General features: G+C 62.6%; 199 protein-coding genes, 1 tRNA gene and 4 pseudogenes (2 of these 204 cut by a window edge). 112 read left to right on the top strand and 92 right to left on the bottom strand.

Annotated features, from left to right (window positions below):
- The 5 genes from L9B60_RS28170 to ycaC form a co-directional block, all read left to right on the top strand.
- Window positions 1–215, top strand: partial view of a helix-turn-helix domain-containing protein gene (locus L9B60_RS28170; RefSeq protein ID WP_249674322.1) — the 3' end only. It extends 301 nt beyond the left edge of the window; 215 of the gene's 516 nt are visible here — the last part of the coding sequence; the start codon falls outside the window, past its left edge; the stop codon is at window positions 213–215.
- Between the two features lie 95 nt (window positions 216–310).
- Window positions 311–1,228: a LysR family transcriptional regulator gene (locus L9B60_RS28165; RefSeq protein ID WP_249674320.1), complete on the top strand. Its 918-nt coding sequence runs from the start codon at window positions 311–313 to the stop codon at window positions 1,226–1,228.
- Window positions 1,229–1,356: 128 nt separating this feature from the next.
- A complete protein-coding gene (locus L9B60_RS28160) occupies window positions 1,357–1,782 on the top strand; it encodes a DoxX family protein (RefSeq protein ID WP_249674318.1) in 426 nt (141 codons plus the stop codon).
- Window positions 1,783–1,830: 48 nt separating this feature from the next.
- Window positions 1,831–3,669 (top strand): amidohydrolase, encoded by a 1,839-nt coding sequence (locus tag L9B60_RS28155; RefSeq protein WP_249674316.1) that lies wholly within the window; start codon window positions 1,831–1,833, stop codon window positions 3,667–3,669.
- A 36-nt stretch (window positions 3,670–3,705) separates the two neighbouring features.
- Window positions 3,706–4,335 carry an isochorismate family cysteine hydrolase YcaC gene (ycaC, locus tag L9B60_RS28150; protein ID WP_249674314.1) on the top strand — a complete coding sequence of 210 codons (630 nt, stop codon included), beginning with the start codon at window positions 3,706–3,708 and terminating at the stop codon, window positions 4,333–4,335.
- A gap of 86 nt (window positions 4,336–4,421) precedes the next feature.
- On the opposite strand, the gene L9B60_RS28145 is transcribed toward ycaC, so the two are convergent.
- The gene (locus L9B60_RS28145) at window positions 4,422–5,453 is read right to left on the bottom strand and encodes a Rieske 2Fe-2S domain-containing protein (RefSeq protein ID WP_249674313.1); all 1,032 of its coding nucleotides are present in this window, start codon (window positions 5,451–5,453) and stop codon (window positions 4,422–4,424) included.
- Between the two features lie 127 nt (window positions 5,454–5,580).
- Here L9B60_RS28145 and L9B60_RS28140 point away from each other — a divergent pair, with 127 nt between their 5' ends.
- Window positions 5,581–6,507: a LysR family transcriptional regulator gene (locus L9B60_RS28140; protein ID WP_249674311.1), complete on the top strand. Its 927-nt coding sequence runs from the start codon at window positions 5,581–5,583 to the stop codon at window positions 6,505–6,507.
- A gap of 34 nt (window positions 6,508–6,541) precedes the next feature.
- On the opposite strand, the gene L9B60_RS28135 is transcribed toward L9B60_RS28140, so the two are convergent.
- A complete protein-coding gene (locus L9B60_RS28135; RefSeq protein ID WP_249674309.1) occupies window positions 6,542–7,222 on the bottom strand; it encodes a TetR/AcrR family transcriptional regulator in 681 nt (226 codons plus the stop codon).
- Between the two features lie 80 nt (window positions 7,223–7,302).
- The gene (locus tag L9B60_RS28130) at window positions 7,303–9,036 is read right to left on the bottom strand and encodes a cytochrome c biogenesis protein DipZ (protein ID WP_249674307.1); all 1,734 of its coding nucleotides are present in this window, start codon (window positions 9,034–9,036) and stop codon (window positions 7,303–7,305) included.
- A 266-nt stretch (window positions 9,037–9,302) separates the two neighbouring features.
- Here L9B60_RS28130 and L9B60_RS28125 point away from each other — a divergent pair, with 266 nt between their 5' ends.
- Complete coding sequence (locus tag L9B60_RS28125) at window positions 9,303–9,731, top strand: TOBE domain-containing protein (RefSeq protein ID WP_249674305.1); 429 nt, start codon at window positions 9,303–9,305, stop codon at window positions 9,729–9,731.
- A gap of 136 nt (window positions 9,732–9,867) precedes the next feature.
- Here L9B60_RS28125 and L9B60_RS28120 read toward each other — a convergent pair whose 3' ends face one another.
- Window positions 9,868–10,782 (bottom strand): bestrophin family protein, encoded by a 915-nt coding sequence (locus L9B60_RS28120; protein WP_249674303.1) that lies wholly within the window; start codon window positions 10,780–10,782, stop codon window positions 9,868–9,870.
- A gap of 122 nt (window positions 10,783–10,904) precedes the next feature.
- Between L9B60_RS28120 and L9B60_RS28115 the strand changes: the two genes are divergently transcribed.
- The gene (locus tag L9B60_RS28115) at window positions 10,905–11,171 is read left to right on the top strand and encodes a hypothetical protein (RefSeq protein WP_249674301.1); all 267 of its coding nucleotides are present in this window, start codon (window positions 10,905–10,907) and stop codon (window positions 11,169–11,171) included.
- On the opposite strand, the gene L9B60_RS28110 is transcribed toward L9B60_RS28115, so the two are convergent.
- Window positions 11,158–12,240 (bottom strand): LacI family DNA-binding transcriptional regulator, encoded by a 1,083-nt coding sequence (locus L9B60_RS28110; protein WP_249674300.1) that lies wholly within the window; start codon window positions 12,238–12,240, stop codon window positions 11,158–11,160. The two genes, L9B60_RS28115 and L9B60_RS28110, sit on opposite strands and share 14 nt — an antisense overlap.
- A 319-nt stretch (window positions 12,241–12,559) precedes the next feature.
- Between L9B60_RS28110 and L9B60_RS28105 the strand changes: the two genes are divergently transcribed.
- Genes L9B60_RS28105 through L9B60_RS28095 form a run of 3 tightly spaced genes read left to right on the top strand, consistent with a single transcriptional unit; the run spans window position 12,560 to window position 15,859 of the window.
- Window positions 12,560–13,897 carry an MFS transporter gene (locus L9B60_RS28105; protein ID WP_249674298.1) on the top strand — a complete coding sequence of 446 codons (1,338 nt, stop codon included), beginning with the start codon at window positions 12,560–12,562 and terminating at the stop codon, window positions 13,895–13,897.
- A gap of 22 nt (window positions 13,898–13,919) precedes the next feature.
- Window positions 13,920–14,879, top strand: coding sequence for a dihydrodipicolinate synthase family protein (locus L9B60_RS28100; RefSeq protein WP_249674296.1), 960 nt, complete (start codon window positions 13,920–13,922; stop codon window positions 14,877–14,879).
- Window positions 14,876–15,859 (top strand): PfkB family carbohydrate kinase, encoded by a 984-nt coding sequence (locus L9B60_RS28095; RefSeq protein ID WP_283780541.1) that lies wholly within the window; start codon window positions 14,876–14,878, stop codon window positions 15,857–15,859. Before L9B60_RS28100 ends, L9B60_RS28095 begins: the two co-directional genes overlap by 4 nt.
- Here the strand turns inward: L9B60_RS28095 and L9B60_RS28090 are convergent.
- Window positions 15,828–16,751 carry a LysR family transcriptional regulator gene (locus L9B60_RS28090; RefSeq protein WP_249680193.1) on the bottom strand — a complete coding sequence of 308 codons (924 nt, stop codon included), beginning with the start codon at window positions 16,749–16,751 and terminating at the stop codon, window positions 15,828–15,830. The genes L9B60_RS28095 and L9B60_RS28090 overlap by 32 nt on opposite strands.
- A 108-nt stretch (window positions 16,752–16,859) precedes the next feature.
- Here L9B60_RS28090 and L9B60_RS28085 point away from each other — a divergent pair, with 108 nt between their 5' ends.
- Window positions 16,860–18,002 carry an epoxide hydrolase family protein gene (locus L9B60_RS28085; RefSeq protein ID WP_249674293.1) on the top strand — a complete coding sequence of 381 codons (1,143 nt, stop codon included), beginning with the start codon at window positions 16,860–16,862 and terminating at the stop codon, window positions 18,000–18,002.
- 21 nt (window positions 18,003–18,023) lie between these two features.
- On the opposite strand, the gene L9B60_RS28080 is transcribed toward L9B60_RS28085, so the two are convergent.
- The gene (locus L9B60_RS28080; protein WP_249674291.1) at window positions 18,024–18,953 is read right to left on the bottom strand and encodes a VOC family protein; all 930 of its coding nucleotides are present in this window, start codon (window positions 18,951–18,953) and stop codon (window positions 18,024–18,026) included.
- Window positions 18,954–18,975: 22 nt separating this feature from the next.
- Complete coding sequence (locus tag L9B60_RS28075) at window positions 18,976–20,133, bottom strand: alpha/beta hydrolase family protein (RefSeq protein ID WP_249674290.1); 1,158 nt, start codon at window positions 20,131–20,133, stop codon at window positions 18,976–18,978.
- A gap of 261 nt (window positions 20,134–20,394) precedes the next feature.
- Between L9B60_RS28075 and L9B60_RS28070 the strand changes: the two genes are divergently transcribed.
- The 15 genes and pseudogenes from L9B60_RS28070 to L9B60_RS28000 all read left to right on the top strand — a co-directional run bounded on the left by L9B60_RS28070 (window position 20,395) and on the right by L9B60_RS28000 (window position 36,220).
- Entirely contained in the window at window positions 20,395–21,519 is a 1,125-nt protein-coding gene (locus L9B60_RS28070) for an FAD-dependent oxidoreductase (protein ID WP_249674288.1), read from the top strand.
- 3 nt (window positions 21,520–21,522) lie between these two features.
- Complete coding sequence (locus L9B60_RS28065) at window positions 21,523–21,873, top strand: Rieske (2Fe-2S) protein (protein WP_249674286.1); 351 nt, start codon at window positions 21,523–21,525, stop codon at window positions 21,871–21,873.
- 16 nt (window positions 21,874–21,889) lie between these two features.
- Window positions 21,890–23,267, top strand: a pseudogene (locus L9B60_RS28060) (metal-dependent hydrolase family protein).
- Entirely contained in the window at window positions 23,264–23,704 is a 441-nt protein-coding gene (locus L9B60_RS28055; RefSeq protein WP_249674285.1) for a GlcG/HbpS family heme-binding protein, read from the top strand. Before L9B60_RS28060 ends, L9B60_RS28055 begins: the two are co-directional and overlap by 4 nt.
- 84 nt (window positions 23,705–23,788) lie before the next feature.
- Window positions 23,789–24,169, top strand: a complete 381-nt coding sequence (locus L9B60_RS28050) for a nuclear transport factor 2 family protein (protein WP_249674283.1) — start codon at window positions 23,789–23,791, stop codon at window positions 24,167–24,169.
- 149 nt (window positions 24,170–24,318) lie between these two features.
- Window positions 24,319–26,004, top strand: a complete 1,686-nt coding sequence (locus L9B60_RS28045) for a DUF1302 domain-containing protein (protein WP_249674282.1) — start codon at window positions 24,319–24,321, stop codon at window positions 26,002–26,004.
- 17 nt (window positions 26,005–26,021) lie between these two features.
- The gene (locus L9B60_RS28040; RefSeq protein ID WP_438866030.1) at window positions 26,022–27,374 is read left to right on the top strand and encodes a DUF1329 domain-containing protein; all 1,353 of its coding nucleotides are present in this window, start codon (window positions 26,022–26,024) and stop codon (window positions 27,372–27,374) included.
- Window position 27,375: 1 nt separating this feature from the next.
- On the top strand, window positions 27,376–28,425 hold the full coding sequence (locus tag L9B60_RS28035) for a WD40/YVTN/BNR-like repeat-containing protein (RefSeq protein WP_438866029.1): 1,050 nt from the start codon (window positions 27,376–27,378) through the stop codon (window positions 28,423–28,425).
- Window positions 28,426–28,429: 4 nt separating this feature from the next.
- A complete protein-coding gene (locus L9B60_RS28030) occupies window positions 28,430–30,916 on the top strand; it encodes an efflux RND transporter permease subunit (protein WP_249674281.1) in 2,487 nt (828 codons plus the stop codon).
- Window positions 30,906–32,081: an MFS transporter gene (locus L9B60_RS28025; protein WP_249674279.1), complete on the top strand. Its 1,176-nt coding sequence runs from the start codon at window positions 30,906–30,908 to the stop codon at window positions 32,079–32,081. Before L9B60_RS28030 ends, L9B60_RS28025 begins: the two co-directional genes overlap by 11 nt.
- Window positions 32,078–32,854 (top strand): SDR family NAD(P)-dependent oxidoreductase, encoded by a 777-nt coding sequence (locus tag L9B60_RS28020; RefSeq protein WP_249674278.1) that lies wholly within the window; start codon window positions 32,078–32,080, stop codon window positions 32,852–32,854. Before L9B60_RS28025 ends, L9B60_RS28020 begins: the two co-directional genes overlap by 4 nt.
- Window positions 32,855–32,934: 80 nt before the next feature.
- Window positions 32,935–33,492 (top strand): cupin domain-containing protein, encoded by a 558-nt coding sequence (locus L9B60_RS28015; protein ID WP_249674277.1) that lies wholly within the window; start codon window positions 32,935–32,937, stop codon window positions 33,490–33,492.
- Window positions 33,489–34,466: a fumarylacetoacetate hydrolase family protein gene (locus L9B60_RS28010; protein ID WP_249674275.1), complete on the top strand. Its 978-nt coding sequence runs from the start codon at window positions 33,489–33,491 to the stop codon at window positions 34,464–34,466. Before L9B60_RS28015 ends, L9B60_RS28010 begins: the two co-directional genes overlap by 4 nt.
- 9 nt (window positions 34,467–34,475) lie before the next feature.
- Window positions 34,476–35,441 (top strand): NAD-dependent epimerase/dehydratase family protein, encoded by a 966-nt coding sequence (locus L9B60_RS28005; protein WP_249674274.1) that lies wholly within the window; start codon window positions 34,476–34,478, stop codon window positions 35,439–35,441.
- Window positions 35,438–36,220, top strand: coding sequence for a cyclase family protein (locus L9B60_RS28000; protein WP_249674272.1), 783 nt, complete (start codon window positions 35,438–35,440; stop codon window positions 36,218–36,220). The genes L9B60_RS28005 and L9B60_RS28000 overlap by 4 nt, the downstream gene beginning before the upstream one ends.
- Before the next feature lie 44 nt (window positions 36,221–36,264).
- On the opposite strand, the gene L9B60_RS27995 is transcribed toward L9B60_RS28000, so the two are convergent.
- From L9B60_RS27995 to L9B60_RS27985, 4 genes are all read right to left on the bottom strand, one after another.
- Window positions 36,265–37,059: an SDR family NAD(P)-dependent oxidoreductase gene (locus tag L9B60_RS27995; protein WP_249674271.1), complete on the bottom strand. Its 795-nt coding sequence runs from the start codon at window positions 37,057–37,059 to the stop codon at window positions 36,265–36,267.
- A 93-nt stretch (window positions 37,060–37,152) separates the two neighbouring features.
- Window positions 37,153–37,818, bottom strand: a complete 666-nt coding sequence (locus L9B60_RS27990) for a response regulator (protein WP_249674269.1) — start codon at window positions 37,816–37,818, stop codon at window positions 37,153–37,155.
- Between the two features lie 37 nt (window positions 37,819–37,855).
- Window positions 37,856–37,990, bottom strand: coding sequence for a hypothetical protein (locus L9B60_RS30515; protein ID WP_283780540.1), 135 nt, complete (start codon window positions 37,988–37,990; stop codon window positions 37,856–37,858).
- A 107-nt stretch (window positions 37,991–38,097) separates the two neighbouring features.
- Complete coding sequence (locus L9B60_RS27985; RefSeq protein WP_249674267.1) at window positions 38,098–38,382, bottom strand: hypothetical protein; 285 nt, start codon at window positions 38,380–38,382, stop codon at window positions 38,098–38,100.
- Window positions 38,383–38,507: 125 nt separating this feature from the next.
- Here L9B60_RS27985 and ercA point away from each other — a divergent pair, with 125 nt between their 5' ends.
- From ercA to L9B60_RS27965, 4 genes are all read left to right on the top strand, one after another.
- Window positions 38,508–39,671 carry an alcohol dehydrogenase-like regulatory protein ErcA gene (ercA, locus tag L9B60_RS27980; RefSeq protein WP_249674265.1) on the top strand — a complete coding sequence of 388 codons (1,164 nt, stop codon included), beginning with the start codon at window positions 38,508–38,510 and terminating at the stop codon, window positions 39,669–39,671.
- The gene (locus tag L9B60_RS27975) at window positions 39,655–41,325 is read left to right on the top strand and encodes an ATP-binding response regulator (protein ID WP_249674264.1); all 1,671 of its coding nucleotides are present in this window, start codon (window positions 39,655–39,657) and stop codon (window positions 41,323–41,325) included. The genes ercA and L9B60_RS27975 overlap by 17 nt, the downstream gene beginning before the upstream one ends.
- Window positions 41,326–41,622: 297 nt before the next feature.
- A complete protein-coding gene (locus tag L9B60_RS27970) occupies window positions 41,623–42,027 on the top strand; it encodes a TraR/DksA family transcriptional regulator (RefSeq protein ID WP_249674262.1) in 405 nt (134 codons plus the stop codon).
- Window positions 42,028–42,277: 250 nt separating this feature from the next.
- Window positions 42,278–42,493: a hypothetical protein gene (locus L9B60_RS27965; RefSeq protein ID WP_249674261.1), complete on the top strand. Its 216-nt coding sequence runs from the start codon at window positions 42,278–42,280 to the stop codon at window positions 42,491–42,493.
- 3 nt (window positions 42,494–42,496) lie between these two features.
- Here the strand turns inward: L9B60_RS27965 and L9B60_RS27960 are convergent, their stop codons facing one another.
- Window positions 42,497–42,898, bottom strand: a complete 402-nt coding sequence (locus L9B60_RS27960; protein ID WP_249674259.1) for a hypothetical protein — start codon at window positions 42,896–42,898, stop codon at window positions 42,497–42,499.
- A 538-nt stretch (window positions 42,899–43,436) separates the two neighbouring features.
- On the opposite strand from L9B60_RS27960, the gene L9B60_RS27955 reads away from it, so the two are divergent.
- Complete coding sequence (locus L9B60_RS27955; protein ID WP_249674257.1) at window positions 43,437–43,904, top strand: hypothetical protein; 468 nt, start codon at window positions 43,437–43,439, stop codon at window positions 43,902–43,904.
- A gap of 72 nt (window positions 43,905–43,976) precedes the next feature.
- Window positions 43,977–44,987 (top strand): ABC transporter substrate-binding protein, encoded by a 1,011-nt coding sequence (locus L9B60_RS27950; protein WP_438866028.1) that lies wholly within the window; start codon window positions 43,977–43,979, stop codon window positions 44,985–44,987.
- Here L9B60_RS27950 and L9B60_RS27945 read toward each other — a convergent pair whose 3' ends face one another.
- The 6 genes from L9B60_RS27945 to L9B60_RS27920 are packed head-to-tail and all read right to left on the bottom strand — an operon-like array spanning window position 44,988 to window position 51,051.
- Entirely contained in the window at window positions 44,988–45,350 is a 363-nt protein-coding gene (locus L9B60_RS27945) for a Na+/H+ antiporter subunit G (protein WP_249674256.1), read from the bottom strand.
- Complete coding sequence (locus tag L9B60_RS27940) at window positions 45,347–45,625, bottom strand: K+/H+ antiporter subunit F (protein WP_249674254.1); 279 nt, start codon at window positions 45,623–45,625, stop codon at window positions 45,347–45,349. Before L9B60_RS27940 ends, L9B60_RS27945 begins: the two co-directional genes overlap by 4 nt.
- The gene (locus L9B60_RS27935) at window positions 45,622–46,110 is read right to left on the bottom strand and encodes a Na+/H+ antiporter subunit E (RefSeq protein ID WP_249674253.1); all 489 of its coding nucleotides are present in this window, start codon (window positions 46,108–46,110) and stop codon (window positions 45,622–45,624) included. The genes L9B60_RS27940 and L9B60_RS27935 overlap by 4 nt, the downstream gene beginning before the upstream one ends.
- On the bottom strand, window positions 46,107–47,789 hold the full coding sequence (locus tag L9B60_RS27930) for a monovalent cation/H+ antiporter subunit D (RefSeq protein ID WP_249674251.1): 1,683 nt from the start codon (window positions 47,787–47,789) through the stop codon (window positions 46,107–46,109). Before L9B60_RS27930 ends, L9B60_RS27935 begins: the two co-directional genes overlap by 4 nt.
- A complete protein-coding gene (locus L9B60_RS27925) occupies window positions 47,786–48,130 on the bottom strand; it encodes a Na+/H+ antiporter subunit C (protein WP_249674250.1) in 345 nt (114 codons plus the stop codon). The genes L9B60_RS27930 and L9B60_RS27925 overlap by 4 nt, the downstream gene beginning before the upstream one ends.
- Window positions 48,130–51,051 (bottom strand): monovalent cation/H+ antiporter subunit A, encoded by a 2,922-nt coding sequence (locus L9B60_RS27920; protein ID WP_249674249.1) that lies wholly within the window; start codon window positions 51,049–51,051, stop codon window positions 48,130–48,132. The genes L9B60_RS27925 and L9B60_RS27920 overlap by 1 nt, the downstream gene beginning before the upstream one ends.
- Window positions 51,052–51,533: 482 nt before the next feature.
- On the opposite strand from L9B60_RS27920, the gene L9B60_RS27915 reads away from it, so the two are divergent.
- Window positions 51,534–52,088, top strand: coding sequence for a helix-turn-helix domain-containing protein (locus L9B60_RS27915; protein WP_249674247.1), 555 nt, complete (start codon window positions 51,534–51,536; stop codon window positions 52,086–52,088).
- A 61-nt stretch (window positions 52,089–52,149) separates the two neighbouring features.
- On the top strand, window positions 52,150–53,154 hold the full coding sequence (locus L9B60_RS27910) for a GlxA family transcriptional regulator (RefSeq protein ID WP_249674245.1): 1,005 nt from the start codon (window positions 52,150–52,152) through the stop codon (window positions 53,152–53,154).
- On the opposite strand, the gene L9B60_RS27905 is transcribed toward L9B60_RS27910, so the two are convergent.
- From L9B60_RS27905 to L9B60_RS27885, 5 genes are all read right to left on the bottom strand, one after another.
- Window positions 53,151–55,103, bottom strand: a complete 1,953-nt coding sequence (locus tag L9B60_RS27905) for a heavy metal translocating P-type ATPase (RefSeq protein WP_249674243.1) — start codon at window positions 55,101–55,103, stop codon at window positions 53,151–53,153. The two genes, L9B60_RS27910 and L9B60_RS27905, sit on opposite strands and share 4 nt — an antisense overlap.
- Window positions 55,100–56,149 (bottom strand): protease modulator HflK, encoded by a 1,050-nt coding sequence (gene hflK, locus L9B60_RS27900; RefSeq protein ID WP_249674241.1) that lies wholly within the window; start codon window positions 56,147–56,149, stop codon window positions 55,100–55,102. Before hflK (L9B60_RS27900) ends, L9B60_RS27905 begins: the two co-directional genes overlap by 4 nt.
- Complete coding sequence (gene hflC, locus L9B60_RS27895; RefSeq protein WP_249680187.1) at window positions 56,146–57,171, bottom strand: protease modulator HflC; 1,026 nt, start codon at window positions 57,169–57,171, stop codon at window positions 56,146–56,148. The genes hflK (L9B60_RS27900) and hflC overlap by 4 nt, the downstream gene beginning before the upstream one ends.
- Before the next feature lie 18 nt (window positions 57,172–57,189).
- A complete protein-coding gene (hflK, locus tag L9B60_RS27890) occupies window positions 57,190–59,124 on the bottom strand; it encodes a protease modulator HflK (protein ID WP_249674240.1) in 1,935 nt (644 codons plus the stop codon).
- Between the two features lie 1,646 nt (window positions 59,125–60,770).
- On the bottom strand, window positions 60,771–61,229 hold the full coding sequence (locus L9B60_RS27885) for a sn-glycerol-3-phosphate transporter (protein ID WP_249674239.1): 459 nt from the start codon (window positions 61,227–61,229) through the stop codon (window positions 60,771–60,773).
- Between the two features lie 163 nt (window positions 61,230–61,392).
- Here L9B60_RS27885 and L9B60_RS27880 point away from each other — a divergent pair, with 163 nt between their 5' ends.
- Complete coding sequence (locus tag L9B60_RS27880; protein ID WP_249674237.1) at window positions 61,393–62,328, top strand: site-specific integrase; 936 nt, start codon at window positions 61,393–61,395, stop codon at window positions 62,326–62,328.
- A gap of 10 nt (window positions 62,329–62,338) precedes the next feature.
- Here the strand turns inward: L9B60_RS27880 and L9B60_RS27875 are convergent, their stop codons facing one another.
- Entirely contained in the window at window positions 62,339–63,883 is a 1,545-nt protein-coding gene (locus tag L9B60_RS27875) for a DHA2 family efflux MFS transporter permease subunit (RefSeq protein WP_249680185.1), read from the bottom strand.
- 29 nt (window positions 63,884–63,912) lie between these two features.
- Window positions 63,913–65,028, bottom strand: coding sequence for an HlyD family secretion protein (locus L9B60_RS27870; protein ID WP_249674236.1), 1,116 nt, complete (start codon window positions 65,026–65,028; stop codon window positions 63,913–63,915).
- A 192-nt stretch (window positions 65,029–65,220) separates the two neighbouring features.
- Between L9B60_RS27870 and L9B60_RS27865 the strand changes: the two genes are divergently transcribed.
- On the top strand, window positions 65,221–66,519 hold the full coding sequence (locus L9B60_RS27865) for a cation:dicarboxylate symporter family transporter (protein WP_249674234.1): 1,299 nt from the start codon (window positions 65,221–65,223) through the stop codon (window positions 66,517–66,519).
- Window positions 66,516–67,412, top strand: coding sequence for an NAD(P)-dependent oxidoreductase (locus L9B60_RS27860; RefSeq protein WP_249674232.1), 897 nt, complete (start codon window positions 66,516–66,518; stop codon window positions 67,410–67,412). Before L9B60_RS27865 ends, L9B60_RS27860 begins: the two co-directional genes overlap by 4 nt.
- Before the next feature lie 21 nt (window positions 67,413–67,433).
- Here L9B60_RS27860 and L9B60_RS27855 read toward each other — a convergent pair whose 3' ends face one another.
- The 5 genes from L9B60_RS27855 to L9B60_RS27835 form a co-directional block, all read right to left on the bottom strand.
- Window positions 67,434–69,509 (bottom strand): TonB-dependent receptor, encoded by a 2,076-nt coding sequence (locus tag L9B60_RS27855; protein ID WP_249680183.1) that lies wholly within the window; start codon window positions 69,507–69,509, stop codon window positions 67,434–67,436.
- Between the two features lie 190 nt (window positions 69,510–69,699).
- Complete coding sequence (locus L9B60_RS27850; protein WP_249674231.1) at window positions 69,700–70,659, bottom strand: D-isomer specific 2-hydroxyacid dehydrogenase family protein; 960 nt, start codon at window positions 70,657–70,659, stop codon at window positions 69,700–69,702.
- On the bottom strand, window positions 70,656–71,840 hold the full coding sequence (locus tag L9B60_RS27845; protein WP_249674229.1) for an acyl-CoA dehydrogenase family protein: 1,185 nt from the start codon (window positions 71,838–71,840) through the stop codon (window positions 70,656–70,658). The genes L9B60_RS27850 and L9B60_RS27845 overlap by 4 nt, the downstream gene beginning before the upstream one ends.
- Window positions 71,837–73,183, bottom strand: coding sequence for an LLM class flavin-dependent oxidoreductase (locus tag L9B60_RS27840; RefSeq protein WP_249674227.1), 1,347 nt, complete (start codon window positions 73,181–73,183; stop codon window positions 71,837–71,839). Before L9B60_RS27840 ends, L9B60_RS27845 begins: the two co-directional genes overlap by 4 nt.
- 19 nt (window positions 73,184–73,202) lie before the next feature.
- Window positions 73,203–74,159 (bottom strand): ABC transporter substrate-binding protein, encoded by a 957-nt coding sequence (locus L9B60_RS27835; protein ID WP_249674225.1) that lies wholly within the window; start codon window positions 74,157–74,159, stop codon window positions 73,203–73,205.
- 299 nt (window positions 74,160–74,458) lie between these two features.
- On the opposite strand from L9B60_RS27835, the gene L9B60_RS27830 reads away from it, so the two are divergent.
- Genes L9B60_RS27830 through L9B60_RS27820 form a run of 3 tightly spaced genes read left to right on the top strand, consistent with a single transcriptional unit; the run spans window position 74,459 to window position 77,359 of the window.
- Window positions 74,459–75,190, top strand: a complete 732-nt coding sequence (locus tag L9B60_RS27830) for a GntR family transcriptional regulator (protein WP_249674223.1) — start codon at window positions 74,459–74,461, stop codon at window positions 75,188–75,190.
- 52 nt (window positions 75,191–75,242) lie between these two features.
- Complete coding sequence (locus L9B60_RS27825; protein ID WP_249674222.1) at window positions 75,243–76,532, top strand: MFS transporter; 1,290 nt, start codon at window positions 75,243–75,245, stop codon at window positions 76,530–76,532.
- The gene (locus tag L9B60_RS27820) at window positions 76,529–77,359 is read left to right on the top strand and encodes an amidohydrolase family protein (RefSeq protein ID WP_438866026.1); all 831 of its coding nucleotides are present in this window, start codon (window positions 76,529–76,531) and stop codon (window positions 77,357–77,359) included. Before L9B60_RS27825 ends, L9B60_RS27820 begins: the two co-directional genes overlap by 4 nt.
- Window positions 77,360–77,362: 3 nt before the next feature.
- Here L9B60_RS27820 and L9B60_RS27815 read toward each other — a convergent pair whose 3' ends face one another.
- Complete coding sequence (locus L9B60_RS27815) at window positions 77,363–77,788, bottom strand: VOC family protein (protein WP_249674218.1); 426 nt, start codon at window positions 77,786–77,788, stop codon at window positions 77,363–77,365.
- 109 nt (window positions 77,789–77,897) lie between these two features.
- Here L9B60_RS27815 and L9B60_RS27810 point away from each other — a divergent pair, with 109 nt between their 5' ends.
- A complete protein-coding gene (locus L9B60_RS27810) occupies window positions 77,898–78,752 on the top strand; it encodes a LysR family transcriptional regulator (RefSeq protein WP_249674216.1) in 855 nt (284 codons plus the stop codon).
- A 33-nt stretch (window positions 78,753–78,785) separates the two neighbouring features.
- Here the strand turns inward: L9B60_RS27810 and pnuC are convergent, their stop codons facing one another.
- Window positions 78,786–79,355: a nicotinamide riboside transporter PnuC gene (gene pnuC, locus L9B60_RS27805; RefSeq protein WP_249674215.1), complete on the bottom strand. Its 570-nt coding sequence runs from the start codon at window positions 79,353–79,355 to the stop codon at window positions 78,786–78,788.
- A gap of 217 nt (window positions 79,356–79,572) precedes the next feature.
- On the opposite strand from pnuC, the gene L9B60_RS27800 reads away from it, so the two are divergent.
- The 6 genes from L9B60_RS27800 (at window position 79,573) to L9B60_RS27775 (ending at window position 86,671) form a co-directional block, all read left to right on the top strand.
- Window positions 79,573–80,025 (top strand): (2Fe-2S)-binding protein, encoded by a 453-nt coding sequence (locus tag L9B60_RS27800; protein ID WP_249674213.1) that lies wholly within the window; start codon window positions 79,573–79,575, stop codon window positions 80,023–80,025.
- 10 nt (window positions 80,026–80,035) lie between these two features.
- On the top strand, window positions 80,036–82,219 hold the full coding sequence (locus L9B60_RS27795; RefSeq protein WP_249674211.1) for a xanthine dehydrogenase family protein molybdopterin-binding subunit: 2,184 nt from the start codon (window positions 80,036–80,038) through the stop codon (window positions 82,217–82,219).
- 11 nt (window positions 82,220–82,230) lie between these two features.
- Entirely contained in the window at window positions 82,231–83,454 is a 1,224-nt protein-coding gene (locus L9B60_RS27790; protein WP_249674209.1) for a cytochrome c, read from the top strand.
- Between the two features lie 39 nt (window positions 83,455–83,493).
- On the top strand, window positions 83,494–84,381 hold the full coding sequence (locus L9B60_RS27785) for a LysR substrate-binding domain-containing protein (RefSeq protein WP_249674206.1): 888 nt from the start codon (window positions 83,494–83,496) through the stop codon (window positions 84,379–84,381).
- 92 nt (window positions 84,382–84,473) lie between these two features.
- A complete protein-coding gene (gene aguA / locus L9B60_RS27780) occupies window positions 84,474–85,586 on the top strand; it encodes an agmatine deiminase (RefSeq protein WP_249674204.1) in 1,113 nt (370 codons plus the stop codon).
- The gene (locus L9B60_RS27775) at window positions 85,583–86,671 is read left to right on the top strand and encodes an extracellular solute-binding protein (protein ID WP_249674202.1); all 1,089 of its coding nucleotides are present in this window, start codon (window positions 85,583–85,585) and stop codon (window positions 86,669–86,671) included. Before aguA ends, L9B60_RS27775 begins: the two co-directional genes overlap by 4 nt.
- Here the strand turns inward: L9B60_RS27775 and L9B60_RS27770 are convergent.
- The gene (locus tag L9B60_RS27770; RefSeq protein WP_249674201.1) at window positions 86,655–87,935 is read right to left on the bottom strand and encodes an MFS transporter; all 1,281 of its coding nucleotides are present in this window, start codon (window positions 87,933–87,935) and stop codon (window positions 86,655–86,657) included. The two genes, L9B60_RS27775 and L9B60_RS27770, sit on opposite strands and share 17 nt — an antisense overlap.
- Window positions 87,936–88,022: 87 nt before the next feature.
- Window positions 88,023–88,433 carry a glycine zipper domain-containing protein gene (locus tag L9B60_RS27765; RefSeq protein WP_249674199.1) on the bottom strand — a complete coding sequence of 137 codons (411 nt, stop codon included), beginning with the start codon at window positions 88,431–88,433 and terminating at the stop codon, window positions 88,023–88,025.
- A gap of 200 nt (window positions 88,434–88,633) precedes the next feature.
- On the opposite strand from L9B60_RS27765, the gene L9B60_RS27760 reads away from it, so the two are divergent.
- Window positions 88,634–88,858, top strand: a complete 225-nt coding sequence (locus L9B60_RS27760; RefSeq protein ID WP_249674197.1) for a hypothetical protein — start codon at window positions 88,634–88,636, stop codon at window positions 88,856–88,858.
- A gap of 30 nt (window positions 88,859–88,888) precedes the next feature.
- Here L9B60_RS27760 and arcD read toward each other — a convergent pair whose 3' ends face one another.
- The 5 genes and pseudogenes from arcD to L9B60_RS27735 form a co-directional block, all read right to left on the bottom strand.
- Window positions 88,889–90,319, bottom strand: coding sequence for an arginine-ornithine antiporter (gene arcD / locus L9B60_RS27755; protein ID WP_249674195.1), 1,431 nt, complete (start codon window positions 90,317–90,319; stop codon window positions 88,889–88,891).
- A gap of 66 nt (window positions 90,320–90,385) precedes the next feature.
- Window positions 90,386–91,780: an alpha/beta hydrolase gene (locus tag L9B60_RS27750; RefSeq protein WP_438866160.1), complete on the bottom strand. Its 1,395-nt coding sequence runs from the start codon at window positions 91,778–91,780 to the stop codon at window positions 90,386–90,388.
- A gap of 35 nt (window positions 91,781–91,815) precedes the next feature.
- Window positions 91,816–92,938: pseudogene (locus tag L9B60_RS27745) on the bottom strand (MFS transporter).
- Window positions 92,939–93,065: 127 nt separating this feature from the next.
- Window positions 93,066–94,691 (bottom strand): NADP-dependent glyceraldehyde-3-phosphate dehydrogenase, encoded by a 1,626-nt coding sequence (locus L9B60_RS27740; protein ID WP_249674192.1) that lies wholly within the window; start codon window positions 94,689–94,691, stop codon window positions 93,066–93,068.
- 97 nt (window positions 94,692–94,788) lie between these two features.
- The gene (locus L9B60_RS27735) at window positions 94,789–95,943 is read right to left on the bottom strand and encodes a cysteine desulfurase family protein (protein ID WP_249674191.1); all 1,155 of its coding nucleotides are present in this window, start codon (window positions 95,941–95,943) and stop codon (window positions 94,789–94,791) included.
- Window positions 95,944–96,096: 153 nt separating this feature from the next.
- Between L9B60_RS27735 and L9B60_RS27730 the strand changes: the two genes are divergently transcribed.
- The 3 genes from L9B60_RS27730 to feaR all read left to right on the top strand — a co-directional run bounded on the left by L9B60_RS27730 (window position 96,097) and on the right by feaR (window position 99,144).
- Window positions 96,097–96,555, top strand: a complete 459-nt coding sequence (locus L9B60_RS27730; RefSeq protein WP_249674189.1) for an Lrp/AsnC family transcriptional regulator — start codon at window positions 96,097–96,099, stop codon at window positions 96,553–96,555.
- Between the two features lie 101 nt (window positions 96,556–96,656).
- A complete protein-coding gene (locus L9B60_RS27725; RefSeq protein WP_249674188.1) occupies window positions 96,657–98,144 on the top strand; it encodes an aldehyde dehydrogenase family protein in 1,488 nt (495 codons plus the stop codon).
- A gap of 100 nt (window positions 98,145–98,244) precedes the next feature.
- Window positions 98,245–99,144 (top strand): transcriptional regulator FeaR, encoded by a 900-nt coding sequence (gene feaR, locus L9B60_RS27720; protein WP_249674187.1) that lies wholly within the window; start codon window positions 98,245–98,247, stop codon window positions 99,142–99,144.
- A gap of 66 nt (window positions 99,145–99,210) precedes the next feature.
- On the opposite strand, the gene tynA is transcribed toward feaR, so the two are convergent.
- From tynA to L9B60_RS27705, 3 genes are all read right to left on the bottom strand, one after another.
- Window positions 99,211–101,499 carry a primary-amine oxidase gene (gene tynA, locus L9B60_RS27715; RefSeq protein WP_249674185.1) on the bottom strand — a complete coding sequence of 763 codons (2,289 nt, stop codon included), beginning with the start codon at window positions 101,497–101,499 and terminating at the stop codon, window positions 99,211–99,213.
- Window positions 101,500–101,774: 275 nt separating this feature from the next.
- Window positions 101,775–101,996: a cold-shock protein gene (locus L9B60_RS27710; protein WP_249674184.1), complete on the bottom strand. Its 222-nt coding sequence runs from the start codon at window positions 101,994–101,996 to the stop codon at window positions 101,775–101,777.
- A gap of 208 nt (window positions 101,997–102,204) precedes the next feature.
- Window positions 102,205–102,483: a hypothetical protein gene (locus tag L9B60_RS27705; protein WP_249674183.1), complete on the bottom strand. Its 279-nt coding sequence runs from the start codon at window positions 102,481–102,483 to the stop codon at window positions 102,205–102,207.
- Window positions 102,484–102,664: 181 nt separating this feature from the next.
- Between L9B60_RS27705 and L9B60_RS27700 the strand changes: the two genes are divergently transcribed.
- Complete coding sequence (locus L9B60_RS27700) at window positions 102,665–104,962, top strand: molybdopterin guanine dinucleotide-containing S/N-oxide reductase (RefSeq protein ID WP_249674181.1); 2,298 nt, start codon at window positions 102,665–102,667, stop codon at window positions 104,960–104,962.
- A gap of 95 nt (window positions 104,963–105,057) precedes the next feature.
- Window positions 105,058–106,314, top strand: coding sequence for a gallate dioxygenase (locus tag L9B60_RS27695; RefSeq protein ID WP_249674180.1), 1,257 nt, complete (start codon window positions 105,058–105,060; stop codon window positions 106,312–106,314).
- Between the two features lie 11 nt (window positions 106,315–106,325).
- Here the strand turns inward: L9B60_RS27695 and L9B60_RS27690 are convergent, their stop codons facing one another.
- The gene (locus L9B60_RS27690; protein WP_438866025.1) at window positions 106,326–107,522 is read right to left on the bottom strand and encodes a LysR family transcriptional regulator; all 1,197 of its coding nucleotides are present in this window, start codon (window positions 107,520–107,522) and stop codon (window positions 106,326–106,328) included.
- A 108-nt stretch (window positions 107,523–107,630) separates the two neighbouring features.
- Between L9B60_RS27690 and galB the strand changes: the two genes are divergently transcribed.
- The 3 genes from galB to L9B60_RS27675 are packed head-to-tail and all read left to right on the top strand — an operon-like array spanning window position 107,631 to window position 110,143.
- Window positions 107,631–108,368: a 4-oxalmesaconate hydratase gene (galB, locus tag L9B60_RS27685; protein ID WP_249674178.1), complete on the top strand. Its 738-nt coding sequence runs from the start codon at window positions 107,631–107,633 to the stop codon at window positions 108,366–108,368.
- A complete protein-coding gene (locus tag L9B60_RS27680) occupies window positions 108,365–109,078 on the top strand; it encodes a 4-carboxy-4-hydroxy-2-oxoadipate aldolase/oxaloacetate decarboxylase (protein ID WP_249674177.1) in 714 nt (237 codons plus the stop codon). Before galB ends, L9B60_RS27680 begins: the two co-directional genes overlap by 4 nt.
- Window positions 109,079–109,081: 3 nt before the next feature.
- Window positions 109,082–110,143: a 4-oxalomesaconate tautomerase gene (locus tag L9B60_RS27675; RefSeq protein WP_249674175.1), complete on the top strand. Its 1,062-nt coding sequence runs from the start codon at window positions 109,082–109,084 to the stop codon at window positions 110,141–110,143.
- Window positions 110,144–110,148: 5 nt separating this feature from the next.
- Here L9B60_RS27675 and L9B60_RS27670 read toward each other — a convergent pair whose 3' ends face one another.
- Window positions 110,149–110,574 carry a 3-isopropylmalate dehydratase gene (locus L9B60_RS27670; protein ID WP_249674172.1) on the bottom strand — a complete coding sequence of 142 codons (426 nt, stop codon included), beginning with the start codon at window positions 110,572–110,574 and terminating at the stop codon, window positions 110,149–110,151.
- 190 nt (window positions 110,575–110,764) lie between these two features.
- Between L9B60_RS27670 and L9B60_RS27665 the strand changes: the two genes are divergently transcribed.
- A complete protein-coding gene (locus L9B60_RS27665) occupies window positions 110,765–110,980 on the top strand; it encodes a TOBE domain-containing protein (protein ID WP_249674171.1) in 216 nt (71 codons plus the stop codon).
- A gap of 184 nt (window positions 110,981–111,164) precedes the next feature.
- A complete protein-coding gene (locus tag L9B60_RS27660) occupies window positions 111,165–111,875 on the top strand; it encodes a metallophosphoesterase (RefSeq protein WP_249674169.1) in 711 nt (236 codons plus the stop codon).
- 87 nt (window positions 111,876–111,962) lie between these two features.
- Here the strand turns inward: L9B60_RS27660 and L9B60_RS27655 are convergent, their stop codons facing one another.
- A complete protein-coding gene (locus tag L9B60_RS27655) occupies window positions 111,963–112,229 on the bottom strand; it encodes an Ogr/Delta-like zinc finger protein (protein WP_249674168.1) in 267 nt (88 codons plus the stop codon).
- A gap of 307 nt (window positions 112,230–112,536) precedes the next feature.
- Between L9B60_RS27655 and L9B60_RS27650 the strand changes: the two genes are divergently transcribed.
- A complete protein-coding gene (locus tag L9B60_RS27650) occupies window positions 112,537–112,971 on the top strand; it encodes a helix-turn-helix domain-containing protein (RefSeq protein WP_249674166.1) in 435 nt (144 codons plus the stop codon).
- A 117-nt stretch (window positions 112,972–113,088) separates the two neighbouring features.
- Here L9B60_RS27650 and L9B60_RS27645 read toward each other — a convergent pair whose 3' ends face one another.
- The 6 genes from L9B60_RS27645 to L9B60_RS27620 form a co-directional block, all read right to left on the bottom strand.
- Window positions 113,089–113,367 (bottom strand): phage holin family protein, encoded by a 279-nt coding sequence (locus L9B60_RS27645; RefSeq protein WP_249674164.1) that lies wholly within the window; start codon window positions 113,365–113,367, stop codon window positions 113,089–113,091.
- A complete protein-coding gene (locus L9B60_RS27640) occupies window positions 113,368–113,721 on the bottom strand; it encodes a putative holin (protein WP_249674163.1) in 354 nt (117 codons plus the stop codon).
- Between the two features lie 108 nt (window positions 113,722–113,829).
- Window positions 113,830–114,549: a YoaK family protein gene (locus L9B60_RS27635; protein WP_249674162.1), complete on the bottom strand. Its 720-nt coding sequence runs from the start codon at window positions 114,547–114,549 to the stop codon at window positions 113,830–113,832.
- Between the two features lie 62 nt (window positions 114,550–114,611).
- Complete coding sequence (locus L9B60_RS27630; RefSeq protein WP_249674160.1) at window positions 114,612–115,187, bottom strand: TetR/AcrR family transcriptional regulator; 576 nt, start codon at window positions 115,185–115,187, stop codon at window positions 114,612–114,614.
- Window positions 115,174–116,025: a 3-hydroxybutyryl-CoA dehydrogenase gene (locus L9B60_RS27625; RefSeq protein WP_249674159.1), complete on the bottom strand. Its 852-nt coding sequence runs from the start codon at window positions 116,023–116,025 to the stop codon at window positions 115,174–115,176. Before L9B60_RS27625 ends, L9B60_RS27630 begins: the two co-directional genes overlap by 14 nt.
- Window positions 116,026–116,043: 18 nt before the next feature.
- The gene (locus L9B60_RS27620) at window positions 116,044–117,228 is read right to left on the bottom strand and encodes an acetyl-CoA C-acyltransferase family protein (protein ID WP_249674158.1); all 1,185 of its coding nucleotides are present in this window, start codon (window positions 117,226–117,228) and stop codon (window positions 116,044–116,046) included.
- Window positions 117,229–117,428: 200 nt separating this feature from the next.
- Between L9B60_RS27620 and L9B60_RS27615 the strand changes: the two genes are divergently transcribed.
- On the top strand, window positions 117,429–118,439 hold the full coding sequence (locus L9B60_RS27615; protein WP_249680179.1) for an AraC family transcriptional regulator: 1,011 nt from the start codon (window positions 117,429–117,431) through the stop codon (window positions 118,437–118,439).
- Here L9B60_RS27615 and L9B60_RS27610 read toward each other — a convergent pair whose 3' ends face one another.
- Window positions 118,440–118,880 (bottom strand): carboxymuconolactone decarboxylase family protein, encoded by a 441-nt coding sequence (locus L9B60_RS27610; protein ID WP_249674156.1) that lies wholly within the window; start codon window positions 118,878–118,880, stop codon window positions 118,440–118,442.
- Between the two features lie 88 nt (window positions 118,881–118,968).
- Entirely contained in the window at window positions 118,969–120,408 is a 1,440-nt protein-coding gene (gene pdxR, locus L9B60_RS27605; RefSeq protein ID WP_249674155.1) for a MocR-like pyridoxine biosynthesis transcription factor PdxR, read from the bottom strand.
- A 223-nt stretch (window positions 120,409–120,631) separates the two neighbouring features.
- Here pdxR and L9B60_RS27600 point away from each other — a divergent pair, with 223 nt between their 5' ends.
- Window positions 120,632–120,886: a DUF2790 domain-containing protein gene (locus L9B60_RS27600; RefSeq protein ID WP_249674154.1), complete on the top strand. Its 255-nt coding sequence runs from the start codon at window positions 120,632–120,634 to the stop codon at window positions 120,884–120,886.
- A gap of 661 nt (window positions 120,887–121,547) precedes the next feature.
- Here L9B60_RS27600 and dkgB read toward each other — a convergent pair.
- Window positions 121,548–122,351 (bottom strand): 2,5-didehydrogluconate reductase DkgB, encoded by an 804-nt coding sequence (dkgB, locus tag L9B60_RS27595; protein WP_249674152.1) that lies wholly within the window; start codon window positions 122,349–122,351, stop codon window positions 121,548–121,550.
- 161 nt (window positions 122,352–122,512) lie between these two features.
- Here dkgB and L9B60_RS27590 point away from each other — a divergent pair, with 161 nt between their 5' ends.
- The gene (locus L9B60_RS27590) at window positions 122,513–123,133 is read left to right on the top strand and encodes a TetR/AcrR family transcriptional regulator (protein ID WP_249674151.1); all 621 of its coding nucleotides are present in this window, start codon (window positions 122,513–122,515) and stop codon (window positions 123,131–123,133) included.
- Window positions 123,134–123,164: 31 nt separating this feature from the next.
- Here the strand turns inward: L9B60_RS27590 and preA are convergent, their stop codons facing one another.
- Genes preA through hydA form a run of 3 tightly spaced genes read right to left on the bottom strand, consistent with a single transcriptional unit; the run spans window position 123,165 to window position 127,290 of the window.
- The gene (preA, locus tag L9B60_RS27585) at window positions 123,165–124,439 is read right to left on the bottom strand and encodes an NAD-dependent dihydropyrimidine dehydrogenase subunit PreA (protein ID WP_249674150.1); all 1,275 of its coding nucleotides are present in this window, start codon (window positions 124,437–124,439) and stop codon (window positions 123,165–123,167) included.
- Window positions 124,440–125,807, bottom strand: coding sequence for an NAD(P)-dependent oxidoreductase (locus tag L9B60_RS27580; protein ID WP_249674149.1), 1,368 nt, complete (start codon window positions 125,805–125,807; stop codon window positions 124,440–124,442). It lies immediately after the preceding gene.
- Window positions 125,808–125,850: 43 nt separating this feature from the next.
- Window positions 125,851–127,290, bottom strand: a complete 1,440-nt coding sequence (hydA, locus tag L9B60_RS27575) for a dihydropyrimidinase (RefSeq protein ID WP_249674147.1) — start codon at window positions 127,288–127,290, stop codon at window positions 125,851–125,853.
- Window positions 127,291–127,814: 524 nt separating this feature from the next.
- Between hydA and L9B60_RS27570 the strand changes: the two genes are divergently transcribed.
- A complete protein-coding gene (locus L9B60_RS27570) occupies window positions 127,815–129,305 on the top strand; it encodes an NCS1 family nucleobase:cation symporter-1 (RefSeq protein WP_249674146.1) in 1,491 nt (496 codons plus the stop codon).
- 30 nt (window positions 129,306–129,335) lie between these two features.
- Entirely contained in the window at window positions 129,336–130,604 is a 1,269-nt protein-coding gene (locus L9B60_RS27565; protein ID WP_249674145.1) for a Zn-dependent hydrolase, read from the top strand.
- Window positions 130,605–130,729: 125 nt separating this feature from the next.
- On the opposite strand, the gene copD is transcribed toward L9B60_RS27565, so the two are convergent.
- Together copD and copC are read right to left on the bottom strand one after the other, a co-directional pair.
- A complete protein-coding gene (gene copD, locus L9B60_RS27560; protein ID WP_349631958.1) occupies window positions 130,730–131,485 on the bottom strand; it encodes a copper homeostasis membrane protein CopD in 756 nt (251 codons plus the stop codon).
- Window positions 131,486–131,602: 117 nt separating this feature from the next.
- Complete coding sequence (gene copC / locus L9B60_RS27555) at window positions 131,603–131,959, bottom strand: copper homeostasis periplasmic binding protein CopC (RefSeq protein WP_249674143.1); 357 nt, start codon at window positions 131,957–131,959, stop codon at window positions 131,603–131,605.
- A 133-nt stretch (window positions 131,960–132,092) separates the two neighbouring features.
- On the opposite strand from copC, the gene L9B60_RS27550 reads away from it, so the two are divergent.
- Window positions 132,093–132,650, top strand: a complete 558-nt coding sequence (locus L9B60_RS27550; protein WP_249674142.1) for a DUF4946 domain-containing protein — start codon at window positions 132,093–132,095, stop codon at window positions 132,648–132,650.
- Here L9B60_RS27550 and L9B60_RS27545 read toward each other — a convergent pair.
- Window positions 132,607–133,758, bottom strand: coding sequence for an MFS transporter (locus L9B60_RS27545; protein WP_249680178.1), 1,152 nt, complete (start codon window positions 133,756–133,758; stop codon window positions 132,607–132,609). The two genes, L9B60_RS27550 and L9B60_RS27545, sit on opposite strands and share 44 nt — an antisense overlap.
- 282 nt (window positions 133,759–134,040) lie before the next feature.
- Here L9B60_RS27545 and L9B60_RS27540 point away from each other — a divergent pair, with 282 nt between their 5' ends.
- Window positions 134,041–135,315 carry an Nramp family divalent metal transporter gene (locus L9B60_RS27540; RefSeq protein WP_249680176.1) on the top strand — a complete coding sequence of 425 codons (1,275 nt, stop codon included), beginning with the start codon at window positions 134,041–134,043 and terminating at the stop codon, window positions 135,313–135,315.
- Window positions 135,316–135,351: 36 nt separating this feature from the next.
- Here L9B60_RS27540 and L9B60_RS27535 read toward each other — a convergent pair whose 3' ends face one another.
- The 14 genes from L9B60_RS27535 to L9B60_RS27470 form a co-directional block, all read right to left on the bottom strand.
- Complete coding sequence (locus tag L9B60_RS27535) at window positions 135,352–136,848, bottom strand: right-handed parallel beta-helix repeat-containing protein (RefSeq protein ID WP_249674141.1); 1,497 nt, start codon at window positions 136,846–136,848, stop codon at window positions 135,352–135,354.
- A 16-nt stretch (window positions 136,849–136,864) separates the two neighbouring features.
- Entirely contained in the window at window positions 136,865–137,980 is a 1,116-nt protein-coding gene (locus L9B60_RS27530; protein WP_249674139.1) for a polysaccharide lyase, read from the bottom strand.
- Window positions 137,971–139,389, bottom strand: a complete 1,419-nt coding sequence (locus tag L9B60_RS27525) for an alginate O-acetyltransferase AlgX-related protein (protein WP_249674138.1) — start codon at window positions 139,387–139,389, stop codon at window positions 137,971–137,973. Before L9B60_RS27525 ends, L9B60_RS27530 begins: the two co-directional genes overlap by 10 nt.
- Window positions 139,390–139,446: 57 nt before the next feature.
- Window positions 139,447–140,094, bottom strand: coding sequence for an alginate O-acetyltransferase AlgF (locus tag L9B60_RS27520; RefSeq protein WP_249674137.1), 648 nt, complete (start codon window positions 140,092–140,094; stop codon window positions 139,447–139,449).
- A 16-nt stretch (window positions 140,095–140,110) separates the two neighbouring features.
- The gene (locus tag L9B60_RS27515) at window positions 140,111–141,211 is read right to left on the bottom strand and encodes an alginate O-acetyltransferase (protein WP_249674135.1); all 1,101 of its coding nucleotides are present in this window, start codon (window positions 141,209–141,211) and stop codon (window positions 140,111–140,113) included.
- A gap of 9 nt (window positions 141,212–141,220) precedes the next feature.
- Window positions 141,221–142,648, bottom strand: coding sequence for an MBOAT family O-acyltransferase (locus L9B60_RS27510; protein WP_249674133.1), 1,428 nt, complete (start codon window positions 142,646–142,648; stop codon window positions 141,221–141,223).
- Window positions 142,649–142,662: 14 nt separating this feature from the next.
- Complete coding sequence (locus L9B60_RS27505; protein ID WP_249674131.1) at window positions 142,663–144,150, bottom strand: ion channel protein AlgE; 1,488 nt, start codon at window positions 144,148–144,150, stop codon at window positions 142,663–142,665.
- Entirely contained in the window at window positions 144,147–145,586 is a 1,440-nt protein-coding gene (locus tag L9B60_RS27500) for an SEL1-like repeat protein (protein ID WP_249674129.1), read from the bottom strand. Before L9B60_RS27500 ends, L9B60_RS27505 begins: the two co-directional genes overlap by 4 nt.
- Window positions 145,587–145,608: 22 nt before the next feature.
- Window positions 145,609–146,760, bottom strand: coding sequence for a PilZ domain-containing protein (locus L9B60_RS27495; RefSeq protein WP_249674128.1), 1,152 nt, complete (start codon window positions 146,758–146,760; stop codon window positions 145,609–145,611).
- 16 nt (window positions 146,761–146,776) lie between these two features.
- Window positions 146,777–148,309 carry a glycosyltransferase gene (locus tag L9B60_RS27490; protein WP_249674126.1) on the bottom strand — a complete coding sequence of 511 codons (1,533 nt, stop codon included), beginning with the start codon at window positions 148,307–148,309 and terminating at the stop codon, window positions 146,777–146,779.
- A gap of 153 nt (window positions 148,310–148,462) precedes the next feature.
- On the bottom strand, window positions 148,463–149,770 hold the full coding sequence (locus L9B60_RS27485) for a nucleotide sugar dehydrogenase (protein WP_249674124.1): 1,308 nt from the start codon (window positions 149,768–149,770) through the stop codon (window positions 148,463–148,465).
- 475 nt (window positions 149,771–150,245) lie between these two features.
- A complete protein-coding gene (locus tag L9B60_RS27480; protein WP_249674123.1) occupies window positions 150,246–150,671 on the bottom strand; it encodes a MarR family winged helix-turn-helix transcriptional regulator in 426 nt (141 codons plus the stop codon).
- Window positions 150,668–151,522, bottom strand: a complete 855-nt coding sequence (locus tag L9B60_RS27475) for an alpha/beta hydrolase family protein (RefSeq protein WP_249674121.1) — start codon at window positions 151,520–151,522, stop codon at window positions 150,668–150,670. The genes L9B60_RS27480 and L9B60_RS27475 overlap by 4 nt, the downstream gene beginning before the upstream one ends.
- Before the next feature lie 234 nt (window positions 151,523–151,756).
- Window positions 151,757–152,686 carry a site-specific integrase gene (locus L9B60_RS27470; protein WP_249674119.1) on the bottom strand — a complete coding sequence of 310 codons (930 nt, stop codon included), beginning with the start codon at window positions 152,684–152,686 and terminating at the stop codon, window positions 151,757–151,759.
- A gap of 159 nt (window positions 152,687–152,845) precedes the next feature.
- Here L9B60_RS27470 and L9B60_RS27465 point away from each other — a divergent pair, with 159 nt between their 5' ends.
- Window positions 152,846–153,811: a DNA-binding protein gene (locus L9B60_RS27465; RefSeq protein WP_249674117.1), complete on the top strand. Its 966-nt coding sequence runs from the start codon at window positions 152,846–152,848 to the stop codon at window positions 153,809–153,811.
- Here the strand turns inward: L9B60_RS27465 and L9B60_RS27460 are convergent.
- Window positions 153,801–155,321 (bottom strand): FAD-dependent oxidoreductase, encoded by a 1,521-nt coding sequence (locus L9B60_RS27460; protein ID WP_249674115.1) that lies wholly within the window; start codon window positions 155,319–155,321, stop codon window positions 153,801–153,803. The genes L9B60_RS27465 and L9B60_RS27460 overlap by 11 nt on opposite strands.
- A gap of 192 nt (window positions 155,322–155,513) precedes the next feature.
- On the opposite strand from L9B60_RS27460, the gene L9B60_RS27455 reads away from it, so the two are divergent.
- The 6 genes from L9B60_RS27455 to L9B60_RS27430 are packed head-to-tail and all read left to right on the top strand — an operon-like array spanning window position 155,514 to window position 160,914.
- Window positions 155,514–156,365: an STAS domain-containing protein gene (locus tag L9B60_RS27455; protein ID WP_249674113.1), complete on the top strand. Its 852-nt coding sequence runs from the start codon at window positions 155,514–155,516 to the stop codon at window positions 156,363–156,365.
- 4 nt (window positions 156,366–156,369) lie between these two features.
- Window positions 156,370–156,732, top strand: coding sequence for an STAS domain-containing protein (locus L9B60_RS27450; RefSeq protein ID WP_249674111.1), 363 nt, complete (start codon window positions 156,370–156,372; stop codon window positions 156,730–156,732).
- Window positions 156,729–157,130, top strand: a complete 402-nt coding sequence (locus L9B60_RS27445; protein WP_249674110.1) for an ATP-binding protein — start codon at window positions 156,729–156,731, stop codon at window positions 157,128–157,130. Before L9B60_RS27450 ends, L9B60_RS27445 begins: the two co-directional genes overlap by 4 nt.
- A complete protein-coding gene (locus L9B60_RS27440; protein WP_249674108.1) occupies window positions 157,121–158,128 on the top strand; it encodes an ATP-binding protein in 1,008 nt (335 codons plus the stop codon). Before L9B60_RS27445 ends, L9B60_RS27440 begins: the two co-directional genes overlap by 10 nt.
- Window positions 158,121–158,981 (top strand): sensor histidine kinase, encoded by an 861-nt coding sequence (locus tag L9B60_RS27435; protein ID WP_249674107.1) that lies wholly within the window; start codon window positions 158,121–158,123, stop codon window positions 158,979–158,981. The genes L9B60_RS27440 and L9B60_RS27435 overlap by 8 nt, the downstream gene beginning before the upstream one ends.
- Window positions 158,971–160,914 (top strand): PAS domain-containing hybrid sensor histidine kinase/response regulator, encoded by a 1,944-nt coding sequence (locus L9B60_RS27430; protein WP_249674105.1) that lies wholly within the window; start codon window positions 158,971–158,973, stop codon window positions 160,912–160,914. Before L9B60_RS27435 ends, L9B60_RS27430 begins: the two co-directional genes overlap by 11 nt.
- A gap of 83 nt (window positions 160,915–160,997) precedes the next feature.
- Here the strand turns inward: L9B60_RS27430 and L9B60_RS27425 are convergent, their stop codons facing one another.
- The 3 genes from L9B60_RS27425 to L9B60_RS27415 are packed head-to-tail and all read right to left on the bottom strand — an operon-like array spanning window position 160,998 to window position 162,871.
- Entirely contained in the window at window positions 160,998–161,864 is an 867-nt protein-coding gene (locus tag L9B60_RS27425; RefSeq protein ID WP_249674103.1) for an AraC family transcriptional regulator, read from the bottom strand.
- Window positions 161,865–162,176: an AzlD domain-containing protein gene (locus L9B60_RS27420; protein WP_249674101.1), complete on the bottom strand. Its 312-nt coding sequence runs from the start codon at window positions 162,174–162,176 to the stop codon at window positions 161,865–161,867.
- Window positions 162,173–162,871, bottom strand: coding sequence for an AzlC family ABC transporter permease (locus L9B60_RS27415; RefSeq protein ID WP_249680174.1), 699 nt, complete (start codon window positions 162,869–162,871; stop codon window positions 162,173–162,175). Before L9B60_RS27415 ends, L9B60_RS27420 begins: the two co-directional genes overlap by 4 nt.
- 426 nt (window positions 162,872–163,297) lie before the next feature.
- On the opposite strand from L9B60_RS27415, the gene L9B60_RS27410 reads away from it, so the two are divergent.
- Window positions 163,298–165,859: a glycosyltransferase gene (locus tag L9B60_RS27410; RefSeq protein WP_249674100.1), complete on the top strand. Its 2,562-nt coding sequence runs from the start codon at window positions 163,298–163,300 to the stop codon at window positions 165,857–165,859.
- Window positions 165,860–166,219: 360 nt separating this feature from the next.
- Entirely contained in the window at window positions 166,220–167,344 is a 1,125-nt protein-coding gene (locus L9B60_RS27405) for a zinc-dependent alcohol dehydrogenase family protein (RefSeq protein WP_249674099.1), read from the top strand.
- Between the two features lie 4 nt (window positions 167,345–167,348).
- Here the strand turns inward: L9B60_RS27405 and L9B60_RS27400 are convergent, their stop codons facing one another.
- A complete protein-coding gene (locus L9B60_RS27400; RefSeq protein WP_249674098.1) occupies window positions 167,349–168,299 on the bottom strand; it encodes a LysR family transcriptional regulator in 951 nt (316 codons plus the stop codon).
- A 121-nt stretch (window positions 168,300–168,420) separates the two neighbouring features.
- Here L9B60_RS27400 and L9B60_RS27395 point away from each other — a divergent pair, with 121 nt between their 5' ends.
- The 12 genes from L9B60_RS27395 (at window position 168,421) to L9B60_RS27340 (ending at window position 182,458) form a co-directional block, all read left to right on the top strand.
- Window positions 168,421–169,248 carry an amidohydrolase family protein gene (locus tag L9B60_RS27395; protein ID WP_249680172.1) on the top strand — a complete coding sequence of 276 codons (828 nt, stop codon included), beginning with the start codon at window positions 168,421–168,423 and terminating at the stop codon, window positions 169,246–169,248.
- Window positions 169,249–169,302: 54 nt separating this feature from the next.
- A complete protein-coding gene (locus tag L9B60_RS27390) occupies window positions 169,303–170,637 on the top strand; it encodes an MFS transporter (RefSeq protein ID WP_249674097.1) in 1,335 nt (444 codons plus the stop codon).
- Window positions 170,638–170,651: 14 nt separating this feature from the next.
- Complete coding sequence (locus L9B60_RS27385) at window positions 170,652–171,392, top strand: SDR family NAD(P)-dependent oxidoreductase (RefSeq protein ID WP_249674096.1); 741 nt, start codon at window positions 170,652–170,654, stop codon at window positions 171,390–171,392.
- Window positions 171,389–172,180 carry a sugar phosphate isomerase/epimerase family protein gene (locus L9B60_RS27380; RefSeq protein WP_249674095.1) on the top strand — a complete coding sequence of 264 codons (792 nt, stop codon included), beginning with the start codon at window positions 171,389–171,391 and terminating at the stop codon, window positions 172,178–172,180. The genes L9B60_RS27385 and L9B60_RS27380 overlap by 4 nt, the downstream gene beginning before the upstream one ends.
- A 307-nt stretch (window positions 172,181–172,487) precedes the next feature.
- Entirely contained in the window at window positions 172,488–175,553 is a 3,066-nt protein-coding gene (fdnG, locus tag L9B60_RS27375) for a formate dehydrogenase-N subunit alpha (protein ID WP_249674094.1), read from the top strand.
- Entirely contained in the window at window positions 175,553–176,494 is a 942-nt protein-coding gene (gene fdxH / locus L9B60_RS27370) for a formate dehydrogenase subunit beta (protein ID WP_249674093.1), read from the top strand. The genes fdnG and fdxH overlap by 1 nt, the downstream gene beginning before the upstream one ends.
- The gene (locus L9B60_RS27365) at window positions 176,491–177,159 is read left to right on the top strand and encodes a formate dehydrogenase subunit gamma (protein ID WP_249674092.1); all 669 of its coding nucleotides are present in this window, start codon (window positions 176,491–176,493) and stop codon (window positions 177,157–177,159) included. The genes fdxH and L9B60_RS27365 overlap by 4 nt, the downstream gene beginning before the upstream one ends.
- Window positions 177,134–178,057, top strand: a complete 924-nt coding sequence (gene fdhE / locus L9B60_RS27360) for a formate dehydrogenase accessory protein FdhE (protein WP_249674091.1) — start codon at window positions 177,134–177,136, stop codon at window positions 178,055–178,057. Before L9B60_RS27365 ends, fdhE begins: the two co-directional genes overlap by 26 nt.
- Before the next feature lie 43 nt (window positions 178,058–178,100).
- A complete protein-coding gene (gene selA, locus L9B60_RS27355; protein WP_249674090.1) occupies window positions 178,101–179,531 on the top strand; it encodes an L-seryl-tRNA(Sec) selenium transferase in 1,431 nt (476 codons plus the stop codon).
- The gene (gene selB / locus L9B60_RS27350) at window positions 179,528–181,441 is read left to right on the top strand and encodes a selenocysteine-specific translation elongation factor (protein ID WP_249674089.1); all 1,914 of its coding nucleotides are present in this window, start codon (window positions 179,528–179,530) and stop codon (window positions 181,439–181,441) included. The genes selA and selB overlap by 4 nt, the downstream gene beginning before the upstream one ends.
- Window positions 181,442–181,447: 6 nt before the next feature.
- Window positions 181,448–181,543: transfer RNA gene (locus L9B60_RS27345), tRNA-Sec, on the top strand.
- 198 nt (window positions 181,544–181,741) lie between these two features.
- A complete protein-coding gene (locus tag L9B60_RS27340) occupies window positions 181,742–182,458 on the top strand; it encodes a tellurite resistance TerB family protein (protein ID WP_249674088.1) in 717 nt (238 codons plus the stop codon).
- A 17-nt stretch (window positions 182,459–182,475) separates the two neighbouring features.
- On the opposite strand, the pseudogene L9B60_RS27335 reads toward L9B60_RS27340, so the two are convergent.
- Window positions 182,476–184,471 (bottom strand): annotated as a pseudogene (locus L9B60_RS27335) (peptidase U32 family protein).
- 193 nt (window positions 184,472–184,664) lie between these two features.
- On the opposite strand from L9B60_RS27335, the gene L9B60_RS27330 reads away from it, so the two are divergent.
- Window positions 184,665–185,084 carry an antitoxin Xre-like helix-turn-helix domain-containing protein gene (locus tag L9B60_RS27330; protein ID WP_249674087.1) on the top strand — a complete coding sequence of 140 codons (420 nt, stop codon included), beginning with the start codon at window positions 184,665–184,667 and terminating at the stop codon, window positions 185,082–185,084.
- The gene (locus L9B60_RS27325; RefSeq protein ID WP_249674086.1) at window positions 185,078–185,770 is read left to right on the top strand and encodes an RES family NAD+ phosphorylase; all 693 of its coding nucleotides are present in this window, start codon (window positions 185,078–185,080) and stop codon (window positions 185,768–185,770) included. The genes L9B60_RS27330 and L9B60_RS27325 overlap by 7 nt, the downstream gene beginning before the upstream one ends.
- Here the strand turns inward: L9B60_RS27325 and L9B60_RS27320 are convergent.
- Window positions 185,748–186,671, bottom strand: coding sequence for a LysR family transcriptional regulator (locus L9B60_RS27320; protein WP_249674085.1), 924 nt, complete (start codon window positions 186,669–186,671; stop codon window positions 185,748–185,750). The genes L9B60_RS27325 and L9B60_RS27320 overlap by 23 nt on opposite strands.
- Window positions 186,672–186,784: 113 nt before the next feature.
- Here L9B60_RS27320 and L9B60_RS27315 point away from each other — a divergent pair, with 113 nt between their 5' ends.
- Window positions 186,785–187,645 carry an aldo/keto reductase family oxidoreductase gene (locus tag L9B60_RS27315; protein ID WP_249674084.1) on the top strand — a complete coding sequence of 287 codons (861 nt, stop codon included), beginning with the start codon at window positions 186,785–186,787 and terminating at the stop codon, window positions 187,643–187,645.
- Window positions 187,646–187,731: 86 nt separating this feature from the next.
- On the opposite strand, the gene L9B60_RS27310 is transcribed toward L9B60_RS27315, so the two are convergent.
- Both L9B60_RS27310 and L9B60_RS27305 read right to left on the bottom strand, forming a co-directional pair.
- Window positions 187,732–188,340 carry a LysE family translocator gene (locus L9B60_RS27310; protein WP_249674083.1) on the bottom strand — a complete coding sequence of 203 codons (609 nt, stop codon included), beginning with the start codon at window positions 188,338–188,340 and terminating at the stop codon, window positions 187,732–187,734.
- Window positions 188,341–188,430: 90 nt separating this feature from the next.
- Entirely contained in the window at window positions 188,431–189,384 is a 954-nt protein-coding gene (locus L9B60_RS27305; RefSeq protein ID WP_249674082.1) for a LysR family transcriptional regulator, read from the bottom strand.
- A 133-nt stretch (window positions 189,385–189,517) separates the two neighbouring features.
- Between L9B60_RS27305 and L9B60_RS27300 the strand changes: the two genes are divergently transcribed.
- The 5 genes from L9B60_RS27300 (at window position 189,518) to L9B60_RS27280 (ending at window position 194,875) form a co-directional block, all read left to right on the top strand.
- The gene (locus tag L9B60_RS27300; RefSeq protein WP_249674081.1) at window positions 189,518–190,696 is read left to right on the top strand and encodes a M20 aminoacylase family protein; all 1,179 of its coding nucleotides are present in this window, start codon (window positions 189,518–189,520) and stop codon (window positions 190,694–190,696) included.
- A 56-nt stretch (window positions 190,697–190,752) separates the two neighbouring features.
- The gene (locus L9B60_RS27295) at window positions 190,753–192,057 is read left to right on the top strand and encodes an MFS transporter (RefSeq protein WP_249674080.1); all 1,305 of its coding nucleotides are present in this window, start codon (window positions 190,753–190,755) and stop codon (window positions 192,055–192,057) included.
- A gap of 83 nt (window positions 192,058–192,140) precedes the next feature.
- A complete protein-coding gene (locus L9B60_RS27290; protein ID WP_249674079.1) occupies window positions 192,141–193,463 on the top strand; it encodes an OprD family outer membrane porin in 1,323 nt (440 codons plus the stop codon).
- Window positions 193,464–193,952: 489 nt separating this feature from the next.
- Window positions 193,953–194,243: a hypothetical protein gene (locus L9B60_RS27285; RefSeq protein WP_249674078.1), complete on the top strand. Its 291-nt coding sequence runs from the start codon at window positions 193,953–193,955 to the stop codon at window positions 194,241–194,243.
- Entirely contained in the window at window positions 194,240–194,875 is a 636-nt protein-coding gene (locus tag L9B60_RS27280) for a hypothetical protein (RefSeq protein WP_249674077.1), read from the top strand. Before L9B60_RS27285 ends, L9B60_RS27280 begins: the two co-directional genes overlap by 4 nt.
- 55 nt (window positions 194,876–194,930) lie before the next feature.
- Here the strand turns inward: L9B60_RS27280 and lldD are convergent, their stop codons facing one another.
- Entirely contained in the window at window positions 194,931–196,076 is a 1,146-nt protein-coding gene (lldD, locus tag L9B60_RS27275) for an FMN-dependent L-lactate dehydrogenase LldD (RefSeq protein ID WP_249674076.1), read from the bottom strand.
- 137 nt (window positions 196,077–196,213) lie between these two features.
- Window positions 196,214–197,197: an aldo/keto reductase gene (locus tag L9B60_RS27270; RefSeq protein ID WP_249674075.1), complete on the bottom strand. Its 984-nt coding sequence runs from the start codon at window positions 197,195–197,197 to the stop codon at window positions 196,214–196,216.
- A 227-nt stretch (window positions 197,198–197,424) separates the two neighbouring features.
- Here L9B60_RS27270 and L9B60_RS27265 point away from each other — a divergent pair, with 227 nt between their 5' ends.
- The 6 genes and pseudogenes from L9B60_RS27265 to L9B60_RS27240 all read left to right on the top strand — a co-directional run bounded on the left by L9B60_RS27265 (window position 197,425) and on the right by L9B60_RS27240 (window position 203,836).
- Window positions 197,425–198,477, top strand: coding sequence for a LacI family DNA-binding transcriptional regulator (locus L9B60_RS27265; RefSeq protein ID WP_249674074.1), 1,053 nt, complete (start codon window positions 197,425–197,427; stop codon window positions 198,475–198,477).
- 252 nt (window positions 198,478–198,729) lie between these two features.
- Window positions 198,730–200,041: pseudogene (locus tag L9B60_RS27260) on the top strand (MFS transporter).
- Window positions 200,042–200,081: 40 nt separating this feature from the next.
- Window positions 200,082–201,242, top strand: coding sequence for an L-talarate/galactarate dehydratase (locus L9B60_RS27255; protein ID WP_249674073.1), 1,161 nt, complete (start codon window positions 200,082–200,084; stop codon window positions 201,240–201,242).
- Window positions 201,243–201,349: 107 nt separating this feature from the next.
- Window positions 201,350–202,714 carry an MFS transporter gene (locus tag L9B60_RS27250; protein WP_283780539.1) on the top strand — a complete coding sequence of 455 codons (1,365 nt, stop codon included), beginning with the start codon at window positions 201,350–201,352 and terminating at the stop codon, window positions 202,712–202,714.
- A 214-nt stretch (window positions 202,715–202,928) separates the two neighbouring features.
- A complete protein-coding gene (locus tag L9B60_RS27245; RefSeq protein ID WP_249674072.1) occupies window positions 202,929–203,231 on the top strand; it encodes a hypothetical protein in 303 nt (100 codons plus the stop codon).
- Complete coding sequence (locus tag L9B60_RS27240; protein WP_249674071.1) at window positions 203,228–203,836, top strand: dTMP kinase; 609 nt, start codon at window positions 203,228–203,230, stop codon at window positions 203,834–203,836. Before L9B60_RS27245 ends, L9B60_RS27240 begins: the two co-directional genes overlap by 4 nt.
- A 314-nt stretch (window positions 203,837–204,150) precedes the next feature.
- On the opposite strand, the gene mdtD is transcribed toward L9B60_RS27240, so the two are convergent.
- The 5 genes from mdtD to L9B60_RS27215 are packed head-to-tail and all read right to left on the bottom strand — an operon-like array spanning window position 204,151 to window position 209,827.
- Complete coding sequence (gene mdtD, locus L9B60_RS27235; protein WP_249674070.1) at window positions 204,151–205,548, bottom strand: multidrug transporter subunit MdtD; 1,398 nt, start codon at window positions 205,546–205,548, stop codon at window positions 204,151–204,153.
- 28 nt (window positions 205,549–205,576) lie between these two features.
- Window positions 205,577–206,647 carry an alpha/beta hydrolase gene (locus L9B60_RS27230; protein ID WP_249674069.1) on the bottom strand — a complete coding sequence of 357 codons (1,071 nt, stop codon included), beginning with the start codon at window positions 206,645–206,647 and terminating at the stop codon, window positions 205,577–205,579.
- Between the two features lie 39 nt (window positions 206,648–206,686).
- On the bottom strand, window positions 206,687–208,147 hold the full coding sequence (locus L9B60_RS27225) for an MFS transporter (RefSeq protein ID WP_249674068.1): 1,461 nt from the start codon (window positions 208,145–208,147) through the stop codon (window positions 206,687–206,689).
- Entirely contained in the window at window positions 208,148–208,459 is a 312-nt protein-coding gene (locus L9B60_RS27220) for a DUF4387 domain-containing protein (RefSeq protein ID WP_249674067.1), read from the bottom strand.
- 3 nt (window positions 208,460–208,462) lie between these two features.
- Entirely contained in the window at window positions 208,463–209,827 is a 1,365-nt protein-coding gene (locus L9B60_RS27215) for an acyclic terpene utilization AtuA family protein (RefSeq protein ID WP_249674066.1), read from the bottom strand.
- A 123-nt stretch (window positions 209,828–209,950) separates the two neighbouring features.
- Between L9B60_RS27215 and L9B60_RS27210 the strand changes: the two genes are divergently transcribed.
- The 7 genes from L9B60_RS27210 to L9B60_RS27180 all read left to right on the top strand — a co-directional run bounded on the left by L9B60_RS27210 (window position 209,951) and on the right by L9B60_RS27180 (window position 226,559).
- Window positions 209,951–211,144, top strand: a complete 1,194-nt coding sequence (locus L9B60_RS27210; protein ID WP_249674065.1) for a citrate synthase — start codon at window positions 209,951–209,953, stop codon at window positions 211,142–211,144.
- A 239-nt stretch (window positions 211,145–211,383) separates the two neighbouring features.
- The gene (locus L9B60_RS27205) at window positions 211,384–213,282 is read left to right on the top strand and encodes a DUF1302 domain-containing protein (protein ID WP_249674064.1); all 1,899 of its coding nucleotides are present in this window, start codon (window positions 211,384–211,386) and stop codon (window positions 213,280–213,282) included.
- A gap of 25 nt (window positions 213,283–213,307) precedes the next feature.
- Complete coding sequence (locus L9B60_RS27200) at window positions 213,308–214,660, top strand: DUF1329 domain-containing protein (RefSeq protein WP_249674063.1); 1,353 nt, start codon at window positions 213,308–213,310, stop codon at window positions 214,658–214,660.
- A 79-nt stretch (window positions 214,661–214,739) separates the two neighbouring features.
- Entirely contained in the window at window positions 214,740–215,861 is a 1,122-nt protein-coding gene (locus L9B60_RS27195) for a WD40/YVTN/BNR-like repeat-containing protein (RefSeq protein WP_249674062.1), read from the top strand.
- A 71-nt stretch (window positions 215,862–215,932) separates the two neighbouring features.
- The gene (locus L9B60_RS27190; RefSeq protein WP_249674061.1) at window positions 215,933–218,236 is read left to right on the top strand and encodes an efflux RND transporter permease subunit; all 2,304 of its coding nucleotides are present in this window, start codon (window positions 215,933–215,935) and stop codon (window positions 218,234–218,236) included.
- 525 nt (window positions 218,237–218,761) lie between these two features.
- Window positions 218,762–225,388, top strand: a complete 6,627-nt coding sequence (proA, locus tag L9B60_RS27185) for an anti-phage protein ProA (protein ID WP_249674060.1) — start codon at window positions 218,762–218,764, stop codon at window positions 225,386–225,388.
- A 193-nt stretch (window positions 225,389–225,581) separates the two neighbouring features.
- Window positions 225,582–226,559 (top strand): hypothetical protein, encoded by a 978-nt coding sequence (locus L9B60_RS27180; protein WP_249674059.1) that lies wholly within the window; start codon window positions 225,582–225,584, stop codon window positions 226,557–226,559.
- A gap of 577 nt (window positions 226,560–227,136) precedes the next feature.
- Here L9B60_RS27180 and L9B60_RS27175 read toward each other — a convergent pair.
- Window positions 227,137–227,436: a hypothetical protein gene (locus L9B60_RS27175; RefSeq protein WP_249674058.1), complete on the bottom strand. Its 300-nt coding sequence runs from the start codon at window positions 227,434–227,436 to the stop codon at window positions 227,137–227,139.
- 770 nt (window positions 227,437–228,206) lie between these two features.
- On the opposite strand from L9B60_RS27175, the gene L9B60_RS27170 reads away from it, so the two are divergent.
- The 3 genes in view from L9B60_RS27170 to L9B60_RS27160 are tightly spaced (each overlapping or abutting the next) and all read left to right on the top strand, a layout consistent with a single transcriptional unit that may run on beyond the window.
- A complete protein-coding gene (locus L9B60_RS27170) occupies window positions 228,207–229,664 on the top strand; it encodes a DUF3375 domain-containing protein (RefSeq protein WP_249674057.1) in 1,458 nt (485 codons plus the stop codon).
- Window positions 229,661–230,458, top strand: coding sequence for a DUF4194 domain-containing protein (locus L9B60_RS27165; protein WP_249674056.1), 798 nt, complete (start codon window positions 229,661–229,663; stop codon window positions 230,456–230,458). Before L9B60_RS27170 ends, L9B60_RS27165 begins: the two co-directional genes overlap by 4 nt.
- A protein-coding gene (locus L9B60_RS27160) for an ATP-binding protein (RefSeq protein ID WP_249674055.1) crosses the window boundary here: on the top strand, window positions 230,451–230,686 show its 5' end (the start). Its footprint extends 1,525 nt past the window's final position; 236 of the gene's 1,761 nt are visible here — the first part of the coding sequence; it begins with the start codon at window positions 230,451–230,453; its stop codon lies off the right edge, out of view. The genes L9B60_RS27165 and L9B60_RS27160 overlap by 8 nt, the downstream gene beginning before the upstream one ends.

The raw sequence follows: 230,686 nt of genomic DNA, 5'->3' as shown, positions 1-230,686 counted from the left end.
ACTTCTCCCGCGCGTTCAAGCAAACCACCGGCCTTGCCCCGCGCGACTGGCTGGTGCAGGCGCGGCTGGACAAGGCCAAGGCGTTGTTGAGCGAAAGCACCGCGAGCCTGTCGCAGATCAGCCTGGACTGCGGCTTTGCCGACCAGTCGCACTTCACCCGGGTGTTTGCCCGCGCCACCGGCAAGACGCCCTTCACCTGGCGGCGCTCGGCCTGAAGGGGCATCTATTTAACGGCCAACGACCGCCTGCCCACGCTTTTATGCTTGACTGGCAAAAGCCCCCTACGTACCCCTGATGCCTGGACCGACCTATGAACCGCAATGACCTGCGCCGCGTGGACATGAACCTGCTGGTGATTTTCGAGGCGCTGATGTTCGAGCGCAACCTGACCCGCGTCGCCGAAAAGCATTTCATGGGCCAGCCCGCCGTCAGCGCCGCATTGGCGCGCTTGCGTGACCTGTTCGATGACCCGCTGCTGATTCGCAACGGCCGCAACATGGACCCCACGCCCCGCGCCCTGGCAATCCTGGGCGAACTGCAACCGGCGTTGGACACCATCTCTGGCGCCGTCAGCCGGGCCAAGGACTTCGACCCCGCCAATGCCTGCGACACCTTCCGCATCGGCCTGTCGGACGATGCCGAGTTCGGCCTGTTCCCACCGCTGTTGAACGCACTGCGCGAAGAAGCGCCCGGCATCATCATCGTGGTGCGCCGCACCAATTACCTGCTGATGCCGGCGATGCTGGCCTCGGGCGAAATCTCGGTGGGGGTCAGCTACACCACTGAGCTGCCGGCCAACGCCAAGCGCAAGAAGCTGCGCGACATCGGCGTCAAGGTGCTGCGCGGCGATTCGCGCCCAGGCCCCATGAGCCTGGATGAATACTGCGAGCGCCCCCACGCGATGGTCTCGTTCTCCGGTGACCTGAGCGGCAACATCGACCTGGACCTGGCGCGCGTCGGCCGCACGCGCCGGGTGGTGCTGGGCGTGCCGCAATTCAGCGGGCTGCGCTCGTTGCTCAAGGGCACCGACCTGATCGCCACGGTGCCCGATTACGCCGCCTGCGCCCTGGTGGACGACGGCGGCCTGCGTGCCGAAGAGCCACCGGTGCCGATCGTGCCGGCGGAGCTGTCGATGGTGTGGAGCGGGGTGCACGACAACGACCCGGCCGAGCGCTGGTTGCGTTCGCACATCGGTTGCTTCATGTCGCAAGCCTTGCCGCTGGCCTGAGCCGCAACGGGCGCACGTGCGTGACAAAGGCAGCACGCCGGTGCAATCGCCGCCAGCCGTTACCCTTCATCCTGTAGGCCTGTGTGTGCCGCCCAACCCCGGGGCGCGCTTGCCAAGGACCCAACACGATGAGCCCCGATAACGCCTGCCATGTCGACAACACCGCCCAAAGCGTTGCCCTGCTGTGGCTGCGCCTCGGCGCCTCGGTGTTGCTGTTGTGGGTGCATGGCCTGCCTAAGCTTGCGAACTACACCCGCCAGTTGCAGCTCATCGAAGACCCGTTCCACCTCGGCGCCGCGCCCACCCTGTGCCTGGCGATTTTCGCCGAGGTGCTGTGCCCGCTATTGATCATCGCCGGGGTGTTCACCCGGTTGGCCTGCTTGCCCATCCTCGCGGTGCTGTTGATTGCCCTGATCTTCGTGCACCCGCAGTGGAGTGTGGCCGAGGGTCAATTCGCCTGGCTGTTGTTGCTGCTGTTCACCACGATTTTGATCGCAGGCCCCGGGCCGTTCGCCCTGGGCATACGGCTGCCTGGGCCCCTGCGGTTTGCCTGAGGTGCGGCAGGCCCTTTGTCCACGCTCCCCTACAGTGAAGGAACCCCAATGAACGCCGATCTGATTCTTTTCAATGGACAATTCCATACCGTTGACCGTGAAAAGCCCAAGGCCAGCGCCGTGGCGATCAAGGACGGCAGGTTCATCGCCGTGGGCACCGATGCCCACGCCATGGCTTACCGCGACACCGGCACCCAGGTCATTGACCTCAAGGGCCGCACGGTCATCCCCGGGCTTAACGACTCCCACCTGCACCTGATCCGCGGTGGCTTGAACTACAACCTGGAACTGCGCTGGGAAGGCGTGCCGTCGCTGGCCGACGCCCTGCGCATGCTCAAGGACCAGGCCGACCGCACCCCCACGCCGCAATGGGTGCGGGTGGTGGGCGGCTGGAATGAATTCCAGTTCGCCGAAAAACGCATGCCCACCCTGCAAGAATTGAACGCCGCGGCCCCCGACACGCCGGTATTCGTGCTGCACCTGTACGACCGCGCCTTGCTCAACCGCGCCGCCCTGCGCGTGGCCGGCTACACCCGCGACACACCCAACCCGCCAGGCGGCGAGATCGTGCGCGACAGCAACGGCGACCCCACCGGCATGCTGGTGGCGCGGCCCAACGCGATGATCCTCTACGCCACCCTGGCCAAGGGCCCCAAGCTGCCGCTGGAATACCAGGTAAACTCCACGCGCCAGTTCATGCGCGAACTCAATCGCCTGGGCCTGACCAGCGTGATCGACGCCGGCGGCGGTTTCCAGAATTACCCGGACGACTATCAAGTGATCGAGCAGTTGGCCAAGGCGCAACAGCTCACCGTGCGCATCGCCTACAACCTGTTCACCCAAAAACCCAAGGAAGAGCTGGCAGACTTCAAGAACTGGACCCACAGCGTCACCCTGCATCAGGGCGATGACTTTCTGCGCCACAACGGCGCCGGCGAGATGCTGGTGTTCTCGGCGGCCGACTTCGAGGACTTCCTGGAGCCTCGTCCAGACTTGCCACACACCATGGAGCAGGAACTGGAACCGGTGGTGCGCCACCTGGTCGAGCATCGTTGGCCATTCCGCTTGCACGCCACCTACGACGAATCGATCAGCCGCATGCTCGACGTGTTCGAGAAGGTCAACCGCGACGTGCCGTTCAACGGCCTGCCGTGGTTCTTCGACCACTGCGAAACCATCACGCCGAAAAACATCGAGCGGGTGAGGGCGCTCAACGGTGGCATCGCCATCCAGGACCGAATGGCCTTCCAGGGCGAATACTTTGTCGACCGCTACGGCGCCAAGGCGGCCGAGGCCACGCCACCGATCAAGCGCATGCTGGCCGAGGGCGTACCGGTGGGCGCCGGCTCCGACGCCACCCGGGTGTCCAGCTACAATCCCTGGACCTCGTTGTATTGGATGGTCAGCGGCAAGACGGTGGGCGGCCTGGCGCTGCACCCCGAAGGTCTGTCGCGCGAGGTGGCGCTGGAGTTGTACACCCATGGCAGTGCCTGGTTCTCGTCCGAACAAGGCAAGAAGGGCCAGGTCAAGGTGGGCCAACTGGCCGACGTGGTGGCCTTGAGCGCGGACTATTTCACGGTCGATGAAGAAGCGATCAAGTGGATCGAGTCGGTATTGACCGTGGTAAACGGTCAGGTCGTGTATGCCGACGGCGATTTCCAAGCGCTGTCGCCGCCCCAGGTACCGGTGCTGCCGGACTGGTCGCCGGTGGTCAAGGTGTCCGGGCATTGGCGGGCCAGCCAACCCCTGCAAGCGCAAGTGCACCAGTGCAGCGGGCCATGCGGCGTACATGCCCACACCCATGAACGGGCGCGCCTGTCGAATGTGCCAGTCAGTGATTTCCAAGGCTTTTGGGGCGCCTTCGGGTGCTCGTGTTTTGCCTTTTGATGCTGCAATAACCTATCCCTTACCAAGGAGTCAGAGATGAGCCAAGTAGACGGTTACAAACGCCTGAACAAAGACGATGCCGTGGTGTTGCTGGTCGACCACCAGACCGGTTTGATCTCGCTGGTTCAGGATTTCACCCCCAACGAGTTCAAGAACAACGTGTTGGCCTTGGCCGACTGCGCCAAGTTCTTCAACCTGCCGACCATCCTCACCACCAGTTTTGAAAACGGCCCCAACGGCCCGCTGGTGCCCGAGCTCAAGGAAATGTTCCCGGACGCCCCCTACATCCCGCGCCCAGGGCAGATCAACGCCTGGGACAACGAAGATTTCGTCAAGGCCATCAAGGCCACCGGCCGCAAGCAATTGATCATCGCAGGCGTGGTGACCGACGTGTGCGTGGCGTTCCCCACCCTGTGCGCCTTGGCCGAAGGCTTTGATGTGTTCGTGGTCACCGACGCCTCCGGCACCTTCAACACCACCGTGCAACAGGCGGCCTGGGCACGCATGAGCGCGGCTGGCGCGCAACTGATGAACTGGTTCGCGGTGGCCTGCGAGCTGCACCGCGACTGGCGCAACGACATCGAAGGGCTGGGTAACCTGCTGTCGCAGCGTATTCCCAACTACCGCAATCTGATGAACAGCTACACCGCGCTGACAGCCAAGTAAGGCAACCTGGCCCCGGCCCTTTTTCGCGAAGGGCTGGGGTGGCAGGGGGGGCGGTTTCCAGCGCCGGCCAGGGAAGTTTGCGCGGCTCAGTAGAGGAAAAATTGGCTCAAACCCTGGTTGCGCAGCCCCTTGCGGTAGGCGATCGAACTCATGTCCGCCGGGATGTGCACCTCCAGCATCGGGTCCAGCGGCAGGCGTTCGGGCCTTTGCGATTCGACGATCAGCCGGTCCTCCTCGAACACCTTCAGGTTGAAGGCATGGCAGTCTTCCACCGGCAGGTCCTTGTCGAAATTGCGCGCGATGGGTGCGAACAGCCGGGTAACTTTTGACGATACCGGCGACGCCGCGTTCATGATCACCAGCCGACCCTCGTTGGGAAAGTGCACGGTCAGGGTGGCGGTGAAGGGCAAGTGCACCTGGAAGTGCCGCAGCCAATTGAAGTCATCGCACACCTTGCCATCGATGCCGATGGGGTAGTTGCCCACCGAGCTGTTGTAGTGCACTTCAAAGCCCTTGCCGGTTTCCACGGGGCGGTAGGGCGGGATCTGGGTGTTGTCGGGGTCGCCGAACGTGTCGGTGTGCACGAAGCCGAAGTGTGCGACGTCCAGAAAGCCCTCCAGTTGACGGCCGGCAAAGGCCTGGATGTCGACGGTGGGACAAATGATCTGCTGGAACTGCGGGTCTTCCCAATGGGGCATGGTCGGGATGTCGACGCCGTTGTCCTGTGGGTCCAGGCAGGTCCACACCAGGCCGTAGCGTTCGATCGCAGGGTAGGTGAACAGGGCCATGCGCGCCGGGATCGTCCCGTTGGGGCTGGCGGGTATTTTGTTGCAGCGCCCGCCGTGGCCAAAGCGCAAGCCGTGGTAGGCGCACACCACGCCTTGGCCGTCGCTTTTGCCCATGCTTAGCGGCACTCCACGGTGCGGGCACACGTCCCGCGCTACCACCAGTTCGTCACCCAGGCGGTAGAGCACCAGGGGTTCGTCCAGCAGCATGGCCTTGATCGGTGCCTGGCCCACGGCAGCCGACTGCGCGATGGGGTACCAATGGGCCGCCAGAATGCGCCAGTCACTTTCGATGAAGGTGCAGTGCAGCGGTAGGGAGCGGTCTTTGATCATGGGCGGTTCACTCATCGGGTCTGGGCGGCGAGGCGCTCTGCAGGGCGCTTTGGGATGGACTTTAGGGGGGCGACGTGATGAACTCCAGCATCGTTTTTTCACCATCGCGTTGCAAAAAAGGCAACACATGTTCCCCTTCTCGCGCTTCACTCGCTATTTCCTGGAAGTGGCCCGGCACCGCAGCATTCGCCAGGCCGCCGAGGTGCTGCACGTCTCGGCTTCGGCCATCGACCGGCAGATCCTCACGGTCGAACAAGAGCTGGGCGTGCCGCTGTTCGAGCGCCTGCCCGGCGGCCTGCGGCTGACCTCGGCCGGGGAGCTGGTGTTGGCCAACGCCCGGCAATGGCAAAAGGACTACGCCCGCACCCGCGAGCAGATCGACGAGATGCAGGGCTTGCGCCGCGGCCACGTGGACATCGGCTTGATCGATGCGCTCAGTGAAGGCCTGGTGGCAGAGGCGGTGGCCGCGTTGATGGCGCAGTACCCGGGGCTGACGTTCGGCATGAAGGTGGCCGACAACCAGAAAGTCGCGCAGATGATCAGCAGTGCCGAAGTGGATTTCGGCTTCATGCTCGATGCCGGCAACAGCGCGCAGTTGAGCATCAACGCCAGCACCGAGATCAAGATGGGCATCGCCATGCCGGTGACGCACCGCTTGGCCGGCAAAAAAAGCCTGCGGCTAAGCGAGACCCAAGGCGAAACGGTGATCTTCCCTGCAGAGCCCCTGGTGGTGCACACGCACGTGCGCACGCTGCACGACCAACTGCACCTGGACGTGCGCCAACGGGTGGCCTGCAACGACCTGCGCATGATGCGCTCACTGATCCGCCAGGGCGTGGGCATTGGCATGCTGTCGTGGCTGGACGTGGCCAGCGAGGTGGCGCAAAAGTCCCTGGCTTTTGTGCCGCTGACGGGCATTCATGTCAGCCACCCGGTGCTGTCGATCTGCGTGGCGCCGCACCGCCAATTGTCGCGCGCAGCCTTGCTGGCGCTTGGGGACATGCGCGACCGCATGGCGCGCCTGGGTGCGCTTCAGGGCGCAAGCGGCGATTAAGAGCATGGCGGCGCTTTCGTGGCCAGGCGCGGATTTATCCGTGAACGGCACGCCGCATCAGCGCCGGCGATGCCGGCGTCAGGCCACTGAGCAGCAACCGTGTCGCCGTGCTGGCGGCAGCCTGGTAATCAATGCCCTGGCCGCGCACGCTGGGGATCTGCCAACCCAGGCTCACACACGACTGCGCAATGGCCCACAGCGAAAGCAGCACATGCTCCGGGTCGACCGGTGCCAGCAACCCGCGGTCGATCCACTGGCGCAGGCTGGCGACGCTTTTCTGGGCCTGGACCGACCAGCGCTCGAAGGTTTCGCCGGGCAGCCGCCGGGCGCCCTCCTTGAGTTCGATCATGAACACCTTGGCGGCGAACGGCTGACGCTCGAACAGGCTGATCATCGCGGTCACCATGCCAGTCAGGGCCGCGAATGGCTCGTCGTCGGCCTTGAGCGGCATGCAAGCGTTCAGGTAGGGCGGCGCGATGTCTTCCAGCACCTGGGCGTAGAGGTTGTCCTTGGATTTGAAGTAGTACAGCACGTTGGACTTGGGCAGCCCGGCCATCAGGGCGATGCTGGCGACCGTGGTGGCCGCGTAGCCCTCGCGAGCGAAGGCCTCGCCGGCTGCCTTGATGATCAGTTCGCGCACCGGCTCCGGGTGTTCGCTCGGCTCGTTCGGCGCGGGGTTGACGTCGAACTGTGGGTCGAACGGCATGATGTACATCGCGAATTCCTTATTAAGCCCGGCGCTCGAGGCGCCGGTGAGGAGAATCGTAATATACAAAACTATATAGCGATAGCGGATTAACCAAAGGTAAACGCGTAAGCCGAGACCCCGGGGTCCATAAACTCGATGCTGAAGGTATGGTCGGTGATCGCTCCCGGTTGGCGCAGCAGCTGATACAGGCGTTGCTCCGTGACCATGCCGCTGCCGTCTGCACCCACATCGCTGCCATGGGCATCGTCGGGCGCCTTGCCATCGATCATCACGCGAAAGCGTACCGGCTTGCCATCCGCCCCCGGCCCCAGCACCAGGTGCAGGTCGCGGGCATGGAAGCGGTAGGCGATCTTGCCGGTGGGGCCTTGCAGCGAAGCGTTTTCAGAACCGATCATCCAACGGCCTTCCAGCCCCCATTGGTTCAAGCTGGGTTGGGCGGGCAGGCGGTAGGCGGCCGCGGTATCGGCGGCGATGTCGGGGGTGGAGGCAAAGTGCTCCGAGCGCCGGTAACCGACATATGTCTCCGGCGAGGCCACGTCGGCCTTGTCCGAGCCTTGCTCCACGCCGCCAGCCTGGGCCGATACCCTGTCATTGGCCACGCCGCTGTGCCCGGCTTCGCGCAGCAGGCTCTGGATCACTCGCTCGGATTCCTCGTAGGCGCCTTCGCCAAAGTGGTGGTAGCGGATATGCCCGTTGGCGTCGACAAAGTAGTGGGCGGGCCAGTACTGGTTGTCGAAGGCGCGCCAGATCTTGAAGTCGTTGTCGATGGCCACGGGGTAGGTGATACCCAGTTTTTTCATGGCCTGGGTGACGTTGCCCACGTTCTGCTCGAAGGCGAACTCCGGCGAGTGCACGCCGATCACTACCAGGCCCTGGTCGCGGTACTTGTCGGCCCAGGCCTTGACGTAGGGCAGGGTGCGCAGGCAGTTGATGCACGAGTAGGTCCAGAAATCGATCAGCACCACCTTGCCGCGCAGCGCCTGCGCGCTCAGGGGCGGCGAGTTGAGCCATTGCACGGCGCCGTCCAGCGCCGGCAGGTCGCCTTCGATCGGCAGCACGGCGTCGGGCTTGTTGGCCACTTTCATTGCTTGGCCTTGCCGGTTGGCCAGGCGATCGACCAGGCCCTGTTCCAGCGACCCGGTGGACGCGGTGGACACCTGCGACAGCAGTCCGGTGTCCAGGCCCGAGGCAATCGCCACCACACCCAGCAACATGGCCGCGCCCAAGCCACGGCGTACCCATTCACCGGCACCGATGGAGCGCTTCATGGCGGCGAACACCTTGCCGCCCAGCAACAGCGCGACGGCAAGCGAGGTGGCGGCGCCTGCGGCGTAAGCCAGCAACAGCAACGTACTGCCTACGCTGGCGCCTTGCAGCGCGGCGCCGGTCAGCACCAGGCCCAGGATCGGCCCGGCGCACGGGGCCCAGAGCAGGCCGGTGGCGATGCCGATCAAAAACGAGGCACCCGGGCGGGGCCGGCTGTCATGCCCGGCGGCTTCCGAGAGCCGGCTGCCAGCGGCGACCAGGGGCCGGGTCAGGCGGTCGGCCAGCGTGGGAAATAGTAAGGTCAAGCCGAACAATGCGACGAACACCAAGGCCAACCACCGCCCGTACTGGTTGAGTTGCACCACCCAGGCACCGCCCACGGCGGCCAGGGTAGCCACCAGGGCAAAGGTCATGGCCATGCCCACCAGCAACGGCAGGCCGCTGCGCACGAACGGTTGCCCGGTGCGGGCGAATACAAACGGTAAAACCGGCAGGATGCAGGGGCTGACGATAGTCAGCACCCCGCCGAGGTAGGCGAGGATAAGTAGCAGCATGGTCGTATCGGCCTGAGCAGAGTGAGTAGTGTGGAGCTTGGCGCAGTGCGATTCCCCGAATCCTCACGGTCACTTAAACAAATTGTGATACCTGCGCCGGAGTAGTCGCTATATAGTAAAAGATATAGCGAATACCCCCATGAAAACAGAAGAAAACCCTTCTATGAAGACTTGCAGGCCTGACCCTTCGCTATGGTTGAAATGACATAACGTGTTTGTTGATGATGGGGGATATTTGCAACTGCCCATAAAAAAGGATCTACACCATGAAAGTCAGTGCCCGCAACGTGTTCAAAGGTACCGTCAGCCAGGTTCAGGAAGGCTCGGTCAATGCCGAGGTGGTGCTGGCGCTGCCGGGCGGCGAGTCGTTGGTGGCAGTGGTGACGCTGGCCAGCGTCAAGTCCCTGGGGCTGGTGGCCGGTGCCGCTGCGGTGGCGTTGGTGAAGGCCCCTTGGGTGATGCTGATGACCGAAGCCGATGATTTCCGGCTGTCGGCGCGCAACTGCCTGGAAGGTAAGGTGGTCAGCGTCACCGACGGCGCGGTCAACGCCGAAGTGGTGCTGGAGCTGCCGGGTGGGGCGCAGGTGTATTCGATCGTCACCCGCCACGCCGTCCAGGAGCTGGGTTTGGCAGTGGGCGTGAGCGCCACGGCGGTGATCAAGGCCTCGCACATCATTTTGGGCGTGCCCAAGTAACCGTGGCCGAATCATTCAGGCAGGCGTGACCCCGTAGGAGCGGATTTATCCGCGAAAAGAACGACGCGGTGTATCAGCTGTGCCAAGGCGCCCGCTTCGCGGTTAAATCCGCGAACCGGTCGCCGCAATCCCCCGCTTAAAGCAACACCCCCTCCACCGGCTGCAACGGCGCCGGTGCTGGCTCGTCCAGCAACTCCAGCACGGCAATCTCTATGTTCCGGCACATGGCATCCAGCGGCAGGTCGTTGGGCTGGGTGTCGAACGGGTCGGAGATCTGGTCGCCCAGGGCATCGAGCCCAAAAAACGTATACGCCAGGATGCACACCGCCAGCGGGGTGAACCAGCCGATGCTGTCCACCAGGCAAAACGGCAGCAAAAAACAGTACACGTGCACGGTGCGGTGCAGCAGCAAAATATAAGGGTAGGGGATGGGCGTGCCCTTGATCCGCTCGCAGCCGCCCAACACGTAAGACAGCCGCGTGAGCTGTTGGTCGATGTTCATTTGCGCCACGTCGCTGGCGCCCGATTGCCTTGCCGCGGCCAGGTAGCGCTCGGCCAGCCGGCCGAGCAGTGCGCTGGGCGGGTTTTGCTTGCCGAGCGCCGCTTGCGTGTCGGCGTCCAAAAAAGGCGCAACCTCGGCCCCGGGGGCCGTGCCGCGTAGTTGGTGCTTGAGTAGGTAGGCAAAGCCGATCAGCCCATTGGCCAATGGCCGGCGTTGTTCGCGGGGCAAGGCGGGCAGCAGGCTGAGCGTCTGGCGGGTCAGGTTACGGCACACGATCAACATTTCCCCCCACAGGGTGCGCGCCTCCCAAAAGCGCTGATAAGCCACGGTGTTGCGAAAGCCCAGGAAGATCGCCAGGGTCAGGCCCCATAAGGTGAAGGGCGTGGCGGTCAGGCTGAACTTGAAGCTCAACAGGGTGCCGTGGATGGCCACCACGGCCGAGCTGATCAGCACGGTGAACAGCACCTTGCGCCAGATCGCGGGGATGATCGAACCCTTGAGCGAAAACAGCAACGTCAGCGTGGTGGGATTTTGCGGGCGGGTAATCACGGCCGTTGAGCACTCCGGAACAGGTTTTTTGAGGCGATGGGTATCGCTATATGATTTACTATATAGCGATGAGTGGGCCCTGTTAATAATAGGCCCCGGGAGCCGGCCGCAGGAATGCCAGAATGTTGCAGCGAACCTACCCCTACACCGCCTGGTTGCTGACCCGCAGCTTCCAGCTGCAAGAAATCGAGCTGGTCGCCCGCGGGTTTTCCAGCGACGCGTTCGACCGCACCGAAAATGGCCGCAATTACCCGGTGTGCGAGCTGTATGGTTCGCGTGAAGCCGCCTTGGCCGAGGGCGAGAAAAAACTTGCCGAGTTGGCCGCCGACATTGCCAAGCGCCAGGCCAATCTCAAACGCCGGCGCAACGAGCTGCTCAGTCAGCGTTAGGCGCCTGGGCGGTCGACGCGCGCTCAATCAGCACCACCTCCAGCATAGCCGGGTCTTCACAGGGCAAGCCTGCCAGGCGATCAATCAAATACTGCGCGGCCAACTCACCGATTGCCTGGTCAGGCACCCGCAGCGTGGTCAGGGGCGGGTGGGTGTGCGCCGCGATCTCTATGTCGTCAAAACCACAGATCGACAGCGCCCCTGGTACCTCGATACCCAGCGCCTGAGCTTCAAGCAACGCGCCCAGGGCCAGCATGTCGTTGCCGCAGATGAGGGCGGTGGGGGCGGGCTGCTGGGCCATGATGTGCTGCAAGCTGGCGCGAGCGAACGGCACCCGCCCGGCATCCGAAGTCGTGCCCATGATGGCCCTATGCGGGGGGCGCATCGCCAGGCCATGTTCGGCCAAGGTGGCATCGATGGCCTCAAGCCTGGCCTGCACGCGGCTGTTACCAGCAGGCGACTGGAAGATCACCCCCAGGCGCGTATGGCCCAGCTCCAGCAAGCGCCGGGTGATGGCGACATAGGCCCGCCCGTGGTCAAAACCCACGCAAGGGTGGGGGCTGCCGACGCGCTTGCCGAAGGTCACGATGTAAGGCACGCCCTTGGCCTTGAGCAGTTCGAACAATGCGTCGGGGTAATCATCGCCCAGCAGCGCCAAGGCATCGACGCCGCGGGCAAGCATGCCGCGCGCCTGGCGATAGCCTTCATCTGGATCGTAAGAAGAACACGCCACGAACACCGCCAGGCCGTGCTCGCCCAGGCGGCTCTGGAAGGCTTGCAGTTGCTGGTGGAATTTTTCGTGGGCCAGGGTCGGGATGATCACGCCAATGGCGTAGGAGCGCCGGGACACCAGCGAGCGCGCCGCCGCGTTGGGCACCCAGTCCAACTGCTCGATGGCGTGGCGGACTTTGGCGCGGGTTTTTTCGCTGACCCGTTGCGGCTCATTCAAATAGCGCGACACGGTGGCGGTGGAGACGCCTGCAATGCGGGCGACGTCGGCAAGTACCGGTTCGTTGGCGTCTTTGAAAGGCGAGGGCGAGGTAAGCGGGGTGTCTGCTGGAACCGTCATGGGTGCGGGTAAACATCGAAGTAAGCGGTGCGCTTAACCTAGGCGGGGGTCGTGGCAAAGTCAACGCACGATTGACTTTGACGAAGCGATAATTCTAGGATGTAAGCGCTAGACAAAATATCGAATGGGCCTTATTTTCAAACCTGAATCGTTACGTATGCACTGGTTCATGATTCGATAGCAACGTTTACGTCAACTATGATGTGCGGTTACATTCTGGCCCGTCACGACGTTTCATTGACCCTGCCTCCGAGCGATGCCCACTGGCCGCCGTGGCAGGGGCGCATTGTCCAAAAATAAGACTAAAAGAGACATGAACATGAACGAAGCCCACTCTGCCCTGTTGGTGCCCCCACGCATTCGGCGCCAGCAAACCATTGCCCTGACGCTGTTGATGATCAGCGGCGTGATCAACTACCTGGACCGCGGCACGCTCGCGGTGGCCAACGAGTTCGTGCGTGCCGACTTGAACTTGTCCCTGGGGGAAATGGGCATCCTGCTCTCGGCGTTTTCCTGGAGTTATGCCCTGTGCCAATTGCCCGTCGGCGCGCTGGTCGACCGCATCGGGCCGCGTTGGTTGCTGGGCGGCGGCCTGGTGCTGTGGTCGCTGGCCCAGGCCAGTGGTGGCCTGGTGTCCAGCTTTGGCTGGTTCGTGTTGGCGCGGGTGATACTGGGCATCGGCGAGTCGCCGCAGTTCCCGTCCGCTGCCCGGGTGGTCAGCAACTGGTTCCCGCTACGGTCGCGCGGCACGCCCACCGGCATCTTCAACTCGGCCTCGCCGTTGGGCATCGCCCTGGCCCCGCTGTGCCTGTCGGTGCTGATCGCCAACCTTGACTGGCGCTGGGCGTTCTACCTCACCGGCGCCGCCGGGCTGGTGGTGGCGGTGATCTGGCTGGTGGTCTATCGCGACCCGGTCAAGGCCGACCTCACCGAGGCCGAGCGCCTCTACCTGTACGCCGATGAATCGCCCGCCAAGGCGGCCGCGCCCAAGGTCACCTTTGCCGATTGGCGCGCGTTGTTTTCCTATGGCACCACCTGGGGCATGTTGCTCGGCTACATGGGTTCGGTGTACCTGAACTGGGTGTACCTGACCTGGTTGCCCGGCTACCTGCGCACGGCCCGGCACATGAGCCTGGAAATGACCGGGGCGGCGGCTGCCGTGCCGTTTTTCTGCGGCTTTGTCGGCGCCCTGGTGGCCGGCTGGGTGTCCGATCGCATCGCCAAACGCAGCCGCTCGGCGGTGCTGGGGCGGCGCAATTCGATGGTCATCGCCATGCTCGGCATGGTGGTGTTCACCGTGCCTGCGGCGCTGGTGGACAGCAACGTCATCGCCCTGGCATGCATCTCCATCGTGATCTTCCTGGCCAATGCCTCCTCGGCCTGCGCCTGGTCGTTGGCCACCGCCGTGGCGCCCGCCAACCGGGTGGCGTCGCTGGGTTCGATCCAGAACTTCGGCGGCTTCCTGGGCGGCGCCCTGGCACCGATCCTGACCGGCTACATCGCCCAGACCTGGAGCTTCCAACCGGCCCTGTTGACCGGTGCCGGCATCGCGTTGGTGGGTGCGCTGGCCTACCTGTTACTGGTGCGCAAACCGATACCCGAGGCCCGGGCCACGCCTGCGCCGGTGGTGGCCGCACCCGCCGTTTCCCACGTTTGAACACTGCCCCAGAGGCCCGTTTATGAGTACACGAGTTACCCCGGTTGTTATCGAAGGCATTGTCCCGGTGATGCTGACCCCCTTTGATGCCAGCGGCGCCATTGACTATCGCGGCGTCGAGCGTTTGATCGAGTGGTACCTGCAGCACGGTTGCGACGCGCTGTTCGCCGTGTGCCAGTCCAGTGAAATGCAGTTTTTGAGCCTGGCCGAGCGCACGGAGCTTGCGCGGTTCGTGGTCGACATCGTTGGCGGCCGGGTGCCGGTCGTGGCGTCCGGGCACATCAGCGATGACCTCGACGCGCAAGTGCAGGAGTTGCAGGCCATGGCGGCCACCGGTGCCGATGCCCTGGTGCTGGTGACCAACCACCTGGACCCGCACAACCTGGGCACTGAAACGTTGCTGGCCAACCTTGACTACCTGCTGCAGCGCTTGCCAATGGGTACCCCGCTTGGGCTCTACGAGTGCCCGGCGCCTTACCGGCGCCTGCTCAGCGACGAAGAGTTGCAGGCCTGCATCGCCACCGGCCGCTTCATCATGCTCAAGGATGTGAGCTGCGACCTGGCCGTGGTCAAGCGTCGCGTGGCGCTGGCCGAAGGGTCGGCCTTGCGGGTGCTCAACGCCAACGCGGCGATTGCCTGGGATGCCATGCGGGCCGGCTCTGCGGGCTTCAATGGGGTGTTCACCAACGTGCACCCCGACCTGTATAAATGGTTGCGCCTGCAAAGCCACGTGGCGCCGGCACTGGCCGAGGAATTGGCGACCTTTTTGGTGCTGGCGGCCGTGACCGAGGGCATGGGTTACCCGGCCCTGGCCAAGCTGTACCACCAGCGCATCGGGACGTTCGCATCGATCCAGTGCCGGGCCATCGACTACGACGTACACGAGCGCTATTGGGCGTTGGAGGCGGTGCTGGACAAAGTGGTGGCCGGTACCGAGCACTTTCGCGCACGCATCAAAGCGTTGCAGGGGCAGCACAGGTGAGGGCGCGTTCGGCCCCCCGGGCCCCGTCAGCCAAGCCAATCATTTGCCTGGGGTGTGCGTTGTGGGACACCATCCTGCGCGTTGATCACATCCCCAGTGACGGCGGCAAGATCTTCCCCCACCAAGCGGTACAGGCGGCCTCGGGCATGGCCCCGGCGGCGGCCGTGAGTATCGCCCGGCTAGGGGCGCCGGTCAGTTTGTGGGCGCGTATCGGTGCCGATGCCACCGGCGCCATGCTGGTTGATGACCTGCGCCACCGGGGCGTGGCAGTCGACGGCATTCGCCAGGTGGTGGGCGGGCGCACGCCGTTCTCAACCATCCTGGTCGACCGCCGGGGCGAACGCCTGGTGGTGCCCTACATCGACCCCAGCTTGGACGCAGACCCCGGCTGGCTGCCGCTGCACGAGATTGCCGGGGCCGGCGCGGTGCTCTGTGACATGCGCTGGGTGCAGGGCGCGCAGGTGGCTTTCAGCGAAGCGCGGCGCTGTGGCGTACCGACCGTTCTGGACGCCGACGTCGCGCCGGTGGCCGACCTGTGGGCATTGATGCCCCTGGCCGACCACGTGCTGTTTTCCGAGCCCGCCTTGCACTCGCTGGTGGGCCAGGCCACGCCCGAGCAGGCGCTGTCGATGATTGCCGAACAGCTCGACGCCCAGGTGATTGGCGTGACCTTGGGCGCACAGGGTGCGCTGATTTGGCAGCGGGGCGGCGAGGGGGGCAAGCTGTCGCGGTTTGCCGCGCCGAGCATTCAGGCGGTCGATACCCTCAATGCCGGCGACGTGTGGCACGGCACTTACGCCTACGGGCTGGTGCACGGCTGGACACTCGCCAGCACCGTGCGCGCCGCCAACGTAGCCGCGGCGCTCAAGTGCGAAGTGTTCGGTGGGCATGCCGGTGCCCCTGGGCTGGAGCAGGTGCTGGCCCGCCTGGGCGCCGGCGAAGGCGCCGTCACGCCGCCAGCGGCTGCTCGAGCCGGTTGATGATCTCGCCGATCTGCTCGCGCAGCCAGCGGTGCATGGGGTCGTTGTCCATGGTGCGGTGCCACAGCATGAACTCGCGCATCACCGGGATCTTGACCGGTGGCGGCAAGATGCGCAGGGGCAGGTGCTGGGCATAGAGCCGCGCCAGTCGCCCGTGCATGGTGGCGATGCGTTGGGTGCCGATCAGCAACTGGGGCAGGGTATTGAAGTCGTTGGTGATCACTTCCAGGCGGCGGCTGAAGCCGTACTGGTTGATGAACCAGTCCTCGATGCTCATGTGCCGGGTGCGGCCAAAGCCCACCGACACATGGCCCATGTCCATGTATTGTTCCAGCGTCAGGCTTTGGCTTACCAGGCTGTTACCGGACCATACCACGCACACGTGCTCTTCCTCGAACAGCAACTGCGAGGGGTGGTCTTCGATGATGTAGCGCTCGGGCACGATCATCAGGTCCACCTCGCCGCGCACCAGCAGTTCAGCGGAGTTGTCGCCGGGGCCAAGCATCTCGAAGGTGATGTTCGGCGCCTCTTGGTGGATCTTCTGGATCACGCTGGCGAACAACACGCTGATCAGGTAGTCGGAGGTGACCAGGCGAAAATGGCGTTTGCTGGTGGCGGGGTCGAACGCAGGCTTGCTGGTGATCGAGGAGCGAATCTTCAGCAGCACGTCGCGCACCGGGTCCGCCAGCTCCTGGGCGTAGGGGGTGGGCTGCATCTTGCGGCCTACCTGCACCAGCAGATCGTCTTCGAAATAGGTGCGCAAACGCCCGAGGACACCGCTGGTGGCGGACTGGGTCATGTGCAGGCGCTCGGCGGCGCGGGTGATGTTCTGTTCTTCGAGCAGCACGTCGAGGGCCACCAGAAGATTCAAGTCCAGGTGATTGAAGCGCATGGTCATCAGGTTCTTGTAGTTATTTTTAAGATACATTCGGGGTATTGCAGTGGGCCGTCAAGTGCTCATTGCACCCACCTTTGCCCGCCCAACCTCAAGGCACCGGACATGTCCATTACACCGTTTACCCTGGCCATTCCCCAGGATGCACTTGGCGACCTGCGCCAACGCCTGCAGAACACCCGCTTGCCGTCGAGCTTGCCAGGCCAGGGGTGGAGCGAGGGCATGGACCTGGAAGTGCTCCATGACCTGCTGGCGTACTGGGCAAACGGCTTTGACTGGCCCGCCCAGCAGGCCCGGCTCAATGAGTTGTCGCACTTCATGGCCGAACTCAACGGCCAGTCGATCCATTTCATCCACCAACGCGGCCAAGGCCCGGCACCGATGCCTTTGGTGCTGACCCACGGCTGGCCAGGCTCGTTCGTCGAAATGCAGAGCATCCTGGCGCTGCTGGCCGACCCTGCCAGCCATGGCGGCGATGCTGGCGATGCGTTCCATGTGGTGGTGCCATCGCTGCCCGGCTACACCTTGTCGCCCGCGCCGGCCCACAAGGGCACCGGGCCTTATGAGGTTGCCGGCCTATGGGCCGAGCTGATGACGCAACTGGGCTATGACCGATTTGGCGCGCAAGGCGGTGATATCGGTGCGGGCGTGTCGAGTTGGCTGGGCGTGCGCTACCCCGAACGGCTGACGGGCATCCACCTGAACTATATCCCGGGCGCCTACCGGCCCGCGTTGGACCTGCACCCGGCCACGGAGCAGGAGCAGGGCTACCTGAAACGCGCCGCCGAATTTTTTGAGACTCAAGGCGCCTACTCACACATCCAACGCACCAAACCCCAGAGCCTGGCGGTCGGCCTGAACGATTCACCTGCCGGGCTACTGGCCTGGATGGCGGAAAAAATGCTCGGCTGGAGCGATTCGCCGGGTATTGATCGCGACACGCTGCTGACTAATGTCGCGCTGTATTGGTTCACGCAATGCATTGGTTCGTCCTTTCGACAGTACGTGGAAGGCAGCTTGCGGCCACTGGCGTTGGCCGACGGCCAACGCATCCTGCCGCCGGTGGGCGTGGCGGTGTTTCCGGGCGAGTTGCCCATGCCGCCACGCAGTTGGGTGGCGCGCGGCTACAACCTGCAGCGCTGGCGCGAAATGCCCAAGGGCGGCCATTTCGCCGCCCTTGAGCAACCCCAGTTGCTGGCCGAGGAGATCCGCGCGTTTTTCAGGCCAATGCGACAGCTTGAAGCGTGAAGCTACAAGCGTTCAGCTGCCTCACTCGGGTTTGCCGCCCGGCATCCATTTCTCGGTGTGCCGGAACAGGAAGTACTGCGAGGTGTCGGCGCTGGAGGGCGCGGTGCGAGGTGCCCAGCTGTCGTCGTGCAGGTCCATGTCGGCGTCGTACTCCACGTGGCAGCCCAGGGGGCTGTTGAAGTACCAGAACCAGTTGGAACCGAGCTGATGGCGGCCCGGGCCCCAGAACGATTCGTAGCCTTTCTCGACAAAGCGGCTGCCGGCGAGCATGACCTCGGTGGGCCCGGCCATGTGGAAGGTGAAGTGCTCGATGCCTTTCATGAACGGTGGTGTCTGGATGAAAAACAGCGTGTGGTGGTCCAGGGTGCCGGCCGGGCGCAGGAACGGCCCGGTGCCAATGAAGCGGTCGGTGCACACAAAGCCCAAGCGCGTGTAGAACGCCTCGGCTTTTTCGGCATCCGGCACAAAGCACACCACGTGGGACAGGCTGCGGGGCAGGGCCGGCATGTCGTTGCTGGCGCCCAGGTCGTTGACGGGGCGCAGGGTGGCCGAGCCCGGGGCGTTGCTGACTTCGCCGGGCAGCGCCAACTCACGTCGCCGGGTGATCTGGAAGCCCAGGGCAAAGCCCATGTCGTCGACCGCGCGCAACACGCCGTCGTCGCCGCGGCGTACTTCACGGTCTTTGCGCAGCTCGGTTTCGATGGCCTGCAGGGTGCCTTCGTCGGCGACGCCGTACACGGTTTCGCGCAGGGTGCTGGCGGTGCCCATGGCGGCCGGCAGGCCTGCGTCGTCGCGGTGGCGGATCAGGATGCCGGTGCCGTCCAGGGCTTCCAGGTAGCCGCCGCTGGCGTCAATGCCCAAGGGTTTCAAGCCGTAGTCGGTGAGGTATTGCACGCAGGCTTGCACGTCGTCGACGCCAAACACCAGGTAATCGGGTCCGATGATATTCATGGGCATATTCTCTTGTCAGGGCTCAGGCCGTACGGCCGCCGAGGGTTTCGCTGACCCAGTCGGCGATGTACTGGCCGGCATTGATGCTGTTGTCAAAGCTTGAGTGCTGCACGCCGCCTTCGCGCTGGGTAAAGATCTTGAGTTCGCGCTGGGGGCTGTTGACCAGTTGCTCGTAGGTACGCTGGGCCCACTTGAGCGGGATCTGGCTGTCTTTTTCGCCGTGGGTCACCAAAAAGGGCACCTTGATGCGGTCCAGGATGCCGTCCAGGTGCACGTGCTCGGCGATGGTCATGAACTCGTCCATGTCCTTGGCGCCCCACACCCAGCGCACGTGGGCCCAGTAGTGCGGCACCGGCAGGTTGCCTTCGTTGGCCAGGCGGCGCTTTTGCACGTCGCGCCAGTCATGGTTGGCGCCCCACACCACCCCGCAGGCAAAGCGCGGCTCGAAGGCCACGGCGCGCGGGCAGTAGTAGCCGCCCAATGACACGCCCTCAAGGCCAATGCGCTTGGGGTCGATCTCAGGGCGCGTTTGCAGCCAGTCCACCACGCGGCTGGCCCAGTGCTCGCTGTCAAAGCGGGCAGTCAAGCCCTGCAGGCGCAGGGCCTCGCCGGTGCCGGGCTGGTCGATCACCAACGAAGACACGCCGCGCTTGGCCAGCCAGGCGGGCAGGCCCACGCGGTATTTCATTTCTTTGGTGGAGTCCAGGCCATTGACCTGCACCAGGATCGGTGCCGGGCCGTTCACGCCCTCGGCGCGGGTGTACAGGCCTGCCAGGTGCGTGCCCTCGTAAGGGATTTCGACGCGCTCGCAGTTTTCCGCCGACAGCCGGATGCCACGGTCGAAGGTTTCCAGGAAACGCTGGTACAACGCCTCGCGGCCGGGCGCGCCGTGGGCTTGCAGGCGTTCGCAGGTGAGGTAGTAGTTGGCGGCGCGGTTGTATTTCTCGCCGGCCGAAAGCAGCCGCCCGCGGGCCTCGTCTTCGGCGGCCAGGCCGCACAGTTTGTCGGCCATGTTTGACCAGGTCTGGCGAAACGCCTGGGTGCCGGCGGCATCGGGCTGCTTGGCGCTGTCTTGCAGCGGCGCGCACATTTCTTCGATTTCGCCAATGCGGGCGCCCATCTCGATCGACAGGTCGACTGACAGGTTCCAGACGTAGTTGGTGGGGAAGTAGCGAAACATATTCTTATTGTCCTTTTGGCGGTTCCGGGGCGCGGCCCAGTCGGCTGTGGCCGCGTGACCTGCCCGGCGAAAGTCCCACTGTTGCCGGCAATCGACAAATTGCTTGTCTGGATGCCAGCCATCGCGTTTGGCGATAGGTGCAGGTATCGATTTTCAAAATACTGCGCATCCCCACACGCGATTGGTCAGCGCGTGGCCCGCTTGCCTATCGTCTGCGCCAAGGCAATGGCCCCTCAAACAACAAGAACAAAGGAACGCGTGATGAGCGAAGTCAACAAAGTGTTGATCGTGGGTGGTGGGATTGGCGGCCTGTGCGCAGCCATCGCGTTGCGCCGCCAAGGTGTGGCGGTGGACCTGGTGGAGATCAAGTCGGACTGGACGGTGTATGGCGTGGGCATCATCCAGCAGAGCAACGTGGTGCGCGAAATGGCTAACCTGGGCGTGCTGGACCGCTACCTGGATGCGGCCTACGCCTTCGAGGACGTCGGTATCTACAACCTTGAGGGCCAGCCGCTGGCGCGCATCCCCGGCCAGCGCCTGGCCGGCCCGCAGTACCCGGCCAACGTCGGCATCTCGCGCCTGGCCTTGCATAAAGTGCTCAGCGGCGCGGCTATCGAACAGGGTGCGCAAGTGCGCTTGGGGCTTAGCGTGGAGGCGTTCGAGCAGGACGCGCACGGCGTAGACGTGACCTTCACCGACGGCAGCCAAGGCCGCTACGGTTTGCTGGTGGGCGCCGATGGCGTGTATTCGAAAATCCGCGGCATGCTCTTTGGCGACCGCTACAAACCCCGCTTCACCGGGCAATCGGTGTGGCGCTACAACTTCAAGCGGGACCCCTCGATCGATCACCTGGCCAGCTTCGTCGGGGCCGAGGGCAATGCCGGCCTGGTGCCGCTGTCCGAAGACCTGATGTACCTGTTCTCCACCTCCCACGAACCGCAGAACCCCTGGTTTGAGCCCGGCCAGCTGGCCGAACTGATGCGCGAGCGCCTGCGCAACATCGGCGGCCTGATCGGCGAGTTGCGCGAGCAGATCACCGATCCAAGCCAAGTGGTGTACAAGCCCATGGAAGTGCTGTTCGTCGATGAACCGTGGTTCAAGGGCCGCGTGCTGCTGATCGGCGACGCCGCCCACGCCACCACGCCGCACCTGGGGCAGGGCGCAGGCATGGCCATCGAGGATGCGCTGGTGCTGAGCCTTGAACTGGCAGGTACAGGTGACATGCAGGCCAAGTTGCAGCGCTTCATGGCGCGCCGGTTCGAGCGCTGCAAGTTCATCAGCGAGAAATCGATCCTGGCCGGCGACCGCGAAATGGCTCGCGACCAGAGCTTTGATCGCATCGGCCTGACCAAGCAGATGCTCGCACTCACCGCCGAACCCATTTAACCCGTGCGCCCGGCGATTTTCCTGTGCGCCCAAGCCAGCCTGGCCGAGGGCTGCGCGCGCGGCTTCGACCCTTACGGCGAGGGCCGCGACAGCCTGGTACTGGTGCGCTGGCAAGGGCGCCTGAACGCCTGGCGCAACCGCTGCCCGCACCAGCACGCGAGCCTGCAGTACCGCAAGGACCGCTTCATGTCCGCAGACGGCCAGCACCTGGTCTGCTTTGCCCACGGCGCACTGTTTGTGCCCGGCACCGGGGTGTGCGTGCTGGGCCCGTGCCTGGGGCAGTCGTTGCAGCCCAAGGCCCTCTCGCTGGATGAACACGGTGGGGTCTGGCTGGCCCCGGCCCTTGAAACCTGACAATAAGAGAACCGCCATGTCACGCATTCACGTCAATTGCACCACCTTGTTCACCGGGCTTGAAGACCACGCCCGGCAACAGCAGCGGCTGGTGATCGAGAACGGCCTGTTCAGCTACGTCGGCCCGCAAGCCTCGGCGCCGCAGCCGCTAGCCGGTGAGCAGGTGATCGACGCCGGCGAGCACTTTGTGATGCCCGGTTTGGTGGACGTGCACACCCACCTGGTGTTCGGCAACGCCAAGAGCGAGGAAGACATCGACCTGCACGTGTCGCCGGAATTTCGCGCCTTGCGCGGGCTGTTTTTCACCCAGCACGTGCTCGCCGCGGGCTACACCTCGGTGGTGGTGCCGGGCGACGCGGGCCAATGTAGCATCGCCGTGCGCAACGCGATCAACGCCGGGATGTTCACCGGCCCACGCATCGCCGCCAGCAGCAACGTGATTGCCAACCGGCAAAGCCTCAACGACTGGTTCCCCAGCTGGGTGGGCACCCCTGACTATTTCAGCGGCCGCCTGTGTGCGACCCGCGATGAGCAGATCAGCGAGATTCGCCGCCAGGCAAAGGATGGCGTCGACCTGATGAAGATCGCCATGGACGGGCCGAATTTTCGCCCCAATGGCGAACACATCGCCGCCTTCACCCAGGACGAAACACGCTACATGGTCGATGAAATTCACCGCCTGGGCAAAAAGGTCGCGGTGCATGCCTACGGCCGTGAAGCGGTGATGTACGCCGCCAAGGCCGGTGTGGATGTGATCTTCCACGGCTTTTTCATGGACGATGCCTGCATCGAGGCCATCCTGGAATCGGGCAGCCACGTGGCGCCGACCTTCACCATGCTGGCCAACAACACCGAGTTTGCCGAGGACTACGAGGCCTCGACCAAGTCCGGCTACGCGGCCATGCAGCGCCGGGTGATCGAGGTGGGCTGCCGCAACCTGCGCCGCGCCTTTGAGGCCGGGGTGCCGTTCATGACTGGCAGCGACAGCGGTTTTGCCATCACCCCCTACGGCGAGTGGCATGCGCGCGAAATCGAGATCCTGGTCGACTGGTTGGGCCTGACCCCGGCCCAGGCGTTGCGCGCCGCCACCAGCGTGTCGGCCAAGATGATGCCGGCCAACCAGTGCGTCGGCGCCTTGGAAGTAGGGCGCCGCGCCCGACTTTATCCTGGTGGACGGCTCGCCGTTGGACAACGTCGCCATCCTGCAAGAGCGCGAACGCATCCGCGGCGTGTACCTGGGCGGGCGACGCATCGAGGCTCAGGTGCCGGGCTATGACCCCTACAAGGTCACCGACTTCAACACGGTGAAATGGTCGGAGCTGCACACCCGTCAACGCGCCGTCGAGCAGGGCAAGCGCCCACGTGCCGTGACCATCGAGAGGGATCAGCCATGACCCGACTGACATTGGCTCAGGCCGACCGCATGGTCGATGCGGCCCTGCAGGAAGGCCAGCGCCAGGGCTTTGCGCCCTTGTGCGTGGCGGTACTGGATGCCGGCGGCCACCTGCTGGCGCTCAAGCGTGACGAACGCGCCAGCCTGCTGCGCCCGCAGATCGCCAGCGGCAAGGCCAGCTCGGTGCTGGGCATGGGCTTTGGCGGGCGTGAACTGGCCCGCCGCGCACAGCTGATGCCGGCCTTCTTCAACGCCCTGAGCGACCTGGCTGGCGGCAACATGCTGCCGGTGCCGGGCGGCGTACTGATTCGCGACGGGCAGGGCGAAATAGTGGGTGCCATCGGCATTAGCGGCGACACCTCCGACAACGACGAGCGCTGTGCATTGGCCGGTGTAGAGGCGGCGGGGTGGGTCGCCGATAGCGGCCAACAGCCGTGATACGCAGGCCCCTGTAGGAGCCGATTCATCGGCACAGCAGCCACAGCAGCACATCAGGCACACACACCAGGAAGGGACAACACAATGACCGACACAACGATCCAGGCCGTGCTCCAGGCCGAAGCCCTGCGCCGCAGCGCCTTGATGAACGACGACGCGACCCAGGTGGCGAACCTGTTCGCCGACGACCTGGTGTACGTGCACACCACCGGCCTGATCCATGACAAGGCCCAATACCTGGCCTACGCCGCCAACGTGGTGCGCTACCTGGACATCACCCGTGACCAATTGCACGTGCGCGTGTATGGCGAGGTAGCGGTGATGACCGGCTACCAGGTCAACACGCTGTGCAAGCGCAGCGACGAACAGGTGGTGCGTGGCGAGGGCTTTGTCACCCAGGTATGGGCCAAGGGCCCGCACGGCTGGCAGATCAGCTCGTTCCATGGCAGCCGTTTGCCCACTTGAATACATCGCGCCGCCGTCTCGACTCCCACCCAGGTATCGCGCTTTGAAATACATCGCATCGGCAGAGACGATTAGTCAACGGGCGCGCTTGCCGTGAAGCTGTAACCAGCAATAAACCTACGGATAAAAACAAAAAAGAGGGTTATTCGATGCACACTCGCAACCGTGAGAAGGCACCCCCGCGCGCAAGTTTCACCCGCACCCCCCTGGCGTACGCCCTGGCTGCATTGGTGGGCGGCGTACCGCTGGCCCAGGCGTTCGAATTCGACACTGGCAACCCGGACATCCGCACCCGCTGGGACAACACCCTCAAGTACAGCTCGGCGTGGCGCACCAAGAGCGCGTCCAGCAAGCTGACCGATGGCAATACCGCGTTGAACCTGGACGACGGCGACCGTAACTTCGATAAGGGCCTGATATCCAGCCGCCTGGACTTGTTGTCCGAATTCGACATCAGCTACCAGAACGTCGGTGCCCGCCTGAGCGGCGCAGCCTGGTATGACGATGTCTACAACAAGAGCAATGACAACACCTCGCCCGGCACGGTGAACAGCTACTCGGTGAATTACGACCACTTCACCGACGACACCCGCAAGGTGCACGGCCGTCAGGGTGAGTTGCTCGATGCCTTTGTCTACGGCAAGGGTGAGTTGGGCGAGATGCCGGTGTCCGGGCGTGTCGGTCAGTACGCCATGCAATGGGGCGAAAGCCTGTTCTACGGCATGAACGGCATCGCCGGCGGCATGGCGCCGATCGACGTGGTCAAGGGCCTGTCGGTGCCCAACACCCAGTTCAAGGAATTGATCCGCCCGGTGCAACAGATGTCTGGCCAGTTGCAGATCACCCCGGACGTGTCCATCGGCGCCTACTACCAGTTCGAGTGGGAGGCCAACCGCCTGCCGGCCGCGGGCAGTTACTTCTCCAGCGATGACTTTTTTGGCCCCGGCAACGAGCGGCTCTTTGTCGGGGCACCGGTGTTCCCGGGCGGCCAGCCGCTGGCGTTTTTCCACGGCCAGGACAAAGACGCCAAGGACTCGGGGCAGGGCGGCGTGCAAATCAAATGGCGCACCCAGGACTACGACTGGGGCGTGTACGCCATTCGTTTCCACGACAAAAGCCCGCAGCTGAACGTGCGCACCGACTTTGCCAACCTGAACCCGGTGACCGGCCAGGCCGGCGAGTATTACTGGGTGTACCCCGAAGGTATCGAGGCGCTGGGGGCGAGTTTCTCGACCACGGTGGACCAGTTCAACATCGCCGGCGAGATTTCCACGCGCTGGAACCAACCCTTGGCCTCGACCAACCAGCGCACGTTGCTGGCCGGTGAGGCGGTGTCTGGCGAGGCCGATGACGCGCTCTACGCAACGGGCCGCACGCTGCATGCCAACCTGTCGTGGCTGGCCACCCTGGGGCCGAACTTCCTGTCCCAGGAAACCAGCTTTTTGGGCGAGTTCGCCTGGAACCGCACCTTGAGCGTGACCCGCAACCCCGACGCCGTGGACCCCAACGCCGACCGCGATGCCTGGAGCGTTCGCACCGTGTACGAGCCCATGTACCGCCAGGCCTTTTCCGGCATGGACATCAGCGTGCCCATGGGCGTGAGCTACACCCACGGCGCGTCCGAGTCGCTGGGCACCGGCTTTGGCACCAACCGTGGCGGCGACATGAACATCGGCATCAAGGGCAACTACCTCAACACCTGGAACCTGGGCCTGACTTACACCCATTACTACGGCCCGGCCAACACCTTTCTGGATGCCAACAGCAACTACACCTTCGAACAGTCACTCAAGGACCGAGATTTCGTCGCCTTCAGCGTCAGCCGAACCTTTTGAGCCCGGGGATAATAACAATGAACATGCGTAACCCACTTGCCGTGCTGTTGACTGCTGCCTGCATCGCCCAAGGCGCCCTGGCGGCCACCGCGCAGGAAGCCGCCACCCTGAAAACCACCCTCACGCCCCTGGGCGCCGAGCGGGCCGCCAGTGCCGACGGCAATATCCCGGCCTGGACCGGTGGGCTGACCACGGCCGAACCTGGCTACAAGGACGGCGGCAAGCGCGGCGACCCGTTTGCCAGCGAAAAACCGCTGTACAGCATCAGCGCGAAAAACATGGCGCAGTACGCCGACAAACTGACCCCGGGCATCCAGGCGATGCTCAAGAAATACCCCGACAGCTACCGCCTGGACGTGTACCCCACGCACCGCACTGCCGCCGCGCCGCAAGGGGTGTATGACGCCACCTTTGCCAACGCCACCAACGCCAAACTCACCGACGGCGCCGCAGGCCCCATGCCGGAAAACGCCCAGGGCGGCATCCCGTTCCCGATCCCCAAAAGCGGCGTGGAAGCCATCTGGAACCACCTGCTGCGCTGGCGCGGGGCGTCCTGGCACGCCAATTTCACCCAGTACCTGACCACCGCCGACGGCAAGCACGTGCTCACCAACGACTCGCGCGCCGACATGCAGATGCCTTGGTACCTGCCTGATGGCGGCAAAAAGGACGGCACCTTCTGGACCATCCGCATGACCAACGACGGGCCGCCACTGCGTGCCGGCGAGGCCATCACCGGGCGCGAAAACATCAATGCCGACAACGCCGGCGTGTGGACCTACCTGCCGGGCCAGCGCCGCGTGCGCCGCCTGCCCAACGCCTGCTGCGACACGCCGACGCCGGCCACCGCCGGGGTGATGAGCTTCGATGAACTGTACGTGTTCAACGGCCGTGTCGACCGTTTCGACTGGAAGCTGGTGGGCAAGAAAGAGCTGTACATCCCCTACAACTCCAACAAAGTGTTCACCGTCGCCAACCCGACTGACCTGTTGGCCGACCACCACCTCAACCCTGACGACATCCGCTGGGAACTGCACCGGGTATGGGTGGTGGAAGCGACCCTCAAGGCCGGCAAGCGCCACGTGATGCCGCGCAGCACCTACTACCTGGACGAAGACACTTGGGCTGCTGTGCTGGGGGAGCGTTACGACGCGCAAAACCAGTTGGCCAAGGTGCTGTGGACCACCCCGGTGGTGTTGCCTGACATGCCCGGCGTGGTCACCCTGACCAACGGCTTCTACGACATGGTCTCGGGCACCTGGTTTACCGGTGACATCTTCGCCGGTAAAAACGAGCAGTACCGCGTGGTGCAGGCCTACAAGGACTCGGTGTTCACCCCCGATGCCCTGGCCGGCGAAGGTGTGCGCTGATATGAACGGCAAAGGCTGGCTGGCCTTGGGGCTGATGGTGGCAGCACAATCGCTGGCGGCGGCGCCGTCGGTGGACGTGCTGGGCCGCCCGGCCGTGCAATCGACCCAATCGCGGCACGCGGTGATGCAGGCCATCACCCGGGCCGGCGAGCGCCTGGTGGCGGTGGGCGAGCGCGGTACGGTGCTGCTGTCGGACGATAACGGCGGCAACTGGCGCCAGGCGGTCGTGCCCGTCAGCAGCTCGTTGACGGCGGTGCAGTTTGTCGATGGCCGCAACGGTTGGGCCGTGGGCCATGCCGGGGTGGTGTTGCACAGCAGCGATGCCGGTGAACACTGGGCCGTGCAATTGGACGGTCGCCGGGCGGCTGCGCTGGAACTTAGCGCCGCCCAGGCGGCCGGCGACGAGCATCGCCTGGCCGCGGCTCGCCAAGGGGTTAGCGATGGCGCCGACAAACCCTTGCTGGCGCTGAGCTTCACTGATGCGCTGCATGGCGTGGTGGTGGGTGCCTACGGCTTGGCCCTGGGCACCACCGATGGCGGCGCAAGCTGGGTGCCCTGGGCCGGGCGCCTGCCCAACCCCCAAGGCCTGCACCTGTATGCCGTGGTGCAGCAGGGCACCGTGGTGTACATGGCCGGTGAGCAAGGATTGTTTTTGCGCTCCCTGGACGCCGGTGAACACTTCCAGGCGCTGCCCACCCCTTACCAAGGCAGCTATTTCAGCCTGGCCGTGCAAGCCGATGGCGCCGTATGGCTGGCAGGGCTGCGCGGCAAGTTGTTCCGCTCCGTGGACCAAGGCCACAGCTTTACCGCCGTCGACAACCCACTGCCTATTTCCATCAATGACCTGCGCCTGCTGGGCAAGCACCTGCTGGTGGTGAACCAGGCGGGCGGCCTGTTGCAGGCGTCTGCGGACTTCAGCCACCTCACGCCCCTGGCGCTGCCGCCCGGCCCACCGCTGACCGCCGTGGCCCAGGCTGCCGATGGCACGCTGGTGGGCGCAGGTTTTGCCGGGCCGATGCGCCTGGCCCCGTCTATCCATGCTGCGGAGTAACGCCATGCACGTTGCCAATGATACGGGTGCGGCGCCGCTGAGCGGCAAGCTCGCCGATTTCGATCAAGCCTCGGGCTCGTTGCTCGAACGCGCGTTGTTCAACCACCGGCGCATCGTTTTGCTGCTGTGCCTGCTGGTCACGATGCTGTTGGGCTGGCAGGCCACCCGGCTGCAGCTCAATGCCAGTTTCGAGAAGATGATCCCCACCGACCAGCCCTTTATCGCCAACTACCTGGCCCATCGCCAGGAGCTGTCCGGGTTGGGCAACGCCGTACGCATCGCGGTCAGCAATACCCAGGGCAGCGTGTACGACGCGCAGTACCTGAGCACCCTGCAAAAACTCAACGACGCGGTGTACCTGTTGCCCGGCGTCGACCGTGCCTACATGAAGTCACTGTGGACCCCCGCCACCCGCTGGGTGGGCGTGACCGAGGAGGGCCTGGAAGGCGGGCCGGTGATCCCCGACGGTTATGACGGCGCGCCGGCCAGCCTTGAGGCGCTCAAGCGCAACGTCGAACGCTCCAACGAGATCGGCCAGTTGGTGGCCTTCGATCAACAATCGAGCATCATCTACGTGCCGCTGCTGGCGACCACCGCCGATGGCAAGCCCCTGGACTATGCGCAGCTGTCCCAGCAGTTGGAAGCCTTGCGCGCCCAGTACCAGACGGGGCCAGTGCAAATCCGCATCACCGGCTTTGCCAAGGTGGTGGGTGACCTGATCCAAGGCCTCAAGCAGATCCTGCTGTTTTTCGCCGCCGCCATCGCCATCACCGCGGCCGTGCTCTATTGGTACACCCGCTGCCTGCGCAGCACGGCGCTGGTGATGAGCTGCTCGCTGGTGGCAGTGGTGTGGCAGTTGGGCCTGTTGCCAGTGCTGGGTTTTGAGTTGGACCCGTACTCGGTGCTGGTGCCGTTTTTGGTCTTCGCCATCGGCATGAGCCACGGCGCGCAAAAAATGAACGGCATCATGCAGGACATCGGCCGCGGCATGCACCGGCTGGTGGCGGCGCGCTTCACCTTTCGCCGGCTGTTCCTGGCCGGGCTCACGGCGCTGTTGTGTGACGCGGTGGGCTTTGCGGTGCTGATGATCATCAAGATCCAGGTGATTCAGGACCTGGCCGTGATCGCCAGCATCGGCGTGGCCGTGTTGATCTTCACCAACCTGATCCTGCTGCCGGTATTGCTGTCTTACGTGGGCGTCAGTGCGCCGGCGGCCAAGCGCAGCCTGCGCAGCGAAGAGGCTGAGGCGGCGGGTGCCGCGCGCCACCCCACCTGGCGCTTTCTGGACCTGTTCACGCAACGGCGCTGGGCCACCGGTTGCGTGGCGCTGGCGGCGGTGCTCGCCGTGGGCGGCTACCTGGTCAGCCTGCACTTGAAGGTGGGCGACCTGGACGCCGGCGCCCCGGAATTGCGTGCCGACTCGCGCTACAACCAGGACAACGCCTACCTGACGCAGCACTACGGCGCCAGCAGCGACGTGTTCGCGGTGATGGTGAAAACCCCGCCGGGCGGCTGCTCCAGCTACGACACCCTGCAACGGGTGGACAACCTGGACTGGCAACTGCGCGGCCTGCCGGGGGTGGATTCGACCAACTCCCTGGCGCTGCTCAACCGCCGGGTGCTGGTGGGGCTGTCGGAGGGCAACCCCAAGTGGTACGAACTGCTGAACAACCAGGCCACCCTGAACATGGTCACCGCCGGCGCGCCGCGCGGCTTGTATAACGAGGATTGCAGCCTGCTGACGCTGTATGCCTTCCTCACCGATCACAAGGCCGACACCCTCGGCCGCGTGGTGGACAGCGTGCAAGCCTTCGCCAAGGAAAACGACAGCGAGCAGGCGCAATTCCTGCTGGCCGCAGGCAGCTCAGGCATTGAGGCTGCGACCAATATCGTGGTCAAGCAGGCCAGCCACGAGATGCTCTGGTGGGTGTATGGCGCGGTGTGCCTGCTGTGCCTGGTGACCTTCCGTTCCTGGCGCGCGGTGCTGTGCGCGGTGCTGCCGCTGATGCTCACCTCGATCCTGTGCGAGGCCCTGATGGTGTGGCTGGGCATCGGCGTCAAGGTCGCGACCTTGCCGGTGATCGCCCTGGGCGTGGGCATCGGCGTGGACTACGCGCTGTACGTGATGAGCATCGTGCTGGCCGAGATGCGCCGGGGCTCGAGCTTGTCCCAAGCCTATTACCGGGCCCTGCAATTCACCGGCAAGGTGGTGATGCTCACCGGCGTGACCCTGGCCATCGGCGTGGGCACCTGGATGTTCTCGCCCATCAAGTTCCAGGCCGACATGGGCGTGCTGCTGGCCTTCATGTTCGTGTGGAACATGGTAGGCGCGCTGATCCTGCTGCCGGCGCTGGCGTACTTTCTGTTGCCGCAAAAGCGCTTGGTGGCCGACACGCCCGCCGTGCCAGCAACGATGGCAACCCGTCAACCCGTGGTGCGGGACAAGGCCTTCCAGCGCCCGGCCACCCTGGAGGTGCGCCATGAAGGCTGAACGTATCGCGGGGGCGCCGCAGTCCCTGTTGTTGCTGTTGGGCAGTTGCCTGCCGGTATTGGGCGCAGTGTTGTTGGCCCCGGTGTTGCCGCGCATGCAGGTGCATTTTGCCGACACCCCGGGCTCCGCCGTGCTGGTGCCGGTGGCCTTGACGCTGCCGGCCCTGGTGGTGGCGCTGTTGGCACCGTTCGCCGGGATGATCGCCGATCGCACCGGGCGCAAGCCGCTGTTGTTGGTGGCGATGCTGCTCTACACCCTGTGCGGCACCTTGCCATTGTGGCTGGACTCGCTGCCGGCGATCGTCGCCAGCCGCGCCGGCATCGGCCTGGCGGAGGCGGCGATCATGACCTGCTGCACCGCGCTGATGGGGGACTACTACAGCGGCGGGCGTCGCGAGCGGCTGTTTGCGTTGCAGATGGTCGCCACCTCCCTGTCGGCCGCGCTGTTCATGGCCGTGGGCGGGCACCTGGGCCAGGACAACTGGCGCGCGCCTTTTGCCTTGTACGCCGTAGGGCTGGTGTTTTTGCCGTTGATGGCGCTGCTGTTGTGGGAGCCGCGAGCGCAAGCGGCGAGCGAGGTGGTTGGCCGGCGCATGCCGTGGCGTGGCCTGGCGCCGCTGTTGGGGCTGGCGTTGCTGGCTGGGCTGAGCCTGTTCATCGTGCCGGTGCAGGCCGGTTACCTGCTCAACCTGTTGGGCGTGGACGCACCCCAGCAAATCGGCTTGACCATGGGCGGCAACCAGGTGGGCGTGGTGCTCGGCGCCCTGAGCTTTAGACTGATCGGTCGTGCGCGGCCGTCCTGGCTGTTGCTGCTGGCCTTCGCGCTGGCCGGCAGCGGCGGCTTGTTGATGGCTGGCGCGGGTAGCCACACGTTGGTGTCGCTGGCGGTGTTCATCAACGGCTTGGGCATCGGCCTGATGTTGCCCACCTTGATCACCCGGATCATGGCCCAGGTCGATTTCAGCCAGCGCGGCCGGGCCAGTGGCCTGTTCACAGCGGCGATCTTCGCCGGCGAATTCGTCAGCCCCCTGGTAGTGCTGGCCATGACCGCCGGCGTCAACTCGGCCTTGCCAATGGCGCTGGCCATCGTCGGTGGGGTGCAGTGGCTGGTCGCCTTGGGCTGCCTGCGCATCCCCACCCTTGCCCCCTTGGGAGAGCACGCATGAACAGCGCGTTGTTTAGCCTTGCCGGCAAGACGGCACTGATCACCGGTGCCACCCGTGGTATCGGCCTGGCCATCGCCCGAGCCTATGGCCAGGCCGGTGCACGCCTGGCCATCAGCAGTGAAAGCCTTGAAGACTGCCGCCAGGTGGCCGCGACCCTGGCCGAGGAGGGCATCGACGCCTGGCCCATCGCCGCTGACCTTGGCCAACAGGCCGACGTGCAGGCGTTGGCCGAGGCGGTGCTGGGGCGTTTCGGCGGCCTCGACGCGTTGGTGTGCAACGCCGGAATCGCCCCGCACATGGGCCCGTTAGCCAGTGCCAGCGATGCCGAGTGGGACGCCACCCTCACGGTCAACCTGCGCAGCGCCGTGTGGCTGAGCAGCGCGCTGCTGCCGGCCATGGCCGGGCGCGGCGGCGGCAGCGTGGTGTTGATGGCCAGCATTGCCGGGGTGCGCGGCAACCGGGCGCTGGGCCTGTATGGCCTGTCCAAGGCGGCACTCGCGCAGTTGGCGCGCAACCTGGCGGTGGAGTGGGGGCCGGCCAACGTGCGGGTCAATGCCATCAGCCCCGGGGTGATCCACACCGAATTCGCCAAGCCACTGACCCAGGCGCCGGCCCTGATGGAGAAACGCCTGGCGCTGACGCCGTTGCGCCGGGTTGGTACCCCCGAGGAAATCGCCGGGTTAGCCTTGTTGCTGGCGGCGCCGGCGGGTGGGTTCATCACCGGGCAAAACCTGGTTGTCGATGGGGGCACCACCATTGGCGATGGTAATTAGACCGAGTGGTTTGGCTCGCGCAGGCGCCTACACCGACCCCAGTGTGTATTCAAACAATAACTTCAAAGGACAAACAAACCATGCTGCCCACCTTCAAACGCATCGTTACCGGCCACACCGCCGACGGCCGTGCCACGATCAGCCATTGCGGCGCTACGCCTAACACGTTCGCCCTGCAAGCGGTGCCCGGCACGGTATTCCATGAAATCTGGAACACCAACGCCACCCCCGCGCCCATCGACAATGCCGACGACCCCACGGCGCGGCCCTTGCAGTTGAGCCCTGGGCCCATGGGCAGCGTAATCCGCGTGGTGGATATTCCGCCCGACAGCGTGCAGAACGCCATCAGCGCCGAAGACGCTGCCGCCGCGTTCGCGGAAATCGGCCAGGCCCACGCCGGCACTGGCACCCCTGACTCGCGGCACAAATTGATGCACCGCACCGAAACGGTCGACTACGGCATCGTCACCGAGGGCGAGGTGTGGCTGGTAGTGGATGACGAGGAGGTGCACTTGCGCCGTGGCGACGTGGTGGTGCAGCGCGGCACCCAGCATGCCTGGAGCAACCGCACAGAGTCGATGGCACGGATGGTGTTCATCCTGCTCGACGGCCAATTTACAGAAGGCGCGCAGCCATGAAGCTGGCAACCCTGAAAGACGGTAGCCGCGACGGTCGGCTGGTGGTGGTGTCCCGTGATTTGCGTTGGGCGGCACAGGCCCCCATCGCAACGATGCGCGAGGCCCTGGAGAGCTGGGCGCACGCCGAGCCGGTGCTGCAAGCACTGTCGGATGCCTTGAACAGTGGCACGGCGGGCGCCGCGTTTGCCTTCCAGCCCACCCGGGCCATGGCGCCGCTGCCACGGGCCTACCAGTGGTGCGACGGCTCGGCGTTCCTCAACCACGGCAGCCTGATGCAAAAGGCCTTCAACCTGGACCCCATCGACGGCGCCGAGCACACGCCGCTGATGTACCAGGGCGCCGGCGATGATTTTCTCGGTGCCCATGACGACATCTGCCTGCCCAGTGTCAGCCAGGGCATCGACTTTGAAGGCGAGTTCGGCGTGCTGCTCGACGACGTGCCCTTGGGCTGTTCGGCGCAGCAGGCCCTGGGGCATATCAAGCTGGTGGTGCAAATCAACGACGTCAGCCTGCGCGCCCTGGCCCCGCGGGAGATGAAAACCGGCTTCGGCTTTTTGCAGGCCAAGCCGTCCTCGGCCTTTGCCCCGGTGGCCGTCACCCTGGATGAATTGGGCGAGGCTTGGCGCGAGGGGCGGGTGCAGTTGCCCTTGCACGTGCAATGGAACGGCCAGTGGTTTGGCCACCCCAACGGCGGGCAAATGAATTTCAGCTTTGGCCAGTTAATCGCCCACGCCGCCTTCACCCGGCGCCTGGGCGCGGGCACCCTGATCGGTTCGGGCACCGTGTCTAACGTCGAGCGCAGTGCAGGTTCGGCCTGCATCGCCGAGCGGCGGGCCATCGAAATGATCGAGCAGGGGGCGCCCCACACCGGCTTCATGCAGTTCGGCGACCGGGTGCACATGCAGGTGCTGGGCGAAGACGGCCAGTCGCTGTTCGGCGCCATCGACCAGCATGTGGTTCAGGCCAATGGCTGAGGGGCGGGCATGCGCGTATTGATCACCGGCGCCAATGGCTTTGTCGGCCGCCAGTTGGCCCTGCAGTTGTTGCAACACGGCAGTTTGTGTGGCCGCGCCATCGGCGCCCTGCGCCTGCTGGACACCGATTTAACCGGCTTTGCCGACGACCCCCGGTTGCGCCTGCACCCCGGTAATATCACCGATGCAGCGTTGATCCGCCGGGTGCTGGCCGACGGCATCGACGTGGTGTTTCACTTGGTCAGCGTGCCGGGTGGCGCGGCCGAGCAGGATTACGCGGCAGGCTACCAGGTGAATCTTTTGGCCAGCCTTGAGTTGCTCGACCAGTTGCGCAACACGGCTCGGCCACCGGTGCTGGTGTACGCCAGCAGCATCGCGGTGTACGGCGATGCATTGCCGGCGCGCATGGACGAAACCGCCCTGACGCAGCCGCAGTTGTCCTATGGCGCGCACAAGTTGATGGTCGAAACCGCCTTGTGCGACCTGGCCCGCCGTGGCGAGGTGGATGGCCGCGCGCTGCGCCTGCCGGGCATCGTCGCCCGGCCACGGCAGCCCAATGGCCTGCGTTCGGCGTTCATGAGCGATCTATTGCACGCGTTCGCCGCGGGTGAGCCCTACACCTGCCCGGTCAGCCCGCAGGCCACGGCCTGGTGGATGTCGGCGCGCTGCTGCGTGAACAACCTGATCCATGCGGCTGAGCTTTGCGAACTGCCTTTTGACAGCCAACGCGTCTGGCAACTCCCGGTGCTGCAGCTGTCCATGGCCCAGGTCATCGACGCCCTGGCCGCCCGCTTTGGCGAGGCCGGGCGAGCGTTGATCAGCTTTGCCCCCGATGCGCACCTGCAAGCACTGTTCGGCGCGATGCCGCCGCTCAAATCCCCCCGTGCGCGCGCCGCCGGTTTCTGCCATGACGGCAACGCCGCCCACCTGGTGCGCCACGCCTTGAACCTGTCTGCCGTGAGGAAACCCTTGTGAACACTGCCAAGCGCCGCTTGATCGACCTGTCGGTTACCCTGGACAACAACCCCTACACCGACCCACCGCCGTTGCTGCCGACCATCGACTACATGGACCACCAGCAAGGCTGGCCAGAGATGGCGGCGATGTTCCCCGGGCTTAGCCTGGACCAGATGCCGGGCCACGAATCCTGGGCCGCCGAGCGCCTGCACATCACCACCCACAGCGGCACGCACATGGATGCGCCCTGGCACTACGCCTCGACCACCGACGGCGGCAAACCGGCCTGGGGCATTGATGAGTTGCCGTTGGACTGGTGCCTGCAACCGGGGGTGAAGCTGGACTTCCGGCATTTGCCCGACGGCCACGTGGTCACCGCCGCCCAAGTCGAAGGGGAACTGGCACGCATCGGCCACACCTTGCAGGCCCTGGACATCGTGCTGGTCAATACCCGCGCCGGGAGCCTGTTCGGCCAGCCCGGGTACCTGGACGCCGGCATCGGCATGGGCCGCGAAGCCACGATGTACCTGCTGGACCGGGGGGTACGCGTGGTCGGCACCGACGCCTGGAGCTGGGACGCGCCGTTCAAATACACCCGCGAGCGCTTCGCCGCCAGCGACGATGCCTCGATCATCTGGGAAGGGCACAAGGCCGGCCGCGACATCGGCTATGGGCAGATGGAAAAGTTGGCCAACCTTGAAAGCCTGCCGGCGTCTGGCTTTACCGTGTCGTGCTTCCCGTACAAGATTCGGCATGCCTCGGCCGGGTTTGTAAGGGCGGTGGCAATCATCGATTGATCGCCTCGCAGGCGCGGATCAGTCGGCCAAAGGATCGCCGCGGTTCAAGCCAGTGAATCAACCACGCCGCCATCCACCCGCAACGCCGCGCCGGTGGTGGCCGAAGCTTGTGGCGAAGCGATGTACACCACCATGTTCGCCACCTCTTGCAGGCTGGCGGCGCGCTGGATGATGGAACTGGGGCGGTTTTTCATGACGAACGCGGCGGCGGTGTCTTCCAGGCTCTTGCCGGATTTTTGCTGTTCATCCTTGAGCATGCCTTGCAGCCCTTCGGACAAGGTCGGGCCGGGCAGCACGGCATTGACCGTGACGCCGGTACCGGCCATGCGCTTGGCCAGGCCCCTGGACACCGCCAGGTTCGAGGTCTTGGTAAACCCATAGTGGATCATGTCCGCCGGGATATTGATGGCCGACTCCGAGGAAATGAACACCACGCGGCCCCATTGCCGGCTCTCCATGCCCGGCAGGTAGGTGCGCGACAGGCGTACGCCGGACATCACGTTGACTTCGAAAAAGCGTGTCCAGGTTTCATCTTCGGTCTCGAAAAAGTCCTGCGGCCCATAGATGCCGACATTGTTGACCAAGATGTCGGCGTGGGGCACGGCCTTGAACAGCGCCTGGCAGCCGGCGGCGGTGCCGACGTCGGCCGTCACCCCCTGCAGGTGCGCATCGGGCAGCGCTTGCTTGAGCGTACTGATGGCCGTTTCCACGGCCTGGGCCTTGCGCCCGTTGATGATCACGTGCGCGCCGGCGGTGGCCAGGCCTTGGGCGATGGCAAAGCCGATGCCTTGGGTGGAACCGGTGACGATGGCGATTTTGCCGGACAGATCGATGATCATGGGAACACTCCAGGTCGGTTGAAAAAGGCTGGCGTGGGGTTTTGACAGGAGGGTGGCGCCAGTGTTCAGAAAACCACATGCGCGCCGGGTGGCTTACCGATGCAGGTAAGTGCTGAAATCGATTTCCCCGGCACTGAGGATCGCCTGCACGCGGTTGTGCACGTTCAGCTTGCGCAAAATGGCCGAGACATGGGCTTTGACCGTGGTCTCGGCGATTGTCAGGTGCCAGGCGATCTGCTTGTTCGATTCGCCCTTGGTCATGCGCTCCAGCACTTGCAGTTGCTTGCGGGTCAAGGCTTGCAGCAGCTCGGCGTTAAACACGTTGCTTTCGCCGGGCTGCCGGCGTTCGGTGTGCGAGCGGGTGCGGATGATGTCCGGGGGCAGGTACACGTTGCCCTTGAGCACCCGGTCGATGGCGTCGGTCATTTGCGCCCGCGGCGATGACTTGGTGATGAAGCCTGCCGCGCCATAGGTGATGGCTTGCAGCACGATCTGCTTGTCTTGCTCGGCCGAGACGATCACCACCGGGATGGTCGGGGCCTCGTTGCGCAAGGTGATCAGGCCGCCCAGGCCGTGCATGCCGGGCATGTTCAGGTCCAGCAGGATCAGGTCCAGGTCGTCGTGCTCGCGGGTCAAGGCCAGGGTGGCCTCAAGGTCGGCGGTTTCCAGGATCTGGCTGCCGGCAAAGGCATCGGCCACCACGTTGTGCATGGCTTCGCGGAACAACGGGTGGTCGTCGGCAATGAGAAAGGTGTACATGCTCGCTCGCTCTTTGGCTGCGCTGGGAACGTTGCAGTTAAGGTAGCAGGCGTAGGGGCACAGGCCCAGCGGCAGTGAGCGGGCCGGCGCTGGCATGGGCGAGGCTGGCAACCAGGCAACCGAAGGCCAGGCCCAGCAGGGCTTGGCAGAGCAGGGCAGTGAGCGTGCGCATCAGGGGTTCACTCTTTTCTAATTGTGCGCGTATTACACGGTGCGGGCCGGCGTTTGGCCATGGGACTTTCGGCCGCAAAGGCAGTACTAAAGTAGTAGAGTGATCGGTTACCCAGTGATGTCGATGGGCTTTATGCTGGTGTCGGCCAGTACACTCATCAAGGTTTCGTGTTGGTCGAGCAGGCGCAGGGCCTTGAGGGTCTCGTGCAACGCATCCAGCGTGCCCATGTCGGTGGGGGTCAGCCGCTTGTGCAGGCGCCGCTCGAGCATTTCATAAAACGCTTTCCTGGCCCTGGCCCGGGTACTGATGTCCGCGCTGCGGGCACTCAGCGCTTCGTCCTGGGCTTTTTCGATTTCCTGGCTGATGAAGCGTGAAAACTGAAACGTGTCCATGGGCCATTCCATTTGCTGAAAGATCAATCCTGCGGCCACCGTACGAGCTTCAACGGCGCTCGTCTACTGGCATAAATAGCAGTGCCATCTTAAAAAAACGCCCTTATAAGAAAAGTAGACTAACCATGAGCCAAAACTTCAGCCAGTTGCGCAAATTTGTTTCCCCGGAAATCATCTTTGGCGCCGGTTGCCGGCACCATGTGGCCAACTATGCGAAGAATTTCGGCGCTCGCAAGGTGCTGCTGGTCAGTGACCCCGGGGTGGTGGCTGCCGGCTGGGTGGCGGACGTCGAGGCGAGCCTGCAGGGCGAAGGGATCGATTACTGCGTGTACAGCGACGTCACGGCCAACCCACGGGTGGAGGAGGTGATGGGCGGCGCGCAGCGCTACCTCGATGAGCACTGCGACGTCATCGTCGCCATTGGCGGTGGCAGCCCCATGGATTGTGCCAAGGGCATCGGCATTGTCGTCGCCCATGGCCGGCATATCCTGGAGTTCGAAGGGGTGGACACCCTGCGCGTGCCCAGCCCGCCGTTGATCCTGATTCCCACCACCGCCGGCACCTCGGCGGACGTGTCGCAGTTCGTAATCATCTCCAACCAGCAGCAGCGCATGAAAATCTCCATCGTCAGCAAGGGTGCGGTACCCGACGTGGCACTGATCGACCCGGAGACGACGCTGAGCATGGACCCGTTCCTGTCCGCTTGCACCGGTATCGATGCGTTGGTGCACGCCATCGAGGCGTTCGTGTCCACCGGCCATGGCCCACTCACCGACCCGCATGCGCTGGAGGCCATTCGCCTGATCAATGGCCACCTGGTGCAGATGATCGCCAACCCCGCTGATATTGCCCTGCGCGAAAAGATCATGTTGGGCAGCATGCAGGCCGGCCTGGCCTTTTCCAATGCCATCCTGGGCGCAGTGCACGCCATGTCCCACAGCCTGGGCGGTTTTCTCGACCTGCCGCACGGTTTGTGCAACGCGGTGCTGGTGGAGCACGTGGTGGCCTTCAACTACAGCGCCGCACCCGAGCGTTTCAAGGTCATCGCCCAGACGTGCGGCATCGATTGCCGGGGCATGAGCCACCCTCAGATCCGCCAGCGCCTGGTGGAGCACCTGATCGCGCTCAAACATGCCATTGGTTTTCACGAGACCCTGGGCCTGCACGGGGTAGGGCTGTCGGACATCCCGTTTTTATCGCATCACGCCATGCACGACCCGTGCATACTGACCAACCCGCGCGAGTCCTGCCAGCGTGACGTCGAGGTGGTCTATGGCGAAGCCCTCTGACCCCCGCCAGCAAGCGCTGGCCGGATTGTTGGGGCTGACCAACCATTCGGTGCGCAAAAGCCATTACCCGGAACTGGCCAACCGCCTGGAAGAGCTGGAGGCCGAGCGCAACCGCTACAAGTGGCTGTTCGAAAACGCCGTGCATGGCATCTTCCAGGCCAGCCTGGCGCACGGCATGCGCGCGGCCAACCCGGCGCTGGCGCGCATGCTCGGCTACCGCGACCCACAGGACGTGCTGTTCAACCTCACCGACCTGGCCAACCACCTGTACGGCGGCGGCGCGGTGGAACTGGCCGGCATCGCCCAGGTGCTGCAACGCCAGGGGCGCCTTCAAGGCTATGAAACCCAATTGCTGCGCAAGGACGGCAGCCGTATCGACGTGCAGATGAATTTGTTGCTGCGCCCCGACGAAGACGGCGTGGTGGAAGGCTTTGTCGCCGACATCACCGAGCGCAAGCTGGCGCAGAAACGCCTGCAACTGCTCAACGACGAGCTGGAGCAACGGGTGACCGAGCGCACCAATGAATTGCTCGAAGCCCGTGACGCCGCCCAGGCCGCCAACCGCAGCAAGGACAAATACCTGGCGGCGGCCAGCCACGACTTGCTGCAACCGCTAAATGCCGCGCGCCTGTTGATCTCGACCTTGCGTGAGCGGCAGCTGCCGGTGGCTGAGCACGGCCTGGTGGAGCGCACTCACCAGGCCCTGGAAGGGGCCGAGGAGCTGTTGACCGATTTGTTGGATATTTCGCGCCTGGACCAGGCGGCCATCAAGCCGGATATCGATGTGTACCGGCTGGACGAGGTGCTCGGGCCCCTGGCGTCGGAATTCCAACCGGTGGCCGAACAGGCTGGGCTGGCGTTGAAAGTACGCAGCAGCGACTACGCGGTGAGCACCGACTTGCGGTTGCTGACGCGGATTTTGCGCAACTTCCTCAGCAACGCCTGCCGCTACACCGAGCGTGGGCGCATCGTACTGGGCGCGCGGCGCCATGCCGGGTGCCTGCGCCTGGCCGTGTGGGATACCGGGCGGGGGATTGCCGAGGACCGCCTGGAGTCGATTTTCCTTGAGTTCAACCAATTGGACGTTGGCCGGGCGGCCGATCGCAAGGGCGTGGGCCTGGGCCTGGCGATCGTCGAACGCATCGCACGGATCCTCGATTACCCCGTCACCGTGCGCTCGCAGCCGGGGCGAGGGTCTATGTTCGCCATCGACGTGCCGCTGGCAACCGGTTTGCCCGCGCCGGCGAACGATCAGCTGCCGGCCCTGCCAGTGGCCGGCAACCCGCTGCCAGGGCGCCGGTTGCTGGTGCTGGACAATGAGTTGAGCATCCTGCAAAGCATGGCCGATTTGCTCGGCCAGTGGGGCTGCACGGTCCTTACCGCCACCGACCAGGCCCAGGCGTTGGATACCTTGCAGGGCCAGGCGCCGGAATTGATCGTCGCCGACTATCACCTGGACCATGGCGTGACCGGTTGCGAGGTGGTCAAGCGCTTGCGCGAGCATTACGGCCGGGCCATTCCGGCGGTGATCATCACCGCCGACCGCAGCGACCAGTGCCGCCGGCAGCTGCAACGGCTGGGAGCGCCGCTGCTGAACAAACCGGTCAAGCCTGGGAAATTGCGGGCGGTATTGAGTCAGTTGTTGGGGCGCTGATTGGGAAGGGCGATGATCCCTGCTTGATGGATTATCCCTGGCTCCTTACATTAAGCGGGGTCGCATGGGCTGAAAATAGGCCTGTCGGCGGTCAAGATAAGGTCCCCGGCAGGCTTTTTCGCAGGTTATTGGTCAAATCGCCGCTCAAGGTGGTTGCTGCGCGCGAAAACCGGCCTTAGACTGCCGCCCCTCTTTAATAGAGTGCCGGTTGGCGCTTGAAGAATATCGCCGCGCTGGGCCTTGCCGAGCGAAGCACCCTGATTCGCCTTAATGCACGTATTTTTTATAGAGAAATCAATGACAAAGGAAAAGTTGCTGGCCATGCCGGCTGATGACTACATGAACGCTGAGCAACTGGCGTTTTTCACCGAGTTGCTGCAGGCCACCAAGGTCGAAGCCCACGCGCGCATCGAGCAGAACCGTGTAGCCATCGAGAGCCTGGACACGCCGGCCGATCCTGCCGACGCAGCGTCCGTTGAAGAAGAGCGCACCTGGCTGGTCAACGCGATCGATCGCGACCAGCGCCTGCTACCGCAGTTGGAAATGGCCCTGGGCCGTATCAGTGATGACAGCTTCGGCTGGTGCGATGACAGCGGCGAGCCAATCGGCCTCAAGCGCCTGCTGATCAGCCCGACCACCAAGTACTGCATCGAAGCCCAAGAGCGCCACGAGCAGATCGACAAGCACCAGCGCCAAGCTTGATCGAACGGGGGTGGCGCCACGCCACCCCTTGCCCTGGCCCTCTCCCTGAAGGCCGGGGTGCCGCCTGGCTGTCTGCCCGGCTGACCAGTGCCTGACACCGCCCCTGCGCGCCGATACCGGCTTGCGTGCCTCCCTGTGTTTATTACCGATCGTGCAACATAGCTGTACCGGGTGACGCTTTTTCAAATCGCGGCAAATCACTACACTGTGCTTATAGTTAGGTTGCTAATGAAATCTCGGGAGGGAAATCATGCAAAGCAAAGTGGATGTGGCCGTAATGATTGGCAGTGGCGTGCCGCCGTCGCTTCGAACCCTGGGCAAGCGTATTTGCTGGGTAGTGTTGGTCAATGGTGAGCAGCGCGGCACGGCATTCGCCGACCGCGCCGACGCGGATGAGTGCAGGGCCGCGTGGCTGGCCGAACTGGCCAGCGCGAACCTGGCCGTACCCGCCCGGCACGCCTGCTGAGCGTCAGGCGTCAGCCTGGATGCCGGCCGCCGCCTGGGCGTTGTCCAAGGCGTGCGAGCTTGCGGCCAATGGCGGTGGTGAGGCGGCCAGGTTGATCGCCACGTGCGCGGCCAGGACCCCGGCGCGGGCCTTTATCAAGGCCGCAAGGCGTTCGGCTTCGGTGGCGTATTCGGCCCCCTGCGCGGCCATGAAGTGGTATTGCTTGTGGCGCAGGGTGCTCTGTAACTGCTGCACCTGTTTGTTGTGCAGGCGATCCTTGCGCCGCGCCGCTTCGTTTTTCTCCTCCTGTTTGTGCTTGGCGGCCTGGCGCGCCTGCAGGTCATGCTCGCGTTTGGCCGCGTCGGGCTCGTCGGTGCCTGAAAGCAGGCCTGCAAGGCTGCTTGAGGAGGTGTCGATGCTGATCATTCCTTCGACCTCGTTGAGTGTGTGCACTCTGTATCGGCGCGCTTACAAAGCACTTGAGCCGATCATTGCAGCACGCGAGTGCCGGGCGCCTGCAAAAGCCCTTGACCCCAACCCTGTAATGTTCGGTAATATGCGAGCAGGCTGATCCGCCGCAACGACCCTGCGGCCGGAACCATTATCAGCACTGAAGGGCAGGTCATAAGCCAAGCCCTCACCGATGTTTCCCCTTTAGGTAATTTCTTAATGCCCTGCCGGTTGCTTGCCTTGGTCGTTCGTGCCGGGTGACAAGGGCGAGTGGAACGTCGAATATTTAATCAGAGGTCGGATTTTTCCGGCAACTTGCGCGGTTGTTTCCTTCAAGGCAGGAAGCCTGTCTGGGGCAGCGTCGAGCCCGTCTTTGCATTAGGCTTTCGTGTGCTTGCCAGTCGGTACTCATCAAAGGACTTCGTTACCGGGCCTGTGTCGTCGAGCCCGGGCATTTATCATGTTGGCTGCCTGTGTTTTGCCGGGCAGTGTTTTTCAGTTAGAGGATTTTTCATTGGCAGTCAGTAATCTGGAGATGCACGCCTTGTTCGTGCTGGGCGACTTGCGCGCCAAGTTGGTCAAACAGTTTCAGTCCCGTTTTGTGTATGTAACGGAACAGTCGGCCGAAGGCATTTACATGGCCGAGATCGATACCGAGAGTGCCCTGGTGGTGGACGACAAGCCCCGCCTTGAACTGAAAGTGGGCGACCATTTTCGCGCCGCGGTATTGCCCAGCCGTGAAGGCGGCAAGTTTGAAATCAAGTTTCGCGACATCAAGCTGACGGTCTATGGCCTGGGTGAATACGCCTTTGTCAGCACCCCGGAAGGCAACGGTATCGTGTTCAAGGAAGGCCAGACGGTGGTCACCGTGTTCTCGGCGCATGAGCAACTTCAAGAAGGCCTGGCCAAAATCCTTAAAGCCGCGACCGCCAAGGCGGCCAAATGGCGCAAGGGCGAGTTGACCTTCAAGCCAAGCGAGTAACTCCCGCGCCGAACGAAATAGCCTCGTCTACAGTCAGTTGCACACTACCTGTGCAACTTGGAGGGCCTGGCAATGAAAGGATTATTGGCGCTGGCCATGAGCGCCGTATTGAGTTCGGCATTGGCTGCCGCACCCGTGAGCCAAACCACGGCACCGATTCACTTTGCCGACCTTAACTGGGAAAGTGGCAGCCTGATTACCGAAGTGCTGCGCCTGATCGTCGAGAAGGGCTACGGCCAACAGACCGACACCCTGCCGGGCACCACCATCACCCTTGAAACCGCCTTGTCGAAAAACGATATCCAGGTGATCGGTGAAGAGTGGGCAGGCCGCAGCCCCGTGTGGGTAAAAGCCGAAGCTGCCGGCCAGGTGGTCGCCATCGGCGACACGGTCAAGGGTGCCACCGAAGGCTGGTGGGTGCCGGAGTACGTGATCAAGGGCGATGCGGCCCGTGGCATCAAGCCGCTGGCGCCGGACTTGCGCAGCATCAGCGACTTGCCGCGCTACAAGGACGTGTTCAAAGATCCCGAGACCCCCGGCAAGGGGCGTTTCCTCAACAGCCCCATTGGCTGGACCTCGGAAATCGTCAACGCGCAAAAGATCAAGGCGTACGGCTTGAGCGACAGCTACGTGAACTTCCGTTCCGGCTCCGGGGCGGCGCTGGACGCCGAGATTACTTCGTCGATCAAGCGTGGCAAGCCGGTGTTGTTCTACTACTGGTCGCCCACGCCGCTGCTGGGGCGCTACAAGCTGGTGCAGTTGGAGGAGCCGGCCTTCGATGCCCAGGCCTGGAAAACCTTGACCGACCCCAATGACCCCAACCCCAGGCCGACGCGCTCGTTGCCGTCCAAGTTGTCCATCGGCGTGTCGGCGCCGTTCCAGCAGCAGTATCCGCAACTGGTCGAGTTCTTCGCCAAGGTGCAGTTGCCAATCGGGCCGCTGAATCAGGCGCTGGCGAGCATGAGCGAGAAGCACCAGGCGCCGCGTGAGGCGGCCAGGGCCTTTCTCAAGGCCAACCCAGACCTGTGGAAAGCCTGGGTGCCTGCCGATATCGCCAGCAACCTGAGCAGCAGTTTGCAGTGATCAGCCCTGTGGTGGCCGGCTGCTGACTTCGGCCGGCACCTCGTCGCCAGCCATGCGCTTGCGAAACAGCGCGGCGCGGGCCAGCAGCAGGGTGGTCACCGGCACCGTGATCGACAGCAGGATCGGGATCAGCCAGGCGTGTAGCAGCGGTGCGTGCTTGAGCCAGGAAAAATACAGAATCGACGCCAGGGCGATGCACCAGGCGCCCAGCGTCGAGGCCAGGGCCGGCGGGTGCATGCGCTGGAAAAAATCCTTCAGGCGCACCAGGCCAATGGCCCCCAGCAGCGCGAACAGGCTGCCGAGCAACAACAGCGCGGCCGTGATGACCTCGACCCACAGGGGCAATGCCTCAACCTGATTCATTCGATCACCTCGCCACGCAAGAGGAATTTGGCCAGGGCGAACGAGCCGACGAAGCCGAACAGGGCGATCAGCAGCGCTGCCTCGAAATAGGTGTCGCTGGCGTAGCGGATGCCCAGCACCAGCATCATCAGCATGCCCAGGATGTACAGGTAGTCCAGCGCCAACACGCGGTCCTGGGCCGAAGGGCCGCGGAACAGGCGAATCAGTGCCAGGACCATGGCCACGCTGAAGATAAACAGGCTCAATAGGATACTGTTGGCAAGCAGGGCACTCATTCGAAGATCTCCATCAGCGGGCGCTCGTAGGTGGCCTTGAAGTGCTTGATGAACTGCGCCTCGTCGTCCAGATCGAATACGTGCAACAGCAGGATGCTGCGGTCCAGGGCCAACTCTGACCAGACCGTGCCCGGGATCACCGTGGTGATGGTCGACAGCGCGGCCAGGCCGTTGGCGTTGCGCAAATCCAGCGGCACCTTGACGAACATCGAACGGGGCGGCTTGCGGCCCAGGTTGAGCACGCCCCAGGCCACTTGCAGGTTGGAGACAATCACGTCCAGACCAACCCGGGTCATCAGGCGCACGATCACCCAGGGCTTGCTGATGCGAACCGGCAAAGGCCGCAGCGGCGCCATCAACAGCGGCGCCAGGATCGCCAAGGCCGCCCCCAGCAGCAGGTTGCCGGCACTCAAGGACAGGTTCAGCAGCAGCCACAACAGCCACAGTGCCAGGGAAAACCACGGGGCGGGGAGCAGGCGCTTCATGGCTGCACCTGCGATTCATCGGCCTGGGTTTGCGGGTTGGGTACCGGGCGCGTCGCCATCACGGCCATCACGTATTGCTTGGGGTCATCGAGCATGGCGGCGGTGTCCTGGGTGTAGCGCATCAGCGATTCGGCCTTGACGGTCAGCACCATGCACAGGCCGAGCAGCACCACGATGGGCAGGCATTCGTAGCTGCGCAGCAACGGCGACGGGCGCTCTTGTGGGGTCCAGAAACGCGCGATGCCGATGCGTGCCAGCCCCATCAGCGACGCCACGCCCGACAGCACCAACAGGATCACCAGGGCCCAGCCGGCCGGGGACAGCGGTGCCTGGGGCGCAACCCCCATGCCCTGCGGGTTGAACAAGGCACTGATCAGGCTCAGCTTGCCGATGAACCCCGACAGTGGCGGCATGCCGATGATCAGCAGGGCGCAGGCGATAAAGCTCAAGCCCAAAAACGCCATGGTCCAGGGGATGACCTGGCCGACCACGGCCTTTTGTTCATCGTCCAGGTTGATGCCCTTGGGCGGGTGCAGCGATTCCAGGGGCGGCGGCATCGAGTCGATTTCATCGGCCACCAAGTCGTTGGCCGAGCGCGAGCGTTCGATCAATTCGGCCAGCAAAAACAGCGCGCACAAGGCCAGGGTGGAACTGACCAGGTAAAACAGCGCCCCCGCCGTGAGCGCCGGCTGGGCGAAGCCGATGGCAGCCAGCAGGATGCCGGCCGACACCAGGATGCTCAGGCTGGCCATGCGTTCCAGGCGTTGGGCGGCCACCAGCGCAATGGCCGCCACGGCGATGGTGGCGAGCCCGCCAACGATCAGCCAATCGCCGCCAAAGTGCGCCGAAGCGCCGGCCTGGCTGGAAAACAGCAGGGTCCACAGGCGCAGCAGGGTGTACACGCCCACCTTGGTCATGATCGCGAACAGGGCCGCCACCGGGGCACTGGCTGCGGAGTAGGCCGGCACCAGCCAGAAGTTCAGCGGCCACATGCCGGCCTTGGCCAGGAAGGCGGTGGCCAGGATTGCCGCGCCGGCGTGCAGCAGGGCGCGGTCGGCCTCGGGCACCAGCGGGATCTTCAGGGCCAGGTCGGCCATGTTCAGGGTGCCGGTCACGCCGTAGATCATCGCCGCGCCGATCAGAAACAACGAGGATGCCAGCAGGTTGATCGCGATGTAATGCAGGCCGGCCTTCACCCGGGCCTTGCCCGAGCCGTGCAGCATCATCCCGTAGGAGGCCGCCAGCAGCACTTCGAAAAACACGAACAGGTTGAACAGGTCGGCCGTCAGGAAGGCGCCGTACAGGCCCATCAGCTGGATTTGGAACAGCGCGTGGAAGCTGGTGCCGGCGCGGTCCCAGCGGGCCATGGCGAACAACAGCGCGCTGACGCCGACGACTCCGGTCAACACCAGCATCAACGCCGACAGGCGATCGAGAACCAGCACCAGGCCAAAGGGCACTTGCCAGTTACCCGGCAGGTATACGCCAATGGACTCAGCCTGGCTCTGCTGTTGCACCCACCACAACAGGTACATGGCAATGCCAAGCCCTGCGAGGCTGGACAAAAGGTTCAGGCGTGCCTTGAGCGGCCGGCGCTTTTCGCCCAGCAGTAACATCAGCGCGGCGGTAAACAACGGCAGCAGGATAGGCGCGACGATCAGGTGGTTCGGCAAAGTCATTCCCTGGGCTCCCGGCCGTCAACGTGGTCGGTACCGGTCAGGCCGCGCGAGGCCAGCAACACCACCAGGAACAAGGCGGTCATGGCAAAGCTGATGACGATGGCCGTGAGCACCAAGGCCTGGGGCAGGGGGTCGGTGTAATTGAGCAGGTTCTGCGGCACGCCGTCCTTGATGATCGGCTCCTTGCCGATGAACAGGCTGCCCATGCTGAAGATGAACAGGTTCACCCCATAGGACAGCAGGCACAGGCCCATAACCACCTGAAACGTACGCGGGCGCAGGATCAACCAGACGCCGGAGGCGGCGAGTACGCCAATGGCGATTGCAATCACTTCTTCCATCAGGCGACGCCTCCTGTCGATGCAACGGCTTTGGGCTGGCTGGATGGCCGGTGGCTGCGCACCGACTGGTGCGCCAGGGCGGTCAGGATCAGCAGGGTTGCGCCCACTACCACGGTAAATACCCCGATATCGAAGAACAGCGCGCTGGCCACGTGAATGTCGCCCAGCAGTGGCAGGTGCAAGTGCGCGGTGTGGGTGGTGAGGAACGGGTAGCCGAACAGCAGCGAGCCGGCGCCGGTGAGCGTCGCGCACAGCAGGCCCGTGCCCATCCAGCGCAGCGGTCGCAGGCGCATTTGCGCCTCCACCCATTGGGTGCCTGCCACCATGTACTGCAAGATGAACGCCACCGACATCACCAGGCCTGCGACAAAGCCGCCACCTGGTTGGTTGTGGCCACGCATGAACAGGTACATCGACACCACCACGGCAATCGGCAGCAGCAAGCGCACCAGCACCGCAGGCACCATCATGAAGCCCAGCGCGGTGTCGTTGGCGCTGCGCGGGTTGACCAGGTCCGTGACCACGTCCGGTGCCAGCAGACGCTGCTGGGCCGGTAGCTGGATGCTTTCCTTCGGTGGGCGGAAGCGTCGCAGCAAGGCAAACACCGCCAGGCCCACGGCCACCAGCACGGTGATCTCGCCCAGGGTGTCGAAGCCGCGGAAGTCCACCAGCATCACGTTCACCACGTTGCTGCCGCCGCCTTCGGGCAGGGCCCGGCTCAGGTAGAACGAGGAAATATGATTGGGCGTAGGTCGGGTCAGCATGGCGTAGCTGAGCAGCGCCATGCCGCCACCCACCACGGTGGCCAGCACCAGGTCGCGCAGGCGGCGCACGCGGGCGCGGTTTTCGCTGCCGGGCAGCGGCATGGCGTCCTCGATCCGCCGAGGCAGCCAGCGCAGGCCCAGCAGGATCAGCACCGTGGTCACCACTTCGACCACCAGTTGCGTCAGGGCAAGGTCGGGTGCCGAGAACCAGACGAAGGTGACGCAAGTCATCAGCCCGCAAACGCCGACCATGGTCAGCGCCGCCAGCCGGTGGTACTTGGCCTGCCAGGCGGCGCCCAGGGCGCAGGCGATGGCGATCAACCAGAGCAGCACGAACACCCCGGAACCTGGGATTTTCGGCCGATCGCCCCAGCTCAGCCCGTTGGACAGGAAGGGGATCAGCCCAGCCAACACCGCCATCAAAACCAGCATAAACAGTTGCGGCTGCAGGCGCCGGGTCGTCAGCTTGCGCTCCAGGCGTCGGGCCAGGCGCATGCACAGCACCAGGCTGCGCTCAAAGAAGCGCTTGCCGTTGAACCGCCCCACCAGCGGCGGCAGCACGAAGCGCCCGCGCTTGAGTTGCTTGCGCAGCAGCAGGTACAACACCACGCCCGCCGACATGGCGATCAGGCTCATGATCATCGGCGCGTTGAGCCCGTGCCAGATCGCCAGGCTGTACTCCGGCAAGGTGCCGCCCACTACCGGGCGCGCTGCCGTGGCCAGGATCGGGCCGACCGACTGCGCCGGGAATATGCCCACCACCAGGCACGCCATGACCAGCAGCTCCACCGGTGCGCGCATCCAGCGTGGCGGCTCATGGGGTTGATGGGGCAGGTCGGTGGCCTTGGGCCCGAAGAACACGTCGACGGTAAAGCGCAGGGCGTAGACCACGCTGAACGTACCGGCCACGGTGGCGACCACCGGCAGGGCGATCTCGACCCAGGCGGTGGAGGTAATGAACACGGTCTCGGCGAAGAACATTTCCTTGGACAAAAAGCCGTTCATCAAGGGCACGCCGGCCATGGCCGCGCTGGCCACCATCGCCAGGGTGGCGGTGTAGGGGATCAACTTGACCAGGCCGCTGAGGCGGCGAATGTCGCGGGTGCCGCTCTCGTGGTCGATGATGCCGGCGGCCATAAACAGCGAAGCCTTGAAGGTGGCATGGTTGAGGATATGGAACACCGCGGCCACCGCCGCCAGCGGGCTGTTGAGGCCCAGCAGCAAGGTGATCAGGCCCAGGTGGCTGATGGTGGAGTAGGCCAGTAGACCCTTGAGGTCGTTCTGGAACATCGCCGCGTATGCGCCCAGCAACAGGGTGCAGGCCCCGGCGCCACTGACGATCCAGAACCATTGGTCACTGCCCGACAGCGCCGGCCACAGGCGTGCCAACAGAAACACCCCGGCCTTGACCATGGTTGCCGAGTGCAGGTAGGCCGACACCGGGGTCGGCGCCGCCATGGCGTGGGGCAGCCAGAAATGGAAGGGGAACTGCGCGCTTTTGCTCAGGGCGCCGATCAGGATCAGCGTGAGCAGCACCGGGTACAGGGCGTGGGCGCGGATCAGGTCGCCTGAAGCCAGCACCGTGTCCAGGTCGTAACTGCCCACCACGTGGCCCAGCAGCAGCACGCCCACCAGCAGGCACAGGCCACCGGCACCGGTCACCATCAGCGCCATGTAGGCGCCGCGACGGGCGTCGGCGCGGTGGTGCCAGTAACCGATCAGCAGGAAGGAGAACAGGCTGGTGAGTTCCCAGAAAAACACGATCTGGATCAGGTTGCCCGACATCACCAGGCCCAGCATCGCGCCCATGAAGGCCAGGAAAAACGCGAAGAAGCGTGGCACCGGGTCTTCTGGCGACATGTAGTAACGGGCGTAGAGCGCGACCAGCGTGCCAATGCCCAGCACCAGCATGGAAAACAGCCAGGCGAAGCCATCGATGCGCAGCACCAGGTTGAAACCCAGGCTGGGCAGCCAGGCGATTTCTTCACGAATGACCCCGCCATCGGCGATCTGCGGGTAAAGAAGCGCCATCTGCACGGTGCCGATCAGGGCCACCAAGCCTGCCAGAATTGATTCACTGTTACGGGCGTTATGCGGCAACACAGCCGCCAAACAGCTGCCAACGAAGGGCAGAAGCAGTAGAACTATCAAGGACATAGCATTCTGATCTGCAGGAATTTAGAGGGAATCATACGGTGCCGATGCGCCATCACCAAGAAAGAAGCTGTCTCAGGGTCCGACAAGTGTTGCTGTTTATGTCACCAGAGCCTAGCAGGCTGGCGTCTTGGCTCCTACAGGCGATCGCATTCCTTCTGTAGGAGCGGATTCATCCGCGAAAAGACCGCTGCGGTTTGTCTGGAAGCTCAGCGGTGCATTCTTCGCGGATGAATCCGCTCCTACAGGCCATCGCATTCCTTCTGTAGGAGCGGATTTATCCGCGAAAAGACCGCCGCGGTTCTTCGCGGATGAATTCGCTCCTACAGGCGATCGCATTCCTTCTGTAGGATTCATCCGCGAAAAGCCGCCGCGGTTTGTCTGGAGGCCCAGTGGTGCATTCTTCGCGGATGAATCCGCTCCTGCAGGGGGACAGCGCTGCCGGTGAGCAGTATACTGCGCAGGCCCCCTGGAAGAGTTCTCCCGTGACCCACCCCCGTGCCTCCGTGTTGCAACACGTCAGCCAGAACATCCGCCGCCTGCGCCTGGCTGCAGGCTTGAGCCAGAGTGCCTTGGCCGAACTGTCCACGGTCAGCCGGCGGATGCTGGTGGCCATTGAGGCGGGTGAGAAAAACGTCAGCCTGACCACCCTGGACCGCCTTGCCGAGGCGCTGGGCGTGGCCTTCAGTGATTTGATCCGTGCCCCGGACAACCGCGACCCCAGCCGTATCGAAGAGCTGGCCTGGGTTGGCGAGCACCCCGGCAGCAAGGCGGTGCTGTTAGGCAGTGCCCCGGCCAGCCGGGAGGTGGAGCTGTGGGAGTGGTGCCTGCAACCCGGCGAGGCTTACTGGTCGCAAGCCGATGCCGATGGCTGGAGCGAGCAGATTTTCGTCTTCGAGGGCCGCCTGACCCTCTGTTTTGACGACCAGGTGCGCTTGCTGGCGGCCGGTGAGTTCGCCGTGTACGCCAGCAATCGCCCCCACGGTTACCGCAATGACGGTGAGGTGGCGGTGCGCTTTGTGCGCAATGTCGTGATCTGACCTATCCCCGCCGCGCCCGCGATTGTGTAGGATTGGCGTTGGGCTCTGGGAGTGCGAATCGATGACATTGATGCAGGACGCCGATACCCTGGAAATTGCGGTACTGGCCGGCGCCGGTAGCCCTGGCGACGTGCTGGCCGGGCTGACCGATTTTTTTGCCCGGGCCCAGGTGCTGCGTGCCGAATTGGGCATGCGCCGGCTACCGGTATTGCGCTTCAGCCACTGGGCGGTGTCGGCCCAAGGCCGCGAGCGCATCCATGACACGCATCCCGGCGCCGCCGGCCATCCTGGGGTGATGTTTATTTTGCCGTATGACGGCTCCGTGCCCTTTGATAACCCCGCAGTGTGCGAGGCGCTGCGCCACTGGCATGCCCAGGGTGCGGCGTTGCTGGCGGTGGATTCGGGCGTCTGGCCGCTGGCCGCCAGCGGTTTGCTCGACGGGCGCGAAGCCACGGTGGGCACCGAGCAGGTGCTGGACCTGGCCATCGCCTACCCGGCGATCAAGGTCCAAGCGCCGCAAGGGTTTGTGGACGGCGCGGACCTGGTGACCAGCGCCGGGCGCCTGGCCTGGCTGGACTTGGCCATTGGCGTGCTGGCCCGTTACGTGGGCGCGACCCTGGCGGTCGAAACCGCCGCCCTGTATCGCCCGGAGTCTGCCCAAGGCCAGCCACCGCGACCCCACCCCTTCCAGCCCAATTTCGCCCACGGCCAGGCCGCCGTGCTCAAAGTACAGCGCTGGCTGCAAGGCAACCACGCCAAGGGCATCACCCTGGATGAAATGGCCGCCTGCGCCGGCCTTGAGCCGCGTACCTTCCTGCGCAAGTTTCACGCCTGCACCGGCCTCAAACCCACCGAATACTGCCAGCACTTGCGGGTCGGGCGGGCGTGCGACCAACTGGCGAGCACCCAGCGCAGCATCGCCCAGGTTTCGTGGAGCGTGGGGTATGGCGACGAGGGGGCGTTGCGCAAGGTGTTCCTGCGCATCACCGGTTATTCGTTAAGCGATTACCGCGAACAATTCGGCCTGCGCCACCCTTACCGCCCCGTGGCCTTGAAAGGCCGCTAACGCGGCTTTTTCAACGGCTCCTCAATCCGCAATAACCGCCCGGCATTGCCCAGCACCAGCAGCGTGCTGAGGTTGTGCAGGATGGCGGCGATCATCGCCCCGGCGGCGCCCAGCAAACCAAAGGCTGCGGCGGCGACGATGGCCAGGGTCCAGCCCAGGCCGATGGCCACGTTGACCTGCAGGGTCCGCCGGCACTGACGGCTCAGGCGCACGCAGGTGCCCAGGCGGCGCAGGTCGCTGCCGATCAGCACGATGTCGGCCGAGGCTAGGGCGATGTCGGCACCGCCGGCGCCCATGGCCACGCCCACTACGCCGGCCTTGAGCGCCAACGAATCATTGATGCCGTCACCGACCACCAACGGGCGGAAGCCGTTGCGGATTTCTGCTGTCACGCGGCTCAGCTTGTCTTCCGGCAAGGCTTGGGCCACCACGTCCTTGATCCCCACCACCTCGGCCAGCGCGTTGGCCACGGGCAGGCGGTCGCCGGTCAGCAGCAATTGCCGGCCCAGTCCCAGTTCACGCAAATCGGCCATGGCTTCGGCCGCTTCCGGGCGCACCCGGTCAGCCAGCAGCAGCCAGGCCATGAACCGGCCGTTCAGCGACAGGCCGGCGATGGGCCCGTCATGCAGCGGCACGGGCGGCAGGTCCACGCCCATTTGCTGGAACAGCTCGGCCCGGCCCAGCGCCGCTTCGCCCTTGCTGGTCTGGGCAATCACGCCCAAGCCTTGGCGCTCGCGCAGTTGCTCAAGCGGGTGATAGGCGTCTTGCGGCACCAAGGTCGCCAAGGCGCGGCTGACCGGGTGGCTGCTGGCCGCGCCCAGGCTCGCCGCCAGGTGCAGCAAGGCATCGCGGTCCAGCTCCACGCCTGTGGCCGGGGCCAGGGTTTGCAGGTGCAAGGCGCCGTAGGTCAAGGTGCCGGTCTTGTCGATCACCAGCGAACTCAGGTCGGCGAATTCTTCCAGGAAGGCCGAGCTGCGTATCAGGATGCCGTGGCGCGCAGCCACCGCGATGCCGGCAATGGCCGTGGCCGGCGCCGATAACACCAGTGCACAAGGGCAGGCAGCCACCAGCACGGCAAGCATTGCCTGCGGGTCGTTGGTGATGAACCAGGTGACGGCGGCAATCAGCAGCACCAGCACCATGTAACCGCCGGCGTAGCGTTCCAGCAGGCGGGTGATCGGCGGCTTGGATTGCTCGGCCTTCTGCATCAGCGCGATGACCTTGCCCAAGGTCGACGCCTCGCCGGTGCGCAACACTTCGATGCGCAGCCAACCGTCGAGGTTGATCGCACCGCCGAACACTTCCATGCCCGGCGCGGCCTGTACCGGCACCGATTCGCCGGTGATGGGCGCGGTGTCCAGGCTGGCTTGACCTTCCAGCACCCGACCATCGGCGGGCACGCGGTCACCGGCACGTACTTCAACCAGGTCGCCGGCTTGCAAGGCACTGTTGTCGACTTCGTGCACGCTGCCGTCGGCATCGATGCGCCGGGCGTGGCTGCGGGTCAACTTACCCAAAGCCTCGATGGCTTCCTGGGAGCCGATCACGCTGCGCTCTTCGAGCACGTGGCCAAAGATCATCAGGATCGGCAGGAGTGCTGCGGTGAGCAGGTCGCCGGTGGCCCAGGCGCCCAGCAAGGCCAATGCGACCAGTTGGTCGGTAATGCCGTGCAGGCTGGGGAAACGCAGGCTGAACCAGGCCGAGCGTAGCACCGGGATCGCCACCAGAATGGAGGCGGCGCCAAACAGCATCTGGCCGACGCCATCTTGTTGCGGGTCTAGCCAGCGCCACAGCAGGCCAAGGGCGAGCAGCCCCAAGGCCACCATGGCCAGGGTCAATTGGCGCGCCGCCGAGCGTTGTTCGTCGCGGCTGAGCATGCCCCCGGTCAGCACGCCGTGGGAGTGGCCATGGTGAGCATGGCCGTGATGGTGGTGTGCGTGATCGCTCATGGTTGGTTGCCTTGCAATATCAGGTGGGCATCATCCCGCGGGTCGACCGTGGTCACGGAGCCGGCCTTGGCCAAGATCCCCGGGATGCGCTCGCGGTACAGGCGCTGCAACAGGCCTGGGTCGCTATGGTCGTGCTGGGTTTGCGCAAGGCTTGTGATGGTGGCCGTGTCGGACTGGGCCTTGGCCAGGCGCTCGCTGGCCTGGGCGTGGGCAACCTGCAGGGTGCGGTCGGCGTTTTGGGTGGCGGCCTGGGTCAGTTTGGCCGCGTCGTTGCGGGCAGCGGCGATGTTCTGTTCGGCTTTCTGGCTGGCGGTCAGCACGGCGTTGAAGGCGTTCACGGCGCCGTCCGGCAGGCTGGACTGCAGGTCGACTCGCTCGATGTGCACGCCCAGGCCGCTGCCGTTTTTCTGTAAGGCCGCCAGGCTCTGGTTGATGCCTTGCATCAGATCACCGCGCAGGCGCTCGCGACGTTCGGCGGCCTTGCTGTCGCTGCCCACCAGTTCCGGGCGGGCGACCAGGATGGTGTCCAGATCGCGCGAGGCGCTGACGGCCACGGCGCTGCGGGCGACCAGTCGGTCTAGAGAAGCCTGCAAGTGCTGGCTTTGCAACACGTAGGCATAGGGCTCGGTGACCTTGTAGAAGACCCGCACATCCAGTTGCACCACGCCGGCATCGCCGGTCAGCAGGTAGCCGGCGCCAGCCACCGCGTCGCTGTTGCGCGAGGTGTTCAGGTCGATGGCGCTGGTCTGGTTTTCACGCAGCAGGGTTTGCACCCGTTGTTCGATCACCCGGTCGGCCGACGGCAGCATCACCACCTGCTCGAAGGGGCGCGGCCACGCCAGCAGCAGGCCTGCGCTTTGCACCCGCTGCAAGGCGCCCATGCGCAATACCACGGCGCGGCTTTCTGGGCCTACCTGGCGAATGTTCGACACGCCCCAGCCAAACGCGGTCAACAGGGTGACGCCATACAGGGCCAGGAAGGCCATGCGCCCGGCCTGCAACCAAGGGCCATTGGCACCTGCGCGTGGCAAGTCCGGGCTACTCATGGTTGGCTGGCCTTGGCCGCGGGGGCCAATTGGGGCGGGCCGTCGACCAGGGCGCGGAACGGCGCCGCATCCGTGCGCAACACCAGGTGGGTACCGGAGTTGACGATGGTGCCCAGGGTGTCCAGCGAGCGCAGCAGGTTGTAAAGGTCCGGGGACCCGGCATAGGCTTTGCCGTAGATCTGGGCGGCTTCGACCCGGGACTGGGCCTCCACTTCGGCGGCTTTGACCGAGGCATCGGCCTGCAGGATGCGCGCGTCACGCTCGGCGCCCGAACGGATCTCGGCGGCCTGGCGCTTACCTTCGGCCGTGCGTTCGGTGGCGATGGTTTCCCGTTCGGCGCGCATGCGCTCCACGGTGGCGTTCAGGGTCACGGCGGGCAGGGTCAGGCGCTCGATGCCCACCTGCAGCACTTTCACGCCATAGGTGCTGAGCAACTGTTCGGAAATCTGCTGGCGCAAGTGGTCTTCGAAGTCGGCGATGTGCACCTGGCTGGCATCGGTGTTCACCAGGTTCGACAGGTCGAAGCCGCTGGCCGAGGTTTCCAGGGCGGAGCCGACGAAGGTACGGATTTGCCGCGCAGCCTCTTCAGGCTGGTTCTGCACCGCGCGCATGAAGCGCTGCACGTTGTCGGGGTCCGCTTGCACCTGCCAGGCAACATAGGCCTGGACGATAATGCGCAGGCCGTCGCGGGTGCCCACGTCTTGCAAACCACTGGAGGTGGTGCGCAAGCGCAGGTCCACCGGTACCGCGCTTTCGAACGGGATCGGCAGGCGCCAGGCCAGGCCTGGTTCCAGCAGCACGCGGGCCGGGTTGCCGAAGCGGGTGATCACCGTGGCTTCGCCGGAACGCACCTGCACCAGGCACGCGGTGGCGATGGCAAACAGCACCAGCACGCCAGCCAGCGCCATGCGCCGCCAGGGCCGGGCGTCCTGTGGGGCGCCATGGGCATGGTCATGGTGGTCATGATCGTGATCGTGGTGGGCGTGGTCGTGGCCCGAATGGTTATGCGTTGAACTCAAAATAGTTGCTCCTGCGGGCCGTTACGGGCGTGGCTTGCCGGGGTCGACCGGCGCGGCGAAGGTTCTCAGGTCCAGGGTCGGCGGCTCGTCACGGGCAAGGCGGTGATCGAGGATCAACGCTTTGGCGTTGGCCAGGCCCAGGCTCAGCTGGCTGAAATACTGTTCATCGATGAAGGCCTGCCCGGCGCTGTGCCAGGCCTGCTGCTCGGCACTGAAACGCAGGCCTGCGGCGCGCGCGGTACTCAAGGTTTCTTCGCGGGTGGACTGGGCCTCGTCGCGGGTAGCGGTGGCCAGGGTTTGCGCCTGGTTGGTGGTTTCGCTGGCATTGCCGCGCTCGCGGGAGATCAACGCTTGGGCACTGATTTGCGCCGCCTGCACGGCATGGTAGGCATTGGCGGCGCCAGACGGCGGGTGAATGGCTTCCACCACCGTGGCCAGCAGTTGCACGCCGCTGTCCAAGCGATCGAGCTCGCCCTGCACGGCCTTGCCAATGGTGTCGCCCAGTTGTGCGCGGGCTTCGCCGAGCATGTCATCCAACTCGCGGGCGGCCAATTGGTGCACCAGCACGCGGCTGGCGGTGCTGCGGATCAGTGCCGGCACATCGGCGCTGTTGTAGGTGGCGGCCAAGGCGGCTTTGTCGGTCAGGCCGATGCGATAGACGAAGCGCACGTCCATGTTCACCACCTGGAAGCTTTGCTGGGAACCGCTGGCGCTGGCGATCACCTGGGATTTTTCGCTGCGGTGCGAGGCGTCCCACAGGCGGTTGGCACTGGCCGGCGCCGGCCCTTCGACGCTGGCCAGCTCATCGGCAGCGCTGGCCTCGTTGCTGGTCGCCAGCTCATGCACCACGCCGTTCTCCACGGCGCGCACCTGGCCGAACGGCCACGGCAGGCCCACGTGCAAGCCCGGTTGCCAAACGGCCAGGGGCTTGCCGAAATGTTCGTACACGCCACGCCCGTTCATGGGGATTTGGGTCACACCACTGAGCAGCCAGCCGATCACTGCGATCAACGCCAGTACTGGCAGCGAGGCCCGGCGCATGAAGCCCAGGGCCCAGATCTGCCGCAGGTCGATGCCGAAGCGTTGCTGCATTTCATCCTGCAAACGCCCCAGCGGGCGCGGCGGCCAATGCAGCAGGCCGGCCGCCAGGCTGTCGGCGATGATCTGCGGCTCAAGTGTGGCGCGTTGCGGGGTAAATATCGAAAACAGCGCGCGCAACAGCAATTCCAAGGCAACTATCACCGGCAGCAGGCCAGCAATTACTGCTACGCGCAGGGGCCAGGTGTTGTCGGCGTTGGCAAAGAACAGGCAGGCTGCGCTGATCACCAGGGCGGCGAGGGTGACCCGCAGTTGCAGGGCCAGGCCCGAGGCTTCTGGCCATTCGTTGGCGTCGCTGGCGCTCAGGTGGCGTTCCAGCACCAGTAGGCAAAACGCCAGGGTCAGCGCCAGGCCTGCCATGACGTAGGCGCTCTGGCCCAGGGCTTGGGCAGGCAGGGCCAGGTTCCAGCTGTAGTTCACCAGCAGCAGCGCCAGCACGCCCAGGCCCATCAACCATAGGGCCGACAGGCCCAGGCGCTCGATCAGGCCATGGCCGCTGTCGCCGATACGATTAAGGAAGCGGTCGTAGGCGCTCAGCGATTGCAGGTCTTCAGCGGGCGGGGCAAGGGCCACCACAGGCGGTTGGGCCATGGCTTGCACGCGCCACACGGCGATGCGCCAGGCCCATTGGGCCACTGCGGCAAGGCACAGCAGGCTGGCGCCGACCAGACTCAACAACGGTAGCCAGATTGAGTCGCGGGTAAACAGCTCCAGAAATATCCCGGCCAGCAACGCTAGCCCCAACAACACGCCCGTGCCCAGCAGTAGGCTGAACAGGCGACGCGCTTGCCAAGCCGCCCGCTGAAAGCGGGGCAGGGCCTGTAGATCGCCGCCGCCGGCATCCAGATCAACTCTCATCAACACTCCACACACGCTTACACTGGGGCGCGCAGCCCTTCGCGGGGGCCGTCGCGGTTACGCCAACAATCAAACCGGGGTCGCCAAACAGCCAGTCTAGCCGGTGGCGGAGTCTACCCTCTTAACAGGTAACTCTATAACACTGCGCGTGAAATATTCGTGGGGCAGGGCACTGGAATGCGGGTTGGCAAGATGAAGCTTTTTTCAGATAGCCCAAAGCCCCAGACAAAGGCTTGTGATCTGCTTGTGATCTGCTTGTGATCTGCTTGTGATCTGCTTGTGATCTGCTTGTGATCTGCTTGTGATCTGCTTGTGATCTGCTTGTGATCTGCTTGTGATCTGCTTGTGATCTGCTTGTGATCTGCTTGTGATTTTGATTTTGATCTTGATCTTGATCTTGATTGTGTGCCCCATTAAGCGCCCGGGCCGACTGGAGGCGTCGATCAAGCGGCCGGAGGCGTAGCCGCCGGAGACGGAGCCGGAGGAGCTTCTATTCCGGGCCGTCGTCCGCTTGAGCGACGCCGGAGGGAGGGGACCCGTAGCGCAGCGTAGGGCCCAAGCAGGGGCAAGCCCTTTTTGCTTACTTTTTGTGGCGTTTGACAAAAAGTGAGCCGGCGTAAGGCCGGAAAGGTGATTCGGCATCACCCTAACCAATGGATATGTGTAAGGCATCCGAATCCCGCTTCTGAGAATTGCGAGCATATCCATTATTTAGGGGGAGACCACTTCACCGTTCCGCCCTTACGGCGTCTTACTTTTTGTCAAACGCCACAAAAAGTAAGCAAAAAAGGCTTGCCCCTGCTTGGGCCCTCCGCTTCGCTGCGGGTCCCCTCCTTCCGGCGTCGCTCAAGGGGCAGACGGCACCGGCTATAGAAGCTTGCCGGCTGCCGTCTCCCTCGGCTGCGCCTCGGGCCCTTCGGGCCGCCCCTTGAGCGACGCCTCCAGTCGGCCCGGGCGCTTTACGGGGCACACAATCAAGATCAAAAGCAGATCAAGATCAAGATCAAGATCACGGCTGCTATTGATCTGCTCTTGATCTGCTTGGCTTTTGATGTTGATTGTGTGCCCCATTAAGCGCCCGGGCCGTCGTCCGCTTGAGCGATGCCGGAGGGAGGGGACCCGTAGCGCAGCGTAGGGCCCAAGCAGGGGCAAGCCTTTTTTGCTTACTTTTTGTGGCGTTTGACAAAAAGTGAGCCGGCGTAAGGCCGGAAAGGTGAAGTGGCCGCGCCCTTGGTAATGGATATGTACATGATTTTTGAAGCATGCTCCGAGGACGGTGGGCATATCCATTGGTTAGGGTGATGCCGAATCACCGTTCCGCCCTTACGGCGTCTTACTTTTTGTCAAACGCCACAAAAAGTAAGCAAAAAAGGCTTGCCCCTGCTTGGGCCCTCCGCTGCGCTGCGGGTCCCCTCCTTCCGGCGTCGCTCAAGGGGCAGACGGCACCGGCTATAGAAGCTTGCCGGCTGCCGTCTTCCTCGGCTGCGCCTCGGGCCCTGCGGGCCGCCCCTTGAGCGACGCCTCCAGTCGGCCCGGGCGCTTTACGGGGCATACAATCAAGATCTAGAGCAGATCAACAGCAGATCAACAGCAGATCAACAGCAGATCAACAGCAGATCAAGATCAGGTTCGCGCCAGCATTGCTTCTAAAAGCGCAGTCCTGCGTTAACCATCGCTGCGGCATTGCCCAGCAGCACGAACTCCGCGCCCACCGGGCCCAAATGCGCGCCCACCGCCGGGATGATCACCGGGGCCACGCCCAGGTGGTTCAAGGGGATCTTGTCGCGGTATTCGCCTTTGTAGCCTTGGATCAGCCCACCACTGAGCTTGACGTATACCGGGTAGTCGGCGCTTTCCCAGCGCTTGCCGACGTAGCCGTAATAGGACCGTTGGTAATACGAGTTGCGAAACGTAGCGCCGCCGATCAACGTGCCATCGCTGAAGTTGCGCTCCAGGCCAATCAGTTCCTGGTGGTTGTTATGATCGGGATCATGCCGCCAGTGAGTGGTGTAGGCACTGGTTTGCACGTACCAGAAATCACCCTCGTCAGCCGACGCCGACATCACGCAAAACAGCGAGAGAAAAAGCCAGAAGCCGAATTTCATGGGGTACAACCTTGCCAGCGTCAAGCCGACCTTGCGAGCGGGAACCATTCTTTGAACTAAATAGTACATTTTGTAGCGGGCATCCAGTTTGACCTGCATCAAGGGAGGGGCTGGTAAACTAGCAGCGCTGCGTGATTAACCCCCTGCAAAAGGATTACCGTGTTTGTCTGAGTTGCCCGCTGTCTGCCTACCCGACCTGCAAAACCCCCTGGTGCAATACCTGGCGCGCCTGGTGCCGTCCAGCCAACTGACCATGAAATACGTATTGCAAGATGCTGCCGACCGCCTGGGGTTCGATGAGATCGACATCCGTGACGTACCCTGGCACCACCTGCAACCCGGCCACATCACCGCACTGGTGGTGGCGCTGCGCGAAGACGGCTACGCCCCCAATACCTCGTCGCTGTACGTCAACGCCATCCGCGGGGTGGTCAACGAAGCCTGGCGCCTGAGCCTGATCGATCAAGAGCACCTGCTGAAAATGCGCTCGGTCAAGCCTGCGGCCGGCACCCGCCTAAGCCAGGGTCGCAACCTGAAACGCACGCTGATTCGCGAGCTGATGGACGCCTGCGCCGCTGACCCCAGGCCACAAGGCCTGCGGGATGCCGCGGTGATCGCGATCCTGTACGGCTCAGGCATGCGCAAGTCCGAGTCGGTGAACCTTGAGTTGGCACAGATCGATTTCAGCGAACGCAGCCTGCAGGTTACCGGCAAAGGCAACAAGCAACTGGTCAAGTACGCGCCGGCCTGGGCCTTTGACAAGCTCAATGCCTGGCTGGACTTTCGCCGCGAGCACCTGCCGGAGGGGCAAAAGGACGACCCGTTCCTGTTCAACCGTATCCGCCGTGGCAGCCACATCACCCGCGAGCGCATCACCAAGCACGCCATTTACTACATCGCCCGCCAACGCGGGATGCAGGTGGGGGTGAAGATCATGCCCCACGATTTCAGGCGCTCGTTCATCACCCGGGTGATTGAAGAGCATGACCTGAGCATCGCGCAAAAGCTGGCGCACCACACCAATATCCAGACCACGGCCAACTACGATGTGCGCGATGACAATGAGCGGCGCCGGGCCGTGGACCGCTATGACTTGTAGCCTGCCGGTGTCAATGGGCGTGCGCTGAAGGCTGGCTCGGCGGCACCACCTTGCGCATCAATGGCACCATCAACGTGGCCACGATGAAACAGACCATGATCGCCAGGAACGCATCCGAATAGGTCTGGGTTTGTGCCTCCCGGTAGGTCAGTTGCCACAGTTGCTGCAAGGCTGCGGTCATGCCGTCGGCGCCACCGTGGCCCAGGGTCGCGAGGTTGCCGCTGACCTGGTCGAGCCAGTGGTTCATGTTTTCGTTGGTGCTGTTCAGGTGTTCGGCCAAGCGGGTGAAGTGCAAGTTGGTGCGGTCGTTGAGCAGGGTCGCGCACGCCGCGATGCCAATGGCGCCGCCCAGGTTGCGCATCAGGTTGAACAGCCCCGAGGCCTGTTTGAGTCGCGACTGGGCTAGGGCGCCCAGGGTCAAGGTCACGGTGGGCGGCACGGCCATCTGCTGGGCGATGCCGCGCAAGGCCTGGGGCAGTAACAGTTCATTGGCGCCCCAGTCGTGGGTGATCGGCGAGAAGTCCCACATCGACAGGGCGAACAGCCCCAGCCCGAACATCATGATCCAGCGCAGGTCCACGCGGTTGGCCAAAAAGGCGTACAGCGGGATCGAGAGGATCTGGAACACCCCCGTGGAAAACACCGCCAGGCCAATGTCCAGCGCGCTGTAGCCGCGCACTCGGCCTAAAAACAGCGGCGTCAGGTAAATGGTGGCGAACAGGCCGATGCCGGTGACGAAAGAGAAGAAGCAGCCCAGGGCGAAGTTGCGCTCGCGCAAGGCGCGCAGGTCGACGATGGGGTGCTCGACCATCAGCGTGCGGCTGATAAAGGCCAGCGCCGAAAGCCCCGATACCCACGCGGTAATCAGGATGGTGCTGTCGCTGAACCAGTTCCAGCGCGGGCCTTCTTCCAGGGTGTACTCCAGGCAGCCCAAAAACAGCGCCATGAACAACATGCTCAGGTAGTCGGCGCCCTTGAGCAGGCTCAAGTCCGGGCTGTCGATGCGTACCTTCATCGGCACCACCACCGCGACGAAGATGCCCGGTATCAGGTTGATGTAAAACAACCAGTGCCAGGAGTAATGGTCGGTGATCCAGCCTCCCAGGGTCGGGCCCAGGGTGGGCGCCAGCGAGGCGATGGCGCCGATGGTGGCGGCGGCGATCACCCGCTGCTTGCCGGTGAAGAAAAAGAACGCGGTGGTGAACACCAGCGGGATCATCGAACCGCCCAAAAAGCCTTGCAAGGCGCGAAAGGCAATCATGCTCTGGATGTTCCAGGCCATGCCGCACAACAGGCTGGCCAGGGTAAAGCCCACGGCCGAGCCACAGAACAACCAGCGCGTGGAAAGCACCCGCGACAGCCAGCCCGACAGCGGAATGACCACGATCTCGGCGATCAGGTAACTGGTTTGCACCCAGGCGGTTTCATCGGCGCCGGCCGACAGCCCACCGCCGATGTCACGCAGCGAGGCCGAGACGATCTGGATGTCCAACAGGGCGATGAACATGCCCACGCACATCGCGGCGAAGGCGAACACCCGCTGCCCGGTGGGCATGGAGGCCGCGTCGAACGGCGCACTCGTGCTCACCGGGCGGCCTGCTGTTCACCGGCCTCGGTAGCCTTGGTATCGACCGCCGCGGTCACCGACAGGCCGGGGCGCAGCTGGCCCAGTACCGCATCGGCCGGGTCAAGGAAAATGCGCACCGGCACCCGCTGGACGATCTTGGTGAAATTGCCAGTGGCGTTCTCTGGCGGCAGCACGCTGAACTGCGCGCCCGTGGCCGGTGCCAGGCTGTCGAGGTGGCCGTGGAACGTCTTGCCAGGCAACACGTCGGCGCGAATGACCACGGCTTGCCCTGCGCGCATTTCGGCCAGTTGGTCTTCCTTGAAGTTGGCGTCCACCCACAAACCACTGGCCGGCACCACCGCGAGCAACTGCGTGCCGGCGGCGGCGAAGGCACCGACCCGCGCACGCCGGTTGCCGATTACGCCGTCCACCGGCGCGCGCAGTTCGGTGTAGCCCAGGTTCAGTTGCGCCACCTCAAGGTCGGCATTGGCCTGCATCAGCGCGGCACGGGCCTGCTGCTTTTGGGTGTCGATCACGTTGAGCTGGCGCTGCGCGGCCAGCAGTTGCGCCTGGGCGCGGGCGTTGTTGGCCTGGGCGGTCTTGAAGGTGGTTTCCACCTGTTGGGCGTTCTGCACGGACACTGCATTGGTTTGGGTGAGCGTCTTGTAGCGGGCGTTATCGTTACGCGAGCGCACCATCTCGGCACTGGCGGCGCCGATGCCGGCGTCGGCCTGGCTGATCACCGCTTGCTGCAGATGCTCGGTGGCGTCCAGGTTGGCCAGCAGCGCCTGCTGCGCCGCTACCGCGCCCTGGGCCTTGGCCACGGCGGCACGGTAATCGCGATCGTCGATCTTGATCAGCAGGTCGCCGGCCTTTACCGGCTGGTTGTCTTGCACGGCGACCTGGGCGATGTAGCCGGACACCTTGGGCCCGACCACCGTGGTTTCGGCGCCGATGTAGGCGTCGTCGGTGCTCTCGACAAAGCGGCCCACCTGCCACCAGTGCCAGGCGTACCCCGCCAGCAAGACCAGGCCAATCAGGGCCAGGGCGCTGATCAGCAGGCGCTTGCGGCTTTTGACCGGGGCGGGCGGTTCGACGGTGGCAATGGCGGCGGGCTGGGCAAGGCTGGTCATGGCAGGGGCCTGTGGTGATTGATATTACGACTATAATATAAATGTGTCCGGTTGTGACCGCAAGCGCCATTGAGGGTCAGTGATCACCGGTCGCGGATAAACAAAACGCATGGCAGCGGCAAGCGAACGCATTAGCCCGATGCAATCAGGCATGCCAACCTCGGTTTGAATAAAAACAAAAACGAGGTCGACATGAAGCTGCTTGGCAAGCTTTACATCCAGGTGCTTATCGCCATGGCCCTGGCCATCGCGTTGGGCCTGATCGCACCGGACCTGGCGGTGCAGATGAAACCCCTGGGCACCGCCTTCATCGCCTTGCTGAAGATGCTGCTGGGCCCGATCATTTTTTTCACCGTGGTGCACGGCATTGCCCATATCGGTGATTTTCGCCGCCTGGGCCGCATCGGCATCAAAACCCTGGTGTACTTCGAGGTGGTCAGTACCCTGGCCATGCTGGTGGGCTTCACCGTGGTGTCGCTGGTACGCCCCGGCGATGGCCTGCATGCCTCGCTCACTACCCTGGGCAGTGAGGCGGCCAGCAGCAGTGCGGCCGTGGCGGCCGACAGTTTCAGCCTGGGCCATTTCATGATGTCGATCATCCCGCGCACCTTGGCGTCGGCCTTTGTCGACGGCGATATCCTGCCAGTGCTGTTCGTGTCCGTGCTGGTGGGCATCGCCCTGGCACAGTGCGCCAAGCCCGACTGGGTAGGCCTGCGGCTGCTGACGGAGGGGCAGACGGTGGTGTTCAAGTTGCTGAGCTACATCATGCGCCTGTCACCGTTGGGGGCATTTGGCGCGATGTCGGCGGCGGTGGGCAGTTACGGGCATTCGACCCTGCTGTACCTGCTGCGTTATATCCTGACCTATTACGCCAGCACCCTGATCTTCATCTTCCTGGTGCTGGGCAGCGTGGCTGCCCTGGCGGGGTTGTCGCTGTTGAAAATTTTGCGGGTGATCAAAGAGGAGGCCATCATCGCCATGGGCACGGCGTCCAGCGAAGCGGCGTTCCCAAGGCTGGTGGACAAGCTCAAGCAGGCCGGCTGCGATGAAGCGGTAGTGGGTTTCGTGCTGCCGGCCGGCTACAGCTTTAATATTGACGGCGCCTGCCTGTACATGGCCTGCGGGCTGGGTTTTCTGGCCCAAGCCACCGACACCTCGCTGTCCTTAGGCCAGCAAATCAGCCTGCTGGGGGTGATGATGCTGACCTCCAAAGGGGGCGCGGGCGCCGCCGGCGGTGCGGTGATCAAGTTGGCCGCCACCCTGCAATCGGTGAAGGTGCTGCCCATGGGCGCCGTCGGTTTGTTGTTCGGTATCGACCGCATCCTGGCGATTGCCACCTCCACCACTAATGTCATCGGCAACAGCGTGGCGGTGTTCGTCATCTGCCGCTGGGAGAAGTTGTTCGACCGCGAACGCTTTGACGCCTATCTTGCCCCCTCGAACGCCACGCGTTCGGCCCCCCTCAAGCCGCTGGAAGAGAACAGCCCATGAACACCACGTGCACCATCACCCTGATCGGCTTCGGCGAGGCCGGCGGTATCATTGGCCAGGACCTGGCCGCCCAAGGCGTGCAGGTACACGCCTATGATCGCCTGCTGGAGTCGCCGGCTGCCCGTGACACATTGCAGGCCAAGGCCCGCGCCTGTGCGGTGACGCTGTTCGACACTGCCGCGCAGGCCGCACAGGGCGCCGACCTGATCATTTCGGCAGTGACCGCAGGTTCTGCCTTACAGGTGGCCCAGACCTTGGCACCGCACCTGCGGCCTGGCCAGGTGTTCATGGACATCAATTCGGTGGCGCCCAACACCAAGCTCGCTGCCTGCCAAGCGATCGAGGCGGTGGGCGCCAGCTACATCGACGCCGCTGTGATGGCCCCGGTGCCGCCACAACGCTTGCAGACGCCGATCTTGCTGGGCGGCCGTGACGCCGAGGAGATCGCGCAGATCCTGCAGGCGCTGACATTGAATGTACGCGTGGTGTCGGCCGAAGTGGGCGTGGCCTCGGCGATCAAAATGTGCCGCAGCGTGATGATCAAGGGCCTGGAGGCCTTGACCACTGAATGCCTGAGCACGGCCCGCCAGTACGGGGCTCAGGATGAGGTGCTGGCGTCCTTGCACAAGAGCTTCCCCAGCATGGGCTGGAACGCGGACTTGCCGCACTACCTGGTCAGCCGTGTGGCCGAGCATGGCCGCCGGCGCGCCGAAGAGATGGAGGAAGTGGCCAAGACCGCGGCCGACGTGGGGGTGGCGCCGCACATGAGCAATGCCATCGTGGCCACGCAGCGCGGCTTGGTGGAGCGCATGGCAGGGCAGGGCATGAGTTATGCCGATACCCTGCCATTTGATTGGACACGCCTGGTGGACCAGTTGCACGACGGCCAGTGACCCACGCGCCCAGGGTGGTGCTCAGAGGTCGTAGCGTACGCTGAGCGTCACCGTACGCGGGTCATTGATCGAGTAATACTGCTGCCCGCTCGAGGGTATGTACCCCACCGACTGCGGATACGCCCGGTCCAACAGGTTTTTCACTGCAAGGGTAGTGGTCCAGTGGCCGTCGGCGCTCAGGTAGCGGGTGTTGGCGTTCCAGAAGGTCTGTTGCGGGATTTCCTGGATGTCGTCATTCAGCGCATTGGCATAGGACTTGGTCTGGAATTGCGCATCGGTGCCGGCCAGCCAGGTGCCTGGCAAGTTGACCGCGATTGTGTAGTTCAAGCCCACGCTGGCGTTCCATTTGGGCGAATACACCAGGTGTTTGCCGTCGGCATCCACGCCTGCGCCTGCCGCGTTCTGGAAATCGTCGTAGCGGCTTTGCAAAAAGCCAGCGTTGGCGGTCAGTTGCAGCGCCTGGGTCAGGGCGGTGATGGTTTCCAGTTCCACGCCGTAGGTGTGCGCCTTGCCAACGTTGGTGCGCAGGTTGACCCCCAGCGCCGGGTCGTAGGCGTTGGTCTGCAGATCTTGGTAGTCGTTGTAGAACAGCGCCACGTTGGCCCGCACGCGCTGGTCGAAGAAGTCGCCCTTCAAGCCCGTTTCATAGGTGGTCACGTCCTCGGGCGAGAACGCCTGTTCGGCGGCGGCCTGGGTTGGGGCGCGGTTGTCGTAACCGCCCGCCTTGAAGCCTTTGGCCACGTAGGCGTATTGGTTCAGGTGCGGGGTCCAGGCATATTCGAAGCCGACCTTGGGGCTGGTCGATTGCCAGGACTTGCTCGCCTGGGCGGTAAAGTTCACCCCGGTGATCTGCCGGTCGGTGGTGATGCCGTAGTTGGTGAAGTCGAAGTTCTTGTGCTCGCGGGTAAAGCGCAGGCCGGCGATCAGCGACAATTGCGGCGTCAGGTGGTAGCTGCCTTGGCCATACAATGCATAGCTTTCGGTATTGGTGGTGCTGTACTGGCCTTGGCCGACCACCCGGTTGCGGGCGATGGAATAGGTGAGGTTGTCGCGGTCGGCGTCGAACTTCTCGCGGTACAGGAACACCCCGGTGGTAAAGCTGAACTTGTCGTAGTCGCCGTTGAGCTGGAAGTCCTGGGTGGCGTAGTTCTGTTTGTACAGGATCAGGTTTTGCTGGATCAGCGCCGCCTGCCCGGAGTTGTCATAGTTGACCGGCTGGTGGAAGGCTGAATAGGCGGTCACCGACTTGAAGCTCAGGTTGTCGTTGAAGCTGTAGATCGCCCGCAGCACGCCGCTGCCCTGATCCAGCTTGTTCTTGGGATTCAGGCTGCTGTAACTCTTGAACTTGTCGTAATGGCCGTTGGCGTCGAACGGCGTGTAGCTGGTGGTGTCGCCACGGTCAAAGGTGCTGGCCAGGGTCAGTTGCACGTCCCAGGGCGAGTCGTCGGGCTTGAAGCGCAACTTGGCGCGATAACTCTGGATGTCGATGTTGTTGACGTTTGAATGGCGCGTGGGGTCTGACACGGTGCCGTCGCGGGTCAGGCGGATGGCCGAGAAACTGCCGAACAGGGTGTTGTCGATCAACGGGCCGCTGATCAGCAAGCGGCCGTTCTCGGCGTTGTAGTTACCGCCTTGCAGTTCGAAAAAGCCGCGGGTTTCCTGGGTGGGGTCGCGGGTGATTACGCGGATCGCCCCTGCGCTGCTGTTACGCCCGTACAGGGTGCCCTGCGGGCCGCGCAGCACTTCCACCCGTTCCACGTCGTTGAAGTCGAGCATCGAGGAAATGGCGCGGGGGATGTACAGGTCGTCGGCGTACACGGCCACTGCTGATTCCTGGATCGGGTCGGTTTCGCCGATACCACGGATGCCGTAGGTCTGGGCACTGTAGGAGATCGACTGGCGGCTAAGCGTCAGGTTTGGCACCTGGCCACTGAGGCCGCGAATACTGGTGATTTGCTTGTTATCCAGGGCCGTTTCGTCAAAAGCCGAGATCGCCAGCGGGGTTTTTTGCAGGTCCTCGCTTTTGTGTTCGGCGGTGACCGTCACGGTGGGCAGGGCGGCGTTGTCGTCGGCAAAGGCCGGGGCGGCAAACAGCATGGCCAGGGTCAGCGGGTGCACGGCATAGCGGGGTGTTGGCATGGCGGTTCTCTGGTTTTTTAAGTGTCGGGGGTCCTCCGCCAGGCTTGGGGTCGGGTTTGCATGCAGCCCCGTAGGAGCGGTTTTATCCGCGAAAAGCCCGCCGCGGTGTTTCAGTGAGACCGAGGCGACCGTTTCGCGGATAGAAATGTCAGTAGCCGCGCGTGGTGTCGGCCAGGTTGTGCAGGGGCTGTTCGCAGAGATAGCGCTCCAGGTTGTCGAGGAAGATCGCCGTGATGGCCTCGCTGCTGCGCGTCGAGATCGCCGAGGTGTGCGGCGACAGGCGTACCCGTGGGTGGCTATACAACGGGTGGCCGGCGGGCAAGGGTTCAGGTTCGCTCACATCCAGTGACGCGAGGCCGACCTGGCCGTTGTCCAGCGCCTGCAGCAATGCTTGCTGGTCAAGCAAGCCGCCCCGGGCGATGTTGATCAGGTGCAGGCCCGGTTTGGCGCTGGCCAATACGTCGCGGTTGACCAGGTGGCGGGTGGCCGGGGTCAGGGGCGCTGCGATCACCAGGTGGTCGGCCCGGGCGAACAGGTCGTGAATGTCCCGCGCAGCTTCCACGCCGTCCACCTCCAAGGGCGCGTTGCTCTGGCGCAGGGCAACCACGTTCAGGCCCAGGGCCTGGGCCTTGCTCGCCAGGCTCTGGCCGATGGAACCAAAGCCGAGGATGCCCAGCGTGGTGCCTTGCACTGGCGTCAGCGCGGTGAAATTCCAGGTGTCGTCGTGTACCCAGATGTCGGGCAGGTGCTTGGCCGCGGCAAAAATCGCCGCCAGGGCGAATTCGGCGATCGGGCCGCTGGCACTGCCGCGTGCGGTGGTCACCGGCGGGCCGTCGAATAGCCAGCGCGGGTAGAAATCGATGCCGGAACTGGCCAGTTGCACCCACTTCAAGCCATACGGCCACCCGGGTGGTGGGGTTTCGGGGGCCTGGAAGCCGCGTACGTTAATGGGGCGCGCCAATAGCACGTTCACCTGCGCAGGCAGGTCGCTGGGTACGCCGGGCGGCACGCCGATGACCTGGGCGCCGGGGTGGCGTGGTTGCAGGGCCGTGCGCAAGGCCTGGTTGAAGGGTTCGTCCAGTTGGCTGGCAATCACGATCGGGCTCATGGGCGGGTACCTGCGATGTGCGCGGCAAAGGCCGCCTTGCCGACACCGGTCAAGATGGCGTCGTTCTGCGGGGTATGGACGCGGCTGCATAACACGTCGCGGTAATGCCGTTGCAAGGGGTTGTGGCGTGACAGGCCCGGGTTGCCCGAGGCCTGCACGGCCAACTCCACCGCGCGGATGGCGTTGTCGGTGGCCAGGTATTTGATTTGCGCGGCATGTTGGGCCGCGGTCAGGCCGGCGGCGGCGCTGTCCAGTAGGTTCTGGTTGGCGAACAGCAGGGTGTCAATGTGGCCGACGGTTTCCTGAAAACGCGGCAAGGTCGACAACGCGGCGCCCAGGTTCGACGGTTGGCGATGTTGCAACCAGTTCACCAGCCAATCGCGCGCAGCCCGCGCCACGCCGTCGTACACGGCCGACAGCAGCACGCTCATCCAGAGGAAACCGTCGGGGTCCAGCTCCGCTTGCGGCGCACTCCAGGGATTGACGCTAACGGCATGCTCCAGTGGCACCAGCACGTTATCAAAGCTGATTTCATGGCTGCAGGTGGCGCGCATGCCCAGGTGATCCCAGGCCTGGACGATGCTGATGCCGGGGGTGTCCTTGTGCACCAGCCAGGCCCCGACCAAGGGGTCGGCGTCGTCGCTGCGGGCCCACACGCTGTACCAGGTAAGCCCCAGGCTGCCGGTGGAGTACACCTTGGTGCCGCTGATACGCCAACCTTGGGCGGTGCGCCTGGCCACCGTCGCCGGCAGGCCACCGCGCGCCGGGGTGCCCAGGTCGGGCTCCACCCGCAAGGCGTTGATCAGCGCGCCGTTGTGCACGGCGTCCTCGGCCACTTGCTGGCGCAGGTGCGCTGGCCACTGGGCGTTGCTTTGCAGGCGCGAATGCTGCAGGTATTGCATCACCAGGATCAAGGCGGTGGACGGCTCGCCACGGGCCACGGCGCTGATCACCTGGCGCGCTTGGGCCAGGGTGGCGCCACCGCCACCCTGCGCCTTGGGCACGGTAAAGCTGACCAGCCCATGCTGGTGCAGCAGGGCGAAGTTCTGCGCCGGGAACTCACCGGTGTGGTCATGATACTCGGCACTTTCGGCCAACTGCCGGGTGATCTCGGCCAGGGCCGAGGCATCCAGCGGCAGGGTGCTGTCGCGCTGGAAGATGTTGCGGTTGAAGCTGGTCATGCCAGGGCCTCTTCGGGCTGTGCGTGCTCAAGTGCCCCGTAGCGGTTGTGGGGTACATTCAGGCCCAGGTGATCACGCAGCGTGGTGCCGCTGTATTCGCTGCGCAACAGGCCACGCGCTTGCAGCACCGGCACCACCAGTTCGCTGAAGTATTGCAGGCCATCGGGCAGTACCGAGTTGATGATGAAACCGTCGGCCGCTTCGTGCTTGAACCAGTGCTCGATGGCGTCCGCCACGTGCTCTGGGGTGCCAGTGAAATCGCGCTTGGGGGCAGAGAAACGCAGGGCCACTTGGCGCAGGGTCAGGCCTTCGTCGCGGGCCAGTTGTTTGATGCGGTCGCTGCCGCCTTTCTGGCTGTTGCTGCCCAAATCGCCCAGGTCGGGGAAGGGCGCGTCCAGCGGGTATTGGCTGAAGTCGTGATCGTTGAATGGCCGGCCCAAGGCGACAATGGCGTCTTCGATGCTGACCAGTTGCACGGCTTGCTGGTACCGGCTTTCGGCTTCTTCGGCATCGCGGCCAACGATCGGGCGGATGCCGGGCAGGATCGCCAAGTGCGCAGGGTCGCGCTTGAAACGGGCCGCGCGGCTTTTCAGGTCACGGTAGTAGGCCTGGGCCTCTTCCAGGCTTTCGCCGTGGACGAAGATCGCGTCGGCATGCTCGGCGGCGAAGTTGCGCCCATCCTGCGAGGTGCCCGCCTGAAAAATCGGCGGCTGGCCTTGGGCCGAACGGGCAATGTTCAACGGGCCCTTGACCGAGAAGAACTCACCCTGGTGGTTGAGGCTGTGCAACTTGCCCGGGGCAAAAAACTCGCCGCTCTGTTTGTCGTAGGTGAAGGCGTCGTCTTCCCAGGAGTCCCACAGGCCCTTGACCACGCTGACGTGCTCTTTGGCGATGCGATAACGGACAGCGTGCGGCGGGTGCTCGGGGCGGCCGAAATTGTCGGCGGTGCCGCTCAGCCACGAGGTCACCACGTTCCAGCCGGCCCGGCCACCACTGATGTGGTCCAGCGAAGCAAACTGGCGCGCCACCTGGTAGGGCTCGGTGTAACTCACGGTCACGGTGGCCACCAGGCCGATGTGCGAGGTGGTGGCCGCCAGGGCCGAGAGGAGGGTCAGCGGCTCGAAACGGTTGAGGTAGTGCGGGCTGGATTTCTCGTGGATGTGCAGGCTGTCGGCAATGAAGACGAAGTCGAACTTGGCGGCTTCGGCCAACTGCGCCTGCTGCTTGTAGAAGGTAAAACTGGTGCTGGAGTTGGGCAGCGCCTTGGGGTGGCGCCATTCGCCCCAGCCGTGGCCGACGCCGTGGATCATGGCCCCGAGTTTGAGTTGGCGATGCTGGCTCATAGTGGTTTCTCCTTGAAGGTTACTGGGCGCGGGCCAGTGACGTACTTTGGTTGAAGCTGGCATCGAAGCCCTTGGACACGTCGATGCGCTTGGGCAGCAGGCCTTCCTGCTGGTAAATGTCGGCGGTGTTCTGCAGGCCCCGGACCACGCTGTCATCAATGGCAACGCGTTCCATGCGGGTGTTCTTGGCGGCGGCCAGGTGCACGGCCACGGGCAGGCCGGTGACCTTGGCCATGGCGGCGGCGTACTGCTCGGGGTGGGCGTTGGCCCATTGCCAGGCGCGGTCGACACGGGTCACGAAGTCTTCCAGTTGCGCGCGTTTGTTGGCGATGGCTTCGCTGGTGGCCGCCAGGTACAGGTGGTTGCTGAGCAACTTCTCGCCACTGATCAGTACCTGCTCATCGCCTTGGGTGGTGGCCACGGTGGTGTAGGGGTCCCAGGTGGACCAGGCCGCGACACTGCCGTTTTCCAGCAGCACCCGTGATTCGCTGGGCATCAGGTACACGAAGGACACGTCACTGGTTTTAAGGCCCGCTTCGCGCAGCGCCTTGATCACCAAAAAGTGGCCGATGGAACCGCGGGTGGTGACGATACGCTGGCCCTTGAGGTCGGCCACGGTTTTGATCGGCGAGCCCTTGGGCACCAGGATCGCAGTGGTGAAGCGCCCTTGCAGGTGGGTGATGCTGACCACTTTCAGCGGGGCGCCTGCGCCCAGGGCAAACACATACGGTGCATCGCCCAGGGCACCGACGTCGACGGCGCCGGCATTCAACGCTTCGCCCAAGGGCGCGGCAGCGGGGAATTCGGAGAACTGGATCTGGTAAGGCACCGACTCAAGCTCGCCCGACACTTGCAGCAGTGCCTTGATGGTGGACTTCTGGTTGGCCACTTTCAGCGGTGCCAGGTCGGCGGCGTGGGCTGCGCTGACCAGTGCCAGTGAGCAGAGCAGGGTGGACAGCAGGCGGGGTATCGGCATGGCTCGACTCCAGGAACGGTGGCGGAACATAGGGCCTCCGCCTGGAGAAGGGGTCGGTCTGGTGTGAACGTTATTCCTATAAAAACCGTCTGTGAAAGTCTTTTTGGTTATATCTTAATTATTAATAATTAGGATTTTTATCAATTAATAAAATAAAAGATATGCATATAGGGGTCGGGTCATACGTTAGGACTGGCACAGTGGCCATTTGTCCGCAGGGCTTGACGACCTTGGGAATCGAGCGAATACTTAGCTGAAATTCATATATATGACTACATAACTACAAGAGTGGTCCTACGATGAACATGCTTTCCAGCGACGACCGTCTTCCCCTGTACCAGCGCCTGCGCGATGAACTCGCGCAGCAGATCGCCAACAACCGCTGGCGTGCCGGCGAAGCCATTCCCACCGAAGCGGCCTTGTCGGTGGAGTACAGCCTGTCGGTGGGCACCGTGCGCAAGGCCATCGACATGTTGGTCAGTGAACGCATCCTGGAGCGCCAGCAAGGCCGCGGCACGTTTATCCGCCGCCCGCAGTTCCAATCCTCGCTGTTTCGCTTCTTCCGCTTCATGACCCCCGATGGCGAACGCCATGTGCCTGAGAGCCGCATCTTGTCCAAGGAGCCTTTGCCTGCGCCCGCCGAAGTGGCCAAGGCCTTGGGCCTGCTGCCTGCCGACCCTGTGATCCGCCTGTTGCGCCTGCGCCTGATCGACAGCGTGCCGGTGCTGGTGGAAGAGATCTGGCTGCCGCGCGAACCCTTCAAAGCCATCCTCGACTTTGACCTCAATGCCGAGGGGCCGTTGCTGTATCCACTGTACGAAGACCTGTGCGGCCAAGTCGTGGCCTCGGCCGATGAGACCCTGACCGCCGAATCGGTCAGCGAGGTGCATGCCCGCCTGTTGCGCGTGCCAGCCGGGGCACCGGTGGTCGTGATCGAGCGTTTGGCGCGCAACTACGCAGGCCAGCCCATCGAGTGGCGCCGCTCCTGGGGCCATGCCAGCCACTTCCGCTACAGCGTCGAGATCCGCTAGTCATACGCGTTTGCCCGTCGTCAGCACTCAACACCTATAAGGATAAAAAATCATGTTCAAGTGGTACCGAGACGTCACCGCGCGCGAGCGCAAAACCTTCTGGGCCTGCTTCGGCGGCTGGGCGCTCGACGCGCTGGAAGTGCAAATGTTCGGCCTGGCGATCCCGGCGCTGATCGCAGCCTTTGCCTTGAGCAAGGGCGAGGCGGGCGCCATCAGCAGCGTCACCTTGATCACCTCGGCACTGGGCGGTTGGCTGGGCGGCACGTTGTCTGACCGCTATGGCCGGGTGCGCACGCTGCAGTGGATGATCGTGTGGTTCTCGCTGTTCACCTTCCTCTCGGCGTTTGTCACCGGCTACGAGCAGTTGCTGGTGGTCAAGGCCTTGCAAGGCTTCGGCATTGGCGGCGAATGGGCGGCGGGCGCAGTACTGATGGCCGAAACCATTCAGGCCAAGTACCGCGGCAAGGTCATGGGCACCGTGCAAAGCGCCTGGGCCGTGGGCTGGGGCGCCGCCGTGGCGGTGTTCACGCTGATCTACACTTTTGTGCCCGAGGCCATGGCCTGGCGTGTGATGTTCCTGGTGGGCCTTTTGCCTGCGCTGTTGATTGTCTACGTGCGCCGCAGCGTGCAGGAGCCGGACAGCTTTGTGCGCCAGCAAAAGCTCAACGCCAAGCCGATGAACTTCTTTGCCTCGATGGCCGGTATCTTCCGCCCGCAGCTGCTGCGCGTGACCTTGCTCGGCGGCTTGCTGGGCCTGGGCGCCCACGGTGGTTACCACGCGGTGATGACCTGGCTGCCGACCTTCCTCAAGACCGAGCGGCAACTGTCGGTGCTCAGTTCCGGTGGCTACCTGGCGGTGATCATCTTCGCGTTCTTCTGCGGCTGCGTGGCCAGTGGGTTCATGGTCGACCGCATTGGCCGGCGCAAAAACATCATCCTGTTCGCCTTCTGCTGCGTGGTCACCGTGCAGTGCTACCTGTTCCTGCCGTTGACCAACCAGCAAATGCTGTTTTTGGGTTTCCCGCTGGGCTTTTTCGCGGCCGGCATCCCGGCCAGCCTGGGCTCACTGTTCAACGAACTGTACCCCGCCGACGTGCGTGGCGCCGGCGTGGGCTTTTGCTACAACTTCGGCCGCGTGCTGTCGGCGGTGTTCCCGTTCATGGTCGGCCACATGAGCGAGTCCATGTCGCTGGGCTCGGCCATCGGTATCGACGCCGGCATCGCCTATGGCGTGGCGGTGATCGCAGCCCTCGCTTTGCCTGAAACCCGCGGCCGCGACTTGAGCGCCGCAGCACCTGATGCAGCCCCCACCAACGCACCTGGAAGTGCTTCTCGAGCGTGATTGCAACCATGAGTACCCCGTTCCTGGGCGTTGACGCCCACGCCCACGTGTTCAGCCGCCAACTTGACTTGATCGAGGGGCGGCGCTACACGCCCAGCTACGACGCGACGCTGGCGCAGTGGCTGCACAACCTGCAAGGCCAGGGCTTGAGCCATGGCGTGCTGGTGCAGCCGAGCTTCTTGGGTACCGAGAACAGCCATTTGCTGCAAGCCTTGGCACAGGCACCGGACCGCCTGCGGGGCGTGGCCGTAGTGGACACCGACACCAGTACCTCGCAACTCAAGCGCATGGCGCGCCTGGGGGTGGTGGGCATCCGCCTGAACCTGATGGGCAAGAGCCTGCCAGACCTGGGCTCGGCCCAGTGGCGACCGCTGCTGGAGCAGGTCGCGCAGTTGGGCTGGCATGTGGAACTGCACCGCCAGATCGAGGACATCCCAAGCCTGTGCGCGGCCTTGGAACCCTATGGTTGCAAGATCGCCATCGATCACTTTGGCCGCCCCCACGCAGGCTTCGGGGTACAGCACCGCACCTTCCAAGACCTGCTGGCGCTGGGCGGCCAGGGGCATCTGTGGGTCAAGGTCTCGGGGGTGTATCGCCTGGGCGGCACCCATCAGGAAAACCTGGCGTTCGCCCATGCTGCGGCGCCCTTGCTGATCGAGCATTTCGGCACCGATCACCTGGTGTGGGGCAGCGATTGGCCGCATACCCAGCATGAAAGCAGCGTCGAGTATTCGGGGCAGTTCGCCTTGCTCCAAAGCATGGTGCCGTGGCCGGAGCAGCGCCAGGCGATCCTTACTGAAGGGGCCCGTGGGTTGTTTGGTTTTTAAAGGTTATTTGGCAAACAGCTGGCTCATGTCCTTGAACGCCTTGAACTCCAGAGCGTTGCCGCACGGGTCGAACAGGAACATCGTCGCCTGCTCGCCCACCTGGCCCTGAAAACGCACGTAGGGCTCGATCACAAACTGTGTTTTGCGCGCCCGCAGCCGTTCGGCCAGGGCCTCCCATTCCTGCCATTGCAACACGATGCCGAAATGCGGCACCGGCACGTCGTGGCCGTCTACCGCATTGGTGTGGGCGGCTTCCTGGGATTGCGTTTGTGGGTGCTGGTGGATCACCAACTGATGGCCGTAAAAGTCGAAATCGACCCACTGCTCGCTGGAACGGCCTTCGGCCAAGCCGAACACTTCACCGTAGAAGTGCCGTGCGGCGGCGAGGTCGTAGACCGGGATGGCCAGGTGGAACGGTGACAATGCCATGGTGGGCTCCAATCAGGGTGGGTGTGAGCGCATTGTCAGTCATTTGAATTTCGATGCAAAGCGCATAAAATTGCTGCCCAGCCTTAATAATTTCGATCAGGCGCCCGCAGTGAACCGAGAACTGAAAACCTTCCTGAGTGTGGCCCGCCTCGGTACCTTTGCCGCCGCAGGCCAGCAGGTGGGCCTGACCCAGTCTGCCGTGAGCGCGCAGATCAAGAACCTTGAGCAAGCGTTGGGCGTGCGGCTGTTCGACCGCACCGGGCGGGCGGCCACGTTGAACGCGGCCGGGCTTCGCGCCATTCCCTTGGCCGAGGAGATGCTGGCGACGTTCGCGCGCATGGGCGCCCCCCAGAGCTCTTTGCAAGGCCTGCTGCGCATCGGTGCGGTGAACACCGTGCAGACCGGTTTGTTGCCCAAGGCGTTGTTACAGCTCAACCGCGAGGCCCCGCAAATCAGTGTCAAGCTGACGCCTGGCGTCTCGTTGAACCTGCTGAGCCAGGTGGATGCGGGCGAAATCGACCTGGCGTTGATGATTCGCCCCCCGTTTGCCTTGCCCAAGGAACTGCACCTAGAAGTGCTGGCCACTGAGCCGTTCGTGTTGATCACGGCGCTGGGGGTGCCGGGTGATGACCCGCTGCTCGTGCTCAGGGAGCAGCCGTTGATTCGCTACGATCGCAACTCGTTCGGCGGCCGGCGCGTGAGCCAGTTTTTGCGTGAGCACAAACTGCAGGTGCGCCAGGTGCTGGAGCTCGATGAACTGGATGCCATCGCGCGCATGGTACGGATGGGCCTGGGGGTGGCGTTGATTCCGCTGGCAGGCTTATGGCTGGAACAGCCCGAAGGGCTGCGAATCCTGCCGCTGGGTGACCTGGGTTTTGATCGGGAACTGGTGCTGGTGGGGCGATATGGTCAGCGCCAGTCAGCTTTGCAGCAGGCGTTCAGGCGTTGCTTGCAGCCCTTGTAGGCGCTGGCCCGCCGCGCCTGCCCAGCACTTGGCTCAAGCGTTGGCCAGTTGCCGAACATCTCGCTGCCAGGCCCGCAACCCATACACCGCCAACACCACGAAGCCTGCATACAAGCCTGCCGTGAGTGTCAGGTCCTTGTACAGGTATTGGCCCACGTAGATCACATCCAGCACGATCCACAGGCCCCAACTGGCCACGTACTTGCGCGCGGCCCAGAGGCTGGCGACCACGCTGAAACCGGTCAGCTGGGCGTCGAGCCAGGGCAGGGCAGCGTCGGTGAAGGTGTGGGTCAGCCAGCCCAGCAACAACCCAGCGCCAGCGCCGGCCAGCACGCCCAGCACCCCTTCGCGCAGCGGCAAACGCTCGGCGTGCACGCGGCCTTGGTCCAGGCCGCCCTGGCTCCAGCGCCACCAACCGTAGGCTTGCAAGAAGGCGAACAGCACTTGCAACAGCATGTCCGAATACAGCTTCACGTCGTAGAAAATCCACACATACAACAGCACGGCGACCACGTTGACCGGCCAGCACCAGCGGATGCGCTTGGCGGTCAGCCACACGCCCAATACGTTGACGATAACGGCGATGATTTCCAGGGGCGACATGGGGCTCTCGTGGGTGACGGTGAAGGGCGGCCCACACGATAGCAAAACCCGCGCTCAGCGGCTTCAATGATCTCATCGACAAAACTGATGACGGGCTACGCTTAAGGGCGCGATACTGCGTCCCAGACACTTTATAAGGCCGTGCGGCAATGACCGCGCGGCCACGATTGCGGCCCCACAGGGGCCGTGACACCCGTGATTTGCGCTCGAGGTCAACATGCAAAAACTCACCATCAATGGTCAGGACCATGAGGTGGATGTCCCCGCGGACATGCCATTGCTCTGGGTGCTGCGCGACGTGCTGGGCATGACCGGCACCAAATACGGCTGTGGCATCGCCCAGTGCGGCGTGTGCACCGTGCACCTGGACGGCCGCGCGGTGCGTTCCTGCGTGTTGCCGGTCAGTGCCGTCGCCGGCAAGCCGGTGACCACCATCGAGGCCATCGATCAGACGCCCGTGGGCCAGAGCGTGCAAAAGGCCTGGCTGGAACACGAGGTGGTGCAGTGCGGGTACTGCCAGTCCGGGCAAATCATGTCGGCCGTGGCGCTGCTCACCGAGCACCCCAAGGCCAATGACGAGCAAATCGTCACGGCGATGTCCGGCAATATGTGCCGCTGCGCCACCTACACGCGCATCCGCGCCGCCATCAAAAGCGTCAGCCAGGCCTGAGGAGGTAAGCATGTCCGATACCACGGCTTCACTGTCCCGGCGTGGCTTGCTCAAAGGCGGCGCGCTGGCCACCGGCGGCCTGATACTCAGCACCTGGCTGCCCTCGATGCGCGCCCAGGGCGCGGCAGCCCAGGCGGTTGCCACCGCCCGCCTGGGTGATCAGGCATCACCCGGGTTCGGCGCCTTTGTGCGGGTGGGCCACGATGGCCGGGTCACGGTGATCTCGCCAAAAATCGAAATGGGCCAGGGCGTGCAAACCGGCATCGCCATGATGGTGGCCGAAGAACTGGAGGTGGGCCTGGACCAGGTCGACCTGCAAGAGGCGCCGCCCAATAATGCGCTGTACACCGACACGTTGTTGCAGTTCCAGGCCACCGGGGGCTCTTCGTCCACCCGTTACACCTGGGAGCCGCTGCGCAAGGCCGGGGCCAGCGCGCGCATTTTGCTGGTGCAGGCCGCCGCGCTGCGCTGGAATGTCGCGCCCAGCAAATGCCACGCCGAGCAGGGCCGCGTCCTTGGCCCGGCCGGCCAGCATGCGACGTACGGCGAGCTGGTAGAGGCAGCCGCCCAACTCCCGCTGCCCACTGACGTGCCGCTCAAGGCCATCGCCGACTTCAAGTTGCTCGGCACCCCGGCCCAGCGCCTGGACACGCCGAACAAGGTCAACGGCAAGGCGCGCTTCACCATCGACGTGCAAGTGCCCGGCATGCTGATCGCCTCGACCCTGACCTGCCCGGTGCACGGCGGCACCTTGCGCGGCCTCGACGAAGGCGCGGCACGCCAGGTACCGGGGGTGCGCGACATCGTGCGCCTGGACAACGCCGTGGCCGTGACCGCGAGCAACTTCTGGGCCTGCCAGCAAGGCCTCAAGGCTCTGCGCATTGATTGGGACCTGGGCAAGAACGCCAGCGGCAACTCGGCGCAATTGGACAAGGCCCTGCTGGACGCCAGCCACCGCGACGGCGTGGTGGCCAAGCGCGAAGGCGACATCGACACCGCCCTGGCCTCGGCCAGCCACCGCTTCGAGGCGGTGTACGAACAACCCTTCCTGTCCCACTCGCCGCTGGAGCCGATGACCTGCGTGGCCCACGTGCGCCCGGACGCCTGCGAGCTGTGGGTGGGTACCCAGGCGCCGGTGTTCGCCCAGATGGGCGCGGCCAAGATCAGCGGCCGCAGCCAGGACCAGGTGATCATTCACAACCAGTTGATTGGCGGCGCTTTCGGCCGTCGATTGGAGTCGGACTTCATCTTCCAGGCCGTGGACATCGCCCGCCAGGTCAGCTACCCGATCAAACTGATCTGGAGCCGCGAAGAGGACATGACCCACGACCGCTATCGCCCGCACTACGTGGACCGCATCAACGCGGCGCTGGATGACGATGGCCAGTTGCAGGGCTGGGAGCACCGCATTGCCGGCGCCTCGGTGATTGCCAGCTACATCGGCAAGCTGCCTGACAACGGCGTGGATGCCGACGCGGTGGAAGTGGCGATCGAGCCCATCTATCAACTGCCTCACTTGCAGGTGCGCTACATCCGCGAAGACCCAGGCACCCTGCCGGTGTCGTGGTGGCGTGGGGTAGGGCCGCTGCGCAGCACCTACGTGCTGGAAAGCTTCATCGATGAACTGGCCCACAATGCCAAGGCCGACCCGGTGGCCTACCGTTTGAAGCTGTTGGCCAAGCAACCGCGCGCGGCAGCCGTGCTCAAGCGCGCGGCAGAACTGGCCAACTGGAACACGCCGTTGCCCAAGGGGCAGGGGCGTGGAGTGGCCGTCACGGCGGTGTTCGGCAGCTACATCGCCACCGTGGTGGAGCTCCAGACCCAGGGCGAACGCGGCGTGCGCATCAAGCGCCTGCTGTCGGTGATCGATTGTGGTTTCGTCAACAACCCCACCTCGGTCACCTCCCAAGTGGAGGGCGGTACTTTGTTCGGCCTGTCGGCAGCGTTGTTCAACGAAATCCTCGTGGAAAACGGCCAGGTGCAACAAAACAACTTCCACGCCTACCGGCAGCTGCGCATGAGCGACGCGCCGCCTGTGGAGGTGCACCTGATGCCCAGCCTGGAAGCCCCTGGTGGGGTCGGTGAAACCGGTGCGGTGCCGGTGGCTGCAGCCCTGGTCAATGCCCTGCACGCGGCGTCCAGTACCCGCGTGCGTCGTTTGCCCTTGAGCCGTTCCGGCTACTACACCCTGTGAGGAGCGCTGCCATGAAAGCTATCCATACCGCCGCGGTGCTGGCGTTGGCCAGTGCATGCCTGCACGCCCAGGCCGATGACGCAGGCCTGATCCAAAAAGGCCAATACCTGACCCGCGCCGCCGACTGCGTGGCCTGCCACACCGTGGCCGGTGGCAAGGAACTGGCCGGCGGGCTGGCGTTCAAGCTGCCGTTCGGCACCTTGTATTCGCCCAACATCACCCCCGACAAGGCCACCGGAATCGGCGATTGGACCGATGACGAGTTTGTCAGTGCCCTGCAAAAAGGCGTGGGCAAGGACGGCAAGCATTACTACCCGGCTTTCCCCTACACCTCGTACACGCTGATGCCCCGCGAAGACATCCTGGCGATCAAGGCGTACCTGTTCAGTTTGGCACCCGTGAACCAGCCGCCCACGGAAAATGCCATTTCGTTCCCGTTCAACCAGCGTTGGGGCATGTTCTTCTGGAACGCGGCGTTCCTGGGTGACAAGCGCTTTGAGGCCGACCCCAAACAATCGGCCGAATGGAACCGCGGCGCCTACCTGGTGGAAGGGCCGGGGCACTGCGGCGAATGCCACACCCCTCGCAACATCGCCCAGGCCGTCAGCAGCAGCCGCTCGCTGGCGGGCAGCTTGTTGGGTAACTGGCGCGCCTATAACATCAGCTCCGACACGCAATACGGCATCGGCGCCTGGCCCAACGAGGCACTGGTCAGCTACTTGTCCAAGGGCTATGCGCCGGGCTACGGCATGGCCGGTGGGCCGATGGCCGATGCGGTCGAACACAGCCTGCGCTACCTGGAGCCCGGCGATTTGCAAGCCATCGCCGTGTACCTGAAAAGTACACCGGCACGGGCCGAAGGCGTTCCACGGCCCACACCGGAGGTCAGCCAAGTGGCGGCAGAGCCGGGCGATGCGTTGGGGCGCAAGCTGTTTGCCGATTCGTGTGCGGCGTGCCACCGCCTGGACGGCACCGGCAACCAGACGCCAGTGGCCACGTTGCTGGGCTTGAAGACGGTGAACGACCCGGCCGGCACCAACCTGCTGGGCGTGCTGCTCGGCGGCCACCTGAACGGCGCCGCCGGGCCCGACCAGCGCATGCCGGACTTCGGCAAGGGCTATAGCGACAAGGAGTTGGCTGCGGTGGGTACGTTTGTATTGCGCCGGTTCGGGCAGAGTGACGGGAGACTGACGCCGCAGAATGTGGCTGAAAGTCGGGCGCTGAACTTGCATTGAGCCCTCTTGGGCATAACGCTGTGTTGATGGATTGACTTGATGCGCCGCCTCCCATCCCTGACCGCCTTGCGCACTTTCGAGTGCGCCGCCCGCCATGCGCATTTCGGCCGCGCGGCGGCCGAGTTGTGCGTCACCGACAGCGCCGTCAGCCACCAGATCCGTCAGTTGGAAGGCGAACTGGGCACCGAGCTTTTCGTGCGCGAAGGCCGCCAGGTTCGCCCTACACCTGCGGCGCTGCGCTTGTTGCAGCGCCTGCAACAGGCCTTCGAGCTGGTGGGGGACGCGTGCGACGAACTGCGCGACCCGGCTTCCCAAGCAGTGCTGCGCATCGCGGTCACCGCCGAGCTTGCGCAAAAGTGGCTGGTGCGCCGGCTGGCCGACTTCACCAGCCAATGCCCGCACATCACCTTGCACCTGCACGAACAACCCATCGACGCCCGTGTACCGGGTGAAGACATCGACCTGGCGATCACCTACGGTGCCGGCCCCGAAGATGGCAGTGCCTATTGGGTCAAACCGCTGCCGGTGCTGGTGTTCTTTCCGGTGTGCAGCCCAGCGCTGTTCAACCAGGGCACGTTGCATGCGCCTGCGGACCTGGCCGGCCACGGCCTGCTTCACGATGACCAGGACGGCACCACCTGGGCCAGTTGGCTGGGCGCCCATGCTGGCCACTTGCAAGCCAGCCGCCACCTGTATTTCGCCCACGCCGGCCTGGCCCTGGAAGCGGCGGCGCAAGGGCAGGGCGTGGCAATGGGCGACAACCTGACCGCCACCGAAGACCTGGCCAACGGCCGGCTGGTACGCCCCTTCACCGCCAGCATCACGGCGTTGGGCCAGTACGCTATCGTGGGTGAGCGCCTGCGCCTGGAGCGGCCCGCCGTGGCAGCGTTCCTGCACTGGCTGGAAGGGCAATTGCAGCTTGCCTGAATTTAACTCACCTATCCCTTAGAAATGCTCGTTGGAAGGCGCCGCGTGGGCGGTGATAGTTTGCCGGTCATCCCACCCCATGAGGCGTTGCCATGACCCGCTCACTGCTCACCACCCCCAAGGCCGACGGTTTTCGCTTGCCCGGCGAATTCGAAACCAAGACCCGTTGCTGGCTCGGCTGGCCGGAGCGCCCCGACGTGTGGCGCAATGGCGGCAAGCCGGCGCAGCAGGTGTGGGTGCAGATCGTCAGCGCCATCGCCCAGAGCGAACCGGTCACGGTGTGCGCCTCGGCCGCCCAATACGCCAACGCCCGCCACCTGCTGCCCGACCACGTGCGGGTAGTGGAAATGACCTGCAACGACACTTGGTTTCGCGACAGCGGCCCGTGCTTCGTGGTCAATGACGCCACCGGCGAGGTGCGCGGCGTCGACTTCCAGTTCAACGCCTACGGTGGCCTGGACGGCGGCCTTTATTACCCCTGGGACAAGGACGACCAGATCGCCCAGAAGATTCTAGAAATCGAGCATTTGGATCGCTACCGCGCGCCCTTGATTGCCGAGCTGGGCGGTATCCAGAGCGATGGCCAGGGCAGCATCCTGACCACCGAGCAGTGCCTGCTCAACCGCAACCGCAATGCCCACCTGGGCAAGGACGAAGTGACTCGCCGGCTCACCGACTACCTGGGTGCCGAGCAAATCATCTGGCTGCCGCGCGGCTGCAAGTTCGACGAAACCGATGGCCACGTCGACGACCTGGCCTGCTTCGTGCGGCCAGGCGAGGTGGTACTGCAATGGACCGACAACCGCGACGACCCGCAGTGGGAGATCTACCAGGAGGCCTATGACATTTTGCGCAGCACCCGCGACAGCCGTGGCCGCGAACTGATCGTGCACAAGCTGGCCCAGCCCGATGTGCTGGAGTGGACGGCCGAAGAGGCCGCAGGCCTTGACCATATCGATGGCACCCACGTGCGCGAAGCCGGCACCCAGATCTGCGCCTCGTACATCAACTACTACGCCGGTAACTCGGCCATCGTGGTGCCGCTGTTCGGCGGGCGCCACGATCAGGCAGCGCAGGCCACCTTGGCCGAATTGTTCCCGCAGCACCGCATCATCGGTATCGAGAACTCCCGCGAGATCTTGCTCGGTGGCGGCAACGTCGCCTGCATCACCATGCCGCAATACGCCGGCGGGGTGCGCGCATGAAGGCGCACACGCTGCTCGCCGCAGCGCTGCTGGGGGTCGCCGCCAGTGCAACGGCGGCTGACACGCCCACGGTCAACCTGTATATCTGGGGCGAATACCTGGCCCCCGACACCCTTAAGCGGTTCGAGGCAGAGACCGGCATCCGGGTGGTGGAGGACCACTTCGATTCCCTGGAAACCATGGAAACCAAGTTGCTGACCGGGCGCAGCGGCTACGACCTGGTGCTCAGCGCCGGCCAGCACCTGAGCCGCGCGATCGAGGCCGGTGCCATCCAGCCGCTGGACAAGGCCGCGTTGCCGCATTTCGCCGGCATCGGCGAGGAGTTCCGCCAGCACATGGCGGTGTTCGACCCAGGCAATCGTTATGCCGGGATCTACGGCTGGGGCACCACCGGCGTTGGCTACCAGCAGGAGGCCGTGACCAAGCGCTTGCCGGCTGCGCCGCTGGACAGCTGGGCGATGCTGTTCGACCCGGCCGTGGTGTCCAAATTCGCCGATTGCGGCGTCAGCCTGCTCAACGACCCCAACGAACTGTACGCGGCGGTGATGCGTTACCTGGGCCTGGATATCAACAAGCAAAGCCTGGCGGACTTGAAAATCGCCCAGGCGCAGTTGATGAAAATCCGACCCTACATCCGCTATTTCGACAATGACCGCAACATCAACGACCTGGCCAACGGCGACACCTGCGTGGCCATGTCCTGGAACGGCAACGTCGGCATCGCGGCGGGGCAGGCCCAGCAGGCCGGCAAGCCGTTCAGCCTGCACTACCGCATTCCCAAGGAAGGCACGCTGATCTGGTTCGACGCCATGGTCATCCCCAAGGATGCCCCGCACCCGGCGGCCGGCCTTGCGCTGATGGACTTTTTGATGCGCCCTGACGTGATCGCGCCGATCACCGACACCATCCACTATGCCAACGCCATCAGTGCTGCCGACGCACTGGTGGACCCGGGAATTCGCAATGACCCGGGCACCTACCCGCCCGCGTCGGTGCGCGCCACGCTGTTCAGCAAAAACGACAATGGCAAGGAGTTCAACCGCGCGTTAACGCGGGCCTTCAGCAGCCTCAAAGCCGGGCAGTAAGTACGGCGTCAGGCGGCTCGGCCATACTGGACCGAAGCCGCCAGCCCTCGCGCCACACCTTCAACTGCCGGTACTTCACCAGGTACCGCAGGCCCACGGCCGTGGCGGCGAAGCCTGCCGCCGCACCGATGCCCAGGGCCCAGCGCGGGCCGAAGGTATCGGCCACCCAGCCGACGATCGGCGCGCCCAGCGGCGTGCCGCCCATGGCGATCGCCAGCAGGATGGCCATGACCCGCCCGCGCATGGCAGGCTCTGTGCTCAATTGCACGACGGCGTTGGCGGTGGTGTTGAAGGTTTGCGCGCTGATTCCGATCACCACCAGCAACAGGCCGAACAGCCAATAATTGGGTACCCCCGCCGCGATCGTCAGCCCGGCGCCGAACACGCTGGCCCCCACCAATAGCAACGCCAGGCGCGGCTTGGCGCGGCGTGCCGAGAGCAGGGCCCCAATTACCGAACCCACGGCCATGGTCGAGGTGAGCAAGCCGTATTCACTGGCGCCGGCATGGAAAACCGTTACCGCCATGGTCGAGATAAAAATTGGAAAGTTCAGGCCAAAGGTGCCAATCAGAAACAGCATGGTCAGGATGGCTTTAAGGTCCGGGCGCAGCCACACGTAGCGAAACCCTTCGGCGAAACTGGCCCGTGTGCGCACGGCACGTACCTGGCGGTGCAGTTCGTGAACGCGCAGCAAGCACAGCGAGCCGATCACTGCGGCGAAGGTGGCGGCATTGATCAGGAACACGCCGCCGCTGCTCATCACGCTGATCAACACGCCGGCCACCGCCGGGCCGATCATGCGCGCGGCGTTGAACGAGGCGGAGTTCAGCGCCACGGCGTTGGAAAGATCCTCATCGCCCACCAATTCTGCGACAAAGGTCTGGCGCGCCGGCGCATCGAACGCGGTGGTGCAGCCCAACAAAAAGGCGAACACATAGACGATCCACAGCTGCGCCAGGCCCAGCGCCGTGATCAGGCCAAGGCCCAGTGCCAGGGTTGCCATGATGCCTTGGGTGGCGAATAGCAGCTTGCGCCGGTCCAGGTGGTCGGCAGCCATGCCGGTAAGGGGCAGCAGCAACAGCATGGGCCCGAACTGCAACGCCATCACGATGCCCACGGCGGTGGCATTGCGGTGGGTGAGTTCGGTCAGCACCAGCCAGTCCTGGGCGGTGCGCTGCATCCAGGTACCAATGTTGGACACCAACGCGCCAATGGCCCATAGCTTGTAGTTGTAATTATTGAGGGAGCGAAATGTACGGCTCAAGGGCGACGGCGTCCTGCACCAAGTTAAGCGTGTGAGCGTGCCTGATGCCAACCTTGTTGGGCAAGGCCGGCAGGCAGGTTTCATCAATCAATCGCGGTGCTGCTTGCGGTTGTGGTGGCGGTTGTGGCCGCCACTGTGTTTGTCGCCGTTGGACAAACTGTTGCCCACCGCGCCGCCACCGGCACCGCCCACGCCGGCACCAATGGCCGAGCCCGTGGCGCCGCCCAGGGAATTGCCCAGCACCGAGCCCCCGGCCGCGCCCAATCCGCCGCCGACGGCAGCCGAGGTGCGGTTACCCTTCTTGGCACCCACCGCGCCGCCCGCCGCACCGCCGACGCCGGCCCCCACCGCTGCACCGGTGCTGCCACCGAGCTGGCCACCGACGACATTACCCAGGACACCGCCCACGCCACCGCCGACGGCAGCACTGCCGTTGTCAGCGAAGGCGGGCGGGGCAAGCAGCAGCGAGAGTGCAAAGGCCAGATAGGAGCGGCGCATGATGGGTTCCTCGAAAAAGTTTTTTGTTCTGTCTTAATTCGAGGCGCTTGATGCGACAAAGTTCGGCGATCGCGGGCGGTGAGAGGCTGATCGAAACGCCTGGTCGGTCACGGTTAGGCAATTAAATAAATAGAACCCTGCCCCCCGGAAGACCTCCAACTATCAGGCCCGCCATTTTCCGGGCTCAAGCGAGGTGATCAATGAGCAACGAAGCCAAGCAGCAACAAGGCGACCAGAGCCAGGTCAGCGGGCGCAACGACCCGGCCATCGATCCGGTGCCGGCGGACGGCGCACCGCCGGTAGAATCCCCGAAAACCGATCAAACGGCCAAGGACAACGACTACAGTCCGGATTTCAAGCCCAAGCCCACCGGTGCCAAGCCGGGCGAGGAGACCGATGCCGACATCGACACCGACGGCGGCTAAGGCAGGCCTGGCCAGTGCGGTTGTGCGAGGTTATAGATGCAAATACCCCGCATACAACCCATAGGCCGCGGCGATCGTGGCCACCAGCAGCACGGCGAACACGACCTTCTCGGCGCTGGTGAACACGTGTTTACCCTGTTCCCTGCGCGCCTTGATGAACAGCACCACGCCGGGCGTGTACAGCAGCGCCGAGAGCAACAGGTGCACCATGCCGCCGGCGTACACCAGCCACACGCTGTAGATCAGCGCCAGCAGGCCAATCACCAGGTCCTTGCGGCGCTGATCCCACAGCTGTTCGTAGCTTTCCCCGCGCGCGGCCAGCAACACCGCGTAGCCTGCTGAAAACAGGTAGGGCAGCAGCGACATCGAGGCGGCCAGGTACACCAGGCTCGTGTAGGTGCTGGCCGCAAACAGGGTGATGATCAGGAACACCTGCACGGTGCCATTGCTCAGCCACAGCGCGTTGACCGGTACGCCCTTGGCGTTTTCCTTGGCCAAGAAGCGCGGCATGGTCTGGTCGTGCGCCGCGGCGTACATGATTTCTGCGCTGAGCAGTACCCACACCAGCAGCGCCCCGAACAGCGACACGATCAGGCCTGCGATGATCAATACCGCGCCCCAATGGCCCACCACCTCTTCCAGCACGTAGGCCATCGAGGGGTTGGGCAGGCCGGCCAGTTGCGCCTGGCGCATGATGCCCATGCTCAACACATTGACCATCACCAGCAGTAACAGCACGCCCAGAAACCCCAGCACTGTGGCCTTGCCGACGTCGCTGCGCTTGCTTGCGCGGCTGGAATAGAGGTTGGCGCCCTCAATGCCGATGAACACCCAAACGGTGATCAGCATCATGTTGCGCACCTGGCTCATCACGCTGCCAAACTCGGGGTGCAGCGTGCCCCAGAAGTCTTCGGTGAAAATGTCCAGGCTGAAGGCCATGGCCGCGATGATAATGAACAGCACCAGCGGGACGATCTTCGCCACGGTGGTCAGTTGGTTGATGAAGGCCGCCTGCTTGATGCCGCGCAGGATCAAAACGTGCAAGGTCCACACCAGCAGCGACGCGCAGGCGATGGCGGTGACGGTGTTGCCCTCGCCGAACACCGGAAAAAAGTAGCCCAGGGCGCTGAAAATCAGCACGAAGTAACTGACATTGCCCAGCATGGAACTCAGCCAGTAACCCCAGGCCGAGTTGAAACCGATGTAGTCACCGAACCCCGCCTTGGCATAGGCGTACACCCCGGCATCGAGGTGCGGCTTGCGGTTGGCCAGGCTTTGGAAGACGAAGGCCAGCATCAGCATGCCCACCGCACTGATGGCCCAGCCGATCAGTGCCGCGCCGGGGCTGGCGCTTTTGGCGACGTTTTGCGGCAGCGAGAAGATCCCGCCACCGATCATCGAGCCCACCACCACGGCGGTGAGGGCGCCCAGGCTAAGTTTTTGCTCCGCTGTCGTGGTCATGCGAACTTCCTTTTGATCAACTCAATCGACTTTAAGGAAAGTAGCCGCTAATCGTATTGATACAAGTCAGGGCGTGGGCAGATGCGCTTCGATGCGGTGCAGTTGGTAGGGGTAAAACGGGTTGGCGGTCAAGCGCATCAAGGCGTCCAGCGGCACTACCAGCACGCCGCGCTCGCCTCGTGCTGCCAGGGTGCCCAGGTGCACGCCGAAGTGCTCGGCGGGGCTCGGCTGTTGCCCATACAAACCGTCGGTGACGGGGAACGGCAAGGCGATGTGCGACAGTGAAAAAATATCCGCGGGGTAGGCCAGGCCCAGCGGCTGGGTGAGCTCGTGCGTGCTCTGCGCCGGGGTGTCTTTGATGTTCATGGTTGAGTCGTGCGTCGATGCGTTGCTGATCACCGTCGTGCGGTAATTGCGCGGTGTAGCCGGCAGCAGGTGCTCGATTGACAGCGCCCCGTCTTCATCCAGCAGGCCTTCGTAGTCGTCGGCGCGGTTGAGGTCGTACAGCACCAGTTCGCTGCCGTTGGCGGGCAGGCGATTGAACAGGTTATTGATGACCGCAGGCGTGCTCACGGTGTAATCGGCCAACGACTGAAAAGCCAGGATCGGTGGCAAGCCCCGGGCGCCCTTGGCCGACAGTTGACGTTGCAGCACATCGGTCAGCAACCAGGATTGCCGTGCAGCGTTCACGGGAAAGGAGTTGTACTTGAACGGGTTGAACTCCGGCAGCCGGCTCAGCCAGGCGGCCTTGGCAAAGGCGGGGAGAATGGCCGGCCAACCGGCAATGCCGGCAAAGCGGGCAGACCCGGCCACGCCAATCATGGGGGACAGCAAAACCAGTTGATCGGCGCGGGCCAGGCTTGGGTCTGCCAGGCTGTCCAGGGCGTACTTGACGGCCAGCGCCCCGCCGGTGGAAAACCCGACGATGTGCAGCGGCGCCGGTGCCGGCACACGCAGGCGGGCTTCGCGCACGGCCAGACGGGTGGCGGCCAGCCAGTCCTGCCATTGCACACGAGTCAGGGCCCCCGGCACCGTGCCATGCCCCGGCAGGCGCAGGCCCACTGCCAGGTAGCCCAAGTCTCGGTAGCGCTGGGCAATGTGTCGCAGGCTGTAAGGCGAATCGGTGAGGCCGTGCAACAGCACCACCACGCCTTTGGGCGGTCCATCGGGAAACAGCTCATAGGAGCGGTTCCAGTCCTGCGTGAAGTGCGCCGGGTACACAGGGCTGTCGCTGCGGTAACGGTTGATGCGCGGGGTGTGCTCGGGCAAATCGGCGCTGACGTGTTCGCGCACTTGATCGAAGGCGTTGGCTTCGGCCGCAAGCCAGCCGGCCCAGTTGGCCCGGTTCAGCTGCGTCACGCTCATTTCATCGGGCACGAAGGTGTGCCAACTGGCCAACGGCGGGCCTTTTTCACTGTCGTAGGCGCGCCAGGCCAGCAGGGTAATGGCGGCGGTGACCATCACCAACAGGCCACGTTTGAGCAGCACTTCTAGGGTCACGGCTGGTACCGCCAGCAGGCCACCGCACTCAGGGCGATCGCCAGCCCCGCCAGGCCAAACACCCAAGGCGCCGAGGCAACGGGCAACAGTACACCGGCCAGCAACGGGCCCAGGCCTGCGCCCACGTCACGCCATACGGCGTTGGAGGCCAGTGCCTGTACGCGATTGGGCCCTGGGTTGCGTTCGGCCACCAGGGTGGTCACCAAGGGCAGTTGCAGGGCACGCAGCACCAGTACCGCCGCGCCGCCGACGATCACCCAGTGGCTGCCAAACACGGTCAGGGCCAAGGCGCTGGCGATGGAGAACAGCAGCAGCATGGGCGTTGCACCAAACTGTTGTGCGGCCCGCCCGCCCAAGGGGCTCAAGACCATTTCCGATAGGTAGCGCAGGCCCATCAGCGCACCTGCCACCAGCACGGCGTCGGCGCCCAGCATCTTCTGTGCTTGCAGCGACAAGCCGAAAATGAACAGCCCGTCCAGCGCCACGCCCTCGACAAACGACCACACCGCCACGCTGTCCGGCCACTTGAAACGCTTGCCGGCAGCGTTGAAGGCATGCCCGGTGGCCGGCAACTGACGGGCGAACCACAGCCCCAGCAAACAACACACGCTCAGTATCACGAAGATCACCCGCGGCCCCCACCAGTGGGTCAGCGCGGCACCCAGCGGCAGGGCCAGCATGGGCCCGATTGCGGCGATGGCCCGCGCCCGGTCCTGAACGCCTGGCAGCACCGCTGGGCTCGGCGGTGGCCATCACCTGGGTCGAGAGGTTCAGCGCGGCGAAACACAAACCCCATACCAGGCGCAGGCCCAGCAGCCAGGCAAAGCCTGAGAGGGTGGCATTGCCCAGGGCGCACAGCGCAGCCGCACCGGCGGCAATGCTGCTGGTGAGGCGGTCACCGTGACGGGCATAGAAACGCACCACCTGGCTGTAGCCAACGATGCGCACCAGGCGGTTGGCCGCCAGCAAGATGCCGGCCTGGGCCAAGCTAATGCCAAAAGCCTGGGGCTGCATGGGCAGCAGCAGGTAAAGCAGTACGTCGCTGGGCAGGCACAGGGCCATGGTCAATGCGGCGCGGCGCGAGGCCTTGTCACTGGCAGCGATGAGGGGAGCAGACATAAGTGCGTGTCGTCCTGGACGCAAACGATCTGATCATGCCGCGCAGCTGTAGGTGATGCAAGCAAGGCCTTGCGCGGTCAGTGATAACAGCGTGCAGGCGGGGCATTGCGCCCCGCCGCAAATCCCATCAGAAAATATAATCGGTGGTCAAAAAGCTCGACTGGCGATTACGAATGATCTCGCTGACCAACGTCTTGTTGGCTTCCTGGAACTTGGTCGCTACCAGGGTGCGGATCGAGAAGGTGCGCAATGCATCGTCCACCGACAGCGTGCCCTCTGCAGAGTTTTTACGACCATTGAACGGGTAGGTGTCCGGTCCGCGTTGGCACTGGGCATTGATGTTGATGCGGCCCACCTGGTTGGCGAAAATGTCCACCAGCTTGCCGACCTGCTCGGGGTTGGTGCCGAAGATACTTGCCTGCTGGCCGAAGTCGGACTCAAGCACGTAGTCGATCACCGTTTCCAGGTCGCGGAACGGCACGATCGGCACTACCGGGCCGAACTGCTCTTCCTGGTACACGCGCATGCTCGGCGTCACCGGGTACAGCACGGCGGGGTAGAAGAACGAGCCACGAATCGCGCCACCACCGGCGTTCACCACGCGGGCGCCTTTTTCCACGGCATCACTGACCAGCCCCGACAGGTAGGCGGTTTTGCCCGGTTCCGGCAGCGGTGTCAGCGAGGCGGCCGGGTCCCACGGCATGCCGGGCTTGAGCGTGGCCAGCTTGGCGTTGAACTTGCTCACGAACTGATCGACCACCTCTTCGTGCACGAACAGAATCTTGAGCGCGGTGCAGCGCTGGCCGTTGAACGACAGCGAACCGGTCACGGCTTCGTTGACGGCGTTGTCCAGGTCCACTTCGGGCAGCACGATGCCTGGGTTTTTCGCATCCAGGCCCAGGGCCGACCGCAGCCGGTGCGGCTTGGGGTGCAGCTTTTTCAGGTCGCTGGCAGCCTTGTGGGTGCCGATGAAGGCAAAGATGTCGATCTTGCCGCTGGCCATCAGGGCGCTCACGGTTTCGCGGCCACTGCCATAGATCACGTTGATCACGCCAGGCGGGAAGCTGTCGCGGAAGGCTTCGAGCAGGGGGCGAATCAACAGCACGCCGAACTTGGCCGGCTTGAACACCACGGTGTTGCCCATGATCAGCGCCGGGATCAGCGTGGTGAAGGTTTCGTTGAGCGGGTAGTTATAAGGGCCCATGCACAAGGCCACGCCCAGCGGCACCCGGCGGATCTGGCCGAGCGTGTCCTGTTCCAGCTCAAAGCGGCTGGAGCGACGATCAAGCTCTTTGAGGGCGTTGATCGTGTCGATGATGTAGTCGCAGGTGCGGTCGAACTCTTTTTGCGAGTCCTTGAGGTTCTTGCCGATTTCCCACATCAACAGCTTGACCACGGCGTCGCGCTGCTCACGCATGCGCGCCAAAAAGCTTTCCACATGCTGGATGCGCTCGGCCACCCGCAGGTTGGGCCAGGCGCCGCGGCCTTTATCGTAGGCCCGCACGGCGGCGTCGAGGGCGGTCAGGGCGGTGTCGGCATCGAGCAGCGGCGTGCTGCCCAGGATCACCGGTTCGTCACCGTGCTCGGTGGCCAGGGAAATCGGGCTGCGCACCGTTGCCAGGGGGCCTTCCCAACGGCGCAACGTGCCGTCCACCAGGTACTCGCGCTGCTCGACCTGGCCGGTGAGGCGATACTGCTCCGGGATATCCGCGGCAGCCGGGTACAGGCTGCTCAGTGGATTCTCTTGATTCATCACACTACCTCCATGGATGTCGCACGACAGAGGATCTAGCTTAGACCGAAATGCAGGCGCTGTGAAACCGGTATCAATGAATCGATTCAGCTGCCAATCACCACGGCAACGCCGGAGCGCTCAAGGCGGCGCTTATCACGGCAAACGCCCGTTCGACGTCGGCTGTGCGGGTGTAGCGGCCAAAGCTCAGACGCACGCAGCTTAAGGCCTGGGCCTGGGTCAGGCCAATGGCGAGCAGCACGTGGGAAGCGGCGTGGCTGGCCGAGTTGCAGGCCGAGGTCGAGGAAAGGGCCAGGTCGCCCGCCAGGCGCGCGCTGTTAAAGCCCGGGTGCTCGATCAACAGGTTCAAGGTGTTGGGAATACGCTGGGTGGCACTGCCGTTGAGGCGCACGCCTGGCAACTGCAGCAAGCGGGTTTTCAAGGTGTCGCACAACTGGCTGATGTGCACGGTGTCGGTTTCAAATTCGGTGCAGGCCAGCGCGAAGGCTGCACCCATGCCGACGATCTGGTGGGTGGCCAGGGTGCCCGAACGCAGCCCCTGCTCGTGACCGCCGCCGTGCATCTGGGCCTTGAGCAGTGGCTTGGCCCGCGCACCCACGTACAGCGCGCCAATGCCCTTGGGGCCGTACAGCTTGTGGGCGGAAAAAGACATCAGGTCGACATCAAGGCAGCTCAAGTCGATGGCCACCTTGCCCGCACCTTGGGCCGCGTCCACATGCAGCAGGGCGCCGTTGGCCCGCACGGCCTGGCCGATGCCGGCGATGTCGGTCAGGGTGCCCAGCTCGTTGTTCACCAGCATCAGGCTGACCAGCAGGGTGTCGCTGCGCAGGGCCGCGATGACGGCGGCGGGGTGGATCAAGCCGTTCGCATCGGGCACCAGCCAGGTTACCGGGAAACCCTGTTGCTCCAGCTCGCGCACGGTATCGAGCACCGCCTTGTGCTCGATCACGCTGGTGATGATGTGCCGTCGCTGGCCGTCGCTGGCTTGGGCAGCGCCCTTGATCGCCAGGTTGTTGGACTCGGTGGCGCCCGAGGTCCAGATGATCGATTCGGCGGGCGCGCCCACCAGTTCACCGACTTGCCGGCGTGCCAGTTCCACCGCTTGGCGTGCCTGGTTGCCGTAGGCGTGGGAGCTTGAAGCGGGGTTGCCAAACGTGCCGCTCTGGCCGAGGCAAGCGACCATGGCCTGGATCACCCGGTCGTCCACGGGAGTGGTGGCGGCGTAGTCGAAATAGAGGGGCAGGGTGCTCATGGAAGGTGTTCCCGATCAATCAAAAAGGATGGGAAAAGACTACCCCGGAGCACGGTGAAAAAAATTGATTTATCGACGCAGATCGCGCTGTTGCCTAGAATATTTTTCCATTACTTTATGCCTTTATGAAAAAATATTGCGAAGGCGCCCCGCGTGGACAAATTTGACCGCAGCATCCTGACCTTGCTTCAGGCCGATTGCACCTTGCCGGTAGGCGAGATTGCCGAGCGCGTGGGCTTGGGCAGCACGGCGTGTTGGCGGCGCATCCAGAAGCTGGAAGAAAGTGGCATGATCCAGCGCCGGGTGGCTTTGCTCGACCCGTTGCAGTTGAACGTGAAGGTCACGGTGTTCGCTGCCATCCGCACCCACCAGCACAACGCACAGTGGCTGGCGCGCTTTCACGAACTGGTCGGTGGTTTGCCTGAAGTGGTGGCGTGCTACCGCATGGCCGGCGATACCGATTACCTGTTGCGCATCGTGGTGCCGGACATCGCAGGCTACGACGCGGTGTACAAGCAACTGATCCAGATCGAAGGCATCAGTGATATCAGTTCCAGCTTTGCCATGGAACAGATCAAAGCCACGACGCAGTTGCCGTTGGGGTACGTGTAGCGGCCCAACCTGGCAGCCCTGCACAACTCATTGGCAGGCACGTTCAAGCATCACCGTTGGATTTACCGCATGGTGGCTTTAAAAACCAGGCGGATCTGAAAATGAGTGAAATCCAGCTACTCCCCAGCGTTCTTGCGTTCCTTGAACGCGACCATGCCAATTTTATTGACGGTGCCTATGCACCCAGCCTGTCCAGCAACAAAATAGCAGTGGTCAACCCAGCCAATGGCCAAGTCATCGCGCACATTCGTGACGCTGACGAAGCCGATGTGCAGGCGGCGGTCAACGGTGCGCGGCAGGCGTTCAAGGGCGCCTGGGCCGATATGCTGCCGTATCAGAAGGGCGTGATCCTCAACAAACTCGCCGACCTGATCGACGCCAACAATGAGGAACTGGCGCAGATCGAGACACTATGCTCCGGTAAGTCCATCCAACTGTCGCGGCATTTCGAAATCGCCCAGAGCGCGGTATTCCTGCGTTACTACGCCGGTTGGGCGACCAAGATCAACGGCGAGACCATGCAGCCGTCGATCCCCTCGTTTGGCACTGAAAAGTACACCGCTTTTACTCGCCGCGAGCCGGTGGGCGTGGTGGCCGGTATCGTGCCGTGGAATTTCTCGGTGATGATCGGCATCTGGAAGATCGCCTCGGCCCTGGTCACCGGCTGTACCGTGGTGATCAAGCCCAGTGAATTCACCCCGCTGACCCTGTTGCGTATTGCCGAGCTTGCCATCGAGGCCGGCGTGCCGGCAGGCGCATTCAATATCGTCAACGGTGGTGGCCAGGTGGGCCAGCAACTGATTGCCCATCGTCTGATCAGCAAAGTAGCCTTCACCGGCTCCGTGCCTACCGGCATCGCCGTGGGCCAGGCGGCGATGGCGGCGAACCTGACCCGCGCCACCCTGGAGTTGGGAGGCAAGAACCCGGCGGCCTTCCTGGCGGATGTCGACGTGGACATGGCCGTGGCCGGGATCATCCAGACCGCCTACGTGCACCAGGGCCAGGTGTGCGCCTCGCCCGAGCGCTTCTACGTGCACCGTTCGCGCATCGATGAGTTGCTGGAAAAACTCGCCGCAGGCCTGGCCGAACTGAAGATCGGTTCGCCCCTGGACGAAAGCGCGCAATTCGGCCCATTGGCCAACAAACCGCACTTCGAGAAGATGCTTGGCTACTTCAAACGCGCCGCGGCCGAAAGCCAGATTGTCTACGGCGGCCAAGCCATCGATCGCCCCGGTTACTACGTTCAACCCACGGTGATCCGCGCCCACAGTGCCGGCGACAGCCTGCTGCACGAAGAAATCTTTGGCCCGGTAACCTGCTTTTTGCCGTTCGACACTGAAGAAGAACTGGTCGAGTTGATGAACGACAGCCCTTTCGGCCTGACCGCCAGCCTGTGGACTAACGACCTGTCCAAGGCCATGCGCCTGATCCCGCAGATCGAGGCGGGCACGGTGTGGGTCAACATGCACACCTTCATCGACCCAGCCGTGCCGTTTGGCGGTATCAAGGCGTCGGGCGTGGGCCGTGAGTTCGGCAGCGCCTTTATCGACGACTACACCGAATTGAAGTCGGTGATGATCAAGTACTGAGCCCTGCCAGGCGCGTCGTGCCCACGACGCGCCACTGGCCCGAAGCGTGCATCTGAAACAGCGGTGTTACCCCACACCGCAGGATTAGCCCGAGGCCGCGATGAACGAACACCCCACCCACGACTTTTCCCGCTGGAGCAGCACGCTGCAGAACGTTTGCGGGCGCTTCTCGACCCGCCCGGCACACGGCGAGGCATTGTTTATCGGTGACGTTCAGCGCCACCTGTTGGGCAGCACCGAGGTGGCCCGGATCCGCACCAATGCCGCCTCCATCAAGCGTCGCCAGGCTGACGCCGGCAGCGACGACGACCGCTTCTGCTTCCTGGTGCTGCAAAAGGAGGGCGCCATGGATATCGACCTGGGCACCGAACGCCTGACCTTGAATACGGGGGACATGGCGTTACTGGACTCCTCCAAAGCCTATGAAATGTTACCCCATGGGCTGTTTACCCACGTATCGATCCACCTGTCGCGCGAAAAACTGCCGGTGCGCGGCAGCCGCTTTGGCAAACTGTCGCCGGCGGGCATGAGTGGCCAGGTATTGCGTACGGTGGTACGCCAAGTGGCGTTTGGCGACCTGGACCAATGGGCCACGCCGCAGGAAGGCGAGGCCCTGGAGGATGCGCTGCTGGCCTTGCTCAACCCGGTGATGCACTACGATTACCAACCGTTGGTATGCGATTCGCTGCGACTGCAAGCTGAGCGGCTGATCCAGTACAGCCTGGGCAACCACACGCTGTCGCCCCTGAGCCTGGCCGCGCAACTGCACATTTCAGTGCGCCAGTTGTATCGGTTGTTCGAGCTTGAAGGTGATTCGGTATGCCGCTACATCCAACGCACGCGCCTGCAAACGTGCGCGCGGGAACTGCTGGACCCGGCGATGGGGCATGAGTCGATTACCGACATCGCGTTTCGCTGGGGGTTTACCGATGCCGCGCATTTTTCGCGGGTGTTCAAGCGCCAGTTTGAGGTTTCACCGCGCGACTATCGGCGCGGTTAGCCCTCATCCCAGCCAAACCACCCATAAAAAAGGCGACCCCAAGGTCGCCTCGTTCAGTTCAGTGCCTCACTGCGGCGCATTCAAATCCAGGGTTGGCGTCTCGTCAAAGAAATTCCACGGTTTGAGCAGCACGTGCACCCACTCGGTCGGCATGATCGGCCATTCTTCGGCGCGAGCGATGTGGGTGGTGCCGGTGGTCAACCACACCACGTCATCGGTGTTCTCGATGGACTGGTTATCGGCGGTGAACTGCCCAAGGCCGGTGTCCTTGTCGGAGCGGTTAGGGTACTTGCCTTCCGGGTAGCGTTCATCGGGGTTGTACTTCGTCACCCAGAGTTGCTTGTCCATGAAGCTGAGGCGGTGGTACAGCCATTCATCCTTGCCAAAGTTGGCGCCCTTGGCCACTGGGTGGGTACCGCCGGCGTAAGGGATCATCTGGTAGGAGACTTTGTTGCCCACCTTGTTTTCCTTGCTGGTGTTGCTGATCAGGCGCACGGTGGCCGGGTCGAATTTCTGCGCGGCCTGTTGCTCGGTGCTCACCACTTGCTCCTCGGTCTGCATGGTGCTGGTGCGCGGGCCGCCACGGTCGTTCTTGCCGATCACCGGGTTCACTTCGACCAGCGAGTTGTTCTCGCCGTCCACGTCCATGTCCAGGCGGAAGTTGTAGATGTGCTGGTGCGTGGTGCCGACGATGTTGTGGTCCAGCAGGGTGCCGTATTTCGTGTCTTCCTTGGCGGTGGCGTCGTGCATGGTGCTGGACTTCACGCCCTTGACCGCCTCGATGCCAGTGGCGCCGGCGTCGATGCCGATGGTGCCGTTCTGTTGGAACACCCAGTCAAAGATGTAGTCGTAGTTGCCCACGGTGCTGATCCAGCGCACCACCAGCTCGCGGCGCTGCACGCTGATGTTCGGCTTGCCCATTTCCTGGTGCTTGTATTCCGGCCCCGCGTAACGCTCGAACACCGCCATGGCCCGCGGGATCTTGGTGGGCGCGCCGGTGTAGTCGGCGATGGTGGCGTCCAGCAGCACGGCGTTTTCGGGTGCATCCTTGCCTGGCGCAAGGGATGAGGTGAGGGTGCCCATGCCGTATTCGCCGGAGTCCAGGTAGGCCTTGAAGTACCAGCCGGCGTCCGGGTCGCCGTAGGGCACGATCATGCCGCCCAGGTTGCCTTCGTACATGATCTTGCGTTTCTTGCCCTTGTCGTCATAGGTGACGGTGGACAAGATCGGGCCGACACGCGAGTCCATGCGCACGTGGAAGTCCCAGTTCTGCCAGTGGATGCTGTTGCCGGTGATGGTGTAGTTCTTGCCTTCGGGCTCAATGATTTCCAGGGGCTTGACGCTGACGCCCTTGCGGCCGCGGCCATCATAGGGGGTGGGCTTCATCGGTACCGGGATCACGCCCTGGTCTTCGATTTTCAGCACCTTTTTCTGTTCCAGGTCCACCACGGCCACCAGGTTTTCGATGGGGTGGGCCCAGTAATTGCCGTCGTCGGTGTTCAGGTAGCTCACCACCTTGAGCAGGCGTTTGTCTTGCTCAAGGCCGTCCTTGCCGTCGAAATAGCCCACGGTCAGTGGGGTTGCCACCACGTCCTTGACGTTGTTGATGCCGCGTTTGGCCAGGGCCTGGGCGTATTCGGGGCTGGCTTCGATCACCGATTGCACGGTGGCGAAGTCATCCAGCAGCACCATGCCATGGGCGCCTTCGATGGGCTTCCAGGATTTGAGCGATTTGCTCTTGAGGTCGACCACGCCTTCGATGATGTGCTTGCCTTCCAGCACCACGATGTTGGCTTCGCGCGGCTCGTCCACGGCCTTGCCGGTGTAGACGAAATTCCACACCTGGGCTTTTGGCGGCTCGCGCAAGGAAATCTCGGTGAAACGGAAATCCGGCTGGTATGCCTTGGAACCTTTGACTACGTCCACGGCGGCCTTGATCTCATCGGCGGTCAAGGGGTTGAGCGGGTGCGGGCGGGTTTCGATGACGAAAGTCTTGTCCAGCCCCGACTGGAATACGGTGTTGATGAAGTCCTTGGACATGTAAGCCTGCTTGCCTTTGAACACCACCGGGACCGTCAGCTCCAGGCGCTTGCCGTTGAGCAGCGCGACCTTTGTGTTTGGCTTGACTTTGACGTAGGCGCCGTCCTTGACGATCACGAACACGTCGGCGTAATCGTCCCACTTCACCGTGGCACCGAACGCTTCCAGGGTGCTTTGCAGCGGCACCATCTCAGCCGCGCCGCCGTGGGCGCTGGCGGGCGGTGCCCAGCCGGCGGCGCCGAACAGGCCCAGTGAAATCGCCAACGCAAGCCGGGCCAGGGGGTTTGTGTGTTTGAACGATGCGGTGTTGAACATGGTGCGCATTCCTGAAGAGGGTCGGTGGCGGTTGTTGTTTTTACTACTCTGCGCGATTGCACCGGCCTGATGCTTGTGTGTGCTTGCCAATTTCTTGAGGCTCTCTGCCTGTTTGGGCGGGCTGGGGGTAGTGTGAAGGCAATGACGCGCTGACCGCCTCAGGCTACGATCAGGCCCGAAGGGATCGACGGTTGGAAGCAGAGCCGCTGCGCGAGACTGCAATGAGCCTGCGTAGCAGCCCCTTTTGATAGAGCGCTGCTATAAAACTGATGAATTCAACGCGCAAGAACAACAACGTGGGTCGCAATCTTCCTGCCGTTCGCGTCGACTGCTCCATCCTCGTAGGATACCCGATCACCATCGGACAATGACTGTATACCGGAGTCGCCCGTCTCGACTGATTTTATATGAAAGTAAAGATCTTCATCACCCTCATCTGGAGTTATGAAACCAAACCCTTTTTTATCGAAAATATGTTTAACGCTTCCTGTGGCCATCGTCGTTCTCCTGTCATTATTTTGGAAGAAATACAAGTATTTCGCCTCTAGGATGCGCACGCTCTAGTAACACGGTAACTGTCAAAAATAACAGTTCCGACGAGTGGGTTTGGAAGTTCGCTGGTGCGTTCAAGGCATGACTTATCGAAAGCATATTTTCATATTGTTTTATGTCTAAGGTGTATATGCAGCTTTAGTTTTATTAGTGTTAAATACTTAACAAGAAAGGGCTGATCGTGGGGCAGTGTCGCGCCAGGCGTTCGCTGCCCATCGGCACGCAAACGATGGGCAAGGGCGCGCCGTAAGTCTGTAGGCCCCCTTGGTCGAGGCGTTGGCGCCAATGGAGGATGTTGGCCATTAATCGTGCGCGTAACGCATCGCCGTCCTTGGACGTAATGATGCCTAGGCACGCGCTGGCCACGGCCGCCTGGGCCGGCGACAGGGCATTGGAAAAGGTATGTGGCGAGCTGTAAGTCACGCAAGGCATGGCTGCGCTCCGTGAATATTAATTTGCATATTAGTTATATCTAAAATTAATTCATGTCGTCATTGATTGGGTGTTAAGGTTTTAAAAAAAACCGCTAACCAACGCGACTACCCGCGGCGGCGTGACGATCCTTACCTGGTCAAGCTGCGCACGCACATACTGCAAACCCTGGGGTTGGGCGATGACTGAATTGAAGGCACCCGAGGCCCTGACCTCGCTGCATTGGGGCGTGTACCGCCCGCAGGTGGTCGATGGCCAATTGCGCGCCATGCTGCCGGCGCTGTGGGACAAGGACCCGTCGCCCATCGGCGATTCGCTGGTGGGCGCCATTACCTCCGACACCCGCATCAAGCGCCCGGCGGTGCGCCGCAGCTTTCTCGAGGCGCCGGGCTCAAGCCCGGAGCTGAGGGGCCAGGAGCCGTTTGTCGAAGTCAGTTGGGAGGTGGCCTTGGCGCTGGTGGCCGAGCAACTGAAACAGGTCAAGGCAAAACACGGCAACAGTGCGATCTTTGGCGGCAGCTACGGCTGGGGCAGCGCTGGGCGCTTCCACCATGCGCAAAGCCAGCTGCACCGTTTTCTCAACGGTCATGGCGGCTACGTGGCCAGTGTCGACAGCTACAGCCTGGGGGCGGGGCGGGTGCTGATGCCGCACATCGTCGGCAACATGGACTGGCTGCTGGCCCAACACACCTCCTGGCGCAACCTGGCCGAGCATTGCGAGTTGTTCGTCGCCTTCGGCGGCCTGCCGGCCAAGAACGCCCAAACCAGCCCCGGTGGCGCCAGCGACCACCTGCTCGGCACGGCGCTGCAGGACATGTCGGCGGCCGGCGTCGAATTCATCAATATCAGCCCCCTGCGCGACGACCTGCAAGGCCCCGAGCGTAATCAGTGGTTGCCCATCAAGCCGGGCAGCGACACCGCCCTGATGCTGGCCCTGGCCCACGTGCTGGTCAGCGAAGGCCTGCACGACCGAGCATTCATCGACCGCTACAGCACAGGCTTCGATCGTTTTGCCGAGTACCTGTCGGGGCGCAGCGATGGCATCGCCAAGACCCCGGGCTGGGCAGCGCCGTTGACCGGGATCGATGCCCAGGCGATCACCCTCCTGGCGCGCAAGATGGCCAGCCAGCGCACCCTGATCAACGTTGCCTACTCGTTGCAACGCGCGGTGCATGGCGAGCAACCCTTCTGGATGAGCGTAACCCTGGCCACGTTGTTGGGCCAGATCGGCTTGCCCGGTGGTGGCTTTGGCTTGGGCTATGGCTGCATGAACAACACCGGCAGTGGGCGCAAGGCGTTTTCCGGGCCACGGTTTTCCCAAGGCAGCAACCCGGTGCGCGATTTCATCCCGGTAGCGCGCATCAGCGACATGCTGCTCAACCCCGGCGCGGCTTTCGACTACAACGGCCAGCAACGCCATTACCCGGACATCAAACTGGTGTACTGGGCGGGCGGCAATGCCTTCCATCACCACCAGGACCTCAATCGGTTTATCAGCGCCTGGCAGCGCCCCGAGACGATCATCGTCCATGAGCAATATTGGACCGCTCAGGCTAAATACGCCGACATCGTCTTGCCCGCCACCACGGCGCTGGAGCGCGACGACATCGGCAGCGCGGCTTCCGATCGTTTCATGGTCGCGATGAAGCGGGCCATCGAACCGGTGGGGCAGGCGCGGGATGACTATGGGATTTTCGCAGACCTGGCCCAGCGGCTCGGGTTTGCCGAGGCGTTTACCGAGGGGCGCGATAGCACGCAGTGGTTGCAGCACATTTACGATCAATCCCACGAACGGGCCGGGGAGCATGGCATCGAGTTGCCAGGGTTCGAGCAGTTCTGGGCCCTGGGCCACCTTGAGGTCGCTTACCCGGCGCACGACATGATTTTGCTGGAGGATTTTTGCCGCGACCCGCAGGCTTACCCCTTGCCGACGCCCTCGGGGCGCATCGAGATTTTCAGCCAGCGCATCGAAAGTTTCGCTTACCCCGACTGCCCGGGCCACCCCGTGTGGTTGGGCAACCCCAGCGATGCCTACCCGCTGCGCCTGCTGTCCAACCAACCGAAAACCCGCCTGCACAGCCAATACGACCACGGCAGCTACAGCCGCGGCTCGAAGATACACGCGCGCGAGCCGCTCACCCTGCACCCCGATGACGCCCTGGCGCGTGGCATCCAGGCGGGCGAGGTGGTGCGCGTGTTCAATGACCGCGGGGCTTTCCTGGCAGGCGTCATCCTTAGCGACGGCATCCGCCCGGGTGTGGTGCAGATTGCCACCGGGGCCTGGTTCGACCCGCTCGACCACGGGGTACCGGGCAGCCTGGAAAAACACGGCAACCCCAATGTGTTGACCGATGACGTGCCGGCCTCGCGCCTGTCTCAGGGTTGCTCGGCGCAAACCGCCAGCGTCGAGATCGAGCGATGGTTGGGCCAATTGCCGCCGGTCACGGCGTTTGACCCACCCAAGGGTGTGGGCCGATAAACAAAATAGATGCCTGCTTAACCATTACACAGACGACAGCGACGCCGCCTTGATTTAGCCTCGGGTATCATCACGATTGTCAGAGGTTGCCTTGCATGGCACGCATCATCGGCGGACTCGCGGTATCCCATACGCCCACCATCGGCTTTGCCGTAGACCACAACAAGCAGAGCGAGGCGGCCTGGGCGCCGATCTTCGAAAGCTTCGAGCCGATCAAGGCCTGGCTCGACGAGCACAAACCGGACGTGCTTTTTTACGTGTTCAACGACCACGTGACGTCGTTTTTCTTCGACCATTACTCCGCGTTTGCCCTGGGCGTGGACGATCGCTATGACGTGGCTGACGAAGGCGGTGGGCGTCGCGACCTGCCGGCCATCGGCGGCCATGCGGCGCTGTCGCGGCACATTGGCCAGAGCCTGATGAGCGATGAGTTCGACATGGCGTTTTTTCGTGACAAGCCATTGGACCACGGGTTGTTCTCGCCTTTGTCGGCGTTGCTGCCATTTGACACCGAGTGGCCGGTGCAGGTGGTGCCGCTGCAAGTGGGCGTGTTGCAGTTTCCCATTCCCAGCGCCAAGCGCTGCTACAAGCTGGGCCAGGCATTGCGCCGGGCCATCGAGAGCTTCCCCGAGGACCTGAAGGTGGCCGTGGTCGCCACGGGCGGGGTGTCGCACCAGGTACACGGCGAGCGCTGTGGCTTTAACAACCCGGATTGGGATGCGCAGTTTCTCGACCTGCTGGTCAATGACCCTGAACGCCTGACCGAACTGACCGTGGCCGAGTACGCGGAACTGGGCGGCATGGAAGGTTCGGAAGTCATTACCTGGCTGATCATGCGTGGCGCCTTGTCGGCCAACGTGGTCAAGCGCCACCAGAGCTACTACCTGCCCTCGATGACCGGCATTGCCACCCTGGTGCTGGAAAACCAGGCCCGCGAAGTGCCGGTGGATGTGCACGCACGCCATCGCGAGCACATGGCCGAGCAGTTGAGGGGAGTGGAAAGCCTGCCGGGTACCTATCCCTTTACCCTTGAGCGTTGCCACGATGCCTATCGCCTGAACCGCTTCTTGCACCAGATGATCAAGCCTGAGTGGCGGGCGCGCTTGCTCTCCGACCCCGAGGGGCTGTTTGCCGAGGCGCAGTTGAGCGAAGTGGAATGCGAATTGCTGCGACGCCTGGATTGGCTGGGGTTGTTGCAGTATGGGGTGATTTTCTTCTTGCTGGAGAAGCTGGGCGCGGTAGTGGGGGTGTCAAACCTGCACATCTATTCGGCAATGAAGGGCTTGAGCCTTGAGGACTTTCAGAAGACCCGCAATCAGCAGGTATTGTATTCGGTGTCGGGCAAGCGTTGAGGCTAAAGCTTTTACGCTGAAGCTGACACCACCCCCCGGATCGCCTCCAGCAACGCTTGCGCGGCGGGCGAATGCAAGCCGGCACTGCGATAAATAAGACCGATGGGTCTAGTGGTGATTGGCAACGCCAACGCCAGTTGCTGCAACTGCCCGCTGTCCAGTTCATGAGACAGCTGGTGCGCCGATACAGCTGCGATCATGTCCGAGCCCAACAACAGCCCGCGAATGATCGCCAGGTCAGCCGACTCCACCACCGGAATCGGCGCCGCCACCCCCCAATCATCGAACTGGCGCTGCAACAGCGCCCGCGCCGGCGAGCCTGCACGTGACAGCACCCAGCGGGCGTCGGCCAGGTCTGCCACTTGCAAGGCACGGCCTTGCAGCGGGTGGTCCCGGCGGGCCAGCAACACCATAGGCTCGGTCAGCAACGCTTCGCCGTGCAGGTCGCTGGCAAAGTCGGCCGGGCGCAGGGCCCCCAACACGAAATCCACGTCGCCGGCGCGCAGGTCCGAGGCCAACAGGTCGAACGGGCTTTCGTTGGTGGCCACGCGCACGCCGGGGTGCTCGGTGGTGAGCGCGATGATCGCACGTGGCAGGATACTGCTGCGCCCCAGGGGCAGGGCGCCGACGGTGACGACGCCTTGCAAGGTGCCACGCAGGGCCGCGATGTCGGCGTCGATGTGGCGCAGCTCGTTCAGGGCCCGGCGGATCGGTGCGAGAATCTCGCCGGCGGCCCGGGTAGGCTGCAGGCCACGCGAGGAGCGCTCGAACAACAGGCAGCCGCTGCCGCTTTCCAGCACTTTGAGGGCCGCGCTCACCGCCGGCTGGGTCAGGCCGAACAGGCTGGCGACGGTTTGCATGTGCCGGGTTTGGCACAGGCTGATGAACAGTTCCAGGCGCCTGGCATTGAACAGGTAGACCGGCTCTGCCGCATGGGCGGCGACATTGCCCAGCAGGTTGGGCACCTGCGCAAGCTCTGCCAGGATGCGCCGCGCCCGGGTCAGCACGCGCTTGCCGTAATCGGTCAGCAGCATGCCGCTGGCGTGACGCTCGAACAGCGGCACGTCCAGCCGCACCTCCAGGTCGCGTATGGCCCGGGTCACCACCGATTGGGCGCGAAACAGCGTGCCCGAGGCCCGCGAGACACTGCCCTGGTCAGCCACCCGCACGAACGCGCGCACCTGCAGCAGGTTGGGCAAATCGGACATGGCCAGGCTCCCTCATAAACAAAAAGTATGGCTAGCCTAACTGAACGCATTATTCGCCGCAAAGCCTGCATGCCAGCATGAAGGCCTACCCACCTTGCGGAGTTGAACATGCCTGCCAACCCATCCAAGACTGCACTGGTCGTCAGTGCCCATTCCGCCGATTTCGTCTGGCGTGCCGGTGGTGCCATTGCCCTGCATGCGGCGCAAGGCTACGGCGTGCACATTGTTTGCCTGTCGTTCGGCGAGCGGGGCGAGTCGGCCAAGCTGTGGCGCAAGGGCGAAATGAGCGAAGACAAGGTCAAGGCGGCGCGCCGCCAGGAAGCCCAGGCGGCGGCCGACATCCTGGGTGCCACCGTGGAGTTCTTCGACATCGGCGACTACCCGATGCGCGCCGACACCGACACCCTATTCCGCCTGGCCGATGTATACCGTCGGGTGCAGCCGGAGTTCGTGCTCAGCCACTCGCTCAAAGACCCCTACAATTACGACCACCCCCTGGCCACCCATCTGGCCCAGGAAGCGCGGATCATCGCCCAGGCCGAAGGCTACAAGCCCGGCGAAAAGATCGTCGGTGCGCCGCCGGTGTACAGCTTCGAGCCGCACCAGCCCGAGCAGTGCGAGTGGAAGCCCGACGTGCTGCTGGACATTACCTCGGTATGGGACCGCAAGTACGCGGCCATCCAGTGCATGGCCGGCCAAGAGCACCTGTGGGAGTACTACACCCGCGTCGCCCTGCAGCGCGGCGTGCAGGCCAAGCGCAACATCGGCATCACTGCCAAGAAAGACATCATCTACGGGGAGGGCTATCAGAGCCTGTTCCCTCGCGTGACGGAGAACCTGGGATGAGCCTGGTCGGGAAAACCGGCGTCGTGGTACGCCACATCCAGCGGGCCGACAGCGCCTTGATCGACGAACTGACCCAGTACGGCGTGGCCACCGTGCACGAATCCCAAGGCCGCAAAGGCTTGCTGGCACCGCACCTGCGGCCCATTCAGCAAGACTGCGCCATCAGCGGTTCAGCCGTGACGGTGCTGGTGGCGCCGGGCGACAATTGGATGTTCCATGTGGCGGTGGAGCAATGCCAGCCGGGGGACATTCTGGTGGTGGCGCCCAGCTCGCCGTGCAGCGATGGCTATTTCGGCGACCTGCTCGCCACCTCCTTGCAGGCCCGTGGCGTGCGCGGGTTGGTGCTGGATGCGGGGGTGCGCGACACCCGCACGTTGCGCGAAATGGGCTTCAAGGTCTGGTCCAAGGCGGTCTACGCCCAAGGCACCATCAAGGAAACCCTGGGCTCGGTAAACATCCCGGTCATTTGTGCCGGCCAGTTGGTCAACCCCGGTGACGTGGTACTGGCCGATGACGACGGCGTGGTGGTGGTACGTCGCCAGGAACTGCAAACGGTTGTCGAAGCCGCCCGCAAGCGTGCCGACCTTGAGGAGGCCAAGCGCCTGCGCCTGGCCAATGGCGAACTGGGCCTGGACATCTATGCCATGCGCCCGCGCCTGGCCGAAAAAGGCTTGCGCTATGTCGACCACCTGGAACAATTGGAGGACTGAGCCGTGGCCCAACAGCGTATTCCCTGCTTGATGATGCGCGGTGGCACCTCCAAGGGTGCCTACTTCCTGGCCGCCGACTTGCCCCAAGCCCAGGAGCTGCGCGACCGCGTTTTGCTGGCGGCCATGGGCTCGCCCGATGCGCGGCAGGTCGACGGCATCGGCGGCGCCGACTCGTTGACCAGCAAGGTCGCGATCATCAGCCCCTCGCAGCGCCCAGGCATCGATGTGGACTACCTGTTCGCGCAAGTGGTAGTCGACCAGCCACGGGTGGACTACGGGCAAAACTGCGGCAACATCCTGGCCGGGGTCGGGCCCTTCGCCCTGGAGCGCGGGCTGGTCCAGGCCCAGGGCGCGCAGACCCGGGTGCGCATCTTTATGGTCAACACCGGGCAGACCGCCACCGCCCTGGTGCATACGCCAGGCGGCGCGGTGAATTACGAGGGTGACACGGTGATCGACGGCGTGCCGGGCAGTGCGGCAGCGGTGGTCATCGAGTTCGACGACATCGCCGGCTCCAGTTGCGGGGCACTGTTGCCCACCGGCAACCTGCGCGATGTGATCGACGGCATCGAGGTCACGTGCATCGACAATGGCATGCCGGTGGTACTGATCCGCGCCGCCGATGTACAGCGCAGCGGCCATGAAAGCGCCGCGCAACTCAATGATGATGCAGAGCTCAAGGCGCGCCTGGAATCGATTCGGCTACAGGTCGGCCCCTTGATGAACCTGGGCGATGTCAGCGAGCGCAGTGTGCCGAAAATGTGCCTGGTGGCCGCGCCGGTGGCGGGTGGCGCGATCAGTAGCCGCAGCTTCATCCCGCACCGTTGCCACGCCTCTATCGGGGTATTTGGCGCCGTCAGTGTCGCCACCGCCTGCCTGCTGGAGGGCGCGGTGACCGATGGGCTGGCTCAAGTGCCGCAGGGTGCCGTCAAGCGCCTGGCCGTCGAGCACCCCAGTGGCGAGTTCACCGTGCAGGTGCACACCGACAATGGGCGCCTCACCGGTTGCGGCCTGGTACGCACGGCGCGGCTGTTGTTTGCAGGCCAGGTGTGCGTGAACCTGTAGCCGGGTCAGCGCGGATCCTGCTCCAGGATAAAGCCATTCTTGGACTCGCTGACAATGCGAAAGGACTGGGTTTGGCCCGGGTCCAACTGCACGGTCATGAATTGGTTGAGGCGGCCCTGGCTGCACAGGGTGGTGTCTTGGCTGTCGACACCGATGCCCACCACGCGCCGGCCTGTCGGTACCGTAAAGCGCACGACCTCGCCGGTGCCGATCCGTGCCACCACCTGACGGTCGATCAGCACGGCCACGTAGCAGCCACCGCCCAGCATGCCCAGGTCGCGGTTGACCACGATCTGGCCTGCATTGTCGAGCGGGGCCTGGTACCCCAGCAGGCGGTCGGCAGGCACCGGTGCGACCTTGTCGGCAGCGGCACGGTAGGAAGAGCAGCCAGACACGGCCAATACAGCGAGGGCGGCGCAAATCAATCGCATGGTACGTCCTTGGGCAAGAGAGACTGCAGCAACTGTAGCCTATCGGCCTGAGCGGGGCAGGGCCTTCCAGTATATGTTTTTATGGAATAACAAAAGCACAATCAATTCCTTCTGATTTTAACGAGCTTCAAGCACAGTGGCTCCATCGCGGTTCACTCACCGCCCTGCAGCCAGATGAAGGAATGAAGCCATGACTATCAAAGCGATCAACGTACGCAACCAGTTCAAGGGCGTGATCAAGGAAATCATCGAAGGCCCGGTGGTGTCGGAAATCGACGTGCAAACCGCCTCTGGCGTGGTGACCTCGGTGATTACCACCCGCTCCATCCACGAACTTGAATTGCGCGTGGGCAGCGAGGTGATTGCCTTCGTCAAGTCCACCGAGGTGTCGATTGCCAAGCTGTAAGCCTGCAGGCGCGAGCTTCACGCTTGAAGTAGTACGCGATCCGCTCTAGCTTGCAGCTTGTAGCTAACCCCCTGCGCAAGCACACAGCCCAGCCGTGGCGACCCTGAAAGGGCCGTGATGGCTGGGCTTTGTGCTTGCGCAGGTGCATGATGCCAGGGAGGGATCGAGCAAGGAGCAGCACAGCATGAGCAAATTCGCACATTTTTCGCTCAACCGGCATGGCCGCGACTTTGCCGTGGGCGACATTCATGGGCATTTCAGCCGGCTGCAAGCCACGCTGGACCAACAGGGGTTTAACCCGGCGGTCGACCGCCTGTTCAGTGTCGGTGATTTGGTGGACCGCGGGCCCCAGAGCGAGCAGTGCCTGGAGTGGCTCAACCAGCCCTGGTTTTTTGCCGTGCAGGGCAACCATGAAGCCCTGGCGATCCAGGTGGTAGAGAACGTGCCACTGGACCACGGCATGTACCGCGCCAGCGGCGGCGGTTGGTTTTTGGACAGCAGCCGGGAAAAACAGCGCCTGTATGCCACCTGTTTTGCCCAGTTGCCCATTGCCCTGGAAGTGGAAACCCCGGCCGGCCTGATTGGCCTGGTGCACGCCGATTGCCCCTTCCCCAGTTGGCGGCGGCTGCGCGACTACCTGCAAAATCATCTCCCTGAAGAGCGCTTTACCGACGAAGGCTGCCAATGGTCCCGCGCGCGCCTCAAACGCAACGACCTGAGCGGCGTGCGCGATGTGCGCGCGGTGATTGTCGGCCATACGCCCTTGCGTCGGCCCAAGCGGTTGGGCAACGTCTGGCACATCGACACGGCGGGTTGGAGCGAAGGCTATTTCAGCCTGATGGAGTTGTCGACGCTCAGCCTGTTGAACCCCAGCATGGCGTCCAGCCAGACCTGAGGTAACGTTCCTGCAGTCGACGGGCAAGCGCCAATGCGCCGGCGTGCTTGTGCCTCTGCGTCCGTTCCGGACACAAGCCGGGGTTGATCAGGAGGTGATGCCAGCCTCGCCATTTGCCTTGGCACGAGCCGCACGCCGCAAGGCAATGCTGGCGCTGGGGAGCTTGATTTCCGGGTTGGCAACACCTGAGGGAGACAGCTCGTGGGTCATTTCAAACTGGGCGCGCACCGACCAGCCGCAAATTTCGTTGGTGCATTGCAGGTACGCCAGGCGCAGGAACACATGGGTGCCCTCACTGGTGCGGATGCGCATGCGGCTTTGGCAATGGGGGCAAACCATTTTGTAGGTACTCATTGGAAAATCCTTGTGTTAGCACTGTGTGCACAGGGGGTGTGCGAAGTCTGTGCCTCGCTTGGGATGGGTTGAGGGGTAGGGCGAGCCACGGGCGGCTGGAAACACGCATTGGCGACCTCGGCCGGGACGGCTACTCTGATGAAGGCGCCAGGGATGTCAGCTTGGCTGACCCTGCAATGCAGGAAATTTCCTTCTGCCATTTCAGAAACTTCGACATTGCGTCGAAGGTGCCCGTGGTTTGATTCTTTTTTGTTAGTTAACATGTACTCGATCTGCATAAATTATATATTCAATATGAATACGTCAAGTGGAAATACTCAAATTGCGTAAACTCAACGTGACGTCTGTACTTGACCGACTCAAGCGCGTCACCGGCACGGATACCGACACGGGCTTGGCCGCCGCTGTAGGGGTCAGTCCGCAGACCCTGAGTAGTTGGAAAGTGCGCGAAAGCATTCCGTACTCGATATGCGTAGCCCTGGCGCAAGAGCGCAATATCTCCTTGGACTGGTTATTGATCGACCAAGGGCCGATGCTGCGTGGCGTGGAGGTGCGCGAGGCCACCCCCGACACCCTGCAAGACCCCCGTGAGAGCGCCGTGCTGGCCGTGTTTCGTGCCCTTGACGAGGACGATCAACGCTTTATCCAGCACGCGGCCGAAGAGAAAAAGCGCCTGCGTGACCTTGAACAGCGGTTGCAGGATCTGTCCCGTCGGTTCGACACCCTGGGTGGATCGCGCTAGGCCGTTCGGGCTCAAGCGGCCATTGCGCGACGCATCGGCCGGCCACGAACTTCTGGATGGGCGGGTCCACTTCCTCGGCGTCCGCGTACGCTATGCCGGGTGCCGGTTGCTCGCTGTTCATTGCCTGAGCCTGAGCAGCGCCGCGACGTTGCCTTTGGCGCGGAAAATCAACGCGCACAGCAACAGCGTGATCAGCGCCTGCCCGACGCTGACCGGTTGCCCGTAGACCACGATCTCAAACCCGGTGAAGCACAGTTCGGCGCCCAGTAGGCTGGCCAACAGCGAAACACCGCGCCGGTACTTGGACCGCCCCCGCCCGTAATACGCCAGGCGCAGGGCCCCCAAAAAACAGCCCATCGCCGTGAGCAACGGCGCCAATTGCGAAAAGTCCGGCATTCACCGCCCCCCTTTGAAGCGCGCGAGCAAATCGGCAAGTTCGGCGTGGTCGACCCACACCATGGCCTTGATGCTCAAAGGGATCACCACCAGGGCGCCGATGAAGGCGGCCACGCCACTGGTGAGCAGGGGGGCGACCGACACCAGCAAGGGGGCGAACAGGTCGCCCACCGCAGCCGACATCACCAGGCTCGCCAGGCGCTGCCAGGGTTTGAAATTCTGTTTGGTACTGGTGACCAGCCAAGCGCCAAGCACCGAGCCGATCAATGCGTCACCATCTATCAACGGCAGTATCGAGGCCAAGCCAAGGTATACAAGGATGCCGGTGAGGCTGCTGGAAGCGGGGTCTGCCATGGGAAGTCTCCCTGTGTCCGAGCGCGTCGTGCGCTGAGTGGTCACATGGTCTATTGCCCACGGCAGTGGGGCAATTGGCTGCGGCTGTAGCGCTGGGCCCCACAGGAATCAGTGCGCGTCGGGCGCCTGCGGGCGCTGCGCCAGGCACGCATAGAGGGTCAGCGCCAGGGCCAGGATCGGCAAGGCCAGCACCGGGTTGCCCCAGCGCGCGGTCAGCCAGCCCCCCAGGAAGGCGCCCATGCCGAACGTCAGGCACAGGCAGGCGAAGATCTTTGCTTGCTCCAATATGACCGGGTCGCGCGGCGGGCGCAGGGCGTGAAACAGCGACTCGGCAGCCTGGCGCAAGTTGCCGGTGGTCATGATCGAGCTATAGGCCCATTGGCGAACCCGGCGAAAACTCGAGGTTTGCACGGCGGCGATGAAGGAAATGGCCAGCACCACCGGGATATCGGGAAAGTCGCCCGGCAGGAAGGCAATCACCGCCAGCACGATGATCTCGATGACCAGGCTTACCAGTGCCACGTGCCGCAGGCGCAGGCGAGAACTGCGCACCCGCAACCAGGTGGCCACCCACACCCCGACGAAAAACGCCGCCAGTGGTGGCAGGTGTTCGAACGCCTGGTGCCAGTGGCCGACGGCGGCCGAGACGCCGAACAGCACCACGTTGCCGGTTTGCGCGTTGGCAAACACGCCGCCATGGCCCACCCAGGTAAACGCATCGAGAAAACCGCCGACGGCGCTCATCAGCAGGGCAATCCACCAGACGTCCTCGCTGGCGCGGGCCTGGGGGTCTTTGTTACGCAGCAGGTTGGCGAGCTTTTTGAACATGTTTGGCAGGTTCCTGTCCTTGCCCGTGTAGAGTGCCTCATCGACCTTGCCCCGCGCCAGGGTCAGGTTGTCGCCAGATGCGCGATCGCACCGCCGAGCATGTTTTCCATAAGGGCGGTGCGCTGCGGTTCCGTCAAGGCGCTGCCTTCCAGCCAACCAGGCAAACTGTTGAGCAAATTGGCGACAGCGTGCCCGGCACCCGCTCGGCATTCAACGCTGAACGACAGGCCCAGTACCTTTAGCAGTTGCTGCTCGTAAGTGTCGCGCAACACGCTCACGTGGGCGCGTTGTGCCTCGCTCAAGCAGCGGCTGTCGCGCTCGGCCAGGCGAAAATGCAAAGGTTTGGCCCGATGCAGCGCCAGGTGGGCTTGCAACACTTCGGTCAAGGGCTTGCCACCGGCGCGCAGGCGCCGGGTGCAGAGGGTGAGGGCGGCCTGCAGTTCGTCGTAGAACTCTTCGATCAGGTCGAACAGCAGGTGCTGCTTGCTGGGGAAATGGTGGTACAGCGAGCCTGCCGTAAGCCCCAGGTGGGTGGCCAGTTCGCGCATGCTGACTTGGCCGAACCCTTTGCTGGCAAACAGCGCCAACGCCATGTCACGGCTCTGTTCGAACCGTGAGCACGCCTCAGGCATAGGCATGGAAGCCACGCCCGGACTTGCGCCCCAGGTAACCGGCCGCCACCATTTCCTTGAGCAGGGGGGCCGGGCGGTACTTGCTGTCGTTGAAGCCTTCGTAGAAGGCCTGCAGGATCGCCAGCAAGGTGTCCAGGCCGATCAGGTCGGCCAACGCCAGCGGGCCGATCGGTTGGTTGCAGCCCAGGCGCATGCCGGCATCGATGTCTTCGGCGCTGGCCAAGCCTTCGTCGAGCACCAGGATGGCCTCGTTGATCATCGGCACCAGGATGCGATTGACCACGAAGCCTGGGCGGTTGCCGGCGGTGATCGCGGTTTTGCCCAGCCGCTCGGCCAGGTTCAGCGCGGCCGCGTGGGTGGCGTCGCTGGTTTGCAGGCCGCGGATCACTTCGAGCAGCGCCATCATCGGCACCGGATTGAAAAAGTGCAGGCCGATAAAACGTTCGGGGTGGCTGACGTTGGCTGCCAGCTCAGTCACCGACAAAGACGAGGTGTTGGTGGCGATCAGGCAGCTGTCGCTCACTTGCGCGGCGATCTGTTGCAATACCCGCACCTTGAGCTCGAAGTTCTCGGTGGCAGCCTCGATCACCAGTTGCACGTCGGCCAGGCGCGTGTAATCGGTGCTGGTGCTGATGCGCGCCACGGCCTGTTCGGCCTGCTCGGCGCTCAGGGTCTGCTTGCTCACCTGGCGCTCCAGGTTCTTGCGCAAAGTGGCCACGCCACGCTCAAGGGCGGCGTCGCTGATGTCCAGCAAGGTCACGTTGAAACCCGATACCGCGCACACCTGGGCGATGCCGTTGCCCATGGTGCCGGCGCCGATCACGGCAATGTTTTGTACGCTCATTTTCGATCCTGCCCTTAATCAAACACGTTCGAACAGCACGGCGATCCCCTGACCGCCGCCGATGCACATGGTCGCCAGACCATAGCGGCCCTGGGTTCGCTGCAATTCGTAAATCGCCTTGGTGGCGATGATTGCGCCCGTGGCACCCACCGGGTGGCCCAGGGAAATGCCGGAGCCGTTGGGGTTCACTTTAGCCGGGTCAAAGCCCAGTTCCTGGGCCACGGCGCAGGCTTGCGCGGCGAAGGCTTCGTTGGACTCGATCACGTCCAGCTCGGCCACGCTGACGCCGGTTTTCTTCAGTACGGCGCGGGTCGCCGGGATCGGCCCCAGGCCCATCAACTCCGGCTCGACACCGGCATGGGCGTAGCCCACCAGGCGTGCCAAGGGCACCAGGCCCTGTTGGCGAACCATGTCGCCGGTGGCCAGCACCAGGGCCGCCGCGCCATCGTTCAAGCCTGAGGCGTTGCCCGCGGTCACGCTGCCGTCTTTCTTGAAGGCCGGTTTCATGTTCTGCAGTTGCTCGGCACTGACCTGGCCGCGCACGTGTTCGTCCACCGAGAACGACACCGGGCCTTTGCGGCTGGCGATTTCGATCGGCACGATCTGCGAGACGAAGCGCCCTTCGGCGATGGCGTGGGCGGCGCGTTGTTGGCTGACCAGTGCCAGTTCATCCTGCATGGCCCGGCTGATGCCGAACTTGGCAGCGATGTTTTCGGCGGTGATGCCCATGTGCATGCCGGCGAACGGGTCATGCAAAATGCCGAGCATATAGTCGATGGCCTGCATGTCGCCCATGCGCCCGCCCCAGCGCGCGGCCGGTAGCAAGTAGGGGCCACGGCTCATGGATTCGGCGCCGCCGGCCAGCACCGCCTGGGCGTCACCGAGCAGCAGGCTCTGGGCAGCCGAAACGATGGCCTGCAGGCCTGAGCCGCACAGGCGGTTGACGTTGAATGCCGGCGTCTCCTTGGGGATCCCGGCGTTCATTGCGGCCACGCGTGCCAGGTACGCATCGCGAGTGTCGGTGGGGATGACATTGCCAAACACCACGTGGCCGATCAGCTCGGGGGCGATGTTGGCGCGGGTCAGGGCGGCGCGGCTCACGTCGGTTGCCAGTTGCGTCAGCGGCACGTCTTTGAGGCTGCCGCCGAACGTGCCGATGGCCGAGCGCACGGCGCTCACGACAAATATTTCCGGGTGGCTCATGAGGGGGGCTCCAGTTTGGGTGCGGTTGGGCATTGGCAGTGCTCGACGGGCGTGGTATTGGTGCCGGTCGAGCGCGCAAGGTGTTGGCCTTGCCAATCGATGGGTGCAGTCTAGGCGGCGGCAGGGCGCCTGGCCTATGCCGAAACTGTCCAGCTTGTGTGGCACTTTTTGTCACTGCCTGATCGGGGTTGTATGTGCTGATGCGTGAAAAGGATTCGGTGGCGATCTATTTCGTCCATGCCATGTTGTACGGTTTGCGCGAGCAACCGGCGTGCCAGGCCCAGGTGCTGGAGCGGGCGGGTATCGACCCGCAGTTGTTGGGGCAGGCGCAGGCGCGTGTGCCAGGCAAGGCGTTCGCTGCGTTGTGGTTGCTGATGATCACCGAGCGCGGCGAAGAGTTCTTTGGCCTGGATTCCCATGGCATGCCCAAGGGCAGCTTCGCCTTGATTTGCCGCGGGCTGATTCTGGAGCCAGACCTGGGCAAGGCCTTGCGTCAGTACCTGCAAGGCTTTGCCCTGTTCGTGCGCGATATCCGGGCCCACGTACAGGTGCGCGGCCAACGGGCGGTAATCAGTCTGGACTACCAGAGCGAGCTGGCCGAGGCGCGCGGGTTTGCCGAAGAGACGTTCCTGGTGCTGATGATCAGTATGTTGTGTTGGCTGGGCGGGCGGCGTATCACCATCGACCGGGTGGACTTCCATCACCAACGCGCGTCGTTGGAGGACGACCCGCTGTTGTGGGGGCCCAACCTTAATTTTGGCGCCGAGCGCACCGAGATCGAGTTTGCCAGCGATTACCTGAGCCTGCCCGTGGTGCAGGATTTTGCCGCGCTCAAGAGTTTCCTGCGCGGCGCGCCGCAGTGGCTGATGATCCGCTACCGCAACTCCCGGGGGCCGGTCAGCCAAGTGTACCGGCGGCTGCGCAACAGCCAATACGGCCAGTGGCCCACCTTGCCGGCCATGGCGGTGCAGTTGGGGCTTTCAGCGACCACCTTTCGCCGCCAGTTGGAGCGGGCCGGTTGCTCCTACCAGCAGCTCAAGGATGAAGTGCGCCGGGCGATGGCCTTCGAACGCCTTCGGGACACGGCGTTGAGCATTGCCGAAATCGCCGAGCAGACCGGCTTCCAGGAGCCCAGTGCGTTCCACCGGGCGTTCAAGAAATGGACCGGGGAGAGCCCAGGCCACTACCGCCAGCGCACGCAACGCGGCTGATCAGGCCTGGGGCACCATGGCAAAGCCGACGCCAAAACGGTTCCAGGCGTTGATGGTGGCGATGGCCAGGGTCAGGTTCACCACTTCCACTTCGCTGAAGTGTTCCAGTAGCGCTTGGTACTGGTCCTGCGGGGCATGGTGGCTCGACAGCAAGGTCAGGCTCTCGACCCAGGCCAGGGCCGCGCGCTCGCGGGCAGTAAAAAAGGTGGTTTCTTGCCAGACGGTCAGGGTTTGCAGGCGCGCTTCGGTTTCGCCGGCCTTGCGTGCGTCATTGGCGTGCATGTTCACGCAGTAGGCGCAGCCGTTGAGTTGCGATGCACGCAGGCGCACCAGTTCCAGCAGCGAGTTCTCCAGGCCGCTCTTGCCCAAGGCCATTTCCAGGCCGACCAAGGCTTTGTAGGCTTCAGGGGATTGTTTGGCCCATTCGATACGTGTGGTCATTGCCGTGCTCCAGTGATTGGCCGCGATGTGCGGTGATGGGCCTACCTTAGCCCCAGCACCGACTTCACCGAATAGCCAATTGGCTGGTTTACACGGGGGCCAATTGTTCGAGCACATCACGCAGGCGATCCAACGCCGGGTCGATCTCCAACAGGTCGATGGCGCCGTAGCCCATGATCAGGCCCGGCGTAGTGGCTTGCTGGAAAAAGAACGGTGCCAGGGAGTACAGGCCGACCTCGGCATAGCGCGCCACCGCGATCACCTGGTCAATGTCAAGGGGCGCCCGGCAAGTCACCGCCAGGTGGTAGCCGGCACTGGACGGCACCACGGCAAACCAGGGCGCCAGGTCGCTTTCAAAGCGGCTGATGATGCGCTCGCGACGCACCGCATACACCTCGCGGCTGCGGCGGATGTGCTTGTGCAAATGGCCCTCGGCCATGAACTTGGCCAGGGCCAGTTGGTTCTGCGTGCTGGTGTGCCAGTCGGTCAGTTGCTTGGCCACCCGCACGGCGGCGTGGATGGCGGGCGGCAGCACGGTATAGCCCAGTCGCAGTTCGGGCAGCAGGGTCTTGGAAAAGGTCCCGATGTAAGCCACCAGGCCATGCTGGTCCAGGCCCTGCAACGAATCGGTGGGCAGGCCTTCGTAGCGGAATTCGCAGTCGTAATCGTCCTCGATGATGATCGCACCCAACTCCAGGGCCCTGGCCAGCAGGGCTTCGCGACGCGCCGTGCTCATGGCCATGCCCAGTGGAAACTGGTGCGAGGGCGTCACGTAGATTAGCCGCGTGCCGTCGGGAATCTGTTGTACTTGAATGCCTTCCTCATCCACCGGCACGCCAATCACCTCGGCGCCTTGGGCCATGAACAACAGACGTGCCGGCGGGTAGCCGGGGTCTTCCATGGCCACCCGGCAGCCCGGCTCGATCAACACGCGGGACACCAGGTCCAGGGCCTGCTGGGCGCCATTGGTCACCAACACGTCTTCACCGCTGCAACGCACGCCGCGGGAAAACCCGACGTGGCGGGCGATGCCCTCGCGCAAGTCAGCCACCCCCTCGGGTGCGCTGTAGAGGCCGCGCGAGCGGCTGGACTGGCGCAGCGCATGCAGGGTGCAGCGGCGCCACTCATCATGGGGGAACTGGGCGCGGGAGGACGCGCCGCCGATGAAGTCGCCGCGCAGGCCGCCGTGTATGCCTGGGTGGTGCAACGGCAATTTCATGTCGCGCCACAGCGCCACCACGGCGGCACTGGCCAGGTCCGAAGTGCCTTGGCGAGCCGTGGCCTGGGCCATGCGCGCGTTGACGAAGGTGCCACTGCCGACGCGGCCGCTGAGCAGGCCATCGTAGGTCAGGCTTTGGTAGGTGTCGGCCACGGTCTTGCGTGACACCTTAAGCTGCTCGGCCAGCAGCCGCGAGGGTGGCAGGCGGGTGCCGGCGGCCAGGCGACCGCTCTCGATGCCTTCGCGCAAGTGGCGGTAAAGTTGTTCGCCCAGGTCCTTGCGGCCCTGGAACACGATGTGCAATTCCATTGGGGGGGCGGTTCGCGGCAGCCGTTGATCGCAGCAGGGTACGCCGAGCGTTGCGCGCTGAACAGTCAGCAGACCTGCGGCGCAACCGTTTGTCCGCTGTCATCTGAGTGGCAGGGTAATGGGTCCAAAATAAGTAGGCGGCTAAGGAGTTTGCTCCGGGCCGCTTGCAGCTCCTTCGCCGTCATCGTGTCGACGATGCCTGCCTCTTTTCTGGAGGCACCTGATGAACACTCGCCTGTTACTGAGCGCAGCCGTTTTGGCGGCCGCGCTCATCCCTGCCATGGCCCTTGCGCAAACGCCCGACGTGCCCTACAGCTACGGCATGAAGCTGGACGTGGCCAAGGTCATTTCCATGACCGAACCCACGCCCAAGCGCTGCAAAGTGGTCACCGCCGAAATGACCTACCAGGATTCGGCCGGGCAGATCAAGACGGTCAATTACCAGAAGCTCGATTCGGTGTGTGAAACCCAGAATTGAGATGGACTGCGATGGCGCCTTCGCGGATAAATCCGCTCCTACAGAATACGATGGTCTTGTAGGAGCGGATTCATCCGCGAAAAGATCGCTGCGGTACTTCTGGCATACTGCGGTGGGTTCTTCGCGGATGAATCCGCTCCTACAGAATACGATGGTCTTGTAGGAGCGGATTTATCCGCGAAAAGATCGCTGCGGGGCTTCTGGTGGACCTCGGTGCGTTCTTCGCGGATGAATCCGCTCCTACAGAATACGGTGGTCTTGTAGGAGCGGATTCATCCGCGAAAAGATCGCTGCGGTGCTTCTGGTGTACCGCGGTGCGTTCTTCGCGGATGAATCCGCGCCTACAGAATACGATGGTCTTGTAGGAGCGGATTTATCCGCGAAAAGATCGCTGCGGTGCTTCTGGCATACTGGGGTGGGTTCTTCGCGGATGAATCCGCTCCTACAGAATACGATGGTCTTGTAGGAGCGGATTTATCCGCGAAAAGATCGCTGCGGTGCTTCTGGCATACTGCGGTGGGTTCTTCGCGGATGAATCCGCTCCTACAGAATACGATGGTCTTGTAGGAGCGGATTTATCCGCGAAAAGATCGCTGCGGTGCTTCTGGTAGACCGCGGTGCGTTCTTCGCGGATGAATCCGCTCCTACAGGGGGGCGAGCCTCAGTCCCAGGCCGGTGCGATGCTGGCCGGGCTGGTCAGGCGTTCGCCGCGGTCCAGGGTGGCGATCTGCGCCATGTCGTCGTTGCTCAGGCGCAGGTCCACGGCCTTGAGGTTGCTGGCCAGGTTTTCTGGGCGGGTGGAGGAGGGGATCACCGCATGGCCCAGTTGCATGGCCCAGGCCAATGCAACTTGTGCGGTGGTGGCGTTGTGGCGCGCGGCGATCTGTTCGATCACGGGGTCCTTCAGGACTTTGCCGTAGGCCAAGGTCATGTAGGAGGTCAGGTGGATGCCGTGCTGGTCGGCGAATTCGGCCACCTTGCGGTTTTGAAGGTAGGGGTGCAATTCAACCTGGTTGGTGGCGATGGCGTCAGCACCGACCACGGCAATGGCTTGCTGCATCAGGTCGATGGTGAAGTTCGACACCCCGATCTGCCGGGTCAGGCCCTGGGCCTTGGCGTCGGCCAGGGCGCTCATGAATTCCTGCACCGGCACCGCGCCTTTGGGCGACGGCCAGTGGATCAGCGTCAGGTCGACATGATCGGTGCGCAGCTTCGCCAGGCTGTCTTTCAAGCTTGGCACCAGTTTGTCGGCACTGAAGTTGTCGACCCAGATCTTGGTCGTGATGAACAGCTGGTCACGGGGCACGCCGCTCTCGGCGATGGCCTGGCCGACTTCGGCTTCGTTGCCATAGATTTGTGCAGTGTCGATCACCCGGTAGCCAAGCGCCAAGGCGTTGCGCACCGAGTCGATGACCACTTGGTCCTTGAGGCGGAAAGTGCCGAGGCCGAACGCTGGGATGGACATGGTTGAACTCCTGTCGAGGTAAATAAAGGTGGCCCAGTATGGGAGTGCCTGGCGGGCAGAAAAATCCCGCACGGCGCATTTGATATTTGCCAGCGGCGCACGAATCCTTTTCCTACGAGTGGTGTGGTAGCCTTCTTACACTCTGCGGTAAAGGACCCCCCATGGGCACTCACAAGATCGAGATTCGTCGACGCAATGTCGAGAAAATCCTGCTGGCGGCCGAGAAGGTGTTCGCCGAAAAAGGCTTCAGCGGCACCGCCATGGCGGACATTGCCGAAGAAGTGCAACTGCCACGTTCCAACCTGCATTACTACTTCAGCACCAAGACCGAACTCTACCAGGCGGTGTTGCTGGACTTACTCGACGTGTGGAAGCAGGACGCGCTGTGCTTCGAGATGTTCGACGACCCCCGGGTGGTGCTCAGCAGCTACATTCGCGCCAAGATGAACCACTCGCGCAGCCGCCCCCATGGCTCAAAGGTCTGGGCCAACGAGATCATCCACGGCGCCCCGAGCCTGGGCAAGGCGCTGGACGACAGCCTGTACGACTGGGCCAAGATGAAAGAAGCGAAGATCCGCCAATGGGTGCAAGACAAACGCATCCTCAGCGTGGAGCCTTCAAGCCTTTTGTACATGATCTGGGCCTCCACCCAGCACTACGCGGACTTCAGCCACCAGGTCGATATCCTCAATGACCACCAGCCGCTGTCGGACATGCAGTTCGAGCGGGCGGTGCAGACGGTCACCAGTGTGATTTTGCGCGGGATAGGGCTGGCCCCGTAGGCGCGACGGCCGCCGCGCCTGCGGCCGGGGCTCAGGAGGCTTCGCGGTAAGGGTTGCGCGGGTCATGGTTCCAGTCCAGGAACGGCTTGCCCGTCTGCTGGGGCACCATCTCGATGCAGTCCTGTACCGGGCAGGTGATCTGGCACAGGTTGCAGCCCACGCATTGGTCGTCGATCACTTCGTACACCCGGCTGCCGTCAGCCTGCTTCAGGCTGGCAATGGCCTGGTGCGAGGTGTCTTCGCAGGCGATGTGGCAGCGACCGCAGCCGATGCACGCGTCCTGGTCGATTTTGGCGATCACTTGGTAATTGATATCCAGGTACTTCCAGTCGGTGGTATTGCCCACTGCGCGCCCGGTGAAGTCCGCAAGGCTGTGGTAACCCTGGCTGTCCATCCACCGCGAAAGACCGTCCTTCATACCCTCCACGATGCGAAAGCCGTGCAGCATGGCCGCCGTGCACACTTGCACCGCGCCGCAGCCCAAGGCCATGAACTCGGCGGCGTCGCGCCAGGTGCCGATGCCGCCGATGCCACAGATCGGCAGGCCTTGGGTGTGCGGGTCGCGGGCAATCTCGGCAACCATGTTCAGGGCGATCGGCTTGACCGCCGCGCCGCAGTAACCCCCGTGGGTGCTTTGGGTGCCGACCGTGGGGTAGGCGACCATGTGGTCCAGATCCACGCTGGTGATGGAATTGATGGTGTTGATCAACGACACCGCGTCGGCGCCCCCGCGATGGGCGGCGCGGGCGGCCAGGCGGACATCGGTGATGTTGGGCGTCAGCTTGACGATCACCGGCAACGTGCAGTAGGTCTTGCACCAGCGGGTGACCCTTTCCACGTATTCCGGTACCTGGCCCACGGCCGCGCCCATGCCGCGCTCCGGCATGCCATGGGGGCAGCCGAAGTTCAGCTCGATACCGTCGGCGCCGGTGGCTTGAACCTGTGGCAGGATGGTTTTCCAGGCCTGTTCAACGCAGGGCACCATCAGCGACACGATCAGCGCGCGGTCGGGCCAGTCCTTTTTGACCTGGGTGATTTCGCGCAGGTTGATCTCCAGGCTGCGATCGGTGATCAGCTCGATGTTATTGATGCCCAGCACTTCGCGGTTGGGGCCGTACAGGGCCGAGTAGCGCGAGGACACGTTGACCGCCGCCGGGTCTTCGCCCAGGGTTTTCCAGACCACGCCACCCCAGCCGGCCTCGAAGGCACGGACCACGTTGTAGGCCTTGTCGGTGGGCGGTGCGGAGGCTAGCCAGAAGGGGTTGGGCGCCTTGATGCCAGCGAACACGATAGAGAGGTCGGCCATTTACGCAGCCTCCACGTTGAGCATGAGTTGGGCATGGATGGCCTCGGCGGCCAGCTTGCCGTGTTGTACCGCTTGCACGGTCAGGTCCTGGCCCTGCGCGGTGCAATCGCCACCGGCGTACACCCCAGGCACGCTGGTGCGCATCTGTGGGTCGACCCGAATGCGTTCGCCATCGCGCTGCAGTGAACGGGCCAAGGGGTCACGCAGGGCGCTGTCGTCAAAGCCCTGGCCAATGGCCTTGAAAATCGCGTCGGCGGCCAGCTCGAAGGTTTCACCGGTGCTGCGCAGGCGGCCTTCCACCAGGTGGGTGCGCGCAAAACGCATGCCGCGTACCCGGCCCTGGTTGTCCAGCAGCACCTGCTCTGGCTGGGCCCAGGTCAGCAGGCGCACCTGGTTGGCCTTGGCGATCGCTTGCTCGTGGTCGGTGGCGCCCATGTCCGCGACGCCCCGGCGGTACACCAGGCTCACCTCGCGGGCGCCCAGGCGGGCCATCTGCACGGCCATGTCGATGGCGGTGTTGCCGGCGCCCAGTACCAGGCAGCGATCAGCCAGGGGCAGGGTGCTCAGGTCGTCGGCCTGGCGCAACTCGCGAATGTAGTCGGTGGCCGCCAGCACGCCGCTCGCATGCTCATCGGCCAAGCCCAGTTGGCGACTGGCCGCAAGGCCCAGGCCGAGGAACACGGCATCGAATTGCAGGTGCAACTCGGTCAGGCTGAGGCCTTGGCCCAGCGCCTGGCCGTGGCGGATTTCGATGCCGCCCACCGCCAGCACGAAGGCCAGTTCACGTTGGGCAAAGTCGTCCACCAGCTTGTATTTGGCGATGCCGTATTCGTTCAGGCCGCCGGCTTTCTCCCGCGCTTCAAAGATGACCACGTCGTGCCCATGCACCGCCAGCCGATGGGCGCAGGCAAGCCCCGCCGGGCCTGCGCCAACCACCGCGACCCGCTTGCCCGTGGCAACGGCGCGGGTGAATGGATGCTCGGCGAACTGCGCATGGTCGGTGGCGTAGCGTTGCAACAGGCCGATCAGCACGGGCGCGCACTCCTGGGCGTTGTTGCGCACGCAGGCTTGCTGGCACAAGATTTCGGTGGGGCACACCCGCGCGCAACTGCCGCCCAGAATATTGGCCGATAGAATCTTATGGGCGGCGCCCTGCACGTTGTCGTGGCTGATGCTGCTGATAAAGCCCGGGATGTCGATGTCACTGGGGCAGGCGTTCACGCACGGCGCGTCATAGCAATACAGGCAGCGTGCGCTTTCCAGCCGGGCTTGGCGCGGGGTCAGCGGCGGGGCCAGGTCGCCAAATTGCACCAGCAGGCTGCCCGCATCACCCACGGGGTGGGCGAGGTGTTGGAGGGAATCGATCACGGTGGTGTCCTCTGTTTTTATTGTTTTAGGTGCTGTGAAACGCCTAGCGCTTAACCGCCACGGCACGCTGTTGTTCGGCGCGTTTGCTGAGCAAGTCGAACACGGCGGGGTAGGCCGGGCGTTCGATATAGCGACCTGCGCCGCGTTCGGCGCGTAAATCGCCGTCGGCCCAGACCACCTTGCCCTGGCTGACGGTGTGGCTGGGCACGCCGCGCACGGTCTTGCCTTCGAAGATGTTGAAGTCGACCTGCTGGTGGTGGGTCTTGGCACTGATGGTGCGCGTGCCGGCCGGGTCCCAGAGCACCAGGTCGGCGTCGGCGCCCACCCGAATGGCGCCTTTGCGTGGGTACAGGTTGAAGATCTTCGCGGTGTTGGTGGAGGTCAGTGCCACGAAGTCCTGCATTGACAACTTGCCGCTGTTGACGCCTTCGTCCCAGAGCACCGCCATGCGGTCTTCGATGCCTGCGGTGCCGTTGGGGATCTTGCTGAAGTCATCGCGCCCGGCAGCCTTCTGTTCGGCGCAAAAGCAGCAGTGGTCGGTGGCCGTGGTGTGCAGGTTGCCCGACTGCAGGCCGTGCCACAGGGCTTGCTGATGCCCCTGGGGGCGGAACGGCGGGCTCATCACGTAGCCTGCGGCGGTCTGCCAGTCGGGGTGGCGGTACACGCTGTCGTCCAGCAACAGATGGCCGGCCAACACTTCGCCGTACACCGGTTGGCCCATGCTGCGCGCATAGGTGATTTCGTCGAGCGCCTCGCGGGTGGACACATGCACCAGGTACAGCGGGGTGCCCAGGGTCTGGGCAATACGGATCGCCCGGCTGGCGGCTTCGCCTTCCACCTGCGAGGGCCGCGACAAGGGGTGCGCTTCTGGCCCGGTGATGCCCTGGGCCAGCAGTTTGCGCTGCAGGTGATCCACCAGTTCGCCGTTCTCGGCATGCACGGTGGGTATTGCGCCCAGTTCCAGGCAGCGTTCGAAACTGGCGACGAGGGTGTCATCGGCGGCCATGATGGCGTTCTTGTAGGCCATGAAGTGCTTGAAGCTGTTGATGCCATGGTGGCTGACCAGCTCGGCCATTTCCTCACGCACCTGTTCGCTCCACCAAGTGATGGCCACGTGAAAGCCGTAGTCGCTGGCGGATTTTTCTGCCCAGCCGCGCCACTGGTGAAAGGCTTCGAGCAGTGATTGCTGGGGGTTGGGGATCACGAAGTCAATGATCGAGGTGGTGCCACCCGCCAGGCCTGCGGCGGTGCCGCTGTAGAAGTCTTCACTGGCCACGGTGCCCATGAAGGGCAGTTGCATGTGGGTGTGCGGGTCGATGCCGCCGGGCATCAGGTACTGGCCGCTGCCATCGAGTACCTCGGTGCCGGCCGGCACGTCGAGGCGTTCGCCAATGGCCTTGATCAGGCCGCCTTCGCAGAACACATCCGCTTTGAAGCTTTCATCGTGGGTGACCACGGTGGCACCCCGGATCAACAGCGTCATACCGATCTCCTCACAGGCGTGACCAGCTTTTGCCGGCTCTCGTGTTGTTTGGCACACCGTGACAATCCGCAATCCTGTCAGAGGTGGCAGGAATTGAATCTAGTTGTTGATCGATCAATGAGCAAATTTATTTTATATAAGCTTATTACCAATATAACCGTATGAAATATATAGTAAATATTAACAGATCCCCAAAATGGTGAGGCCCTTCACCATTTTGACGCACTTGACAGGAACGTAATTTAAGCCAGATTTTCCATGGCAAATCAGCCGCTTGCCCAGGGCTGCAACGACCGTGATCCAGCTAAAACAAAATACGCCTGCACCAGATTGAGTCCTGACTGAACGGACAGGTAAATCCTGTGGATGCATGACGCAATTGCGGTAGTAGGCAAAAAAAGCCGCAGTTTCAATACGCTACGGCAGCAAGAGCATGTTCCGGCACACCCGGTGGCGCACTCGGCACGGTATTTGAGTGCATGCGCTGCGGATGAGCACATAACCAGAAAAACACAGGAGCGGCCATGCAACAGAAAAGATCCCAGGTGTTGGAGCGCGACGGGTTGTTCGAACTCGACGCCGGCACCGATGTACTCGACAGCCCCCGTTACAACCACGACATCGCCCCCACCCAGGTGCACCAGCGTACCTGGAACAAATGGCACATCACTGCGTTGTGGGTGGGCATGGCGATCTGTGTGCCCACCTACACCCTGGGCGGGGTGTTGACCGCCTATTTCGGCCTGTCGGTGGGCGAGGCCCTGCTGGCGATTTTGCTGGCCAACATCATCGTGCTGATACCGCTCACCCTCAACGCGTTTGCCGGCACCAAGTACGGCATCCCGTTTCCGGTGCTGCTGCGCTCCTCGTTCGGGGTCATCGGTTCCAACGTGCCGTGCCTGATTCGCGCCTTGGTGGCCTGCGGCTGGTTTGGCATCCAGACGATGTTCGGCGGGTTGGCCATCCACCTGTTCCTGGGGTCGATATTCGACGGTTGGAAGGCCCTGGGCGGGACCGGCGAGGTGATCGGCTTCATGATGTTCTGGACCCTGAACCTGTGGGTGGTGCTGCGCGGGGCCGAGTCAATCAAGCGCCTGGAAACCCTGTCGGCGCCATTGCTGATCCTGGTGGGCGCCGGGCTGCTGTTCTGGGCACTGCCCAACGTGTCGTTGAGCGAATTGCTGGCCCAGCCACCCAAGCGCCCGGAAGGCGCCAGCGTGGTGGGTTACTTCTGCGCCGGGCTCACGGCGATGGTCGGTTTCTGGGCCACGCTGTCATTGAACATTCCGGACTTCAGCCGCTACGCCGAAAGTCAGAAGGCGCAAATCGTCGGGCAGATCATCGGCTTGCCGTTGACCATGTTCCTGTTCGCCTCGCTGGGCGTGGTGATGACCGCAGCCTCGGTGTCACTGGTGGGTGAAATGGTTTCTGACCCGGTCACCCTGATCGGCCATATCCAGAGCCCATTCTGGGTCGCCCTGGCCATGGCGTTGATCATCATCGCCACGTTGTCGACCAACACCGCGGCCAACATCGTCTCGCCCACCAACGACTTTCAGAACATTGCCCCCAAGTTGATCGGTCGCACCCAGGCGGTGATCTTGACCGGGCTGGTGGGCCTGGCGCTCATGGGTCACGAACTGCTCAAGAAACTGGGCCTGATTGTTTCCAATGTCAGCCTGGACACCGTGTATTCCAACTGGCTGCTGGGCTATTCGAGCCTGCTGGGGCCGATTGCCGGGATCATGGTGGTGGACTACTTCATCATCAAGAAGCAAACCTTGGACCTGGCCGGGTTGTACCGCGACGACGTGTACCCGGCATGGAACTGGTTCGGCTTCATTGCCTTTGCCGTGCCGGTGCTGTTGACCCTGCTGTCGCTGGGCAGCACGGCGTTCAGTTGGTTCTACGACTACGGCTGGTTTACCGGCTCGCTGCTGGGCGGGTTGCTCTACTACGGCCTGTGCGCGATGCGTGGCACCGACCCTGCCACCGTCGCCAAGCCCAACGCCTGATTCCCATAACAAGAACCTGAGGAGAACCCCATGACCACTGCCACCGAGGTCTTGCAATCCAGCGAACGGCATATCGACAGTGAACGCTTGTGGCAATCGCTGATGGAACTGGCGCAGCTGGGCGCCACGGCCAAGGGCGGCGTGTGCCGCCTGGCCCTGACCGACCTGGACCGCCAGGCCCGTGATCTGTTCGTGCAGTGGTGCACGGCCGCCGGCTGCACGGTCACGGTCGATGAGGTGGGCAATATCTTCGCCAGACGGCCAGGGCGCAACCCCAGCCTGGCACCGGTAATGACCGGCAGCCACATCGACACCCAGCCCACCGGCGGCAAGTTCGACGGCTGCTTCGGGGTGCTGGCCGGGGTGGAGGTATTGCGTACCCTCAATGACCTGGGCGTGGAAACCGAGGCGCCGTTGGAGGTGGTGGTGTGGACCAACGAGGAAGGCTCGCGGTTTGCCCCCTGCATGATGGGTTCCGGGGTGTTTGCCGAGAAGTTTACCTTGGCCCAGACCCTGGCCAAGACCGATGCCGACGGCGTGACTGTGGGCCAGGCGTTGAACGCCATTGGCTATGCGGGCAGCCGCAAGGTCAGCGGGCACGCGGTAGGGGCGTATTTTGAGGCGCACATCGAACAGGGGCCGATTCTGGAAGACGAGCGCAAGACCATCGGCGTGGTGCTCGGCGCCCTGGGGCAGAAGTGGTTTGACTTGACGCTGCGCGGGGTCGAGGCCCATGCCGGGCCGACGCCCATGCACCTGCGCAAGGACGCGCTGGTGGGCGCTGCCGCCGTGGTGGCTGCGGTCAATGCCGCTGCACTGGGCCATCAACCCCATGCCTGCGGCACCGTCGGCTGCCTGCAAGCCTACCCCGGTTCACGCAACGTGATCCCCGGGGAAGTGCGCATGACCCTGGATTTCCGGCACCTGGAGCCGGCCCGGCTGGATTCGATGATCGCCCAGGTGCGCCAGGTGATCGAATCGACCTGCACGCAGCATGGCCTGACCTTTGAGTTGACCCCCACCGCGGACTTTCCACCGCTGTACTTCGAGCAGGGCTGCGTCGACGCGGTGCGCAGCGCAGCGCTTGGGCTGGGCCTGTCGCACATGGACATCGTCAGCGGCGCTGGCCACGACGCCATCTTCCTCGCCGAACTGGGCCCGGCGGGGATGATCTTCGTGCCGTGCGAGAATGGCATCAGCCACAACGAAATCGAGAATGCAGCCCCCGCTGACCTGGCGGCGGGGTGTGCGGTGTTGCTGCGGGCAATGCTGGCGGCGTCGCAGGCTCAATTGCGGTGAGGCTTTGCCAGGCACGCCTGGCCCCACACCGATCATGGCAATTCAGACGGTAGGATTTATCCGCGAAAACATGACCACGGTGTACCTGTGCAACCGCGGCGGGCTTTTCGCGGATCAATCCGCTCCTACAGGGTCAATGGCACTGGCGCCAAGGTGCCCAGCAACGACACTGCCGCCAGCGCCGCGAACCCGCACAGCCATTCCACCAACACGGTCTGGCGCAGGGTGTGCAAGGCAATGCGCTGGTTATTCAGTGCCGCCCGGTTATATAGCGCCAGCAGCAGCATGCACGCCACCAGCGACGCCTTGATCGCCAGCACCAGGGCAAAGCCACTGGTCATCGGCGTCGGCCACAAGGTGCCCGTCAACACGCGCACATTGATCAAACCGGTGATGATAATCCCCGCCACCAACACCAGCCCATAACCGCTGAAGCGCAGCAGGGTACCGCGCAGGTCGTGCCCAGCCGGGCGCGCCTGCACGAACACCAGCAGCATCAGCGCGCCCATCCAGCCGGCCACGCACATCAGGTGCACCAACTGGTTGAACATCAGCAACTGCCCACCGATGCCATCGAGCATCGACGCATGGCCCACCGGCGCCAAGGTCGCCACCTGGATGGCGCTGAGGCTGATTGGCAACCAGGTCGGCAAGCGCACCGGCAAGCGCAGGCACATCAACAGGATCAGGCTCACGCCCAGGTGCACGATCCACACATTGCCGAACAAGGTCTGGGTCAGCACCTTCATCAGCACCACCCGGTTGAGCCCTTGTTCCCAGGAGCCGGCCATGTCGCCGGCGGTGGCCACCAGCCACAGCACCGCGGTGATCAGGCCAATCCCGGCCAGCAGGCACAGGAACGGGTCGAGCCACTTGCGCATGATCGCCTGTTGCCGGGGTTCACCCAGCAGCAGTGGGCGGAATACGACTGGCCCCGAAAATCAGCAGGACCACGGTCAGGTGCAGAAAACGGATAACCACCAATGCACTCATGAGGGTTACTGGCCAACCTTGAAGCTGTAGGTGCCATCGCTCTTGTGGGTGTCGACCGACACGGCATGCCACTCAACCTTGTAATTGCCCGGTGCCAGGGGCGCCGCCGGGGTCACGATCAGGGTTTTCTTGTCGCCTTCGGCGGTGGCGACGCCTTTGACCGCGACTTCGGCGCCGTCCTTGCTCAGGCTGACCTTGCTGAAGGTGGCTTCTACGCCTTCAGTGAACACCAGGCGCAGGTCGGCGGGGGCGGCCACCGTGCTGTCGGCAGCCGGGGTTTGGCTTTTGAGGTGGGCGTGGGCGAAGACAAAAGGCGACAACGAACACAGCGCGGCAGCGATCAAGATCTGTTTGAACGACATGGAGTGGACCTCGGGCAGTAAAAATTCGGACAATTAAACACGAATAAAGGCTAGCAGGCCGGTGAAAAGTTTTACTTAACATCACGATTGCGTCACGCTCGCGCCCAACCACCCTCTGGAATCGCTGCCTTCCATGACTTTTCTGCAACGCCGCTGCACACTGATGGCCCTGAGCATGGCCCTGAGCCTGGCCCTGGCGGCAACCTCGGCCTTGGCCGACGATGTAATGATCCTGTGGCCTGCAGGTTGGGACGTCGAAGCCTTGCCAGCCCAGCAGGGCGACGGGCAACCCAGCGTCAACCGCCAGCGTGCCTCGAAAAATGATGACAATGGCGACCCCCAGATGGTGGTGGAACTGACCCGCACCACGTTGCAGCCTGGCCATCAGGTCAACTTGCAGGCCGTGCTGCTGGAAATGCGCAAGGCGGTGCAGGTGAACTTCAGCCACGGCGGCTACCAAAGCGTGTGTACCAAGGTGCACGAAGGCACCCTGGGCGATATCCCCTCGGTGGAATCGACCTGCCAGATCATCCTCAACGGCGGCCACGTGATGACCCAGACCCTGGTCACGGCCAGCACGCCGGGCACCGCGTATTCGTTGTCTTACGCAGGCTCGGCACAGGGTTACAAAGACAACGAGGCCCAGGTCAAGGGGATCCGCGATGGGCTGAAACTGCAAGCGGCGCCCTGATGCTTTTGATCAGCAACCCCACCAGCAGCACATTTACCACCGCCAACCCCGCCAACACCCCCAGCGTTACCCCCGCACCAAAGTGCGCCTGCAGGTAGCCACCCACGATCGGCGTCAACGCCTGGGCGATCAGCGTCGGCCGGGCGATACGCCCCAGTACCACCGCATACACCGCAGGCCCGAACAGCGCCAAGGGCAGGGTGCCGCGCACGATCGAGCGGATGCCGCTGCCCACCCCGTACACAATGATGCCCAGCACCGCCAGCCCCGAGGCAAAGTGGATGCATAAAAGGCCCGCCGCCACCATCAGCACCGAGCCCAAGGCGCTCCAGATCGGGTGCGCCTGGCGCCCGAACAGCACTTCGACCACCCTTGCGGCGACTTGGCTGGGGCCGATCAGCGCGGCAATGCCCAGCGCAGCCACCAGTGACAGCCCCTGGGCTTGCAACAGGCTGATCAGTTGCACTGAAATGGCCGTGAAGATCACGGCCGCCAGGGTAAAGCTGGCGGTCAGCAGCCAGAACACCTTGCCCTGGGGCAGTGCCTGGGCCGGTTGCGCGGCGGCCTTGGCAGCGGTCACCGGCTCATGGCGCGGTACGCAACGCCAGTAGATCGGCAGTACCACCCCCATCAGCAACAGCGCATAGGCAAGGCAAGCGCCGCGCCAGCCCAGGTGTGCCACCAGCGTTGCTACCAGCGGCCAGGTGATGCTGGTGCAAAACCCGGACACCAAGGTGACCTGGGTGATGGCAGAACGCGCGTTTTTGCCGAACAGTTTGCCCAGCGTCGCGAACAACACGTCGTACAGCCCCGCGGCCATGCCCAGGCCGATCACCACCCAGGATGCGACAAACATCGGCAAACTGGGGGCGATCGACAGCAACACCAGGCCCAGCGCCAAGGTGGGCGCACTGGCCAGCAACAACGTACGCCCGCCGATGCGCGCCACCAGGTGGCCGACCCGTGGCGCCAGCAGCCCTGAAATCAGGATCGCCAGCGACAGCGAGCCATAGACCCAGGCCTGCGACCAGCCGGTGTCTTGCACCACGGGGGCGGCCAGCACGGCAATCAGGTAAAAGGAGCCACCCCAGGCAATGATCTGGGCAATGCCCAGCAGGGTGGAGGCGATCAGCGCGGGTTTGGCCTCGGTATCGGTCACAACGGTCTCGTCAGGGGGAACTACGAAGGCGGCAAGGGTAGCGCAGCCACCGTCCATCGTGAACCGGGCATTTGTCGGCACGGCAACGGTCAATCGGTTTGTCGTAGGCTAAATTTCAGGCTGGCGGCTACGTTTTTCTTGCCTACAACCGCCCAGACAGCGAAGTACACCGTGGCCCTGATCAACGAAGAACTGCCTTGCCCTGCACCTGGCCGGCCCAGCCTGGGCGTACTGAACGCCAGCATCGCGGTGCCCAGCACGGGCCACTGGTTCAGGCGTTTGCTGGCCTTTGCCGGCCCCGGCTACATGGTGGCCGTGGGCTACATGGACCCTGGCAACTGGGCCACCGACATCGCCGGCGGCTCGCAATTTGGCTACACGCTGCTGTCGGTGATCCTGCTGTCCAACCTCATGGCGATCCTGTTGCAGGCGCTGGCTGCGCGCCTGGGTATCGCCACCGGGCTGGACCTGGCCCAGGCGTGCCGCGCCTATTATTCCAAACCCACCTGCATCGGCCTGTGGCTGGCCTGCGAGGCGGCGATCATCGCCTGCGACCTGGCCGAAGTGATCGGTACCGCCATCGCCCTGAAGCTGCTGTTTGGCATCCCGCTGCTGTGGGGGGCGGTGATCTGCGCGGCCGACGTGTTCCTGATATTGCTGTTGATGAACCGCGGCTTTCGCGCCTTGGAAGCCTTCGTCATTGCCTTGCTGACGGTGATCTTCGCCTGTTTTGCCGCGCAACTGGTCATGGCCCAACCGGTGCTCAGCCAGGTGTTGGCCGGCTTCGTGCCGCACACCAGCATCATCACCAACCCCGCGGCGCTGTACATCGCCATTGGCATCATTGGCGCCACGGTGATGCCGCACAACCTGTACCTGCATTCGTCTATCGTGCAAACCCGGGCCTACCCACGCACGCCCGAGGGCCGGCGCAACGGCTTGCGCTGGGCGGTGACCGACAGCAGCATTGCCTTGATGCTGGCGTTGTTCGTCAACGCCGCGATCCTTATCACCGCCGCCGCAGCCTTTCACAGCCGCGGGCACACCGAGGTGGTGGAAATCGAGCAGGCCTATGAATTGCTCTCGCCGCTGCTGGGGGTGGGGATCGCCTCGATGTTGCTGGCGATTGCCTTGCTGGCGTCGGGCATCAACTCCACGGTCACGGCGACCCTGGCCGGGCAGATCATCATGGAAGGCTTTTTGCAACTGCGCATCGCCAACTGGCTGCGGCGCCTGATCACCCGGGGCCTGGCGATCATCCCAGTGTTGGTGGTCACCAGCCTGTACGGCGAAAATGGCACCGCGCGCCTGCTGGTGTTCAGCCAGGTGGTGCTGTCGATGCAACTGCCGTTCGCGGTCATCCCGCTGGTGCGCTTTGTCTCGGACCGGGAAAAGATGGGCGAACTGGCCACCGGCCGCTGGCTAACGGGCGCGGCCTGGGCGGTGGCGGGCTTGATCGTGGTGCTGAACATCAAGCTGTTGTACGACAGTTTCATCGCCTTCTGACCCCAGCCGACCTTAGCCGGCGGGGGCAGGGCGCGGCTACAGGGCGCTGTTGCCGCACGCCAGCGCAGCTGGCTGCCCAGCGCCCGGCGTGCGCCGTACCTGCACGATGCAACCCTGGCGCACGGTGGCATCGAGCAGCACGCTTTGCACGGGCATCAGGTCGCCGATCAGCAGGTTCTGCAACAACGGCTTGCCCTGATACTGGTTATGCCCCAGCACCACGTTATCGATGCCCTCGACCCGCACCACGGCCTTGCCGATGGCGCCCAGGCGGTTGCCGGTCAAGGCCAGCTCGCCCGGCAGTGGCAGGGCATTGCGCAGGCTGATGGCATATTCGGGGCTGGCGCTGATGCGGTTGTCCAGAATCGCCAGCGCCTGCACTTCGCTGGCGTCGATGGCGCTGCCCTGGCTGTTGCTGATCAAATTGTCTTCGATCACCAACACACCGCCCTTGCCGGTCAGGTTGCGCAACTGGATGCCATTGCCTTTGGAGTCGCCGATGCGGTTGCCGGTCAGCAGCAGGGCACCGGCCTGTTCGCTCACTTCGATGCCGGCCTTGGCGGTGGTCAGGATCAGGTTGCCCTGGATCAGCGCCCGGGTTTGCCCGCGCACGCGGATGCCGCTGTTGTTCTCCACCCCACGGATGCTGTTGTCGCGCACCTGCGCCTGGCTGTTGTTGAGGTCGATGGCGTACTGCTGCTGCTGATCGAAAGTGCTGTGCTCGATCAACGCCTGGGCGTGTTGCAGCTCCACGCCACTGGATAGCTCGGTGAAGTGGCTGTTGCGGATCAGTACCGAGGCCGGTGGCGTGCTGGGCGCCTGCTGGGTGCTCAGGCCGGTGCTCAGGCCCCGTGACAGGTTGGCGTTGTAGCCCAGGCGGCTCAAAGTGGAGTCCAGGATTTGCGTGGAGCTGCCGGCCCAGGACACCACGAAGGGCCGGTAGGCACGGTCGGTGGCGCTGGTTTTGTCACCGGTCCAGCCCTCCAGGCGCGATTGGTTCAGGCTCAACAGGCCCTGGTTGATCAGCGCGGTGCCGGAAAAGTTGTACAGGTACAGGCTGGTGCCTTCCAGGATCAGCCCGCCATTGGCGGTGATCATCAGTGGGTAGCTCAGCAGGTAGCCGTCCTTGTGCCGGCGCAACACCTTGGGGTCGTGCAGGGCCTCGGCCAGTTGCGCCAGGGTGATGCTACCGCCGCTGATCACCACCGCTTGCGGGTGATGCGACTGGTAGCCGGCGATGGCGCGGAACAACCCGTTGTTGACGAACGGCTCGAACGGCCAACTGCCTTCCTGCGAGGAAAACATTGGCTGCAAGCTGACCTGGGCCCGGCCAGCCGGCTTGCGCAGGGCCACCTCGGCCATCTGCACGGCCTGGCGGGTGCGCTGCAGTAATTGGACCTGCTGGTCTGATTGCTGCCGGGCAGGGATCACGCTCAACGCGCGGTCCAGCACCAGGGGTTGGGTCTGGGCCTGGCAGGTCAAAACGCTGGCCAGCAGGCTGGCGAACAGGCTGGTACGAATGAATGGCGGCATGTTAGTCGTCCTTGGCTCAGTGGCCGGTTGAATACAGCGGCTTGAGTGGGCCGCCAAGCTGGCTGTAGTTGTCGACGTCACCGTCCAGCGAGTCATACAGCTTGCGCGCCAGCACATGCTGCGGGCTGCGCTGCAGAAACGGGATCAGCCAGGCCATCTTGTAGGGCGCGATGTCGGCCTGGGACTGGCCTTGCAGTTGGGGCAAGCCTTGCGGGTCGAGCACGCTGCGGGCGGCGAAATTGGCCAGTAGTTCCAGGCGCGACTGGTCGTCGGCCGACCAACCCAGGTTATTGCTGCGGGCGGTTTCGGCCAGCATCACCAAGGGCACCAGAGCGTACTGGCTGTAGCTGGCGGCCAGCTTGCCGCGCGCCACTTCCAGCGGCAGGTAGGCATAGTCGCCGGCGCTGGACAGGGTGGCCTGCTGCAAACCGCGGCGCAGGTTGCTGTCGCCCCAGCGGATGAAGTCCTCGCGCTGGATCAGCATGCCGGTGGCCGACACGGCCCAGCCGGCCCAGTAGTCATGGTTGTTGAAGAAGGCAAAGCCGGGTGCATGGCGCGGTTGGTACTCTTCGATGACCAGCGCGCCGAGCCGGGCGAACCAATCTTTTTGCACCGGCGACAGCACCAGTTTGTTATCGGCCATGGCCTCGGTCATCAGCAAGGTGCCGCTGATGGCTGCCACCGCCCATTTGCGCGCGGCCATGCCGCTGCCGCTGGCGTCGCGGTTGAGCAGGGCGCCGGCCTTGGCCCAGGTTTCCAGCCATTGGTCCTGGCAGGCCAGGGCCATGTTGGCCTGTTGCGGGCTTTTGGCCCGTTCGAACTGCTTGGTGGCGTAGATCAGCCCGCCGATGAACGCCTTGACCTGCTTGCCGATTTCCTCAGTGCCCTGGTCCTGGCTGGCGGCCAGGGTGGACTTGCTGGCATCGCTTTGATCGTATTTGCTCTTGAGTTGCAGGCTGCCGGTGTAGGGCGGCGGCGGCTCCTTCACGCAACTCAAGGTGCGGTAGTCGGCAATCATCGCCGAAGGCGCGGTGGCCCGCGCCGGCCAGATCGAGGTGCTGGCGCTGGCGGCGGCCAGGTGCAGGCTGCCCGCGGCACCGAGCAAGGCCAGCAGCAAGGGTTTCAAAGGCATAGTTTGGTGTCCACCTGGGTTGCGCCGCTGGAAGGTTTGGTCGGCTCCATGAACACCGACAGCAGGTTGGCGCCCTGGAATTCCTTGGCCTTGCTCAGCTCCAGGTAGTACTGGCCGCCGGTCACGGCCGCTTCACGGCGGAACCAGATCTTGTCACGCTGGCCATTGTCGTAATAGACGATGAGGTAGAAGTCCTTGACGTTCTTGTCGCTGATCTTGATGTCCAGGAAGCCTGCCGAACCCTTGAGGTCGCTGCGGCTTTCGCCGGCATTGCTCAGCAGTTCGATGCGATCGCTGACCTTGAGCGCCGGGTGGTCCAGGCGGTTGCTCAACAGGGTTTTGGAGGTGGCGCAGCCGCCCTTGATCGCCGGCACCAATTGGCGGTACATCTGCGGCGACTCCAACTGGTAGTTGGCCGGCAGCTCCCAGATCACCACTTTGGGCGGGGCGGCGGGCTTGTAGCTGTCCGACAGCAGGTATTCGAGCAACGAGCCATCCTGGCCAGCGCCGGGCAGGGCGAAGTTGAGGATGTCCACGTCCAGGTACTGCTTGAGGTAACCGTCGAAGTTGAACTGTTTGCTTTCATCTTCCCGGGCCGCGGCGTTACTGTCGCCCACCAGGATCACTTCGGGGTCTGGGGCTTCGTCGAACAGTGCGTCGGCGCTGTCGGCCACCGGCACCGTCTGGTAGCCACGCACGTACTGCATGCCAAAATTATTGCCGCAGATATAGGTCAGCCCCAGGTTCATGGTGCCGTCCTTGGGCACCACCACGCCGGGTTCGGTGCGGTAGTGCTTTTTAGTAAGGCCTGCATAGAACGGTTGGCGACGCACCTCGTCGGCGACCACCTGGGCGGTGGCCTGGGCGCCGGTGGGGGTCCAGTGGTGGTCGCGGCGGAAGAAGTATTCGCCGGCCGGCGGCTTGGCCACCAGTTGCATCACGTCGGGTACCACCGCGCCGCCTGCACGCATTTGCTGCAGGTAGTCGCCGAGGTTGCGGTTGGCGCGGGCGTAGTCAAAGCCCATGTGCTCGCCCGGGCGCAGTTTGTCGCGGTGCATCAGCCCCCGGGTCGGCTGGATGGCCATGACCACATGGGTGCCTTGGCGTGCGAAGGTGGCCATCAAGCGCGCGTATTCGCTGCGCATGCTGGCCGGGATGCCAAAGTCGTTGGTCAAGTCGACCTCGGAGCGAAACAGCCAGCGGTCCTTGCCGGGCACGATTTCGCGCATCAGTTTCATGCGCCCTTCGGTGTAGTTCTGCGGGTCTTTGAGCGCCGGGCAAATCAGGCAATCCAGGCCGGTGCAGGTTGGCGTGCCCTTGGCCGCGGCAGGCCCGGCGTCGGCGGCGAACGCCGGCAGGCAGAACAGCGACAGCAATGCGGCGAAGCCGAAAGGTAGGGGTGTCTTCATGGGCGCAAACTTCATCATCCTGTTGATCGGGGCATTCGGGCCAGGCGCAGTGCGTTGTTACTCGGTGGGGTCGATGCCGTTGGCCAAGCTCATGCTTTTGTAGCCACTGCCTTGGGGCAGCAGCACGTAGCTGTAGGAGCGGCCTTTTTTCAAGAACAGTTCGTCGAAGTTGGCCACGTTCTGTTCACCCACGTAGGCGGCAAAGCCAATCTTGATTTCGTTGACCATGCGGCTGCCGGTCTGGTCCTTGCCCAGCGGGTCGACGATCACGTGCTTGCCGTCCACGGTTTTAAGCGCCGCCTGGGCCGGTGTCAGGTTGTAGAAGGCCACTTGGGCTTTCTTCGGCTCGTTGACGTATTTGTCGGCGATCAAGGTCAGGGTCTTGCCGTCGTACACCAGGGTGCTGGCCGCATTGGCCTTGAGTTCTGGTTCAATGGCGTGGCCAGCCACACCGATGCTGTGCTTGCCTGGGGTGGTGAAGCGGTAGCCACTCAGTTGCCCGGCGGCGACTTTCTGCGGGTTGGTCTTGCCGCTCAGGCTCACGTCGATGCCGCCGTTGCTCAGGTTCAGCACCCGCACGAAGGTTGAATCCGCCGGGGCCACGGCGTCGTACAGGTCGGCATTGCCGTCGGCGGCCAGGGCGTGGGCGCTCAGCAACAGGCCGGCGGCGCCCAGCAGGCGTTGGATCAGAAGGGTGGCGGTCATGGTCAATTCCTTTAACTTAAAAATGAATAGGCAGTGCTGACAGGCTGGGCGAGCCGGCCCGGTGGGCCAGCACGGTGCGCAGCGGGAACTCCCAGATCACCGTGTCCAGGCTGTCGTTGCTCAATTGGTCGCTCTTGAGAAACTCGGTCATGGCCTCGAATGGTCCGCGGGCTTCCACCGCCACGCTGAACAAGTCGGTGCTCAAGGCTTCTTTCAAAAAGCCGCTGAAGTTCCAGTCCTCGATCTTGGTGTAGCTGGTGCCCACCAGGGCGATGTGCTGTGGCTCGTCGCCAAACAGACTGGCATCGCTGACCGCCTGGCTGGCCTTGAGCGTTTCGAACAGCGAAATGGTGCCGGCGCCGTAGGCGGGCGGTTCGCTGCGCTGGTCGAACTGCACGTAGTTCATCAGGTCGCCCTTGATGGTTTTCTGCGCCACCACCTGGGAGGCGTAGGCCGTGCTGCCGATCAGCTCCGGGTGCTGGCGCGCCAGTTCACGGGCCGCTTCGCGCGCGCCCTGTGGGGTCCAGTGGGTGTCGGATTTGAGAAACAGCGGCTCCTGGTCACGGGCCGCCAGAAAGCGTGCACGCAACGGCGCCACGGTGACGTTCTGCTGTTGCAGTTGCGCGACGAAACGGTCGTACAGGGCGATGGCCCGCGGGTCGGCAGCGCGCAGGGTGTACTCGGCGTAGATGTCCAGCTTCATTGGCAGCGGCAGCACGATCAGGCGCTTGTTGTGGGCTGCCAGGCGGGCCTGCACCTCGCTGATCTGCGCCAGTTGCAGGCTCAGGTTGTGCTCCAGATCGTTGGGCACGCGGTATTCCTGGTTGGTGAACAACCAGCCATCGCGGCCCAGCACCACGCCGCTGGTGCCCTCGTGAAACACCTGGAACTGGGCATCGGCCCACAGCGCCACCGAAGGCTCGCGCAAGAAGAAGCGCTTGTCGTACACCTGCTCGAACTTGCGCAAAAGCTTGCCATCCATGAACAGCGAGTAGGCGTCGGTCTGGCTTTTGCCAAAGCTGAACACCACCGGCAGCGAGTACACGAACATGCCCAGCAGCAACGCGCAGAACAACAGCCCATTGAGTTTGCTCGCCGAATTCATCACGGGGTACATGGCGGCCTCCTAGAACTGAAAGTACAAGAATGGTGAAAAGGAATGCGCGGCCAGGCTGCTCAGCGACAAGGCAAAGCCGGCCCACAGCAACAGCATCTTCATGCCGCCGACATGGCGCATGAAGTACTGCTCTTTATTACCCGCGTAAAAGCGCACGTTATTGATGCCTGAAAGGATCAACCACGCCACCGCGACCACCGCGAAGGCCATGGCCATTTTCGAGGCGCCCAGCACGTACAGGTCCAGGCTGCCGGTGCCGTTGAAACCGAACAGGGCCTTGTAGATCTCCAGGCTGTGGGCCAGGTTGCTGGTGAAGAACAGCGGCATGCTCAGGGTGATCAGCAAGGTGGTGCGCAGGTTGCGCAGCAGGTTGTAGGGCGTGCTGATCTTGGTGGCGATGCCCAGCTTGCGCTCGGTCACCATGGCCAGGCCAAAGAACAGCCCCCAGCAGATAAAGGCAAAACTTGCACCGTGCCACAGGCCCGACAACAGCATGGTGTAGACCAGCGCGGGCAGGGCCCCGGCGATGCGCTTGCGCACCAGCGGCATGTACACGTAGTCGCGCAGAAAATGCGCCAGGGTCATGTGCCAGCGCGCCCAGAACTCGGTGATGCTCTGGGACACGTAGGGTTGGTTGAAGTTTTCCGGGAAGCGAAACCCCATCATCAGCGCCAGGCCCAGGGCCATGTGGCTGTAGCCGGCGAAGTCGAAGTACAGTTGCAGGGTCGACACCACCAGGCCGAACCAGGCGTCGCCCATCTGCAGGGTGCCTTCGCCGACGAACAGCCCGGCGATGGGCGCCAGTTGATCGGCAATCAGCACCTTCATGATAAAACCGAGCATGAACCGGCATACGCCCAGGCTGAAGAGTTCCAGAGAGTGTTCGCGCTGGCGCAACTGCGGCGCCAGTTGGCTATAGCGCAGGATCGGCCCGGCCACCAGGTGCGGGAACAGCGCGACGAAGGCGGCAAAGTCGATGAAGCGGTTGGTGGGGGTCGCGTCCTTGCGATAAATGTCGACGATGTAGCTCAAGGCATGGAACACGTAGAACGAAATGCCCAGCGGCAGGAAGATCGTTTCCAGGGTAAAGGTGTTGATGCCCAGTGGCGCCAGCAGGGTGGCGAGCACTTCGGCGCCAAAGTTGGCGTACTTGAAGTAGCCCAGGGTCGACAGGTTGCCGACGATGCCGATCCACAACAGGCGCAACGCCCAGCGCTTGTCGCCTGCGTCCAACCGCGCCTTGATGCGCAGGCCGAACCAGTAGTTCCAGTAGGTGATGCCAACGAACAACAGCAGGAAGTCCGGGCGCCACCAGGCATAGAACAGGTAGCTGGCGGCGACGATCACCGTGGACCGCCACTGCGGGCGCGACAAGAAGTACACCGCCAGAAACACCGGCAGGTACAGGAACAGGAACACGTTGGAGGCGAAGATCATGGGTGGGCCCGTCCTTAGTAACTCATTACCACGCCGAACGAAATCTGGTAATCGTCGCCACTGGTCAGCGCGTTGCCGGCGTTCAGGTAGCTGGCGGTGACCAGGCCATTGACATCAAAGCGCTTGCCTTCATAAGCCAGCGGGAACATCTTCCAGTAGTAATTGACGTCGTACATCTGGCCCACCGAGCGCCCGCCGGTGCTGCCGCCGGCGTTGATGGCGGCATTGCGTGCGCTGCGCTGGTCGGCGTCGACGCGTATCGGCAGGCTGCCGTTGCGGTCGCGCAGTTGCAGGTTGGTGACCCGAAAGTCAAGGTTGCTGCGCGGTGTTGGTTTGGTTTCCAGGGCCACGCCGTAGTACTGCAGGTTGCGCAGGTCCAGGCTGACGAAGGAGCTGACCAACCGCGTGCTGTAAGCACCTGGTTGGGTAATGCGGTCGGACTGGATGGCGTTCAGGCGAAAGCCATCGGTGTCGTCGTCGGTCTTGTCGGTGAGGCCGCCGCGCAAGGCCACGCGCGGGGTCCAGGCCAGCGTGTCGAAACGCTTGCCGACTTCGCCCAGTAGGGCCCAGCCGTTGCTGCTGCCATTATGGTCGGTGGTTTTGCTCGACGGGTCACTGGAGTCGATCAGGGTGGTGCGGTCCATCTTGCCGTTCAGCGAGATCGCTTCCAGGTGGTAGTCGCTGAGCAGCGGCGTGAAGGTCAGCCGCTCGCCCTTGAAGAACAGGCCACTGCGCACGCCGGTGAAGTCGTAGCGGTCGTCGGCGTCGTGGTTGCTCTTGTCGTCTTCGTACATCAACCGTGCGCCCACCCAGTTGTTCTCGCTCCAGCGGTAGGCGTATTCGCCCATGGCATAGAGGGTGTTTTTCTCGGTGTCGTCCAGGGCGTTGACGTCGGTGTTGTAGTTGTGGAATTTCTGCGCGACGGCAAAAAAGCCGTGGGAGAAGGTGTCGGTGTAGTTGAAACGCACCGACTCGATGCTGTCGTCCCACCAGATACCGTATTCGTCGCTGAAACGCTGGCGCCCGGCCGAAACCGAAAACCGCGGGTCGTCCCACAGCAGGTTGCGTTTGACGTACAGCTCGCGGAATTCGGCGTAGAAGCCTTCCGGTTGGTCGCGGCCGCTGGCGTTGTTCTGGTTGGCTTCGTTCTGCACCAGGCTGGCCGACTGGCTGGAGTCATAGTCGAGCCACACGCGCCCGTACACTTGCCATTTGGCCCAGCGCTTTTCCGGCGAGTACCACACGAATGAAGGCTCGTAGCGCAGGCTGTAGAACGACTCGCGGCCGTTGCCCACCTCGGAGTTCTCCGGCCCGTAGCCGCCTTGCAGGGTCAACTTGTTGAAAAATTCCGAGGTGATCGGCGGTTGGCTGCCATCGGCCGGGGCCATGCGCACCGGTTCGCTGCTGTCGGCTTCGGGGCCGGTCACTTCTTCGGCCGCCAGGGCCGCGCCGCTGAAGGCCAGGGTCAGCAGGGCGCTGTACAAGGGGGTGCTGGGCTTCACAGTTGAGCTTCCTTCATGAGGTCGGCGCGGGCCACCAGGGCCCGGTCGATGTCGTCCTTTTTCATCACCCGGTCCAGGCGCTTGAGCAGGCCGCGGGCGCGGTTTTCACCCAGGTCCAGGGCCACTTGCGCGTAGGCGTAGGCCTTGACCGGGTCGTTGCACAGCGCGCGGGCGCGGAAATAGATCGTGGCAATGCGGTAGTAGGCGGCGGTCGAGCCCAGGCGGGCTTGCTCCTGGTAAATCTGCAGGGCTTTTTCCTGGTCGGGTTGGTCCAGGCCACCCTTGCTGTACAGCTCGCCCAACAGCAGGTGCGCATCGCGGTAGTGGGCGGTGATCAGCTCATTGATCAGCACCTGGGCCTTTTGCGGGTCCAGGGTCAGCCAGTTGGTGACCATGTAGAACGACGCCTGCAAGGCCTTGGCCCGGATCGGGTCGCTGGCTTGCACGCGGTTGATCAGCGCCTGGGTTTCGTCGGCGTTGTGCTCGCTGGGGTTGCTGATCATGAAGTTGACCTTGGACACCAGCGCTGGCACGTAGCCGCGCTCGGCGGCGTTGTCGAACCAGCCTTGCACCTGCGCGGTAGCTGCGGCCTGGGCGTCGGCGCGGGCCTTGTCGGCGGCCGCCTGTTCGGGCGTGGGTGGCGCTTTGACGGGTTTGGGCCCCATGCCGCTGGCCAGGCGCTCGTCTTTGTCGGCTTCATCATCAATGCGCTGCAGGCTGTTGATGCTGTCCAGCAAGGCGCCGATGCGGTGCACTGTCTCCACTGGCAAGCTGGCGCGTTGCGCCTCCAGGGTCTGGGCGTACGCCTGGAACAGGCTGTCCTGTTGCTCACCCAGGAAGCGGTAGTAGCGGTCCACGGCGCGCACGTCCACCTTGATGGCCGCCTGGTATTGCCGGTCGGCCACGGCGCGGTTGCCTTCACGCTCGGCCAGCACCGCCTGGTATAGCTCGGCGTGGCAGTTGAGCAGGCACGATTGCTGGTACAGGCTGATCAACTGGCGAGCATCGGCCACGCTGAAATCCTGCGGGTACACCAGGAACACTTCCAGGGTGGTGCTGATGTTGCGCGGGTCCAGGGTGTGCGGATAGCGGCCCAGCGCCCGGGTCACGTAGCCGTGCTGCTGGTCGCGCAGCCGTGGGTTGCGGTCCAGCAGCCGTGCCAGGGAGGCCAGCGCCGGCACCTCGCCGGCACCGTCGGCGAAGGCGTCCTGGTACAGGCCCAGCACTTCGTCCAGGTTGACCGTGTCGGCGTTGGACAGCACGTCGCCCAGCAGTAGCTTGGAGGCGCGATCACCGCGGGCCGACAACTCGCGCAGGTCGGCCACGACGTTGGCGTTGGGGTCCTTGTACAGGGCATAGCGCACCTGTTCCAGGCTTTGGCCGGCGAAAACCGGGCCGGCCAGGCTCAGGGCCAGCAGCAACAAAGACGGGCGCATCGGCAATTTCATCGCGGCACCCTTACAGCGACAGGTCGAACGGCAAGCCCAGGTACAGGTCCACCGCCACAGGCTGTTGGTAGGCTGAGCGAGGCAGCGGGCTGTCGGGCTGGATGGTCAGTTGCAGGTTGTGGTTGACCGGGTCTACCTCCGAGCCCACCACCTTGCCGCCAAACGGCTGGTCGATGCCAAACACTTGCAGGTTGACCGAGCGCACGCGGGGGATGTCGGCCAGCCGTGCGAACGGCACGTTGGCTTTCACCAACAAGCCTTCATCGCTGGGCAGCAAGTGCACCAGCGGCGCTTGCTTGTAGGCGTAGCCGTCCAGCGGTTTGCTCGGGAAATACACGTCGCAGTTGCAGGGGCTTGCGATCACCGTCTCGATGGTGGCGCGGCCCAGCAGGGTTTGCAGGTCACCGGGGGACAAGTCCGCCACCGCCTTCATGTCGGCGGGGCTGGTGAAACTGGTGGCCAGTTGGGTGGACACCGTGGCCACCGGCTCGCCCGCCGTCACCTGAGTTTGCCCAGGCTTGAGCATGAACTTCACGTAGCCGTTGTCGGGCATGCTGATGACCTGCGCGTTGGCGCTCACCAGCGCCTGGTCGGCCGGGATGCGGAAAAACAGCAGGTAGCTCTTGTACGCCACGAACGCCACGGCCGCCAGGCCCAGGGCCAGCCACGCCAGGGTGCCGACCACTGCGCGCAGGCGGTCCAGCGGGCCTCGGGCGATGGCGTACTTGTGCTTGCGTTCCTTGATGTAGTTCTCGCGCTGCATCACGTTGAACAGGCCGTTGATGTCGGCGATCTCGCCCGACATGTAGGCCGAGATGATGTAGCGCAGGATGTCGCGCTTCTGCGAGTCCAGGTCGACGAACTCGGCGCCCACTTCCTGGCCGCGCTGCGAGACGATCTTGATCTTGGCGTCGATGTTCAGGTCCATCTGGTTCAGGCGCAGCTTGATCGAGGCGTTGTACAGGCTGCCCAGTTTCAGGGGCTCGGCATGCAACAAGCCCAGGCCGCCCAGGGAGATGTCCTGGATATTGCTTTCGAAGGGCAGCTGGCCGCCGCCGTCGAGCTTGACCTTGGCGTTGATCTTGGTACGCACGTACTGGCGTTCGTCGATCGCTTCGTGGACCACATTGGCCGGGAGTACGGTAGTCGTTGAGCTACTCATGGCAGGCGCCTTTCCTTTAACGTTGCGTGAGTTCGAGCAGAACCGAAATGACCCCGAAGAACACCGCGATGGAAGAGAACATCATCGCCTTCGAGGACCAGCGGTTCAGGGCGGCATCGAAGTTGACGCTGCCATTGCTGAGGGTGGTTTTTTGCCGGGTCCAGCTCTGCTGGTCCATGTGGAACATCGCGTACACCTTCATCACCGAGCCCACGATCTGGTTGTAATACAGCACGAAGGGGTAGGCCGGGCTCACCGGGTGGCCGGAGAACACGAACATCAGCGTCACCAGGGTGCGCGACAACAACACCCAGAACAGGTACACCAGCAGGTACTGCATGCCGAAGATCAGCCCGGCGAACACCGAGGCCGTCAGCCCCATCAGGCAGGTCCACATCGACAGGCGCTGGTCATACAGCACGTACAGGGTGAACAGGCCCAGGCGCGCGCGGCCCAGCAGGGTGGTGGCGCGAAAGTTCTGGCGCAGCGAGTTGCCGTACCAACGGAACATCAGTTGCCGGGTGGCCCGCAAAAAGTTGCTGTCTGGCGGATGCTCCACCGTCAGCGTATGGCTGTCGGGCACGTAGAAGGTGTCCCAGCCGGCGCGCATCAGGCTCAGCCACGAGGACTTGTCGTCGCCGGTCAGGAACTGAAAGCGGCCCAGGCGCCAGTGCTCCAGAAAGTCCGCTTCCACGTCCTTGATGAAGTCGGGGTCGATCATCACGCTGGCGCGGAAGAACGACAGCCGCCCGGTCAGGGTCAGCACCCGGTGCGACAGGGCCATGGAACACATGTTGATGTGCCGCTGTACGAAGCGCATCGAGTGCCACTCGCGCATCAGCGTGCTGCCTTCCACCTGGCAATATTCGTTGGTGGTCAGGCCACCGACGTTGGGCAGGGCGGCGAACAGCTTGACCGCGCGCTCCACGCAGTGGGGCAGCATCATGGTGTCGCCGTCGACCACGCCCACCACCGAGTTTTCCAACGGCATCTGCCGCGACAGCGCACGGAAGGCATGGGCCAGGCCATCGCGTTTGCCGGTGCCGCGGGCCCGCACGATGATCAGCTTGATGTCAGCGCGGCCCTGCACCTCGTTGCGCATGATGGTCTTGATGAACTGCTCGTCGCCTTTTTCGACGATGGAGGCGATCACCGTGCACGGCACGTTCAGCCGCTGCACTTCCTGGAACACCGACTGGTAGACCTTGAACGTGGTGTGGGTGGGGATGCGAAAGCTGGTCACCACCATGTACATATGGCCCGGCAAGGCCGCGTCACCCATGCGGTCGACCTGGCGGCGCAGGCGCGGGAACTTCCAGTGCAAAAAGTACATGCCGCGCAGGTAGTGGACGACGGCATTGCCATAGCGCCACATGCCGATCGTGCCGATGATGAAAATGAACTTGGCGTGGTCCGGGTTCAGGTACTCCGGCGCGATCATTTCCGAGGCCAGCGCGATCAGTGCGAACAGGCATGCCCAGGCGCAGAACCGCGCACAGGAGGGCTTGCTGAACACGCCATTGGCCGCACCGCTTGCGTATCGATCCATCTACGGTTGACTCCTAAAAAACAGCTGTTTGCCGACTGGCTGGCCGCCCCACGCGCGCACGCTGCCGGCCCAGCCGGTCGCCAGGGTGGGTCACGCATACGGGTGTGAAGCGGGGCAGTCAGTCCTTGGGGCGGTTCACCTACAACGGGTGAATTACCAGCAAATCCCTTCCTGGGTGGCGTTGCTGCGATGGCTCATGAAACCCACCAGGTCGACGATCTGTTTGTCGTCGTTGCCGGCCAGTACATCGGCGAAGCTTGGGTCGTTGTTGCCCAGGATCAGCACTTCGGCGCCAGCAACCACCTGGCCAAGGTCGGCGCACAGCAGCGACGATACATGGGGGATCTTGGACTCGATGTACTCCTTGTTCGAGCCAAACACCCGCGCGTACTCGACGTTGGCGTCGTAGATGCTCAGCTCGAAGCCCTTGCCGATCAGCATCTCGGCCAATTCCACCAACGGGCTTTCGCGCAAATCGTCGCTGCCGGCCTTGAAGCTCAGGCCCAGCAGGCCGATCTTGCGTTTGCCGTAGCCACTGACGATGTCGAAGGCATTCTGCACCTGGCTGCGGTTGCTGCTCATGATCGAGGCGAGCATGGGATGCTCGACGTCCAACTGGCCAGCGCGGTAGGTGAGGGCGCGCACGTCCTTGGGCAGGCACGAGCCGCCAAAGGCAAAGCCTGGGCGCAGGTAGTAACGGGACAGGTTGAGCTTGTGGTCCTGGCACACCACGTCCATCACCTCGCGGCCATCCACGCCCGAGGCCTTGGCGATGTTGCCGATCTCGTTGGCAAAGCTGACCTTGGTGGCGTGCCAGACGTTGCAGGTGTACTTGATCATTTCCGCGACTTCGATCGACTTGCGGATCACCGGCGCGTCCAGGCCGTGGTACAGCTCTTCGAGCATGTCGCCCGACAAGGCGTCCAGCTCACCGATCACGGTCATGGCCGGGAAGTCGTAATCCTGGATCGCAGTACTTTCGCGCAGGAACTCAGGGTTGGTGGCCACGCCAAAATCAACGCCAGCCTTCTTCCCGGAGGCCGCTTCCAGCAGCGGGATCACCACGTTTTTCACCGTGCCGGGTAGCACGGTGCTGCGCACCACGATGGTGTGGCGGTCGGTCTTGTCCCGCAGCGCGGCGCCGATCTGCTGGCACACCGCTTCCATGTAGACCAGGTCCAGGTCGCCGTTTTTCTTACTCGGTGTGCCCACGCACAGCATCGACACATCGCTGTCCAACACCGCCTGGGAGACGTCGGTGGTACCGCGCAGCGAACCGCTGGCAATGCCCTTGGCCAGCAACTCGCCCAGGCCCGGCTCGACGATGGGCGACTGACCTTTGTTGATCATGTCGATCTTGCTTTGCGAGATATCGACGCCAATCACCTCATGCCCTCGAGAGGACAAACAGCCGGCACATACAGCGCCCACATAACCCAGTCCAAATATACTGATGCGCATAGATCCCTCTCCTTGAGTGTGCGTAAACGCCAACTCAATCAGCTACCTTAGAATTTGAGTGTCACGGGCAGAAACAAGTAGTTTCTAAAAGCGAAGTTTGAAGCGAAGGTGTTCTTGGAATGAAACATATCGTAGAGAGGGAGAATTAACAGCGCAATAGGGCAGGCTAAGGTTTATTAAAAAATCTTCAGGTTCGATTTATCTATTTAAAAACGCCTTTTAAATCAATAACTTAAAATTATTGTTTATATGGCGTCAAAAAATTAGTCTTGCCTTTTCGTCATTATGATGACGCCAAATTTATACGTTTTTTGCTTTTTTCCTGGTGTCCGTAACCGGTCTTTACTTTGTTTAGTTGCCCCTTCGCTCAATGTTTACAGGTGCTTGCCGAGATTGCCAACTATCGAAACACACTTTGTTACATCTGCCGGATATGCTTTTGTATTAATACCAATAGCCGCTGCGGGTATTCACGCTAAAAACGTTTCCCCATAGCTTCCAGCCAGCGCGACACAGTCGACATTTCGGCTTCACTGAAGCCTTCGGTGACCACGGCATTGAGCGCTGCAAGTTCGGCCTTGGCCGCCAATGCCGTCTCGCGACCCAAGGCGGTCAGCCACAATCGGTTGATGCGCTTGTCCTGTTGATCGGTGCGTCGCAGGATAAGCCCAGCCTTGATCATGCGGTCGGCCAGGCCTGTCATGGCCGATGGGGCGATGTCCAGGGCAGCGGCCAGGTCGCCACTCAGGGCGCCGTCCTGGCGTGACAGCGCAAACAGCGCGCCAGCCTGGACCGCGCTGACGCCCGCACGGTGTTCGGCGAGGCGCTCAATGTGCCGCTGAATGCGCCGCTGAGCCACGTTGAGCAGAAACACGTAGCGCGGGTCGTGCAGGCGCTTCATGCGGCTACCGCCACGTGGCGCTGCAACCACTCGGTCACCGCCGGCCACAAGGTGGTGGCGTGCCGTTCCCGGAAAAATCCCAAGTGCCCGATGGCTTGGCCCTGGCTGTCGGCCGGGCTCAATTGCCGGCGTTCCACGGGGCAGTGGATCAATTGCCGGCACATCAGGTCGATGGCTGCAGCGGGCGCCCAGGGATCGTCGCTCATGCCCACCGACAACACCGGCATGCGCGGGCGGCTGAAGCGCGCCGCCGCGTCCATGCCGGGGTCATCGAAAAAGTAGCGGGGCAGGGAGGTCCAGCGGCTCCATTCCAGCATCACTTGTGCCGGCAGGTCCTCGCCAATGCCCAGGCGCTTGCCTGGCACGTAGCCCAACAGGCGGGCACACAACGGCCCGATCACCTTGAGCAGCGCCGCTACCCGCAGGCGTTCGGTCCACGGCGTGATAAAACGCAGGCAGCCGGCCTGGGAGGTGATCATGACCGCGCCGTTGAGGTGCCGGCTGCTCTCGCACAGGCCAATGGCGTGGCCGCCAAAACTGTGGCCTACGGCGAGCAGCGCCAGCGCGGGGTTGCGTGCAGCTGCCCAGCGGGTCACAGCTTCTACATCCAGGGCGGCCCAGGTGCTGAAACCGGCGGCTACGTGCCTGGCCTGTGCGCCGATGCCGCGGTAGTTGTAGGTCAGGGCATCAAAGCCCAGCGCCGTCAGGTGGCGGGCGAAGGCAAAATACATGCGCTCGGTCACGCCGGTGGCGGGGTGGATCAGCACCATGGCCTTGGCTGGCGTGGGGCTTGCGTGCAGCGTGGCCGACAGCACGAAGCCGTCGGCACACAGGATGGGGGCGTGGGTCATGGCGGCCTGTTATTATTTCGCATGTGAAGTAATTATTTAGCAGGCGAAGCGAATGATTGCAAGCAGGGCAGAGGGCTCGACCTAAGGGAGGCGCTTGCACGGCCCGTAGGAGCGGATTTATCCGCGAAAAGGTCACCGCGTTTAACCTGATACACCGCAGCGTTCTTTTCGCGGATCCGTTCGCCGCTACGCGTCGGGTATTCGGCAGGCAGGGCTGCGGCAACAGGCACCTGGCTACGAAGCGCTGCCCATCGCCAGGCCGGCAAACGAGGTTGCCGGGTCCACGTAGCGCAGCGCCGATTTCATGTCTTTCCAGCCGACGTACGCCATCAGCGTCTTGATGTCCCAGCCATTGCTCGACGCCCAGGTGGCGAAGCCGCGCCGCAGGGAGTGGCTGGTGTAGAGCTCGGCCGGCAGGCCTGCGCGGTGCAGGATGCTGCGCAGCAAAGGGATCAGGCTGTTGGCGTTCAGTGCGCTCTCGGCCAGGTTGCCCCAGCGGTCCAGGCGCCGGAACACCGGGCCGTGGCTGATGCCGGCCAGGGTGATCCAGTCCAGGTAAGCCTCCACCGGGCACAGGCTGTTCAGGGCGGGGGTCTGGTAGGTGGCGCCCAGGTGCTGGCGGTCGCCTTTGCTGTGGGGCAGGTAAAAGGTGATGCCGCTGCCGGCCTGGGCCTGGATGTGTTCGACCTGCAGGCGCGACAGCTCATCGGCGCGAAAGCCGCGCCAGAATCCGATCAATACCAGCGCGGCATCACGCTTGCTGCGCAGCAGGCCGCGCAGGTCGTGCTGCTGCGCCGCCTGTTCGGCTTCGCGCTGCAACTGCGCGAACACGCTTTGCAAGTGATGCAGTTGCAAGGGCGCTGCCTGTTTTTCCCGGGCCGGGTGCAGCGTGCGGATGCCCTTGAGCATCTGCCGGACCGTCGGCGTTTTGGTGGGGTCGGGGAAGCCCTGGGTAACGTGCCATTGCGACAGGGCCGCCAGGCGCAGTTTAAGCGTGCTGATGGCATGTTCGCCGGCATGGTCGGCCAGGTAGCGCACGATGCTGTCCCCAGTCGCCGGTAGAAACCCGCCCCAGCTCACTTCGAAATGCTCCACGGCTGCCTGGTAGCTGCGCCGGGTGTTTTCCCGGGTGCCCGCCTGCAGGTACTGCTCCACCTTGCTCATTACGCCTGTTCTCGACATTGCCCAGGCAATTATGCCACCTGACATGCGATAACGCTCAATTATTACCTGTTAAAAATACACTGATATTCAATTTTCAATTTGCGAATAGTATGCGTAAATACATGGTACGTAATACAGTACGAAATCGACGGAGCACACATGGCACGCGGCGGCATCAACAAGGCATTGGTCAAGCAGGCTCGGCAATCGCTGCTGGCGCGCGGGGAAAACCCGAGCATCGATGCGGTACGGGTGGAATTGGGCAATACCGGCTCCAAAACCACGATTCACCGCTATTTAAAAGCCCTTGAAGACACCGAAGTCGACCCGGCCGCGCCCAGCCTGAGCGCGCAATTGACCACGCTGGTGGCGGGGCTTGCCGATCAATTGAGCGAGGAGGCCGAGGCACGAGTCGCCGAGGCGCAAGGGCGCTTCGATGCCGCCCGTGAAAGCCTGGAAGTACAGTTGCAAGCCAGCCAGCGGAGCTTGGCGGCCTTGCAGCAACGCTTTGATATTCAGGGCATGGCGCTTAACACCGAGTCCGAAGAGCTGGCCCTGTGCCGCAGCACCTTGCAGGGCGAACAGACCCGCAATGCGCGGCTGGGCCAGGCCAACACTGACCTTGAACTGCGCATCGGCGAGAAGGACGCGCACATCCAGTCCCTGGAAGACAAACACCGCCACGCCCGCGATGCGCTGGAGCATTACCGCACGGCGGTCAAAGAGCAGCGCGAACAGGAACAGCGCCGCCATGAAGGGCAATTGCAGCAGGTGCAGGTGGAGATCCGCCAGTTGCAGCAAAGCCTGATCGTCAAGCAGGACGAACTGATGCGCCTGAGCCGCGACAACGAACGCATGCTGGTGCAAGCCCGCCAGGCCAGCAAGGAGCAGCTGGGGCTACAAGATGAGCTCAAGCACATGACCGCGCAGGCGGGGGGCATGAGTACGTTGCTGGCCCAGGCGGCCGGGGCGCGCGAAGAGCTGGATCGGCAGATGGCCACCTTGAAAGGTGAGGCCGTCGAGCAGCGCGAGCACCTGGCAAAGGCCTTGAACGACGTAGCCCAGTTGCAGGCGGCTATACAGCAGCAGGCCAGCGCCCAAGAGGCGCCAGCCCCTACGGAGTGATGCCACGGCGCCGGAAGTATTCATCCAGTACCGTCGGGTCGCCGTACGGCTGGGCCAGCGCCACGTAGGTGTCGGGGCGCATCAGGTAAAATGCATCGCGGGAAAAGCCTGCGTGCTCGTGCACGATGTGCCAGCTGAAAATGTGCACCGGCACATTGTGGGTCGCGCCCCATTCCAGCAACGCCTCGCTGGCCCGGCCATACACGTGGATCTGCCAGGTGCCGCCGTGCAACGAGTCGAAGTTGTCGCGGCCCGCCACCTTGGCCCACGGCAACCGATCGCCACCATGCACGTGGCCGGCCACGCCTTCGCTTAGCGGCAGGTTGCGGTAGTTCACGCCGATCTGTGACACGGTGCGGAACATGAAATCACGCACCGCCTTCAACGCCATGACCCGTGGCAGCACCCGCGGGGCGAGGCGGGTGCGCACCCGGTTGGCCAGCCAGCCATCGGCGGTGGCGAAGCTGAACACGCGGTCCGTGGTGGCTACCAGTTGCCGGGCAAAGCCGATGCGTTCGGCCTCGTAGCTGTCCAATAGTGCCGGGGTCGCGCGCCCGGCCAATACCGCGGCAAGCTTCCAGGCCAGGTTGATCGCATCGCCAATGCCGGTGTTCATGCCCTGGCCACCGGCCGGGCTGTGCACGTGCGCGGCGTCGCCCAGCACGAACACATTGCCGGCGCGAAAGTGCTCGGCCACGCGGTGGTGCACGTGGTAGGTGGAAAACCAGTTGACCTTCAACACCTCAAGTTTGAGTTGATCGATCGCCCGTTGGCTGACATCGGCAAAGGCCAGCGCGTCGGCGTCCACCGCGCGCTCGCCGCGCACGGTACCGATCAGCCGCGCGCGCCCCTCGCCAGCCAGGGGGAACACGGCCAAAAAATCGGCCTCGTCCAAATCCACGTGCAACTCGCCATTGACTGCCGGCCCCAAGGCTTGCACGTCGGCCACGTAAAACAGCTGTGAATAAGTACCGCCGGGAAACCCCGTGGTCAACGCCTTGCGCACCGTCGAGCGGGCACCGTCGCAGCCGGCCAGGTAACGCGCCTGGCAGGTTTGGACCTGGCCATCGGGCGTTTTCAGGTACGCGGTGATCATGGCCTGGTCGTCAATGAAGTCGGTGAGTTCGGTGTGCCGTTCCACCTCAACGCCAAAACGCGCCAGGCGTTCGATCAGCAACTGCTCGTGCTGGTCCTGGGGGTAAATTTCAAGAAAGCTGTAGGGGGTGCGCGACTGGCCAATGTCGGTCAGGCTCAGGTGGGCGGCCTGCTCGCCGCGCACCCACAAGTTGACGCCGGGCATCTTGTGCCCGGCGCCAATCACTGCGTCGGTCAGGTCCAGTTGCCGATACAGCTCCAGGGTCCGTGCCTGCACCGCCAAGGCCCGGGAGGTGGTGCCAGGCGCGTCGGTCTTGTCGATGATCCGCACATTGACCCCGGCATGGCTGAGCCAGAGTGCAAGAACCAGGCCGGTGGGGCCGGCGCCGATGATCAGAACGTCGCTGCGGGTCATGGCCTGCACCTCATCGATGTTTGAACAAGAATAGGTGATATCCAGGCCTGCGCCGGGCCCACAAGCGTGGTAAAAACCGATACGCTGAATACCGATTGCAAAATAACAGTGACACTTCAGCACTTTCCGATGGGCGCGGAGTCTTTTCGTGCAGACCATCAGCATTGTGCAGGATCAAGGAGCACGACCCCCATGGCAGCACTGCACCCGCGTACCCTTTCGGCCCTCAACACCTCCCAGGCCTCCCTGGCTGGCGAGTGGCAACAAAATCTCGAAGCCAGCGGCGCCAACCGTAACCTCAAGGAAGGCGACGTAAAACAGCAAACCGAGGAGTTCCTCAGCCTGGTCAGCGCGGTGATCGACCGCGGCGGTTCAGCCAATATCGCCAATAGCGACTGGGACGAAGCGCGCCAATTCCTCGAAAAACTGTCCCATAGCCGCGCACTGGCCGGGCAAGACTCGCAACAGACCGCCAGCTTCATTTTCTCCCTCAAGGGCCCGCTGTTCGGCATGCTGCAACGTGCCTATGAAGACAACCCGGCACTGCTGGCCGAGCAACTGTGGGAAGTGTCGGTGCTGCTCGACGCACTGGGCATGCACACCATCCGCACCTTCCAGAAGTCCCGCGAGGCGGTGATCAAGCGCCAGCAGGAAGAACTGCTGGAGCTTTCCACCCCGGTGGTCAAGCTGTGGGACGGCGTGCTGGCCTTGCCAATGATCGGCACCCTGGATTCGCAGCGCACCCAAGTGGTGATGGAGTCGTTGCTGCAGCGCATCGTCGACACCGGCTCGGAAATCGCCATCATCGACATCACCGGCGTGCCCACCGTCGATACCCTGGTGGCCCAGCACCTGCTCAAGACCGTGACCGCCATCCGCCTGATGGGCGCCGATTGCATCATCAGCGGCGTGCGCCCGCAAATCGCCCAGACCATCGTGCACCTGGGCCTGGACCTGCAAGGCGTGGTCACCAAGGCGAACCTGGCCGATGCCCTGGCGTTGGCGCTCAAACGCCTGGGCGTGACCGTCAGCAAGGCGGTGTGAGCCCATGGAGCGGATACCGATTTTACAGATGGGCCCCTTCCTGTTAGTGACCATTCAGGTCGACATGCACGATCAGTTGGCGATGACCTTGCAGGACGACCTGTCCGAACGCATTTCCAATACCTCGGCCCGCGGGGTATTGATCGACATTTCCGCGCTGGACATGGTCGACTCGTTCATCGGCCGCATGATCGGCACCATCTCCGGCCTTTCGCGGATCATGGATGCCGAAACCGTGCTGGTGGGCATGCAGCCGGCCGTGGCGATCACCCTGGTGGAACTGGGCATGACCTTGCCCGGCGTCAGCACCGCGCTCAATGTCGAGCGCGGCATGAAGCTGCTGCACGAACGGACTGCCGTGCAATGAACGTGCGCAGCAGCGGCAGCCAACCGATACGCATCGAACAGGACGTGGTACTGGCGCGCCAGACCGCGCGCAAACTGTGCCAGGAGTGCGGCATGCGCCTGATCGACCTGACCAAGATGGTGACGGCGGTCAGTGAGCTAGCGCGCAACACCATGGTGTATGGCGGCGGTGGCGACATGGACTGGCAGATCCTGGACGACACCCGCACCGGGCTGCGCCTGACCTTTCGCGACGAAGGCCCGGGCATCCCCGATATCAAGCTGGCGATGACCGACGGCTGGACTTCGGGCGGCGGCCTGGGGCTGGGCTTGACCGGGGCCAAGCGGCTGGTGGAAGAGTTCGAGTTGGACACCGCGCCCGGCGCCGGCACACGGGTGACGATCACGCGATGGACCTGACCCTTGAAAGCAGCCTGACCCAGGTGCTGTTGATCGAAGACAGCAGCCAGGTCGGCCATGCCCGCCGCACCACCCAGAAATTGGCCGAGCAATTGGGCTTCAACGAGACCGACGCCGGGCGGGTGGCCCTGGTGACCACCGAGCTTGCCAGCAACCTGCTCAAGCACGCCAGCCACGGCGAACTGCACCTGCGCCACTTGCCCAACCAGGGCCTGGAGGTGATTGCCGTAGACCGTGGGCAGGGCTTTGACCTGCATGCCTGCATGAGCGACGGTTATTCCACCGGCGGCACCCAGGGCATCGGCCTGGGGGCGGTGGCGCGCCAAGCCCACGTGTTCGATGTGTACGTCGATGGGCGCGGCGCGGTGGTACTGGCGCGGTTCTATGCCAAGGGCGAGAAGGCTGCGGACCTACGCTTCGGCGTCAACCAGCACGCCTTGCACCACGACCCCGCTTGTGGCGATGTCTGGCACCTGGCGGTGGAGGGCGAGCGCATTAGCGTGCTGGTGGTCGACGGCCTGGGCCACGGCAGCCATGCCGAGGAAGCCGGGCGCGCCGGCGCACTGGCGTTCCGGCAAGCCCCATTCGCCACCCCAACGCTGTTGATGGACGAACTGCACCGGGCCATGCAGGGCACCCGGGGCGGCGCCGTCGCCATCGCCCAGTACAATGCCGGCACCGACACGGTGCAGTTCACCGGCATCGGCAACATCGGCGCCTGCCTGATCGATGCGGAACATTCTCGGGGCCTGGCCTCGCACCCTGGCATTGTCGGCGTGCAATACCGCAAAGCCCAGGCCTTTGACTATCCTCAAGCGCAAGGCAAGTTGTTGGTGATGTACAGTGACGGGCTGCAGTCGCGCTGGAACCTGCGCGACTACCCAGGCCTGGTCCACCGTCACCCGGCGGTGATCGCCGCAGTCCTGCACCGCGATTTTTGCCGCGGCCGCGATGATGTAACCGTTATGGTGATTGCTCTGGAGGCATCGCGTGGTTGATTCCCTTACCCCTGACCTGGCCGTGCAGCAGTTGCGCGACGAGGTCGATGCCTTGCGTGCCGAGTTGGAAGAAACCAACCAGGGCGTTTTGGCGCTGTACGCCGAACTCGACACTCAGGCCGAACAGTTGCGCCAGGCATCGGACCTGAAAAGCCGCTTCCTGTCCTACATGAGCCACGAGTTCCGTACGCCGCTGGGCTCGATCCTGAGCATCGCCAGCCTGCTCAGCGACGAGTTGGATGGCCCATTGGCCCCAGAGCAGCACAAACAGGTAGCGTTCGTCAGCACGGCCGCCCGCGAGCTCAGCGACATGGTTGACGACCTGCTGGACCTGGCCAAGATCGAGGCCGGGCGCATCACCATCTCGCCGGCCTGGTTCGACATGTTCGACCTGTTCGCCGCCTTGCGCGGGATGTTCCGCCCGATCGTCGATGCCAGCAGCGTCGACCTGATCTTCGAGGAGCCCGTCGGGCTGCCGCGGCTTTATACCGATGACAAAAAACTTGCACAGATATTGCGCAACTTTGTCTCCAACTCGCTGAAGTTTACCCAGCGCGGCGAGGTACGAGTCTCGGCACGCCTGGAAAACGAGCGAGAGGTACGGTTTGCCGTGAGCGACACCGGGATCGGCATACCGGCCGAAATGCACGGCGCGCTGTTCGAGGACTTCTCCCAGGTGGACTCGCCGTTGCAAAAGCGTTTGCGCGGCACCGGCCTGGGCCTGGCCCTGTGCAAGCGCTTCGCGGCGCTGCTGGGCGGGCGGGTAGGGGTGCACAGTGAGCCGGGGCAGGGCTCGACCTTCTTCGTGGTGATCCCGCTGGCCCTGGCACAGGAGGCGGGTGATGACGCGTGACCTGCGCCTGCTGATCGTCGACGACAACGAAGCCACCCGCTACGCGCTGCGCCGGCGCCTGGAACGCAACGGCTACCACGTGCAAGAGGCCGGCACGGGCACCGATGGCCTGGCGTTGATTGCCAGCGAAGTGTTCGACGCGCTGATCCTGGACGTCAACCTGCCCGACATGAGCGGGTTCGACATCGTCCGCCTGTTGCGCGCAGACGCCGCGACCGCCTTGCTGCCGGTGATTCACGTGTCGGCCGCGTCGATCCAGACCGGTGACATCATCACCGGCCTTGAAGCGGGCGCCGACGCCTACCTGGTTCACCCTGTGGACCCGGACGTGCTGCTGGCCACCCTCAGCACGCTGCTGCGGGTGCGCGACACCGAATTTGCCCTGCGTGAAAGCGAGGCGCGCTTTCGCGAGATTTTCGTCAACATCTCGGCGCCGATCGCGGTGATGGACACCCAACTCAAAGTGCACGAGTGCAACCACGCCTTTGCCGAATTGATGCAGGCCAACGCCTCGCACGGCGCGCCGCTGGACTGCTTCGCCGCCGACCAGGCCGAAGTGGTCCAGGGCCTGCGCGACGGCCTGGCCGCCGGCGAACGCTGGAAGGGCACCTTGAGCATGATGGTCAAGGGTCAGGTGCGCGAAACCGAGTGGCAGGTGTCGCCCTATCGCACGCCGGGCCTGAGCCTGGTGTTTGTCGAGGACATTACCGAGCATCGCCAGCGCGAGCGCAGCCACCTCAGGCAACTGGACAGCGTCAACAACCAGTTGGCCATCGAAGTGGCCGAACGTGCCCGCACCGAGGCGCAGTTGCTGCAAGCGCAAAAAATCGACGCCATCGGCAAGCTCACCGGGGGCATTGCCCACGACTTCAACAACCTGCTGACCGGGATCATCAGCGGCATCGAACTGATCAAGAAGCGCACGGCGGACGGGCGCAGCGAAAAGGTCATGCAGTACGCCGATGCCGCGCTCAATTCAGCCCTGAGCGCGGCCGCCCTGACTCATCGCCTGCTGGCATTCGCCCGCCAGCAACCACTGGACACCCGGCCCATCGACGTCAACGCGCACATACGTTCGCTGGCCGACCTGATACGCCGCACCGTGGGCAAGAAAATCGTCCTGCAACTGAACCTCAGCGCCAAGGCCAGCATCGCCCTGGTCGATGCCAGCCAGTTGGAAAGCGCGGTGCTCAACCTGGTGATCAACGCCCGCGATGCCTTGCCCGAAGGCGGCACCATCACCGTGACCACCTACGCGGCGCGCCAGCAGGGCGATGTGCGCTTGGCTGACGGCGCCTACGTGGCGTTGTCGGTGAAGGATGACGGCGTGGGCATCGACCACAGCGTGATCGACAAGGTCTTCGACCCGTTTTTCACCACCAAACCGCTGGGCCAGGGCACTGGGCTTGGCTTGTCGACCATCTACGGCTTTACCCGCCAGTCGGGCGGTGACGTGAAAATCCGCAGCGTGAGTGGGCAAGGCACCGAAGTCACGCTGATGCTGCCTGCCAGCAGTGAAGCGGTGGCCGCCAGCGTGCACGATGCACGGGGTGACTTGGGCGGTGCCGGGGAGCATATCCTGATCGTCGAAGACATGGCCTCGGTGAGCATGTTCGTCGCCGAGATCCTGCGCGACGCCGGTTATCGCTGCACCCAGGCGCCCGACGTGCAGTCGGCGTTGGAGCGGCTGCAGGGCGACCCGTCGATCAACCTGCTGTTGACCGACGTCGGCCTGCCGAACATGAGTGGCCGGCAACTGGCCGACCTGGCCCGGGGCTGGCGCGGGCAATTGCCGGTGCTGTTCATGACCGGCTACGCCGAGAACGCCTTGAACCGGCAAAGCTTCCTGGGCGCCGGGATGGACATGATCATCAAACCGTTCAAGCTTGACGAGTTGCTGGAGAAGGTCAGGTGTACGCTGCGAGGTGCCTGATAGCACCGTTCGCGGATAAACCCGCTGCTACAGGGCATATTCACTGTAGCAGCGGATTGATCCGCGAAAACCGCGCCACCCTATCACTGATACAGCGCGACAGATAAACCCATGCCCGCCGCAGCCCGGCGGTATTCACCCGGCGCCACGCCGTAGGCCTGCTTGAATTGGCGGTTCAGGTGGCTTTGGTCACTGAAGCCCAATTGCAACGCCACCTGCAGCGGTGCGCAATCGGCCTTGAGCAGCTCGCGGGCCTGTTTGAGCCGTTGCTGCTTGAGCCACACGTAGGGCGGCATGCCGGTGGCGCGGCGGAATACCCGGGCAAAATGAAAGGGCGACAGGTTGACGCTCGCCGCCAACTCTTCCAGCGATGGCGGGTTGGCCAGGCGGCTGCGCAACAGCTCCCGCGCACAGGCCACGGCCCAAGGCTCAAGCCCGGCCTGGCGCACTTCACCCAGGCGCGCATGGCGCTGGAACAACAGCAAAATGGCTTCGCGCCACGCCGTCTGTTGGGCCAAGGCGCAAGCATTGAGCTCCAGCAGTTGGTGCAACCTTGCAAAGGTGCGCGTGACTTGCGGGTCGTGCAACACACTGTCCGCGAACGCCGGCAAGCCATTGCTCGCCAGTTCCAGCTCATCGAGCACGCCGGTGACCTTGCCCAGGTCCGGATAAAAGCCGCGGTACCGCCAGCCCTGCTCATGGGCCGTGGCGCCGGTGTGCAACTCATCCGGGTTGATCAGCACCATGCTGCCCTCGGGCGCCAGGTGCTCCACGCCACGATGGCGAAAGCGCTGGGCACCCGATTCGATCACGGTGATCACGTAGCCTTCGTGCACATGGGGGGCGAAACGCTGCTGGATATAGCGGGCATGCAACAGCTCCACGCCACCCAAGTCGGCGGCATGCCATAGGCGTGTCTGTTCACCGTGCGTGACGTTGGCTTCGTGCAATCAGAGCATCCACTTCAGCAAAAAGAAAAAGGCCATGCTCAACAGCATGCTCACCAGTGTATTACGGGTCAGCACCACAAGACCAATCGCCACCAGCGAACTGATCAGGTAAGGGTTGCCCAGGTGCAGGTTCAATTGCCGGTCGGGCATGAACACGATCGGCCCACAGATGGCGGTGAGCATGCCGGGCACGGCAAAGCCCAGGAACTGGCGCACGTTGCTGCTCAGGCGCAGGGGCAAACGCGGCTCCAGGAATACGTAGCGGTTGAGAAAAACAATCAGGCTCATGCCCACGATCATGGCGAAGATCATGCCGCCGCCCCCCAGAGTTTGTTACACGTAAAGCCTGCGCACATGCCCAGCAGGCCCGACACCACCAGCGCTGACTCCCAGCCCCAATAGCTGAGCAACACCGAGCAGCATAACGAGGTGCCCACGCACACCAGCGTCGGTATCGAACGCACCAGCGGCGTGATCAGGGCGATAAAGGTGGCGGCAATGGAAAAATCCAGGCCCAGTTTGTCCAGCCCGGGGATGTTCTGACCCATCACGATGCCGGCCAGGGTGTAGAGGTTCCAGGCAATGTAAAAACTCAAGCCTGCGCCCAGCATGTACCAGCGATTGAAGCGGCTGGGGCCGTGGCTGCTGGTCAGCGCAAAGGCCTCGTCGGTGAGCAAAAAACCCAAGGGCAGGCGCCAGCGCGCCGCCAGGTTGGCCAGCACCGGGCGCATGCTCAGGCCGTACAACAAGTGCTGCGAGGTCACCAGCAGGGTAGTCAGCAGGATCGACAGCAAGCTGGCGCCGCTCTTGAGCATGCCAATGGCCACCAACTGGGCACCGCCGGCAAACACGAACACCGACAGGCCTTGGCTTTGCAAGGGCGTGAGCTTGGCCTCGATGGCCATGGACCCGGCCAACAGGCCCCAAGGCGCAACGGCCAGGGTGAGCGGCATCGCGGCCAGGGCGCCGCGGCCGAAGGCGGTGGTGGGGGGCAGGTGAATAGGCATGGGGGCAGTGTTTGGCAAGGGAAGGGCGGTGAGCATGGCAGCTCGGTTGCTGCGGTGGCTAGAATGATATTGCTCTCCTGCGCCACTGCCGCTGTGGGTGCATTGCGCAGCGCTGCTGATGATTACTTGCAGACAAGGGCAGTGACACTGAAGTGTTACTCCTAAGCTGCGATTGCCATCGGATTTAACCATTTATACGCTGAGTGCTATCGTTTGCCCAAGCCAAAATATCGGTAGGCGGAAAACTATAAAGCGTCTGTTTTTGTGGAAGTTTATTTTCGCGTAGTGGCTGGATTAAAATAAAAATACAAAGGGCTGCAAGTGATAAAAAATGCCCATGTAACTGGCTTCGTAAAGATAATGGCTAACTTGACAGGTCTGCTATTGAGCGCTATTACCTAACGATATCTATTTAAGGGCGCAGAAATGTCAGTCAAGAATATAATTTCAACACTGGGCGCTTGTATACACCACTTAAATATTAGCGTGAACACGCTCAGGGGCAAAAGAGTAAGCGCGCAGGTACTTCCTGACTTGCCCGCACAAATATCTGGAATCTCTTATTCTCCGTTTAGGAAATGCCAAGATCCCGCATACGATGATTTTCCCACAGCTAAACAAATAAAGCGTGATTTTGAAATTCTAAATAAATTCACAAGTAACATTAGAACTTATACAGTAAAAGGTGCGTCCGAGCGATTGGCATACCTGGCAAGTGATTGCAATATAAAAGTGTGTCTAGGTCTGGAGTTGACGACCTGCAGGGATAGCAATCTTGAGGAGATTGATCGTGCAATAAATATTGCAAAAAATTTATCAAATATAACGTCTTTGATTGTGGGTAATGAGTGTCTGTTGATGAGAAAGCTCCCCTATCAAGAACTCATAGACTGTGTGGAGATAGTCAAAAGCAAAACCAGTTTGCCCGTGAGCACCGCAGAGCCGTGGCATATCTGGTTAGAGTATGGCGCGCTGACCAAATGTGTTGATTATATGGCTGTTCATATTCATCCGTTCTGGGAGTGGGTGCCAGTTGAAGAGGCTAGTGATTACACGCTTGCTCGGCTCGAACAACTGCAGGCGCACTATCCCGACAAGAAAATATCGCTTGCGGAAATCGGCTGGCCAAGTGCAGGAAATTTACCGGTAGGCAAGGCAGGGGAGCCTGGAGCACAGGCTAGGTATTTAAGGGAGTTGGTCTGTCGTTTAGAGGAAAAGAAACAGGATTATTTCATTGTTGAATCATTTGATCAGCCCTGGAAATTGCGCGAAGGGAATGTGGGTCAATCCTGGGGGGTGTTTGATAGCTCTCGCCGGCAGAAATTTACATTTCAAGGGGAACTTAGTCTCAAGATATCGTTTTCGAAAATATTATTTGGCGCAGTAACGCAGTCGTCCTGCGCATTTAGAAATGCGGTACTGTTTGTGGGTTTGCTGGTGGCTGGCTTTGCGTCCTTATTGTTTTGGCTAACCGTCACGCCCCCAGAAACCGTAAGCGTGCTAGTCATTCTTGTTTTTGCTTTCGCCATTTGGCTGCTGGCAATGGCCATTGCCTTTTACTCTGAAATTCACGAGCTCATTGAGTGTGTTTGGCCTCTGGAAGTACAGAGGGATCATCTACCGCTGCCGTCCTCAAACAGCCCCCTTCCTAAGGTTTCAATTCATGTGCCTTGCTGCAATGAGCCGGCTGAAATGGTGATCCAGTCACTGGATGCCTTGGCTGATTTGAATTACGAAAATTATGAAGTATTGGTCATAGATAATAACTCTCCAGATGATTATTTATGGCAGCCTGTCAAGGCTCATTGTGAAAAGCTGGGGGATAAATTTAGATTTTTTCATGTTAAACATTTGCCAGGATATAAGGCTGGCGCTCTGAATTACTTATTGCAGCATACGGCTAGTGATGCGGAGGTTGTCGGGGTAATTGATGCTGATTATTGTATTCAACCTGACTGGTTGGCGCGAACGGCTGTTTTTTTTGGACATCCTAAATTGGCTTTATTTCAATGCCCACAGGATTATAGGGATGAGCGAAATAGTTTATTTAAGTTGCTGTGTCACTATGAGTACCAACTGTTCTTTCAGGTAGGCATGGTCATTAGAAATAATCACAATGCGATAATTCAACACGGGACGATGACGTTGGTGCGTCGCTCTGTGCTTGAACAATTAAAATGGGCAGATTGGTGTATCTGTGAAGATGCGGAACTCGGGTTGCGCATACTCGAGCAAGGTCATGACACTTTTTATGCAAGAGAGTCCATGGGGCGCGGCCTCACGCCGGACACATTTAGTGATTTTAAAAAGCAACGGTCCCGTTGGGCCTATGGCGCCATTCAGATCATGAAGCGGCATCGAAATAATTTATTGTTAAATGAAAAAAAATCGCTAACGTGGAACCAGCGATATTATTTTATTACTGGCTGGCTGGCGTGGGTCGGAGACGGGCTTGGCTTAATATTTACCCTGCTGGCGTTGTGTTGGACAGGTTGGTCTGTATATGTGGGTGATTTATCATCGCCGGTGCCGGTGCTGTTGATTTTGCCTCTGACGGCACTGATGATATTAAAAATCTTAAAAGCTGGCTTTCTCTACAGTAAAGTGATGGGCCTGGATCATAAAAATGCGCTTTATTCAACGGTCGCAGGTCTGGCATTGTCTTACACAATTGGCAAGGCGGTTATCTATGGTTTATTCAGCCACCGCCGACCTTTTCATCGCACTCCCAAAGCAACTCATGCCGGTCCCGCTGTGATGGCGGTAGGGGAGGCTATCGAGGAGTTTGTCATATTTACACTCTTAATGATGAGTGTTGCAGTATCAATTTTTATCCCGCCTGTTCATACGTTTTCCTCATGTCTATGGATTTTATTTCTGATCCAAATGTCTACGCCTTATTGCGCTGCTTTGGTGATGGCTTATTTTTCTTCCTGCGCTACGGACCACGCACGTAGCAAAAAGGTAGCACAACAGGAACATTCATAAAAAAGCGGCGCGCCCATCATGGTCGATATCGGGTACCTCCTCAGCGTTGCCTCCCATACACTGTTCCGCTCTTTTGCGACGCCATGTGAGCCCTGATCAACCAGGGTATCGCCTGGGGCGGGTCCAATGGGTTGGCAGCGTGCTGGGTGGTGGCGCCGTGTTGCCTCACTGTAGCGGCTTGGCCGATGGGTAGCTTCTGCCGAACCCCACGCTGCATCAATCTCCTGAATAAGGCCTGAAACCCATTGCGCTGCAAGGGCCTGACGCACCGGGCCGCACCCACTGGTGTTTTGCCCATAGCCGCCCCCGCTAACTCAAACTATCTTTGCTCGGATCTATGTCCAGAAAAAGGAGTTGGTCATGAAAATCCGCGCCGCCGTACTCAGGGAAATGGGCCTGCCCGCACCCTACGCTCAAAGCCGCCCTCTGCTGATCACCGAACTTGAGCTGGCGCCGCCTGGCCCCGGCGAGGTGCTGGTGCGCATGATTGCCGCCGGGCTGTGCCATTCCGACCTGTCGGTGATCAGCGGCGCCCGCCCGCGGCCGATGCCCATGGCACTGGGGCATGAAGCCAGCGCCGAGGTCGTGGAGGTGGGCAGCGGGGTCACGCACGTGCGGCCCGGGCAGAAGGTGGTGCTGGTGTTCGTGCCCAGTTGCGGGCATTGCGTGCCGTGCATGGAAGGGCGCCCGGCGCTGTGCGAGCCCGGCGCCGAGAGCAATGGCAAGGGCGAACTGCTGGGCGGTGGGCGGCGCTTGAGCCTGGGCGAGGGCGCCGTCAGCCACCATTGCGGGGTGTCGGCGTTTGCCGACCACGCGGTGGTGTCTGCGCGTTCATGCATCCCTTTGGACGAAGACATCGACCCGGTCGAGGCCGCGGTGTTCGGCTGCGCGGTGCTGACTGGCGTGGGGGCGGTGGTGAACACCGCCAAGGTATCGGCAGGTTCGTCAGTGGTCATCGTTGGCCTTGGCGGCGTGGGCTTGAGTGCCTTGCTCGGTGCGGCGGCCTCAGGCGCTTGCCCGTTGATCGCGGTGGACGTGCATCAGGAAAAACTCGACCTGGCCCTGAGCCTGGGTGCCACGGCGGCGGTCAACGCCCGCGACCCGGAGGCCGTGGCAAAAATCCGCGAACTCACCCGCGGCGGCGCGGACTGTGCCCTGGAATTCGCCGGCTCCGTGCAGGCGATGGAGCTTGCGTACGCCACCACCCGCCGTGGCGGCACCACGGTCACCGCTGGCCTGCCGTCGCCGGATGCGCGCTGGGCGTTGCAGCAAGTGAGCCTCACCGCCGAGGAGCGGACCATCAAGGGCAGCTACATTGGCTCGTGCATCCCGGCGCGCGATGTGCCGCGCTACATCCGTTTGTACACCAGCGGCCGCTTGCCGGTGGACCGGCTGATCGGGCGCAAGATGGCCCTGGAGGACATCAATGGCGGCTTTGATGCGCTGGCAACCGGCAGCGGGTTGCGCGATTTGATTGTGTTTTGAGCCGTCAGGCGGCGGGCCAGGCGAAGCTCTCGATGTAGCGCCCACGGCTGCGCGCCTGGCTCAGCAGCACCTGCATCATGCGCTTGGCCGATTCGGGCAACGGCTCGAACTTGGAATACACGAAGCTGATGTCAAAGCCGATGTTTTCCTTGAGTGGCTTGACCACCAGCCCACTGTCCTGGGCCACGAACTCGTCGAGGATCGCCACGCCAATGCCTTGGCGTACCAAGCCTGCGCCTTCCGGGGCGTTGGTGAAGTCCAGGGTCGAGGTCAGTTGCACGCCATGGCGCAGCGCTTCTTGGATGATCATGCTGCCGAAGGGCCCGTCCCGGCGGAACAGCATCAACGGCTCGCGGCTCAGTTGTTCAAGGCTCACGTAAGGCTCATCCGCCAGCCGGTGCCCCTTGGGCAACACGCACACCATCTGCCCGCGCATGAACGCCAGCGAATGCAGGTGATCGTGGATCACCGGCAATGCCGAGATCGACAGGTCGACCTTTTTGCCGAGGATCTGGTTGGGCATGTCGCTCATCAGCGCTGCTTGCCAGAGGATCTTCATCGATGGCACCTGGCGCTTGACCTCGGCCAGGGCGCCGGGCACCACCACGGTCGACAGCGACGCGCTGCAGCACACGCGCAGTTCACTGCTGGGGGTGCTGGCCAGGGATAACGCGCACTCATTGACCGCCAGGGCTGCCTGGTAAACACGCTCGACCTCGCGGTACAGCGTGTGGGCCTCTGCGGTGGGTACCAGGCGGTTGTTGATGCGCTCGAACAAACGGAAGCTCAAGCGGCTCTCCACATAGCTGATCAGCTTGCTCACCGCGGGCTGCGAGACATACAGCATCTTCGCCGCGGCGCTGATCGAACCGGTCAGCATCACCGCGCGGAAGACTTCCATGTGGCGCAGCTTGAACAGCATGGCACCGGGTTCGTTGGCATCGCTCAGGGTCATCGATCATTAACCTTCGGTTATCGTTTTCGCCATTCAAGCATAAGCCATCGCCGGGCATTTTTTGTAGCCTGTGCCCACGCCTGATAACAACAAGACGGGCACCTTGATGGAGAACACCGCCTTGAGCATCTTCGACGAACCGAAAATCGACTGCCACAACCACCTGTTCGACCCGCTCCATTATCCCTACCGCAGCGACACCCTGTACCGGCCTGCCGGGCAGGAAATCGGCACGCTCAACCAGTTCAAGCGGGTGATGGACGCCTATGGCGTGCAGCACGCGTTGTTGGTGGGCCCCACCAGTGGCTACCGTACTGACAACCGCCTGTTGCTCAGCGCCTTGGCCGAAGGTGAGGGCCGCTTCAAGGGCATCGCCGTGGTCGACCACCAGATCAGCTTGCTGGAGCTGGCCGCCTTGAAAGAGCAGGGCGTGGTGGGCGTGGCGTTCAACCCTGCAGGCGAAGGCCTGGGGGTGATGAATGATGCCGCCGGGCTGTTCGGCAAACTGGCCGAACTCAAACTGTTCGCGCAGATCCAGGTGCAATTGGACCAACTGGTCGAACTGCTGCCGCTGATCGAATCAAGCAGCCCGGAACTGTTGATCGACCATTGCGGGCGCCCGGACATCCAGCGCGGCCTTGAACAGCCGGGTTTTCGCCACCTGCTCAAGCTGGCCGACAGTGGCCGCGCCTGCGTGAAGCTGTCGGGCATGCAGAAGTTCTGTCACATCGACACCTTGTTTGAAGGCACCCAGGCGTATGTGCACGCCTTGCTGCAGCATTTTGGCCCGGATGCCTGCATCTGGGGTTCGGACTGGCCGTTCCTGCGTGAGCAGTCGCGGGTGGACTACGGCCCGCTGCTCAAGCTGGCCGAGCAACTGATGCCCGACGCCGACGTGCGCAGGCGGGTGATGTGGCACACGCCACGCCGGCTGTTTGGTTTCGCCTGACGCTGATCGCAGCAAGGTTTAGCGCCCCATTACAATAACAAAGAGAACATCGCCATGAGTGTCGACCGCAAACTCGATCTGGGCGCCCTGGGCGGCGCCGTTACGCTCACCGAACGCCGCACGCGCACCCGCTTCATGATCCTGGCGCTGATCAGCGGCGGGACCATGATCAACTATCTGGACCGCAGCGTGATGGGCATTGCCGCACCCAGCATCAGCGCTGACCTGGGCCTGAACGCGGCCATGATGGGCTTGGTGTTCTCGGCCTTTTCCTGGACGTACGCGGCCTCGCAAATCCCCGGCGGCATTTTGCTCGACCGGCTGGGCACCAAGTTCACCTACTGGCTGGCGCTGACCCTGTGGTCGCTGTTCACTGGCCTGCAGGGCTTGGCCCAGGGCTTTTTGTCGTTGATCGGCATCCGCCTGCTGGTGGGCGCCGCCGAAGCGCCGTGCTTCCCTACCAACAGCCGGGTCGTCGCCAACTGGTTCCCGCAGCATGAACGGGCGCGGGCCACCGGCATCTACACCTTCGCCGAATACGTGGGCCTGGCGTTCCTGACCCCGTTGCTGTTCTGGGTGTTGCACGCCTACGGCTGGCGCTTTTTGCTGATGGCCGTGGGCGCCATCGGCATCCTGTACGGGCTGGTGTGGTGGCGCAAGTTCCACGAACCGCACCAGTCGACCACGGCCAACCAGGCCGAGCTCGACTACATCGCCGCCGGTGGTGGCGTGGTGGACGGCGGGCAGAAGGCCACGCACTTTTCCTGGTCGCAGATCCCGCAGTTGCTCAAGCACCGCAACATGCTCGGCATTTGCCTGGGCCAGTTCGCCTGCAACTCCACCAACGTGTTCTTTTTGACGTGGTTCCCCACCTACCTGGTCACCGAGCGGCACATGCCATGGCTCAAAGTCGGTTGGGTGGCGGTGCTGCCGTTCATTGCAGCTTCCGTGGGCACGCTGTTCGGCGGCTGGCTGTCTGACTACCTGTTGCGCCGCGGCGTCTCGCTGAACTGGGCGCGCAAGTTGCCGGTAATCGGCGGCCTGCTGACGGCTTCGGTCATCGTGCTGGCCAACTACGTGGAATCCGATGCCCTGGTGGTGGCGATCCTGTGCGTGGCGTACTTCGCCCAAGGCATGTCGGCCCTGGCCTGGATGATTGTCTCCGACATCGCCCCCAAGGGCATGCTGGGCTTGAGCGGCGGGTTGTTCAACCTGTTCGCCAACGCCGCCGGCATCGTCACCCCGCTGACCATCGGCATCATCGTCACCGCCACCGGCTCGTTTGTCTGGGCCATGGCCTTCGTATCCGTCATCACCCTGCTGGGAGCCGCCTGCTACCTGTTCCTGGTCAAAGACATTCAACGCCTGCCTGACCTGCCTCAGGCCTGAACAAGGAGAAACTCATGTCTCACTACCTCGAAGGCCAGACGGCCATTATCACCGGCGGCATGCGCGGCATCGGCCTGGGCATCGCCAAGCGCATGCACCGCGCCGGCGCCCGGATCGTGATCTGGGACCTTAACGTCGACCAATGGGACGAGGCCGCCGCAGGCTTTGCCCCGGCCCTGCGCCAGGCAGTCAACGTGGCTTCGCTGGAGTCGGTCGAGACGGCCTTTGCAGCGGCGCTGGAACAACTGGGCCAGGTCGACATTCTGGTCAACAACGCCGGTATCAATGGCCCGGTGCGCGCCTCCTGGGAGTACCCCGTGGAGGCCTGGGACCAGGTGTTGGCCATCGACCTGACCGGCGTGTTCTATTGCTGCCGCACCGTGATCCCGCACATGCGCGAGCGCAAGTACGGGCGCATCGTCAATATCGCCTCCATGGCGGGCAAGGATGGCGTGCAGTACATCAGCGCCTACTCGGCGGCCAAGGCCGGGGTGATTGCCTTTACCAAGTCGGCCGCCAAGGAGCTGGCCCAAGACGGCGTACTGCTCAACTGCATCGCGCCGGCCATGGCCGAAACCGCGCTGATGGCGGAAATGACCCCGGAACACATCGTGGCCAGCAAGGCCAAGATCCCCATGGGGCGGTTTTTGCAAATCGAGGAAATCGCCAACATGGCCACCTGGATCGCCGGGCCCGAATGCAGCTTTACCACAGGCTTTGTGTTCGACCTGAGCGGCGGGCGGGCGACCTATTGAAAGCCCTGGGCGTCGCCCACCTCACGGCGCTTGAACTGGACCCGTTCGCCCTGGTGCGCCAGGCGGCCGGGGCCGGCTTTCGGTCGGTGGGCTTGCGCCTGCACCCGGCCATGGCTGGTGGGCTGGCATACCCGTTGAGTGCAGGCAGCGAGCAGGTCACGCGCCTCAAAGCCTTGCTGCGCGAAGAGGGCGTACGGGTGGGCGACGTGGAGTTCGTGCAATTGACCCCCACCGTGCAGGTGGCCGAATACGCTGGCCTGCTGGAGGTCGCGGCAGAGCTGGGTGCGGGCAGCCTGACCGTGTCGGGGGATGACAGCGACTTCAATCGCCTGACCGATCATTTTGCCGCAATGTGCCAACTGGCAGCCGGTGTCCAGGTGCGCGTGGACCTGGAATTCATGCGTTGGCGCGCCGTGGGCAACCTGCAACAGGCGTTGCAGATCGTCAGCGGGGCAGGGCAGGCCAATGGTGCGATTCTGCTGGATGCCTTGCACCTTTTCCGCAGCGGTGGCGATGCCCAGGCCGTGGCGCAGGTCGATCGGCGCTGGCTGGCCGCTGCGCAGTTGTGCGACGCGCCGCTGCAGTCGCCGCCTGAAAGCGGCATCATCACCGAGGCCCGCGAAGGCCGCCTGGCACCCGGCGCCGGGCAACTGCCCTTGGCGGCCTTGCTGGCGGCGTTGCCCGAGGCGGTCCAATTGAGCGTTGAGATGCCCATGCCGGGCCTGCCAGTGGCACAGCGGTTGGCCCTGGCCTATCGATCAACCGTGGCCTGCGTCGCCGAACGTTGAGAGGGGGTCGCAGCACCTCGATTTTTTCGGTTTGCCCCGCGCTGTAGGAGCGGATTAATCCGCGAAGGCCACGCGGCGGTATGCCTGATTCAATGCGGTGTCCTTTTCGCGGATAAATCCGCCCCTACGCGCAGACATAGCCGCCTCTGCCACATGGCGCTGTACCGGCGATCAGGTTTCATGCCGCTGGTCGCGGCGCTGGCTACAGTTAAGACAGCCAGCGCCGTCTTTGCGCTGGCACACACCGTGATGGTTCCAGCGCAGCCGGCCATGTCCCGGCTGCCTCCACCTGATTCAGGAGTGCACGATGGACCTCAACCGTCGTCAGTTCTTCAAGGTCGCCGCGATCGGCCTTGGGGGCTCGAGCCTGGGGGCGTTGGGCATGGCCCCGGCGCCTGCCTATGCCGAGCAGATACGCCACTTCAAACTCACCCACACCCGCGAAACCCGCAACACCTGCCCGTACTGCTCGGTGGGTTGCGGGCTGATCATGTACAGCCAGGGCGATGGGGCGAAAAACGTCGCCCAGTCGATCATCCACATCGAGGGCGACGCCGACCACCCGGTCAACCGTGGCACCCTGTGCCCCAAAGGTGCGGGCCTCTTGGACTTCATCCATAGCCCCAGCCGCCTGCAATACCCGCAGGTGCGCAAGCCCGGCAGCACGCAGTGGACCCGCATCAGTTGGGACCAGGCCCTGGACCGCGTGGCCGAGTTGATGAAAGCCGACCGCGACGCCAACTTCGTCGAGAAAAATGCCCAGGGCCAAACGGTGAACCGCTGGTTGACCACCGGTTTCCTCGCGGCTTCGGCGGCCTCCAACGAAGCCGGCTACCTGACCCACAAGGTCATTCGCAATTTGGGCATGCTGGGGTTCGATAACCAGGCGCGTGTCTGACACGGCCCGACGGTGGCAAGTCTTGCCCCGACGTACGGCCGTGGTGCCATGACCAATACCTGGACCGATATCGCCAACGCGAATCTGATCCTGGTGATGGGCGGCAACGCCGCGGAAGCACACCCCTGCGGCTTCAAGTGGGTGACCGAGGCCAAGGCGCACAACCAGGCCCGGCTGATCGTGGTGGACCCCAGGTTTACCCGTACCGCCTCGGTGGCCGACTACTACGCGCCGATTCGCACCGGCAGCGACATCGCCTTCATGGGCGGGTTGATCAATTACCTGCTGACCGAGGACAAAATCCAGCACGAATACGTGCGGGCCTACACCGACGTGTCCTTTATCGTCAAAGCCGGGTTTGGTTTCGAGGACGGTCTGTTCACCGGCTACGACGCGGCCAAGCGCAGCTACACCGACAAGTCCAGCTGGGGTTATGAGTTGGGTGAAGACGGCTACGCCAAGGTCGACCCGACCCTGCAAGACCCGCGCTGCGTCTACCAACTGATGAAACAGCATTACAGCCGCTACACCCTGGCGCTTTCCAGCCAGATCTGTGGCATGCCGGTGGATGCCATGGAAAAGATCTGGGCAGAAATCGCCACCTGCGCAGCGCCCGGCAAAACCATGACGATGCTCTACGCCCTGGGCTGGACCCAGCACTCCACCGGCTCGCAGATCATCCGCAGCGCAGCCATGGTGCAGTTGCTGCTGGGCAACGTGGGCATGCCCGGCGGGGGCGTCAATGCCTTGCGCGGGCACTCCAACATCCAGGGCCTGACTGACCTTGGGCTGTTGTCCAATGCGTTGCCGGGCTACCTGACCCTGGCGCAGGACGGCGAACAGGACTACGACGCCTACATCGCCAAGCGGGCGCTGAAACCGTTGCGCCCCGGCCAGCTCTCGTACTGGCAGAACTACGGCAAGTTCCACGTCAGCCTGATGAAAGCCTGGTACGGCGGCAATGCCACGGCAGACAACCATTGGGGCTATGACTGGCTGCCCAAGCTGGACATCCCCAACTACGACATCCTGAAAATGTTCGACCTGATGGGCCAGGGCAAGGTGAACGGGTATATGTGCCAAGGCTTCAACCCGATCGCCGCGCTGCCCGACAAGAACCGGGTGATGGCCGCATTGGCCAAGCTCAAGTGGCTGGTGGTAATGGACCCGCTGGCCACCGAAACCTCGGAGTTCTGGCGCAACGTGGGGCCCTACAACGACGTTGACAGTGCCGGTATCCAGACCGAAGTGATCCGCCTGCCCACCACCTGCTTTGCCGAAGAGGACGGCTCGCTGGTCAACAGCAGCCGCTGGCTGCAATGGCACTGGAAAGGTGCCGATGGCCCAGGCGAGGCGCGCACCGACGTGGCGATCATGAGTGGCTTGTTCCATCGCCTGCGCACCCTGTACCAGACCAAGGGCGGTGCCTGGGCCGAGCCGATTCTCAAGCTGGACTGGCCATACAAGATCGCCGATGAACCCTCGCCCGAGGAGCTGGCCAAGGAGGTCAATGGCTATGCGACGGCCGACCTCACCGATGCCACGGGCGCGGCCATCAAGGGCGGCCAGCAGTTGTCCGGCTTCGCCCAGCTCAAGGACGACGGCAGCACCGCGTCCGGGTGCTGGATTTTCTGCGGCAGTTGGACCGAGCAAGGCAACCAGATGGCCCGGCGCGACAACAGCGACCCCTACGGCATGAAGCAGCACCTGGGCTGGGCGTGGGCCTGGCCGATGAACCGGCGCATCCTGTACAACCGCGCTTCGGCCGACCCGCAAGGCAAACCCTGGGCGCCGAACAAACGCCTGGTGTGGTGGAGCGGCAAGAGCTGGGGCGGCACCGACGTGCCCGACTACAAGGCCGATGTACCGCCTGAGGCGGGCATGAACCCGTTCATCATGAACCCCGAAGGGGTGGCGCGCTTCTTTGCCGTCGACAAGATGAACGAGGGGCCATTCCCCGAGCATTACGAGCCCTTCGAGACGCCGATCGGCATCAACCCGCTGCACCCCAACAACAAGAAGGCCACCAGCAACCCGGCCGCGCGCATCTTCGATTCGGTGTGGGACAGCCTGGGCCAAGCCAAGGACTACCCCTACGCGGCCACCAGCTACCGGCTTACCGAGCACTTCCACTTCTGGAGCAAGCATTGTCGGCTCAACGCCATTGCCCAGCCCGAGCAGTTCGTGGAGATCGGCGAGGTACTGGCCAAAGAGAAAGGCATCGTCGCCGGTGACCGCGTGCGGGTCAGCTCCAAGCGCGGGTTCATCGAGGCGGTCGCCGTGGTCACCAAGCGGATCCGGCCGTTGCAGGTCAACGGCCAGGTGGTGCACCACGTCGGTATACCGCTGCACTGGGGCTTTACCGGTACCACCCGGCACGGTTACCTGACCAACACCCTGGTGCCGTTCCTGGGCGACGGTAATTCCCAAACCCCGGAATCCAAGTCCTTTTTGGTCAACGTGGAGAAAGTCTGATGGCCATACAAGACATCACCGCCCGTTCGGCCACTACCACGCAGCCTTCCTCGGTGCGCCAGGTGGAGGAGGTCGCCAAGCTGATCGACACCACCAAGTGCATCGGCTGCAAGGCCTGCCAGGTTGCCTGCTCGGAATGGAATGACCTGCGCGACGAGGTGGGCCATAACCTCGGCACCTACGACAACCCACACGACCTGAGCGCCGAGACCTGGACCCTGATGCGCTTTACCGAGCACGAGCCCAGCGACGGCAACCTTGAGTGGTTGATCCGCAAGGACGGTTGCATGCACTGCGCCGACCCCGGTTGCCTGAAGGCTTGCCCCAGCCCCGGGGCGATCATCAAGCACGCCAATGGCATCGTCGACTTCAACCAGGACCACTGCATCGGCTGCGGCTATTGCATCACCGGCTGCCCGTTCAATATCCCGCGCATCTCGCAAAAGGACCACAAGGCCTACAAGTGCACCCTGTGCTCGGACCGCGTGGCCGTGGGCCTGGAGCCTGCCTGCGTGAAAACCTGCCCCACCGGCGCCATCGTGTTCGGCACCAAGGAGGACATGAAAGTGCACGCCGCCGAGCGCATCGTCGACCTCAAGTCCCGGGGCTTCGAGCAGGCCGGCTTGTACGACCCCGATGGCGTCGGCGGCACCCACGTGATGTACGTGCTGCACCACGCCGACCAGCCTTCGCTGTACGCAGGCTTGCCCGACCAACCGGTGATCAGCCCGTTGGTGGGCCTGTGGAAAGGCCTGACCAAGCCCCTGGCCCTGGCGGCCATGGGCCTGGCAGTGCTGGCCGGGTTCTTCCATTACGTGCGCATTGGCCCGCAGCGGGTCGAAGAGGACGAGGTACCCGAGGCGTCGGACACCAGCGTGCATCACGTTGACCCGGCCGTGCGGGTGTTCGATCCCAATCAACCCGGGGATGATCGGCCATGAACGTCAAATCGATCCTGCGCTACAACGCCAACGAACGCACCAACCACTGGCTGGTAGCAATCCTGTTTTTCATGGCGGCGCTGTCGGGCCTGGCGCTGTTCCACCCGGCGCTGTTCTGGCTCAGCGGGCTGTTTGGCGGCGGCCCCTGGACGCGCATCCTGCATCCGTTCATGGGCGTGGCGATGTTCCTGCTGTTTCTGGGCTTGGTGATTCGCTTCTGGCGCGCCAACTTCTTCATCGCCAACGACTGGCCCTGGCTCAAGCGCATTGACCGGGTGATCAAGAACGAGGAGGAGGGGGTGCCGCCCGTTGGCAAGTACAACCCGGGGCAAAAGCTATTGTTCTGGACGCTGTTGGCCTGCATGCTGGCGTTGCTGTTCAGCGGCGTGGTGATCTGGCGGGTGTACTTCAGCAGTTACTTCGGGATTACCACGATTCGCCTGGCGGTGTTGCTGCACGCGGCGGCGGCGTTCGTGCTGGTGCTGAGCATTATCATTCATATTTACGCCGGCATCTGGATCAAAGGCTCGATCAGCGCCATGCTGCATGGCTGGGTCAGCCGCGCCTGGGCCAAGAAGCACCATGCGCTGTGGTACCGTGAAATGACCGGCGACGACGCCTTGGTCAAAAGGGGAAAGGATGAGCCTGATACTCGAACCCGGTGAGATTGAAGCCAGCGCCACGGCGCCGCCGTTCCTTTACCTGCCGCCGCGCAACCTGTTTGCCCTGCGCGCCGCGCGCCTGGAGCACCTGGCCCAGGGGCATGGGCTGGCGGACTACCTGCAACTGATCGCCGGGGTGTGCCACCTGCAGCAGGTGCTGCTTGAGCAACCGCCCATCGATCGCCCCCTGGATCAAGCGCGCCTGGCGCAATGCCTGGCCCATGGCCTGCCACCGCTGGCCGCCGACAGCCTGGTGCGCGGCGACGACTGGCTGGCCTGGCTGGACGCCTTGCTGATCCGCTACCGACCCGCTACCGCGGCGGTCGAGCAGGCCGTCGAACGGTTGCGGCGCAGCGAGGACGGCCAGCGCAAAGTCTGGGCCATCGCCTTGTTGAGCGGCCAATACGCCGCGTTGCCGGCAGCCGTGGTGCCCTTCCTGGGGGCCGCCTTGCAGGTTGTGTGGAGCCATTGGTTGCTGAGCCTGCCCGTGGGCGCCCTAAAACCTTGCGACAGCCTGGCGCAGTGCCCGGCGTGCGGCTCGCCGGCGATGGCCGGGGTGGTCCGCCATCGCGGCAAGTACAACGGCCTGCGTTACCTGGTGTGCTCGCTGTGTGCCTGTGAATGGCACGTGGTGCGGGTCAAGTGCGTGTACTGCGAGCAGAGCAAGGGGCTGACCTATACCAGCCTTGAAAACGACCGTCACGCCACCGGCCACGCGCCGCTGAACGCGGAGGTCTGCCCGGGTTGCAACAGCTACCTCAAGCAGATTTACCTGGAAAACGACGCCGACGCCGAAGCCCTGTCGGCGGACCTGGCCACCCTGGCCCTGGACATGCGCCTGGATCATGAAGGCTACCAGCGGCTGGCGCCAAACCTGATGCTGGCCCCGGGAGGCGATTGAGCACAGCGTCTACACTCGGGTAAACCCTTGCTGGAGCCCGTTGATGCCCGCCCAAGCCGCCCCCCAACCGCTGCGCCTGCCCTCGGTCGACAGCCTGCTGCGCAGCGCAGCCTTCCAGCCATTGGCCGAACGCTACGGGCGCGATGCCTTGTTGGCAAGCGTGCGGCGCCTGCTGGATGAACTGCGCGAGGCGGTGCACGCCGGCCAACTGGGCGCCATTGAAATCAGCGCGCCGGTGTTGGCCGGAAGGCTCAGCGAGCGCCTGGCCGTGCAGCATGCCAGCCAGGTACGGCGGGTGTTCAACCTCACCGGCACCGTGCTGCACACCAATCTGGGGCGGGCCTTGTTGCCCGAGGCCGCCATCGAGGCGGTGCAGCAGGCCGCGCGTTACCCGTTGAACCTGGAATTGGACCTGGCCACCGGCAAGCGTGGTGACCGCGATGACCTGATCGAAGGCCTGATTCGCGAACTGACGGGCGCCGAGGCCGTGACCGTGGTCAATAACAATGCCGCCGCCGTGCTGCTGACCCTCAACAGCCTGGGCGCACGCAAGGAAGGCATCATTTCGCGCGGCGAGTTGATCGAGATTGGCGGCGCCTTTCGCATCCCCGACATCATGGCCCGCGCCGGCGTGAAGTTGCACGAGGTGGGCACCACCAACCGCACCCACGCCCGCGACTACGAAGCGGCCATCGGCCCGCGCACGGGCTTGCTGATGCGCGTGCACACCAGCAACTACAGCATCCAGGGCTTTACCGCGCAGGTGCCGACGCCTGCGTTGGCTGCCCTGGCGCACGCCCATGACCTGCCATTGCTCGAGGACCTGGGCAGCGGCAGCCTGCTGGACCTGACGCGCTGGGGCTTGCCCGCCGAGCCCACGGTACGCCAGGCTTTGGCCGATGGTGCCGATATCGTCACCTTCAGCGGCGACAAGCTGCTGGGCGGCCCTCAGGCGGGGTTGATCGTAGGGCGCAAGGACCTGATCGCCAAGATCAAGAAAAACCCGCTCAAACGCGCCTTGCGCGTCGACAAGTTGACCCTGGCGGCGCTTGAGGCGGTGTTGGGGCTTTACCGCGACCCCGAACGCCTGGCCGAGCGCCTGACCACGTTGCGCCTGCTGACCCGGCCCCAGGCCGACATCCTGGCCCAAGCCGAGCGCCTGCGCCCGCTGTTGGCTCAGGCCATGGGGGCTGGCTGGGTGGTGGCCGCCTTGCCGGCGCTGGGCATGATCGGCAGCGGCAGCCAACCGGTAGCGCGCCTGCCCAGCGCGGCCTTGTGCTTGCGCCCGCAGGTGTCCAAGCGCCTGCGCGGCCGCCAGTTGCAACACTTGGAAGCCGCGCTGCGCAGCCTGCCGATCCCGGTGCTGGGGCGCATTGACGACGATGCGCTGTGGCTGGACCTGCGCCAACTGGACGATGAGCCGGCCTGGCTGGCACAGCTCGGTCAATGGCCGGGGCCAGGGGCGAACGCGTGATCGTCGGCACCGCAGGGCACATCGACCATGGCAAGACGGCTTTACTGCAGGCATTGACCGGCCAGGCGGGCGACCGTCGGCCCGAAGAGCAGGCGCGTGGCCTGACCATCGACCTGGGCTACCTGTATGCCGCCCTTGAACCGGGCGCGGCATTGACCGGTTTTATCGACGTGCCGGGCCACGAGCGCTTCGTCCACAACATGCTCGCCGGGGCCCAAGGCGTTGACCTGGTGCTGCTGGTGGTGGCCGCCGACGACGGCGTGATGCCGCAAACCCGCGAGCACCTGGCCATCGTCCAACTGTTGGGCATACCTCGCCTGCACGTGGTGATCAGCAAGTGTGATCGGGTCGAGGCCGAGCAAGTGCAACGCGTGCAGGGCGAGGTGGCGGCCCTGTTGGCGGATGGCCCTTATGCCGCCGCGACACCGTTCGTGGTGTCCAGTGTCACGGGGCAGGGGATAGAGGCCCTTCGCACGGCGCTGAGCCGCTTGGCCGCAAGCATCGAACAGCGTGGCGACGGCGGGGGCTTTCGCCTGGCCATCGACCGTGCGTTCAGCGTTACCGGTGCCGGCATCGTGGTCACCGGCACCGCGCTGGCCGGGCAGGTGATGGTCGGCGACACGCTGCTGCTGGGCGCCGCCGGCAAACCGGTGCGGGTGCGTGGCCTGCATGCGCAGAACCAGGCCACCGCCCAGGCCCAGGCCGGGCAACGGGTGGCCGTGAACCTGAGTGCCGAACGGCTCAGCCTTGAGCAGATCCACCGGGGTGACTGGTTATTGGCCCAATGGCTACATGCCCCCACCCAACGCCTGGACATCGAGTTACAGTTACTGGCCAGCGAGGCACGCAGCTTCGAGCATTTCAGCCCGGTGCACCTGCACCTGGGCACCCAGGACGTCACCGCCCGCGTGGCCTTGCTGCAGGGGCCAAGGCTTGCGCCGGGCGAACGGATGTTCGCCCAGTTGCTGGTCAATGCCCCGGTGCACGCAGTGCACGGTGACCGCCTGGTGCTGCGTGATCAAAGCGCGCAGCGCACGCTGGGCGGCGGCCGGGTACTCGACCCATTCGGCCCGGCGCGCCAGCGCCGCAGCCCGCAGCGGTTGGCGCAACTGCAGGCCTTGGCCAGCGCTGCAAGCCTTGAGGCGGCACTCGCCCCGTTGATCGCCAACAGTGACGCAGGCCTGGCCCCGCAGCGCCTGGAGCGCCAATTCAACCGCCTGCGCGCGACCTGGCAACTGCCTGTCGGCATCTGCGTGATCGCCACCCGCCAAGGCCCTTTGCTGTTCAGCGAAACCCATTGGCAGGCCTTGAAAACTTCAGTGCTGGGCGCATTGGTGCGCTTTCATCAGGCCGAACCCGATCAACTGGGCCCCGACCGCGACCGGCTGCGCCGCTATGCCAATACGCCCTTGGAGCGCCCGGCGTTTATCAGCGTGCTCGAAGAGCTGCTGGCCGACGCGCAACTGCACGCCAGTGGCCCCTGGTTGCACCTGCCCGAACACAAGGCCCGCTTGAGCGCCGAGGATGAAACACTGTGGCGCAGCCTTGAACCGCTGTTGTTGCAAGGCCGGTTCGACCCACCGTGGGTGCGCACCCTGGCCGGCGCCACGGCCCACGCCGATGCCAGTGTGCGTTTGCTATTGCGTAAACAGGCGCGCCTTGGCCAGGTGCATCAGGTAGTGACCGACCTGTTCTACCCCGACGCCACGCTGCGCCAGTTGACGGCTATGCTGATGCAACTGGCGGCCCAAGGCGGTGGTCTACAGGTGGTCGCGTTCCGCGACGCCACAGGCCTTGGCCGCAAGCGCAGTATCCAGATACTCGAGTACCTGGACCGTATCGGCGTGACCCGGCGTGTGGGCGAGCACCGCCAACTGCGCGCCGACAACCCCCTGGCCCCCAGGGGCTGAGTTCAAGGAAGGCAATCGCGCCCGGTGGCGCGGCCGGGCTTCAAACCCGGTGGGGGACGGCATCCGTTCCTGGGCAGGTTCGACTCCTGCTGCCTTCCGCCAATGACAAGGGCGGCGTGGCCTTCGCGGATAAATCCGCGCCTACAGGTGTTCGCAATTCGCCATAGGAGCGGATTTATCCGCGAAGCAGCCAACACCTCGCATCAGGCAGCGCCATTGCCTCAGCCAAACGGTCATGGCACATCCGCCGGCGGCAACTATTGTTTGCTGACCAACAATAATCACCGGATGAACGCCACCATGAACACCAGCGATCTGCTTGAACAACTCTTGCGGGCCGGGCAGGGCTCGATGTCGCAACCCTCGGCGGGCGCAGCACCGGGCGGCCTGGGTGGCTTGCTGGGTGGGCTGTTGGGCGGTGGCTCATCGGCGGGCGCCGGTGGGCTGGGCGGTTTGCTCGGCGGGTTATTGGGCGGCAGTCGGGCAAGCACGGGCGCCCCGCAAGCCCGCTCGGGCACGAACTACGCCGCACTGGCCTCGTTGGGCATGATGGCGTTCCAGGCGTACCAGGCCTGGCAGCGCCAGCAGGCGTCATCATCACCACAGGCCGCTGCGCCTCAGCCTGCGATCAGCACCGTCGACATGCTCGCCGGCCCCGAGGTCGAAGCCCACAGCCATGCCGTGCTGCGGGCACTGATCGCCGCGGCGAAGGCCGACGGGCATATCGATGAGAAGGAGCAGCAGATGATCTCTGCGGAAATCGGCAAGCACACCGACGATCCGCAACTGCAGCAATGGCTGGACGATGAGGTGGCCAAACCGCTGGATGCCGCCGACGTGGCTCGTTCTGCCACCGAGCCTGGCATCGCCGCGGAGATGTATTTGGCCAGCGTGATGCTGGTGGACGATCAGCAGGAGGCCGAGCGCAATTACCTGGACGAGTTGGCTGCAGCCTTGAAGATCGACCCCGACCTGCAGGTGCACCTGGAGCAGCAGGCCCGTGGGCAGGGCGCCTGAGCACCCCGCCCTCAGGTTTAATGCGGTGCGCGAACGATGGTTTTCAGCAGGTCTTCGGGGCTGATATGCCCCACCCACGTTTTTACCGCTGCCCGGCTGCGGCAAGTCGAGGATGTGCCCCTTCATCTTGCCGATCACGTGCATCTCGCACGGCTTGCAGTCGAACTTCAAGGTCAGCACCTCGTCGCCGTGCACCAGTTGCATGGGCGCGACCTTGGTGCGCACGCCCGTCACACCCTTGGCCTGCTTGGGGCACAGGTTGAAGGAAAAACGCAGACAGTGCTTGGTGATCATCACTGGCACCTCGCCGGCTTCTTCATGGGCCTCGTAGGCCGCATCGATCAGCTTGACCCCATGGCGGTGGTAGAAGTCGCGGGCCTTTTGGTTGTAGACGTTGGCCAGGAATGACAGGTGCGACTCCGGGTACACCGGCGGCGGCGTGGTTTCAGCCTTGCGCCCGCCCCGCGGGTGGGCCTTGATGCGGGCCGAGGTCAGCGCCTCTATGGCTTCGCGCCGCAGCGCCTTGAGGTGTGAGTTGGGAATGAAAAACGCCTGCGGGGCATCCAGCTCGATGTGCGTGGCGTGGTACTGGGTGGTGCCCAGCTGGCCGAGCAGGTCGCGCAATTGCTCCAGCGCCTGTTCCGGCTTATTGGCCGCGCCGAACGGCCCCTGCAGCGCCACTTGGGCAGTGATGCCTTCTTCGCTGGTTGCGGTCAGTTCCAGGCGGGCTTCACTCAAGCGAGCCACCCAGGCCAGGCCCACGCGGCGCTCGGCCGAGGTTTTCTGCAGGGCGTGCTGCCAGTTGTGGTCCAGGTTGCGGTTCAACGGGTGGTTGGGCTTGAGGTTCAACCCGGCCGGCATTTCATTGGGCTCGACGCGGTAGCGGTAACGTTTTTCACCGTCTTCTTCGAACTCACCCTTGGGCTCGGCGATGTTGGCGCGAAAGCCCACCACTTCGCGCTTGACCAGCACGTTGAGGCCGTCACCGTTGGACAGTGGCTCATGGGTGACCACCTGCAGGTCACGCTTGCCGACTTTCTCGACCACGCCCACCGGCAAACCGGTGAAGGTGGGCGTGTCGAAGGCGCCGATGTCGATCTTGCGCTCGCTGACGAAATAGTCGGTGCTGCCGCGGTGAAAGGTTTTTTCAGGGTCCGGCAGGAAAAAATGCTGGGTACGCCCGCTGGACGCGCGCGCCAGGTCCGGGCGGTCTTGCAGCACGTCGTCCAGGCGCTGGCGGTAATAGGCAGTGATGTTCTTCACGTAGCCCATGTCCTTGTAGCGGCCCTCGATCTTGAACGAGCGCACGCCTGCTTCCACCAAGGCGCGGATGTTGGCGCTCTGGTTGTTGTCTTTCATCGACAGCAGGTGTTTTTCAAACGCCACCACGCGGCCCTGGTCGTCTTTGAGCGTGTAGGGCAGGCGGCAGGCCTGGGAGCAGTCGCCACGGTTGGCGCTGCGCCCGGTGTGCGCGTGGGAAATGTTGCACTGGCCGGAAAACGCCACGCACAGCGCGCCGTGGATGAAGAACTCGACCGCCGCGTCCGTTTCGTCGGCAATGGCGCGGATCTCTTGCAGGTTCAGCTCGCGGGCCAACACCAACTGCGAGAAGCCCGCCTGGTCGAGAAACTTCGCCCGCTCCAGGGTGCGGATGTCGGTCTGGGTGCTGGCATGCAGCTCGATGGGCGGAATATCCAGCTCCATCACCCCCAGGTCCTGCACGATCAGCGCATCGACGCCGGCATCGTACAGTTGGTGAATCAGCGTGCGGGCCGGCTCCAACTCGTCGTCGTGCAGGATGGTGTTGATGGTGGTGAACACCCGCGCATGGTAGCGCCGGGCAAACTCCACCAATTGGGCGATTTCGCCGACTTCGTTGCTGGCGTTGTGCCGCGCGCCGAAGCTGGGGCCGCCTATGTAAATGGCGTCGGCGCCGTGCAGGATGGCCTCGCGGGCAATGGCGACATCGCGTGCGGGGCTGAGCAATTCCAGGTGATGCTTGGGTAGGGACATTTTTTTTAGTCTGGGTTGTCACGGTCAGGCGTGCATTGTAGCGGCCAAACCTTGGGTCGGCACTAGTCGAGGGAAATGATCAGGTGGGCACTGCAAACTGCAAGAGTCCCTACGGCCGACAACACAAACGAATTGAGTCTGTAGATACACTTGTGCTATAACTTGAATCTGTAGATTAAGCCGAGGTCGCGTGATGAGCACAGCCCTGCACACCCCACCACTTACCAAGGACCCACTCACCAAGGATCAATGCGTGACGGGCTTGCGCGCTGCCTTGCGTATTCTCGATCGCTGGCAAGCCACCAGCGAGCAGGCCTGCAAGGTATTGCGCATTTCGCGCAGCACCTACACCCGCGCCAAGCAGGCCGATGCCGCCTGGTCGGTGGGCCTGGACCTGGACCAGATGCAGCGCATCAGCTTTGTGTTGAACATCCATGCGGCCTTGCGCACGGTGTTCGACAACCCCGAGAACGTCTACGGCTTCCCATCGATGGCCAACCGCAACGAGTTTTTCAATGGGCGCAAGCCGTTGGAGATCATTGCCCAAGGCGACATGGTGTCGTTGTACGAGACGTTCCGCCGCATCGATGCGCTGCGCGGTGCCCAATGGTGACGGTGAACACGCTGCCGGTACTGGCCGGTGACGACCTGCAGGCCCATCGGCTGGTCAACTCCAAGTTCCCGCCCATCGACCTGTTCGATGACGTGGCTGATGCGGCCCAGTTCCAGGCCCTTCACCAGATCCAGGCGCTGACCAACCCGCGCCTGCAAAACGAAATCGGCCGGTTGGAGTTGATCCCGCTGCGCGAGATCCCTTTCGGCATCCCCGGTTGCTCGTATGCGACGGCGCCGTTCACCCACGTCAACCCGGCCGGCTCGCGCTTTAGCAACGGCACCTTCGGCGTGCTGTACCTGGCCGATACCATCGACACGGCGATTGCCGAAGTGCGCCATCACCAGAATCGCTATTGGGCCGGTGTAGAAGGCTTGAGTTATGAGCGTTTCGTGTTCAGGGGCCTGGCCTGCGCCTTTACCGACGCCGGCAACCAGGACGCCACGGCGCTGGCCTTGTCAGACCCGATCTATGCGCCCAACGATTACACGCAGTCCCATGCCTTGGGCAGCCGGCTCAAGCAGCAAGGGCACGCCGGCTTGCGCTACCACTCGGTGCGCTCACCGGGCAACACCTGCTGGGGGTTGATGACGCCCAGGGCTGTCAGGTCCGTCGTGCAAAGCGCGCATTACGAAATGATCTGGAGTGGGCAGATCACCAGCGTCAATCGGCTCTCGAATGCCTGACGTCACCCGCCGCCTGGATGAAGTCCACGAACGCGCGCAGCGGGGAGGGCAGGTAGCGGCGCCCTGGGTAGTACAGGAACGGCCCGCTGAAGCGCTGCCACCAGGGTTCGAGCACCGGTTCCAGCACGCCGCTGTCCAGGTACGGCCGCAACCAACCCTCGAATAGACAGACCACCCCCAGCCCGTCTATCGCCGCCTGCACCGCCAGGTCCACGGCGCCGCCAATACGTACCACCAGCGGGCCGCTGGGGTCGATGCGCACGATTTCCCCCTCGCGCTCGTATTCCCACAGCGGCATGGCCCCACTGGGGAACTTGCCGCGCAGGCAAGCGTGCGACAGCAGGTCGCGCGGGTGCTCTGGGCGGCCCCTGGCGTTCAGGTAGGCCGGCGCTGCCGCGGTGGCAAAACGCTGAAACCGTGGGCCGATGGGCACGGCGATCATGTCTTGCTCGATGCGATCATCGTAGCGAATGCCCGCATCGCAACCGGCAGCGAGCATGTCAACGAAGCTTTCCTCGGCCACCACCTCCAGGCGAATGTCGGGGTGGCTTTGCAGGAAGGGCGTAATAATGCCCGGCAACACCAGGCGCGCCGCGCTGATGGGCACGTTCAGCCGCAGGGTGCCCGAAGGGCGGTCGCGAAACTCGTTGACCACGTCCAGCGCCGACTCGACCTCACCCAGCGCCGGCACGATGCGCTCCATCAACCGTGCACCGGCTTCGGTCGGCACCACGCTGCGGGTGGTGCGGTTGAGCAGGCGCACGCCCAGGCGGGTTTCCATGCGCCGCACCGCATCGCTGAGGCTCGACGCCGATGCGCCGCTCTGCCGCGCGCCCTCGCGAAACCCGCCAGCCTTTACCACGGCCACGAAGGCCAGCAAGTCTTGAATGTCCGTTGTCATCGTTCGCCCCATTGTTCGGTCAGCCGTACAGGCTGTGCACATTGCAACGGATTATCAGTGAAGTCGTCAACGCCTATAGTCAGCACACTTACACATTGACAGGCGGGCATGACATGAGCGAAGCACAGCAGGCAGGCAGCTTTTTACTCGGCGGGCGCACCGTCAACCGCATCGGCTACGGCGCCATGCAGTTGGCAGGCCCCGGTGTATTCGGCCCACCTAAGGACCCGCAAGCGGCGATCGCGGTGCTGCGTGCGGCACTGGCAGCCGGGGTGAACCACATCGATACCTCGGACTTCTACGGCCCCCATGTCACCAACCAACTGATCCGCCAAGCCCTGCATCCCTATGCAGACGACCTGGTGATCGTGACCAAGGTGGGCGCCAAGCGTGGCGCCGATGCCTCGTGGAATGCCGCGCAAACTCCGGCCGAACTGACCCAGGCGGTGCACGACAACTTGCGTAACCTGGGCCTGGACGTGTTGGAGGTGGTCAACCTTCGCGCCTGGGGCAACCTGCATTCGCCGGGTGAAGAGTCCATAGAAGCGTCCTTTACCGCGCTGGCAGAGTTGCAGCGCCAAGGGCTGATCCGCCACTTGGGCCTGAGCAACGTCAGTGCCGCGCAGGTCAAGCAGGCGCAGGGCATCGCCGACATCGTCTGCGTGCAAAACCATTACAACCTGACCCATCGCGATGACGAGCAATTGATTGCCGACCTGGGCAAGCAGGGCATTGCCTACGTGCCGTTTTTCCCACTGGGCGGGTTTACCCCGTTGCAGTCAAACACCCTGACCGAGGTGGCCGCCCACCTTCAGACCACACCCATCCAAGTGGCCCTGGCCTGGTTGCTGCAGCGTGCGCCGAACATCCTGTTGATACCCGGGACCTCATCGGTGGGGCATTTGCACGAGAACCTGAAGGCCTGCGAGTTGGTGATCGGGCAAGCGAACCTGGCGCAGTTGGATGGCTTGTAGGCACCTGGCCTTAACAGCGTCTTAAAACAATGGGTATACCCCGCACCTAGGCGCTGTACGAAGTGTGTTACCGCGAAGTCATCGACTCACGTATGCATGGGCAAGGCCAACCCAAACAGTACGAAAAACCCACCACAGACCTTGTTGAATCGCCGTCCTGTGCGCGCCAACCAAGGTCTGACCTTGTGCGCTGCGCTGGCCACCGCATACTCAACGATGAACTCCACCACTGCGTAGGTCAGCGCGATGGCGGCTGTCTGCGCGACGATGCTCCTGTGCGGGTCCAGGAAGGGTGGGATAAACGCGGTAAACAGCAGCAGCGCCTTGGGATTTGAAATGGCCGACACCAGCCCTTGGCGAAACAGTGACCACGGTCGAAAGCGTGCAGTGCCGACCGTTTCGAGACTGACAGGGGCGGCCCGCCACAGCCCGAAGCCCAACCAGATCAAGTACAGCCCGCCAGCAACCTTCAATACCGTGAACCCGGTGGCCGATGCCTGGATCAATGCGCCCAATCCCAACGCGCAAAACGCAAGCACGATGGCAAAGCCGAGCACGCCGCCGGAAATGGTGAACAGCGTTTTGCGACTGCCATGAAGGGCGCCGTGGGTCAGCACCAATAACGCATTAGGCCCTGGCACTACCGCAATGCCGCAGCAGGTCAGCAGGTAAAGCAACCAGGTGTCAAAGGGCATGGTCTGTTCCGCAAGGGGTTGATTCAGCACGCATCATGAGCGCAAACAGCGGTGATGAACAGCGCCTGCTGAACAGGCTGGCCGCGCGTGTCACACCAACACTTTCAACGTGTCGAACAGGCGCCGGTCTTCGCTTTTTGACGATCGCGAGCGGCGCCGCACCACCTGCAGCAGGCAGTCGACGAAGCACTGCGCCGCCGTACCCAGTTGGGTGTTGCGCGGCGTGACGATGCCGATGGTGTCAGTGGCAAAGGATTCCCTCAAGTTGAGCCGAGTGATCCGTTCCTGGAACATGGGCACGGTCAGCATCGGTTCGGGGCAGTAACTGACCATGTCGGTGTGCTCCATGAGCGACAGCATCAACTGCAGGGACTGGGCGCGCTGCACCCGCTCTTCGGCGATGTGCGCGTCATGCTGCCAGAACAGTTCGTTCATGAAACTCTGGTGGTTGGCGTCCGGGTAGTTGACCACCCAGTCCTGATCCAGCAGGTCATGGATGGACCGGCACTGTTGCTTGGGGTGGCCATGCCTGGCAATCACCGCCATCTGGTAGGAAAACAACGGGTCGCTGCTGAATTCCGGGCGCGGCAGCAGCGCCGATACCAGGCCCACGGCAAATTCCATGGTGCCTTCGCGCAGCCGGGGTAGCGTGACCGCCATCAACCCTTCGAAAATTTCCAGGCGCACCTGCGGCATGCGTTGGCGAAACAGCAGCACCACCTCAGGCAGCAGCGTCATGCCCATCCACGGCGAAATACCCAGGCGCAACTGGCCTTCGGCCTGGCCGCGCAGGTGCGCCAACTCCAACTGCGCCTGTTCCAACTGGCCGAGCATTTGCCGGGCGTGCAGTAACAGTGAGCGACCGTACTGGGTGAGCATCACGCCACTGGCATTGCGCACCAGCAGCGGCAGTTGCAGCTGGCTTTCAAGTTCGCGCAGCGCTTTCGCCACGGCAGTTTGCGAGACCGCAAGCGTACGGGCTGCGGCGCGAATGCTGCCGCAATCGGCGATGGCGACCAAGGCCTGCAACTGGTGCAGTTTCATGAGTGCTCCTGGGTGTTGGCTGTAAACCTATGGTTTTCAGCCCAACCAATTTGTGACTGCCAGCGCCGCGGCCGGCTCCCTATCATCGGGGCCGCAGCATGCCCGTCCACACCCAGAACAACAAGGAAATAAGATGACCCACCCGTGCGTGTTACCTGGTATCCAAGCGATCGAAGCCGAGATGATCTCACTGCGCCAACACCTGCATGCCCACCCGGAGCTCAGCTTCGAGGAGTTCGCCACCAGCGATCTGGTCGCCAGCAAGTTGCAGGCGTGGGGCTTTGAAGTGCATCGGGGCATGGCGGGCACCGGTGTGGTCGGGCGGTTGCGCCTGGGCAGCAGCGACAAGGTGATTGGCCTGCGCGCCGACATGGACGCCCTGCCGATCATCGAGCAGACCGGCTTGCCGTATGCCAGCCGCAACGAAGGCGTGATGCACGCCTGCGGGCATGACGGCCACACCGCGATCCTGTTGGCAGCCGCCAAGCACCTGGCACAAAGGGGTGAGTTCGACGGCAGCGTGGTGTTGATTTTCCAACCAGCGGAGGAGGGTGATGGCGGCGCGCGACGGATGCTCGAAGATGGCCTGTTCGAGCAGTTCCCGTGCGATGCGGTGTTTGCAATGCACAACATGCCAGGCTTGCCGGTGGGCAAGTTCGGCTTTCTGGCCGGCCCGTTCATGGCCTCCACCGACACGGTGACCATCAGTGTGCGGGGCGTCGGTGGCCACGGGGCGATGCCGCACAAGGCGGTCGACACGGTACTGGTTGGTTCAGCCATCGTCATGGCGCTGCAAAGCATCGTCTCGCGCAACGTCGACCCGCTCGATTGCGCCGTGGTCTCGGTGGGCTCCATCCATGCCGGCATCGCCCCCAACGTGCTCCCGGACACCTGCGAACTGCAACTGAGCGTGCGGGCCCTCAAGCCTGCGGTGCGCGACCTGTTGATCGAGCGCATCAGCGCCGTGGCACAGGCCCAGGCCGCCAGCTACGGTGCCACGGTCACGGTGCAGGTCGATGAGTCGCAGCGCTTCCCGGCGCTGATCAATGACGTGGACAGCACGGCCTTTGCCCGCCAGGTTGCCCAACAATGGCTAGGTGATGAAGGGCTGATCAGCGACATGACGCCGCTGACCGGCAGCGAAGATTTCGCGGTGATGCTGGAGCATTGCCCGGGGTGTTACCTGGTGATTGGCAACGGTGACGGGGAGGGCGGTTGCATGGTGCATAACCCAGGCTACGACTTCAACGACGACTGCCTGGCCCTGGGGGCCAGCTACTGGGTGCGCCTGGTTCAAACCTTCCTGGCCTAATCGCCCACCGCCTGCCCGCCCCGCTGCAATGATTGCACCGGGGCCAAGGAGTCATCATGACTGCAACCATTACCCCGCAGGTGATCGAGGCCCAGGCCGCTCGCCCGCCGCTCAGTGCCCGTGCCATTGCTGCCATCACGGTCGGCTCGGCACTGGAGTTTTTTGAATTTTCGGTGTTCAGTTTTTTCGCCACAGTGATCGGACGGCAGTATTTTCCCGCGCAAAGCGAACTGGGCCAGTTGTTGCTGGCGCTGGCGACCTTCGGCCTGGGCTTTGTCATGCGCCCACTGGGCGGCCTGATCATTGGCGGCTACGCCGACCGCGCCGGGCGCAAGCCGGCGATGTTGCTGACCCTGTGCCTGATGGCTGTAGGGTCGTTGGCCCTGGCGGTGACGCCGACCTATGCGCAAATCGGCATCGCGGCGCCACTGTTGATCGTCGCCGCCCGGCTGCTGCAGGGCTTTGCCATCGGCGGTGAAGTGGGCGCCTCGACCGCCATGCTGATGGAGTACGCCGATGACCATAACCGCGGCTTCTATGGCAGTTGGCAGTTTTTCAGCCAAGGCTTGAGCTTTCTGCTGGGCTCGTTGGTGAGCCTGGCCCTGAGCGCCGGCCTGAGCGCCGAGGCCCTGGAAAGCTGGGGCTGGCGCATGCCGTTTCTGGTCGGCGTGCTGGTGTTGCCGGTCGGTGTCTACATCCGTCGCCACCTTCAGGAAACCTCGGCCCAGGCCTGCCACGGTGAAACGCCACCGCCGGCACTGCGCCAGATCTTCACCCAGCACCGCCGCACGCTGGTGGCCGGGGTGCTGATGGCCATCGGGGGCACCGCCTGCAGCTACATCGTGCTCGACTATATGACCAACTACACCGTCGCTGTATTGCACCTGCCCCTTCAGGTAGGCATCGGCGCCTCCTGCCTGGGTGCCCTGGTGCAAATCGTCCTGTCGTTGTGGGCCGGCAAGCTCAGCGATCGGATCGGCCGGCGCCGCACGATCCTGCTGGGCAGCGTGCCGATGCTGGTATTGATCTACCCGGCCTTCATGCTGATGACGCATTACCCGACCTTGGGCACGCTGATGATGGTGTCGATCTTCACCACCTTCTTGCTGGTGATGATTACCGTGCCGTCCATTGTCATGCTCACCGAACTGTTCCCGCGCGCTATCCGCGCCACGGGGCTGTCGTTGGTGTATTGCCTGGGGGTGTCGGTGTTCGGCGGCTTCGCGCAATTCTTCGCCACTGGCCTGATCAGCCTGACGGGCGACAACCATGCACCGGCCTTCTACGTGATGGTGTGCCTGTGCGCCACGCTGACAGGCGTGGCCATGGTCAAGGAAACCGCCGGCACACGCCTGGACTGACCCGCCATACCCGCCGTGGCGCCCCGCCACGGCTCGATAATAAAAACAGGCGCTCAAGCGCTCACCTTCCGATGGATATCGACATGGCCTCCACACCGTACCTAGGGCCGCTGGGCATCGCCTGCCTGGCTGTTTTCCCGTGCGTCTGCACGGCCGCTGACCCAGGCTTCATCGAGGACAGCCACCTGACATTGCTCAGCCGCTTCAACGTATTGAACACTCAAATACTGGGCGACGGTCACCACCAGCGCGCACACAACCGTCGCGACCCACGCGACGTGGCCTTGGGCGAGCGGCTCAGCTTTGCCTCAGGCTACACTCAGGGCACTCTGGGCGTGGGCCTGGATGCCTTTGCCTACGGCGCCTTCAAACTCGACGGCGGCACAGGCCACGCCGGCTACGGTAACGTCCAGGTCAACGACCAGGGCCAACCCAAGCGCACCTTTGGCCGGGCCGGTGGCCTGATCAAACTGCGTTATGGGCAAACACAACTGCGCTACGGCCAGATGGAAATCACCAACCCGGTGTTCGCCACCGCCGATGCACGGCTGTTGCCCAGCACCGCCACCGGTTTTCACCTGACTAACCAGGATGTCCGCGGCCTGCTGCTGGAAGGCGGGCACTTCACCGCCGGCACCGAGCCTGCCTCCACCAGCAACCGGGGCGGCCTGTGGGCCAACTACGCCTACGTCCAAACGCCGTCGGTGGACTTTGCCGGCGGCCGTTATGCACTCAACGAGCACGGCGCCATCAGCGCCTACACCTCGCAGTTCCAGGACCTGTGGCGCCAGTACTACATTGGCAGCACTTACGGTTGGGTGCTCAGCCCTCGCCAAAAGGTGGACCTTGAGCTCAACCTCTACCAAACCCATGATCAGGGCCAGGCCAAGGCGGGCGTCATCGACACCACGGCCTATTCCAGCCTGCTGGCCTACACCCTGGCCAACCACAAGCTCACCGTCGCCTTCGAGCACATCAACGGCGACACCCCGTTTGACTACATCGGCTTTGGCAACAACGGCTCTGGCGCCTTCGGCAACTCGATCTACCTGAGCAACGCGATCATGGCCTCGGACTTCAACGGCCCCAACGAAAAGTCGTGGCAGGCCCGCTACGACCTGGACCTGGCGCCTTATGGCGTGCCCGGCTTGAGCTTGATGGGGCGGTATGTCTACGGTTACGACATCAGCAGTTCGCCCAACGCGCACTATGGCGCCTGGGCGAATGCCGACGGCGCGTCGCACAAGGAATTGGATATCGAAGCGCGCTACGTGGTGCAAAGCGGCCCGGTGAAGGGCATGCGGGTGCGCTTACGCCAAGGGGTGCACCGCGCCGAGGGCGGGCAGCCGGATGGCGATATCACGATGCGGATCGTCGTGGTGGAATGGCCGCTGCAGCTTTTTTGAGGGGCCTTGGCAGTGGAACCGGGCGCGGCTGCGCGCCTAAACGTGGACCAGGGCAATGGAGAAGAAAACAACCAGGATGCTGGCAAGCGTCAAGTGAATGTTCATGGGTAGGCATCGTGTGAGAAAGGGTAGGGTGCAGGTTAACGAGGCTCGGCGCACTTCAAAAATTGAACGCGCAGATAACGGGTATCGATGGGAACGATGCTTGAGTGTGGTGAGTGTTTGTACAGGCCGGCGCACAGGCGGGTTCGAGGGCTTCGTCGATAAAGGGCTTGGCAAATTGTTAAGGCTTGCGCAGACCTCGTGCACGGGGCGGTTTGACAGGGCTGGCATGTTAACTAAGCGTTACACAACATGGCCTTTTATCGGTTTACTTGATTTTCCTTTTTACAGTGCAGATATCAGACTACGCTTGAAATTGGCTTGCGCTGCAAGCTGTGTTGTTGGAGCGGTGTCAAGAGTCGCTCCGTAACAATAGGAGACTTTATCGTGAAACAACCCGCCGATGTTTTATTCGCCGCTAGCCTCGAAGGCTTGGAACTGTCCGAGGCTTACCATGCTCTTGTCAAAGAAGCAGTAGCAGGTCGAGTACAGTTTACGACCACCCATTCAAAAACTGTTCGCCAAGACCCCTACATGAAAATCATCCAGACCCATGATGGAGAGTTGGTGAAGATCCCGGGGCTTACCTGCCTGGAAAGTCATCTGCCGCGAGATCGAAGCCCCACCAAGGAGGAATTGGAGGTCGCCTGGAGTTTGTGTATGGGAAGGATGTCATGATACAGATAATCCCCATATACTTAGAAAGTAACCGAGAGGCAGCAGAGTATTTTTCTCGCCACAGAGAAGAGTTGGAAGCATTTTCGCGCGAGCATGTCATTATTGCTCTGACTAAGGAAGGGAGCGGGATTAGCGTCAGTGGTACATATGCCACTGTTAAGTCAGGCCGTTATCCGGGCCTGGCAAATGCCGACATCCCCTGTTTGTGGATTGAGTCAACTAGCGATCATGTTATTATTCCTTTGGCAGGAAAAACTGTCGAGCAGATAGACTGGCTAATGAAAAAAGTAGTTGATCTTGCACACGGCGAGCACTCGGTCAAAAATATGGAAAAAGCGCTTGTGCAGAATAAACCACTACCGCCCGAAGACCGGGGGCACTGGTTAAAAAACCTCGTCACATTAATCGTTGCGCTTGGCATTGGCCTTTTAGGGTTTGTATTTCTGGATTTCTGGAAAGGGCTTGTCTGGCTAGCCTTCTTTGTCTTGGCGATCCCTCTGGTGCTGGCAAGCGTACAGAGCGCGCACACCGTAAAAGGGAAGAAGCTTGTCGACATGTACAAGATCGGCGTCTCCCAACTCGCCAATGTACTGAAAGCGCTTGGAAAACTGTTCAAAGGGGGAGACGAGTAGAGGATGATAGTTAGCCTTTTTCACTGGATGGCCAACGCTATGAAATCGCCCACCTTCAACCCTTAACGCCCGCGACCAGTGACTCCCCGGTGATCTCCTTGATCGACTTCGCCCCGGTCAGCACCATGGCCACGCGCATTTCCTTCTCGATCAAGTCCAGCAGATTGCTCACCCCGGCACCGCCAGCCACCGCCAACGCATAGACAAACGCTCGGCCCAGCAGCACGGTGTCGGCGCCCAGGGCGATCATGCGCACGATGTCCAACCCGCTGCGGATGCCCGAGTCGGCCAGAATCGCCAGGTCGCCCTTCACGGCGTCGGCGATGGCGGGCAGGGCGCGGGCGCTGGAGAGCACGCCGTCCAGTTGCCGGCCGCCGTGGTTGGACACCACGATGCCATCGGCACCGAACGCCACCGCGTCGCGGGCATCCTGGGGGTCGAGGATGCCTTTGATCACCATCGGCCCTTGCCAATACTCGCGAATCCACTCCAGGTCCTGCCAGGAAATGGACGGGTCGAAGTTGCTGCCCAACCACCCGATGTAATCGGCAAGGCCGGTGGGGTGGCCACGGTAGGTGGAGATGTTACCCAGGTCATGCGGGCGCCCCAGCAGGCCCACATCCCACGCCCAGGCAGGGCGGGTAAAGGCTTGCAACATCCGCCGCGTTGGCCCGTTGGGGCCGCTCATGCCGGAGTGAGCGTCGCGGTAGCGGGCGCCTGGCACCGGCATATCGACCGTGAATACCAGGGTGGTGACGCCTGCGGCCCGGGCCCGCTCCAGGGCGTTTTTCATGAAGCCGCGGTCCTTGAGTACATACAGTTGAAACCACATCGGTCGCTTGATGGCCGGGGCGACCTCTTCGATAGGGCACACCGACACCGTCGACAGCGTGAAGGGGATGCCTTTGGCATCGGCAGCCTGGGCGGCCTGCACCTCGCCGCGCCGGGCGAACATGCCGGCCAGGCCAATCGGTGCCAGGGCCACGGGCATGGCCAGGGTTTCGCCGAACAATTGGGTTTCCAGGCTCAGTTGCGACATGTTGCGCAACACCCGTTGGCGCAGGGCAATATCGGCCAGGTCATCGACATTGCGCTGCAAGGTGCGCTCGGCGTAGGCACCGCCGTCCAGGTAGTGAAACAGGAAGGGCGGCAGTTTGCGTTGAGCGGCGGCGCGGTAGTCGGTTGAGGCCGAAATGATCATGGGCAGGGGGTTCTCTCCAAGGGCGTGAAGGTGCGGCCTCTCAGCGACCTGACCGCAGTGATGGGGTCAGGGTAGCTGAGGTTTTCGTCAGCGCCCGTTCAACTCACCGTATTGAACGGGCAGGCGCAAGCTTTAAATCACTCGAAACCCACCACCGCATGCGGCACGTACGGCGCTTCGAGCAAAGCGAGTTCTTCAGCGCTGAGGGTGATGGACAGTGCAGCCACTGCATCGTCCAGATGCTGGGGCTTGGAGGCGCCCACCAATGGCGCCACCACGCCAGCCGTCTGGGCCACCCACGCCAACGCAATTTGCGCCCGGGGAACCCCGCGTGCGGCAGCCACACGGGCAACGGCCTCGACCACTTGGCGGTCGGCGTCGGCGGTACGCTCGGTATACAGTGTCTTGCCGTAGGCGTCGCTGTCGGCACGCGCAGAACCCTGGTCCCAGTCGCGCGTCAACTTGCCCCGTGCCAGTGGGCTCCACGGCAGCACGGCAATGCCGGCATCCCGGCACAACGGCAGCATTTCGCGCTCTTCTTCGCGGTTGATCAGGTTCAAATGGTTCTGCATCGACACGAAGGGTGTCCAACCGTTTGCCCGGGAGGTGTACAGCGCCTTGGCAAATTGCCACGCGTGCATCGACGAGGCGCCAATATGCAGGGCCTTGCCAGCCTTCACCACGTCATGAAGTGCTTCCAGGGTTTCTTCAATCGGTGTTTCGTAGTCCCATCGGTGGATTTGGTAGAGGTCGACATAATCGGTGCCCAGGCGGCGCAGGCTATTGTCGATCTCGTTGAAAATGGCCTTGCGTGACAGGCCACCGATATTGGGGGCATTGCGCGACTTGAAATACACCTTGGTCGCGATCACGATTTCGTCACGTTGCGCAAAATCACGCAGCGCCCGCCCGACGATTTCTTCGCTGGTGCCGTCTGAGTAACTGTTGGCCGTGTCAAAAAAATTGATGCCGTGCTCCAGCGCCTGTTTGATCAGCGGACGGCTTTGCGCTTCGTCGAGCGTCCAGGCGTGGTTGCCCCGCTCAGGCACACCGTAGGTCATGCAGCCCAGGGCCAGGCGGGAGACTTTGAGGCCGGTTTTACCGAGAGGTGTGTAGTGCATCGCGGGGTTCCTTTTGGGCAGGGCCAATGGTCGTGATCAAGCACCATAGGCGGCCATGGCATGGCTGTACATCAATGAGTGTCGCGACGATAACGCAGGCGGGCGATCTTCAGTGTCGCACCTCAGATTAGCAATCGAGGCCATGCATGGCCATCGCAGCTTTGGTACAGTCACCGCTTTGGCAGTGCCGGGCCTACCCTGCACTGCGGCCCGAACGCGGAACCCCCATGGCAAAGAAACCCGGCAGAGCGTCCGCCAACCTGGACGCCTCCCAGCCCAAGAAAGCCTCCAGCCTGACCCTGATCGACGTCGCCAAGGTGGCGGGCGTGTCGCCCATTACAGTGTCCCGCGCCTTGCACCGCCCCGATATCGTCAGCAAGCAAGCCCGCGAGAAAGTCTTTGAGGCCGTGCGCCAGACCGGTTACGTGTCCAACATGATGGCCGGGGGGCTTGCGAGCAACAAGTCGCGACTGGTGGCGATTTTCCTGCCGACCATTGCCAACTCAATCTTCGCCGACACCGTGCAGGCGCTGATGGACCGCCTGACCGAAGCCGGCTATCAAACCCTGTTGGGCCTCACCGGCTACTCGGCCGAGCAGGAAGAAAAACTCCTGGAAGCGGTGCTCGGCCGCCGCCCCGACGGCATCGTCTTGACCGGCACGCTGCACACCGAATCCAGCCGCCTGCGCCTGGCCCAGTCGGGCATTCCGGTGGTCGAGGCCTGGGACCTGAGCGAACAGCCACTGGACATGCTGGTGGGGTTTTCCCATGAGGGGGTAGGGGAGGCCACGGCCAGGCATTTGCTCGCCAAGGGTTATCGGCGTTTTTCTGTGGTGAGCATCAGCGACCCCCGTGGCCTGCGCCGCTGCAACAGCCTGATCGCCGAACTGCGCCGCCAGGGTATTGAACAGGTGCCCATGACGGTGATGACGCCACCGGCCACCCTGGAAGTGGGCCGGGAAGGCTTGCGCCAGTTGTTCGAACAGGGCGCCACGCCTGACGTGGTGGTCTGCAGTTCCGACACCATTGCCCAAGGCGTGTTGGCCGAAGCGGCCAGCCGCGGCGTGAAGGTGCCGGCTGAACTTGCGGTGATGGGCTTTGGCGACCTGAGCAGCGCCGCCCACGTCTATCCGGCCTTGTCGACCGTGCACGTGGACGGCAAACGCATTGGCGACCAGGTCGCCAGGGCCCTGCTGGAGCGCTTTCAACACCCGGCCGGGAGTGCCGACCCGGTGCGCGTGGACACCGGTTTCACCCTCATCGATCGGCAAAGTACCTAACAGCTTTTTCGGTAAAAAACACCGAACGGGCTGTTGAATGATTGCGCAATCAGTGTAGGATCTTTTCAAAGGCCATCAGCCGGGTCGGCAGGGTGGCTTTTTTTTAGGCCTGAATGATTGCGCAATCATTAGCATCATCAAGGCGACCGAGGCCGACAGGCTTCAGGGTAATACCCCACAATAAGGACAATAAAAGTGAATACACCCGCGCACCCGGTCGCCAAGACCCATGTCCGCTACGTCATCCTGGCGATGATCTTCATCGTCACCGTGTTCAACTACGTGGACCGCGCGACCTTGTCGATCGCAGCACCTGCCATGCGCGCAGACCTGGGTTTTGACGCGATCACTATGGGCATCGCCTTCTCAGCGTTTGGTTGGGCCTACACCAGCATGCAAATCCCGGGGGGCATCGTGCTCGACCGGTTCGGTTCGCGGTTGGTGCTGGGCATGAGCTTGATCATCTGGTCGGCGCTGACGTTCCTGCAAGGCTACGTCGACCTGTTCAGTTCCGCGTTCCTGGCGCTTTTTGTGCTGCGCTTTCTGATGGGCGTGGCCGAGTCCCCGGCATTCCCGGCCAACAACCGCCTGACGGTGATGTGGTTCCCGCGCCACGAACGCGGCCTGGCCACGGCGATTTTCCAATCGGCGCAGTACTTCGCGCTGGCGGCCTTTACGCCCCTCATGGTGCTGTTGCTCAACAGCTTCGGTTGGCAGCACGTGTTTTTCTGGACCGGCGGGGCAGGGGTATTGATTGGCCTGCTGTGGTTCAAGATGGTCCAGGAACCGCGCAAGGACAAACGCGCCAACCAGGCCGAGATTGACTACATCGAAGCCGGCGGCGGCTTACCGGGTATCGGCGATACCAAGACGCCCTTCAGTTGGAAGAATGTGCGCGCCATCGGTGCCAACCGCATGATGCTGGGCATCTACCTGGGCCAGTTCTGCCTGACGTCCATCACGTGGTTCTTTCTGACCTGGTTCCCCACCTACCTGATCGAGGCCAAGGGCATGACCATGCTCAAGGTCGGGCTGGTGGCCGCCGTCCCACCGATCCGCCGGCTGCCTGGGCGGCATGATCGGCGGCGTGTGGTCCGACTGGATGCTCAAGAAGGGCTGCAGCCTGACCACCGCCCGTAAAACCCCGATCATCTGCGGCCTGCTGCTGTCGAGCAGCATCGTCGTTGCCAACTACACCCAGTCGGTAGCGCTGGTGATTCTGGTGATGTCCATCGCGTTCTTCGCCAAGGGCGTCGGCAACCTGGGCTGGTGCATCGTGGGCGACGTCTCGCCCAAGCGAGCCATGGGCATCAGCGGCGCGATGTTCAATTTCTGCGGCAACATCGCCAGTATCGTCACGCCCATCGCGATCGGCGTACTGGTCAACCAATTGGGCTCCTTTGACGCCGCGCTGATGTACGTGGCGGCCATGGGGCTGCTGGGCGCTTTCGCCTACCTGTTCATCGTCGGCCCGCTCAAACGCATGGACATCGACGACTTAAACGATTTGCCAACGCCCGCCCCCGAACCGCTGAACGCCGAGCTGTCTGGCCGACGCTCCTGATAACGCCTGAACACACCTTCGCCCCCCCAAGGAGAGCACCATGCTCGCACAACAACAAAGCCCTAGCTGCGCCGACGACGACCGCATTGCCTACGTAAAACTCTCATCGGTTTTTTTGCCCCTGGCCAATCCCATCAGCGACGCCAAGGTGCTGACTGGCCGGCAGAAACCCATGACCGAAATTGCCATCCTGTTCGCCGAAATCGAAACGGTCGATGGCCACACGGGCCTGGGCTTCAGCTACTCCAAACGGGCCGGTGGCCCCGGCCAGTTCGCCCACGCCAAAGAGATCGCGCCGGCCCTGATCGGTGAAAACCCCAGCGACATCGCCAAGCTGTGGACCAAGCTGTGCTGGGCCGGTGCATCGGTGGGCCGCAGCGGGCTATCGACCCAGGCCATCGGTGCCTTCGACGTGGCCCTGTGGGACCTCAAGGCCAAGCGCGCCAACCTCTCATTGGCCCGCCTGCTGGGCGCGCAGCGTGATTCCGTGCGGTGCTACAACACCTCGGGCGGCTTCCTGCACACACCGTTGGACCAGTTGCTGAAAAACACCGACCTGTCCCGGGAGAAAGGCATTGGCGGCATCAAACTGAAGGTCGGCCAGCCCGATTGCGCCATCGATATCGAACGGGTCAGCACCGTACGCCGGCACTTGGGTGACAACTTCCCGCTAATGGTGGACGCCAACCAGCAGTGGGATCGCCCGACCGCCCAGCGCATGTGCCGCCGTTTCGAAGAATTCAATCTGATCTGGATCGAAGAGCCGCTGGACTGCTACGACGCCGAAGGGCACGCCGCCCTGGCCCAGCAGTTCGATACCCCGATCGCTACGGGCGAGATGCTGACCAGCGTCGCGGAGCATGCGCAGTTCATCGAACTGCGCGGGGCCGACTTCCTCATGCCGGATGCACCTCGGGTCGGGGGTATCACGCCGTACCTGAAGGTCGCGGCGATGGCCGAGCAAGCGGGGGTGATGCTGGCACCGCACTTTGCCATGGAACTGCACGTGCACCTGGCGGCCGCTTACCCCACCGAGCCTTGGGTGGAGCATTTCGAGTGGCTCGAGCCGCTGTTCAATGAACGCCTGGAAACCCGCGATGGCCGCATGCTGGTACCCAAGCGTCCAGGCTTGGGCCTGTCGCTGAGCGAGCAAGTGCTGCCCTGGACCGCGCAAGTGGCCGAGGTCGGCAAGCGCCCCTGACCTGCCTGACTCACACCTGCACCACCGTCTGTACATGAATCCCAGGCCCTGAACCGTCAGGGCCTGAACGCGGCACCCGATAACAATGACAAGAAGAGGATTTTCATGTGGATGATTCCAACCTGGCAGCGCCCATCACCCCCGCAGTAGCGCCGGCCGTGACCACTGCCGCGCGCAGCAAAGTACGCTACAGCGTGCTAGCCATGCTGTTTATCGTCACCGCGATCAACGTCGGCGACCGGGCAACCCTGTCGATCACAGGGTCGGCACTGACCCAGGTACTGGGCATCGACGCCATCACCCTGGGCTTTATTTTCTCGGCCTTCGCCTGGGCCTACGTCCTCGGCCAACTGCCGGGTGGCTGGCTACTGGACAAGTTTGGTTCGGTGCGGGTGTACGGGGTGTCTTTGTTCCTGTGGTCGACCATCACCGTCGCACAAGGCTTGATCGGCTTTCTGTCGATTCCGGTGGCGGTGGCGACCTTGTTTGCGCTGCGCTTTCTGCTGGGCCTGATCGAGGCACCGGTGTACCCCGCCAACAATCGCATCGTGGCCGCCTGGTTTCCATTGCAGGAGCGAGGGTTGGCGACGGTCATCTACAACTCGTCCATGTATTTGTCGGTGGTAATCCTGGCGCCATTGATGGGCTTTATTGCCCACCACTATGGCTGGGAACACGTGTACTGGTTCATGGGCACCCTGGGTATTGTGGTCAGCCTTGTCTGGTTCAAGCTGGTCAAGGCACCCACGGAGCACCCCATGGTCAACCCGGCGGAGCTTGAACACATCCGCAGCGGCGGGGCAGAAGTGGACATGGACAAGCCCAAGACCAAGGGCGCCTTTCGCCCGCGGTTCTCCGACCTCAAGGTGCTGCTGAAAAGCCCGATGATGTGGTCGATCTACCTGGGCAAGTACTGCGACACCTCGCTGCAGTACTTCTTCCTCACCTGGTTTCCGATTTACCTGGTCAAGGGCCGCGGCCTCAACATCATGGAGGCGGGTGCCATCGCCGCCATTCCTGGCATCTGCGGCCTGCTGGGGGCATTGTTCGGCGGCGCCGTCTGCGACTTCCTGCTGCGCAGGGGCTTTTCGTTGACGGTGGCGCGCAAGATCCCGCTGGTGTGCGGCATGAGCCTGGGCGCCAGCCTGGTGCTGTGCAACTTCACCGAGTCGGTGTGGGTGGTGACCGTGCTCATGTCCCTGGCGATCTTCGGCAAGGGCGTGGTGGCCGTCGATTGGACACTGGTGTCCGACACCGCGCCCAAGCAGATCACCGGGATGGCAGGCGGACTGTTCAATATGTTCGGCAATATCTCGGGCATCATCACGCCGGTGATCATTGGCTACATCGTGCAGGTCAGCGGCTCTTTCGAGGGCGCGCTGTATGTGGTGGCGGGCCACGCGTTGCTGGGGGCGCTGGCATTCTTGAGCATGGGCACATTGCGCAAGCTTGAGTTGGCAAGGGTGGTGTGAGGGGGAGGGGAGCGATCTCAATCCAAAAGCTCATGGAAAAATGACCTATGTACGAGGCACTAAGCATCTATATGCCTCGTATATAGGTCAATCAAGGGGTCTGAGCTACACTAGCATCGTCTCTCTTGCCAAAAATATAGGACTGGGTCATGGCTAAACCCCGGCGTACGACATATGCCCACAGACACGAACAAGAAATATGGCGAGTCAGGGCATGTTGATCATGGGGCAGGCTAATCAAAGCCAGATAGCGCTCTGTCTGGATGCCGCACACCTGTTTCTACTGGACCGCAGTTCAGCCAAGTCAATCGTGCTGACGCAGCTTGAAACGGTTCGCCAACACTGGTCAGCAGTGTGCACTGAGGCGTGGATAAGCATCGTTGATCGGAATGTTCTGGCGACTCGACAGGTGTTGAATCCGTTCGTTTTCGAGCAGTTGCCAGAGGCGGATAGGGACCTTGCGCAGAGGGCAGAGGCCATCAGGCGGCAATGGGTTGCGGCGACCTTCACCGTATGAGTCATCCGCTGTTCATCTCGCTGGATGGGCCCAAAGGCACCGGCAAAACCACCCTGTTGGAGGCCGTTACGAAAGTACTGAGGGCCGACCACCACAAGGTGGTGCGCCTGTGCGAGCGAAACAACGATCCCTATCGGGGTGAAACCATGGCCCTGGTTAACCAGCTCGCCAGGAACCCCTCCCGGGACCTGGAGTGGGAAGTATGTGAGCGCCTTGCCGATAGCCGCGCGTGGATGACCCAGCACGTGCTACCCAAACAGCCAGCGGGCAGCATCATACTGATGGATCGCTGGTACCCCTCCGATGCCGCGTTTCGCCGGTTGGTGCCGTTTGCAGCGATTCTGCAGTTGAACATCGACCGAAACGTGCGCGTGCCCGACCTGCATGTGGGGGTTGTCACTGACCCTGATATCTCATGGGCCAGGGCGGCAGCACGAACGCGTGGGCTGGGCAGCACGGTGATTCATAAGCAGGCAGAGCATGCCGCTTGCACCCAGGCATTCGAGCGCGCGGTTGCCGAACACGGTTGGGTGTTGTGCCGTAATGAAGGCACGATCGAAGAGGCGACGAGGCAGGTAGTTTCGCACATTCAAAGACTGCTTTGATGCACTGCAAGCGTGCGGTGGGTTTAAGTGCGCGGTCCTCCCTCAAGCCAGCGTCGGCCCGGTCGAAAAGGTGGCCAAAGCGGACACAAAACCGGCGGCGCTTTCGTTCCTGGAGAACGTGAGCGTGGAAGAGAAGTCAGCGTCGGGCTGGCTGGTGCAGCATCAGGCGTTGAGCCAGGCGCTCACGCAAACGGAGGCTGACGGGTCAACGGCCAAGGCGGGGAAGGGGTAGTTTCATAATCTGTCGGAGATATTGGCGGGGGTTGATACCGACGGCAAGTGAGTCAGGCAGGCCACTGCCGCAATCAAAACGTTTAGCTGTTTCCCATTACCAGGTTCGTCTTCAATCGCCAGAATATCCCTGTCGAGAACAGTGTTAGAGCGCCCATGAAAGCGAATGTAGCGTGAAACGCCATGCCTATCACTTCAGGCTGCCCCGCAAACCAGTGGTTGAAAAACACTAACAGTCCCCCTGCACATGACACGCCCATGCCCATGGACAACATTTGCACCATGGTCAGCGCGCTGTTGCCACTGCTGGTCTGATGGGTGCCAAGATCCTTGAGCGTCAGCGTGCTCATGGCGGTGAGTTGCAGGGAATTCAGCGCGCCGAAAATGCACAGCGCCAACACTTGCAACGCAACACTCCGTGGCTCGTGCCCGATCGCGAAGCTGCTGATGGTCAAGCCGATGAGCAAAGTGTTGGCGACCAGAAAGCACCGGTATCCCATGCGCGTCACCAGTCGGTCGGTCAACGACTTCACGGCGATGCCGGTCAAAGCGACGGGGAGCATCAGTAACCCGGCGTTGAGCGGTGAGTAGCCTTGCGCGACTTGCAGGAACAGTGGCAGCAAAAACGGCGTCGACGAGCAGCCTAGGCGTGCGACGAAATTGCCGACCAAGCCAATGCGCAAACTGTCGACGGTTAATAAATTCAGCGGGTACAACGGCGCTCGATGGCGACGAGCATGTTGCCAATAGCCCGCTAGGGCAGCCAGACCGGCTATAGCCAGCGTCGATGCCACGCGCCAGTCAAAACCGAAACTGGCGATGCCATCCAGTGCAAGGGTGAGGCAAAACATACCCGCGCCCAGCAAGCCGTAGCCAACGAAATCGAAACGCCCGAGCCCGGCCAACGGTTGCCCGGGCATGTATTTCCAGGCGCCGACTACGCCAAGAAATCCCACCGGTACGTTGATCAGAAAAATCCACTGCCAGCTGGCGAACTGTACCATCCAGCCGCCCAGTGCCGGGCCGATCAAAGGGCCGATGAGGCTGGGAATAGTGACAAAGCTGATGGCCGGCAACAGGCGGCTGCCGGTAAACATACGGATCACCGCCAGCCGTCCGACCGGCAACATCAGCGCACTGCCCACGCCCTGGAGGACGCGAGCAATCAGCAATTGATCAAGCGTTTGCGCCATCGCGCAGCACAGCGAACCCACGGTGAACAAGGCAATCGCTGCGATGTAAGTGCGCCGTGTGCCGAAACGATCCGCCAGCCAACCCGAGGCCGGAACCAGCAGGGCCATGGTCATCACGTAGGCGACGATGACCGACTGCATGCTCAGCGGACTTTCACCGAGGTTGCGCGCCATCGCCGGCAGCGCGGTAGTGACGATCGTGGCATCGAGGGTGAGCATGAAAAGGCCGCCCGCCACCAGCCACAATAACGAACGGCTGGTTGGCGGTGTTACTTCTGTGGTCAACATTCACGGGGTTCCTGTGAGGCAACACGGCTCAAATATCAGCGATCCAGAGGTTCAGGCGCTCGGCAATTTCCGCGCAGTTCCGCTCCAGCATCAGCATGTGACCGTTGCCGGTGATGCCGAACTCTTCGAGCTGCCAATGAGTCACCGGCACGCCGGCCTGTTGCAGATATGCGGCAGTCGCGTGGTCGTAAAGCGCATGGAAGGACGCTTCGCCAGTCACGATCAGAAACGGGATGGCTTGCAGATTGATCAATTGCCGCGCCGGTTCCTGCTGCATCCAGCCGGGCAGACGATCGGCGCGAGTGGCTGGGCTGCGAACCACCGCCAATTGCTGGTCTGCGAGCAATGGCGGCGCGTAAGTCAACTCTATGTCGGCAATGCCCCAGCGGCGGCGCTGCGTGTCATCCAGTGCCTGGCTTTCGCCTTTCTGCGCCTGCTGCATCGACATGTTCACCACCGGCGGGCCTTGTGGCTCGATGGACACCACGGCTTTCACCAAGGACGGTCGGACATCCGCCAACAGCCAGCCATAAGGCCCCGACTGCGAGTGGGTGATCAGAATCGCTTCACCGATTTTATCCAGCAACGCCGCGCCGGCGTTCTGGAACAACTGCTGACTTTTTGAGCTATCGGCAACGTAGGGCACATGCGCGGCGTAAAACGCATCGAACACTGGATCGCCTTTGCGACCGGTGCCGGGCCACTGCTTGTGCTTCTTCGCTTGCGGCCATTCACCTTGAGTCGTCGCGGTGAAGTAACGCTCGACGAGCGCTACCGGGGCGATACTCAACTCACCGTCCAGCTGCGCGTGCCAAGCCGAGCGTCCGCGCGATGGCTGGTCGACCAGGTAAACCTCATAGCCGAGCTCGACGAAGATCCGCGCCCAGCCCGGACGTCCGTCCGGGGTTTTCAACCAGTTGGTCGCGGTTTGCGCGGTGCCATGCACGAACACCAGCGGATAGCGGCGCGTCACCTTGGCAGGCCTGAGCACCTCGACATACATCTGCCCACTCATGACTTCTTTGCTGGGCGGGCCTGTGTATTCACCGCCGACGTAGAAAAAGTCGTGGGCAATGGTTTCGGTCTTGTTGTTATTCATCATTCACATCCAAACAACGGGTGAAAAAAAACGCGGGTTTCAGTCGTTGATCTGTTCAAGTGTCCTGTCTCGGGTAAGCGGCCCTAACAATGCCACCGACAGGGCGCAGATGACCATGCACCCAGCCACCGCAATCAGTGCTGACTGCACGCCGAAGTGGCGCATGGCGAAGGCAATCATGAAACCGCTGAGGCTGCCACCGAGGCGGCCGGTGGAATAGACAAAACCCACAGCCATGGCGCGAATCCGCGTCGGATACAGTTCCGACTGATAAGCGTGATAGCCGACCGAAAGAATTGTTGTGCCCATGGTCAACAGACCGCCGCAGGTAATGATCAGTAGCGGCACACGGAACTCGGCAAACGACAAGCCCGCGACGGCGATCAACATGGCACCAAAAACGATCTGCCATTTGCGCTCGATGCGATCGGCAAAGAACAGCGCCAGAATCGGCCCCAGCGGTGCGCTGCATCCCATCACCACCGTATACGCCAGGCTTTTGCTAACCGTCACACCCTGTTCGATGAGAAAGGTTGGTGCCCAATTCAGGAAGCCATAAATGCCCATGGCCTGGAACACGTGAAAGAGCACCAGCATGATGGTGCGCGTGCGGTAACGCGGGCTCCATAGCTCACGGAAACTGCTTTTGTGTTCCACCTGCACCTTGGTCGTCGGGATCGCCGCAGGCAGCGGCCGGCCGGTTTCCTGCTCAACCGCACGCTCCATGCGGCTGACTTCGGCATCGGCTTCTTGCAAACGACCTTTGTCTGCCAGCCAGCGCGCGCTTTCTGGCAGCTTGCGCCGAAGCACCCACACTAGCAACGAACCGACTGCGCCAATGGCGATAACCCAACGCCAGCCATCAATGCCCAGCGGTTCATGCGGCACAAACAGGTAGGCGGTGATGCCGCAGGCTGGAACTGCCAGATAGGACATGATCCGGTTGATGGCAAATGCGCGTCCGCGCAAGGTCGGCGGCACCAGTTCACTTAGGTAAGCGTCGATGGCAATCACCTCGACTCCGAGGCCAATCGCGGTCATCAGGCGCCAGAAGTTCAAGCCCAGCGGGCCGGTCTGGCAAGCCATGATCAGCGAACACAAGGCATAGCCGATCAGGGCGTAAGTGAACACCGCACGACGGCCAAACTTGTCGGCGATCATGCCGAACCCCAGCGTGCCGATGAACAGCCCGATAAAGGTTGCGGCAATGTAAGCCGCCGCGCCGTTGAGGGCAAAGAAGCTGTCGGTGGTGCTCAGCAACACGCCACTGCGTACCATCCCGGGGATGACGAACGAGGTGGAAAACATCTCGAAGGTTTCAAAGAAACCACCCAGCGCCAACAGCGTGACGAAACGCCAGAGGCTTTTGCTGGCCGGCAACCGGTCAAGGCGCGCAGCGATCATTTCACCACTCAGCGCACTGGGCGTGGCGGTCGCGACAGAACCTAAAGCAGCACTCATTTTTTTATCCTTATTATCGTGTGAGTCTGGCGCAACCACTTACTCCGGAACGGCGATGGACAACAGCGGCACGTACTGTTGGCCGCCGTAGCAGTCGCTGTCGGCGAGTTCGCCTTGATACACCGGGCGCGGGAACGACGCTTTGATCGCGCGCGCAGCATCGTGATAGACCAGCACGATGTCTTCTTCTTTCTGCTGATAAAGCTCCGCCAGCAGGGCGCGAGTGATTGGCTGCGTGCGCCGTACCCGGGCGTAGTTGTCTTCGTTGGTGAACATCAGGTCGAAGGTCAATACAAACGGGCCGGCGTTCTTCGAACGCACCAGGCTGCAGAGTTGCGAAACAGTGGTCATGGGTCAAACCTCCAAGAGCTTGGTGCGGAACATTTCCAGCGGATTGTCGGGGAGCAGCACGTGGTTGACGCTGAAGCGATAGACCTGGCCGCGCTCCATTTCCGGTGGCGAGAACGGGTAAGCGATGGTGCTGATCAAGCCTTCGTAGCCCGGCACCGGCAGGTGCGCGCTGACGTGGGCGACGAAACTGGCGATCTTGCTGGCGTATTCCTGGGTCGGCGCAGTCACGGTGATCAGTACGCCGATTTCGTTGGGCGAGGGCGCCTTCTCGACTTCCAGCGGGCCCATCACCACGCCCATGCCATACAGGCGGAAATTGATGTCGTAGTCACCCGGCTGCAAGCGGCCGCCGAACAGATCGGCGATGCGCGCGTTGAAGTATTGCTGGGCTTTGGGCAGCAGTTTATCCAGCGCCATAAACACGTTGGGATCGCGAATCCCGCCGACCACCACGGTCTGAAAACCGTTGGGCTGCGCGCCTTCCAGTTTGATCGTATAGACATCCGCCGGGTGAAATGCCGAACCACTGACTTTCACCGTGCGATCGCTGAGCGCCGTATAGACGGCGGCTTCGGTGTCGACGACGCCGGACGGCTCAGTCAGCAGGTATGGGTTGGCGTTCTCATAAAGGGTGTGCGCTGCGACCGACAGCGGGGTGACTTTGGCTTCAAGATCCAGCGGCTCGATTTCGAAATGATCGTCGCGGATATAGGCGATCAACCCGTCAGCCGCCGGGTTGACGCAGCACGCGGCGCCGCACTCGATGGTCTTGGCGGCGTGCCAGGTCAGGCCACGGTCAGCGCCCATGCGCTCCGGTACCACGGCGTACAACGCCGAATCACTGGCGCGACCGGCGAGAATGACTTGCGCGCCTTGATCGAGTGCTGCGCTCAACGGTTCGGTGCCCATCATGCCGACGATGTGGCTGCTATCGATAACGGCGGCGTACAGTATTGGCGCAGGGTTGAGCGGTTTGATCCGGCCTTGTTCAAGGCGCTGGTGCAAATAGGCAGCGGGCTGGTCGGCGTAGATCAGACCGAGTTTGAAATGCAGGCCTTCTTCGTCAGCAATTTCCAGGGCGATGTCAGCCATCCAGTCGACGCCGCTGTCGCGTCCGCTGGTGCCGCAGGAACCGATGATCAAAGGGACTTGCAGTTTGTCTCGGCCCAGTAACAGCAGACGCAAATCACGTTTGCAGGCATCGCGTGAGAGTTTGGCGCGGCCACTGCCCAGGGCTGAAGGGCCGGAATCCGTGGAGCCGGCATCGCAGGCGATGACATGAGGGGCGAGGGCGAGGCCCCGTTCCAGAGAAGTTGCCTTGAAGCCGGCGCCGATTACGCCGGTAGGTGCCAGAACGCGTATTTCCACAATGCTCCCCTTTACGCCTACATATATAGATCAATATATGTACTTTATTTTTGTTGGGGCGAAGATATAGTGCAGTCTGCACGCTGTAAATCTGTACAAAATTCATCAACCCGAGAGCCTGAAATGGAAACTCCTGAAGACGGTTTATACCTGTCCGCCGACGAGGCTGCGGCGATTCTTGGCATCAGCCTGGCGACGCTGTACGCCTACGTCAGTCGCAAAAACATTCGTTCATTGAAGGTTGATGGTTCGCGCAGTCGCCGATATTGGGCAGCGGATATTCAGCGTTTGGCCAAGCCGAAAAACGATGTGATTACCACAGTGACTGAGCCTGCGCGCGTCGCAACTTCAAGTGCGATCACGCTGTTGACCGATAAAGGTTTGTACTACCGGGGCCAAGATGTCGCGCAATTGGCGGCGACCGCCAGCGTTGAAGAAGTGGCCGAGCTGATGTGGCAATCGCCGGGTGCGTTCGGTGACACGTTGCCCAAGCGCCCGAAGGCTGCGACCCTGTTGCTGAAGGCGTACGCGCAGATGCACCCGGTCGAAAAAGCCATTGCCTTGTTCCCATTGATCGAGCGAGAAAACCCCAAGGCTTATGACCTGTCGCCCGAAGGTTATGCCCGCACCGGTGTCGACGTGGTGCGTTGGCTGGCAGCGCTGATGGTCGGTGCCGATGGGCCCAGTACGCAACCGTTGCCGACGTTTATCGTGAACGCGTTGGGGGTTGATAGCGCGTTCGAAGACCTGGTGCGTCAGGTGGTCATTCTGTCGATGGATCATGAACTCGACCCGTCGACCTACACCGTCCGCGCTGCCGCCAACACCGGTGTCACGCCGTACTACGCAGCGATTGTTGGGTTGGCCGCGTCCCGTGGGCGGCGGCTTGCCTACAGTCGCGGTGAAACCGTTGGTCGTCTGCTGGAAGAAATCTGTTCAGCGCACAATCCTCAGGATCCGGTGTTGCAGCGCTACCGCGAAGGTGAAGCGATCCCCGGTTTCGGCTCCAACATGCACGGTGTCGCCGACCCTCGGGCGCAAAGCCTGTGGCTGACGCTGCAAGATTTGTTCGCCGGCGATATTGAGTTTCAACGCTTGCTGAAAGCCGCGCAGATCGCCCAGGAGTTGCTTCAGCAACCACCGGATTTCATCCTGCTGCTCAGCTTCGTCGGTCGCAAACTCAAGCTCGAAGGGCGCGAGCTGGCGTTGCCGGGAATAGGCCGGGCAATCGGCTGGCTGGCCCATGCCAGCGAGCAATATCACCACCAAACGCTGATCCGCCCCCGCGCTAAATACACTGGCATCCTGCCGGACTGATCCCCCCAGCCCGCCACGTGCGGGCTTTGCACTCCTATGGAGTCACGGTCGCCTGCGCCGCTTCGCACAGCCGTGAGCATTGACAAAATTCGTACAGATTTACACTGATTACTTGATTGATTAGGCTCGCCGTCGTCAAGTTTAAATCAATGTATTTTGTATTCGTCAATGTTTAAGCCTGAGCGACGATCACGGAATGCCGCACCACAACTCAAAACAAAAATAATAGGAGCTGCTGCATGTCACCACGCACGCGTCTGTCATTTCCTGACTCCCCATGGCTCGGCACCACGTTGCTGGCCTTGACCCCGTTAGCCTGCGCCATTTCGTTCAGCGTCCATGCCGATGATTTCGAATTCGGTGACATCACCGGTCGCTACAACGGCAACATCACCGCCGGCGCGATCTGGAGCACACAAAGCCCGACGACCTCGGCGATCAACCAGGGCAGCGCCAACAGCATCGGTTATGGCCATGCCGGTCAGTTCAGCAACGGCGGCGGGCGCACGTCGGACGACAGTCGCCTGAACTTCCACAAACCCGGCGAAATGGTTTCCTCGCCGGTGACCTTGCTGGCGGAAACCGAGCTCAAATGGCAGAACTACGGATTATTCCTGCGCGGCAAGGCTTGGTACGACTACACCCTTAATCACAAGGAAGTCGACTACGGCAGCTCCGCCAACGGTTACCAGCCCAATCACACGCTCAACGATGATCACTACGATAAGCTTGCCAAGTTCCAGGGCGTCGCGTTGCTGGACGCCTATGTTTACGGCAACTACGACATTGACGGTCGTCCGCTCAATGTCCGCCTCGGTAATCAAGTGGTGAACTGGGGCGAAGGCCTGTTCTTTCAGAACGGTATCAACGCCGTCAACCCGATCGACGTCGCGGCCCTGCGCCGTCCAGGCTCGCAACTGAAGGAAGGCTTGCTGCCGGTGCCGATGCTGTACGGCAACTTCGGTTTGACCGACAGCCTGAGCGTGGAGTCCTTCTATCAGTTGGAGTGGCGCAAAACCGTGCTCGAAGGCTGCGGCACGTTCTTTTCGACCAATGACTACATTCCTGACGGTTGCTACGGCGTGCCACGCGCCGGCGCCAACGATCGCGAATCCTTTGCCAATGGCCAGATCATCCAGCGCGGGCCAGATAAAGAGCCGCGAGACATGGGCCAGTTCGGTGCGGCCTTACGCTATTTCTCAGACACGCTTGATACTGAGTTCGGCGTGTACGCGATGAACATTCACTCGCGCACGCCGTATTCCAACTCGGTGATCGGCACGCGTTCGATTGCCACCGGGCCTTATCCGGGCTGGGTCAGCCCGACCAGCAGCCCTGAGCTGGCGGCAGGCAACGGCGCTTACGACGTCAGCTATCCGGAAGATGTGCGTATTTTCGGCCTGAGCTTTTCCACCACGTTGTTGAGTACGTCGGTGTTCGGCGAAGTGAGCTATCGCCCCAACCAACCGGTGCAGTTGGCCAGTGCTGACCTTATTGCCGGGTTCGCCGCGCTGCCGCCAGATCTGGGCCGGGCGCTGGGCATCACCCTCGCGGATCAGGCCTATCAAAACTACGCGCCTGGCACGGTGGTCAACGGTTATGAACGCCTGAAAGTGACCCAAATGTCGATTGGTGCGGTCAAGTCGTTCCAGAACGTGCTGGGCGCCAACGTGTTGAACCTGGTCGGCGAGTTCGGCATGAAGTACATGAACAACCTGCCGAGCCTGGACGACGCGCGTTTCAATCGTACCGACCAGTACGGCTCCGACCTGTCAAACGGGAGTGCGTTGGGTTGCATACAAGGAACACGATCCAACCCTCAATACGCCAAGCTCGGCTGCTCGAAAGACGGCTACACCACAAAGTTTTCTTCGGGGTATCGCCTGCGTGCACAGCTGACCTACAACTCGCTGCTGGCCGGCGTCAACGTCTCGCCTTACGTGGCCTTTGGTCAGGATTTGAAGGGTTATTCGTACGACAGCAACTTCATTGAAGGGCGCATCGCCGGATCCGTGGGCGTCAAGGCTGATTACCTGCAGAAATACTCCGCTGACCTGTCGTGGTCGGGCAGTGGAGGCTCGCCGTGGGCGTCAACCGACAAAGACTTCGTCGCGCTCAGCGTGAGCATGGGTTTCTAACCAGCATCGGACAACGAGGCATCCAATGAAAACAACAAAAATGATTTGCCTGACGGCCATGGGCAGCATGCTCTCCGTCCTCAGTGCCATGGCGCTGGCTCAAGCAAGTGCCGCCGATGTGGCACGTCTGGGACAGGATCTGACACCGTTCGGTGCGCAGATGTCCGGTAACGCCAGCGGCACCATTCCTGCCTGGACCGGTGGTCTGACCCAGGCACCGCCGGGTTACGTCGCCGGCAAAAGTTATGGTGATCCGTACGCCAATGACAAGCCGCTGTACACCATCACTGCCGCAAACATGGGCCAATACGCCGACCAGTTGACCGCCGGCTACAAAGCCATGTTGCAGAAGTTCCCCGACTACAAGATGCTCGTTTACCCGACGCATCGATCCGTCGCGTTGCCGGCCAGTGAGTACGCGCAAATCAAGCAGGAGGCCGGCAAGGTCGTCCTCAATGACAGCGGCTCGGGCATGGCCAACTACGAGAAAACCAGCGTGCCGTTCCCGATTCCGACCAAGCCACAGGAGTTGCTCTACAACCACTTGGCGCGCTATCGCCAAGGAAGCTACCAATATTTTCCGACGGAAATGGTGGTCAAGCCGGGCGGCAGCTACACCGTGATCCATCGCGACGCAACACTCGCCATGGCCTCAGCGCTAGGCAATCCTGAACCCAATCGGCTGTATTACTACCTGCTTAAAGTGACCGGGCCGGACAGTGTTGCCGGTCAACAAACTCTGCTGCACGAGCCGATGGATCAGGTCAAGGAAGCGCGTCTGGCCTGGCAGTACAACCCGGGGCAACGCCGCGTAATGCGCGCGCCCGAGTTGGGCTACGACAGTTTTGATGGTTTGTCCGACGGGCTGCGCACCTATGACATGTACGACATGTACAGCGGCGCTTCCGATCGCTACGACTGGAAACTGGACGGCAAGAAAGAAATGCTCGTCGCCTACAACACCTACAAGCTGGCCGACCGTTCGTTGCAGTACAGCGAAATCGTCAAGCCAGAGCATCTCAATCAGGATCTGATTCGCTATGAAATGCACCGCGTGTGGGTGGTGGAAGGGACGTTGAAGCCAGGTGCGCGCCACATCTATGGCAAACGCACGCTGTACATCGACGAAGACAGCTGGGCGATTCTGGCCACTGACTTATTCGATGGTCGCGGTGAGCTGTGGCGCATGCAGGAAGCGCACTCGTTGCAGCGTTTCGACGTTCTGTCGAGCATCGCCATCAGCGACGTGGCTTACGACCTGCAATCGCGCAGCTACGTGGTCAACGGCTTGGCCAACCAGGAACGTGCCGAGCGTTTCGGCGTACACACGACCTTACAGGACTTCAGCCCGGCGGCCCTGCGCCGTGCCGGTAACTGATTACTGACGAGTGAATAAGCGTGGTCGTGCAAACGGCCACGTCGACTGTTGCGCCCTTTATTCCAGAGACAACTTCGCGATGAAAAGTTTGATTTCGCCGCCGGCGCTGGGCCTGGCGTTCTTGTTTAGCGCCAGTCTGGCCGTTGCGGCCCCGGATCGTCTGCAACGCCCGTCGCCGATGTCGGATGCGGCCAGTCGCTCGGCACTGACGTCGATTCAGACATTGCCTGACGGCCAAGTGATGGTCGGTGACAGCGGGCATATTCTGTTGCTCGGCGCGGATGGCCGGGTCGAACAAGCCCAAGTGCCCGTGGATTTGTTGCTGACGGCCGTGCATTTCGTCGACGGCCAAAACGGCTGGGCGGTGGGGCATGACGGGGTGATTCTGCACAGCGCTGACGGCGGCAAGACATTTTTTCAAGCAGAAGACGGCAACGAGATCAACGCGCTGCTCAATGAGTCTGCCGAAGGTGAAGTGAAGCGACTGCTTGAAGACAAAGCCGCACATCCGGATGACAGCGCGCTAAGCCTCGCTCTGGAAAATGCACAGTTCGCGGTCGACGATGCCAAGGCGGCGACTGCCGGCGGTGCGTCGCGGCCCTTGCTCGATGTGTGGTTTCGCGACGCCAATCAAGGTTGGGCGGTGGGTTCTTACGGGGTGTTGTTGTCGACGGTCGATGCTGGCCGTCGTTGGCAATATCAGTCCGGCGTGGACAACCCCGATCGCTTGCACCTGAATGCGATTCTCGGTCTGGCCGATGGCACCTTGTTGATCGCGGGTGAGGGCGGGCGCGTGTATCGCTCGGCGGACAACGGTGCGCACTGGCAAACACCGATCACGCTCGGGCCTGCATCGATCTACAAACTGTTGGCGTTGAAAAATGGCAACGTACTGGCCACGGGGTTTGGTGGCGCGCTGTTTACCAGTTACGACACCGGCGCCACTTGGCATGCGCTGGTCAACCCAGTCAAAGCCGCGTTGTATGGCGGGCAGCAACTTGTGGACGGTAGCGTTTTGCTGGCCGGGCAGGGTGGCGTGGTGCTGTACAGCGACGACGGCGAACACTTCAAAGTCTGGCGATTGTCTAGTCGCTTACCGTTGCTTGGCGTGGGGCAGATGTCCGCCTCGCAAGTCGCACTGATCGGCAGCGCAGGTCTAAAAGTCCAATCCTTGGCAGAGATCAAGGAGCACCTGCAATGAACGCCAGTATGAATGTCGATGTGCATCACGCAGGCCTCGCTTCGCGCCTGGTCAGGCATCTTGAACATGCGTTGTTCGGCTACCGCAAAACAGTGCTCGTTGTGTTTGTACTGGTGTCGCTGTTGCTCGGATTCGCCGCGCTGTCGTTGCGACCGGATGCTAGTTTCAGCCGGATGATTCCGATGCATCATCCTTTCGTAGCCAACTACCTGAAATTCGAAGACGTACTGCGCCCACAAAGTAACGTGTTGCGCGTCGTGGTGGAAAATCCGCAGGGCGATATCGTCAACCAGGCGTTCCTTGAAACCCTGCGCGAGATCAATGATGCGATCTTCTACGTGCCCGGCGTCGATCGCGGCAACCTCAAGTCACTGTGGACGCCAAATGCGTTGTGGACCGAAGTCACCAACGAGGGCATCCGCGCCGGGCGTGTGATTCCAGATGATTACGACGGCGGGCCGCAGGCACTTGCGCAAGTCAGGCAAAACATTGTTCGGGCCAACATGCTCGGCAGTTTTGTCGGCAATGACTTCAAGTCGGTGGTGATCCGCGTGCCGTTGCTGGAGAACGACCCGCAAACCGGAAAGCCACTGGACTACGGTGTACTCGCGCAGAATCTGCAACAGCAGGTGCGCGAGCGCTTCGACGCCCAAGGCGTGCATATCCGGGTCATCGGTTTCGCGCAGATCATTGGCGATCTGTTGGCCGCGTTCGGCGATATTGCGCTGTTCTTTGCTATCACCGTCGGGCTCATCACCCTGTTGCTGTACGCCTATTGCCGCTGCTGGCGAAGCACTGCCGTCACCGTGTTGACCTGCCTGCTGACGGTGCTTTGCCAGCTTGGCCTGCTCAGCCTGTTTGGACTCGGCCTCGACCCGTATTCGATTCTGGTACCGTTCCTAATATTTGCCATCGGCATTAGCCACGCCGTGCAGAACATCAATCTGATGGTGGTGGAAGTGGGCAAGGGCGCGACGTCGTTGCAGGCTTCGCGCCGTACATTCAGGGCGTTATTCCTCCCGGGTTCGACGGCGTTGCTGGCCGACGTCGTTGGCTTCATCACCTTGATGGTGGTCGACATCGGCGTGATCCAGCAATTGGCGATCACCGCGAGCATCGGCGTGTTTGTTGCGCTGTTCACCAAGATGTTCCTGCTGCCGGTGTTAATGTCGTATGTAGGTGTCAGCCCGGCTGGGTTGCGCAAACAACAACGGCGGATGAACCACATTTGGCCGCTGTTTACCCGACTGTCGCGCGTCTGCGAACCACGCTTTGCCTGGCCATTGATTCTCGCTTGCCTGGTGTTACTCGGTTACGGCTACCACGCGCGCCAGACCTTGCAGGTCGGCGACCTCGACAAGGGCGCGCCGGAGTTTCGCCCGCAAGCGCGTTACAACCTTGACAACGCTTATCTGCTCGACCACTACACAACCAGCACCGACGTTTACGTGGTAATTTTCAAAACCCCGCAAGAGCAATGCGCACGGTTCGCCGCCGCCGACCTGGCCAATCGCTTTGCCCGTACCATGCGCCAGGTACCGGGCGTGGAATCGGTGCAATCGCTATACGACGCCATGCGTTTCAAGATCATGGCGACCAACGAAGGCAACCCGAAATGGGCCGAACTGTCGCGTGATCCCTACGTCATGAACACCGCGCGTGCCGGTGCCGCCAGCGAGTTCATCAACAGCGATTGCAGTGCCGCACCGATCAGCCTGTACCTCGCCGATCACAAGGCAAAAACCCTGACCGGCGTGGTCAACTCAGTCAACGCCTTCGCCGCAGAGAACAACACCGGTGAGCTGCAACTGCTGCAAGCGGCCGGCAGCGCAGGCATCGAGGCCGCTACCAACATCGTCATCGAGCGCGCAGAAACGCTGATGCTGATTCTGGTCTTTATCATCATTACGACGGTCGTCTGGTGGGAGTTCCGCTCGCTAAAAGTGGCGTTTGCGTTGATGGCGCCGCTGTATCTATCGACGGTGCTGTGCGAAGCCGTAATGGCGAAGATGGGGCTGGGGGTGAAGATTGCGACGCTGCCGGTGATCGCGCTGGGCGTAGGGATTGGCGTGGATTACGGGATTTATCTGTATAGCAAGATTGAGGGGTTTCTGCGTCAGGGGCTGGCGCCGCAGGAGGCTTACCTGGAGTCGCTGAAAACCACCGGTACCTCGATCGTATTCACGGCGTTGACCCTGGCGGCGGGCGTCGCGACGTGGATGTTCTCGGCGCTTAAGTTTCAGGCGGACATGGGCATGCTGCTGATGCTGCTGTTTATCTGGAACATGATAGGGACATTGGTGCTGACGCCAGCGTTGGCTTCGGTGTTGGTTTTTGGCAAGGGTGCCCGCTTGCCTGACTTGAAGCCCGCCTGAGGATCCTAATCGAGATGGCGTCCTTCAGGCTTTTGTTGTACTCATCTGCATTCTAATGGTTGCTTTTTGCCCCGTGCTCAGCGACGCAGCATGGACCATCAGGTCGTCAGTGTTGTGGCCAAATCCTCGACCTTGGAACAGCAAGCCTACAATGACGAATCCTTCTCGCATTTCTGCCGAGGTTTCGATTTAGTGGTGGGAGCTTTTTGTCCCTTTGCCTTTAGAGGCTTTGCCATACTTGGCTCGCACGACGTAGATACGATCTCGCACGACGGCTACACGACTTGAGTCGATTGCCAACGATTGCGCGGATCTAAATCATTGGCAGCGCGGACGTATTAAATGTTGGATCGTTTTGGAAGGGAAACCTCTCACCTCAGGGACTCACAAGAAGAGCATCCTGGTTCGACAAAAGGCTCAATACGATTTGGGCAAGAAGCGCTATCATCATGCCACTAGCTTGAGAGGGCTTTCCGACCAGGTACCCGCCTGAACCCCTTGAGCGCATGACAAGGATGGTCGCGCATGGACGAAATCGTTCAGCCCCTCTCGCCTCAGGACGAAGTCCCGCCGAAAGAAGTCAAAATCCTCGTGACTCTGGTCGCCAAGTTGAATTTGGCTGACTTCCAGAACGCGATTCCTGTGATTCGGGAGCTTCGCATCTCGAACGAAACCACAGACCGTTTTCTAAACGCAACGCTGACGTTGTCGTCCCAACCAGAGGTTTTCAAGCCTAAGATCTGGCGGATGGATGAAATTGCGTCCGAGAGCTTTACGGTCATACCGGGTTTGGATCTCGTCCTTGACGGCCCTTTGCTTAGCCGTCTGACTGAAGCCGAGCTCTCCACGTTCAGTTTTGTGCTCGAAGCCGATGACAAGAAAGCTGAAAGCGGCCGGAAAGAGGTCACTCGCATCGAGCACGTCGTTGACTTACTGCCCCGAAATCAATGGGGTGGGATGCGACACATTCCTGATATGACTGCCGCATTCGTCCAACCTAACGACCCTGCTGTAGAACGCTTGTTGAAACAAACCGCGGAACTCCTTCGCCTCAGCGATAAGCCGTCGGCACTTGATGGCTATGAGGGGGGGGCGAAGCGGGCTTGGCAGCTCGCCTCTGCGGTTTGGGGTGCGGTCGCACGAATGAGGCTCGATTACGCGCTGCCACCAGCGAGTTTCGAGCAGACAGGTCAAAAGATTCGTAGTCCCAGCCAGATCGCTGATACCGGTCTGGCAACGTGCATGGATTTGACCCTGTTTTTCTGTGCCGCCCTCGAGCAAATCGGCCTCAACCCGGTGATTGTGTTTACCCGTGGTCACGCTTTCGCTGGTGTATGGCTGAAGCCTGAAGAATTCACCACTGCATTGGTCGACGACATAACAGCCGTACGCAAGCGTGTGAAGCTTCAGGAGCTCGTGTTATTCGAGACGACGCTCATCACCCAAAATCCTATACCTCCATTTACCTACGCGGTAGAGAGAGGTGCCACTCAGATCGCTGAGGACGCCGAGAGCGCCTTTGAGATGCTGCTGGATATCCGCCGCGCTCGACTGCAGCGGATCAAACCCCTTGCAAGTTCAGAAACGCAGTTTGCCCGTGTCAGTGGAGATGATCCCGACGCGGGACCTGTATTGATGGTAGAGGACGGCAACGGGCTCTCAGACCACCCCGCAGAAGTCCAGGTTGAAGATTTATCCAAGCTAGATCCTGCGGATCGGTTGGGGAGATGGCAGCGTAAGCTTTTGGATCTGTCTCTTCGAAACAACCTGCTCAACTTCAAGACCGGCAAGAAAGCACTTAAGCTCGAGTCTCCTGACCCGGGCGCTCTTGAAGATATTCTTGCAAGTGGCCTATCGCTAAAGCTTTTGACCCGCCCAGATCTTATGGATGGCGCCGATCCGCGGGAGCGTGCGCTTTATGAGCAACGTGAGCGGGAAGATGTCCGCCGGCGACATGCTGAAGACGCGCTTAAGCGCAGGGAAGTATTCGTTGCGCTGACCTCTAACGAGATGGACGTCCGCCTGACGGAGCTGTACCGGGGCGCTCGTACCGCCCTGCAGGAAGGTGGCTCAAACACGCTTTTCCTTGCAATTGGCTTTCTGAGCTGGACTCGTGAAGACAAGGCTGGACAGAAGTACAAAGCACCGCTCGTGCTTGTGCCGGTCACACTCGAACGTAAAAGTGCTCGATCGGGGTTCACCATGGTGCTCCATGACGATGAACCTAGGTTCAACCCCACGCTCATCGAGATGCTTCGCCAGGATTTTGAGCTCGGCTTGGGTTCGCTAGAGCACGAGTTGCCAAGAGACGATTCAGGGCTAGATATCGCCAGCATATGGAACAAGGTTGGCCACGCCATCAAAGATGTTCCAGGTTGGGAGCTCAATGAAGACGTTGTGCTTTCGATGTTCTCGTTCGCCAAGTACCTTATGTGGAAAGACCTTGCCGAGAATGCGGAGCACCTTCGCCAAAGCCCAGTAGTCCAGCATCTTTTAGATACGCCACGTGATTCGTTTGTCTCTGATATGCCATTCCCTGAGGCGGAGTCACTGGATAGAGACTATGGCCCGACAGACGTCTTTTGCCCGCTGCCTTCGGATTCATCGCAGCTGACGGCTGTTATGGCTGCGGCAAAAGGGAAAGACTTTGTTCTCATCGGCCCACCTGGTACTGGGAAAAGTCAGACCATTTCAAACATGATCGCTCAGTCAATCGCCCAAGGTCGTCGAGTTCTGTTCGTGTCTGAAAAAATCGCCGCCTTGGATGTGGTTTACCGGCGCCTGCGGGAGATAGGGCTAGGTGAGTTCTGCCTGGAACTCCACTCAAGCAAAGCACGGAAGACCGATGTTCTCGCACAGCTACAGTCCGCGTGGGAGGCGAAGGGGCAAGTTGATACTGCTGCCTGGGAAGTCGAGGCGCAGCGACTAGCATTGCTGCGAGATAGCCTCAACATCTACGTCGAACGCCTCCACCGGCGATATAGCAATGGCTACACCATCTATGACGCTATCGGAACAGTTACATCAGGTGCCGATGAGCCTGTAGCCGCCATGGCCTGGCCATCCCCCGAAATCCATAACCAGGCAGCGATGCTCGCCATTCGTGAGCTGGGTGATCGGCTTGAGGTAAATGCTCAAGCCGTTGGGTATGCTCAGCTTGCCGGAAATGCATTTGCGGCAGTGGGCCAATCCGAATGGTCGACACATTGGCAGCAACAGTTTGTTCAGGCAGCCCGTGACGTGCTTCCAGCAATCGTCGAAGTACAGAGAGCTGCAGATCGCTTCGTGGAGCTGTCCGGGCTTCCCGCTACCACATATACACCAACTGCACTCGAAGGCTTGGCGACTCTCTCACAGTCATTGCCAGCCGCCGCGGGGCATGATTGGCGGTTTGCGCTTCGCATAGATGCCCGAACCATCGCCCAACGGCTGGCAGAGGGTTGCGCTCTGGTGGAGCAACACCGGGACATAAATTCTCGACTGTCTACCCTATGGTCTGCGCGTGTTGTCAGCGATGCCAAACAGGGCATGGATCTCTTGCAGCAGCGACGCTTAACGGATGGTGAGCTCGGCCCTGCCTGGCCTGAAAGCGTCACTGAAGTACTCGCGCAGGCTCTCACACTAGTTGGTCAAATTAATGCGCACAAACAACGACTGAGCGCTACTTACAGTCCTGCAGTTGACGCCTTGGATATCGATCTTCTCTGGCGTGAATGGAAAGAGGCCGACGAATCGTTTTGGCCTAAATCCTGGCTAGGTAAGCGTCGGATTTCTGGGCTGATGGCTCCGGTGCAAGGGGATACAGGAGATGCCGATAACGGCAAGGATCTTGCGATTTGGGTGGAAATCCGATCGTTGCAGCGAGAGATAGACGCTCTGGAACCTGGCCATCAATGCGTCGCCGTATGGCAGGGCTCTAAATCTGACGGAGCGCAACTCGGAACAGCAATTAGATTGCAGGAAGCCATTCGGCTTCACAAAGAGGGTAGGCCTTGGATTGACGAAGCCTTCCAGCAAATCGATCAGGGCCAGCTAGGAGAGGAACTCAATCAAGAGCTCCGTCGGCTGCGCAACCTCGTTCAGCTGGATGTACAACTGGGAGAACTGAGCTATCTAGGCGCCATCACTCAATCGCTATGGAGTGGGTTGAGCACCAATTTTGACGTGCTCACTGCAGCTCTGCGATTCCAGGCCGAGCGACGTGAGATCGAAGAACGAGGTCGACTGACGGATGATTACCCAAATGTCCAGGATGGGCGCTGTGGTAACGCGTTGAAAAGCGACCTCGAGCTTCTCAAGCAGAGAGCAGTGGTTGAGCGTGATCTGGCTGATCTCGGCGATTTACGCGAATCGGTTCCAGTCTGGAGTGATTTGAAGACAAAGCTTGATGTGGCTCGCCAGGCAGTGGCTTTCCAAGGGCAGGTTGCTACCGCACTAGCAAAACTTGCCCTCAATGCTGAACAAATCGCTGCGTATAAGGCCCCGTTGCAAACCCTTTTGGGGGATGGCAACACGCTGCTGGAGCCTGAGGGCGCGATAGCTACGGCGGGAGTTGCTTTATGCGAAAGGCTGGAGGCTCTGCAAGATCGATCGGCGCAGTTGACTTCGGCAGGCCACTTCACGGATGCAGGTATCGATGACACTACTCACCTGTCGTTAAGCGGTCTCCGTCAAAATTGCGAAGCAGTGGTTTCTTCCGAGTCTCGGCTTAAAGCATGGTGCGCCTGGCGGAAAGTGCGTAATAACGCGTTCGCTGTCGGCTTGGCGCCGATTGTCCAGGGAATGGAAAGTGGCGCTATTACATCCGGAAGAGTACGACGTGTCCTCGAGGTCAATTACGCTCGCTGGTGGCTCAACACTACCGTCGATAGCGAGGAAGTGATCCGTACGTTTGTCAGCGTGGAGCATGAGCAACGGATTCGTGACTTCCGTGCCTTGGACGACAAATTTACAGAACTGACCAAGGACTGGCTCAGGGCTCGGCTGTGTGCTGATCTGCCGAGCCAAGAAAGCGTAAGCAGATCGTCGGAGTGGGGACTGTTGCGCCACGAGATGGGTAAGAAGACTAAGCATCTCCCGCTACGAGAGCTGATCACTCGAGCGCCCGATGCTCTGACAAAGTTGACACCCTGTCTGTTGATGAGCCCGCTCTCGATTGCTCAGTACCTGCCGCCGGCGTCTACACCTTTTGACTTAGTAATATTCGACGAGGCGTCTCAGATTCCGGTATGGGATGCCATCGGAGCCATGGCGCGAGGAAAACAGGTAGTGATGGTGGGAGATCCGAAACAGCTGCCACCGACGTCGTTCTTTGGTCGCGCCGAATCCACGTCCGATGATGAGGATGTTGAAGCTGATCTCGAGAGCATTCTAGATGAATGTATCAGTGCGAACCTGCCAATGCGTAATTTGAACTGGCACTACCGTAGCCGCCACGAGAGCCTAATCGCATTCTCGAACCAGCGATACTATCAGTCCAAACTGGTTACCTTCCCATCCCCGCATACGGCTGACAAAGCCGTAAGACTCTGCGCAGTGGCGGGTGTGTATGACAAAGGTGGCTCGCGTACCAACATAATCGAAGCAAGAGCGTTGGTAGGTGACCTTGTGGCTCGGCTTAAAACGCCGGCTTTCCGGGAAAGCGGGCACACTGTTGGTGTGGTCACCTTCAACGGTGAACAACAGAAGCTCATCATGGATATGCTTGACGAGGCATGCCGCAAGGATCCGGCCCTCGACTCTTATTTTGCAGAATCCGAACTCGAGCCAGTATTCGTCAAGAACCTAGAAAGCGTACAGGGGGATGAGCGCGACATCATCTATTTCTCGACCACATACGGAAAAGACGCTGCCGGCGTAATGTCGATGAATTTCGGGCCGATGAACCGTCCAGGCGGTGAGCGTCGACTGAACGTTGCCATCACCCGGGCACGCCAGGAGCTGGTGGTGTTTTCTACGCTGCGTCCTGAGCACATCGATCTGGCTCGGACACAGGCGATTGGAGTCCGCGACCTTAAGCACTTCCTGGAGTTTGCCGAACGTGGCCCACAAGCGTTGGCTGAAGCCAATTTGGGTAGCGTGGGCGGCTTCGACAGCCCATTCGAGGCGGCAGTTGCTGATGCGCTAGCGAAAAAGGGATGGCAGGTCGTTACACAGATTGGCGTGTCTTCGTTCCGCATCGATCTAGGTGTGGTCGATCCGGATGCTCCTGGTCGGTTCCTTGCCGGTGTTGAATGCGATGGCGCTACGTACCACCGCAGCGCAACCGCTCGGGATCGAGACAAGCTTCGTGAGTTCATATTGCGCGGTCTCGGATGGGAAATCGTCAGAATCTGGTCGACAGATTGGTGGGTCGACGCAGTGGGTACCGCGGAGAAAGTACACCAGCGCCTGAATGATCTCCTCGCAGTGTCCCGAGCGAAGCAAGCCATCATCGACGCAGCACAGGAGGCTGAGCGTCTGAAGGTCGATGCTGCGATGGCTGAGGTCATTGAGGTCGTAGACCATATGACAGTGATGGCTAGCTCATCCATCCTGGTAGAGGCCAATGATCCCGCGGGAGCAATGCCTGAGCTCAAGTACGCCCGAGCTGCGATTATAGCTGCAGCTGGAGATTTCGAAGTTTTTCAGGCCGTCGAGCGCTCCCTCTACAAAGAGGCCGATCCTAGTACCGCTGTTGAGGTAGTCAATCCTGACCAGTTTTTCGAGGCGAGCTATACAGCAAATCTAGAAAAAATGATTACTCACGTCGTGGCGGAGGAGGGGCCTGTTTTAGATATCGTGCTCGCCAGACGTATTGCACGAGCACACGGATGGGTAAAAACCGGGGCGCGGATTCGTGACCGTGTTGAGCAAATCGCCCGTGCTCAATTCCGTTGCCACGAGGAGGATCAAACCGGCGCTTTCTTCTGGCCTGCGCACCTAGAGAACGATTCAAACGTAGTGTTTCGCCGTCCTGGCGATGATGACTTTACGCGTAGTCTCGCGGAAATTTGCCTCCCAGAGCTCTCTGCTCTTGTTCGGGAAATGGTTGTGCGGGGTCACGAAGGCGAGGCACTAATTTATGCTGTAGCCAAAGAGGCCGGCATTGGAAGGGTTGCGCACGCAGGCCGCCAGCGAATCGAGCGGGCGATCCGAAGCGTAGCGGAATGATGGTTGCGTTAGGGTACGTTTTAATACCCTTACCATCGACCGCTGATACGCAGCCCGTTGCGCATCAATCTGTTCGGAATTTGAATCCTCGTAGAAATCTGCCAGATATTTAGCCATATTACCGCATATGTTAATGTGCCATCACGCAAATAGTAGGAGACTCGCGATGGGCTGGAAAGGGACTGTGCGTTCGATGCAAGCATCGGCAAGACGAGCCGAGCGCAATGCTCATCGCCGGCAACGTGAGCTTGAGAAACAGCAAAAAGAATATGCCAAGATGGAAGCGCTGGAACAGGCAGCGTATGAAGTTGAAGTCTACGAAAATCACCTCGACATCCTTCTGTCGATGCATAAAGAATGTGCCGAACCAGTGAACTGGAAACGGCTCCTTTCTAAGCCTGAACCCAGGCAACCAGAAAACACAGGAGCGCTACAGGAGTCGGCAGAGTATGCTGCAGCCGCATATCGTCCCAACTTTTTGGCGAGGCTATTCAAGCTAGAGGCTCGACAGCGTCGATCGCTCGCGTCAAAAGTAGCGACCGCAAAGCTGGAGGATGCAAGTCGGCATCAGATCGAGCAAAGTGAATGGGCAATCGCTCATGTTGAATGGGCTGAAGAGCGTGACATTGCGTTGCGTGTTCTGGATGGAGAGCGTCAAGCCAAGCTAGACGCTATCGAAGCGTTCGACTCATTCTCGGAAATCTCTCACCTGGGCTCTTCCATCCAGGTGATCGTTCACGAAAGCGGGATCTTGGAGACCAAGCTCGTTATACATGGCTCGGAAGTTATTCCAACCGAAATTAAATCGCTTCTCAAAAGCGGCAAGCTTTCTAGCAAAGCCATGCCGGCAGGTCGTTTCAACGAACTGCATCAGGACTATGTATGCAGTTGTGCTTTGCGTGTTGCTAGAGAGCTGATGGCCGTTCTGCCTGATGACTTGGTCATCGTTACCGCTTTGGATAATGTGCTCAACAGTTCAACGGGCCACATGGAAGAGCTGCCAATCTTAAGTGTGGCTTTCTCCCGATCTACGGTCGGCGGGCTCAACCTAGACTTGTTAGACCCTTCTGATGCGAGGAAGAATTTCGTTCATAACATGAGCTTCAAAAAAAGTGCCGGATTTCTGGCCGTACCGTCCCTGGACGCGCGGCGCTTCGCCGTTTCGGTATAAGCGGGACGCACTTGATCAGTGAAGCGCTGCAGCTCTTCATAAACCACCAGCTCATCTGGGCTACCGCGAGGCAGCCTAAGCGCCTTCAGTTCTGCATGAAGAGCATCGTTCATCGCTGTCAGTGAATTGGATGATGGGCGAAGGGGTGGTGAATGCTGAGTCACCGTGCCGATCCGAGTGCATACACACACATCATCCGGCATGTGCTTACAGAACTCTTGCGTCAAAATGAATTGAAGAGGCTAGGAGGAGGGTGGTTGGGCATTCGTTTTGGCACCTTTTAACTCGCGATTTTTCGATGATCTTCGGCAATATCACGATAATAATTGCAATGCGGAAATCATCCATAAGCTGAATAGCCTCCAGACCTTGAAATAATCTCCGGTGATGGGTATGTCGATTGATCCGCAAGAGATTGCTGATTTGGTGACGAGCGCCTAATGGGCGCATTGCTTATCCTGCCGATTTTTGTCAGCGGCTACATCCCGAAGAACACGTTGCGCGTCATTCCAGCCCGAGGCCTGACCTTTGCAAAGTTTCGCTCCTTTCCTGAGCCGTTTGCATTCCGCCAGCGCAGCTACAAACCCTTCATGCAATTACGCACATCATCATCAATCAGGCTTCCTGGCTTTATACAGTCTTGGAGCGTTTTGCGGTCCGGCTGGCGAGCGAATTCCTGCTGAGCTTGCCGGACGCATTGCCGGCGAACGGCTTTGCCGACGCTGCCGGTGTCATTGGCAAACATGCCACACACGGCTGAATGGGAGACGCTGGTGATCGCGTTGGCGGTCGCCGTTATTGGTGAGATCGCGAGCGCTGCGTTAGAGGTTACCGCCAGGATTATCAGTGTGATGCCGTGGGTGAGGTTGTTGGCCATGCAGGTCGATTCCTTGACGTGGGTGTTCGTGTGAATTCCATGGTGATGCGGTGTCGCTTAGGGCCCGCGCAGCATTTGGCAGCGGCTACGGTGGATGAGCCGCTGATGCTGCAGATTTCACGTAGCAGCGCGGACGTAGATTCGTTTCAGGCTCAATCAAAAACTCGCTGGCAAACCAGCTCCCACAAAAGCCTGAAGGCCTGAGACACCGGAGTGGCCCGGGAGCTGGATTGCTGATACGTTTGCGAAAGGAATAGAATCGTCTATTCCATTGATTTGTATAGACTTCTAATCATCGATTTGCAAATTATTGTAAGAAGCCTGATGCGTTTCTACAGTTTTTAGCAAGTCTCGTAGACGTTTCTCCGCCTTAACGAAATCTCCGATTGGAGTTTCTTTCCGTTTCTGAACAGGTGCGGGGCCCCTTGGAGACTCCGAAACCTGGTCAGCCTCTTCTGTCTTCATGTAGGTTCCAAGTGTCGCCACCATTTAAAAACGAAGCTCACGAGGCCCGCAGCCCCCTTAATACCCGAACAACATGACATGGCTTATATTGGCTTAGATGGAGGTCAGCATCGGTAATACGCGACGGCGGCCTTGTACAGAAGGGTATCGAACCAGACTACCAACCCTAGGGTGAACGTAAGCGTCTGGGGACGGCATATTGCGATGGGTTTGTAATCCTTTAGGATTGAGGTCTCAGCATGGGATACCAGGTTCGTCTCGCCACGAGCAGAGATGCTGCAGCTCACTACCATTAGAGAGGCGCGATGAGTTTGTACGAGAAGCAAGCGCGTTATCGTCGTTTGCATAGTGAACAGTCTGCCTGGCGCTTACTGCGTGCAGATTCGGCACCGATTGTCCTGGCGTTCATCGACAGCCTGTTTGTTGACGAACAAGAGGTGTTGTTCGCACGCGCAAAAGCCGCCCTTGAGGCAGAGTTGCCGACCTGGCAGGGAGCGTATGGCATGCAAGACAACGCCAACTTGCACCTGCGCAACTGGATCCATGCCGGCTGGATGCGTGAGCATGATGACCACCTGACCCGTACTGACGCCTTTCATCAGGCACTGCGATTTGTCGAGGGTCTTGAGAGCAGGGATACCACGACATCTGCCACCCACCTACGCCGAGTCCAAGACGCTGTACGAGACCTAGCAGTCGCTCTCAACCCGAGTGCTGAAGAGCGTTTGCTCGTAATGCGTGAACGGATGGCAGAACTGAGTGAAGAAGTCATGCGGCTGGAAGCAGGCATCGTGCCCGAGCTGTCCAGTGCCGAACAGCGTGAGCGAGTACGCGGTGTTTACCAAATGGCCTCCGGGCTAACCGGTGATTTTCGCCGGGTTGAGGATGACATCCGTCAACTTGACCAGAGCATCCGTGTTCAGATGATCGAATCGGAAGGCGGTCGTGGCCTAGTCATCCAGAACCTTCTGGATAATGAAGATGCACTTTTGCAGACAGACGCTGGTCAGGCGTTTGACGGCTTTTTCAGGCTCCTGTGCGACGAGAACAGGAGCGTAGAATTCCGTGAGCAAATCCGGTCGATTTTGGACCGTCCGACTGCCAGATCCCACCTTAATGCACAAGAAATCCGTTTTTTCACACATCTGGTGCGTGAGCTGAGTAGCGAAAGTCAGCGGGTAATTTCGATACGTCGCCGCACCCAGGAAAGCCTCAGGGCGTTTGTCGAGGCTGGTGCTCAGAGCGAACGCAGGGCAGTCGAGCAGGTCTTGCGCCAACTGGAAAAACTGGCAGTCACCTTTAAAGATCAAGACATTGGCCCACGCACCTCACTAAAGGTACATGTAGCCAGCGGGCCATTCTCGGTTAGCTCGCCATCGAGCATTCGACTGATGCAACCGCAAGCCAGCCTGGATACCAGCAAGGTGGTTCCGCAAAGTAACCAGACCACTGTGAGTGACACCATTCTTGAGTGTTTAGAGGCTGTGCAGATTCAGGAGGTGGCCGAAGCCATGCGCGACCTGTTGAAAAGCCAAGGGCCGATGAGTCTGGCTCAGATCGCCGAGTTGCGCCCTATTCAGGGCGGGCTTGAGGAGTTGGTCGCTCTTGTCCGCATCGCCAAAGCCATTGAAGCGGTTTCCCTCGAGGGCGTCGAGCATCTGGTAGTCGCTGACCGACAAGGTCAGACCATACGTGCCAAAATTCCCGTGCTACTCCTGAGCGCCGACCAGTTCCCGGAGAATTTAGAGAGCCTCCCCCTATGAACCGTGAAGACCAAAACAACGATGCTTTGGCACCGTCGCTCTTCGACACTTACCGCCAGGTGGCAGTCACGGCCCTGGCCGATACAGAACACCGGGAAGAAAGACTGGCAAAGCAGGAGGAGCCCGGCGAACTTGACGAAGTGGCCGTCCAACCTGAATCACAGGTTGTCCACGACATCATGCCAGCGGAGGCTCGTCGGGCCCTGAGGCTGCTATTGAACACGGGTGTTGTGCGGGCGGAAAAGAAACGCTTGGCTTTTGAAGCTCTGTGCCAGCACCGAGCACTCATCGCCGCTCATCTGGCCAACATGTTGCTGTGTATGACGCTAGACCAGAAAGCAGGCATTGCTATCCTTCTCGAGCAGGACTTGAGCGAGTCCGAGTTCGAGGATCTGACAGACGAGGATGGCTCAAGCCTGGTTGGAAAACGCACCATGCCGCTTTACGACACGTTGGTGTTGCTGGTGTTGCGCAAGTACTACCAGGAGCGGGAAGTCATTGGTGAGAACAAGGTGATGATCGATGTCGACACCATCGCCGAACTCATGACCCCTTTCTTGAAGCTCACCAACAGTAGCGCTCTTGAGCGCAAGACCCTCAATGGCTCTATAGCTAAGCTGCGCGAAAAGCGCCTGCTGGCGAATGTGCGCGGCGACGGTGAGCGATTGGAAATCACCCCGGTCATTCGGTACGTGGTCAATGCCGACTTCCTGAATACCCTGCTAAGCGAGTACCAGCTGCTTGCCGACCGGGGGAGTGTGATGGATCAACAGGAGGTAGAAGACGATGTCTGACACGGCCAATACCAGCTTTGGCGATCTATTCTCTACAGGACAGATCCGCCTAGCGGAGATCTCGGCTTACAACTGGGGTTCCTTCCACGGGTTACACACGGCAGTGATCGACCCTGAAGGCACCCTGATCACCGGTGATAACGGTGCGGGTAAGTCGACGCTCATCGATGCGCACATGGCACTGCTCAACCGACCTGGGCAAACGTCATTCAACATCGCAGCCTCGCA

It is taken from the genome of Pseudomonas abieticivorans (assembly GCF_023509015.1).
GTDB classification, from domain to species: domain Bacteria; phylum Pseudomonadota; class Gammaproteobacteria; order Pseudomonadales; family Pseudomonadaceae; genus Aquipseudomonas; species Aquipseudomonas abieticivorans.
Note: the sequence above shows the minus strand (reverse complement) of the source record. Positions and strands in the feature narration are given on the sequence as shown.

Excerpts from the sequence above, each read along its gene's own strand:
- L9B60_RS27245 (WP_249674072.1), top strand. The coding sequence starts at position 202,929 with ATGTTGATCATGGGGCAGGCTAATCAAAGCCAGATAGCGCTCTGTCTG.
- L9B60_RS27450 (WP_249674111.1), top strand. The coding sequence starts at position 156,370 with ATGGAGCGGATACCGATTTTACAGATGGGCCCCTTCCTGTTAGTGACC.
- L9B60_RS27440 (WP_249674108.1), top strand. The coding sequence starts at position 157,121 with ATGGACCTGACCCTTGAAAGCAGCCTGACCCAGGTGCTGTTGATCGAA.
- L9B60_RS28145 (WP_249674313.1), bottom strand. The coding sequence starts at position 5,453 with ATGATCAAAGACCGCTCCCTACCGCTGCACTGCACCTTCATCGAAAGT.
- L9B60_RS27940 (WP_249674254.1), bottom strand. The coding sequence starts at position 45,625 with ATGAGTGCCCTGCTTGCCAACAGTATCCTATTGAGCCTGTTTATCTTC.
- L9B60_RS27330 (WP_249674087.1), top strand. The coding sequence starts at position 184,665 with ATGAGCACAGCCCTGCACACCCCACCACTTACCAAGGACCCACTCACC.
- L9B60_RS27925 (WP_249674250.1), bottom strand. The coding sequence starts at position 48,130 with ATGGAAGAAGTGATTGCAATCGCCATTGGCGTACTCGCCGCCTCCGGC.
- L9B60_RS27630 (WP_249674160.1), bottom strand. The coding sequence starts at position 115,187 with ATGCCTATGCCTGAGGCGTGCTCACGGTTCGAACAGAGCCGTGACATG.
- L9B60_RS27625 (WP_249674159.1), bottom strand. The coding sequence starts at position 116,025 with ATGAGCGTACAAAACATTGCCGTGATCGGCGCCGGCACCATGGGCAAC.
- L9B60_RS27530 (WP_249674139.1), bottom strand. The coding sequence starts at position 137,980 with ATGCCTTTGAAACCCTTGCTGCTGGCCTTGCTCGGTGCCGCGGGCAGC.
- L9B60_RS27875 (WP_249680185.1), bottom strand. The coding sequence starts at position 63,883 with ATGCCCACCGGGCAGCGGGTGTTCGCCTTCGCCGCGATGTGCGTGGGC.
- L9B60_RS27615 (WP_249680179.1), top strand. The coding sequence starts at position 117,429 with ATGCGTGAAAAGGATTCGGTGGCGATCTATTTCGTCCATGCCATGTTG.
- L9B60_RS27985 (WP_249674267.1), bottom strand. The coding sequence starts at position 38,382 with ATGGACACGTTTCAGTTTTCACGCTTCATCAGCCAGGAAATCGAAAAA.
- L9B60_RS27870 (WP_249674236.1), bottom strand. The coding sequence starts at position 65,028 with ATGACCAGCCTTGCCCAGCCCGCCGCCATTGCCACCGTCGAACCGCCC.
- L9B60_RS28085 (WP_249674293.1), top strand. The coding sequence starts at position 16,860 with ATGTCCATTACACCGTTTACCCTGGCCATTCCCCAGGATGCACTTGGC.
- L9B60_RS27430 (WP_249674105.1), top strand. The coding sequence starts at position 158,971 with ATGACGCGTGACCTGCGCCTGCTGATCGTCGACGACAACGAAGCCACC.
- L9B60_RS27460 (WP_249674115.1), bottom strand. The coding sequence starts at position 155,321 with ATGACCCGCAGCGACGTTCTGATCATCGGCGCCGGCCCCACCGGCCTG.
- L9B60_RS27760 (WP_249674197.1), top strand. The coding sequence starts at position 88,634 with ATGAGCAACGAAGCCAAGCAGCAACAAGGCGACCAGAGCCAGGTCAGC.
- L9B60_RS27465 (WP_249674117.1), top strand. The coding sequence starts at position 152,846 with ATGGCACGCGGCGGCATCAACAAGGCATTGGTCAAGCAGGCTCGGCAA.
- L9B60_RS27765 (WP_249674199.1), bottom strand. The coding sequence starts at position 88,433 with ATGCGCCGCTCCTATCTGGCCTTTGCACTCTCGCTGCTGCTTGCCCCG.
- copD (WP_349631958.1), bottom strand. The coding sequence starts at position 131,485 with ATGCGCAAGTGGCTCGACCCGTTCCTGTGCCTGCTGGCCGGGATTGGC.
- L9B60_RS27565 (WP_249674145.1), top strand. The coding sequence starts at position 129,336 with ATGACCACTGCCACCGAGGTCTTGCAATCCAGCGAACGGCATATCGAC.
- arcD (WP_249674195.1), bottom strand. The coding sequence starts at position 90,319 with ATGACCACGACAGCGGAGCAAAAACTTAGCCTGGGCGCCCTCACCGCC.
- L9B60_RS27520 (WP_249674137.1), bottom strand. The coding sequence starts at position 140,094 with ATGACCGCCACCCTTCTGATCCAACGCCTGCTGGGCGCCGCCGGCCTG.
- L9B60_RS27200 (WP_249674063.1), top strand. The coding sequence starts at position 213,308 with ATGAAAACAACAAAAATGATTTGCCTGACGGCCATGGGCAGCATGCTC.
- L9B60_RS28110 (WP_249674300.1), bottom strand. The coding sequence starts at position 12,240 with ATGACGGTTCCAGCAGACACCCCGCTTACCTCGCCCTCGCCTTTCAAA.
- L9B60_RS27825 (WP_249674222.1), top strand. The coding sequence starts at position 75,243 with ATGTTCAAGTGGTACCGAGACGTCACCGCGCGCGAGCGCAAAACCTTC.
- L9B60_RS28100 (WP_249674296.1), top strand. The coding sequence starts at position 13,920 with ATGAGTACACGAGTTACCCCGGTTGTTATCGAAGGCATTGTCCCGGTG.
- L9B60_RS27480 (WP_249674123.1), bottom strand. The coding sequence starts at position 150,671 with ATGAAGCGCCTGCACGACCCGCGCTACGTGTTTCTGCTCAACGTGGCT.
- L9B60_RS27570 (WP_249674146.1), top strand. The coding sequence starts at position 127,815 with ATGCAACAGAAAAGATCCCAGGTGTTGGAGCGCGACGGGTTGTTCGAA.
- L9B60_RS28040 (WP_438866030.1), top strand. The coding sequence starts at position 26,022 with ATGAACATGCGTAACCCACTTGCCGTGCTGTTGACTGCTGCCTGCATC.
- L9B60_RS27855 (WP_249680183.1), bottom strand. The coding sequence starts at position 69,509 with ATGCTGTTTGCCGCCCCGGCCTTTGCCGACGACAACGCCGCCCTGCCC.
- L9B60_RS27325 (WP_249674086.1), top strand. The coding sequence starts at position 185,078 with ATGGTGACGGTGAACACGCTGCCGGTACTGGCCGGTGACGACCTGCAG.
- L9B60_RS27790 (WP_249674209.1), top strand. The coding sequence starts at position 82,231 with ATGAAAGCTATCCATACCGCCGCGGTGCTGGCGTTGGCCAGTGCATGC.
- L9B60_RS27865 (WP_249674234.1), top strand. The coding sequence starts at position 65,221 with ATGAAGCTGCTTGGCAAGCTTTACATCCAGGTGCTTATCGCCATGGCC.
- L9B60_RS27990 (WP_249674269.1), bottom strand. The coding sequence starts at position 37,818 with ATGTACACCTTTCTCATTGCCGACGACCACCCGTTGTTCCGCGAAGCC.
- L9B60_RS27930 (WP_249674251.1), bottom strand. The coding sequence starts at position 47,789 with ATGACTTTGCCGAACCACCTGATCGTCGCGCCTATCCTGCTGCCGTTG.
- L9B60_RS27550 (WP_249674142.1), top strand. The coding sequence starts at position 132,093 with ATGACTTTTCTGCAACGCCGCTGCACACTGATGGCCCTGAGCATGGCC.
- L9B60_RS28025 (WP_249674279.1), top strand. The coding sequence starts at position 30,906 with ATGAAGGCTGAACGTATCGCGGGGGCGCCGCAGTCCCTGTTGTTGCTG.
- dkgB (WP_249674152.1), bottom strand. The coding sequence starts at position 122,351 with ATGTCCATCCCAGCGTTCGGCCTCGGCACTTTCCGCCTCAAGGACCAA.
- L9B60_RS27255 (WP_249674073.1), top strand. The coding sequence starts at position 200,082 with ATGCTCGCACAACAACAAAGCCCTAGCTGCGCCGACGACGACCGCATT.
- L9B60_RS27535 (WP_249674141.1), bottom strand. The coding sequence starts at position 136,848 with ATGCCGCCATTCATTCGTACCAGCCTGTTCGCCAGCCTGCTGGCCAGC.
- L9B60_RS27220 (WP_249674067.1), bottom strand. The coding sequence starts at position 208,459 with ATGACCACTGTTTCGCAACTCTGCAGCCTGGTGCGTTCGAAGAACGCC.
- L9B60_RS27165 (WP_249674056.1), top strand. The coding sequence starts at position 229,661 with ATGAACCGTGAAGACCAAAACAACGATGCTTTGGCACCGTCGCTCTTC.
- L9B60_RS28015 (WP_249674277.1), top strand. The coding sequence starts at position 32,935 with ATGCTGCCCACCTTCAAACGCATCGTTACCGGCCACACCGCCGACGGC.
- L9B60_RS28055 (WP_249674285.1), top strand. The coding sequence starts at position 23,264 with ATGACCCGACTGACATTGGCTCAGGCCGACCGCATGGTCGATGCGGCC.
- L9B60_RS28105 (WP_249674298.1), top strand. The coding sequence starts at position 12,560 with ATGAACGAAGCCCACTCTGCCCTGTTGGTGCCCCCACGCATTCGGCGC.
- L9B60_RS27670 (WP_249674172.1), bottom strand. The coding sequence starts at position 110,574 with ATGCGATTGATTTGCGCCGCCCTCGCTGTATTGGCCGTGTCTGGCTGC.
- feaR (WP_249674187.1), top strand. The coding sequence starts at position 98,245 with ATGAACGAACACCCCACCCACGACTTTTCCCGCTGGAGCAGCACGCTG.
- L9B60_RS27280 (WP_249674077.1), top strand. The coding sequence starts at position 194,240 with ATGATACAGATAATCCCCATATACTTAGAAAGTAACCGAGAGGCAGCA.
- L9B60_RS28140 (WP_249674311.1), top strand. The coding sequence starts at position 5,581 with ATGTTCCCCTTCTCGCGCTTCACTCGCTATTTCCTGGAAGTGGCCCGG.
- L9B60_RS28090 (WP_249680193.1), bottom strand. The coding sequence starts at position 16,751 with ATGCGCTTCAATCACCTGGACTTGAATCTTCTGGTGGCCCTCGACGTG.
- L9B60_RS27735 (WP_249674191.1), bottom strand. The coding sequence starts at position 95,943 with ATGAGCACCCTGCCCCTCTATTTCGACTACGCCGCCACCACTCCCGTG.
- L9B60_RS27290 (WP_249674079.1), top strand. The coding sequence starts at position 192,141 with ATGGCCTCCACACCGTACCTAGGGCCGCTGGGCATCGCCTGCCTGGCT.
- L9B60_RS27495 (WP_249674128.1), bottom strand. The coding sequence starts at position 146,760 with ATGAGTAGCTCAACGACTACCGTACTCCCGGCCAATGTGGTCCACGAA.
- L9B60_RS27400 (WP_249674098.1), bottom strand. The coding sequence starts at position 168,299 with ATGACCCTGAGCGATGCCAACGAACCCGGTGCCATGCTGTTCAAGCTG.
- L9B60_RS27885 (WP_249674239.1), bottom strand. The coding sequence starts at position 61,229 with ATGAAATTCGGCTTCTGGCTTTTTCTCTCGCTGTTTTGCGTGATGTCG.
- L9B60_RS27840 (WP_249674227.1), bottom strand. The coding sequence starts at position 73,183 with ATGAGCCAGCATCGCCAACTCAAACTCGGGGCCATGATCCACGGCGTC.
- L9B60_RS27170 (WP_249674057.1), top strand. The coding sequence starts at position 228,207 with ATGAGTTTGTACGAGAAGCAAGCGCGTTATCGTCGTTTGCATAGTGAA.
- L9B60_RS28030 (WP_249674281.1), top strand. The coding sequence starts at position 28,430 with ATGCACGTTGCCAATGATACGGGTGCGGCGCCGCTGAGCGGCAAGCTC.
- mdtD (WP_249674070.1), bottom strand. The coding sequence starts at position 205,548 with ATGTTGACCACAGAAGTAACACCGCCAACCAGCCGTTCGTTATTGTGG.
- L9B60_RS27970 (WP_249674262.1), top strand. The coding sequence starts at position 41,623 with ATGACAAAGGAAAAGTTGCTGGCCATGCCGGCTGATGACTACATGAAC.
- L9B60_RS27640 (WP_249674163.1), bottom strand. The coding sequence starts at position 113,721 with ATGGCAGACCCCGCTTCCAGCAGCCTCACCGGCATCCTTGTATACCTT.
- L9B60_RS27485 (WP_249674124.1), bottom strand. The coding sequence starts at position 149,770 with ATGCGCATCAGTATATTTGGACTGGGTTATGTGGGCGCTGTATGTGCC.
- L9B60_RS27300 (WP_249674081.1), top strand. The coding sequence starts at position 189,518 with ATGACCCACCCGTGCGTGTTACCTGGTATCCAAGCGATCGAAGCCGAG.
- L9B60_RS27295 (WP_249674080.1), top strand. The coding sequence starts at position 190,753 with ATGACTGCAACCATTACCCCGCAGGTGATCGAGGCCCAGGCCGCTCGC.
- L9B60_RS27680 (WP_249674177.1), top strand. The coding sequence starts at position 108,365 with ATGAGCCTGGTCGGGAAAACCGGCGTCGTGGTACGCCACATCCAGCGG.
- L9B60_RS27635 (WP_249674162.1), bottom strand. The coding sequence starts at position 114,549 with ATGTTCAAAAAGCTCGCCAACCTGCTGCGTAACAAAGACCCCCAGGCC.
- L9B60_RS27205 (WP_249674064.1), top strand. The coding sequence starts at position 211,384 with ATGTCACCACGCACGCGTCTGTCATTTCCTGACTCCCCATGGCTCGGC.
- L9B60_RS28135 (WP_249674309.1), bottom strand. The coding sequence starts at position 7,222 with ATGTACATCATGCCGTTCGACCCACAGTTCGACGTCAACCCCGCGCCG.
- fdxH (WP_249674093.1), top strand. The coding sequence starts at position 175,553 with ATGGCCATACAAGACATCACCGCCCGTTCGGCCACTACCACGCAGCCT.
- L9B60_RS27265 (WP_249674074.1), top strand. The coding sequence starts at position 197,425 with ATGGCAAAGAAACCCGGCAGAGCGTCCGCCAACCTGGACGCCTCCCAG.
- L9B60_RS27935 (WP_249674253.1), bottom strand. The coding sequence starts at position 46,110 with ATGAAGCGCCTGCTCCCCGCCCCGTGGTTTTCCCTGGCACTGTGGCTG.
- L9B60_RS28125 (WP_249674305.1), top strand. The coding sequence starts at position 9,303 with ATGAAAGTCAGTGCCCGCAACGTGTTCAAAGGTACCGTCAGCCAGGTT.
- L9B60_RS28080 (WP_249674291.1), bottom strand. The coding sequence starts at position 18,953 with ATGAATATCATCGGACCCGATTACCTGGTGTTTGGCGTCGACGACGTG.
- L9B60_RS27800 (WP_249674213.1), top strand. The coding sequence starts at position 79,573 with ATGCAAAAACTCACCATCAATGGTCAGGACCATGAGGTGGATGTCCCC.
- L9B60_RS27830 (WP_249674223.1), top strand. The coding sequence starts at position 74,459 with ATGAACATGCTTTCCAGCGACGACCGTCTTCCCCTGTACCAGCGCCTG.
- aguA (WP_249674204.1), top strand. The coding sequence starts at position 84,474 with ATGACCCGCTCACTGCTCACCACCCCCAAGGCCGACGGTTTTCGCTTG.
- pnuC (WP_249674215.1), bottom strand. The coding sequence starts at position 79,355 with ATGTCGCCCCTGGAAATCATCGCCGTTATCGTCAACGTATTGGGCGTG.
- L9B60_RS27525 (WP_249674138.1), bottom strand. The coding sequence starts at position 139,389 with ATGAAGACACCCCTACCTTTCGGCTTCGCCGCATTGCTGTCGCTGTTC.
- L9B60_RS27475 (WP_249674121.1), bottom strand. The coding sequence starts at position 151,522 with ATGACCCACGCCCCCATCCTGTGTGCCGACGGCTTCGTGCTGTCGGCC.
- L9B60_RS27700 (WP_249674181.1), top strand. The coding sequence starts at position 102,665 with ATGACTGAATTGAAGGCACCCGAGGCCCTGACCTCGCTGCATTGGGGC.
- L9B60_RS27850 (WP_249674231.1), bottom strand. The coding sequence starts at position 70,659 with ATGAGCCCGATCGTGATTGCCAGCCAACTGGACGAACCCTTCAACCAG.
- L9B60_RS27775 (WP_249674202.1), top strand. The coding sequence starts at position 85,583 with ATGAAGGCGCACACGCTGCTCGCCGCAGCGCTGCTGGGGGTCGCCGCC.
- ercA (WP_249674265.1), top strand. The coding sequence starts at position 38,508 with ATGAGCCAAAACTTCAGCCAGTTGCGCAAATTTGTTTCCCCGGAAATC.
- L9B60_RS27705 (WP_249674183.1), bottom strand. The coding sequence starts at position 102,483 with ATGCCTTGCGTGACTTACAGCTCGCCACATACCTTTTCCAATGCCCTG.
- L9B60_RS27340 (WP_249674088.1), top strand. The coding sequence starts at position 181,742 with ATGAACACCAGCGATCTGCTTGAACAACTCTTGCGGGCCGGGCAGGGC.
- L9B60_RS27725 (WP_249674188.1), top strand. The coding sequence starts at position 96,657 with ATGAGTGAAATCCAGCTACTCCCCAGCGTTCTTGCGTTCCTTGAACGC.
- L9B60_RS27270 (WP_249674075.1), bottom strand. The coding sequence starts at position 197,197 with ATGCACTACACACCTCTCGGTAAAACCGGCCTCAAAGTCTCCCGCCTG.
- L9B60_RS27320 (WP_249674085.1), bottom strand. The coding sequence starts at position 186,671 with ATGACAACGGACATTCAAGACTTGCTGGCCTTCGTGGCCGTGGTAAAG.
- L9B60_RS28155 (WP_249674316.1), top strand. The coding sequence starts at position 1,831 with ATGAACGCCGATCTGATTCTTTTCAATGGACAATTCCATACCGTTGAC.
- L9B60_RS27390 (WP_249674097.1), top strand. The coding sequence starts at position 169,303 with ATGAGTGTCGACCGCAAACTCGATCTGGGCGCCCTGGGCGGCGCCGTT.
- L9B60_RS28075 (WP_249674290.1), bottom strand. The coding sequence starts at position 20,133 with ATGTTTCGCTACTTCCCCACCAACTACGTCTGGAACCTGTCAGTCGAC.
- L9B60_RS27445 (WP_249674110.1), top strand. The coding sequence starts at position 156,729 with ATGAACGTGCGCAGCAGCGGCAGCCAACCGATACGCATCGAACAGGAC.
- tynA (WP_249674185.1), bottom strand. The coding sequence starts at position 101,499 with ATGTTCAACACCGCATCGTTCAAACACACAAACCCCCTGGCCCGGCTT.
- L9B60_RS27590 (WP_249674151.1), top strand. The coding sequence starts at position 122,513 with ATGGGCACTCACAAGATCGAGATTCGTCGACGCAATGTCGAGAAAATC.
- hflK (WP_249674241.1), bottom strand. The coding sequence starts at position 56,149 with ATGAGTAGCCCGGACTTGCCACGCGCAGGTGCCAATGGCCCTTGGTTG.
- L9B60_RS27515 (WP_249674135.1), bottom strand. The coding sequence starts at position 141,211 with ATGTACCCCGTGATGAATTCGGCGAGCAAACTCAATGGGCTGTTGTTC.
- L9B60_RS28005 (WP_249674274.1), top strand. The coding sequence starts at position 34,476 with ATGCGCGTATTGATCACCGGCGCCAATGGCTTTGTCGGCCGCCAGTTG.
- L9B60_RS28020 (WP_249674278.1), top strand. The coding sequence starts at position 32,078 with ATGAACAGCGCGTTGTTTAGCCTTGCCGGCAAGACGGCACTGATCACC.
- hflK (WP_249674240.1), bottom strand. The coding sequence starts at position 59,124 with ATGAGAGTTGATCTGGATGCCGGCGGCGGCGATCTACAGGCCCTGCCC.
- proA (WP_249674060.1), top strand. The coding sequence starts at position 218,762 with ATGGACGAAATCGTTCAGCCCCTCTCGCCTCAGGACGAAGTCCCGCCG.
- L9B60_RS28165 (WP_249674320.1), top strand. The coding sequence starts at position 311 with ATGAACCGCAATGACCTGCGCCGCGTGGACATGAACCTGCTGGTGATT.
- L9B60_RS27510 (WP_249674133.1), bottom strand. The coding sequence starts at position 142,648 with ATGATCTTCGCCTCCAACGTGTTCCTGTTCCTGTACCTGCCGGTGTTT.
- L9B60_RS27490 (WP_249674126.1), bottom strand. The coding sequence starts at position 148,309 with ATGGATCGATACGCAAGCGGTGCGGCCAATGGCGTGTTCAGCAAGCCC.
- L9B60_RS27975 (WP_249674264.1), top strand. The coding sequence starts at position 39,655 with ATGGCGAAGCCCTCTGACCCCCGCCAGCAAGCGCTGGCCGGATTGTTG.
- L9B60_RS27750 (WP_438866160.1), bottom strand. The coding sequence starts at position 91,780 with ATGGTCACCGCCGCCATTACCCTGCTGGCCTGGCGCGCCTACGACAGT.
- L9B60_RS27660 (WP_249674169.1), top strand. The coding sequence starts at position 111,165 with ATGAGCAAATTCGCACATTTTTCGCTCAACCGGCATGGCCGCGACTTT.
- L9B60_RS27860 (WP_249674232.1), top strand. The coding sequence starts at position 66,516 with ATGAACACCACGTGCACCATCACCCTGATCGGCTTCGGCGAGGCCGGC.
- L9B60_RS27315 (WP_249674084.1), top strand. The coding sequence starts at position 186,785 with ATGAGCGAAGCACAGCAGGCAGGCAGCTTTTTACTCGGCGGGCGCACC.
- lldD (WP_249674076.1), bottom strand. The coding sequence starts at position 196,076 with ATGATCATTTCGGCCTCAACCGACTACCGCGCCGCCGCTCAACGCAAA.
- copC (WP_249674143.1), bottom strand. The coding sequence starts at position 131,959 with ATGTCGTTCAAACAGATCTTGATCGCTGCCGCGCTGTGTTCGTTGTCG.
- L9B60_RS27950 (WP_438866028.1), top strand. The coding sequence starts at position 43,977 with ATGAAAGGATTATTGGCGCTGGCCATGAGCGCCGTATTGAGTTCGGCA.
- galB (WP_249674178.1), top strand. The coding sequence starts at position 107,631 with ATGCCTGCCAACCCATCCAAGACTGCACTGGTCGTCAGTGCCCATTCC.
- L9B60_RS27420 (WP_249674101.1), bottom strand. The coding sequence starts at position 162,176 with ATGATCTTCGCCATGATCGTGGGCATGAGCCTGATTGTTTTTCTCAAC.
- L9B60_RS27310 (WP_249674083.1), bottom strand. The coding sequence starts at position 188,340 with ATGCCCTTTGACACCTGGTTGCTTTACCTGCTGACCTGCTGCGGCATT.
- L9B60_RS27835 (WP_249674225.1), bottom strand. The coding sequence starts at position 74,159 with ATGCCGATACCCCGCCTGCTGTCCACCCTGCTCTGCTCACTGGCACTG.
- L9B60_RS28115 (WP_249674301.1), top strand. The coding sequence starts at position 10,905 with ATGTTGCAGCGAACCTACCCCTACACCGCCTGGTTGCTGACCCGCAGC.
- L9B60_RS27620 (WP_249674158.1), bottom strand. The coding sequence starts at position 117,228 with ATGAGCCACCCGGAAATATTTGTCGTGAGCGCCGTGCGCTCGGCCATC.
- L9B60_RS28050 (WP_249674283.1), top strand. The coding sequence starts at position 23,789 with ATGACCGACACAACGATCCAGGCCGTGCTCCAGGCCGAAGCCCTGCGC.
- L9B60_RS27645 (WP_249674164.1), bottom strand. The coding sequence starts at position 113,367 with ATGCCGGACTTTTCGCAATTGGCGCCGTTGCTCACGGCGATGGGCTGT.
- preA (WP_249674150.1), bottom strand. The coding sequence starts at position 124,439 with ATGGCCGACCTCTCTATCGTGTTCGCTGGCATCAAGGCGCCCAACCCC.
- L9B60_RS27965 (WP_249674261.1), top strand. The coding sequence starts at position 42,278 with ATGCAAAGCAAAGTGGATGTGGCCGTAATGATTGGCAGTGGCGTGCCG.
- L9B60_RS27610 (WP_249674156.1), bottom strand. The coding sequence starts at position 118,880 with ATGACCACACGTATCGAATGGGCCAAACAATCCCCTGAAGCCTACAAA.
- L9B60_RS27230 (WP_249674069.1), bottom strand. The coding sequence starts at position 206,647 with ATGAATAACAACAAGACCGAAACCATTGCCCACGACTTTTTCTACGTC.
- L9B60_RS27815 (WP_249674218.1), bottom strand. The coding sequence starts at position 77,788 with ATGGCATTGTCACCGTTCCACCTGGCCATCCCGGTCTACGACCTCGCC.
- L9B60_RS28130 (WP_249674307.1), bottom strand. The coding sequence starts at position 9,036 with ATGCTGCTACTTATCCTCGCCTACCTCGGCGGGGTGCTGACTATCGTC.
- L9B60_RS27795 (WP_249674211.1), top strand. The coding sequence starts at position 80,036 with ATGTCCGATACCACGGCTTCACTGTCCCGGCGTGGCTTGCTCAAAGGC.
- L9B60_RS30515 (WP_283780540.1), bottom strand. The coding sequence starts at position 37,990 with ATGCGCACGCTCACTGCCCTGCTCTGCCAAGCCCTGCTGGGCCTGGCC.
- L9B60_RS27600 (WP_249674154.1), top strand. The coding sequence starts at position 120,632 with ATGAACACTCGCCTGTTACTGAGCGCAGCCGTTTTGGCGGCCGCGCTC.
- L9B60_RS27175 (WP_249674058.1), bottom strand. The coding sequence starts at position 227,436 with ATGGCCAACAACCTCACCCACGGCATCACACTGATAATCCTGGCGGTA.
- L9B60_RS27920 (WP_249674249.1), bottom strand. The coding sequence starts at position 51,051 with ATGTCCTTGATAGTTCTACTGCTTCTGCCCTTCGTTGGCAGCTGTTTG.
- L9B60_RS27415 (WP_249680174.1), bottom strand. The coding sequence starts at position 162,871 with ATGCCTATTCACCTGCCCCCCACCACCGCCTTCGGCCGCGGCGCCCTG.
- L9B60_RS27500 (WP_249674129.1), bottom strand. The coding sequence starts at position 145,586 with ATGCGCCCGTCTTTGTTGCTGCTGGCCCTGAGCCTGGCCGGCCCGGTT.
- L9B60_RS28045 (WP_249674282.1), top strand. The coding sequence starts at position 24,319 with ATGCACACTCGCAACCGTGAGAAGGCACCCCCGCGCGCAAGTTTCACC.
- L9B60_RS27695 (WP_249674180.1), top strand. The coding sequence starts at position 105,058 with ATGGCACGCATCATCGGCGGACTCGCGGTATCCCATACGCCCACCATC.
- L9B60_RS28010 (WP_249674275.1), top strand. The coding sequence starts at position 33,489 with ATGAAGCTGGCAACCCTGAAAGACGGTAGCCGCGACGGTCGGCTGGTG.
- L9B60_RS27455 (WP_249674113.1), top strand. The coding sequence starts at position 155,514 with ATGGCAGCACTGCACCCGCGTACCCTTTCGGCCCTCAACACCTCCCAG.
- L9B60_RS27405 (WP_249674099.1), top strand. The coding sequence starts at position 166,220 with ATGAAAATCCGCGCCGCCGTACTCAGGGAAATGGGCCTGCCCGCACCC.
- L9B60_RS27655 (WP_249674168.1), bottom strand. The coding sequence starts at position 112,229 with ATGAGTACCTACAAAATGGTTTGCCCCCATTGCCAAAGCCGCATGCGC.
- L9B60_RS27995 (WP_249674271.1), bottom strand. The coding sequence starts at position 37,059 with ATGATCATCGATCTGTCCGGCAAAATCGCCATCGTCACCGGTTCCACC.
- L9B60_RS27195 (WP_249674062.1), top strand. The coding sequence starts at position 214,740 with ATGAAAAGTTTGATTTCGCCGCCGGCGCTGGGCCTGGCGTTCTTGTTT.
- L9B60_RS27410 (WP_249674100.1), top strand. The coding sequence starts at position 163,298 with ATGTCAGTCAAGAATATAATTTCAACACTGGGCGCTTGTATACACCAC.
- L9B60_RS27470 (WP_249674119.1), bottom strand. The coding sequence starts at position 152,686 with ATGAGCAAGGTGGAGCAGTACCTGCAGGCGGGCACCCGGGAAAACACC.
- L9B60_RS27180 (WP_249674059.1), top strand. The coding sequence starts at position 225,582 with ATGCAAGCATCGGCAAGACGAGCCGAGCGCAATGCTCATCGCCGGCAA.
- L9B60_RS27690 (WP_438866025.1), bottom strand. The coding sequence starts at position 107,522 with ATGTCCGATTTGCCCAACCTGCTGCAGGTGCGCGCGTTCGTGCGGGTG.
- L9B60_RS27945 (WP_249674256.1), bottom strand. The coding sequence starts at position 45,350 with ATGAATCAGGTTGAGGCATTGCCCCTGTGGGTCGAGGTCATCACGGCC.
- L9B60_RS27665 (WP_249674171.1), top strand. The coding sequence starts at position 110,765 with ATGACTATCAAAGCGATCAACGTACGCAACCAGTTCAAGGGCGTGATC.
- L9B60_RS27740 (WP_249674192.1), bottom strand. The coding sequence starts at position 94,691 with ATGAATCAAGAGAATCCACTGAGCAGCCTGTACCCGGCTGCCGCGGAT.
- L9B60_RS27845 (WP_249674229.1), bottom strand. The coding sequence starts at position 71,840 with ATGACCAGCTTCAACCGCAACATCTTCCAGCGCGACAGCACCCTGCCG.
- L9B60_RS27905 (WP_249674243.1), bottom strand. The coding sequence starts at position 55,103 with ATGAGCGATCACGCACACCACCATCACGGCCATGCTCACCATGGCCAC.
- hydA (WP_249674147.1), bottom strand. The coding sequence starts at position 127,290 with ATGACGCTGTTGATCCGGGGTGCCACCGTGGTCACCCACGATGAAAGC.
- L9B60_RS27785 (WP_249674206.1), top strand. The coding sequence starts at position 83,494 with ATGCGCCGCCTCCCATCCCTGACCGCCTTGCGCACTTTCGAGTGCGCC.
- L9B60_RS28070 (WP_249674288.1), top strand. The coding sequence starts at position 20,395 with ATGAGCGAAGTCAACAAAGTGTTGATCGTGGGTGGTGGGATTGGCGGC.
- L9B60_RS27240 (WP_249674071.1), top strand. The coding sequence starts at position 203,228 with ATGAGTCATCCGCTGTTCATCTCGCTGGATGGGCCCAAAGGCACCGGC.
- L9B60_RS28160 (WP_249674318.1), top strand. The coding sequence starts at position 1,357 with ATGAGCCCCGATAACGCCTGCCATGTCGACAACACCGCCCAAAGCGTT.
- L9B60_RS27960 (WP_249674259.1), bottom strand. The coding sequence starts at position 42,898 with ATGATCAGCATCGACACCTCCTCAAGCAGCCTTGCAGGCCTGCTTTCA.
- L9B60_RS27210 (WP_249674065.1), top strand. The coding sequence starts at position 209,951 with ATGGAAACTCCTGAAGACGGTTTATACCTGTCCGCCGACGAGGCTGCG.
- fdhE (WP_249674091.1), top strand. The coding sequence starts at position 177,134 with ATGAGCCTGATACTCGAACCCGGTGAGATTGAAGCCAGCGCCACGGCG.
- L9B60_RS27365 (WP_249674092.1), top strand. The coding sequence starts at position 176,491 with ATGAACGTCAAATCGATCCTGCGCTACAACGCCAACGAACGCACCAAC.
- L9B60_RS28035 (WP_438866029.1), top strand. The coding sequence starts at position 27,376 with ATGAACGGCAAAGGCTGGCTGGCCTTGGGGCTGATGGTGGCAGCACAA.
- pdxR (WP_249674155.1), bottom strand. The coding sequence starts at position 120,408 with ATGGAATTGCACATCGTGTTCCAGGGCCGCAAGGACCTGGGCGAACAA.
- L9B60_RS27710 (WP_249674184.1), bottom strand. The coding sequence starts at position 101,996 with ATGGCCACAGGAAGCGTTAAACATATTTTCGATAAAAAAGGGTTTGGT.
- selA (WP_249674090.1), top strand. The coding sequence starts at position 178,101 with ATGCCCGCCCAAGCCGCCCCCCAACCGCTGCGCCTGCCCTCGGTCGAC.
- L9B60_RS27910 (WP_249674245.1), top strand. The coding sequence starts at position 52,150 with ATGACATTGATGCAGGACGCCGATACCCTGGAAATTGCGGTACTGGCC.
- ycaC (WP_249674314.1), top strand. The coding sequence starts at position 3,706 with ATGAGCCAAGTAGACGGTTACAAACGCCTGAACAAAGACGATGCCGTG.
- L9B60_RS27385 (WP_249674096.1), top strand. The coding sequence starts at position 170,652 with ATGTCTCACTACCTCGAAGGCCAGACGGCCATTATCACCGGCGGCATG.
- L9B60_RS27305 (WP_249674082.1), bottom strand. The coding sequence starts at position 189,384 with ATGAAACTGCACCAGTTGCAGGCCTTGGTCGCCATCGCCGATTGCGGC.